Annotated in this window: 222 protein-coding genes, 4 tRNA genes and 3 pseudogenes (1 of these 229 cut by a window edge); 97 read left to right on the top strand and 132 right to left on the bottom strand. The window is 59.6% G+C overall.

Features of this window, described 5'->3' with window-relative positions:
- The 8 genes from AC1RZR_RS22205 to AC1RZR_RS22170 all read left to right on the top strand — a co-directional run.
- Positions 1-571 carry the 3' portion of an ABC transporter permease gene (locus AC1RZR_RS22205; RefSeq protein WP_481826000.1) on the top strand. It extends 311 nt beyond the left edge of the window, so 571 of the gene's 882 nt are visible here — the last part of the coding sequence; the start codon falls outside the window, past its left edge; it ends in the stop codon at positions 569-571.
- Positions 547-1,293: an ABC transporter ATP-binding protein gene (locus AC1RZR_RS22200; RefSeq protein WP_481825999.1), complete on the top strand. Its 747-nt coding sequence runs from the start codon at positions 547-549 to the stop codon at positions 1,291-1,293. The genes AC1RZR_RS22205 and AC1RZR_RS22200 overlap by 25 nt, the downstream gene beginning before the upstream one ends.
- Positions 1,294-1,342: 49 nt before the next feature.
- Positions 1,343-2,689 carry an LLM class flavin-dependent oxidoreductase gene (locus AC1RZR_RS22195; RefSeq protein WP_481825998.1) on the top strand — a complete coding sequence of 449 codons (1,347 nt, stop codon included), beginning with the start codon at positions 1,343-1,345 and terminating at the stop codon, positions 2,687-2,689.
- A gap of 542 nt (positions 2,690-3,231) precedes the next feature.
- A complete protein-coding gene (locus tag AC1RZR_RS22190; RefSeq protein ID WP_481829096.1) occupies positions 3,232-5,049 on the top strand; it encodes a sensor domain-containing phosphodiesterase in 1,818 nt (605 codons plus the stop codon).
- Positions 5,050-5,135: 86 nt separating this feature from the next.
- Positions 5,136-6,170 carry a sensor domain-containing diguanylate cyclase gene (locus tag AC1RZR_RS22185; protein ID WP_481825997.1) on the top strand — a complete coding sequence of 345 codons (1,035 nt, stop codon included), beginning with the start codon at positions 5,136-5,138 and terminating at the stop codon, positions 6,168-6,170.
- A gap of 377 nt (positions 6,171-6,547) precedes the next feature.
- Positions 6,548-6,844, top strand: a complete 297-nt coding sequence (gene groES, locus AC1RZR_RS22180; RefSeq protein ID WP_172235081.1) for a co-chaperone GroES — start codon at positions 6,548-6,550, stop codon at positions 6,842-6,844.
- A 59-nt stretch (positions 6,845-6,903) separates the two neighbouring features.
- Positions 6,904-8,559 (top strand): chaperonin GroEL, encoded by a 1,656-nt coding sequence (gene groL / locus AC1RZR_RS22175; protein ID WP_481825996.1) that lies wholly within the window; start codon positions 6,904-6,906, stop codon positions 8,557-8,559.
- Between the two features lie 314 nt (positions 8,560-8,873).
- The gene (locus AC1RZR_RS22170; RefSeq protein WP_481825995.1) at positions 8,874-9,335 is read left to right on the top strand and encodes a phasin; all 462 of its coding nucleotides are present in this window, start codon (positions 8,874-8,876) and stop codon (positions 9,333-9,335) included.
- Between the two features lie 192 nt (positions 9,336-9,527).
- Here AC1RZR_RS22170 and AC1RZR_RS22165 read toward each other — a convergent pair whose 3' ends face one another.
- The 23 genes from AC1RZR_RS22165 to nusG all read right to left on the bottom strand — a co-directional run bounded on the left by AC1RZR_RS22165 (position 9,528) and on the right by nusG (position 36,055).
- A complete protein-coding gene (locus AC1RZR_RS22165) occupies positions 9,528-10,847 on the bottom strand; it encodes an O-antigen ligase family protein (protein ID WP_481825994.1) in 1,320 nt (439 codons plus the stop codon).
- Entirely contained in the window at positions 10,844-11,968 is a 1,125-nt protein-coding gene (locus AC1RZR_RS22160) for a tetratricopeptide repeat protein (RefSeq protein WP_481825993.1), read from the bottom strand. Before AC1RZR_RS22160 ends, AC1RZR_RS22165 begins: the two co-directional genes overlap by 4 nt.
- A gap of 22 nt (positions 11,969-11,990) precedes the next feature.
- The gene (locus AC1RZR_RS22155; protein WP_481825992.1) at positions 11,991-14,369 is read right to left on the bottom strand and encodes a GumC family protein; all 2,379 of its coding nucleotides are present in this window, start codon (positions 14,367-14,369) and stop codon (positions 11,991-11,993) included.
- A 44-nt stretch (positions 14,370-14,413) separates the two neighbouring features.
- Complete coding sequence (locus AC1RZR_RS22150) at positions 14,414-15,190, bottom strand: polysaccharide biosynthesis/export family protein (protein ID WP_481825991.1); 777 nt, start codon at positions 15,188-15,190, stop codon at positions 14,414-14,416.
- Positions 15,187-15,996 (bottom strand): tyrosine-protein phosphatase, encoded by an 810-nt coding sequence (locus AC1RZR_RS22145; protein ID WP_481825990.1) that lies wholly within the window; start codon positions 15,994-15,996, stop codon positions 15,187-15,189. Before AC1RZR_RS22145 ends, AC1RZR_RS22150 begins: the two co-directional genes overlap by 4 nt.
- A 259-nt stretch (positions 15,997-16,255) precedes the next feature.
- Positions 16,256-16,765, bottom strand: a complete 510-nt coding sequence (locus AC1RZR_RS22140) for a hypothetical protein (RefSeq protein ID WP_481825989.1) — start codon at positions 16,763-16,765, stop codon at positions 16,256-16,258.
- A 563-nt stretch (positions 16,766-17,328) separates the two neighbouring features.
- Entirely contained in the window at positions 17,329-17,529 is a 201-nt protein-coding gene (locus AC1RZR_RS22135) for a hypothetical protein (RefSeq protein ID WP_481825988.1), read from the bottom strand.
- Between the two features lie 988 nt (positions 17,530-18,517).
- Entirely contained in the window at positions 18,518-18,922 is a 405-nt protein-coding gene (locus AC1RZR_RS22130; RefSeq protein ID WP_481825987.1) for a hypothetical protein, read from the bottom strand.
- Between the two features lie 218 nt (positions 18,923-19,140).
- Positions 19,141-20,334, bottom strand: a complete 1,194-nt coding sequence (locus tag AC1RZR_RS22125) for a glycosyltransferase family 4 protein (protein WP_481825986.1) — start codon at positions 20,332-20,334, stop codon at positions 19,141-19,143.
- An 8-nt stretch (positions 20,335-20,342) separates the two neighbouring features.
- Complete coding sequence (gene wecB, locus AC1RZR_RS22120) at positions 20,343-21,473, bottom strand: non-hydrolyzing UDP-N-acetylglucosamine 2-epimerase (RefSeq protein ID WP_481825985.1); 1,131 nt, start codon at positions 21,471-21,473, stop codon at positions 20,343-20,345.
- A 113-nt stretch (positions 21,474-21,586) separates the two neighbouring features.
- Entirely contained in the window at positions 21,587-22,516 is a 930-nt protein-coding gene (locus tag AC1RZR_RS22115) for a dTDP-4-dehydrorhamnose reductase family protein (protein WP_481825984.1), read from the bottom strand.
- Between the two features lie 140 nt (positions 22,517-22,656).
- Complete coding sequence (locus tag AC1RZR_RS22110) at positions 22,657-23,685, bottom strand: polysaccharide biosynthesis protein (RefSeq protein ID WP_475433842.1); 1,029 nt, start codon at positions 23,683-23,685, stop codon at positions 22,657-22,659.
- Between the two features lie 178 nt (positions 23,686-23,863).
- A complete protein-coding gene (locus AC1RZR_RS22105; RefSeq protein WP_481825983.1) occupies positions 23,864-25,144 on the bottom strand; it encodes a glycosyltransferase in 1,281 nt (426 codons plus the stop codon).
- A gap of 22 nt (positions 25,145-25,166) precedes the next feature.
- Positions 25,167-26,246 (bottom strand): hypothetical protein, encoded by a 1,080-nt coding sequence (locus tag AC1RZR_RS22100; RefSeq protein WP_481825982.1) that lies wholly within the window; start codon positions 26,244-26,246, stop codon positions 25,167-25,169.
- A 63-nt stretch (positions 26,247-26,309) separates the two neighbouring features.
- Positions 26,310-27,770 carry a capsular polysaccharide export protein, LipB/KpsS family gene (locus AC1RZR_RS22095; RefSeq protein WP_481825981.1) on the bottom strand — a complete coding sequence of 487 codons (1,461 nt, stop codon included), beginning with the start codon at positions 27,768-27,770 and terminating at the stop codon, positions 26,310-26,312.
- The gene (gene pseI / locus AC1RZR_RS22090; RefSeq protein WP_481825980.1) at positions 27,767-28,828 is read right to left on the bottom strand and encodes a pseudaminic acid synthase; all 1,062 of its coding nucleotides are present in this window, start codon (positions 28,826-28,828) and stop codon (positions 27,767-27,769) included. The genes AC1RZR_RS22095 and pseI overlap by 4 nt, the downstream gene beginning before the upstream one ends.
- On the bottom strand, positions 28,825-29,355 hold the full coding sequence (gene pseH / locus AC1RZR_RS22085; protein WP_481825979.1) for a UDP-4-amino-4,6-dideoxy-N-acetyl-beta-L-altrosamine N-acetyltransferase: 531 nt from the start codon (positions 29,353-29,355) through the stop codon (positions 28,825-28,827). The genes pseI and pseH overlap by 4 nt, the downstream gene beginning before the upstream one ends.
- Positions 29,348-30,436 carry a UDP-2,4-diacetamido-2,4,6-trideoxy-beta-L-altropyranose hydrolase gene (gene pseG, locus AC1RZR_RS22080; protein ID WP_481825978.1) on the bottom strand — a complete coding sequence of 363 codons (1,089 nt, stop codon included), beginning with the start codon at positions 30,434-30,436 and terminating at the stop codon, positions 29,348-29,350. The genes pseH and pseG overlap by 8 nt, the downstream gene beginning before the upstream one ends.
- A gap of 31 nt (positions 30,437-30,467) precedes the next feature.
- Positions 30,468-31,169 carry a pseudaminic acid cytidylyltransferase gene (gene pseF, locus AC1RZR_RS22075; protein WP_481825977.1) on the bottom strand — a complete coding sequence of 234 codons (702 nt, stop codon included), beginning with the start codon at positions 31,167-31,169 and terminating at the stop codon, positions 30,468-30,470.
- A complete protein-coding gene (pseC, locus tag AC1RZR_RS22070) occupies positions 31,166-32,326 on the bottom strand; it encodes a UDP-4-amino-4,6-dideoxy-N-acetyl-beta-L-altrosamine transaminase (RefSeq protein WP_481825976.1) in 1,161 nt (386 codons plus the stop codon). The genes pseF and pseC overlap by 4 nt, the downstream gene beginning before the upstream one ends.
- 32 nt (positions 32,327-32,358) lie before the next feature.
- Positions 32,359-33,657 carry a lipopolysaccharide biosynthesis protein gene (locus AC1RZR_RS22065; protein ID WP_481825975.1) on the bottom strand — a complete coding sequence of 433 codons (1,299 nt, stop codon included), beginning with the start codon at positions 33,655-33,657 and terminating at the stop codon, positions 32,359-32,361.
- A gap of 36 nt (positions 33,658-33,693) precedes the next feature.
- The gene (locus AC1RZR_RS22060) at positions 33,694-34,977 is read right to left on the bottom strand and encodes a sugar transferase (RefSeq protein ID WP_481825974.1); all 1,284 of its coding nucleotides are present in this window, start codon (positions 34,975-34,977) and stop codon (positions 33,694-33,696) included.
- A gap of 523 nt (positions 34,978-35,500) precedes the next feature.
- Complete coding sequence (gene nusG / locus AC1RZR_RS22055) at positions 35,501-36,055, bottom strand: transcription termination/antitermination protein NusG (protein WP_481829095.1); 555 nt, start codon at positions 36,053-36,055, stop codon at positions 35,501-35,503.
- An 844-nt stretch (positions 36,056-36,899) separates the two neighbouring features.
- On the opposite strand from nusG, the gene glmS reads away from it, so the two are divergent.
- On the top strand, positions 36,900-38,723 hold the full coding sequence (gene glmS, locus AC1RZR_RS22050) for a glutamine--fructose-6-phosphate transaminase (isomerizing) (protein WP_481825973.1): 1,824 nt from the start codon (positions 36,900-36,902) through the stop codon (positions 38,721-38,723).
- A gap of 149 nt (positions 38,724-38,872) precedes the next feature.
- Positions 38,873-39,337 carry a VanZ family protein gene (locus AC1RZR_RS22045; protein ID WP_481825972.1) on the top strand — a complete coding sequence of 155 codons (465 nt, stop codon included), beginning with the start codon at positions 38,873-38,875 and terminating at the stop codon, positions 39,335-39,337.
- On the opposite strand, the gene AC1RZR_RS37915 is transcribed toward AC1RZR_RS22045, so the two are convergent.
- Complete coding sequence (locus AC1RZR_RS37915) at positions 39,241-39,498, bottom strand: exopolysaccharide production repressor protein (RefSeq protein WP_488657410.1); 258 nt, start codon at positions 39,496-39,498, stop codon at positions 39,241-39,243. The genes AC1RZR_RS22045 and AC1RZR_RS37915 overlap by 97 nt on opposite strands.
- A gap of 1,446 nt (positions 39,499-40,944) precedes the next feature.
- On the opposite strand from AC1RZR_RS37915, the gene AC1RZR_RS22040 reads away from it, so the two are divergent.
- A complete protein-coding gene (locus AC1RZR_RS22040; protein WP_481825971.1) occupies positions 40,945-41,247 on the top strand; it encodes a hypothetical protein in 303 nt (100 codons plus the stop codon).
- On the opposite strand, the gene AC1RZR_RS22035 is transcribed toward AC1RZR_RS22040, so the two are convergent.
- From AC1RZR_RS22035 to AC1RZR_RS22020, 4 genes are all read right to left on the bottom strand, one after another.
- Complete coding sequence (locus AC1RZR_RS22035; RefSeq protein ID WP_481825970.1) at positions 41,190-41,717, bottom strand: HEPN domain-containing protein; 528 nt, start codon at positions 41,715-41,717, stop codon at positions 41,190-41,192. The genes AC1RZR_RS22040 and AC1RZR_RS22035 overlap by 58 nt on opposite strands.
- A 32-nt stretch (positions 41,718-41,749) precedes the next feature.
- Positions 41,750-42,145 (bottom strand): hypothetical protein, encoded by a 396-nt coding sequence (locus tag AC1RZR_RS22030; protein ID WP_481825969.1) that lies wholly within the window; start codon positions 42,143-42,145, stop codon positions 41,750-41,752.
- Between the two features lie 412 nt (positions 42,146-42,557).
- Complete coding sequence (locus tag AC1RZR_RS22025) at positions 42,558-42,722, bottom strand: hypothetical protein (RefSeq protein ID WP_481825968.1); 165 nt, start codon at positions 42,720-42,722, stop codon at positions 42,558-42,560.
- 748 nt (positions 42,723-43,470) lie between these two features.
- A complete protein-coding gene (locus AC1RZR_RS22020) occupies positions 43,471-44,850 on the bottom strand; it encodes a tyrosine-type recombinase/integrase (protein WP_481825967.1) in 1,380 nt (459 codons plus the stop codon).
- 597 nt (positions 44,851-45,447) lie between these two features.
- Between AC1RZR_RS22020 and AC1RZR_RS22015 the strand changes: the two genes are divergently transcribed.
- From AC1RZR_RS22015 to AC1RZR_RS22005, 3 genes are all read left to right on the top strand, one after another.
- Entirely contained in the window at positions 45,448-46,134 is a 687-nt protein-coding gene (locus tag AC1RZR_RS22015; protein WP_096460425.1) for a hypothetical protein, read from the top strand.
- 417 nt (positions 46,135-46,551) lie between these two features.
- Positions 46,552-49,353, top strand: coding sequence for a beta strand repeat-containing protein (locus AC1RZR_RS22010; RefSeq protein ID WP_481825966.1), 2,802 nt, complete (start codon positions 46,552-46,554; stop codon positions 49,351-49,353).
- 122 nt (positions 49,354-49,475) lie between these two features.
- Positions 49,476-49,763: a PilZ domain-containing protein gene (locus AC1RZR_RS22005; RefSeq protein WP_481825965.1), complete on the top strand. Its 288-nt coding sequence runs from the start codon at positions 49,476-49,478 to the stop codon at positions 49,761-49,763.
- Between the two features lie 828 nt (positions 49,764-50,591).
- Here AC1RZR_RS22005 and AC1RZR_RS22000 read toward each other — a convergent pair.
- Complete coding sequence (locus tag AC1RZR_RS22000; RefSeq protein ID WP_481825964.1) at positions 50,592-52,550, bottom strand: ParB/RepB/Spo0J family partition protein; 1,959 nt, start codon at positions 52,548-52,550, stop codon at positions 50,592-50,594.
- A 497-nt stretch (positions 52,551-53,047) separates the two neighbouring features.
- Complete coding sequence (locus AC1RZR_RS21995; protein ID WP_481825963.1) at positions 53,048-54,040, bottom strand: NAD-dependent epimerase/dehydratase family protein; 993 nt, start codon at positions 54,038-54,040, stop codon at positions 53,048-53,050.
- A gap of 433 nt (positions 54,041-54,473) precedes the next feature.
- On the opposite strand from AC1RZR_RS21995, the gene AC1RZR_RS21990 reads away from it, so the two are divergent.
- Both AC1RZR_RS21990 and AC1RZR_RS21985 read left to right on the top strand, forming a co-directional pair.
- Complete coding sequence (locus AC1RZR_RS21990) at positions 54,474-55,145, top strand: antitoxin Xre/MbcA/ParS-like domain-containing protein (protein ID WP_481825962.1); 672 nt, start codon at positions 54,474-54,476, stop codon at positions 55,143-55,145.
- Positions 55,146-55,513: 368 nt separating this feature from the next.
- Entirely contained in the window at positions 55,514-56,659 is a 1,146-nt protein-coding gene (locus AC1RZR_RS21985) for a porin (protein WP_481825961.1), read from the top strand.
- Between the two features lie 111 nt (positions 56,660-56,770).
- Here the strand turns inward: AC1RZR_RS21985 and AC1RZR_RS21980 are convergent, their stop codons facing one another.
- Complete coding sequence (locus tag AC1RZR_RS21980; RefSeq protein ID WP_481829094.1) at positions 56,771-57,166, bottom strand: hypothetical protein; 396 nt, start codon at positions 57,164-57,166, stop codon at positions 56,771-56,773.
- 327 nt (positions 57,167-57,493) lie between these two features.
- Here AC1RZR_RS21980 and AC1RZR_RS21975 point away from each other — a divergent pair, with 327 nt between their 5' ends.
- Positions 57,494-57,679 carry a hypothetical protein gene (locus tag AC1RZR_RS21975; RefSeq protein WP_477249744.1) on the top strand — a complete coding sequence of 62 codons (186 nt, stop codon included), beginning with the start codon at positions 57,494-57,496 and terminating at the stop codon, positions 57,677-57,679.
- Between the two features lie 94 nt (positions 57,680-57,773).
- Here AC1RZR_RS21975 and AC1RZR_RS21970 read toward each other — a convergent pair whose 3' ends face one another.
- A complete protein-coding gene (locus AC1RZR_RS21970) occupies positions 57,774-58,034 on the bottom strand; it encodes a hypothetical protein (RefSeq protein ID WP_481825960.1) in 261 nt (86 codons plus the stop codon).
- A 288-nt stretch (positions 58,035-58,322) separates the two neighbouring features.
- Here AC1RZR_RS21970 and AC1RZR_RS21965 point away from each other — a divergent pair, with 288 nt between their 5' ends.
- Positions 58,323-58,763, top strand: a complete 441-nt coding sequence (locus AC1RZR_RS21965; RefSeq protein ID WP_481825959.1) for a Ros/MucR family transcriptional regulator — start codon at positions 58,323-58,325, stop codon at positions 58,761-58,763.
- Between the two features lie 70 nt (positions 58,764-58,833).
- Here AC1RZR_RS21965 and AC1RZR_RS21960 read toward each other — a convergent pair whose 3' ends face one another.
- Positions 58,834-59,190, bottom strand: a complete 357-nt coding sequence (locus tag AC1RZR_RS21960) for a DUF2958 domain-containing protein (RefSeq protein ID WP_481825958.1) — start codon at positions 59,188-59,190, stop codon at positions 58,834-58,836.
- Positions 59,191-59,199: 9 nt separating this feature from the next.
- Positions 59,200-59,409 carry a hypothetical protein gene (locus AC1RZR_RS21955; RefSeq protein WP_063173695.1) on the bottom strand — a complete coding sequence of 70 codons (210 nt, stop codon included), beginning with the start codon at positions 59,407-59,409 and terminating at the stop codon, positions 59,200-59,202.
- A gap of 382 nt (positions 59,410-59,791) precedes the next feature.
- On the opposite strand from AC1RZR_RS21955, the gene AC1RZR_RS21950 reads away from it, so the two are divergent.
- Positions 59,792-59,989, top strand: coding sequence for a hypothetical protein (locus AC1RZR_RS21950; RefSeq protein WP_481825957.1), 198 nt, complete (start codon positions 59,792-59,794; stop codon positions 59,987-59,989).
- Between the two features lie 65 nt (positions 59,990-60,054).
- On the opposite strand, the gene AC1RZR_RS21945 is transcribed toward AC1RZR_RS21950, so the two are convergent.
- Positions 60,055-60,603, bottom strand: coding sequence for a hypothetical protein (locus AC1RZR_RS21945; RefSeq protein WP_481825956.1), 549 nt, complete (start codon positions 60,601-60,603; stop codon positions 60,055-60,057).
- Between the two features lie 273 nt (positions 60,604-60,876).
- On the opposite strand from AC1RZR_RS21945, the gene AC1RZR_RS21940 reads away from it, so the two are divergent.
- Together AC1RZR_RS21940 and AC1RZR_RS21935 are read left to right on the top strand one after the other, a co-directional pair.
- Complete coding sequence (locus AC1RZR_RS21940; protein WP_481825955.1) at positions 60,877-62,874, top strand: phospholipase D-like domain-containing protein; 1,998 nt, start codon at positions 60,877-60,879, stop codon at positions 62,872-62,874.
- Between the two features lie 634 nt (positions 62,875-63,508).
- A complete protein-coding gene (locus AC1RZR_RS21935; protein ID WP_475433949.1) occupies positions 63,509-63,724 on the top strand; it encodes a hypothetical protein in 216 nt (71 codons plus the stop codon).
- 191 nt (positions 63,725-63,915) lie between these two features.
- On the opposite strand, the gene AC1RZR_RS21930 is transcribed toward AC1RZR_RS21935, so the two are convergent.
- On the bottom strand, positions 63,916-64,164 hold the full coding sequence (locus AC1RZR_RS21930) for a DNA methyltransferase (protein ID WP_481825954.1): 249 nt from the start codon (positions 64,162-64,164) through the stop codon (positions 63,916-63,918).
- 77 nt (positions 64,165-64,241) lie between these two features.
- Here AC1RZR_RS21930 and AC1RZR_RS21925 point away from each other — a divergent pair, with 77 nt between their 5' ends.
- The 5 genes from AC1RZR_RS21925 to AC1RZR_RS21905 all read left to right on the top strand — a co-directional run bounded on the left by AC1RZR_RS21925 (position 64,242) and on the right by AC1RZR_RS21905 (position 67,172).
- The gene (locus tag AC1RZR_RS21925; protein ID WP_475433953.1) at positions 64,242-65,087 is read left to right on the top strand and encodes a hypothetical protein; all 846 of its coding nucleotides are present in this window, start codon (positions 64,242-64,244) and stop codon (positions 65,085-65,087) included.
- Positions 65,080-65,415: a hypothetical protein gene (locus AC1RZR_RS21920; protein ID WP_475433955.1), complete on the top strand. Its 336-nt coding sequence runs from the start codon at positions 65,080-65,082 to the stop codon at positions 65,413-65,415. Before AC1RZR_RS21925 ends, AC1RZR_RS21920 begins: the two co-directional genes overlap by 8 nt.
- Positions 65,416-66,110: 695 nt before the next feature.
- Positions 66,111-66,392: a hypothetical protein gene (locus AC1RZR_RS21915; RefSeq protein ID WP_481825953.1), complete on the top strand. Its 282-nt coding sequence runs from the start codon at positions 66,111-66,113 to the stop codon at positions 66,390-66,392.
- The gene (locus AC1RZR_RS21910) at positions 66,392-66,928 is read left to right on the top strand and encodes a hypothetical protein (RefSeq protein WP_481825952.1); all 537 of its coding nucleotides are present in this window, start codon (positions 66,392-66,394) and stop codon (positions 66,926-66,928) included. The genes AC1RZR_RS21915 and AC1RZR_RS21910 overlap by 1 nt, the downstream gene beginning before the upstream one ends.
- A 16-nt stretch (positions 66,929-66,944) precedes the next feature.
- Positions 66,945-67,172, top strand: a complete 228-nt coding sequence (locus AC1RZR_RS21905; protein ID WP_475433960.1) for a hypothetical protein — start codon at positions 66,945-66,947, stop codon at positions 67,170-67,172.
- Positions 67,173-67,244: 72 nt separating this feature from the next.
- Here the strand turns inward: AC1RZR_RS21905 and AC1RZR_RS21900 are convergent, their stop codons facing one another.
- Positions 67,245-67,934 (bottom strand): DNA methyltransferase, encoded by a 690-nt coding sequence (locus AC1RZR_RS21900; protein ID WP_481825951.1) that lies wholly within the window; start codon positions 67,932-67,934, stop codon positions 67,245-67,247.
- Positions 67,935-68,019: 85 nt separating this feature from the next.
- Positions 68,020-68,223, bottom strand: a complete 204-nt coding sequence (locus tag AC1RZR_RS21895) for a hypothetical protein (RefSeq protein ID WP_063172270.1) — start codon at positions 68,221-68,223, stop codon at positions 68,020-68,022.
- 908 nt (positions 68,224-69,131) lie between these two features.
- Here AC1RZR_RS21895 and AC1RZR_RS21890 point away from each other — a divergent pair.
- The 4 genes from AC1RZR_RS21890 to AC1RZR_RS21875 all read left to right on the top strand — a co-directional run bounded on the left by AC1RZR_RS21890 (position 69,132) and on the right by AC1RZR_RS21875 (position 73,306).
- A complete protein-coding gene (locus AC1RZR_RS21890) occupies positions 69,132-70,004 on the top strand; it encodes a phage integrase N-terminal domain-containing protein (protein ID WP_481825950.1) in 873 nt (290 codons plus the stop codon).
- Positions 70,004-70,306: a hypothetical protein gene (locus AC1RZR_RS21885; protein WP_477249723.1), complete on the top strand. Its 303-nt coding sequence runs from the start codon at positions 70,004-70,006 to the stop codon at positions 70,304-70,306. Before AC1RZR_RS21890 ends, AC1RZR_RS21885 begins: the two co-directional genes overlap by 1 nt.
- 337 nt (positions 70,307-70,643) lie before the next feature.
- Positions 70,644-70,844, top strand: a complete 201-nt coding sequence (locus AC1RZR_RS21880) for a hypothetical protein (RefSeq protein ID WP_481825949.1) — start codon at positions 70,644-70,646, stop codon at positions 70,842-70,844.
- A complete protein-coding gene (locus tag AC1RZR_RS21875; protein ID WP_481825948.1) occupies positions 70,841-73,306 on the top strand; it encodes a M48 family metalloprotease in 2,466 nt (821 codons plus the stop codon). Before AC1RZR_RS21880 ends, AC1RZR_RS21875 begins: the two co-directional genes overlap by 4 nt.
- 345 nt (positions 73,307-73,651) lie before the next feature.
- On the opposite strand, the gene AC1RZR_RS21870 is transcribed toward AC1RZR_RS21875, so the two are convergent.
- Positions 73,652-73,855 (bottom strand): hypothetical protein, encoded by a 204-nt coding sequence (locus AC1RZR_RS21870; protein ID WP_481825947.1) that lies wholly within the window; start codon positions 73,853-73,855, stop codon positions 73,652-73,654.
- A 145-nt stretch (positions 73,856-74,000) separates the two neighbouring features.
- Positions 74,001-74,315, bottom strand: a complete 315-nt coding sequence (locus AC1RZR_RS21865; RefSeq protein ID WP_481825946.1) for a hypothetical protein — start codon at positions 74,313-74,315, stop codon at positions 74,001-74,003.
- 35 nt (positions 74,316-74,350) lie between these two features.
- Between AC1RZR_RS21865 and AC1RZR_RS21860 the strand changes: the two genes are divergently transcribed.
- Positions 74,351-74,986: a hypothetical protein gene (locus AC1RZR_RS21860; protein ID WP_481825945.1), complete on the top strand. Its 636-nt coding sequence runs from the start codon at positions 74,351-74,353 to the stop codon at positions 74,984-74,986.
- A gap of 264 nt (positions 74,987-75,250) precedes the next feature.
- Positions 75,251-76,894 (top strand): type IV secretory system conjugative DNA transfer family protein, encoded by a 1,644-nt coding sequence (locus AC1RZR_RS21855; RefSeq protein WP_481825944.1) that lies wholly within the window; start codon positions 75,251-75,253, stop codon positions 76,892-76,894.
- Between the two features lie 111 nt (positions 76,895-77,005).
- On the opposite strand, the gene AC1RZR_RS21850 is transcribed toward AC1RZR_RS21855, so the two are convergent.
- The 7 genes from AC1RZR_RS21850 to AC1RZR_RS21820 form a co-directional block, all read right to left on the bottom strand.
- Entirely contained in the window at positions 77,006-77,461 is a 456-nt protein-coding gene (locus AC1RZR_RS21850) for a hypothetical protein (RefSeq protein ID WP_481825943.1), read from the bottom strand.
- A 353-nt stretch (positions 77,462-77,814) separates the two neighbouring features.
- Positions 77,815-78,909: a MobA/MobL family protein gene (locus AC1RZR_RS21845; RefSeq protein WP_481825942.1), complete on the bottom strand. Its 1,095-nt coding sequence runs from the start codon at positions 78,907-78,909 to the stop codon at positions 77,815-77,817.
- Between the two features lie 268 nt (positions 78,910-79,177).
- On the bottom strand, positions 79,178-80,392 hold the full coding sequence (locus AC1RZR_RS21840) for a site-specific integrase (protein ID WP_481825941.1): 1,215 nt from the start codon (positions 80,390-80,392) through the stop codon (positions 79,178-79,180).
- Positions 80,393-80,503: 111 nt separating this feature from the next.
- Positions 80,504-80,579, bottom strand: a tRNA-Trp gene (locus AC1RZR_RS21835).
- Between the two features lie 80 nt (positions 80,580-80,659).
- The gene (locus tag AC1RZR_RS21830) at positions 80,660-81,211 is read right to left on the bottom strand and encodes a putative glycolipid-binding domain-containing protein (RefSeq protein WP_481825940.1); all 552 of its coding nucleotides are present in this window, start codon (positions 81,209-81,211) and stop codon (positions 80,660-80,662) included.
- Positions 81,212-81,241: 30 nt separating this feature from the next.
- Positions 81,242-81,724: a group II truncated hemoglobin gene (locus AC1RZR_RS21825; protein ID WP_477275041.1), complete on the bottom strand. Its 483-nt coding sequence runs from the start codon at positions 81,722-81,724 to the stop codon at positions 81,242-81,244.
- Between the two features lie 223 nt (positions 81,725-81,947).
- A complete protein-coding gene (locus AC1RZR_RS21820; RefSeq protein ID WP_477275043.1) occupies positions 81,948-83,156 on the bottom strand; it encodes a COG3904 family protein in 1,209 nt (402 codons plus the stop codon).
- 30 nt (positions 83,157-83,186) lie between these two features.
- Between AC1RZR_RS21820 and AC1RZR_RS21815 the strand changes: the two genes are divergently transcribed.
- Positions 83,187-83,648 (top strand): hypothetical protein, encoded by a 462-nt coding sequence (locus AC1RZR_RS21815; RefSeq protein ID WP_481825939.1) that lies wholly within the window; start codon positions 83,187-83,189, stop codon positions 83,646-83,648.
- 117 nt (positions 83,649-83,765) lie between these two features.
- On the opposite strand, the gene tuf is transcribed toward AC1RZR_RS21815, so the two are convergent.
- The gene (gene tuf / locus AC1RZR_RS21810) at positions 83,766-84,941 is read right to left on the bottom strand and encodes an elongation factor Tu (RefSeq protein ID WP_013531404.1); all 1,176 of its coding nucleotides are present in this window, start codon (positions 84,939-84,941) and stop codon (positions 83,766-83,768) included.
- 294 nt (positions 84,942-85,235) lie between these two features.
- Between tuf and AC1RZR_RS21805 the strand changes: the two genes are divergently transcribed.
- On the top strand, positions 85,236-86,123 hold the full coding sequence (locus AC1RZR_RS21805; protein ID WP_477275048.1) for a DMT family transporter: 888 nt from the start codon (positions 85,236-85,238) through the stop codon (positions 86,121-86,123).
- A 139-nt stretch (positions 86,124-86,262) separates the two neighbouring features.
- Positions 86,263-86,400: a hypothetical protein gene (locus AC1RZR_RS21800; protein ID WP_164548697.1), complete on the top strand. Its 138-nt coding sequence runs from the start codon at positions 86,263-86,265 to the stop codon at positions 86,398-86,400.
- Between the two features lie 75 nt (positions 86,401-86,475).
- Here AC1RZR_RS21800 and AC1RZR_RS21795 read toward each other — a convergent pair whose 3' ends face one another.
- Positions 86,476-86,733: a GlsB/YeaQ/YmgE family stress response membrane protein gene (locus AC1RZR_RS21795; RefSeq protein WP_111548622.1), complete on the bottom strand. Its 258-nt coding sequence runs from the start codon at positions 86,731-86,733 to the stop codon at positions 86,476-86,478.
- 129 nt (positions 86,734-86,862) lie between these two features.
- Between AC1RZR_RS21795 and AC1RZR_RS21790 the strand changes: the two genes are divergently transcribed.
- The gene (locus AC1RZR_RS21790) at positions 86,863-87,327 is read left to right on the top strand and encodes a YidB family protein (RefSeq protein ID WP_477275050.1); all 465 of its coding nucleotides are present in this window, start codon (positions 86,863-86,865) and stop codon (positions 87,325-87,327) included.
- Between the two features lie 213 nt (positions 87,328-87,540).
- On the opposite strand, the gene AC1RZR_RS21785 is transcribed toward AC1RZR_RS21790, so the two are convergent.
- From AC1RZR_RS21785 to AC1RZR_RS21745, 9 genes are all read right to left on the bottom strand, one after another.
- The gene (locus tag AC1RZR_RS21785; protein ID WP_477275052.1) at positions 87,541-87,654 is read right to left on the bottom strand and encodes a hypothetical protein; all 114 of its coding nucleotides are present in this window, start codon (positions 87,652-87,654) and stop codon (positions 87,541-87,543) included.
- A 115-nt stretch (positions 87,655-87,769) separates the two neighbouring features.
- Entirely contained in the window at positions 87,770-88,564 is a 795-nt protein-coding gene (locus tag AC1RZR_RS21780) for a response regulator transcription factor (RefSeq protein WP_477275054.1), read from the bottom strand.
- A 372-nt stretch (positions 88,565-88,936) separates the two neighbouring features.
- On the bottom strand, positions 88,937-89,824 hold the full coding sequence (locus AC1RZR_RS21775; RefSeq protein ID WP_481825938.1) for a hypothetical protein: 888 nt from the start codon (positions 89,822-89,824) through the stop codon (positions 88,937-88,939).
- Between the two features lie 231 nt (positions 89,825-90,055).
- Positions 90,056-91,411, bottom strand: a complete 1,356-nt coding sequence (locus AC1RZR_RS21770; protein WP_477275058.1) for an HlyD family type I secretion periplasmic adaptor subunit — start codon at positions 91,409-91,411, stop codon at positions 90,056-90,058.
- Entirely contained in the window at positions 91,408-93,678 is a 2,271-nt protein-coding gene (locus AC1RZR_RS21765; protein ID WP_481825937.1) for a type I secretion system permease/ATPase, read from the bottom strand. Before AC1RZR_RS21765 ends, AC1RZR_RS21770 begins: the two co-directional genes overlap by 4 nt.
- Before the next feature lie 146 nt (positions 93,679-93,824).
- Positions 93,825-94,247 carry a hypothetical protein gene (locus AC1RZR_RS21760; RefSeq protein WP_481825936.1) on the bottom strand — a complete coding sequence of 141 codons (423 nt, stop codon included), beginning with the start codon at positions 94,245-94,247 and terminating at the stop codon, positions 93,825-93,827.
- 353 nt (positions 94,248-94,600) lie between these two features.
- Positions 94,601-95,362: a hypothetical protein gene (locus AC1RZR_RS21755; RefSeq protein WP_481825935.1), complete on the bottom strand. Its 762-nt coding sequence runs from the start codon at positions 95,360-95,362 to the stop codon at positions 94,601-94,603.
- Positions 95,363-95,965: 603 nt separating this feature from the next.
- Positions 95,966-96,039, bottom strand: a tRNA-Gly gene (locus AC1RZR_RS21750).
- 88 nt (positions 96,040-96,127) lie between these two features.
- Positions 96,128-96,212, bottom strand: a tRNA-Tyr gene (locus AC1RZR_RS21745).
- A gap of 202 nt (positions 96,213-96,414) precedes the next feature.
- Between AC1RZR_RS21745 and AC1RZR_RS21740 the strand changes: the two genes are divergently transcribed.
- On the top strand, positions 96,415-97,269 hold the full coding sequence (locus tag AC1RZR_RS21740; protein WP_481825934.1) for a TrmH family RNA methyltransferase: 855 nt from the start codon (positions 96,415-96,417) through the stop codon (positions 97,267-97,269).
- A gap of 129 nt (positions 97,270-97,398) precedes the next feature.
- Here the strand turns inward: AC1RZR_RS21740 and AC1RZR_RS21735 are convergent, their stop codons facing one another.
- The 3 genes from AC1RZR_RS21735 to gcl form a co-directional block, all read right to left on the bottom strand.
- The gene (locus tag AC1RZR_RS21735) at positions 97,399-98,316 is read right to left on the bottom strand and encodes a 2-hydroxy-3-oxopropionate reductase (RefSeq protein WP_481825933.1); all 918 of its coding nucleotides are present in this window, start codon (positions 98,314-98,316) and stop codon (positions 97,399-97,401) included.
- Between the two features lie 107 nt (positions 98,317-98,423).
- On the bottom strand, positions 98,424-99,221 hold the full coding sequence (otnI, locus tag AC1RZR_RS21730; RefSeq protein ID WP_481825932.1) for a 2-oxo-tetronate isomerase: 798 nt from the start codon (positions 99,219-99,221) through the stop codon (positions 98,424-98,426).
- Between the two features lie 162 nt (positions 99,222-99,383).
- On the bottom strand, positions 99,384-101,165 hold the full coding sequence (gene gcl / locus AC1RZR_RS21725) for a glyoxylate carboligase (protein ID WP_481825931.1): 1,782 nt from the start codon (positions 101,163-101,165) through the stop codon (positions 99,384-99,386).
- 216 nt (positions 101,166-101,381) lie between these two features.
- On the opposite strand from gcl, the gene bhcR reads away from it, so the two are divergent.
- Complete coding sequence (gene bhcR / locus AC1RZR_RS21720; protein WP_481825930.1) at positions 101,382-102,203, top strand: HTH-type transcriptional regulator BhcR; 822 nt, start codon at positions 101,382-101,384, stop codon at positions 102,201-102,203.
- Here bhcR and AC1RZR_RS21715 read toward each other — a convergent pair whose 3' ends face one another.
- A complete protein-coding gene (locus tag AC1RZR_RS21715) occupies positions 102,204-102,563 on the bottom strand; it encodes a hypothetical protein (protein WP_477275076.1) in 360 nt (119 codons plus the stop codon).
- A 203-nt stretch (positions 102,564-102,766) separates the two neighbouring features.
- A complete protein-coding gene (locus AC1RZR_RS21710) occupies positions 102,767-103,069 on the bottom strand; it encodes a BA14K family protein (protein ID WP_477275078.1) in 303 nt (100 codons plus the stop codon).
- 18 nt (positions 103,070-103,087) lie between these two features.
- Between AC1RZR_RS21710 and AC1RZR_RS21705 the strand changes: the two genes are divergently transcribed.
- Positions 103,088-103,246 carry a hypothetical protein gene (locus tag AC1RZR_RS21705; protein ID WP_481825929.1) on the top strand — a complete coding sequence of 53 codons (159 nt, stop codon included), beginning with the start codon at positions 103,088-103,090 and terminating at the stop codon, positions 103,244-103,246.
- Positions 103,247-103,353: 107 nt separating this feature from the next.
- On the opposite strand, the gene AC1RZR_RS21700 is transcribed toward AC1RZR_RS21705, so the two are convergent.
- Complete coding sequence (locus tag AC1RZR_RS21700) at positions 103,354-103,548, bottom strand: hypothetical protein (protein WP_477275082.1); 195 nt, start codon at positions 103,546-103,548, stop codon at positions 103,354-103,356.
- Between the two features lie 242 nt (positions 103,549-103,790).
- Entirely contained in the window at positions 103,791-103,958 is a 168-nt protein-coding gene (locus tag AC1RZR_RS21695; protein WP_379097425.1) for a hypothetical protein, read from the bottom strand.
- 281 nt (positions 103,959-104,239) lie between these two features.
- Between AC1RZR_RS21695 and AC1RZR_RS21690 the strand changes: the two genes are divergently transcribed.
- Both AC1RZR_RS21690 and AC1RZR_RS21685 read left to right on the top strand, forming a co-directional pair.
- Positions 104,240-104,315: transfer RNA gene (locus AC1RZR_RS21690), tRNA-Thr, on the top strand.
- A gap of 626 nt (positions 104,316-104,941) precedes the next feature.
- The gene (locus AC1RZR_RS21685; RefSeq protein WP_481825928.1) at positions 104,942-105,178 is read left to right on the top strand and encodes a hypothetical protein; all 237 of its coding nucleotides are present in this window, start codon (positions 104,942-104,944) and stop codon (positions 105,176-105,178) included.
- A 215-nt stretch (positions 105,179-105,393) separates the two neighbouring features.
- Here the strand turns inward: AC1RZR_RS21685 and AC1RZR_RS21680 are convergent, their stop codons facing one another.
- A complete protein-coding gene (locus AC1RZR_RS21680; protein ID WP_481825927.1) occupies positions 105,394-105,663 on the bottom strand; it encodes a hypothetical protein in 270 nt (89 codons plus the stop codon).
- Between AC1RZR_RS21680 and AC1RZR_RS21675 the strand changes: the two genes are divergently transcribed.
- Positions 105,650-105,874, top strand: a complete 225-nt coding sequence (locus tag AC1RZR_RS21675) for a hypothetical protein (protein ID WP_481825926.1) — start codon at positions 105,650-105,652, stop codon at positions 105,872-105,874. The genes AC1RZR_RS21680 and AC1RZR_RS21675 overlap by 14 nt on opposite strands.
- 19 nt (positions 105,875-105,893) lie before the next feature.
- Here the strand turns inward: AC1RZR_RS21675 and AC1RZR_RS21670 are convergent, their stop codons facing one another.
- The 10 genes from AC1RZR_RS21670 to AC1RZR_RS21625 all read right to left on the bottom strand — a co-directional run bounded on the left by AC1RZR_RS21670 (position 105,894) and on the right by AC1RZR_RS21625 (position 116,343).
- Entirely contained in the window at positions 105,894-106,835 is a 942-nt protein-coding gene (locus AC1RZR_RS21670) for a tyrosine-type recombinase/integrase (protein ID WP_481825925.1), read from the bottom strand.
- Between the two features lie 360 nt (positions 106,836-107,195).
- Positions 107,196-107,672, bottom strand: a complete 477-nt coding sequence (locus AC1RZR_RS21665) for a hypothetical protein (protein ID WP_481825924.1) — start codon at positions 107,670-107,672, stop codon at positions 107,196-107,198.
- A complete protein-coding gene (locus AC1RZR_RS21660; RefSeq protein ID WP_481825923.1) occupies positions 107,672-108,865 on the bottom strand; it encodes a pyocin knob domain-containing protein in 1,194 nt (397 codons plus the stop codon). Before AC1RZR_RS21660 ends, AC1RZR_RS21665 begins: the two co-directional genes overlap by 1 nt.
- 28 nt (positions 108,866-108,893) lie before the next feature.
- Positions 108,894-109,385, bottom strand: coding sequence for a hypothetical protein (locus AC1RZR_RS21655; protein ID WP_481825922.1), 492 nt, complete (start codon positions 109,383-109,385; stop codon positions 108,894-108,896).
- Between the two features lie 9 nt (positions 109,386-109,394).
- Positions 109,395-109,634: a hypothetical protein gene (locus AC1RZR_RS21650; RefSeq protein ID WP_481825921.1), complete on the bottom strand. Its 240-nt coding sequence runs from the start codon at positions 109,632-109,634 to the stop codon at positions 109,395-109,397.
- 245 nt (positions 109,635-109,879) lie between these two features.
- Positions 109,880-110,311 carry a hypothetical protein gene (locus tag AC1RZR_RS21645; protein WP_481825920.1) on the bottom strand — a complete coding sequence of 144 codons (432 nt, stop codon included), beginning with the start codon at positions 110,309-110,311 and terminating at the stop codon, positions 109,880-109,882.
- Between the two features lie 257 nt (positions 110,312-110,568).
- A complete protein-coding gene (locus AC1RZR_RS21640; protein WP_481825919.1) occupies positions 110,569-111,393 on the bottom strand; it encodes a hypothetical protein in 825 nt (274 codons plus the stop codon).
- A 673-nt stretch (positions 111,394-112,066) separates the two neighbouring features.
- Positions 112,067-114,463, bottom strand: a complete 2,397-nt coding sequence (locus AC1RZR_RS21635) for a DUF5906 domain-containing protein (RefSeq protein ID WP_481825918.1) — start codon at positions 114,461-114,463, stop codon at positions 112,067-112,069.
- Positions 114,464-114,647: 184 nt separating this feature from the next.
- Positions 114,648-114,875 carry a helix-turn-helix transcriptional regulator gene (locus tag AC1RZR_RS21630; protein WP_127856206.1) on the bottom strand — a complete coding sequence of 76 codons (228 nt, stop codon included), beginning with the start codon at positions 114,873-114,875 and terminating at the stop codon, positions 114,648-114,650.
- Between the two features lie 175 nt (positions 114,876-115,050).
- Positions 115,051-116,343: a tyrosine-type recombinase/integrase gene (locus AC1RZR_RS21625; RefSeq protein WP_481825917.1), complete on the bottom strand. Its 1,293-nt coding sequence runs from the start codon at positions 116,341-116,343 to the stop codon at positions 115,051-115,053.
- A gap of 324 nt (positions 116,344-116,667) precedes the next feature.
- Between AC1RZR_RS21625 and AC1RZR_RS21620 the strand changes: the two genes are divergently transcribed.
- Positions 116,668-117,258, top strand: coding sequence for a cupin domain-containing protein (locus AC1RZR_RS21620; protein WP_481825916.1), 591 nt, complete (start codon positions 116,668-116,670; stop codon positions 117,256-117,258).
- Between the two features lie 27 nt (positions 117,259-117,285).
- Here the strand turns inward: AC1RZR_RS21620 and AC1RZR_RS21615 are convergent, their stop codons facing one another.
- Both AC1RZR_RS21615 and AC1RZR_RS21610 read right to left on the bottom strand, forming a co-directional pair.
- On the bottom strand, positions 117,286-117,852 hold the full coding sequence (locus tag AC1RZR_RS21615; protein ID WP_481825915.1) for a DUF2569 family protein: 567 nt from the start codon (positions 117,850-117,852) through the stop codon (positions 117,286-117,288).
- 112 nt (positions 117,853-117,964) lie between these two features.
- Complete coding sequence (locus AC1RZR_RS21610) at positions 117,965-118,579, bottom strand: TetR/AcrR family transcriptional regulator (RefSeq protein WP_481825914.1); 615 nt, start codon at positions 118,577-118,579, stop codon at positions 117,965-117,967.
- Between the two features lie 91 nt (positions 118,580-118,670).
- Between AC1RZR_RS21610 and AC1RZR_RS21605 the strand changes: the two genes are divergently transcribed.
- The 5 genes and pseudogenes from AC1RZR_RS21605 to AC1RZR_RS21585 all read left to right on the top strand — a co-directional run bounded on the left by AC1RZR_RS21605 (position 118,671) and on the right by AC1RZR_RS21585 (position 123,245).
- Positions 118,671-119,762, top strand: a complete 1,092-nt coding sequence (locus AC1RZR_RS21605; protein WP_481825913.1) for a polyamine ABC transporter substrate-binding protein — start codon at positions 118,671-118,673, stop codon at positions 119,760-119,762.
- 13 nt (positions 119,763-119,775) lie between these two features.
- A complete protein-coding gene (locus AC1RZR_RS21600) occupies positions 119,776-120,642 on the top strand; it encodes an ABC transporter permease (RefSeq protein ID WP_477275092.1) in 867 nt (288 codons plus the stop codon).
- Position 120,643: 1 nt separating this feature from the next.
- Positions 120,644-121,424: pseudogene (locus tag AC1RZR_RS21595) on the top strand (ABC transporter permease).
- On the top strand, positions 121,421-122,485 hold the full coding sequence (locus AC1RZR_RS21590; RefSeq protein WP_481825912.1) for an ABC transporter ATP-binding protein: 1,065 nt from the start codon (positions 121,421-121,423) through the stop codon (positions 122,483-122,485). Before AC1RZR_RS21595 ends, AC1RZR_RS21590 begins: the two are co-directional and overlap by 4 nt.
- 1 nt (position 122,486) lies before the next feature.
- Positions 122,487-123,245 (top strand): MBL fold metallo-hydrolase, encoded by a 759-nt coding sequence (locus tag AC1RZR_RS21585; RefSeq protein ID WP_481825911.1) that lies wholly within the window; start codon positions 122,487-122,489, stop codon positions 123,243-123,245.
- A gap of 11 nt (positions 123,246-123,256) precedes the next feature.
- Here AC1RZR_RS21585 and AC1RZR_RS21580 read toward each other — a convergent pair whose 3' ends face one another.
- The 6 genes from AC1RZR_RS21580 to AC1RZR_RS21555 all read right to left on the bottom strand — a co-directional run bounded on the left by AC1RZR_RS21580 (position 123,257) and on the right by AC1RZR_RS21555 (position 129,479).
- Positions 123,257-123,913, bottom strand: a complete 657-nt coding sequence (locus tag AC1RZR_RS21580; RefSeq protein WP_477275100.1) for a TetR/AcrR family transcriptional regulator — start codon at positions 123,911-123,913, stop codon at positions 123,257-123,259.
- A 154-nt stretch (positions 123,914-124,067) separates the two neighbouring features.
- Positions 124,068-125,495, bottom strand: coding sequence for an amidase (locus AC1RZR_RS21575; RefSeq protein WP_481825910.1), 1,428 nt, complete (start codon positions 125,493-125,495; stop codon positions 124,068-124,070).
- 98 nt (positions 125,496-125,593) lie between these two features.
- Positions 125,594-126,628: an extracellular solute-binding protein gene (locus tag AC1RZR_RS21570; protein ID WP_481825909.1), complete on the bottom strand. Its 1,035-nt coding sequence runs from the start codon at positions 126,626-126,628 to the stop codon at positions 125,594-125,596.
- A gap of 40 nt (positions 126,629-126,668) precedes the next feature.
- The gene (locus tag AC1RZR_RS21565) at positions 126,669-127,469 is read right to left on the bottom strand and encodes an ABC transporter permease (RefSeq protein WP_477275106.1); all 801 of its coding nucleotides are present in this window, start codon (positions 127,467-127,469) and stop codon (positions 126,669-126,671) included.
- Positions 127,462-128,382 (bottom strand): ABC transporter permease, encoded by a 921-nt coding sequence (locus AC1RZR_RS21560; RefSeq protein ID WP_477275108.1) that lies wholly within the window; start codon positions 128,380-128,382, stop codon positions 127,462-127,464. Before AC1RZR_RS21560 ends, AC1RZR_RS21565 begins: the two co-directional genes overlap by 8 nt.
- 5 nt (positions 128,383-128,387) lie before the next feature.
- Entirely contained in the window at positions 128,388-129,479 is a 1,092-nt protein-coding gene (locus AC1RZR_RS21555; protein WP_477275110.1) for an ABC transporter ATP-binding protein, read from the bottom strand.
- Positions 129,480-129,705: 226 nt separating this feature from the next.
- On the opposite strand from AC1RZR_RS21555, the gene AC1RZR_RS21550 reads away from it, so the two are divergent.
- Complete coding sequence (locus AC1RZR_RS21550) at positions 129,706-129,828, top strand: hypothetical protein (protein WP_477275112.1); 123 nt, start codon at positions 129,706-129,708, stop codon at positions 129,826-129,828.
- Positions 129,829-129,913: 85 nt separating this feature from the next.
- Here AC1RZR_RS21550 and AC1RZR_RS21545 read toward each other — a convergent pair whose 3' ends face one another.
- On the bottom strand, positions 129,914-130,879 hold the full coding sequence (locus AC1RZR_RS21545) for an NAD-dependent epimerase/dehydratase family protein (protein ID WP_477275114.1): 966 nt from the start codon (positions 130,877-130,879) through the stop codon (positions 129,914-129,916).
- A gap of 672 nt (positions 130,880-131,551) precedes the next feature.
- Here AC1RZR_RS21545 and AC1RZR_RS21540 point away from each other — a divergent pair.
- Together AC1RZR_RS21540 and AC1RZR_RS21535 are read left to right on the top strand one after the other, a co-directional pair.
- Complete coding sequence (locus AC1RZR_RS21540; protein WP_095090691.1) at positions 131,552-132,325, top strand: NAD kinase; 774 nt, start codon at positions 131,552-131,554, stop codon at positions 132,323-132,325.
- A gap of 192 nt (positions 132,326-132,517) precedes the next feature.
- Entirely contained in the window at positions 132,518-134,101 is a 1,584-nt protein-coding gene (locus AC1RZR_RS21535; protein WP_477275116.1) for a DEAD/DEAH box helicase, read from the top strand.
- A 188-nt stretch (positions 134,102-134,289) separates the two neighbouring features.
- Here AC1RZR_RS21535 and AC1RZR_RS21530 read toward each other — a convergent pair whose 3' ends face one another.
- The 8 genes from AC1RZR_RS21530 to AC1RZR_RS21495 form a co-directional block, all read right to left on the bottom strand.
- Entirely contained in the window at positions 134,290-134,898 is a 609-nt protein-coding gene (locus tag AC1RZR_RS21530) for a hypothetical protein (protein ID WP_477275118.1), read from the bottom strand.
- Positions 134,899-135,139: 241 nt separating this feature from the next.
- Entirely contained in the window at positions 135,140-135,790 is a 651-nt protein-coding gene (locus AC1RZR_RS21525) for a YiaD family glycine zipper/OmpA-like lipoprotein (protein ID WP_013531371.1), read from the bottom strand.
- 151 nt (positions 135,791-135,941) lie between these two features.
- Positions 135,942-136,310 (bottom strand): GFA family protein, encoded by a 369-nt coding sequence (locus tag AC1RZR_RS21520; RefSeq protein WP_481825908.1) that lies wholly within the window; start codon positions 136,308-136,310, stop codon positions 135,942-135,944.
- 281 nt (positions 136,311-136,591) lie between these two features.
- Entirely contained in the window at positions 136,592-136,969 is a 378-nt protein-coding gene (locus AC1RZR_RS21515; RefSeq protein ID WP_477275124.1) for a hypothetical protein, read from the bottom strand.
- Between the two features lie 182 nt (positions 136,970-137,151).
- Positions 137,152-137,568 carry a GFA family protein gene (locus AC1RZR_RS21510; RefSeq protein WP_481825907.1) on the bottom strand — a complete coding sequence of 139 codons (417 nt, stop codon included), beginning with the start codon at positions 137,566-137,568 and terminating at the stop codon, positions 137,152-137,154.
- Positions 137,569-137,632: 64 nt separating this feature from the next.
- Positions 137,633-138,764, bottom strand: a protein-coding gene (gene prfB, locus AC1RZR_RS21505; protein WP_379097356.1) for a peptide chain release factor 2 whose coding sequence is annotated in 2 segments (ribosomal slippage) — positions 137,633-138,697 and positions 138,699-138,764 — 1,131 coding nt in all. Because the reading frame shifts where the segments join, the coding sequence is not laid out codon by codon here.
- A 117-nt stretch (positions 138,765-138,881) separates the two neighbouring features.
- Positions 138,882-141,338: a penicillin-binding protein 1A gene (locus AC1RZR_RS21500; RefSeq protein WP_477275129.1), complete on the bottom strand. Its 2,457-nt coding sequence runs from the start codon at positions 141,336-141,338 to the stop codon at positions 138,882-138,884.
- Between the two features lie 207 nt (positions 141,339-141,545).
- On the bottom strand, positions 141,546-142,796 hold the full coding sequence (locus AC1RZR_RS21495; protein WP_481825906.1) for an N-acetylmuramoyl-L-alanine amidase: 1,251 nt from the start codon (positions 142,794-142,796) through the stop codon (positions 141,546-141,548).
- Between the two features lie 650 nt (positions 142,797-143,446).
- Between AC1RZR_RS21495 and AC1RZR_RS21490 the strand changes: the two genes are divergently transcribed.
- A complete protein-coding gene (locus tag AC1RZR_RS21490; protein ID WP_481825905.1) occupies positions 143,447-146,410 on the top strand; it encodes an Rne/Rng family ribonuclease in 2,964 nt (987 codons plus the stop codon).
- A gap of 109 nt (positions 146,411-146,519) precedes the next feature.
- On the opposite strand, the gene AC1RZR_RS21485 is transcribed toward AC1RZR_RS21490, so the two are convergent.
- Positions 146,520-147,449, bottom strand: coding sequence for a glutaminase (locus AC1RZR_RS21485; protein WP_378925910.1), 930 nt, complete (start codon positions 147,447-147,449; stop codon positions 146,520-146,522).
- Positions 147,450-147,455: 6 nt separating this feature from the next.
- Complete coding sequence (locus AC1RZR_RS21480) at positions 147,456-148,604, bottom strand: pyridoxal phosphate-dependent aminotransferase (RefSeq protein ID WP_481825904.1); 1,149 nt, start codon at positions 148,602-148,604, stop codon at positions 147,456-147,458.
- 145 nt (positions 148,605-148,749) lie between these two features.
- Between AC1RZR_RS21480 and AC1RZR_RS21475 the strand changes: the two genes are divergently transcribed.
- The 6 genes from AC1RZR_RS21475 (at position 148,750) to aat (ending at position 154,069) form a co-directional block, all read left to right on the top strand.
- Complete coding sequence (locus AC1RZR_RS21475; protein ID WP_481825903.1) at positions 148,750-150,144, top strand: M48 family metalloprotease; 1,395 nt, start codon at positions 148,750-148,752, stop codon at positions 150,142-150,144.
- Positions 150,145-150,214: 70 nt separating this feature from the next.
- Positions 150,215-151,018 carry a DsbA family protein gene (locus AC1RZR_RS21470; RefSeq protein ID WP_481825902.1) on the top strand — a complete coding sequence of 268 codons (804 nt, stop codon included), beginning with the start codon at positions 150,215-150,217 and terminating at the stop codon, positions 151,016-151,018.
- A 147-nt stretch (positions 151,019-151,165) separates the two neighbouring features.
- On the top strand, positions 151,166-151,600 hold the full coding sequence (gene aroQ / locus AC1RZR_RS21465) for a type II 3-dehydroquinate dehydratase (protein WP_379097334.1): 435 nt from the start codon (positions 151,166-151,168) through the stop codon (positions 151,598-151,600).
- 26 nt (positions 151,601-151,626) lie between these two features.
- On the top strand, positions 151,627-152,085 hold the full coding sequence (gene accB / locus AC1RZR_RS21460) for an acetyl-CoA carboxylase biotin carboxyl carrier protein (protein ID WP_477275142.1): 459 nt from the start codon (positions 151,627-151,629) through the stop codon (positions 152,083-152,085).
- A gap of 10 nt (positions 152,086-152,095) precedes the next feature.
- Positions 152,096-153,439, top strand: coding sequence for an acetyl-CoA carboxylase biotin carboxylase subunit (accC, locus tag AC1RZR_RS21455; protein ID WP_379097327.1), 1,344 nt, complete (start codon positions 152,096-152,098; stop codon positions 153,437-153,439).
- A 12-nt stretch (positions 153,440-153,451) separates the two neighbouring features.
- On the top strand, positions 153,452-154,069 hold the full coding sequence (gene aat / locus AC1RZR_RS21450; protein WP_477275144.1) for a leucyl/phenylalanyl-tRNA--protein transferase: 618 nt from the start codon (positions 153,452-153,454) through the stop codon (positions 154,067-154,069).
- A gap of 13 nt (positions 154,070-154,082) precedes the next feature.
- Here aat and AC1RZR_RS21445 read toward each other — a convergent pair whose 3' ends face one another.
- The 3 genes from AC1RZR_RS21445 to AC1RZR_RS21435 form a co-directional block, all read right to left on the bottom strand.
- Complete coding sequence (locus tag AC1RZR_RS21445) at positions 154,083-154,469, bottom strand: hypothetical protein (RefSeq protein ID WP_477275146.1); 387 nt, start codon at positions 154,467-154,469, stop codon at positions 154,083-154,085.
- A gap of 74 nt (positions 154,470-154,543) precedes the next feature.
- Positions 154,544-155,149 (bottom strand): DUF2155 domain-containing protein, encoded by a 606-nt coding sequence (locus AC1RZR_RS21440; RefSeq protein WP_481825901.1) that lies wholly within the window; start codon positions 155,147-155,149, stop codon positions 154,544-154,546.
- A 141-nt stretch (positions 155,150-155,290) separates the two neighbouring features.
- Positions 155,291-155,689, bottom strand: coding sequence for an NADH:ubiquinone oxidoreductase subunit NDUFA12 (locus AC1RZR_RS21435; RefSeq protein ID WP_477275150.1), 399 nt, complete (start codon positions 155,687-155,689; stop codon positions 155,291-155,293).
- A 242-nt stretch (positions 155,690-155,931) separates the two neighbouring features.
- Between AC1RZR_RS21435 and panB the strand changes: the two genes are divergently transcribed.
- Together panB and panC are read left to right on the top strand one after the other, a co-directional pair.
- Positions 155,932-156,762, top strand: a complete 831-nt coding sequence (gene panB / locus AC1RZR_RS21430; protein WP_481829093.1) for a 3-methyl-2-oxobutanoate hydroxymethyltransferase — start codon at positions 155,932-155,934, stop codon at positions 156,760-156,762.
- Positions 156,759-157,610: a pantoate--beta-alanine ligase gene (panC, locus tag AC1RZR_RS21425; protein ID WP_481825900.1), complete on the top strand. Its 852-nt coding sequence runs from the start codon at positions 156,759-156,761 to the stop codon at positions 157,608-157,610. Before panB ends, panC begins: the two co-directional genes overlap by 4 nt.
- Before the next feature lie 6 nt (positions 157,611-157,616).
- Here the strand turns inward: panC and AC1RZR_RS21420 are convergent, their stop codons facing one another.
- The 5 genes from AC1RZR_RS21420 to AC1RZR_RS21400 all read right to left on the bottom strand — a co-directional run bounded on the left by AC1RZR_RS21420 (position 157,617) and on the right by AC1RZR_RS21400 (position 161,324).
- Entirely contained in the window at positions 157,617-158,069 is a 453-nt protein-coding gene (locus AC1RZR_RS21420) for a VanZ family protein (RefSeq protein WP_481825899.1), read from the bottom strand.
- Positions 158,070-158,132: 63 nt separating this feature from the next.
- Positions 158,133-158,852 carry an AIM24 family protein gene (locus AC1RZR_RS21415; RefSeq protein WP_481825898.1) on the bottom strand — a complete coding sequence of 240 codons (720 nt, stop codon included), beginning with the start codon at positions 158,850-158,852 and terminating at the stop codon, positions 158,133-158,135.
- Positions 158,746-159,024, bottom strand: a complete 279-nt coding sequence (locus AC1RZR_RS21410; protein WP_481825897.1) for a DUF4031 domain-containing protein — start codon at positions 159,022-159,024, stop codon at positions 158,746-158,748. The genes AC1RZR_RS21415 and AC1RZR_RS21410 overlap by 107 nt, the downstream gene beginning before the upstream one ends.
- Before the next feature lie 58 nt (positions 159,025-159,082).
- Complete coding sequence (locus AC1RZR_RS21405; protein WP_481825896.1) at positions 159,083-160,381, bottom strand: lysophospholipid acyltransferase family protein; 1,299 nt, start codon at positions 160,379-160,381, stop codon at positions 159,083-159,085.
- 115 nt (positions 160,382-160,496) lie between these two features.
- Entirely contained in the window at positions 160,497-161,324 is an 828-nt protein-coding gene (locus AC1RZR_RS21400) for a cell envelope integrity EipB family protein (RefSeq protein WP_477277077.1), read from the bottom strand.
- A 139-nt stretch (positions 161,325-161,463) separates the two neighbouring features.
- Between AC1RZR_RS21400 and AC1RZR_RS21395 the strand changes: the two genes are divergently transcribed.
- From AC1RZR_RS21395 to AC1RZR_RS21380, 4 genes are all read left to right on the top strand, one after another.
- Positions 161,464-161,928, top strand: a complete 465-nt coding sequence (locus tag AC1RZR_RS21395; protein ID WP_477277079.1) for a RidA family protein — start codon at positions 161,464-161,466, stop codon at positions 161,926-161,928.
- 14 nt (positions 161,929-161,942) lie between these two features.
- Positions 161,943-162,671 carry a glycerophosphodiester phosphodiesterase gene (locus tag AC1RZR_RS21390; RefSeq protein WP_481825895.1) on the top strand — a complete coding sequence of 243 codons (729 nt, stop codon included), beginning with the start codon at positions 161,943-161,945 and terminating at the stop codon, positions 162,669-162,671.
- 56 nt (positions 162,672-162,727) lie between these two features.
- On the top strand, positions 162,728-163,942 hold the full coding sequence (locus AC1RZR_RS21385; protein ID WP_481825894.1) for a GNAT family N-acetyltransferase: 1,215 nt from the start codon (positions 162,728-162,730) through the stop codon (positions 163,940-163,942).
- Positions 163,943-164,040: 98 nt separating this feature from the next.
- Positions 164,041-164,472 carry an HIT family protein gene (locus tag AC1RZR_RS21380; RefSeq protein WP_481825893.1) on the top strand — a complete coding sequence of 144 codons (432 nt, stop codon included), beginning with the start codon at positions 164,041-164,043 and terminating at the stop codon, positions 164,470-164,472.
- 31 nt (positions 164,473-164,503) lie between these two features.
- Here the strand turns inward: AC1RZR_RS21380 and AC1RZR_RS21375 are convergent, their stop codons facing one another.
- From AC1RZR_RS21375 to AC1RZR_RS21360, 4 genes are all read right to left on the bottom strand, one after another.
- Positions 164,504-165,130, bottom strand: a complete 627-nt coding sequence (locus AC1RZR_RS21375; protein WP_481825892.1) for a chloramphenicol phosphotransferase CPT family protein — start codon at positions 165,128-165,130, stop codon at positions 164,504-164,506.
- A gap of 64 nt (positions 165,131-165,194) precedes the next feature.
- The gene (gene clpA, locus AC1RZR_RS21370; protein ID WP_477277090.1) at positions 165,195-167,663 is read right to left on the bottom strand and encodes an ATP-dependent Clp protease ATP-binding subunit ClpA; all 2,469 of its coding nucleotides are present in this window, start codon (positions 167,661-167,663) and stop codon (positions 165,195-165,197) included.
- 6 nt (positions 167,664-167,669) lie between these two features.
- Positions 167,670-167,999: an ATP-dependent Clp protease adapter ClpS gene (clpS, locus tag AC1RZR_RS21365; RefSeq protein WP_010909565.1), complete on the bottom strand. Its 330-nt coding sequence runs from the start codon at positions 167,997-167,999 to the stop codon at positions 167,670-167,672.
- 297 nt (positions 168,000-168,296) lie between these two features.
- Positions 168,297-168,626: a phasin family protein gene (locus AC1RZR_RS21360; protein ID WP_379104393.1), complete on the bottom strand. Its 330-nt coding sequence runs from the start codon at positions 168,624-168,626 to the stop codon at positions 168,297-168,299.
- 284 nt (positions 168,627-168,910) lie between these two features.
- Between AC1RZR_RS21360 and AC1RZR_RS21355 the strand changes: the two genes are divergently transcribed.
- Entirely contained in the window at positions 168,911-170,338 is a 1,428-nt protein-coding gene (locus tag AC1RZR_RS21355) for an SPOR domain-containing protein (RefSeq protein ID WP_481825891.1), read from the top strand.
- 47 nt (positions 170,339-170,385) lie between these two features.
- On the opposite strand, the gene AC1RZR_RS21350 is transcribed toward AC1RZR_RS21355, so the two are convergent.
- From AC1RZR_RS21350 to AC1RZR_RS21335, 4 genes are all read right to left on the bottom strand, one after another.
- The gene (locus AC1RZR_RS21350) at positions 170,386-171,084 is read right to left on the bottom strand and encodes a DnaJ domain-containing protein (RefSeq protein WP_477277094.1); all 699 of its coding nucleotides are present in this window, start codon (positions 171,082-171,084) and stop codon (positions 170,386-170,388) included.
- Positions 171,084-171,815, bottom strand: coding sequence for a vWA domain-containing protein (locus AC1RZR_RS21345; RefSeq protein WP_379104567.1), 732 nt, complete (start codon positions 171,813-171,815; stop codon positions 171,084-171,086). The genes AC1RZR_RS21350 and AC1RZR_RS21345 overlap by 1 nt, the downstream gene beginning before the upstream one ends.
- Positions 171,816-171,890: 75 nt before the next feature.
- Positions 171,891-172,328: a DUF1489 family protein gene (locus AC1RZR_RS21340; RefSeq protein ID WP_477277097.1), complete on the bottom strand. Its 438-nt coding sequence runs from the start codon at positions 172,326-172,328 to the stop codon at positions 171,891-171,893.
- Positions 172,329-172,434: 106 nt separating this feature from the next.
- Positions 172,435-173,838, bottom strand: a complete 1,404-nt coding sequence (locus tag AC1RZR_RS21335; RefSeq protein WP_477277099.1) for an L-serine ammonia-lyase — start codon at positions 173,836-173,838, stop codon at positions 172,435-172,437.
- A 182-nt stretch (positions 173,839-174,020) separates the two neighbouring features.
- On the opposite strand from AC1RZR_RS21335, the gene AC1RZR_RS21330 reads away from it, so the two are divergent.
- Positions 174,021-174,740: a DUF599 domain-containing protein gene (locus tag AC1RZR_RS21330; protein WP_477277101.1), complete on the top strand. Its 720-nt coding sequence runs from the start codon at positions 174,021-174,023 to the stop codon at positions 174,738-174,740.
- Here the strand turns inward: AC1RZR_RS21330 and AC1RZR_RS21325 are convergent.
- The 6 genes from AC1RZR_RS21325 to AC1RZR_RS21300 form a co-directional block, all read right to left on the bottom strand.
- Positions 174,713-175,510, bottom strand: coding sequence for a YdcF family protein (locus tag AC1RZR_RS21325; RefSeq protein ID WP_477277103.1), 798 nt, complete (start codon positions 175,508-175,510; stop codon positions 174,713-174,715). The genes AC1RZR_RS21330 and AC1RZR_RS21325 overlap by 28 nt on opposite strands.
- Before the next feature lie 29 nt (positions 175,511-175,539).
- Positions 175,540-177,105: an amidase gene (locus AC1RZR_RS21320; RefSeq protein WP_481825890.1), complete on the bottom strand. Its 1,566-nt coding sequence runs from the start codon at positions 177,103-177,105 to the stop codon at positions 175,540-175,542.
- The gene (locus AC1RZR_RS21315; RefSeq protein WP_477277107.1) at positions 177,105-177,560 is read right to left on the bottom strand and encodes a GNAT family N-acetyltransferase; all 456 of its coding nucleotides are present in this window, start codon (positions 177,558-177,560) and stop codon (positions 177,105-177,107) included. Before AC1RZR_RS21315 ends, AC1RZR_RS21320 begins: the two co-directional genes overlap by 1 nt.
- A 7-nt stretch (positions 177,561-177,567) precedes the next feature.
- Entirely contained in the window at positions 177,568-177,855 is a 288-nt protein-coding gene (gene gatC / locus AC1RZR_RS21310) for an Asp-tRNA(Asn)/Glu-tRNA(Gln) amidotransferase subunit GatC (protein WP_477277109.1), read from the bottom strand.
- A gap of 129 nt (positions 177,856-177,984) precedes the next feature.
- Positions 177,985-178,401, bottom strand: coding sequence for a hypothetical protein (locus AC1RZR_RS21305; protein WP_477277111.1), 417 nt, complete (start codon positions 178,399-178,401; stop codon positions 177,985-177,987).
- Between the two features lie 24 nt (positions 178,402-178,425).
- A complete protein-coding gene (locus AC1RZR_RS21300) occupies positions 178,426-179,133 on the bottom strand; it encodes a metal-dependent hydrolase (protein ID WP_379104372.1) in 708 nt (235 codons plus the stop codon).
- A gap of 123 nt (positions 179,134-179,256) precedes the next feature.
- Between AC1RZR_RS21300 and ruvX the strand changes: the two genes are divergently transcribed.
- Complete coding sequence (ruvX, locus tag AC1RZR_RS21295; protein ID WP_481825889.1) at positions 179,257-179,763, top strand: Holliday junction resolvase RuvX; 507 nt, start codon at positions 179,257-179,259, stop codon at positions 179,761-179,763.
- Here ruvX and AC1RZR_RS21290 read toward each other — a convergent pair.
- From AC1RZR_RS21290 to AC1RZR_RS21280, 3 genes are all read right to left on the bottom strand, one after another.
- Positions 179,681-180,022 carry a DUF6105 family protein gene (locus AC1RZR_RS21290; protein ID WP_481825888.1) on the bottom strand — a complete coding sequence of 114 codons (342 nt, stop codon included), beginning with the start codon at positions 180,020-180,022 and terminating at the stop codon, positions 179,681-179,683. The genes ruvX and AC1RZR_RS21290 overlap by 83 nt on opposite strands.
- Entirely contained in the window at positions 180,022-180,579 is a 558-nt protein-coding gene (locus AC1RZR_RS21285; protein ID WP_481825887.1) for a hypothetical protein, read from the bottom strand. Before AC1RZR_RS21285 ends, AC1RZR_RS21290 begins: the two co-directional genes overlap by 1 nt.
- 196 nt (positions 180,580-180,775) lie before the next feature.
- Positions 180,776-182,404 (bottom strand): DNA alkylation response protein, encoded by a 1,629-nt coding sequence (locus AC1RZR_RS21280; RefSeq protein ID WP_481825886.1) that lies wholly within the window; start codon positions 182,402-182,404, stop codon positions 180,776-180,778.
- 177 nt (positions 182,405-182,581) lie between these two features.
- Between AC1RZR_RS21280 and AC1RZR_RS21275 the strand changes: the two genes are divergently transcribed.
- Genes AC1RZR_RS21275 through dprA form a run of 4 tightly spaced genes read left to right on the top strand, consistent with a single transcriptional unit; the run spans position 182,582 to position 186,626 of the window.
- Entirely contained in the window at positions 182,582-183,547 is a 966-nt protein-coding gene (locus AC1RZR_RS21275; protein ID WP_477277123.1) for an aspartate carbamoyltransferase catalytic subunit, read from the top strand.
- On the top strand, positions 183,544-184,830 hold the full coding sequence (locus AC1RZR_RS21270) for a dihydroorotase (RefSeq protein ID WP_481825885.1): 1,287 nt from the start codon (positions 183,544-183,546) through the stop codon (positions 184,828-184,830). The genes AC1RZR_RS21275 and AC1RZR_RS21270 overlap by 4 nt, the downstream gene beginning before the upstream one ends.
- Before the next feature lie 57 nt (positions 184,831-184,887).
- On the top strand, positions 184,888-185,475 hold the full coding sequence (gene plsY, locus AC1RZR_RS21265) for a glycerol-3-phosphate 1-O-acyltransferase PlsY (RefSeq protein WP_481825884.1): 588 nt from the start codon (positions 184,888-184,890) through the stop codon (positions 185,473-185,475).
- Between the two features lie 17 nt (positions 185,476-185,492).
- Positions 185,493-186,626: a DNA-processing protein DprA gene (gene dprA, locus AC1RZR_RS21260; RefSeq protein ID WP_481829092.1), complete on the top strand. Its 1,134-nt coding sequence runs from the start codon at positions 185,493-185,495 to the stop codon at positions 186,624-186,626.
- A gap of 55 nt (positions 186,627-186,681) precedes the next feature.
- On the opposite strand, the gene AC1RZR_RS21255 is transcribed toward dprA, so the two are convergent.
- Positions 186,682-187,380: a Stf0 family sulfotransferase gene (locus AC1RZR_RS21255; protein ID WP_481825883.1), complete on the bottom strand. Its 699-nt coding sequence runs from the start codon at positions 187,378-187,380 to the stop codon at positions 186,682-186,684.
- A gap of 2 nt (positions 187,381-187,382) precedes the next feature.
- Positions 187,383-188,813 carry a glycosyltransferase gene (locus tag AC1RZR_RS21250; protein WP_481825882.1) on the bottom strand — a complete coding sequence of 477 codons (1,431 nt, stop codon included), beginning with the start codon at positions 188,811-188,813 and terminating at the stop codon, positions 187,383-187,385.
- Positions 188,814-189,024: 211 nt separating this feature from the next.
- Here AC1RZR_RS21250 and AC1RZR_RS21245 point away from each other — a divergent pair, with 211 nt between their 5' ends.
- The 8 genes from AC1RZR_RS21245 to AC1RZR_RS21210 all read left to right on the top strand — a co-directional run bounded on the left by AC1RZR_RS21245 (position 189,025) and on the right by AC1RZR_RS21210 (position 196,152).
- Positions 189,025-189,804, top strand: coding sequence for a hypothetical protein (locus AC1RZR_RS21245; RefSeq protein ID WP_481825881.1), 780 nt, complete (start codon positions 189,025-189,027; stop codon positions 189,802-189,804).
- Positions 189,805-190,128: 324 nt separating this feature from the next.
- Positions 190,129-191,010: a dihydrodipicolinate synthase family protein gene (locus AC1RZR_RS21240; protein WP_481825880.1), complete on the top strand. Its 882-nt coding sequence runs from the start codon at positions 190,129-190,131 to the stop codon at positions 191,008-191,010.
- Positions 191,011-191,032: 22 nt separating this feature from the next.
- Entirely contained in the window at positions 191,033-191,692 is a 660-nt protein-coding gene (locus tag AC1RZR_RS21235) for a GntR family transcriptional regulator (protein WP_379104346.1), read from the top strand.
- A 62-nt stretch (positions 191,693-191,754) separates the two neighbouring features.
- Positions 191,755-193,092, top strand: coding sequence for an ABC transporter substrate-binding protein (locus AC1RZR_RS21230; protein ID WP_481825879.1), 1,338 nt, complete (start codon positions 191,755-191,757; stop codon positions 193,090-193,092).
- Complete coding sequence (locus tag AC1RZR_RS21225) at positions 193,092-194,030, top strand: carbohydrate ABC transporter permease (protein ID WP_481825878.1); 939 nt, start codon at positions 193,092-193,094, stop codon at positions 194,028-194,030. Before AC1RZR_RS21230 ends, AC1RZR_RS21225 begins: the two co-directional genes overlap by 1 nt.
- Positions 194,031-194,852 carry a carbohydrate ABC transporter permease gene (locus AC1RZR_RS21220; protein ID WP_056587473.1) on the top strand — a complete coding sequence of 274 codons (822 nt, stop codon included), beginning with the start codon at positions 194,031-194,033 and terminating at the stop codon, positions 194,850-194,852.
- Positions 194,853-194,890: 38 nt separating this feature from the next.
- A complete protein-coding gene (locus AC1RZR_RS21215; RefSeq protein WP_481825877.1) occupies positions 194,891-195,949 on the top strand; it encodes an ABC transporter ATP-binding protein in 1,059 nt (352 codons plus the stop codon).
- Positions 195,950-195,969: 20 nt separating this feature from the next.
- A complete protein-coding gene (locus AC1RZR_RS21210) occupies positions 195,970-196,152 on the top strand; it encodes a hypothetical protein (protein WP_481825876.1) in 183 nt (60 codons plus the stop codon).
- Positions 196,153-196,239: 87 nt separating this feature from the next.
- Here the strand turns inward: AC1RZR_RS21210 and AC1RZR_RS21205 are convergent, their stop codons facing one another.
- A complete protein-coding gene (locus AC1RZR_RS21205; RefSeq protein ID WP_481825875.1) occupies positions 196,240-196,584 on the bottom strand; it encodes a c-type cytochrome in 345 nt (114 codons plus the stop codon).
- 765 nt (positions 196,585-197,349) lie between these two features.
- Between AC1RZR_RS21205 and AC1RZR_RS21200 the strand changes: the two genes are divergently transcribed.
- The 6 genes from AC1RZR_RS21200 to AC1RZR_RS21175 all read left to right on the top strand — a co-directional run bounded on the left by AC1RZR_RS21200 (position 197,350) and on the right by AC1RZR_RS21175 (position 202,081).
- On the top strand, positions 197,350-198,183 hold the full coding sequence (locus AC1RZR_RS21200; protein ID WP_481825874.1) for an FkbM family methyltransferase: 834 nt from the start codon (positions 197,350-197,352) through the stop codon (positions 198,181-198,183).
- 243 nt (positions 198,184-198,426) lie between these two features.
- Positions 198,427-198,900: a YidB family protein gene (locus tag AC1RZR_RS21195; protein ID WP_481825873.1), complete on the top strand. Its 474-nt coding sequence runs from the start codon at positions 198,427-198,429 to the stop codon at positions 198,898-198,900.
- 438 nt (positions 198,901-199,338) lie between these two features.
- Positions 199,339-200,601 carry a site-specific integrase gene (locus AC1RZR_RS21190; RefSeq protein ID WP_481825872.1) on the top strand — a complete coding sequence of 421 codons (1,263 nt, stop codon included), beginning with the start codon at positions 199,339-199,341 and terminating at the stop codon, positions 200,599-200,601.
- 140 nt (positions 200,602-200,741) lie between these two features.
- Positions 200,742-200,945, top strand: a complete 204-nt coding sequence (locus AC1RZR_RS21185) for a helix-turn-helix domain-containing protein (protein WP_481825871.1) — start codon at positions 200,742-200,744, stop codon at positions 200,943-200,945.
- A gap of 205 nt (positions 200,946-201,150) precedes the next feature.
- On the top strand, positions 201,151-201,456 hold the full coding sequence (locus AC1RZR_RS21180) for a hypothetical protein (RefSeq protein WP_481825870.1): 306 nt from the start codon (positions 201,151-201,153) through the stop codon (positions 201,454-201,456).
- Positions 201,449-202,081, top strand: a complete 633-nt coding sequence (locus tag AC1RZR_RS21175; protein ID WP_481825869.1) for a hypothetical protein — start codon at positions 201,449-201,451, stop codon at positions 202,079-202,081. Before AC1RZR_RS21180 ends, AC1RZR_RS21175 begins: the two co-directional genes overlap by 8 nt.
- Here the strand turns inward: AC1RZR_RS21175 and AC1RZR_RS21170 are convergent.
- Complete coding sequence (locus AC1RZR_RS21170) at positions 202,056-202,919, bottom strand: aldo/keto reductase (RefSeq protein WP_481825868.1); 864 nt, start codon at positions 202,917-202,919, stop codon at positions 202,056-202,058. The genes AC1RZR_RS21175 and AC1RZR_RS21170 overlap by 26 nt on opposite strands.
- A 534-nt stretch (positions 202,920-203,453) precedes the next feature.
- On the opposite strand from AC1RZR_RS21170, the gene AC1RZR_RS21165 reads away from it, so the two are divergent.
- The 4 genes from AC1RZR_RS21165 (at position 203,454) to AC1RZR_RS21150 (ending at position 208,761) form a co-directional block, all read left to right on the top strand.
- Entirely contained in the window at positions 203,454-204,890 is a 1,437-nt protein-coding gene (locus AC1RZR_RS21165; RefSeq protein ID WP_481825867.1) for an FAD-dependent oxidoreductase, read from the top strand.
- Positions 204,891-204,979: 89 nt separating this feature from the next.
- Complete coding sequence (locus AC1RZR_RS21160; RefSeq protein WP_481825866.1) at positions 204,980-205,840, top strand: PDR/VanB family oxidoreductase; 861 nt, start codon at positions 204,980-204,982, stop codon at positions 205,838-205,840.
- A 415-nt stretch (positions 205,841-206,255) separates the two neighbouring features.
- Positions 206,256-207,356: an alpha/beta hydrolase gene (locus tag AC1RZR_RS21155; RefSeq protein ID WP_481825865.1), complete on the top strand. Its 1,101-nt coding sequence runs from the start codon at positions 206,256-206,258 to the stop codon at positions 207,354-207,356.
- 406 nt (positions 207,357-207,762) lie between these two features.
- Positions 207,763-208,761 (top strand): LysR family transcriptional regulator, encoded by a 999-nt coding sequence (locus AC1RZR_RS21150; RefSeq protein ID WP_481825864.1) that lies wholly within the window; start codon positions 207,763-207,765, stop codon positions 208,759-208,761.
- Between the two features lie 305 nt (positions 208,762-209,066).
- Here AC1RZR_RS21150 and AC1RZR_RS21145 read toward each other — a convergent pair whose 3' ends face one another.
- Entirely contained in the window at positions 209,067-210,203 is a 1,137-nt protein-coding gene (locus AC1RZR_RS21145) for a PQQ-dependent sugar dehydrogenase (RefSeq protein WP_481825863.1), read from the bottom strand.
- Positions 210,204-210,390: 187 nt separating this feature from the next.
- On the opposite strand from AC1RZR_RS21145, the pseudogene AC1RZR_RS21140 reads away from it, so the two are divergent.
- A pseudogene (locus AC1RZR_RS21140) lies at positions 210,391-210,505 on the top strand (helix-turn-helix domain-containing protein); the annotation flags it as partial.
- Between the two features lie 55 nt (positions 210,506-210,560).
- On the opposite strand, the pseudogene AC1RZR_RS21135 reads toward AC1RZR_RS21140, so the two are convergent.
- From AC1RZR_RS21135 to AC1RZR_RS21125, 3 genes and pseudogenes are all read right to left on the bottom strand, one after another.
- Positions 210,561-211,787: pseudogene (locus AC1RZR_RS21135) on the bottom strand (MFS transporter); the annotation flags it as partial.
- Between the two features lie 809 nt (positions 211,788-212,596).
- Positions 212,597-213,985, bottom strand: a complete 1,389-nt coding sequence (locus AC1RZR_RS21130) for an MmgE/PrpD family protein (protein WP_481825862.1) — start codon at positions 213,983-213,985, stop codon at positions 212,597-212,599.
- A 66-nt stretch (positions 213,986-214,051) separates the two neighbouring features.
- Entirely contained in the window at positions 214,052-215,299 is a 1,248-nt protein-coding gene (locus AC1RZR_RS21125; RefSeq protein ID WP_481825861.1) for a Zn-dependent alcohol dehydrogenase, read from the bottom strand.
- Between the two features lie 289 nt (positions 215,300-215,588).
- On the opposite strand from AC1RZR_RS21125, the gene AC1RZR_RS21120 reads away from it, so the two are divergent.
- The 4 genes from AC1RZR_RS21120 to AC1RZR_RS21105 all read left to right on the top strand — a co-directional run bounded on the left by AC1RZR_RS21120 (position 215,589) and on the right by AC1RZR_RS21105 (position 220,361).
- Positions 215,589-216,569: a Bug family tripartite tricarboxylate transporter substrate binding protein gene (locus AC1RZR_RS21120; RefSeq protein ID WP_481825860.1), complete on the top strand. Its 981-nt coding sequence runs from the start codon at positions 215,589-215,591 to the stop codon at positions 216,567-216,569.
- A 96-nt stretch (positions 216,570-216,665) separates the two neighbouring features.
- Entirely contained in the window at positions 216,666-217,115 is a 450-nt protein-coding gene (locus AC1RZR_RS21115) for a tripartite tricarboxylate transporter TctB family protein (protein WP_481825859.1), read from the top strand.
- Between the two features lie 8 nt (positions 217,116-217,123).
- Positions 217,124-218,650, top strand: coding sequence for a tripartite tricarboxylate transporter permease (locus AC1RZR_RS21110; protein ID WP_481825858.1), 1,527 nt, complete (start codon positions 217,124-217,126; stop codon positions 218,648-218,650).
- Between the two features lie 97 nt (positions 218,651-218,747).
- On the top strand, positions 218,748-220,361 hold the full coding sequence (locus tag AC1RZR_RS21105; protein ID WP_481825857.1) for a GMC family oxidoreductase: 1,614 nt from the start codon (positions 218,748-218,750) through the stop codon (positions 220,359-220,361).
- A gap of 261 nt (positions 220,362-220,622) precedes the next feature.
- On the opposite strand, the gene AC1RZR_RS21100 is transcribed toward AC1RZR_RS21105, so the two are convergent.
- On the bottom strand, positions 220,623-222,815 hold the full coding sequence (locus AC1RZR_RS21100; protein WP_481829091.1) for a xanthine dehydrogenase family protein molybdopterin-binding subunit: 2,193 nt from the start codon (positions 222,813-222,815) through the stop codon (positions 220,623-220,625).
- A 2-nt stretch (positions 222,816-222,817) separates the two neighbouring features.
- Positions 222,818-223,276, bottom strand: a complete 459-nt coding sequence (locus AC1RZR_RS21095) for a (2Fe-2S)-binding protein (protein ID WP_481825856.1) — start codon at positions 223,274-223,276, stop codon at positions 222,818-222,820.
- 396 nt (positions 223,277-223,672) lie between these two features.
- Here AC1RZR_RS21095 and AC1RZR_RS21090 point away from each other — a divergent pair, with 396 nt between their 5' ends.
- The 3 genes from AC1RZR_RS21090 to AC1RZR_RS21080 all read left to right on the top strand — a co-directional run bounded on the left by AC1RZR_RS21090 (position 223,673) and on the right by AC1RZR_RS21080 (position 226,015).
- Entirely contained in the window at positions 223,673-224,239 is a 567-nt protein-coding gene (locus AC1RZR_RS21090) for a hypothetical protein (RefSeq protein WP_481825855.1), read from the top strand.
- 155 nt (positions 224,240-224,394) lie between these two features.
- Entirely contained in the window at positions 224,395-225,168 is a 774-nt protein-coding gene (locus AC1RZR_RS21085; RefSeq protein ID WP_481825854.1) for an IclR family transcriptional regulator, read from the top strand.
- 61 nt (positions 225,169-225,229) lie between these two features.
- Positions 225,230-226,015 (top strand): SDR family NAD(P)-dependent oxidoreductase, encoded by a 786-nt coding sequence (locus tag AC1RZR_RS21080; RefSeq protein ID WP_481825853.1) that lies wholly within the window; start codon positions 225,230-225,232, stop codon positions 226,013-226,015.
- A gap of 362 nt (positions 226,016-226,377) precedes the next feature.
- Here the strand turns inward: AC1RZR_RS21080 and AC1RZR_RS21075 are convergent, their stop codons facing one another.
- Complete coding sequence (locus AC1RZR_RS21075) at positions 226,378-227,451, bottom strand: tartrate dehydrogenase (protein WP_481825852.1); 1,074 nt, start codon at positions 227,449-227,451, stop codon at positions 226,378-226,380.
- 147 nt (positions 227,452-227,598) lie between these two features.
- On the bottom strand, positions 227,599-228,567 hold the full coding sequence (locus AC1RZR_RS21070; protein WP_481825851.1) for a sugar ABC transporter substrate-binding protein: 969 nt from the start codon (positions 228,565-228,567) through the stop codon (positions 227,599-227,601).
- Positions 228,568-228,933: the final 366 nt, after the last annotated feature.

Below are 228,933 nucleotides of genomic sequence, written 5' to 3'. Positions count from 1 at the left end.
AGCACAGGGTCTGGTGTTCGGAGTCCTGATCGGGACTGTGCTTGCACTCATCTCCGGGTTGTCCCGACTTGGTGAGGCGATCATCGACGGCCCTGTTCAGATCAAGCGGGCGATACCGACGCTCGCCCTGATCCCGCTGCTGATGCTGTGGTTCGGCATCGGCGAAGGCATGAAAGTGACGGCCATCGCGCTGGCTGTGCTGATCCCGATCTATATCCAGACCCACAGCAGCTTGCGGGGCATAGACAACCGCTATGTCGAACTGGCCCAGACCTTGCGAATGGGCTACGGCGAATTCATCCGCCAGGTCATCCTGCCGGGCGCCCTTCCCGGCTTCTTTCTTGGCCTGCGTTTGGCGGTGACCTATGCCTGGCTGTCCCTGGTGGTGGTCGAACAGGTCAATGCCACCAGCGGCATCGGCTACATGATCGATCTCGCACGCAACTACGGCCAGACCGACATCGTCATCGTCGGTCTCGCTGTCTACGCGTTGCTCGGTCTCGCCTGCGATGGCATCGTCCGCTTCTTCCAGGAAAGGTCGCTGTCATGGCGTCGCACCTTGGCGGATTGAGCGGCGCGCCCGTGGTGCGGGTCGAGAGCCTTGTGAGACGTTTCGGGCCGCGAACCGTCCTCGACGGCCTAAGTCTCGACATCGAGAAGGGGGAGTTCGTCGCCCTTCTCGGCCGCAGCGGATCGGGCAAGAGTACATTGTTGCGCGCGCTCGCCGATCTCGATGACAAAGTCTCCGGCTCCGGCCAACTCGATACGCCCGAAAAGAAATCGGTGGTGTTCCAGGATGCCCGACTGTTGCCATGGAAACGCGTGCTGGAGAATGTGGTTCTTGGTCTCGACCTGCCGGACGCCGCCGAACGCGGACGGGTAGCGCTCGAAGAGGTTGGCCTGAGCGGCCGCGAAACCGCATGGCCGGTTGAACTGTCTGGTGGCGAGCAGCAGCGCGTGGCATTGGCGCGCTCGCTGGTTCGTGACCCTGAACTGCTGCTGGCGGACGAGCCGTTCGGCGCACTCGACGCGCTGACGCGCCTGCGCATGCACGATCTGTTGCGCCAACTCTGCGCCCGGCACCAGCCGGCCGTGCTGCTGGTCACCCATGATGTGGACGAAGCCGTGATGCTGGCGGACCGGGTCTTGGTGCTCGACAATGGCGCGATCGCCGCCGACATCGTCATCGATGTCCCCAGGCCACGCGGTCATGGCGACCGCCGGTTCGGCGAGATCCGCTGCGAACTTCTGCGTCATCTCGGCGTCGAGACAAAGCCTGTGCTGCCCGTCTGAGGGCCCCACGACTTGTCGCTTAGCGTCACCCCCTTAGGAGAACCAACATATGCCCGCCGTAAAACGACAGTTGAACCTCAATCTTTTCATCTATCCTGGCGGCCATCATGAAGCCGGCTGGCGCTACAAGGATTCTGCCCCTGAGAGGGTGCTGGACATCGCCTATTATCAGGAACTGGCGAAAAAGGCCGAGGCGAGCAAGTTCGACGCGCTGTTCTTTGCCGATGGGCCCGCGCTCGCCGACAACATCCGCTACGCGAGCCGCTTCAGGCTGGAGCCGCTGACATGGATTTCGGCGCTCGCCGCCGTAACGGAGAAAATAGGCTTCATCGCGACCGCCTCGACCACCTACAACGAACCCTACAACCTGGCCAGGCTGTTTGCTTCCGTCGATCATCTGAGCGGCGGGCGCGCCGGTTGGAACATCGTCACGACGGGTGACGAGTCCGCAGCGTTGAATTTCGGCTTTGACCGACATCCAACCCACGCCGACCGTTACGAGCGCGCCGGCGAATTCGTCGACGTGGTGACGAAGCTCTGGGACAGTTGGGAGGACGACGCGCTCATCGCGGACCGGGAGTCCGGAATTTTTGCCGACACCGACAAGATCCATCCAATCAACCACATCGGCAAATACCATCGGGTGAAGGGGCCGCTGACGCTTCCACGCTCCCCGCAGGGACGTCCGGTCTACGTCCAGGCGGGTTCATCGCCAGACGGACGGTCCTTCGCAAGCCGCTATGCCGAGGCGATCTTCACGGCACATCAGACACTCGGCAACGCACAGGAATTTTATGCTGACATCAAGGCGCGCGTGAAGTCGGTTGGCCGCAACCCTGACCACGTGAAGGTCCTGCCCGGCATCAGCCCCTTCATCGGTTCCACCGAGGCTGAAGCCCGGGCACTGCATGATGAGTTCAATGAGCTGATGCAGCCGGAATATTCCCTTCACCAGCTACGCCGCATCGTCGACGCCGACCTGTCCAGCTACGATCTGGACGGGCCATTTCCGCGCGAGCTCATCAGTGTCGAGGGCGAGCGTGGTGCAAGCAGCCGCTTCCACGTCGTACTCGACATCATCGAGCGCGAGAATCCAACCATCCGCCAGTTGCTCCACCGCCTCGCCGGGGCGCGCGGGCATTGGGTCCAGGCCGGGACGCCCGAACAGATCGCCGACAAGATCCAGGAATGGTTCGACAACGGTGCCGCGGATGGCTTCAATGTTATGCCGCCCTATCTGCAGGGCGGCTTCGACGTATTCGCCGAGGAGGTGGTGCCGATCTTGCGCAGGCGCGGACTTTTCCGGCACGACTATGACGGGGCAACGCTAAGGGACCATTTCGGTCTGCCGCGCCCGGAAAATATATTCAGCCAACCGCAAAAGGCGACTGCCTGAGCTACTTCGCATCGGCCACACGCAAGCTGGCGTCCCGCGACTGACAATTCGGGGCAGCCAGGGAGGGTCCAAATGCAAGACAGAGAACCTGGCGGGTCGCATGCTTTGCCACTGCGATTCCAACATCCCTTTCTGCCATTCAGCGACCTGCTGCGGCTTGACCTCGACGAGGCGGATATAGTCGCTCCGGACAAGACCGGCCGCATTTCACGGCAAGGAAGTGACGTCCCTAGACAAGAAACGGGGCTGTCTAACCATAAGCTTGAGTTCGCTTGAAAACGCGCTTTGGTGCGTGATTGCCGGAAGCCGCCCAGCGACGCGAGTAACCCATGAAACGTGTGGAAAAGGCGCGGCCTTTCGTGACTACCGAAATCCTGGCCCCGGTTTTTCAGAGGCGAAAGATAACACTTATAAAGAATTACCTGACACTGTCATCTTGTGCGCTGCGCCTTATCAGGGTGATTTCACCAGGAATGCTACAGGGTATTTAGGCACACGTATTGGCGGTTAACGTGCTGCATCTCCAGAACAATATTCTCGAAATGATCGCCAGGGGCGAGACGCTCGAAGCGACCACGGACCGTCTTTGCCACCAGATCGAGAAACTGTTGCCGGACGTCAGATGTTCCGTTCTGCGCGTTGACGGTAACGGCTTGCTGCATCCCCTCCCAGGTTCCAGCTTGCCGAATGAATTTATGGCTCGTCTCGAAGGCCTGATGATCGGCCCGCTGGTGGCCTCCTGCGGCAGTGCGGCCTATCTCGGAAAAGCCGTGGCTGTGAAGGACATCGCGACCGACCCGCGCTGGATCAATTTCAAGGAGCCCGTCCTGGCGCTGGGCCTGAAGGCCTGCTGGTCGAGCCCGATCTGCGACGCAGAGGGCGCTGTGCTCGGCACCTTTGCCCTGTACTTTCTGGAGAAACGCGGCCCCACCCCGCGCGAGGAGAAGGTTGTCGCGTCGTGTACCTCCCTGTGCGCCATCGCGCTTGAGCGTCACCGGCGGGTCGTCGAGCGAGAGCACGGCGCCTATGTCGATGCCCTCACCAACCTGCCGAACCGGGCGAGTTTGGACGTCGCCCTGGAGCGGCTGTCCTTTGGCCAACCGAGCGCCTGGGCGGTCCTGATCATCGACCTCGACAACCTGAAGACCATCAACGACACCTTCGGCCATGCCGCCGGCGACGCTTTGCTACAGGCGGTGGCGTCACGTCTCGCCGAAAGCCTAGCGCCTGACCGTGTGTTCCGCATGGGCGGCGACGAGTTTGTCGTAATCCTTCAGCGAGCCGGAGCGCCCGCTGGCATCGAGAGCACGGCGCGTCATATTCTCGACACTCTGGCTGTGCCCGCCGATTGCGACGGGCACATGATCCTGGCACAGGCTACCATCGGCGGCGCAGTGCTGTCGGCGGGGGACATCGATGCGAAAAGCGTGCGCCAAAACGCCGATTTCGCGCTCTACCACGCGAAGGAAACTTCCCGAGGCGGCTTCGTGCTGTACTCGCCGGGGATCGGCAGCGCAATCAAGACCCGGATTGAGGTGATCCGCGATGTTGACGTGGCTTTGCGCGAAGGGCGGATCGACGCTTTCTACCAGCCGATCCTGCGGCTCGACACCCGCGCGATCGTCGGCATGGAGGCCCTCTGCCGCCTTCGCAAGCCGGATGGCGAGGTCGTTTCCGCCGCTGCGTTTCACCAGGCAACCTCCGATGTCAGCGTCGCCTCGCATCTGACGGAACGCATGATGGCGATCGTCGCAGCGGACGTGCGCTCGTGGCTGGTTCAAGGTATTCCGTTGCAGCATGTCGGCATCAACATTACCTCAGCCGATTTTCATAGCGGCACTCTTTACGCGCGTCTCGAAGCCGCCTTCGGCCGCGAGAACGTTCCGTTGAAGCACATCATTTTGGAGGTGACGGAGTCGGTCTATCTCGGCCAGCGCGATCCGGTCGTCGCTCGGGAGATCAAGGCGTTGCGGGCCCATGGCCTGCGCGTCGCGCTCGATGATTTCGGAACCGGCTTCGCTTCGCTCACCCATCTACTGACGGTGCCGGTCGATATCGTCAAGATCGACAAATCCTTCATTGATCGCCTTGTTCAGGGAGATCCGAGCCTGGCGATCGTCGAGGGCTTGGTCGGCATCGCTCGCAAGCTCGACATCCAGGTCATCGCCGAAGGCATCGAGAACGAAGCCCAGGCCGTCTTACTTGCGGAGATCGGGTGCCAGTTGGGTCAGGGGTATCTGTTTTCGCAAGCGGTACCACGTCAAATAGCGAAAGGCCTTCTGAAGCGGTTCGGGCGACCACCTGCTGAGGAGACTAGGGTAGCGAGCGACATAGCGAACCCAATCGATCTGATCGCCTGACAGAAATCCCTCCCTGGGGGCGGCTTGAACAGGCGAATACAGAATGCTGCGGTGCCCGCAGAGAAGTGTCCGAAGAGGAGACAAATATGCGCCTGCCATCCGCGTCACAGTTTATTCGCAAGGCCTTTGGTCGCGTCGGGTCCGGGCAATCACCGGCAGGCTTGGCAATCCGTTCGGACATTCTTACGGAAGAAACGGATTTCCGGATGCTTGCCGAAAACAGCGGTGACGTCATCATGCAACTCGGGCCGGACACGAAGGCACGCTACGTTTCACCATCATGCACCCGACTTCTGGGATGGCTGCCGGAGGAAATGGTGGGGCATGGTCCGGAGGCGTTCGTCCCGCCGGAGCATCTTCAAAACATCGCTGCGGCCGCCGCGCTCTTGCTTGCCGGAGCAGATGAAGGCGAGCCGCTTGCGATCGAGATCCGGAGGAAGGATGGGGAAACTGTCTGGGTGGAGAGCAAGGCGCGCATCGTCCGTGATCCGGTAACTGGCGTTCCAGGCGACTTCGTCCTGATCATGAGAGATATAACAGAACGCAAACGGCTCGAAGAACAACTCCGCTCGCTTGCGATGACGGACGGGCTGACCGGTCTGGGCAACCGCCGAGCCTTCGACGAGACCTTGGACAGGGAATGGCGGCGCACCGTTGGCAGCGCTGGACAGATGTCCTTGCTGTTGCTCGATATCGATCGTTTCAAAGGCTTTAACGACAAATACGGTCATCAGGTTGGCGATGATTGTCTTCGTGCCGCCGCTGCCGCCATAAGAGACGTGCTTGATCGTCCTGGGGATCTGGCGTCGCGATACGGCGGGGAAGAACTCGCCGTCATCTTGCCTGATACCGATAGCGATGGAGCGCTTAAAATAGCGGAACAGCTAAGGCTGGCAATCGAAAACCTCGGCCTGCCACATGGCGACAATCCGGAAGGCGGCGGACGCGTCACCGTCAGCATTGGTTCAGCGACCGCACTGTCACGATCGGGCGGGACGATCAGGATGCCGGAAGGCCTGCTTCTTGCCGCTGACACCGCCCTTTACAAGGCCAAGCACAAAGGCCGAAACCGCGTCGAAGTCGCACTGCTGCTCGCATCGGAAGGTCCCGACGCGGCCTGATCAAAGACGCCACAGCCTCGCGTAACGACTCAGCCAGAAGGTCCCGATTTCGTTGACCTGGCCAAGCTGAAAATGCCGTTGGGCCCTTCCCCGCGGGCCACACCAGGCAGGCGCCGCTGGCGGAGATGTTTTGAGCCGGAGGGGACAAGCCACTGGCAGCAAAGATATAGAAAGAGCTTTCTCCTCACGTAAAGGGTCCCGGGTGCTTCCGCGCGCCGATTCCAAATCTTATGCGCTTGGCACGTCCCCTCTTCCGTCTTGACTAGCACCAGCCTGTGGCCTATCTCACCGCCACGTTAGCACTCGCCTCTGCCGAGTGCTAACCGCTCTCCGGCAACGGAGAACCGCTCAACCTCCGTACCAGGGATATCCAAAAAATGGCAAAGTCGAAGTTCCGGCCACTGCATGACCGCGTGGTCGTTCGCCGGGTCGAATCCGAATCCAAGACCGCCGGCGGGATCATCATCCCGGATACGGCGAAGGAAAAGCCGCAGGAAGGCGAGATCATCGCCGTCGGTTCCGGCGCTCGTGACGAAGCCGGCAAGCTGGTCCCGCTGGACGTCAAGAAAGGCGACCGCATCCTGTTCGGCAAGTGGTCCGGCACCGAAGTGAAGCTCAATGGCGAAGACCTTCTGATCATGAAGGAATCCGACATCATGGGCATCATCGGCTGATCGCCGCCAGAACCCGCCCCATCCAATTTTAATCAAGGGCCTAGGCCCAGGAGCTCAAAATGGCTGCTAAAGAAGTAAAATTTTCCCGTGACGCCCGCGAGCGCATGCTGCGCGGCGTCAACATTCTCGCCGACGCGGTGAAGGTCACGCTCGGCCCCAAGGGTCGCAACGTCGTCATCGACAAGTCGTTCGGCGCCCCGCGCATCACCAAGGACGGCGTCACCGTCGCCAAGGAAATCGAGCTTGAAGACAAGTTCGAAAACATGGGCGCGCAGATGGTCCGCGAAGTTGCTTCGAAGACCAACGACATCGCCGGCGACGGCACCACGACCGCGACCGTTCTGGCGCAGTCGATCGTCCAGGAAGGCCACAAGGCGGTTGCCGCCGGCATGAACCCGATGGACCTGAAGCGCGGCATCGACCTCGCCGTTGCCGACGTCGTCGCGACGCTGATCAAGAACGCCAAGAAGATCAAGACCTCGGAAGAAGTAGCCCAGGTCGGCACCATCGCCGGCAATGGCGACTCCTCGGTCGGCTCGATGATCGCGGAAGCGATGCAGAAGGTCGGCAATGAGGGCGTCATCACGGTCGAGGAAGCCAAGACCGCCGAGACCGAACTCGAAGTCGTCGAAGGCATGCAGTTCGACCGCGGCTACCTCTCCCCCTACTTCGTCACCAACGCCGACAAGATGGTTGCGGATCTGGAAGACGCTTACATTCTCCTCCACGAGAAGAAGCTCTCCAACCTGCAGGCCATGCTGCCGATCCTCGAGGCTGTCGTGCAGACCTCGAAGCCGCTGGTCATCATCTCGGAAGACGTCGAAGGCGAGGCTCTGGCCACGCTGGTCGTCAACAAGCTGCGTGGCGGCCTGAAGATCGCCGCCGTCAAGGCGCCGGGCTTCGGTGATCGCCGCAAGGCCATGCTGGAAGACATCGCCATCCTCACCGGTGGCCAGGTCATCTCGGAAGACCTCGGCATCAAGCTCGAGAATGTCGGCCTCAACATGCTCGGCCGCGCCAAGAAGGTGTCGATCTCCAAGGAGAACACCACCATCGTCGACGGCGCCGGCAAGAAGGCCGAGATCCAGGGCCGCGTTGCCCAGATCAAGCAGCAGATCGAAGAGACCACCTCGGACTACGACAAGGAGAAGCTGCAGGAACGTCTGGCCAAGCTGGCCGGCGGCGTTGCCGTGATCCGCGTCGGCGGTGCGACCGAGATCGAAGTCAAGGAAAAGAAGGACCGCGTCGATGACGCCCTCAACGCGACCCGTGCGGCCGTCGAAGAAGGCATCGTTCCCGGCGGCGGCGTCGCTCTGCTGCGCGCCTCGCTGGCCATCAAGGCAACCGGCGCCAACTCCGACCAGACCGCGGGCATCGCCATCGTGCGTCGCGCGCTGCAGGCTCCGGCCCGCCAGATCGCTGCCAACGCCGGTGCGGAAGCATCGATCGTTGCCGGCAAGATCCTTGACAACAAGGACGCGACCTTCGGCTACAACGCCCAGACCGGCGAATATGGCGACATGATCGCCATGGGTATCGTCGATCCGGTCAAGGTCGTTCGCACGGCTCTCCAGGACGCGGCCTCGGTCGCCGGCCTGCTCGTCACCACCGAAGCCATGATCGCCGAAGCTCCGAAGAAGGAAGCGGCTGGCGGCGGCATGCCTGGCGGCATGGGCGGCGGCGGCATGGGTGGCATGGGCGGCATGGGTTTTTAAGGTCCACGCATCTCAACAATCTCGAAAGGGCGGCAGCAATGCCGCCCTTTTCTTTGGCGCAAATCCGGTCTGGAAAAGTTCGGCGCTCGCGAAATTTTGGATCAACGGCCGCTATCGGCATTAGCCGATGTCAAAGGAGTTTCGGAGGAGAAATCCGAAGAGACCATGACGGCAATCGCTGACCCCAATTCGCGCAGGACCGGGCGCAGCCTGCTCGCGCAAATTCACGTCAGGTTCACAAATCCGTTGTGACGATTTCGTACATGAAGGAGGCGGCTTTGCTTTGCGGCCGCCCCCCGAAAAAGGATGGAAAAATGTCCAAGATCACCGGTAAGTCCGAAACGATCGAAAACGTCGAATTCCCTACCGTCGACCCGTCCAAGGTTGCCGAGCAAGTCCGTGCTGTCACCGATCAGAGCGTTGAGCAGTCGAAGGAAATATTTTCCAAATTGAGCTCGGACGCCGAAACGGCTCAAACAGCTTTCGAGTCGACCTTTGAAATGGCCAGGACCACCCGCAACGAGCTCGTCGTGAAGACGATTGCCGCTCTGCAAGCCAATGCCGAAGCCGGATTCACGCACCTCGAAGCGCTGGTTGCCGTGAAGTCGCCATCCGAGTTCTTCGAACTGCAGGCCGCATTCCTGCACAAACAGATCGAAAATTCCGCCGAGCAGGCCAAGGCCCTCCAGGCATTAATGTTGAGAGCTAGCGAGGACGTATCGAAGCCGATCAAGGATGCCTTTGAGAAGGCTTTGAAGGTACGCAAGGCCGCCTGATTTGCCCTTGGGAGTACGGGATGAAAGGTCAGCACCTCGTTGACCGGCCACGCTGGCAAGAACGGCTCGTGGCACAGGGTCTTCCCCGGTCGGTCGGACAGCTTTGTCTGCCCGACCGCGCCGGTTTGACGCCGTAACCTCTGACCGCGACCTCGGAAGCGCGCCGCAGCGTCCGCCCACAACTGCTCACGTTTACCGAGACGCTCCAACGGGAACAAACAGCTTGTCGCCATTGTGGTCGACTTCTACCAGCTCCGGCTTTTGGCTCATGCCCTCCGTAATCCCGCGATGAAAGATGATGGCGTTCATATACGCGAAGGTCATTGCGAGCGCGGCGGTGCGCAACGGGTAGTCGACCAGAGAATGCACAAGTAAGAATGCTACAGAAAGAAACGCTGCCTTCTGAAAAGAGTCCCGGCGAATTCTGGAAAACGCGAACAGAAGAAGGATTAGGTACAAGGCCATCAAAACGGCAGCGAGCACTCCGCCTTCCAAGGCAATTTCAAGATACTCGTTATGGGCATGGTTCACATACGCCCTGAATATCATCCCTTCTTTTTCGTATATTTGGTAGACCTTCTGAAAATTTCCAAATCCGACTCCGGTAACCCAATTCTCTTTTATTCCATCCATGGTCGTACGGGCAAACTCCGCGCGTCCGAACGCAGGATCTATCTCCCTTGCATCGATCGTCGTCCATGCCCCCATCGCGTAGACGGAAAGCCCAACGAAGAGAACAAATACGCTAAAACCACTTATTCTCGAGCGAGCCGAGAGAAATATGATGGACACTACGGTAACGGCCAGTCCGATAAGAACGCCGGCACGCGACCCTGCCGCCAAAAGGAACAGCAGAAGCGCGATCAGACCGATCGCTCCGGACAGGAGATGTCCGCGGAACAGGCCGTAATAGACAACGAAGGGAATGGAGACGAAAAGCAAAGCCGAAAAATGGTTTCGGTTGGCAAAAAGTCCAGCATTGATCGTGAAGGGCAACAATCCCTCGATCGCGATGTTATCTGAGAGCGAATATTGGATCGCTCCGGCTAATCCGTTGCAGATTACACCCATGAAAAAGAAGGGGAGCAGGCCGTAGACCTGATCGGAGCGTAAACGCATGACACCTAGGAAAAAAGCTACCGACGCCGCCACATACAGCAGACACTCGATCGTTCGCCCTACTCCGACGCTGATGAACCGAGTTTGATCAACCAGCCAGGGAGCGCCGAGCAGCACTTCCGGCCGCAGACCGGCAAAAAGGCTAGCAGGCAGCGGAACGATTTGCAGCACAACCAGCGCCACCGCCATGAAAAGCAGCCAGAGCACTGATCCGGGGATTGTTGTTATTGGGGTTGACGTTCGAGAGAAGGCAATGGCCGCCGAGACAATGGCTACTATCTCGATCAGGGTATCGGTATACAGCCCGCTCGCCGTACCACCGCCTATCAGCAGGGAGGTGAACAGGACCGAGCCGAGGAGATATTTGTCCCATTCCGACGGCCGTGCACTCAAGGTGAAATTCTCTCAATGCTCAATTTGTGCATGACCAATGTACCCATATAGCGAAACCGCCAACTCTCAGCTATTGCGGCGGTTTCCAACCGCAACAGCTGCATTGGGCATGCGTCCTGTCCAATGGAAAATTCCTGGCTCAGCCTCTGACGATTGAAGGTGCCCTCGGGAACGTTAAACCGCGCTATTTCGCGCGCCGGATCCACACATCTGATGGTCCAGAAGAGTTCTTTGGGCAACTTCAGGTTACTCCCGGATGCGACCAATGAAATCCTGTACGAACCAGGCGGCAGCTCGATATATTGTTGGAGAGCAGTGTTCTTCACGGGCGTGTTCAAAAAGCGAACCGTCGCCCCTCCCTCGCCTTCAACAGCATCCTGCGAGGTCGCAAACGTAACGTCGAGGCCTGACTGATCGCGAACCTGCCAATCGAAAGGCTTTCCACCGTACCCGGGCTGAAAGGTGCCGTTAAAAACATATCCGCCCAGCTTTCCTTCGTCATCGGACAGACTGAAGAGAAACAGCCGATAGGCCTGTTCGTATTCCTTCTGCGCGATATACCCAGTGATCACGGAGGACAGCTCGCCCGATTTCGGTGGCGCACCGGATCCGGCCAGGTCAAGGAGCAACTGGTTTGCAAAATTGAGCCCTGGGCGTGTTTTTCCAAGAACAGAAAACAAGGTCGCCCGCCAAGGTGCTCCCGCCGCAATTGCTGCCAGCACGGCATGATATCCGTCAGGATTCGAAAGGATTGCTGGAAGGCCCCCGGCGACGGCCGGAAACTGATCCGGCCAACGGCGCAGCAGTATATCGAGCGCGCCTACAGCCTTGGACAGATCCCCGATCTCGACTGAATGGCTGATCGTTCTCTGGAGCGCATGGATCTCTGTTTTCGACAGCCTCCGTGCCTGATCAAAGAGCGCATACGCGTCATCTTCCTTGCCTTGTCGGTACTCTATCTCCCCGATTAAGCTATAGAGGCGTGCATCTCCGACATTGAAGCGAAGGGAGTCTTTCGCCCTGGCAGCCAGTGCGTCAAGATCAGGGGGATTGGCTGTATCATTCAGGTCGCGGGAAATTTCGCTTATCAAGGCGTCGACATTCAACGGATCCAACGCCATCGAAATGTCTGGCGTGCCTGTCTCAAGGAGTTGACTTAGCCCGTTCAACGAAGCCGCTAACACTAGAGCGGATGCGACGAACCAAATGCCTGAACGTCGAAGATTTTGCGCGAGCGGGCTGGTCTGCGCCGTCATCAACTTTACCTTCAAGTTTCGGGGTACTCGTGCCATAGTTGTAATATTGGTAATTCATGTACTTGTAGGCATAATTGTAGTCGAACTTGTTCACCGCAAACTTCGACATTGCGGCTCCAACCACGTTGGAGCCGGCAGCGCGCAGACGCTTCAGGGCTGTCTTCGCCGACTTGCGGGTGACCTGCTTTGTCGAAATGACCATCAACGTACCCTCGGCCAGCCGACTGAGGATAGGCGCATCGGATAGCCCAACGATCGGTGGGGCGTCGATTATCACCAGGTCGTACCGTTTACTAAGATTGGTCACGATCAAGGCCATCTTAGGTGAAGAAAGAAGATCGGCAGGGTTAGGTGGGATGGTTCCAGAGGTCAGAACCGTCACATTGGGATACTTCGTCGGCCTGAAGATGGTCGCAAGGTCCTCTTTACGGACGGTGTTTGTCAGCAGGTTGCTCAACCCGATCGTATTGGCGAGACCGAACAGCCGGTGAAGGTTCGGCTTTCGAAGGTCGCCGTCGACAATCAGCACCCTTGCCCCAAGCGCTGCGAAATCCTGGCCAAGCTTGAACGCGGTCGTCGACTTGCCCTCCGCTGGCTCTGAACTGGTGACCAGAAGCGAGCGCGGCGCGCCTTCCGCCCCGGAGAACTGCAAAGATGTTCGAAGGGATCGATAGGCTTCGGAAAGGCCTGACTTCTGGTCTGCAATGCTGGCAATGAGCTCGCGATCGTCGACATGGGGCAATATCCCGAGCATCGCCAGTCCGAGCTCCTTTTCGACCTGCTCGGGATTGGTAAACGTGTTGTTCAGCAGCTCGATAACATAAATAATCGAGCCACTGATGGCCATGAAGAGAGCCAATGCAATTGCGAGATTGATGCTCAGGCGTGGAGAATAAGGCGCCGTCGGCTGCGTCGCGACGTCCACGATCGCGGCACTTTGGGTCTTGAGCTCGGAACTCACGCCAACTTCGTTGAGCTTGGCAATTAGACTGTCATACTGAGACCGGTTTGAGTCGACTTCACGCTTCAGGATCGTATATTTGATATTCTTGTCGTTGAAGGCGACCTGCTGCCTTTCCATATCGGCAAGCTTCTCTTTAAGATCGGCCTCCTTGTCTTGAGCTTGCTGGTACTTGAGCCGCAGTGAATCAGTGATCGCCAGCACACCATTGTTATATACACGCTGCAGTTCCTTGATCTGGGACTGCAATTGCTGCATTTCCGGAAAACCAGGCTTCAATATGCCGAGCTTCTGCTGATACTGGCTGTTGAGATCGGCCAGCTTATCACTAAGCAGCTGCAGGCCCTTGCTTTCTAGCACCGGGCCAAGGCTACCACCACGACCCTTGTCGATCTGATCCACAACCGATCCGGCATCGGACCGCTCCTGGGTTGCTGCTTGAAGCGCCGTATTGAGGGCCTCAATGTTCGACCCGATAAGCGACTTGGTGTCACCGGTGATCGTAATGCCCGCATCCCTTGCGTAAGCGACGAGCTCTTCCTCGGATTTCTGGAGCTTCTGCTTGACCTGCGAAACCTGCTCCTGGATGAATTGCCGCGCCAGGTCAGACGTTTCGCTGGTCTGATCCACCCGCTGATCGATAAAACTCTGCGCAACCTGGTTGGCCACATCGCTGGCGTATTTCGGCTTCTGGTCCAAAAAGGTAATCGACAGCAGACTTGTGTTGGTTACGAGATTAACCGTGAGGTTGTCTAAAACGCGTTTGATCGCAATGGCTTCACGTTGTTCCGGAGTTTTCTCTTCGATTGAGGGAGCCTTAGTGATTCTGAAGGCCCGATAGAAAATATTGCTGATCGAAAAGTCCGGCGTCGGAAACAGGAAGTCCGGCTTTTCGCTGAGGCCCAGTTGGAAGACAACGCGTTGCGCCAATGCCCGGCTCTTCAACTTTTCACGGGCGGTCTGAAAGGCTCGGATATCGCTGTTTTCGGAAACCACCTCGATGTCCTGGAAGACCTTCGCCGAAGGGACTAAGACTTCTAACTGCGTCGTTGCCTGATATTTGGGCGTCTGCATCATCGTCACGACGACACCGGCAACAAGCCCGGCCGCCATCATCATGGCAATCAGCCATCGATACTGGACAACATAGAAGAGCAATTTGAGCGGATTAAAGCCCTGATCCTGTTCGGCAGAATCGCGGCCATACGGGCTATGATGTTGGCCACCATCATAGTAAAGATCCGAAGACAAGGCTTGGCCATGTCCGGGAGCTGCTAATTGGTGTTGCCTGCTACGATCGAGCATAGTCCGGGCGATCCTGGTTCATAGGCGTTGACATGCGACGCGCACTACGGCGCGAGAACGCCAATTCTCATTGCGGTTGACGCAACTCCGAGGGCGTCCTTCAGATTGTTCAAAGCAATTTTTGATTTTGAAGGAAAGACGACCACTTTGTCGCCACCGTAGATGCGTGGATTGCGGCTTTTGCCAGCGCGAATGTTCTGGACGTTATAGTTCGCGACTAGCGTATTTTGACCTATATTGCGATAAACAAAGACTTTTCCCGCATCGCCAATAGGATTGAACCCACCGGCAAGTGCGACCGCGTCGATCAATGAAGCGTTGCTCGATACGGGATAGATGCCGGCCTTATTGACTTCCCCATCAACGGTAATGCGTTGTCCAATGGATTCCTTGACGAAAATTGTCACGTCCGGAGATTGGAGATAGTTCGCGCTGTAAGCGGCTTCAATTTCCTTCTCCAACTGACGGACGGTTTTTCCTGCTGCCGTGAGGGTTCCGATGAGTGGAAGCGAAATTTGCCCGCTAGCGTCGACCTGAACCGTCCTGTTCAGATTGTCGACCTGGTATACATTGACCTCGAGCACGTCATTCGGCGACAACGGCTGCTCACTGCCGTTCTGACTATTTTGAGGAGCAGGAAGATCCTTCACAATCTGCAGAGCGCCACCGCCCGATAAGGGAACCGACGATGATGATGTGAGCTGCAGCGCATCGATCGACGCCGGCCCCGTGGGCGAGGTGCTGGTGCAGGCCGAGATGCCGAGGGAACCGAGCATCACAACCATCGTGATCGCGGCGCATTTCATCAAATCGCGCATCATGAGGACACGGCCTTTAGCAAACGACCGAGCCCGCCGAAGCGGCCAACTTTGTCGGGGCTTGGCTTGTTTGCAAACCTTTTTCCAACAGGCTCAAGCGGCCGGTTCGCCAATATGTCGCTCGGCCGCCTCACCACCATATTATAAGCCTCCTCTTCCCCGCACCGCTTCGCGGCGGCGTCAACCGCTTGTGAAAGGCCAGGCCGGCGGCGATTAGCTCCATGAGTATCGGATGCGATGATATCGACGCGGCCTTCGTCTATCAGCTTTTCCGAGTAGTAGAAGGCGGTACGCCCGAAAGCGCCAATAATCGAGTCTGCAGTAAGTTGTATGAGGCAGCCGAGCCTGTTCAGCCTTTCAACCACGTCATAGTTCGCCTTGATCCAGGTTAAACGCTCCGGATGGGTGAGAATCGGGACGAACCCGGCCTCTATGAGGCGCAAGGCAAATTCTTCCAGCCGCGGCGGCAACACATGGTGAGGCGGCTCGAACAGAAAATAGCGCGACCTGTTCAAAGTCGGCACCTTGCCGTGCACCAGCTGATTTGGAAGATCGGGGGCAATGTGGATGTCGGCACCGACATAGAGAGCAAGCGGGATCTCGGCGCGCAGTAACGCTTGCTCCAACGAACGGACCGCTTCGACGATATTCTCCGTCCCGTTTTCATACATACCGGGTACGACATGGGGCGTGCATGCCATATGGGTCGTCCCGTCGGCTACCGCCAACCTCGCCATTTCCAGCGATTCAGCAATACTAGGCGAGCCGTCGTCAAGGCCGGGCAAGATATGAGAATGCAGGTCGATCATAAGCGTTTCTGGCCACGTCAGGGCAAAACAGCGATTTCGCTGAGAAAGAACACAAACGTGTCACCCGGTTCATTGCGATTGACAACCGCAGAGCGCCGACCGCCAGATTCGAGCTACTTGCTGACAGAATTGTCACCTTCGTGAAGGCTGAGGATGAGCGCTGCCATCGACCCAAAAACCGGGACAGCAACAAACCGATAGCGAACGCTCATCTTGGCTCTTTAATCGCCTACCCACCTGGGAACCCGGACGAACACGCCTAGTGGCTCACGCCGTTATTATCATCCTGGGTCGCCGCAAGAACTCCGGCAGTGAGAAGCGCGCCTGCAAAAAATTGCGCAGGCAAGCCAAAGGCAAACTTGCGCGACGGGTCAATGGCGCCAGTGTGCTCGGGACTTACCGCAGCAGCAGTGTGTTCGGGATTCACGACCTTGAGACAGATATTGTTTTCGACACGTGAAATGTCGAGAGTTGCATTCGCAGGCACGCTCAGCCTGCAATCACCAACCTGAACGGACGCAGAGCCCTTGGCGCCGACCACCAAGCGACTGCCGAAATCCAAAGCGCTTCCCGCTTTGGCAGGCCCATAACCGGCCGTCTGCGAAACCATCACATTGCCACTTACACTTCGGATCGATCCGATTGGACTTGTCGGCCCCTGATAAGCCGTCGCACAACTGCACGGTGCATCCTGCGCGAAAACTGGAACTGAGCCAAAACCGACCAAAGTGACCAACCCGGCCAACGCACTTTTCAAAACAATGTTCATTTGCTTCGATCCTTTGTTTGCGTCGTTCAGACGCGCCCAAGTTAATGTCTGCGGTAAGCGCCTAACAGCTTTTGGTTACGATTCCAACCTATTTCGCACGTGCGAGATAAGCTTTTAATTTTAGACGTGCCTGTTTGAACACAGTATATTAGCTACATCAAATGAACAGAGATGCAGTAAAAAATACAGTAAGGAGGGACGACAGCTGCGGACTAAGGCGGTCTATTGCTTTATTGCTAATCGTAATTTTAAGGTTTCGTAGATAGAACAGAGAATGCTAGTATCAGAAGGAATTAAAGCGCCGGCTTGTGTGGAAACTTAGGTATTTTACAATAATATTTTTCTTTTAGCGATAATGATTTGGAGATTCGTACGGCGTCGCGGAGATTTCTGTTGCAATTATTCGCATAATAGATGGTGGATTGAAAGAACCCGGTTGGTATCCGATGTGGTGGCGTCCATTTTCAATCCTGATACCCGTCGACTACAACTTTATCGATTGTATGTAGTCCATCTATTGTTTCCGTTGGATAATATTGTGTGAATGGAATAGTTTCGCCTACTCAAATGCACTCGTTTGGCGATACGCCAATCAACTCTGAGATGGCGATCACGTCAATGGTCTCGACTGAAGGGGTTATACCCGCGCTCCTTAGTCGGACGAGGATGCGCTTGGCGCTGGAATGAATTAGTATGGTGTCGCCGTCAGCAACGCCGCTTGCTCGCCAACCATTGGCCAGATCGTAGACTGCTGGGTCATTCATCGGGCTCGTCCTCCATTCTCCATTCGCCGACCATCTCGAATCATCATCACTAAGGACTAAGGAAAACCCATGGAACGCACCATCGCGAGCCAGATCACAAGACAATCCCCCAACGCTTCGGTGGCGATTGGTCGCCGGCCAACAGCGGCATCTGACCGAGACAGCCGGCATCAACACCTGTGTTGCTTGCCCGCTTCTTTGCATGCGGCAGCGCCGAGACATACTGCCCGCACACCCTCATCGAGAATCTGAACTATTCGGCGCAGGGCGCCCATGAGGGGTAGAAATCTGGACGGATCGTTCCACAGCTTCCGCATGCAATCCATATCCAGGATGGCAAGGTCGCGTCTGGCGGTATGGAGCCATAAATGGACGGTGAGTCCCCTATTGCACTCCCTCAATTGATATCAGCAAGCTCGATAAGTCGCCCCAACCTGACCAGGCTGGCCACAGAGTAAGCCCCTTTGAGTGAGAACAGCAGCCAGGTCACCACCGTCCGGCATAAAACACTGGACGACCACTGCATCCCCCAGCCTCTCTCCGGTCTTCCCATCGCAGGGAGTGCCTGAGCCGACCGGTCTGCAGTTCAAAACCATTCCCTGAAAATCACGCCGCGCCGCTTCTGTTACCATGTCACGCAAAGCCGGAGGTTTTGTCGACGCCGCGCCGCATAGGACAATTTTGCGCCCTCCCACCCGCAGATCGTCTATCGAGGGAATGTTGAGGTGGCCGCTAAATGGTGAAAGCGTGGCACGTGGTTGTGGACGTGGTTTGTCCCTCTGCGACACGATGACAGCCATGAAGCCCACGGCAAACACCAGGCCGACAACAGGAATTGCGATCCATTTATTCATCGATGTTCGTAGACTCTCTAATTCTGACAGTGCCGACGGGCACTCTCGGTATCCTGGTGGCGCCGGCCAGAGAGCCACCGCATGGCGTGATCACGGATTTGTCGATCCACGACGGCAGTTATGCTTGGAGGCCACTATTTGCCGTAGCGGCGCTCCAGCGCTTCGGCAATGCGCTCGCAAAGCAATTCTGAGGTCACGGCGGTGAGGTGGAGACGGAGGCGAAGGCCGTGCGTATCAACCAGCGTGGTGACAATACCCCGATCAGAGTACTCGGCGAGTTCGAGAACATCGTCGATGATGAAGTCTGGTATTTCACGAAGCTTTTTAGCGCGCTCATTCACCCTGTTGTCTCCACAAATTGGCGGCTTTCCGGGCAGGCCGAGTCTCATTCGCTGGAGCTCGGCGTAGCTCTCGGCAAGGTCTTGAGCGTTGAATGAACACCTAGTGACCTTGCCATTTTCGACGACCTGAACAATCCATTGGCCGTTGACATTCTTCAAACGCACGTCGTCTGGTTCTCCGGCAACCATACCCGTCATCCCAGGTTTTCTCACAATATGTCGTCGGCTAGCCCAGGGCTGCTGATCACGCGCCGCCGGAAACCCACCGCAAAAAACTATCACCCGAAATCATAGTCATCGCGGCCCTGGCCGATGGTTAGCGTCGCCGTCAGGCATTGCGGGAGACGGGCAGCACTCTGACCATGATGGGAGGCCAGTGCCTGCCCTCCCCTTGAGAAAAGATCCAGGCGTTATGATTATGGCCTGGAAAGCGCTTCTGCGATTTGGGACACCGCCTGCTTGGCGGAAAACTGGCGATCGAACAATCGCCTGCAACGTCCGGGCAGGTCGGCATCCGTTTCTACCTCTACTAGCAATCTTTCCGCCTTCGCGACCAGTTCATCCAGCTGATCGCTCTGGCACTCTTGGCCAACCCGCTCGTTTCGAATCAGCTCGGCCAAGTCGTTGCCTGGGTTCAAGCGCACGAGTGCAGGGATGCCGCTTTGCATATAAGTCAGGAACTTGCCTGGTATGTTGTGAGACCTATGGCGGAGATCCAACGAGACGATCCCAATCCGGCACTGTGCATAAAGGTCCGGGATTTCGTCGGGGTGGATCTCGTCGAAAAAGACTACGTTGGTGAGGCTGAGAGCCTGCGCTTTTTCTCTAAGTCTTCGGGCCTCACTGCCTCGACCGACCAGCAGGAATCCCACGTCGACCCGGGAGGCCATCCTCTGCGCCAAGTCCAATACAATGCCGACGCTTTGAGCCACACCCATATTGCCTGCGTACACGAACAGCTTGCGCCCGGCCAATGGTGTCTCGCTGACACGAATCGAACAACGCACGTTTGAAGGCTTGTCCAGCCAGTTCTGCAACACCTCAAGGACACGCCCCGACCTGCGCCGCCACCGATCGAAGTAAGCCAGGTTGCCCGGCGTCTGGACCCCAATCACATCAGCAATCGAGTATTGGTAGCGCGCGATGGAATCGAAGAAACGGTAGGGCAGACCGCGGCCCATCAGACCCATATCAACGGCCCATTCGGGAAAGATATCGCGAATGATGAGATACCCCTTGCAGCCGCTTTCGCGCTTTAGCGCGCTCGCCATAGGCCCGTGGAAGATCGAGGGAGCATACCAAACAATCCCGTCCCATCGCTGCCCTGCCAGCGGGCTTTTACGCAGGTTGCGCAACATGGCAAAGGGCATGACGAACTCATTCCAGGTACGCCTCACATAGCCAATTTCCTTGGTAGGCGGCGCTCGCAGGCGCAGCACTGTTACACCGTCAAGCTCTTCAATTGCCCAAGGGCGGTGCAGATCGGCCGATGGGAGCATGACAGTCACCCGATGCCCTTGTCGCGCAAATTCCCGGGCAAGATCCCTCAGTTGCACGGCGCCCGACGTGCGCAGCGGTGGAAAAGTATCCGCAATCAAAGCGATCCGCATGGAGTCGCTCAGTACTTCTTCCACACAACACGGTTCACATAGTCCGTATAGCTGTGGATTATGCGAACCACCTTTTCGCTGACATTGGGTATGTCATAATCGGCAACCAGGCGGAGCCCGCGCTCCGCCCCACGCGACTGGCTTTCCAAGATCGCAAGGCCCTGACACACCCGGTCGAGGCCCAAGCCCACCATCATTACCGCACCTTCCTCCATGCCCTCTGGCCGCTCATGGGCCTCGCGCAGGTTGAGCGCAGGAAAATTCAAGATGGAGGACTCTTCCGTGATCGTGCCGCTGTCCGACAGAACTGCTTTTGCATTCATCTGCAGATGCACATAGTCCAAGAAGCCGAAGGGCTTCATAAACTGGACTCTCGAGTTCATTTCGAGTTTCAACGAGTTCAGCCGCGAACGCGTGCGCGGGTGCGTCGAAACAATCACCGGAATGTCGTGTTCCTGCGCTATGTGATTGGCGATCTCAGCAATCCGGGTCATTTTGTCCGGTGGGTCGACGTTTTCTTCGCGATGAGCACTCATCACGAAGTATTTTCCTCGCTCTAGAGAGAGCTGGCTCAAGACATCCGACTTATTGATCTCATCCATATAGTAACTTAGGACTTCAAGCATCGGGCTGCCCGTCTTGATAATTAGATCGGGCGCAATCCCCTCCCGCAGCAGATAGCTTCGCGCGATGTCACTGTAGGTTAGGTGAATGTCGGCAACATGATCAACTATTCGGCGGTTTATCTCTTCCGGAACCCGTGAATCGAAACAACGATTGCCGGCCTCCATATGAAAAACAGGAATCCTCAATCGTTTGGCGGCAATTGCCGCGAGACAGCTATTTGTGTCCCCAAGCAGCAAAACCGCTTCTGGCCGACGCTCGCGAAGCACTTGATCGGTCGCCGCGATTACACGACCAATCGTTTTGGCAGCCGTGTCTCCTGCTGCTTCAAGAAACACATCGGGGCGGCGAATCTTAAGCTGCTCGAAAAAGATCTCATTCAACTCATAGTCATGATTTTGGCCCGTATGCACGAGGCATTGGTCGCACGATTGATCCAATCGGTCGATGACACGCGACAATCGGATGATTTCGGGGCGCGTCCCGACGATCGTCATGACCTTCAGCCTGTTCACCAATCCACTCCCACACTTGAACTCTCAGGGCTGAGCGATACTTTCGATCAACAACCGAGGATGCGTTAAGCTAGTTGCCTAGTAAATTCCAACAAAGCACGATTAACAGCGGCTCACGAGCCATCCTGATCTGTCGACGCGCTCAGATCCTTACTTCGAGCGACATCTTGGTTGTACTTGAGATAGCTCTTGTGCATTGTTGCCACGAGTTCCGGCCAGGGCTCAGGTGTAAATCCCGTCGTTCTCCTAAATAGGTCGGAATTCAGGGAGCGATCGATAGTGACGAACGTATCGGCAACAATATCTATTTCCTTGCCGTAGACCTTGGATACCAGTGAAAGAAGATCAAATTTGTTGATCGGAGCAGCCGACACGTGAAAAAGGCCCCTCAGGTCGTTATTGGGGATCACAAATTCCTTGATCACACGCGTAAGTTCGACCGCTGGCAAGCCGGAGAAGACGGCATTCTTGTAGCCCCTGACTTCGCCTTGCTGGCTCAAAAACCAGTCAACCAGACTTTTTGAGCTCTCTAGCTCGTGACCGATGATTGAGGTGCGGAGCGTCACTGCATTCGGGTAATCGACCTCACCTAGAAACTTCGTTCTCCCGTACAGATCGTTCGCGTCGGCAAAATCGGATTCTGCGTAATCTCCCTTGCTCCCTGAGAAAACGCAATCCGTACTCACATGTATCAAACGAGCCCCAGCTACGCGCGAAAGTTGCGCCAGGCGATGAGGGAGAGACGCGTTGATTGTCAGCGACGTGAGATGGTTTCGCGAAGCGTCAAGCTGCTTGATGACGCCCACACAGTTTACGACGACATCCGGCCGGGTCTCGGCGAACACGGCCGTCAAATCCCCATCGTTTCGAACATCTAGGTTGGATATGAGGCTACCATGATCACGAGGCAGAAAATGGCGTTTTTTGGCCGATGATCGAAGGGTTCCAACGGTTTCATATCGATGATCGGCGGAGAAGAATCGGAAGACCGCGTTTCCGAGCATCCCACCAGCCCCCAGGACAAGGATTCTGTTCGTCTTCACGTTACGCAGCACCTTTCTGGTGGGAACCTAAACCATACCGCTAAGAAATCAGTGTATTGGCCGCGGGCGGCCTGAGTCCGCGAGCAACCAGCCAACCCTCAGAGCCCATTGCAAACGGAACCAAGGTCATTCTATATGGCTCACTCTTCGGGCTCGACATTCTCGCCACGGACAATGGCTTGCACAAACCTAAGCTTCATCAATAATGCCTGCATCTCCTTGACATCCAATCTTGTGGTGTTGTGCGAATTGTAGTCTGTCGCTTGCGAAATCTCGATCTCGCCCTGCTCGAAGAATTTTCCATAATTCAGATCGCGCAAATCTGGTGGAACTCGATAGTAGTTGCCTAGGTCCTGCGCAGCCACTCTTTCCTCTCGGCTGAGCAAGGCCTCAAATAATTTCTCACCGTGTCGCGTACCGATTATCCTGATCGGATGGTCAGGGGCGCCCAGCAGGCCGGTCAGGGCCCTGGCCAAAGTCTCAATCGTTGCGGCCGGGGCCTTCTGCACGAAGATCTCACCGGGATTGCCATGCTCGAAGGCGTAGAGCACCAGGTCGACCGCGTCGTCCAATGTCATCATGAAACGGGTCATGGCCGCGTCCGTGATTGTGATGGGCTGGCCGGCGCGAATTTGGTTGGTGAACAACGGAATTACTGAGCCCCGCGAAGCCATCACATTGCCGTAGCGGGTAGCGCATATGGCGGTGCTGTTGCTCGACCGAGACTTTGCGACGATAACCTTCTCCATCATCGCCTTGCTGATGCCCATGGCGTTGATCGGATACACCGCCTTGTCCGTGCTCAGGCAGATCACACGCTCCACACCGCAGTTTATCGCGGCTTCCAAGGTGTTCTCCGTACCCAGCACATTGGTCTTGACGGCCTCAAGCGGGTAGAATTCGCAGGACGGCACCTGCTTGAGTGCCGCGGCGTGATAAATAAAATTTACCCCTCGCACGGCGTTGAGGACGGACTGATAGTCGCGCACGTCTCCAATATAGAACTTGACCTTGGAGTTGTTGTATTTCTTGCGCATGTCGTCCTGCTTCTTCTCGTCCCGGCTGAAGATGCGGATTTCAGCTAAATCGGAATCGAGAAACCGCCGCAAAACGGCATTTCCGAATGAACCTGTGCCTCCGGTTATGAGGAGGGTCTTGCCGGTAAACATCGAGCGTCCTTTTCTATTTCAACTGGCTGCGTGTCCGCTCGCCCCGTCGGATGCGGCGTAGTGTTTGGAGAACTCAATCGCGTCCATTTGGAGCGATCGTTGTGCTTGGGATCTCTATCAGCCGTGACCGCTAGTTGCTGTCGCCGCATGCCAGAAACGGTGCAGACGCTCGATCGGATCAAGCATTCCACGATATTCGACGCCGATATGGGGAGGGACGTATTCGATCATGGCCTGACAGTTTCGCCTTTTGGGCAACGTCCGCCTCAATCACCACTCTCCCCGATTTTCTGGTGCGCCCGTGAAGCATCCACCATCCATCTGGCCTTGACGTCCTGGTCTCTTGCGTCAGCAGGGCTAGGTACCTTTCAGCGCGCTCCCGAGGGGAAGAAAAGTTAATCGCGTGATCGCGCGCAGCACGCAGCGCGTCCCTATCCGGTCCGCCGTTGGCAAATATTCGGGCGATTGAGTTTGCCGCTGATACCGGCGACAGCGGGTCGAAGTAATTCGCGTGATCGCCGCATATATCTCGATTGAACGGTCGGTCGGACGCGAACAGCGGCAGCGCCATCGCCATCGCCTCCAGCGGAGTTGCAGAGAAGCACTCCAGCAAGGAAGGGAAAACCACTGCGTCAAGCCCCCTGTAGAAACTAGGGCACTGCGCTACGGAGAGCGGACCAACATTGACAGACACACGACGAAATTCCGGCGAGCAGGCCTGCCATTCCTTCTCGGTGAAAGTGACATAGAACCTCGCCTTGAGGCCATGTAACGTTTCCAGTTCCGAGGCGATTTGCGGAAAAATCTCCGTATTCTTGTGGAGGTAATTACGGCCGACAAAGCCAAGCAGCAGGTCGCAATCAACCTGCGGCAACGTAACAGGCTGCCAGATGGACTCGTCCAGATAGACCGACGAAAGGCAGTTGTGCACCACTTGGATACGCCCAGGGGCCACGCCCAGTTCACGAACTAGCCCTGCCTTGACATGTTCCAGTTCGACAATCAGCACATCGGCGCGCTTGAAAAACATCGCCTGGAGCCGGAATTTCGCCCGAGTCTTCAGGCGCTGAAAGAACGAAAGCTTTGCGTAGCACTCATTTCTTGGGTAAATGATCCACGCCTGCGCGAAGCCAACGATGCTCTTGAAGCGGGGGTTCCAGCGGTAGAGCGGTCCGAAAATCGTAAGGACCTGCCCATATGCGTCCATCTTCGCGCGCGCCGCGCGGTTCAGAAGGTCCAGTCCGTGAACATCCATCGTTTCATAATGGACTGTCGGAGATGGGCGAAATTTCAAGCTGCTAAGATTCTGCCCGACTTCCGTCGAGATGAAGACGGAGAGCGGTATATCCAATGCATGATTTCCGGACAGCTCCGCGATGACGGAAGCTCCCACCTGCACGCCACCTCCGTTGTGAAGGTTCGCTGTATTGAGAACTGCCTTTCTCGCCGGCGAGGTCATGCGCGCCTTCCTCCGATAGCACTCATTGCGTTTGACGCCTCCTAACCCATGGCCTCTGCCTACGAACGAAAGAGGGGCTGTGCGTGCTCCTCCAGGAGGATATGAAAACAATCATTAATAGAGAAGCAAAGAATGACTTTGAGTAGAAAGCATATCCATTGTGTGCAATCAGAAAAAAGTACAGCAACATGAAATGTGCATAGTCGTTAATCATCGTGCTGCTTGTTCTTTCCGACACACCCAATGCAAATGACAAACAATAGAAAGTTACGGCAACCAAAATTAACCCACCGTCTATGTAAATAGGACTCAGAGCGGTAAAAACATTCCAAGATGAAATTACAAGCAAATCATTTTCCACTTCGAATTTGCATCCAACTATCGGTATGGAATGAAGGCAATCGCTTACTGAATTTATTGCCTCTCTATCAAAGTTAACGAACCCCCAAATTAGATAATAGATTGGCTGAGCAGAAACTTCACTAATCGTATTACCTCCTCTGACAGCGTTTACGACAATAAAGACTACTGAAAATGCTAATAGAAATATTAGGTACCTAGATATATTTACTTTAAATCCCCTGAACCTCGGAGCCGCCCATATAATCACCACGAGGAGAAAGGTCCCCTTCCACGCAGTGAGAATTGCGGTGGTAGCATATAGGGCTACAAAAATTCTTCCACTAGCCGTTGAAGTCGAAAGATGTGAAAGCCTGGAGTAGATAAAGACACCAACTCCGCAATATATATATATATTCCAAAAAATTGAGCTTTGAAGATCGACCCTTAACTTTCCAGACATCAACAATGGTACAGTTCTGTATTGTAAAAAATCAGCAAATATTGCAATAAGTCCAAAAGACATTAATATATAGGATATCTTTAACTCAACAATCTCCCCACCAATTTCTCCTAAACCATAATCACCTGCGGGGAGAAATCTTGAGCTAAAGTACCCTAATACCGAAAAAACGATCGAGAAAATGATTACTGTCCGACCGGCGTTAGAAAATTCGTATCCAAAATACGAGCTAACACTTATAGCTAAAGCGGCAGGAAAAATATAAGACGAAACCGCAACCTGAGCGATAGATAATTTCATGCTACTGGTAACATCTTATATATCTATTACTGAAGATATGGATCTCTTATAGTCCATACGTACTCATATAGGATTTTTAACATCTATATTGTCTGCAAGTACTGCTTTTCTTAATTGTGTGTATATATTACTTGCCTGTGTCTCTGCTTCCACGCAGCCAAGAAGGAGGTTGAGCGTCCCCGGCAACGTAGTGTGATGGTAGGCACAAACAAAATCCAGATTGTATTGGTCATCCCAATCTAGCGGCATGCCGAACGTATCGAGAAAAAGCCGTCGCAGGGCCGCCGGGTCCTTAATCTTGGTCACTCCGCAGTGGAAGTCATAGAACACGCGACCATACAGGAACACGCGTTTTTTTAAGAGGAGGGCCTCGTAGCCAACGGTGCTCGTTAACGTGATTACAGCCGCGGATTGCTTGATTAGTTGCTTGGTCGGCTCGTCTGGTCCCAGAAGCCTGACGTTGGGCAAGGACCGTATACGTCGGTAAAAATCAAGAGAAGGATATGCCCATGCGCTAATATGGTCCTTCACGTATAAGCGCATTCCCTCCGGGAGACTGAATGCGATGTTGCGGATAACTTCATACTCGTCGAGATAAGCGCCCGCCAAAATGGACGTGGAAGATTCAGGATGGAAGTGCAACGGATAGAGCAGGAACCGCTCTCCCAGCATAGGCCTTTGATACAGTCGACGGACCTTTCCCGTCTTGAGGCGACGCCTGACGTTGCGCAGAAAAAGATTGATATGCGTCAGCAGCGGATTCCCGATCTGGAATGCGCCTGTGCGACTGTCAGCGGCGTGGCGCAGCAACGACCTCATTTTATCAAGGCGGTCGTGTCTGAAGTAGCGCCTTAGCAGACCAACGCGGTCCAGACCATTGATCTTCATATAATCGGGGACAATCGTTTCGATCATGGAAATGTATTCCGTCGCCCAACGGCGCACCTCCATGTCGACGGCGAGCTGACCATCGCGAATCGCCTGGAATGCTTTGCCGGCGGCATCATCGGCCAGAGGATCCGAAGACACAGAAAAACGGCCGGGAAGGCGAGAACCCCCGAGGCCACAATAGACCGCGCCTTTCCGACGGGCCACGAACAAGGCAAAGTGCGCGAAGGTGTTGGATACGTTTTCGTACAGCACCAAGTCGGTCTTGTGGTGCTCTAGAATCCTTTCGAAATAGGTCAGCAGAGCGCTCTTTAGTCGATCGAAGAAATCGAGGTCGGCGCGGTCTCCCCAAACCGTGTAAACCTGAGCGCGTTCGTAGTCGGAAAGCAGGGCCGCGTTCAGATCAAAGTCCGCGTAGCGCGCGAGGATAGCAGTATCCACCTGATGATCCGCGAAGAACGCAGAAAAATCGTAAATAGCCAAGAAGCCGAGTTCGTCCAGACCATTCTCCCGGCGCGAGAATGCGCCGTCGACCGCGACGACCACCGTCGCTCCATCTTGCGCGAACCGCTTGGCCAGAGCGTTGAAAAAATGAAAATAGTTCGGCGCACTATTGGAAAGGAGCAGAATGTTCATCTTGGCGGCCAGCTATCGATCAGTTCAGGGATGACGGCCGTCGACGAACGAATGTCCCGGGTCACTGTACGGCCCAACACTGCTTCGAGATTTTTAGGCGCTAGCCCAAATCCTGGTCGTACGCTGCGTATGCAGTCTCGAGTGATGACATCACCTGCCTTCAGGTCCCGTACAAAATACAGCGACCGGCGGAACTTGACGTTCCCCTGCTCACTCGATTTACGCCCATAGTCTACCTTGCCGAGCGCCTGCCAGGCCGTTTTCGCGCCGGTGCACAATGCTGCCATTTCGGCAGGCTCCAGCGAGAAGCTATCGTCTGGGCCGCCGCCGCCGCGGTCGAGGGTGAAGTGCTTTTCGATAATCGAGGCACCCAAGGCCACACTGGTAATGGCGGTGGTATTGTCCAGCGTATGATCAGACAGGCCCGTCACCAGCCCGAACCGGTCAATCATGTCGCCTATGGTGTGCAGATTGTAGTCATCGGCCGGAGCCGGATAGCCGCTGACGCAGTGCAGAATGGCCAATTCCCTGCAGCCGCCCTCACGTGCAGCGTCGATGGCTTCCTGGATTTCCCCTGCATCCGCCATGCCAGTCGAGATGATCATCGGTTTGCCGGTGCTGGCGGCGTATTTGATCAGCGGCAGATCGACAGCTTCGAACGAGGCGATCTTGTAGGCTGGCGCATTCAGGTCTTCCAGGAGATCAATCGCCGTACTGTCGAAAGGCGAGCTGAAGATGGTAATGCCCACCTTGCGGGCATGTTCGAAGAGGAGCTTGTGCCAATCCCACGGCATATGCGCTTCTTGATAGAGATCGTAGAGTCTCCGCCCATCCCACAAACCGCCCTTGATGCGGAATTCCTCGCCATCGCTATCGAGCGTGATCGTATCGGGTTTGTAGGTCTGCAGCTTGACGGCATCTGCTCCGGCCTTCTTGGCCTCGTCGACGATGTGCAGCGCCGTTTCGATTCTGCCGTTGTGGTTGGCGGACAGTTCGGCAATGACATAGGGGGGCTGATCCGGGCCGATCAAGCGCCCGGCGATCTGGATACAGTTCAATTGGGTTCTCCAAGAGGTATCATTCGAATAATCCAGTCGCTTTTCAGCAACCCAAAACAAACGATGGAACGATACAACCCCTGGATCCGTTGTTGCTCCCGCAATACGCCCTCCTGAGCAAAACCTAAACGTTCGTGCAGCGCTATAGAGGCCGTGTTGAAATCAACCGCTTGGCCGCAGACCTTATGCAGGTTCAATTCGCCGAAGGCATAAGCCAGCGCCGCGAAACCGAGCTTCTTCCCGGTTCCTTTTGTTGCCATGGGATCGGCATAGAATCCCCAGTTCGACACCCCGCCGTCAGTGACATTGTCGAACTGGACGCAGCCGATAGGGACATCGCCAACCGCAGCTATCAACAACCGGCGAGTTTCCTCATTGCACAGCCGGGAGAACCAATTGCGGTGCTCGTCCAGGCCAATTTCGTGCTGAGTAAACATGAAACGCCGCACGTCCCAATGATTTCGCCATGCCAAAACCATAGGCAGATCGTCAACAGTCATCGCCCGAACGTGGTACAGCTCAGACATATTCACAGACCATCCGGTCGGCGATCCGGGAAACGCCTTCTCCGTCAGTGACCCTTGCGGCTGCGTTGCTAAGGTCAAGGAGAAACTGACCAACCGTCCCTGACACCAGGCGCTCCTCCAAGTGCGTTACAACTTGCGAAGGTTTTTGCAGGGCGACGACGGCCCCTGAAACTTGTAGCGCCTCGGCCACCGTATGTTGGTTGTCCGCCAGCACCAACACAAAGCTGGGCAGGCCCATGCAGCAGCGCTCCCAGGAAGTGCTTCCGGCCGCGCCGATAGCAAGGTCGCTTTCGGCCATTAAGCGGGCCATGTTACTCACCCCGACCAGAACCCGGGTCGGGTAGCGCATTGCGGCCGTACGGATACGCACCTGATCTATCCAGGGCGCATGCGGGCCCATGACAACCGTGATCCGCAAATTTGGGGGCAAGTTCCCCTCATCGAGCGCGTCCAACACAGAGCCTGTGACGTTCTCCTTGTCCACACCGCCCATGGTTACGAGCAGGTGCTCGAGTTTCGGTTGAACCCGGCGAGCAAGACTCTCAGCGCGCAGCTTCGCGAACTCGGGCCGAAGAAGCGCATAGTCCGGTCCCAACAACCTGATGGCTTGGTCGCCCAGGAGGCCATCATAGTCCCCTTCCGTGCGACCGAGGCTCTGGTCGAGCAACAGATCGCAATCGTGCGGGCGGTCAGCCAAGTCGTCGATGACCATCAGGTACCGACAGGCAGAATGAAGCTCTTCCTCCCAGCGGCGGTCTAGCCCGTAATGATCGACGACCAGACAATCTACGGCCCCGATGGCCTCGCGCGTTTCCTGGGCATCTCGAGCCCAGTCCGTCCCCAGCCAGTAGGCATGGGGTGGAACCGCACACGCCTTAATGCCCTCTGTAGGCGGCTTGGGCAGCGCCACGGCCGCATGGCCGCGCTCTGCTATGAGGTTCATAAGGTGGCCATTGTGCAGGCGGCAAATGAACAGGCTTTCCGCCCCGCGCTCGCGAAGCGCGTCAGCCAGCGTGAGACAGCGCATGACATGACCGGTGCCAATCTCGATCGAGGCATCAGTTCGAAAGGCGATCTGCATGCTTTTCATTCACCGCCGGGACATTTTTGGATCATTCCGATCCTGTGTCCGCGTTCAGGACGCGGAACATACACTCCGCGCGCTCCCAATCCTCGGGTGTGTCGATGTCTTGCACACGATGGCGCGGCAAGAACACCGGGACGCTGCCTTGCCCGAACACGGGCTTGTTCTCGAGCCATGCCTCAGAGCGACCCCAATAGAATTGACCTGCGTCGTGCCAGGCTTCCTCAAGGTCTTGAGAGCGGCTCCCAAGATGCTCCGGCTGGAACATCGCCACGCGTTGACCTGCCGTGATCCGCAATGCCCGGTGAATGGGAAAGGCATAACTCGTCACCGAGAAGGCGAAGTCGGCCTCGGTCGCCCGAAGCATCTCCAGGCCCTGTCGCACGTCGCTCGCCCGCACAAATGGCGCAGTGGCGTAAATACAGCAGACCTCACGGGCAGGAGCACCCTCCCCCACATGCCATCGGATGGCATGTGCCACAACCGGAACGGTTCCAGTGTGGTCGTCAGACAATTCGGTCGGGCGCAAGAAAGGTACTTCTGCTCCATATTCCTTTGCCACCTCGGCGATCTCAGCATCATCCGTGCTGACGATGATGCGGTCGAAACAGGCGCTCCGCATGGCTGCGCGGATCGACCACGCAATTATCGGCAGCCCGCCAAAGGTGCGGATGTTCTTGCGGGGGATGCGCTTCGAACCGCCCCGCGCCGGTATCACGGCCAGTCTCATAGCCCCATGGCCTCGCGCAGCACCTTTACCACGAACTCCTGGTCCGCGTCGGTCAACGTCGGGTGCATAGGGATACTGATGGCCTCCCGGTAATAGCGCTCAGCCTCCGGGTAGTCGCCGTTCCGGAAACCCATCTTCTGGTAGTACGGTTGGGTATGCACCGGGATGTAATGCAGGTTGACCATGATGTCCCTGGCACGTAGCGCCTCGAAGACCTCCAGATGCGTCACCCCTATGTTCTCCAGCTGCAGCCGGATCACATACAAATGATAGGCGGAGTAGCTGTCTGGATGTTGCCACGGCAGCGTAACCGGCAGGTTGGACAGGAGCGTGCTGTAACGATCGGCGATCTCATGTCGCCGCTTCACGTAATGGGCCAGGCGAGCAACTTGGCTGACGCCTAGCGCAGCCTGCATGTCCGTCATCCGGTAGTTGTAGCCGAGGGCCACCTGTTGATAGTACCAAGGGCCATCCATGAGCTGCGTCATGAGTTCTGGCTCTCGCGTGATGCCGTGGCTTCGCAGGAGGCCCAAGCGAGTTGCCAGCTCCTCATTGTTGGTTAAGGCCATCCCACCTTCAGCGGTCGTGATGATCTTTACCGGATGAAAACTAAACACGGTGATGTCGCTGTATCGACCGTTTCCGACGGGCTCACCCTTGTAGCGAGCGCCGATAGCGTGCGAGGCATCTTCGATGATCTTGAAGCCGTACTTTTCACCAAGGGCGTGAATGGCCTCCATATCGCATGGCTGGCCGGTGTGGTGGACAGGTGCCACAATTTTCGGGAGGCGGCCTACCTTTTCAGCTTCGTTGAGCTTTTCCTCCAGAGCCCTCGGACAGAGGTTATAAGTCCGCGGGTCGACATCCACGAAGCTCACTTGAGCGCCGCAATAGAGCGCGCAATTCGCCGTGGCCACAAATGTGTTCGGGGAGGTCCAGAGAACGTCGCCAGGCCCGAGGTCCAGCGCCAGGCAGGCGATGTGAAGTGCCGAGGTGGCACTGTTGACGGCCACCGCATGCCTCGCACCTGTGCGCGCTAACACACTCCTCTCAAATTTCGGAATGTTGGGGCCTTGAGTAAGGTTGGCCGACTTCAGAACGTCCACAACGGCCTCGATGTCAGCCTGCGTAATGTCTTGTTGTCCGTAGCGGATCATTGGTTCGGCCCGTTCTTGAGCAAAAGTTCGAACTACGCCGTTGACTTTGGCGTTATGTGATTTCTGTGGAGCCAACAGTAGGCGAGCGCTTTCCAGACCATGATCAGAGTGAACGAGACTGTCATGCCAATGGGAACGGCCAGTTCGGCGTGGCTTTTGCTGAAGCACCAGGTGGATATCAAAAATACCGGCAATGCAGCGATGTGACTGTAGATGATGGGCTTGTCGCGCCCACGGGCATAGAGAGCATAGTGAGGCACCATACCGAGGGCGTTGGCGATCGATGCCAGAAGAACCCATGGGTATAGGTCAAAGGCATCTTGATAGACTGCCTTGCCTACCCAATGCAGCAGGTAAGGCAGCAACGTCCAGCTTACGAAGCCAAACGCGATCGAAATCACCAAGGTCTGAAAAAACATATGTTTAACCGTCTTGCGGGCAAGGTCATATTCCCGCTTGTGGCTATGACTGATCAGTGCCGGGTAACTGAAGGAGAACACCCCCGCATCCAGGAAGACCATGAGCGTTGATGCAACTCCGAGGAACAACACATAGGCGCCGACCGCTTCAATGCCGCCCAGGCCTTCCATCCAATATCGATCGGCTGTCTGGATACCACGCAAGGCAAGGGTCGAAACGAGGAACGCCGCGCTAACCGAGATCCCTTTTCGGACCCAACGCCAATCAATCGGCCTTGACCACCCTCCAATCGGAAGTTGCCTTACCCTCCAAATACCCAGTGCTCCCGCAGCGAGGCCCGCACATGCCCAGAGCGCCATAATGACGTTGAGATTTCGACCTTCTGGATATCCGATCATCAGGGCCACGGCCGCGATCGCCCAGCTGCCCTGGCGGACGAACAACGTTATACTCGCGGTGACCTGGTCGGATAACACGATGAGCAGCCGGGACACTTCCTGGTTGAAATGCTCCAGTGCCAGAATTGGAACGAACCAGCACAGCAAGGATACTGACCAGCCCATGCGCATTAGAACCAGGACAAGAGCTGGCAACACAATCAAGTATAGAAGACCACATAACGCCAGCTGGCCCTTTAACATGGCCCCCCTCTGGTCTTCAGATACCGTCAGTACCTCCCGCGAAACGAAGACATAAAAGTCCAAGCCGACCAGATATAGGCCGTAGATGAGCGTTGCTGTGAAAAGCCCGTAGTGCCCAACCGACGTCGGATCGACGTACTTGGCTAGGAAAAATACAAACAGAAACCGGGTCAAAAGAGTGCCGAAACGCAGAACAATGTTCAGCAGACGGGCCGCCCCGGCAACCAAATGCTCATTTCCCTGCAGCAGGGGCGCCGATTCGATTTTCAACGCCCGGCCTCGGCTTGAACTCGCACTCTCGGCCATTCAACGTGCGCCAAAGCCGGTGAGGACTGTTCTTATTGTTCGAAAAATGATCAGCAGATCCAGCCACGGGGAGAAATTCTTGATGTAGTAGAAATCATAATGGAGTTTCTCCAACACCTCTCCTACGGCCGCCACATGACCCTGATTCACTTGCGCCCACCCAGTAATGCCCGGTCGAACGATATGCCGGTACCTATAAAACGGCAGCTCAGCCTCATACCATTTGGAAAGAACAAGCGCCTCGGGTCGAGGCCCTATCCAGCTCATTTCTCCGCGCAAGATGTTGATAACTTGCGGCAGTTCGTCGATCCTGGATTTTCTCAGGAATCGCCCAAATCGGGTGATGCGCGCGTCACCGTCTTTCGTAATTGCGTGTTCTTTATCGTCTGCAACACGGGCACCTGCCCTCATCGTTCTAAATTTGTAGACTTTATAAATGGTCCCTCTGTAGCCCATCCGTTCCTGCTTGAACAACGCCGCTCCGCTTGAATCGAGTCTGATCAACGCCGCGACCAATAAAAGAGCGGGCGAAAGAAGAACCAGAATTGCCAACGCCGCAATCCAGTCGATCACCTGCTTTATCTTCAGATAGGCTTGGTTCGGATTTAGAGAGCCGAGAGTGTTTTCTGAAAGATGTTCGATCTCGACACGCCCTGTCAGCGACTCGCTGATCTGCTTGATATGATAGACCGGTGTGCCGGACAGCGCGCGATCGGCAATATATCGTTCCCACTCGTCTGAAAGATCGGCCCGAAGGTCGGCGACGACCCCGCTCGCTTGTTTTACAACTTCGTCAGACGAATGAATCCAATGCCACGCCACGCCGGGTATGTTTCCGAGCCGATGGACGTTCCCCCCAGGAATTACAGCCAGTCGGTAAGGCTCGAGCCGTCGCGTCACGACGCTTAGCGCGAAGTACCAAGATGTCGACTGGAAGAAACTGGCGGCCGCCTGGAACCGGCTGTAGTCAATTCGCAAAAAGAAAATGGTCAAAAACACGAGGCCGTAGGCCAAAGCAAAGGTCGGCAGAATGTATCCAGCTGCTGCTACGCCCGGGAAATTCGCGATCCTGCGGTATAACATGTAGCCTGTGATATGCGCGATGATCGCGGCGACAATCGTGATCTGCATGTTGGAAGAGTAGATCACACCGAAGCCAACTGACGTGCGGATGAGAGCAGGAAGCAGGACCGCAAACGTCAAGCCGCCCGCTAGCTGAAAGCGCATCCGCAAGAGCAGATGTCTTTGATTTGGCAGATTGATGGCGCGTACATTCATATTCATGTGCTGACATCCGGCGACTTACTCTTCGCCAACTTAGTATCGTTGTGGCTTGTCACGATCACACACGTCCCCGCAATTGCCGGTGACTCGGGCCGATACTGGGGGTTTCTTTGGTTGCCACTACCGTGCTGAGAGCAACATAGGTGTTTTGTACAAGCGGTTAGTGGCCTTCACGGCCTTTTCTGATCGTCAAAGGACGTGACCACTATTGACGTTGTTCATTATATAGTCCGCAGGGGTCAGCGGGCTTGACTGCTGCCGTTGGAGCCATTGCCCTTCGAGGACTTGCACAGTTTGTCGCAGCCCAAAAGACCTTCTCCACGAAGGTTGTTCCGCCACCAGGGGAAATGAAATCTAACCTCAGCGCAGTCCACCCGGCTCGGCCCGAACGTTGTTGTCCACGTCGTTCGCGCGCCAATATCCCTTGGTGGCGTGCAAGACCAAGGCTACCGCACTCCCGGGTGAAGCCGGAAGTTTTCACATGCAACAGGGGGAACGAGCACCGAGCAATAACGCGCTTTCATCACGCAAATGCGACAAGACCGCTGGATTCAAGATCAATAGGAATTTCACCATTCATGATGGCGACCAGAACCCGGGCCCGCCCCGTGGAATCTAGCCGATCAAGACGACCGATCAACTCGGCGAAAGGCCCCGATAGAATTCGAACCGAAGATCCCGGCTTGAGTCCGCTACTGAAATCAAGCAGGCCATCTTTGCCAGTCAATGCAATTAACCGCTCGACCAAGCCAAAAGGGACCGGCGAGGGCCTATCCCCCTGCATGATCAAAGAGCGAACGCCGATAGTTCCGTTGACTGAGCGCCAGCGTTGCTGAGTAACGTCAAAGGCCACAAACATATACCCAGGGAAATACGCCGCCTTCCGTGTAGAGAGTTGCCTGGCGTGACGAACAGTTCTCTCGCTACGCGGTACGAACGAAACAAATCCTTGCCTGCGAAGGTGCTGTTCGGCAATTGTTTCCTTGCCCAAAAATACGCTAGCCGCATACCAGCGAACGCCTATATCGGCGACTGGCAAGTTGTGCGAAGCACTTATTGCAGCGTTATCTTGTCCCACGCCTACCAAGATATTACTTCCAGTTGTCGTCCAAGCTTTGTTAGCAGGCTTTACGCCACGTCATTCCGTCTCACAAGACACTATTTTGCTAAGATTCTGACCTATCTGGAAAATGACAAACTACTTCCCATGCTCTAGCGATAAATCAGTGTCTGCTAATATGCTGCTCCGCTGTAAGTCCGCTTTTGCCAAATGTTTATGTGACGCACGGCTTATAGCTCATTTTTCTGAGTTTTTCTCTCGGCTAGCTGGACCATGGAAGGTTGCACAACGAAACGGACCGTTGTGTCCCGATTTTCGGAGCCATATGATTCTTGTGCGGTAAAAGCAAGCCTTGGTTATGCCCTCTGGGTATTACAATCGATTAGATGATGTGCGCCAGTCGGGAGGCATTCTGCTCGTTGATCGGTGTTTATTTGCGTTTGCCGATGCGTTTAGCCATACGCCGCTTGATCTGGGCCATATTTTTCCTTTTTTTATTTCGGCATCCTTATCTGGCGCGATCAAATGACGCACTATGGTTGATGGTCTTCATTGGGCATCATAGTGGCAGAGGCGCGTCATTGTCAGATACAGCATAGGCTTGGGTATGAATTTAGCTTCGTCATGTTGCTGTCAAGAGTCTTCACTAAGCGTCGCTGTTGCGAGGATTTTATTACACGGCGTTTGACGGGTGATGTAGTCCTGTTTGTAATATTACTATTGCGTTTCACACCTTGTTTGGCGGCGGTACTAAGGCGTGAAGTTCCGTTCGGCGTGACATCTCCGGCCACTTAGAAGCGTGCTTTACATGGAGCTGTGCCCTGGCTCCGCTTTGTGTAGAGAAATCGAGGAAACTGTCTTTATGTGCGGTATCATTGGAATTGTCGGCCAACTACAAGTAGCGCCCCTCATCGTCGATGCGCTGAAGCGGCTGGAATACCGGGGCTACGATTCTGCGGGCGTCGCCACCATCGAGAACGGGCAACTCGGTCGACGGCGCGCCGAAGGCAAGCTGGTCAATCTCGAACGCCAGTTGAAGGACGAGCCGCTCGATGGCAGGATCGGCATCGGCCACACGCGCTGGGCAACGCATGGCGTTGCCAACGAGACCAACGCGCATCCGCACTTCTCCGACGGCGTCGCCATCGTCCACAACGGCATCATCGAGAACTTCGTCGAACTGCGCGACGAGCTGATCCGCGGCGGGTACACATTCTCGTCGCAGACCGACACCGAGGTGGTGGCCCATCTGGTGGCGCGCGAGCTCGCCAAAGGGCTGAAGCCGGTCGAGGCCGCGCACCAGGCGCTGAAGCGGCTGGAAGGCGCCTTTGCGCTGGCGATCATGTTCAAGGGCGATGAGGATCTGATCGTCGGCGCCCGCAACGGCCCGCCTCTGGCCGTCGGCCATGGCGACGGCGAGATGTTCCTGGGCTCGGACGCGATTGCGCTCGCGCCCTTCACCAATTCGATCACCTATCTCGAAGATGGCGACTGGGCGGTAGTGCGCCGCAATGAAGTCGCCATCTTCGACATGGACGGCAACAAGGTCGACCGCAATCGCCAGCAGTCACTGTCGACCAGCTTCATGGTCGACAAGGGCAACCGCCGGCACTTCATGGAAAAGGAAATCCATGAGCAGCCGGAAGTGATCTCGCACACACTAGCGCATTATGTGGATTTCGTCTCCGGCGTGTCGAAGCCGCTCGACCTGCCATTCGACTTCGCCAAGATCGACCGGCTGGCGATTTCGGCCTGCGGCACCGCGTACCTCGCCGGCCTGATTGGCAAGTACTGGTTCGAGCGCTACGCGCGGCTGCCAGTCGACATCGATGTCGCCTCGGAGTTCCGCTACCGCGAAATGCCGCTGTCAGCGAATGACGCTGCTTTCTTCATCTCGCAATCGGGCGAGACCGCCGACACGCTGGCCTCGCTGCGCTATTGCCGCAAGGCGGGGATGAAGATCGGCGCCGTCGTCAATGTGCAGGAATCGACCATGGCGCGCGAATCCGACGTGGTGCTGCCGACGCTCGCCGGTCCGGAGATCGGCGTTGCCTCGACCAAGGCTTTTACCTGCCAGCTCTCGGTGCTGGCATCGCTTGCCGTGCGAGCCGGCGTGGCCCGCGGCACGATTTCGCGCGAGCAGGAGAAGACGCTAGTGCGCGAATTGTCGGAAGCGCCTCACTTCGCCGCCCAGGTGCTGCAACTCGAAGAGCAGATCGAACGCATCTCGCGCGAGCTTTCCCGTTACAAGGACGTGCTCTATCTCGGCCGCGACACCAATTTCCCGCTGGCCATGGAAGGCGCGCTGAAACTCAAGGAGCTCTCCTACATCCACGCCGAGGGCTATGCCGCGGGCGAGCTGAAGCACGGGCCGATTGCGCTGATCGACGAGAACATGCCGGTCATAGTCATCGCGCCGCATGACCGCATCTTCGAAAAGACCGTGTCGAACATGCAGGAAGTGGCGGCCCGCGGCGGCAAGATCATCCTGATCACCGACAGCAAGGGCGCGGCGCAGGCGAGCGTCAAGACGATGGAGACGATCATCCTGCCCGAGGTGCCCGAAATCATCTCGCCGATCATCTACGCGCTGCCGATCCAGATGCTCTCCTATTTCACCGCAGACTTCATGGGCATGGATGTTGATCAGCCGCGTAACCTGGCGAAATCAGTGACAGTCGAATAGATCCTTTTAACCCAGCGTTCGATGCAGTGATGCAGTCGTCGTTCTAGCTGATGCAATCGTGCGCGAACAATGTGGCCCCTGCCCCGCACCGGGTCCGGCCCAAATTTGGAACAGTCGGGCGGTCAGGTGAAGACCTTGGCGGGAGCAGAATGAAATCTCATAGAGTCGCCAAACAGGTTGCTTTTGTGGTCGCGCTGGTTGTCGTCCTTGTGCTCGCGCTGTTGCCGCTGCCTCGTCTAAAGGATTTTGGGATGGATATCGGCTTTCACTACGACAAGTTAAACCACGTCACGGCATTCGCCGTCCTGATGTTCCTTGGAAGCCTGGGCTGGCCCGAGCGAAAGATAGGGCTGATCATCTTCCTCACATTGGTTGGTGCCGGCATCGAGGTTCTCCAAGGGCTGGCCTGGATAGCGCGTGATGTTGATGCGCTCGACTGGGTTGCTGATTGCGTCGGCGTCGCATGCGGCCTCGCCGCCGCGACGACGGTTTCGAAGGTCATACGCCTTCATAGTTATCAGAGAGATATGCCGTCCCGCCTGATCGGAAGCGAACCACTCTCGTCGCCAGTGCTAGATTCAATTGTCTCCACGCGCTTGGACACGCCGAGATAGATCATCAACCCTACCGCGGCGAAATACCCTACCTGAAGAATGGTTGCGACGAACACCGCCCAACCTATCGTACGCCAGATCGAATCTGTTGCATAATAAACCCAGCCCACGACCACCAGCAGGGTGAGCGTTGCCCCGACAAGAAACCTTGGAAAATACATATCGACACCCCCAATGCCGCGATCTAGAGAGGCTTGCCTCTAAAAGAGTACACCCGCACTCAGATACCCATGTTTCGCGTGAACTTGCAAGCAAACCGTCTATAGTTTAGTTGCTTTTTTCTCAAGCATTGACCGCGCTATCTGACCTTGGCTTGCACCTCTTTTGTTCACGTTAAGAGATCATGAGATTTGTATGAATTGAGCGTCAAATCGATACACAGTTGAACGCGACCGTTACAGACAGTAAACAGTTACCGTGGCCTTCGCAGTCTTGCCTAAGGATGTGCTGTGGTCCGTAATTTTTCAAACAAGGGATATCGCGGTGGGTATTGATCGGCGCCTATAGCACCTCAAGTCCAGCCGCTAAGCGATTACGCAAAACTCGCCGGTCGGAATCTTCGCTTGCATATACTGCTACGTTTACGAGCTTTTAAGAAGGTGCGTGCGAAATGATTTACGCTGGACGCCCCGTCCGGCCTGCACATCTTAAGCTCGGCGGGATTGTCCTCGACCGAGCTTCTTTTTTATACAAGCTCTGTTTAATATTACTGCGACCTGCGCCAAAGGGACGTTATGTGTGCGATGCCGGTAAAGATGGCGGCGTTCACCGATCACCACGCTGGGCCTTAGCTTCTTGGAAGCGCAGATGCTCCCGCCAGCCAAGCGGTCAATCGTCGTTCGCCTTTTGTCTATTGGGCCACCAAATAATGTAGATCGGACCGAGCTTGACTACCGGCATCCGCCTCTGGCGTTCGCGAGCGCGCAGTTCACGATAATTCTTGACCTTCAAGGTGCCACCGGGAAACCTTATTCGAACAGCCACCGAAGAACTCCTAGCCTTGGAGCAAGCGGAGGCTAAACAGCGTGTCCAATTGTTAAAGTCAAGGCGCAACTTGCAACGCAAGTTATACATCCGAACAAGATTTTGTGAACTGTCACGAGCCGCCAGGCTGTACGTCAGGAATGCTTAGCAGGCCTTTAGCCGGCGACTTTGTTGTTCGGGCTTGTTTTTTTGTTTGAGCGCCTGGGGTTAGGCATAGATTTCTAGAATTCGTAAGCGTTGCGCAAAGCAATAAAGCGATGCGGGCATCACTCGCTACCGAATGTGGCACTAGGCATCCGCAAGCCAGTCTGTCGGCGAACATTCGCTTCGTCGCCCGTAAACGGCAACTCTGGCAGGTAATCAGCCGGTCTCCCTCTGGGACGGGACAGCGGGACTCCTCAGGCAGGCAGGGGTGCCGTAAACCACGCGGGCGAGCTTGCATTTCGGTGCTGTCCCTTCTGCTTCGGATTGCATCTGCGAAATTCCCGCGTATCCTGTTTATGCGCATGTGAGCATAAGGTGGCGCCTGGCGCGTTGAATGGCCACCACACTAAGAACCACCGTCGGATGGCGACCGACAGGCTGATGTCACAGATCGCCACTCTTAGAAGGATGATCCTCTCATGGATTCCAATGCCATTATTGCGTCCCTGCCGGTTACAGGGGCCGACCGGGTTGTGTTGATCGACGCCGCCAATACCGCATTCGAGCGCGTTATCGAGCGGATTGAGCCAAACAATGAGGACCTGACCCGAAGCCTCTGGGATGCCGGTGACTACATCGACAGTTGGCTGGCTACAGAGCTCATCGATAAGCTGCCGATGCCGCGCGACGAAGTTGCGTACTACGTCGATGTATTCCTGGTTCATCATGTCATCGGATTGGCAACCGAAGCGGACCGAGAGGCCGCTGAATCCCTGCCTTGAGCCTCGCCGCCTGCAACTGGGCCTGCCGGCGTTCTTGGCGGCAGCCCGATCAATACCGTGACCTTTACCGCCACCTCCTCAAGGGTGGCGGTAAGCCGGTTGATCTGCGATGCAGTTGCCGCCAGCTCCGGGCCGTAGCGGGTGATGAGATATTCCCGGTTCTGGCTGAGGGACTGAAGATGATTGGCGGTTTTCGCGCGAAGGCGCAGCCCCGCTTCGACTGTGTGCGCCGACCGCGCCGCCAAGTCGTGCTGCATCTTGCGGATCTGATTGGGATTGTGCCCACGGTGGAGCAAAAGCGCCGTCAGGTAAAGTTCGATCGCGTGAATGGCGCACAGTCTGAACGGCGCTCGAGTAAGCGGCTTACCGGATCGGCCGAGCTTAAGGAGCTCGGTTGCCGCCTTCCGGTACTCTTCAGCCAGTTCATGAATCTGCTTCGGGGAGGCGAGCTCCCCCGGATATTTGCCCACTGTCATCGCCCCCAACGCTATATTATGGAATGTTACCCTTTGCGGTAGTATGCATCCCACGCCAATCGAATATCCGCAAATGTCCATTCCCTGCGTCGACCGTAGCCAGGGCTCGGGCGGGTAAAACACTCGTTCAGTCCCGTCTCCCTCTGGAATCTCATGAACCATGCCGTGGATTTTGGCTTGCCCTGTGCTGTCGTCTGGATCCGACGGATAATCTCGCTATGCGCCCAATGGTCATTCGGGTTGGAAAGGGAAGCGGGATCGGACAGATAGCCGCGGAGCTTTTGTAAAGTCACATCTTCCGGTGCCTGGTGGAGGTCTGCGCGGAGCTCTGCGACGGCAATTGCGGCTCCCTGCCTCGCTGCTTCCGTCAGCATGTCGCGCAATTGGGTACTCGTCAGCACCAACGCTTGCAAGGCATCCATGAACCATACTTTCCTTGATGGGATTTTTGCGGCGAAAATCGCCGCTGGTGCATTGCCTCACAGCTGGAAAATGACGTCAAGCGCAAGTTTGGAACCATGATGGCCATGATTGGCGTTTTGCGGACATTTCGACCAGGCGTTAACCGTTTCCGGTCCCCGATCCGACCCGGAGCGCCTCACACCTTTACTTCTCATCGAATCTGACGCAGTTTCCGCTGTGGCATTGTTTCCGAGAGGAACACAGAGGGGCCTGTGATCGAATATTTGACGGCATCTCCGGCGCGTTTGGCCGGTGTCCGACCCATAACCGCCGACCGGTTCAGTCGCATTTTCGGCTGGACAAGTGATCGTATTGCCGCCATGATTCTGTCGCACCCAACAAAAAGAACGGAGCTTTTGGCCCCGTCCGAAGTTATAGACGCATCAATCCTTTTATTTCGCCGCGCGCGCGAGGATTTCTGCGATGGTGCATCATTTCCACGAAGCGGAGGATCTCTTCCAGCATGTGGATCGACCATTCAGGAAGTTCATACAATTCAGCGATGAAGATCGCTGCCTTGATCGCGAATACGATCAAAAAAAAGTCCACGTGGCCGTGTCAACCATGTCCATGACAATGGTTCCTTTCTTGAGACAACGACTGAGCCGGGTTGTCTAGGCCGTTAGGCTCAGCCGTCACGAGGAAGGTTAAAGGGGGAGCTCGCTGTTCACAGCGAGCTTTCTCTTTTTGGGCTAGGGTCCATTCATGCTGATCTCCCCATGTCCGGCTCCGGATCGTGCTCCGGCAAAAAGAAAGGCCACGCCCGAAACCGGAACGTGGCCCAATAGAACGGCGACCGGCGCAAAGGTGCCAGCGGTCAGCCGATGGTTGGTTGCTTCAGTCGCCAAGTGATCCACACATGTTCAGGATGCGCATCTTTGGCGAGCGCCTATGGCCGGTCTTGGAAATGGCGTACTGGAGAGGTGTCATCTGAATGGCCTTTAGCCGATCTTGCTGCAACTGAGAGTACAGACTATCGATGCACAATCAATATCCCGCGAGGGCCTGTCGCGCTCCTTTCGCGAAATATTTTTTTCGTATTAAAACGTGACTTGCATCGTCGAGGGCGCACGTTTCTGAGGAATATGCCCGCAAATCCAGAGCCTTAACGCGGTTTTGTCCACAGGTTTCCTCCACTGGGGTCTAGCAAGCCGTAAGGCCTCAGGCCCCATCGCCGAAGTTCGAAGCCATTAGATGGCTTTCGGTTCCGCCTCACGACTGGAGTCAAAAGTGCCAATTGATTCAATCCTTGATCACAATAATCGCCGCCAGCACAATATTGTCGTCAGATGCCGAGAAGCGCGCCGAGCTTTTCAGTGACCGGACGCAACGGATCAACCAGGCCAAGGTCATAGATCATTGTCGTTTCTAGATTCCCCTTGTGGTCGACGTAGTGCGAGATCGCTTCATGCGACACGCCCTGGCCCGCCAGCATCAGCGAGATCGCAATCCGCTTGAGGTCGTAGAGCTGGAAATACTCCGGGACGCCATGCAGGGCTTTGAACCGGTCCAGTCCCTTGCGGAAGTTGTCGCGGGGCTGGGTCATGTCCGTATGTGACGGGAACAGCAACTTGCTGTCAGGCCAGCGGAGGCGTTGGGCCTGCACCATCCCGGCAACCCGGAGATGGATCGGCACCGAACGGTAGGCGTATTCGTAGAGCGAACGCGACAGTTTGATGCCTTTGGTGTTGTGCTTGTGCCAGATAAGCTTCTCCAGATCGAAATGGTCGAATTCTGCATTGGCCAGGTCGCTGGGCCGGGCCATGGTCAGGAACAGGATGCCCATGAAATTGCAAAGTTCCTGCATCTGGTCGTTGGCGGTTGCCACCTGTCCCTTGACCAGAGCCATATTCCGCTTGGCAAACCCTTCCAGATGATCAATTTCAGGCACAGCCTCAAACACCGGAAAGAAGATATGCGCTGCAATCTGCCGTATCTGTTCGGTGGAATAATCCCGGCGGCGGCGGATCTGCTTCCGCGCGCGGATGGGGGTACAGGGATTGCGCATGTCCACCAACTGCATGCGAATAGCCCAATTGTAGAGCGCCAAGACGTGCCGCAGTGCGCTGTTGAACACGTATGGCGAGGTAAACTGCTTCTGGAATTCCTCGATATGGAGCGGCTTTATGGAGGAGAGCGGTCGATCGGCAAACATTGTTCCGAAGTCCTTGTAGCGCCGTCGGCTGTTGTGGCCCCGATTGCTTGCCACCTTCGGCGTGGGCCGCAGCCAATGCGCCACAAAGATCGCGAAGTTGTAGCGGTAGCCGGCGGAGAGGCCGCTCACATGGCTTTCCCAATAGCGGTCGATCGCCTCACGGACCGTTAGAAGATGAGCACGGCGAGGGTCGGTTCGGTCAAAATCTGGATTATCCCCGGCCTCCAGGCGGCGTTCCCGTTGGCCGACCGCCAGCCGGGCAGAGGATACGTTGAGGACGACGGTAGACCCGAGCACTGTTCGATAACGCCTGCCGTTGAACCTGTAAGCATGGACAAAGGCCTTGTGCCCCAACTCGGTAACACGGAGCCCCAGGCCCGAAACGGAGTCACTTCGTATACGACCGTCTACTCCAACGGGATAATCCCAGTATATTTCCTGGCCTTTCCCAAATGGGCAACTTGCAGCAAAAACAAGATCGTCAGTCAAAAACAATTTAGGCATTTTCATGTAACTTCCATGTAACCGATTTATAGCAAATGTTACATGAAAAGTGAAGTAATGATGTTGACTAGGTCAATAAAAATGACAAGAAAACAAATGATTACGAATTTCGATAATCTCGGATTATCGTACTTGGGGCGCTCCGAAGGAAGGGGTCATGCGTTCGAATCGCGTCGGGTGCGCCAAAGTTTTCAAATGGTTACATGAAAACCGATCCAGTCAATTCTTCCCATGTATCTTTCATGTAACCGATCTTTGGATCGGGACGATCATCCGGCATTAATAGTCATTGGAATGGGGCGGAGGGGCGGATTGGGTTCTCCGTCCGCGATCGTGCCACCCACTGCCCCCTCGCCCGATCTGTTTTGCGCGGCGCTTCCTCTCGACCAATCATCGCCCTTTGGAGGAGAAGTGAAAAATGAAGGAGGCACAGCCTTGAGCTCCGCCTCCCTCGTTTTTCCTACCTGACAATGTAACCCACGGGGCCAGTGCACAAATCACACACCGGCCTGTCAGAAATTTCCCAACTGCCTGTCAGAACATCTGGAGCGAGGTAGCATAGGTTTCAAGAACCCAAACAATCACCAAAGGAAACTCATGACTATGCAACTCACCTTCAACAGCCTGTTCAGCCGCCTTACCTCCAACAAAGGCTATACGATTGACCAGACCATCCTGATCGTCGCCATTATCGCCATTCTGATCACCCTCGTGATTATCACAGTGGGTTGGCAGCTTATCAACCGCTCCAGCGGTACCAAGGCCGGTGCCCAATTGAAGCAGGTTGAAGACGCCAACGGCCAGTTCTATTCCGGCCAGCACGTCTGGCCGCAAAACGCCCTGTCCAGCGCCGGCACCCCCGGCACCAACATGGCCGTGCTGGTCAATAACTCGATCCCTGCCGCCAGCTGGGCTAGCAACATCGACCAAACCAACCTGCGCAACATCCTGCCCGGCTTCCGGGTGACCGGCACCGGTACCTCTGCCGTGGTTTACCATGGTTTCGGCGGTGGCAGCTCTACGACCGGTACCATCACCGAACAGGCCAACACCATGGCCACCGTCGGTAGCGACCAGCGCATGGTTGTCCAGTTTGCCGCCATGCCCCTGGCCGACGCCCAGGAAGCCGACAAGGCCATTGATGGCTCGGTCGATGCCACCAAGGGCCGCGTGGTTTACGGCACCGCTGCCTGCCTGAACGGCACGCTCGGCGGCGCGGCCACCATCCCGACCGCCCAGCCAACTGCCAGCCTCGTAACCCTCTGCTACGCGGCCAACACCCTCAACTAAGCCTGACGCAACTGAAGAAGCCGCCCACCGGGCGGCTTTTGCACAGAACCAGTTCGACCGTAGCTCACATACAATCGCCCCGTTTCCGAAAGGTGGTACCGACAACCCGTCTGGAAGTTGAACAGGCCTAGTTGAGTTGGGCTGGCAGGTGGCTGATTTCGTGGCGAATTGGTGGACTGGTTTGCTGACAGGTCGAGAACGGTGGGAGCTTGCTGCGGGCCGTGCTGTCGCCGGCCCTGGTCGCGCTGAAACCCTTGCGGCGAGAGTGACGAAGAGAACCTGGAACCTTACCAGCCGAAATTCGCCAGCTTCGCCGCCTTGAGACAATGCCCCTTTAGTGGCGAAGCCGCAACGGCGGTTGCCCCATTTGACGTCACTGGCGACGCCAAGCGGTTCAGGTTGCGGTAGATTGGCGGCATGAAACGCCTTTCCTGCTTCCTGATGTTAGCCGCTATGGTCGTGGCCGCGCCGACGTGGGCGCAGGATTGGGGCCAGTTCCCCAACGTTTCCGCGACCATGGGCGTCTACGGTAACCGGCTTTGCTATGGCGAGGCGAGTCGGGGCGACATCGGGTGCCCGGCCGATGCGCCGGTTATTAGCGGCTCGACGATTTCAGGCACGTTTGTGGGGGACGGATCCGGCCTCACCGGCGTCACGGTTGCCACCGATCGCATCGTGAGCGGCACCAGCGCCGCGATTATAGGCCCCGAGGGAACCGTAACCATGCTCGGGAGACTGGAAATTGTGACCGGCACCAATGTGGTCGCCCTCGGCAAGAGTGCCGGGTCTAGCAATACCGGGAGCAATGTCACGGTTGTCGGCAAGTCGGCCGGAAATCTCAACTCTGCCAGCAATGTCGCAGCGCTGGGCGACTTTGCCGGTCAGACCAATACCGGGAGTGCTCTCACGGCGGTCGGCCATGCCGCCGCGCAGACCAATACCGGAAACAACGTCACCGCGCTGGGGGCTTGGGCCGGCAACTCCAACACCTTCAGCAATGTCACCCTGCTGGGCTACAACGTCTATACTGCCGACAAATCCAACCAGGTGGTGCTGGGCAACGGCAACGTGGTGGAAGTAAGCACCAGCGGCGTTTATGTCGGCAAGGGCGTCAGCATCACCGGCACTATCTCCGCCACCAACTTCGTAGGCGACGGTTCCGGCCTTACCAATCTCGCCGCCGCTGATCGCATCACCTCCGGCACCACCAGCGTCACCACCAACCAGAACGCCAGTGTGACTGTCACCATCTCTGGTACCCAGCGCATGGTAATTGGTGCCACTGGCAGGGTCGGTATCGGTGTCTCATATCCCTCGCAAACCTTGCACGTCGGAGGCAATATTCAACTGGATGGTGGTGCACTTTTTACCGGCACCGCCGGGCTAATCTTCCAAACCAGCACAGGCGCCCGTACTTACCTTGATTCTCGCGGTATCAATCTTGGTCTGTCAGGCCAGTCTCCCAGCTATGGTATGATCGAATCCGCCGCCAACTACGGGATACGCTTGAATATCAGTGGCACAACCGCCTTATTAGTATCCGGCTCTGGAAACGTAGGTATTGGGATCACTCCCACCACCAACTTCGAAGTCTCCGGAACCGTCTCCGCCACCAGCTTCGTCGGTAACGGCTCCGGTCTCACCGGCATCAGCACAGTCACCGACCGCATCACCTCCGGTACATCCAGCGCCATCATTAGCCCCAGCGGCAACCTTAACGTCCGAGGCCTGCTGGATATCGTCACCAGCACCAACGTCGTCGGCATCGGTTCTGGCGCAGCCAAAAACAATACCGGCGTCCAGGTCACCGCCTTGGGCTATGCCGCAGGCCAGAACAACATCGGCAACTATCTCACCGCCGTTGGTTATGCGGCGGCCTTGTCCAACAGCATGCCGAATGTCACCGCCGTGGGCACCAACGCCGGATATAGCAACTCCGGCACCAACGTCACTGCGGTCGGTATGAGCTCTGCCCAAAACAACACCGGCATCGCCCTCACCGCCTTGGGCTATGCTGCAGGCCAGAATAACAGCGGGGACTATAGCACCTTGGTCGGTGGCCTTGCGGGGCAAAACAATACCCAGACCCACCTAACCGGCATTGGCTACTTCGCGGCAAAGGACAACACCAGCGCCTTCGTAACAGCTGTGGGTGAAGAAGCCGGGCAGTTAAACTCCGGCTACGCCCTTACGGCGGTGGGCCTTACAGCTGGTAAGTACAATACCGGCTCCAACTCCACCGTCATAGGGTCCTATTCGGGCCAGTACAATACGGGCCTCAACGCCGCCACCCTGGGTTACCTTGCAGGACGGTACAACATCGGCAGCAACGTCACCGCCCTTGGTGCCTATGCCGTCTACACCGGCGTATCCAACACCTATAGCAACGTCACCGGCGTTGGCTTTAACGCCCAGCCCAACAAGTCCAACCAGGTGGTCTTAGGCGACGGAAACGTCGTCGAAGTCTCCACCGCCGGTGTCCTCCTGGCCGCAGGTGTCAGCACCACTGGTGCGATCTCCGCCACCAACGGTTACATCAGCAACAGCCTCGGCATCGGCACGACAACCCCAAGCACTTCGCTTAACATTATGAGCGCATCGCCCATAATTCGCCTCAGCGACATAGCCGGCCTCTATTCGAGCATCAACGGCTCCAGTGGCAACCTCTACTTCACTAGCTACAACAGCACCCGCAACCACTATTTCATGGCAGGCGGTACCGAACTGATGCGTATTCTCGGAACGGGCCTAGTTGGTATCAGCACCACGGCGCCGTCCACCACCCTCCACGTCAACGGCTCCGTCCGTATCGCGCAGGAAACCTCCACCACGCTCAATACCTGCGACACCAACCGCTCCGGCGCCATCCGCTACAACGGCTCCACCTTTCAGGTCTGCTACGGCACCGGGGGTTGGGCTAACCTTGCCGACACCTCCTCCACCGTCGCCACCGGCGACCGCATCACCTCCGGCACCGCCCAGGTCATCGCCAATGGCAACAGCAACTCCATTTCCATCACTGAAGCGGGCGTCACCACCGGGTATTACTACGGTGGCAAGCTCGTTGCGGGCGGTGTCTCCACCACCGGCACCGTCTCGGCCACCAACGTTTACGCCACCATCCTGCAACTGGCGGACAGCCCTGCCAACACCTGCGGTCCCGGCACCTACGGCTCCATGAAGATGGTCAACGGCCGCCAATACACCTGCCGGCCATAGAAAAGTTGGAAGGAGGCTTGCTGCTTATTCTGTGAACAAGCGGCTTCTGGCTTGCCGACCACGTCGCGGAAAAGTAAAGAAGCGCCAGAGACAATCCAACGTTACTCGTTCATGGGTGTTTTATGCACGGCGGTGAAGAATTGAGAAAAAAGCGGCGTCGGCGCGTTCTCAAAGGAGCGACGATTCTGACAGGTATCTCAAATTCGGAAGTCAAGTGCACTGTCCGAAACATGCATTCCGAAGGCGCGGAGCTGCAGGTGTCAATCGAAGCGCGCGTTCCGGATGAATTCCTTCTCTACATCCCGATTGACGGCATAGGCTATAAGTCAGTTGTTCAGTGGCGACGAGCAGACAAGCTCGGGGTAATGTTCTTGGGCACAGAACCCAAGCCACATTGGCACTACGGTTAAGTATAAGTTTTCAAATCTACCTTAGCTCCATTTTCGCGCGAGCAGTACTGCAGGATCCTTTTGCCCGCTCGTAGCCTTGCAATCGCTCACGAAGGTGCGGTCCAGGGCAGTTCCATTCGTTTCGGATTTTGCTAATGGTCGGCGCGAGAAAGCAGGTCGATGGAACGTTTCAAAGTCGAAGAGATGACCGGCTCAAAGATCGTCCGTAGCGTGTCAGTCGCGGCACAAAGCCATGTCCACGCTGTGGTGAAAGCGATACCGCGACCGCTCAAGCCTGGTCGCGTACCCGGGAAGCCGTGGATACGCGTTACCGACTCCAATCTTGTGTCCAGAGAGTTTTCTAGCGGAGACTGAACCGACCCATGTCACTCTCCTCGCTCGCGAGCAGCTTGATAGTGTTCCTGTTGTGGTATGGAATGCTTACACTTGGAGACATGGGAGGTGCCGACTTGTTCGAAGATGGGGAATCTGGCCGAAACGGAGACCAGATTTGTATATTCTGGATCGTGGTGACCGTTTTCGCGATAGCATTCGCCACTTGGTGGCCGGTGTAAAGGCAGGCCAGAAAGCCATGTAGGTGGCGACTGAGCGGACTTTCCCTACCGACCAACTTGCAACCGACCGGGCACACGTCATCAGAGAGCCAGTACAGTCGGCAACTGCCTTGAAAGCCAGCTGGAGTACAGGGAACTTGAGGGGTGGGCGGGGAGCGCGAGGGGCGGGCCAGGGGCGCCCTCGCCTGGCCTCAACCGGTTCGATACCGGCTTGAGGGCATTCGCGGACGCAAAAAACCCGGGGCATCGCTGCCCCGGGCTGAGTATAACGCCTTTATTCGGCGGCGATCGCCATCTCATCAGGACTTTCGGCATCGGGCCTGACCGGCATCCGCAGCGGTGCGGGGAGCCAGCCTTTGCCGTCCAGTTCCTTCTCGGCCTGCAAGACGCCTTCGGGTTTGGGGCCGCGTTCGACCGCTTTCGCGGCATCTTCCGGGCACCCGGCCTCGCGCATCACATTAGCGATGTCGGCTTTTGACAGCCGCGAGAGGAACGCCGCTTCCGGTGTCCACCACAGGCCCATGTCCAACCCGACCGCCTCTGCCATCAGGTCGGCTTGGGCTATGCGTTCCTTGCCGCTTTCGTGGCGGGCCACCACGGCGTTGAGATTGGCGGCAGTGACCACTGCCAACAGATCAAGCAACGTGTCTTGCGGTTGCGCCACCAGCCAAGCCCACAGGTCGACAGGGTTTCCGGGCAAGCGGTGGCTCCACCCTTCAATCACCTCATTCCAGCCCGACAAAGCACGGCAGGCATCCGGCTCCTTGATGGAGGGCGCAAGGTTTCGGCGCTGACCGGTGACCTCCACGGCTGGCTCAATACGGCCATGGTAGTCATAGAACACTCGGCTCACCAGCGCATGCACGATGCCAACCAGCGCAACATCGGGACGGTTTGAGAGCTCGACGCGTAGCGCTGCCGTGCGAATGGCCATCAACTCCTCGGTCAGGGCTGCCGACATGCCCACGGCTTCCTCGTCGGGGCTTTCCTTCTCCCCGGCTTCGCTGGCCTCGTCGCCTTCGTTCTGGCCCTCATCTTCGCCGCCGCTCTGCAACGCAGCGAGTGCCTTGCGGTCTTCGGCCTTCACCAGTCCCGTCGTGACCTGCAACGTGCCGCCGTGAGAGATACCCACGACACAGCCCGCCAGCGCCATTTCCCTTGGCTCAAACGCTTCCGCCGCGTTCTGGATGGCCTCGAGGCGGCTTTCCAGCGCCTGCAACTTGGCCTCGTCGGCTTCGATTTGCGGGTCGCCTTCGGCATACGCATCAACGGCCTCAACCAGTTTGTCGTACTCCAAGCCCAGCGCCGCCAGTTCAGCCTGTTCGGCTTCGGTCGGGTCGCGCCGCACCGCATGGATGCGTCCGAACCCGTTGCTGTGGATGAACGTGTTGTCGAGGCTGATTTCCACCCATTTCCAGCCCTGCGGGCGTATCTCATCGGCCACCGTCTCCAGCCGGTCACTGGCAAGCTTCACCAGCAAGGGTCGGTCGGTCAGGAACGTCTGTCCGTCCTCGTCAAACAGGTCGCGCAGCACCCCGCCCCCTGCCCCTTCATAGGCCTCGATGCCGACATAGCGGGCCAGCCGGTCGTTGCCCCGCACATGGGCGCTGGTCAGGAACGAGCGGATGTTGGCCGGGTTGCGGCTCCATCCGTCATGCTCAAACCAAGCCGCTTCCTGAGCGGTGTGGTCATCGCTGACGGCAAGGGCCTTGGCCTGCTCTAGCGTCACTTCGTCAGCGCGCATGACGTCAAGGATGCGTGGCGACAGGCTGGCCAGTTTCAGCCGCTGGCGCACTGTGACCACGGATTTGCCGAAGCGGGCGGCTATGTCCTCGGCGGCCATCCCCTGTTCGACAAGGTCGCGGTAGGCGACGACCTCGTCCACGGTGTGCATAGCCTGCCTTTGGTCGTTTTCAGCAAGCGAAATCTCTGTGTCGCTGCCCTCCTCGCGCAGGATGGCCCTCACCGGAAAATCCTTGGTCACGGCTACGCCCTGCACGGTGCGGCCTTCCTCCAGCAGCAAACGCAACGCCCCCAGACGCCGCCCTCCGGCGACAACCTCGAACTTGTTGGCTCCCTTCGGTGCCTTGCGGGTCACAAGGTTATGGATGAGGCCATGAGCCTCGATACTGGCGGCCAATTCGGCCCTGCCCGCCTCGGAATTAACGCGGCGGACGTTGGCTTTGCTCGGCACCAGCTTGCCGAGCGGAATGGTGATTTCAGCGGTATTCATGGTCTTGCTCCTTTGATTGTCGTTTCAGGACAGCCCTTTCCCCAGCGGGTTCAGGCCATCCTGAACCCCTGCCTCGCGGCGAGCAGCGGGGAGAGAGGGGGCAAGCCCCGGGGGCGGAGGGGTGTCCCCGGTCTGCACGGAGCGTAGCGCAGGAAGATGGGGGATACCGCCCGCGGCGGCTTGCTGGGAGAGAGGGCCGCGCGCCTCTTTCCCCAGTACAGAGGAAACGTGCCACCAGGCACATCCATATCGGCGTAGCCGTGCCGCTAAGGCGGCCCCAACATAGAAGGGCGCACAAGGCGGAAGCACCGAAATGTCCGCCAGCGGGACCAAGTCAGTTCGGTGCTGGAGAAAGTTCGTTGCCCTGAGACCGGTTCAACAGGGCGGCCGTAGGAGCATCAGCATAGCGCCGCCGCCAGGCGGGATGCGGGACCGACAGCCCCCGGCGAAGGGCGCCGTATCGGGATCAGTACGTCGTTTCTGGATTGACGGACGACTTAGTTCGCTCCGCGAGGGCCCGATCGAACAAGGTCGAAACCTCTGACGCGGATCCGGGCAAGAATCGCCTTCTCGACCTCGGTATCGAGAGCCTTACTCTTCAGATGTTGGACATCTTGTGTTTCAAATGTCTGACGAAATCCCTCGAGTAGGGAAAATCGCGGGCGCCATTCAAAGCTGTTTGCCAAGAGCTCGACATCGACGCAACAGGGATAATCGCGGAATGGGAAATACTGACGCGGCACGAAATCATCAGCTTGATCTATGGCGAGAATACCGGGATCAGCGAAACCGGCAGCGCTGGCAACTAGGCTGACCCACTCCCTCAAACCCACGCGCTCCTCGCTTGCGACATTGAATATCTGCGCGCCAATCGCTTCGGAAGCCGCAGCGTGGACCATGATATCGGCTAGATCCCCGGCATGGAGAAACTGGATTGGCGTATCGCCATTTCCAGGGATTATGACCGGCTGGCGCTGCAGGCAGCGTGCCCACACGAAAGATTCCCGGTCGTTGTCATTGCCTGGCCCATACAGATAAGGGGGCCGAAATATTGTTACCGGAAGATGTTCGGCCTTCTCGATGAGAAATGCGTCAGCGGCGGCCTTTTCAACCCCATAGTCCGCCCATATTGCGGCTCCGCCGATAGGATCGCTCTCCGCAGGGAATCTACCCGGTGTCTCTTTGTAGACGGCCGCGCTGCTCAGATGAATCCAGCGCTGCGTCACACCGGAAAAGGCAGCCCATGCGGTTCTTGTGCTCTCGGCGTTATAAGAAGACGTATCGATAACGACGTCAAAACCGAGCACCTGTTGTGCCAGCCTCAAAAGTTGTTCGGCGTTGGTACGATCCGCGGTCAATTGCTCCGCGCCTACCGTGACTTTGTTCCCACGATTGAGCACGCTCACGTGATATTTGTCGTGGAGCAGTGCCGGAATCAAATGTCCCCCGACGAAACCCGAGCCGCCAATCACCAAAGCTCGCTTTCTCATTGTCAAAACATCCTGATGTCATTGATCGCGTTCGGCTCCAGATGGTCCGAAACACCGTTGAGGACCGGTTTAACAGATCGGACCGCGGTCGCGCCCGACCCTGCGCCGCGCACTAAGACAGCAAGATCGCAATAGTAAAGGTACGTTACCCTATAAAGGTATCAAATAACGCCGCTTGTCGTGAATCTGTCATAGAGCGCCCCTACAGGCAAACTCAGGCGTCCCGCGACTGATATTTCGGGGCAGCCAGTTGGGGTGTAAAAATGCTAGACAGCTGCCTGCTGGGTCGCTGCACCTTATGCCGTTGCGCGTTCCAATTCCCGCCGTACAACCGGCCGCGGCGAGGGACGAGCGCGCGTGGCCTGCAGACAGATGCATGACCAGATTTCAGAACCCGCCTGACGGGATTTCACAAGAGGCCCTGGCAAGCCTGGTGTCCGAGGCGGTGCTACAGGCATTGTCGCAGCATGGTGTCCTGCTGGACGCCGAGGCGCTCATTTCCGCCAGCGCGATTGCCGGGAGTCTGGTCGCCGCCCTGCCCTTCTTGCCGCAGGCACAGCGGCTCGCGATCGGCTCTTTCAACGGCGACTTCACGGCGCTCGCCACCGAATTCTTCCGCACGATGGCGGGCAACATCGCGCGCGACGGCTCGACCGGGACGGACCGCACCTCCGAGAGCCCAGCGCCGCCAGCCGGTCTCGGCCAGCCTGCGTTTGTCGGGGGAGCCCCAGAGCTCCAATCGATGGTGATCGAGGACTGGGCGGGCGAAGTTGCCGGATCGACCTATCTGGAAGAGAAGCTCCGCATACCGCGCTCGACGCTTCATCGCTGGCAAAGGCGCAACGAAGTCATTGCCTTGCGCAAGGGCGGCCGCAAGCATGTCTTTCCGCTGGCCCAGTTCGTCGACGGAAGGCCGGCACTAGGGATCAGTGAGGTGTTGTCGCTGATTCCCAATCCAAGGCTGGCGTGGTTTTGGTTGGCCCGCCCTTCGCCCAGTCTCGATGGTCGCACTCCCATTGAATTGCTCAAGCACGACATGGTGCACGAAGTTATGCTGGCTGCACGCGACTTTTCACCGATCCGCAGTATCGACCATTCAGTTTGACTTTCCGATTTTCAAATCGATTAGTTAGCAATTGTAATACCTTCCAAGTTGTTGAGTAACGCTGCTTAGCTATACAGTCATAATTCGAATCACCTTTTGCCATTCTCACGTTTCGTTTGTGCCGCTTGTGCACTTCGTGCCGAATTTGAGCGCATATTCGTGATATTTCGGCAACAATACTTCTTAAACAACCAAATGACCGCTTTCCGGTCTCAATCTCCATTTGTGCACCGCAGCGAATTCGGCCATGTCGAGCGCGAAGAAGCGGCGCCGGTGCGCATCTTTTTCGATCGTGGGGACCAGGGAGGGGATCCTGTCTTTAGAAAAGACACCCCAGCCCTTTTTTAACCTTTGAGTGGAGATCAAAAATGAACATTAAGAGCCTTCTTCTCGGCTCAGCTGCGGCCCTGATCGCAGTTTCCGGTGCGCGCGCCGCCGACGCCGTCGTCGTCGCCGAGCCGGAACCCGCTGAATACGTCAAGATCTGCGACGTCTACGGCGCTGGCTACTTCTACATCCCCGGCACCGAGACTTGCCTGCGCATCGGTGGCTATGTCCGCTACGATATCGCCGGTGGCGACGTCGGCTCGTTCGATGGTGCGCGCACCCACGACGTGCAGGACGGGAGCGACCAGGGCACCTGGAAGAAGAATGCACGCTTCGACCTGAAGACCTGGACCGGCCAGGAAACCGAGCTCGGCACTTTGAAGACCTACACCGAGACCCGCTTCAACTTCGGCAACCGCAATGCCTATGCGGGTCCGGACAGCCCTCAGAACTATGCCTTCAACAAGGGCGTTACGCTGAACTTCGCCTGGATCCAGCTCGGCGGTCTGCGCGTCGGTAAAGACGAATCGGCCTTCGATACGTTCATCGGCTATGCCGGCAACGTCATCAACGATACGCTCGTTCCCTACGGCGATTTCGACACCAACGTCGTCCAGTATTACTTGGACGCCGGCAACGGCTTCTCGGCCGTGGTCTCTCTCGAAGAAGGCTCGGGCGTCGTCGGAACCATCGACAGCTATGTTCCCCATGTCGTCGGCGGCGTGAAGTACACGCAGGGCTGGGGTGCGATCAGCGGCGTCGTTGCCTACGACAGCAACTACGAGGAAGTGGCCGGCAAGGTTCGCCTGGACGTGAAGCCGATGGACAACCTGTCACTGTTCATCATGGGCGGCTACGGCACCGACGACAACCTCTTGGACGACGCGGGCAACGCTATCGACGCCCACGGCCGCGGCTTCTACAAGCAGTGGAGCGGTAACTGGGCAGTCTGGGGCGGTGGCACCTATACCATCAATGAGAAGACCTCGTTCAACACTCAGCTCTCCTATGACGAAGGCAAGAACTTCGGCGCCGCAGCCAACATTGCCTACGAAATCGTCAAGGGCTTCAAGGTCACGGCCGAAGTCGACTACCTGCACGTTGGCGATGACAGCGTCACCAACTGGACCAAAGCCGACAAGAAAAATAACGTTGGCGGCATCCTCCGCTTCCAGCGCTCGTTCTGATCGAATCCCTGCCGATCAGAACGGAAGGCCCGCGACGTCGTCGCGGGCCTTTTTTCTTGCCTAGGGCTGCCGTGCTGCCGGTGAATATGCCTCCCGCGCAAAAGGCAGCGCTCAGCCGCCTGGGGACGGTACAAAGTGGCCCGAGCTACGAAGCTCTGCTAGCAGCATCATGGCCGTCCCGTGGTGGTCACCCTTTGCTTGCTCACTCAGCGGAGACGCATACCAAGCAGCCAATTCCGCCACCAAAAGGGCTGTGTCCCCGTTGATCGAAGCGCATCTGAGCTGTCCGCTCTTCTCCATCACGATTATCGCTGTGCCGGTTTCGCCATATCCAATCGCAGCCATTCGCTGAACGCAGATATCGCCGTCGACACGTACGTCGAACAGAACCGATCCTGCGGTTTTCTGCGCGGCGTCAGCCACGCGATCACCGAATGGTTGACGTATGCCCTCGCGATCGCCGAGTGACTGCTCAAACAACGCCAATTCAACATGAGCCGCCACCATAGCTGCGAAGGTGCGCGCCGGCTGGCGCAATCGGCAATAGGCCAGGGCTCATTATCCACACCCCAGCCGCCGTCCCGGAGCCCGATCCGCCATCGCAGTTGCGCTCTTGGCCGGCGCTACCTTTGCTGGTCCGCTTCATACCCAAGCCCTTTGCTGCCCTCCTCGCCGGAGGTTTTTCCCAAGAGCAACCTTGTCCTCGCTAAAGTAGCTGAAGTTAAATTTCGAACGTTTCGGCTTGCCGGAAATTAGGGTCTCCCCGGGTAAACCCGCATGGCTTTTTGGGTGCTGCAAGGAAGACTAATGCGAGGACGTGGATTGATTAGAGCGTTGCGCCAGGACGACGCTCGACAGGTGCGCGCGCGCATTGCCGAACTGGAGCGCGACCTCACGACGACCGCACCTTTGGGACGCCATCGACGTTTCGAAGCCGGCCATGAACTTCGCGTAGCGAAGTTCCGCCTGGAGAAGCTCGAGGAATGCATCGGCGAACTACCGGAGAGCTCTGGGCGTTAGCGCAAGCTTCACCGCTTTCCATCCGAGCGCGCCGGCAGCGCATTGGCCCATCAACCGACAAAGAATTCGGGCCGATTCTATGGGCACTTTGCGGCTAGGATTTGAAAAGCTCCTTGGATCCCGTCGTCAGCAGCCACACCACTCGATCGAGATGGCTGCGAACCGCGTCGCGGGCGCGAACCGGCTCCTCCCACGGATCGATACCCAATATTTCCTGCGCCATCTCTTCTACGCTGGCTTCATCGTCCCACGCGTCCAGGAGTCTCAAATAGGTGGTGAGATGCTCTCTGTCATAAGCGGTTAGACGGTCAGACCAAGGGACATGGGTCGACACAGCAGAAGCTTTATTAGGCATTTAAGATCTATACTCCGTGATACCTCGCATTGCATAATCCAGACCCCGCCTTTGACGCCCCTACACTATCGTCAATTGAAGAAATTTCAACATCCTTTGGCCCCGCACCAACCGGGAGGCTGGCAAGACGTGGATACGCTTTGTTACCAAACGAAAGTTCGCTTTGCCCCTGCGTCATACAGAAATGCCAAATATCCGGCTTGATTGGAGAAAATCCGAGTGGCATAGGTTGGCGGCATATCGTCTCTTTGACGGATATGAGGATGTGATGATTGAAGGAGCACGTTGATGCCCGGGGAACCAACCAATAATATGATTGAACTTACTGCAGATATCGTTGCCGCCTATGTCCAGAAAAACGCGGTGCCAGTGTCCGGATTGCCGGATTTGATCGCGAGCGTGAATTCGGCGTTGTCGAATATTAGCCCGCCATCTCCAATAGCAGACCCCCCGCCCAAGCCGGCAGTTAACCCCAAAAAGTCTGTGTTTCCAGACTACATCATTAGCCTTGAGGACGGGAAGCAATACAAGTCGCTTAAGCGCCATCTTGCGACCAGTCATGGGCTGACGCCTGATGAATACCGGGCGAAATGGGGTCTGGCGAAGGACTATCCCATGGTTGCGCCGAGTTACTCGGCGACCCGTTCGGCTTTGGCTAAGTCGCTAGGCTTGGGACGGAAGCCTGCTCTAGCCAAGAAACCTGCGACGAAACGTAAGGCCAGGGCCTGAGGTCTGGCCGCTACCGCCTTCGGGCACTCAACGCCACCCGGGAGGATGGCGTTGAGCACCGCGACGGATGTTACGCCCGGATGCGGCCGAGGCGCTGAGCCTCGCTGGCATAGGCCGACAGGGATTTGTCCGGCCTGAAGTGCAGGTCACGCTCGACCGGCAAGCCCAGGCGGCCACGAACGGCAGTGAGCTCCGAGAGGCTCAGACTACCTATCTCCGGGCAGCCAAGCCCAAGGTCACAAAGGCCGAATGCGAGGTCCGGGTCATCCGGATCGATTTCGGTCAGGAGCCAGGTCGCGCCGGCATCCGGTGTGAACAGTTTGACCACGGGGACGAAGTCGATTTCGCGTTCGGTGCCTCGGAGAGGTTGCTGCTGGCGACCATTCGCCAGCAGCTTCTCCCGCAGCTCTTGTGTCAAGATCTGCATGGCGGCCTCCTATTCGTCAGCCTTAGGGGTGCGGAGGACGACCCGCCCATCGATGGGCAGTGCGTCGAGGAGGAGCGTTCCGCCCTCGCCGTCGTCGTGAGCGAAGAAGGAGCCGATGCGGATCCAGAAGCCCTTCTGGCCTTCCTTGCCGTCACGCACGGTGTAGGCTTGGTAGAGCGGCGATTTCGCCTCGGACTTGGTGTTGCGGTTGTTGGTCATGGTCTTTTCCTTTGGTTGATGGTTTCTGTCCCGGAGGACGGTTCCAAAGGAGACGGCGCTCAAAGCGGGCTTGTCCCCAACACGGGAGCGCAGCGAATGGAGCGGGCAGGATCGGGACAAGACGGCTGCGCCGGCTAGAAGGGAACGTCATTAGCTCCGGGCGGACCAGCAGCGGAAAAGGCCACCGCCAACCGCATGGCACCGAGTGTGATGGCCGGGTTTGCCCTCACAATCATTCCCGTGATGACGGGCGATGGTCGGGGTGACGGACCCACATTCGTTCGACTCGCGAAATGCGCAGTAAGGCGTATGATCCCCAAGTCGCCCGTACCGAACGAGGCATTGCGGAGGTTAGCTTCCGCCTATGTCCGGGAGCCTGACAATGTCACGCGCCAAGGTGTCTGCATTCGATTGCGAAATCCTGCGAAGCGCCATCCGCCGTGCGATCACCGAAGGGGAAATCCCGGAAAACCAGTCCCGGGAATACGCCGCCCAAATGATCCGAGATTTCACCGGCGAGGACCAGGTTGACCCAGATCTGCTGGATTGGATCGTGCGGGAGCTGCCAGGCGCGTCCTAAAGGCGGCACTGCAACCGCGATTTGACGGCATCGGAACTGGGTCGCGGCCCTTCAAGCCATCTGTGTCAGAACGATACCCCATCACCGTCGAGAAGCCCTTGGCTCTGACGCGAGAATGACCAAACATCTGCGCCATCGCTCTGGAGCACCCAGATGCTGTCGAAATCCTCGTCCGGCCAAGATTCCGGGGCGATACCCGCGCCACCGACGAGGGCAGCTGCCAGGCTCGGAATCAATTCGTGCTGCCAGCTCACCAACACAGGTGTTGGGGCTGTGCGGATGGCTTCTGCCGCCAGCGCCTCTTGGCCCTTTGAATATGTGACATCAGGTTGAAGACCGAGGCGTCTTGCAAGTGGTGAGATTGTTTGGCTGGGCCGTTTGCTCCGGGTTCCCGAACCATCTTTTTTGATCGTGCCCGACGCAACAATCGATGCCGGTTTTTCCATAGGCGCAGGCGGCCCAGAAAAGAGTGAGCAAAGCCCACCCGCGCGTTGCCAACCACGCACGGTCAATGATGCGGGATCAACCTCGCCCTGTTCTGTCACTCCATAATCGGTGCCCTCCGGAACCGGCTTCTCGGCGTGCCGAATGATCATGACAAGCCTATTTGGCATCGTCCGCTCCCATATGTCCGTACGACGCTCCTGGCGCCAGTCGGCGCCCATATTACGGCCGCAAGCATCCGCACGGCAAGGTCGCGCGCTCGATCCCTAACAATATCAGCGTAAAATAATTGTCGCAGCTAGACTTTACTTTGGCGGTTTATTCTGAAGAATAACACTCTTGGTGCGCTGAAGGCCGGAACTTTAAAGGTTTTCGGCCTTCTTTATAGATTAGCCGTCTCATAAAATCGGGCCGGCTGGTCTTTGTTCTTCTAGGGGGATGAGATGGTGCAGATCGTCAAGGCAACTGCAATCGTCAACAATGAAGTTGCGTTTCTTGCGTGGCAAACCAACCCCGACCCGATTCCTGATTGTCTTGGCTTCCACATTGTTCGGGAATATCTCGATGGCACTGGTCTGGTAACCGCCGAACGCCCGCTTGCCGCTTATGTCGCCTTTGAAGGGCAGTCGAACACGGACTGGCAGGCGCAGAACACGACTGTTTGGCCCGTACAGAAGTTCAACTGGCGCGACCTCACGCTGCGGCGACACCGTGACAAGTTGGGTCTCCGGCCCGAAAATGAGCGGCTACGATACCGTATCCGCCCGGTAGGTCGCTTGCGCGATGGCCTCGAGGAAGTAGTGCCCGTCCCCGAAAGCCATTGGGATGCAAAAACCAAACAGCGCGTCGAGCATCATTATCAGGGCGCACCTGTCCGGCTCGGCTATCTGGCTCCTGCGGCATTCACCAACATTGTTGAGGCTAGCCGCCGCTTGGGACCGTTCGTCTCCACCTTCACCAACGGCATTCTATCGAGCCAGTTCCTGATCCGCATGCTCGAAGAGAATGATGGCAAAGTTGGGCGCAACGAACTTGAAGTTCGTCTGCGCGATCCAAATGACGCCCTGCGACGCTACCTGGCCGGCGACGTCCCGACGACGATAACCGAGTTCCTGAGCCGAGCAGGCGGGCAATTTCATGCCGCCCTCTACGAGCTTGAGGATCGGCAGTTACTCGACCTCCTTGTCGCGGCGGCACCCCGGATGCAGCTCATCCTGTCCGATGCAGGGTCCAGCGACACCAAGGACAAGATTACCAAGAAGGTCATTCACACCGACTACGATACAAGAAACAAAGCAGCTCGCGCGACGTTGCGCGCGATAGCGGATGCGCCTGGAGCGACTTTCCGTATGCAGGACCGGCTGTTCAACGGCAGCGGCCACATCGGCCACAACAAATTCGTCGTCTGGTCGGATGACCAGGGAACACCCCAAGCCGTGCTCACCGGCTCGACCAACTGGACGTGGAGTGGCATCTCCGGCCAGAGCAACAATTGCATCGTCATCGAAGACACGAACGTGGCGCGCGCCTACCTCGACTACTGGCAACGGCTGTTCGATCACCCCTTGCCGCAGCCCGCGCAAACGGGGGATGCCAACACCGGCGCGGACCAGGGCGATATCGTAAAGGACGCCGACCGCACTCCGGTGACCGGAAATCTCGCCAACGGCGCTGCATTTGAATGTTGGTTCTCGCCGAACGTTCCGGGCGCCGAACAGCCGCCTTCGGCGCGCGCCAAGCGTCAACTGCCGCCTCCACCGGACATGGACCGTCTCTTCTCGCTGATGCGCCGTGCGCACCGCATGATTTTGTTTGCGGTGTTCTTGCCGTCCAAGGGCGGAGTACACTCGATCATCTCGCAGGCGATCGACCTCGGCCTGGCGGATACCAGCCTGGAGGTGGTCGGTGCGGTGTCCGATCCGCTGGCCTGGGGCTATCAGCCCTCAGGCACCGGCCCAGATGGCGAGCCCTTGGTGCCGAGTTCGCCGTTCATCATCCAGCAGGGCGGCGTCAATGTCGTGCGCGCGACCGCGCTCACTGACAAGGATATCGGCCGCGAACTCGGCAATTTCGTCAACAAGGAGATTTTGAGCGCGGGCAAAGCGATTATCCACGACAAGATCCTGGTGATAGACCCGCTTGACCCGGTGAATTGCGTGGTCGCATTTGGCAGCCACAATCTGGGTTATAAGGCCTCCTACTCCAACGACGAAAACCTGGTAATCGTGCAGCGCGATCCCGCACTTGCCCAAGCGTATGCAACGCATGTCCTCGACGTATTCGATCATTACCGCTTCCGTGCAGCTGAGGCAGAGAAGTCGGCCGAACTGCAGCGGGCGGGCGTCGCCGCATCCCCAAGCCCGACCGATGGCTTCCTGAGCATTGACGACAATTGGCAGACCAAGGCGGATCGGCGGATTTCTGCTTATTTTGCAAAATAGGTGCCTAGCAGCGTGCAGGGCCGACACAAACGGCGCTTGGGGCAGCAATATGTTGCGAATCGTGGCCGGCTTGCTGGTCGCCGGCGTTCTGATGCCGGCGCAACTCGGGTCGATCATCAACCGACCGGATGCGCCGATATGTCGCCGAGCGACAGGAAAATGCCCCTCCCCCAACCACCACGTCGACCTTGTAGTCGAGCCGGTCCAGACAGCGAACCAGCCTGTCTATTGGCCGATCTGGCAAGCCGCTTACTCGAGCGCCGTTCAGACTGTCTGCCATCCACGCGATCGAACTCTACCTGACCGCGCTTTTGCTCCACCGCGGGCACAATCCCAATCAGATCCGCAAAATGCACCACGGCGCTAGTCGGCGCCCATATTACGGCCGCAAGCATCCGCACGGCAAGGTCGCGCGCTTGATCCGTAACAATATCGGCGTAAAATAATTGTCGCAGCTAGACTTTACTTTGGCATTTTCTTCTGAAGAATGGCAGTCTTGGTGCGCTGAGGGCCGGAACTGAAAGGTTTTCGGCCTTCTTTATAGATTAGCCGTCTCATAAAATCGAGCGCGCTCGGACTGGCTGGATCTAAGAACAAGAAGCAGACCCAAGCCCTAGCCTCTTGGAGTGTGGCAATGACCCGGGATGAAGCCAGAGCCGCGATACTCCGGCAGGTAAAAAGCCTGCCGGCACCGCCGTCTGCCACGACGTTGGATGTCGTGATGACGGCACTCGATGAGGTGAAAAGCGACGAGGAATACGTGCGGAGCGCCAAGACCTTTCTGGCGGCGCTCCAATTCGTCGAATATGTGCAAACCGGGATTAGGCCGAATACTGACACCGTGCATTAGCTGAAAGCCTTCCGAAGCTCATCTGGCCGGGCGGGGAGCGCGAGGGGCGGGCCAGGGGCGCCCTCGCCTGGCCTCGGCCGGTTCGATACCGGGACGGTAGGCAATGACCTCGTCCACCGGATGCATCGGCTCGCGCTGGTCGTTCTCGGCCAGCGAAATCTCGGTGTCGCTGCCTTCCTCGCGCTAGCGCTCTAGCCGCCGAGATGCCGTTTCGGCATGGCGGGATCCAACTCGATGCCCAGCCAGTTGCGGCCGCAGTCCTGCGCAGCAACAAGCGTGGAACCCGACACGCAAAACGGGTCGAGTACCAAGCCACCCTCAGGGCAGAACGCCTTGCCGCCGCAGCGGCTCAACGGGCTTTTCCGTAGGATGGAGGCGATTGCCGGTGTATTGCTACGGCAACCCGATGGAAACGATCGGGGTGCATTCAAAATCTCCATTGTGACCTTGATAGAAATCTCTATGCTGAACCGAATGCACACTTAATCTGTCAATCATTTCTGACTCGGGGGTGGCAATGGCTGAAACGGACATCCAAAATCCGGCCTCTCCAAAGATTCAGGATCCTGGCGAGGGGAGTTCGACAGCAGACGCTACGGAAAATATTGATACTGTACAGGCCGATCTTCGCAGGACCGGCGCTGGTGACAATTCTGGCGTCGACGGTATCGGCGCGACATCAGCAACCACATCTATAGGCACGGGAGTCCCGGTACAAAGCCAAGCAATTTTGGCATTGCGAACAAGAGAAGACTTCCGGTTTAAGGTCAACACCGTCAAATGGTTCGGTGGCCTTTGCGCCATAGCTCTAATCGGAATGATCGGACTTGGCTTCTGGTACCTCGACAGAATGGTCGAAGCGTCGCAAGCCTATAAATCAGAGATGGATTTCAGTAAGATTTTGTCGACGTCACCCGTTAACAATGACACAGTGTTGCTTGGGCTTGAACATGACGGACTAGGTATGCGCAACAAGCGCGCGATTTCTGCCCTCTACATGAGGGCCTACACTCAATTCCTCGCTCTTATCGCCGGTACAGTTTTATCTCTTTTGGGAGCGGTCTTCGTCCTTGCTCGTGTTGACAGCGTAGCAACGACAAGTGACGCAACGATTGGCGGCATGAAGTGGGCGCTGTCGTCCAGTTCACCGGGAATTATCGTCGCGATCGTGGGTGCGGTACTTATCGGTGGCGTCGTTTACCTCGCGAGCGACGCCATCCAAGTTTTCGATGCTCCAGTCTTTCTCGGCCGCGGCGCTCAAGCCGCATCTCTTCCAGATGGCACATTCGAGTCACCTGATTTCCAGGAGTCCATGAAACAGAGTTTAAAGAGACTTCACGAAGGGGATCAACACCATGATTAGGAACGTCATATCAGTAGCGGTCTTCCTTTCGATCAGCAGCTCTTGCCAGACCATGGCAGACCCGCTCGAAGACGCATACAAACTTGGCTACAAAAAGGGATATGCTGACGCAGCATCTATATTTATTGGCGGCCCGTCTGGCAATACTATCATGAAAACATTGCCCGGACCTGAATTTAAGACCATCATTGTACCTCCAAGCGGAACGAAATTCGACATTGGCAGCGACAGCGCAGTCGCTATCGTTCCTCACAATTCCTTAAATGCGTTTAAACAGAAACTTGGAAATGACTTCATTATAGACAATAAGATACTACTAAATAATTGATGGCGCCGGGTTCTGATTCCGGCGCAACTCGGGTCGATCATCAAACGACTGGCGGCGCCGATACCGTGGCGGCGATTCCTCCCCAACAGGAAAAACCACCGGCATACCCGGTCGACCGTGATCACCAGACGACGCCCTGGATAAGGAACGCCGGGATCGATACCCAACATGTGCTGCACCATCTCTTCTTCGCTGGCACTATCGGCGCATGCGTCGATGACCTCCAAATAGATCGTGAGATCCCTAGCGTCATGGCGGTAAGATGATCCGCCCAAGGGACTTCAGTTGCAAATGGTTGGATCAGGCGATTGGCGCGATGTCTTGTTCATCCATGTGCGCTTTCAATCACGAGCTTAGCTCGGCCCTCGCGTCAGAGTAACGTTAAACGGCGCACGTTCAATACCGCCTGTCTGTAGGCTAAACAATCTTGCGACGGCATTTTTGCACTGCCAATAACACTGTGGCGTTCAGCAGAATCAGACTAAGCAAAAACGCGCAGCGATCGTTCGAGCCTGAACCATTCACTGGCTCGCCGTATTGGAGATCCAGTAGCTAGACTTGCTTGCGACTTGAGAATTTTAACTGATCAACTTGAACCTTTTGCTGATCGGCGGGAGAGTGCCTAGCAACATCATCCTAAGTTGACTAGGCTGGCGGAATAACGCACAAGACTGTTGGGTTCGGGGAATCGCTAAATGACGTTTTCTGATGGTGAGTTTGTTCTGGTAATCCCAGCTATCGAGGTCGGCACAGTCCTGACCACTGTGGCGGTGGATATCTACCTCGTCAGGGTACACGGCGGGCTAGAAAAGAATTACCATGCGGATGAACTCCGCGCCCTTCCCGTAAGACGACTACGATGCCCCGCGGCGAACCGAGGTTTTTACTACCTGATAAGCGCAGAAGTCCGGGACGAATACGCTGTAATAACCGAGCGGAAAGCGTACACCAAGAATGGGCAGAGGATCACGCGTTGATGCCCGAGAACCCGCTTAGTCCGTATTTCAGACCAAGTGAGCAGGCGATACGATTTGCTCAAAATGGTACATTTGTCGGACTAATTTCGATTGGCATAAGCCGATACAATATTCGAATTGATAAGTGGCCCGGGACGGATATAGCAGTCCCACAAAACCTTTTCGCTCCGTTCTCCACCATCTTGGCAGCGTTTGCCCTTTATTTTCTTATTGTATTTGCTGTTTACTATTTCGAGGAGCTTTTTCAATTCAACCAGATCGATTTTGAAGATACCTACAAGGAAGCCGTTAAAGTGTTCAGGGCTGAGGAGGGGCACGTCGAAGATGCCGAACTCCGCGTAATAGTGCAAAGCCTACAGCAAAAGGCCGATGAGGCAAGGCAGGCTCGCCGCTTTTTCGGAATCATTCGCCATACGTTGCTTTTGGCCGTCCCAGGATGCTTGATGTTGCTACTTATTTACTTAGAAAGTGGAAATATAGTTCATATTTTCTTTCCCGGCGTCAGTAACGGTGCTATGATTATTTCTAGATCTTAACCCGTGAGGCGAAGACATGGAAAAATCTGTACCCTTGACTTTTGTTCTTGAGAACGGCGTCGAGATCGGGGCCCATAGACATGCCAACCCGGACGGAAGTCCGGGTGGATGGGTCGCTGACAACGCCGACGTTTCGTCGCAGGCGATCGTTGAGTTTGAAGCGGTAGTTGCGCCCTTCGCCGTTGTAAAGGCTGGTCGGATTATTCGCGACCGACACTTCGTTCGCCAAAACCAAGTTATCTGAGAGAAATAAGGGCCCATGTGGGCCCTTATTTCGTTTTGTGCCCGTCGCACCGTCCAGGCTCACAGCTAGCAGCTAGCGCTCTAGCCGCCGAGATGCCGTTTCGCCATGGCGGGCATCCAACTCGATGCCCAGCCAGTTGCGGCCGCAGTCCTGCGCAGCAACAAGCGTGGAACCCGACCCGCAAAACGGGTCGAGTACCAAGCCACCCGCAGGGCAGAACGCCTTCACCAGCCGCCGCAGCGGCGCTACGGGCTTTTCCGTGGGATGGAGGCGATTGCCGGTGTATTGCCACGGCAATACGTCGGGAACCGCCTCCGTCGGCAGGGGAGGCTGTCCCTTGGCAAGGATGTAGGCGGACTCGTGATGCGCGGCCACGAACCGCGTCGAGGAGGCATAGCTTTTGCTGAAGACGAGATGGCCGACAATGCGGAATCCCGCCGCGCGCCACGCTTCGATAAACTGGTCGGCAGCGTTCCAGCCGTAGAAGCTGACGCACAAGCTGTCTGGCCGCAGCACGCGATAGGCTTCGGCAAAGGCCGGCTTCAGCCAATGCGAGTTATTGTCGTTGGCCACCGTGCGGCCGGTACGGTCACGGTAGCGGCACAGGTACGGCGGATCCGTGAGGATGAAGTCGACACATTCGGCAGGAAGGCCGGCCATGACGTCGATGCAGTCGCCGTGGAGTACGCTGTTGCGGGGACTCGTGGCGGCAGCCGCTGCCGGGACGGGTCCCAGGCGCTGGATAGAAATGAACCGGCTCATCGCACCAATTCCTCTCTATCGGCTTCACTTCTGCCGGCAAACGCATCGCCGGCAAGGCCGTCCGCACCGCGGAAGCGGTGGGGGCTCATGCCCCCACGCTTTCCTTGGCCTTGCGTTCGCGGATGACCAGGCGTCCGCTGAGCGGCAGCGCCTTCAGGTTAAGGTTGAAGCCCTTGCGGTCATCGTGGCTCCACAGTGCGCCGATTTCGGTCCAGGTGGTCTTATCGCCCTCGCCCTCGACAACGAAAACGGTGTGGGTCGGCCGTTTGGTGGTGGTGGTTTTCGTCATAGTCTTTCTCCTTTGTTACCCCGGCCACGTCATTGCGGCCGGTCGGGTGACCAAGGCGCCGGGCGATTCAGCCGGCCTGCAACGGAGGGTCCAACCGAGGGTCCCACTGGGAGACGGTTGGATGCCTTGCAGGACGGCACGCCGGGTGCACACACGACCCATTTCCGGCCGCTTTGAGCTGTGACCGGCACAAAGGGGAGAAAGACGACGAAACCGCCGCCGGCGGCCGACCACCCATGCCATGTCGAGGCGCGGGCGATCCACCTGCGACAAGGGTGCTGCCACTGCCGCCAAGACGACCGCAAGGGCTTGGCCCTGAACAGGGCCTCCGCTTGCCGTGCCGACGCCAATCCGGGTGCCGGGCCAATGCCATTGGCCAGGAACGCGGAGGGGGCGTACCGAGCCATGTCGGACATGGGAATGTCCGACATGGCGGGCGGCCGGCGGTCTGTCACTCGCCAATGTATTGGGGAGTGACAGACCGCCGCCAAAGCCTCGGTGGATGCCGGGTTTGCGCAAACGTTCCCGCATGACGCCCAAATGACGCTGCGCTTCGTCGATCATTTCTGATGCAACGCGCTGGCCATCAGCAGGCAACACCATCACTGTCTCGCCGGGCAACTAAAGCCTTATCCATCTCACCCGACCTTTTCCCCAACCAAAGGAGAGCAGAATGCCTGCTTATCTCATTCGTGCGCCGCCGCGGCGGCCACACCTCCGGTTTCGACCTCTCGGTAACCGGATGCCCAACAGGGCAAACCATATCGGCCAGCCACCCGGCTGGCCCGGGAGGCTCGTACCGTAAGGAAGACTACGCATTCCGGCCATGCCGCGAATGACCTTCGCGGGGTGCCACGATCTACGGACGTGCATCGGCCATCAACACTCACCTTAAGGAAGCGAGCAAGATGGACGATCTGACCATGGACCTGGTGCGGCTGTGCCAACGCAACAGGGACGGCTCTTACGGCACGCAAAACAACCGCCGGCGCGGCCTGTCCGCAATGGCAAATGACCTCGCGGACCTCGGCTACAAGCTGCCGTCCGCCGGTTCCCTCAAACCCAAGCACGTCGAGGCCCTCGTCGAAAGATGGCTCGATTCCGACACCTCGGACGCCAGTGTCCGCAACCGCCTCACCTGGCTGCGCTGGTGGGCGGAGAAGATCAACAAATGTAATGTCGTCAACCGCGACAACGCCGCGTACGGCGTCGCCGAACGTAGCGAAGTCGCGCGCAACCGCGCGCAGACCCTCGACCACGCCAAGCATGGCAAGATCGAGTGCCCGCATATCAAGGCCTCCGTTCTGCTTCAGGCGGCGTTTGGCCTGCGGCGCGAAGAAGCGATGAAGTTCCAGCCGCAAGCGGCCGTCAGGGCGGATCATATCGCCCTCCAGGCGAGTTGGACGAAAGGTGGCCGGGCACGGACCGTGCCCGTTAACACGCTCGAGCAGCGACAGGTCCTCGAACACGTCATGCGCCTTGTCCCCGGCCGAGGCTCTCTAATCCCCGCGCACATGAGCTATGTCGAACAGCTGAAGCGGTTCGAGTACCAGACGCTCAAGGCGGGCCTCCGCAACACCCACGGATTGCGCCATGCCTATGCCCAGCAACGCTACGCGACGTTGACCGGCCAATCCTGCCCGCTGGCAGGCGGTAAGCGCTGGGGTGACATGAGCGGAAATGAACGCGCCGCCGACCGCGCGGCGCGCCACAGGATTTCCGCGGAGCTCGGCCATGGCCGCCTGAAAATCACCGACACCTACCTCGGGAGGGCCTTCTAATGAAACGCGCAGAAGGCAATTTCCTGATGGCCACCGGCATGAGGACGAAGTACGCCGATACACTGTTCAAGCCAGCGACGATCGCCGCCGCCATCGACGAGGCGGCCAAGCAGGGACATCGCCACTACCGTGTCGTCCAGGAGTACGCGTTCGACCTTTCAGACACAGAGGCCGCCAAGGCGCTCGAGGAATGGCTCGATTCCGAGGAGTTCCACTACGTCTGGCGCCACACCTATATCGAGAGGAGTACGTTCCGCCCGCCCATTGTCACGGAATACCCGGAGCTGGAGATTTCCTGGTGACGCGCCGAACGAAAAAACAGCCATAAGATATTGAAAATCATGGCGTCCGTCCGAACAAGAGCGAAGGGGATGTTCATCCCCCCTTTTGCTTTTTGCCTCCGCTTCCGGAGTCCGTGAGGCCAGCAGTTCTGCTGTCCCGTTCAAAAAGCCAGAATGTGTTCAACATTCCCTCCCCGCACAACCATTGACGATCTATAACCACAGGATAGTTTTAGCTTGAGCTAACAACCTTAGGACCCGAGTCTTTGGTCCCAAGTTAGCCCAACCAATTTCTCAAAATCCCATTGTATTCGGCTTCGCTGTTGCTACTGTCGCGTCGGTCGGGCTGGGGTGGAATATGGCCGATAAATTTGATCTGTTTGGCGACCTAGATCGCAGCGTCGCGCTTGCGCTGTCAGGCTGGCAACGCAACGGCTGGCGCTGGAGCATCAGCTATGCCCGCGGCGCCCGGCCTTTCAAAACCAGGCTCGTCTCCTACGCCGAGAGCGAGACCTGCAAGACCCGCGTTGGCACGATGGACGGAGGGCCAGGCACATGACGCTCGCTACGGCGATATTCGGGTCAGAGACGCGGTTGCGTCCGCTCATCAAAACAGTGCTCGTTGTGACGGCGCTGCGGTTCGGCTGGCTCGCCATCAACATCTATCAACCGACCGCGCTCTCCTTGGCCTGGGCCTTAGTCCCCTGGCCGTATCCCATGTACTCTTGGACCGTGTGGGTGGCGGACGGGGTGCTGGTCTTTTACCAGTTCCGCACCGCCATCCGGATTGGCCGGCTGCTCGCGTTGCGCCACGCCCCTCAGTTCAGTGCGTTTCTTGGATTTTCGGCCCGCGCCACCGGAGCCGAACAGCATCTGACGCCACGCAACCGTTCTTGGATGCCGACAGCACTCCAACTGTCCGGGGTGCTTATCCTCACGTGCTGCGCGGTAACCTGGGTTGCGCTGATGCTCGGCTACAGGGAATGGGCACCGTTCGACTACTTCATGCGAACCTATTATGCCGATCGGTCAGTTCTGGTTGGCTTGGTCTTGTCCGTTCTTGGTCTGATGTTTGGCGGCCGTTACATCGCGCGGGCCTCTGGCGACGTCAGCACCTGTTTCGGGGTGATGCCGGTCGAAGACACCCACTGGCTGGCGGAACGTGTGCATGGCCTCGCCGAACAGCTCAACCTGCCCAAGCCGGCCGTGGGTATCACCAACGTCATGAACGCCTTCGCCATGGGCGCGAACCAGAAATCGTCCATGGTCGTGATCGGCAAACCGCTCTTCGTGTTCGAGAGAGACGAGCTTGACGCTGTTATCGGGCACGAACTCGGCCACATCCTGCATAACGACGTGGCGCGGATGCAGTTCGCGGAAGGCTTTCAGCGCATGCTGGTCACCGTGGTGAACATCATGACGCGGGTCGGCGTCAAAGTGGCATTGCGCGGCAAGAAGAGTCGCGCAAAAGCTCGCCGGGACGCGTATCTGGCCTGGGTTAGCGGGTTGGTTGTCCGGAAAACGGTCTTCGTCGCCTCCGAACTCGTCGCCAAAGGCATTTCGCGTAACCGCGAGTTTCACGCCGACGCGGTCGGAGCGCACGTAACGTCTCCCGATGCCATGGCCCGCGCCCTCAAGCGCGTTCATGGCGTTGCGGACAAGCCGACCGCCGAAGAGCGGCAGTACGGCTACCTGATGTTTCGGGGAGCAGGTTTCGGCAAATTCTTCGCGACGCACCCGCCCCTAGAAGCGCGCCTGAAAGCCCTGGACGCTCATGGGATTTCGCACGAAGCCGCCAAGGCGGCCGTTATCCCGGCCTCGGTTGTGGCCGTCGACGGGACGAAAGGCCTTGGCCTTGCCGGGCCGGGATCCGGCGACGTTACGCCGGCCGCTCTGCGTGCGCAGCTTGCCTCCTTGGCTTACGGCCTTGGACGCAGGACGCGGCGCGGCCTCACGGCCTTCCGCACAAAGGCTAATGTCCGGCGGCTGGCGACCATGGGCGCAATTTGCCTGGTCTTGGTGGTGGTGGCGCCTGCCATTGTGAACTTCTACAGCCTCGATCGCCGGTTCAATGACGCCAAGGCGTCAGCAGGCCAGGCGCTGTCAAGCTCCTGGAACTGGGTGGCCGACACCCAGGAAGCGTGGTTCGGTGACCCAGAATCCACCACGCGCATTGGACAGCTTGAGGCTCGCGAGCAGGCGGTAAAGGCGGCGGAAGCGCGCCTTGCCGACGACCGCAAGGCCCTCGCCCAGCAGACCTCCAGCGGCACCGTGAGCCTTTCTAACGCGCTCACCGAGCGCGACCAGGCCCGCAGGCAGGTGCAGGACCTGCTCCTGAAGCTCGATGCGGCCAACGCCGACCGCACGGCGCTGACGGCGCGTCTTGCCCAGCGGAAAACCCCTGAGGCTGGAACACACCCCGCGGCTCCGGAAGCCGACACGCAGCATCAAATCGCCTCCCTTACCGAACAGCTGGCCACGATGACCGCCGATCGGGACGAGATGGTCCGGCGGAATGACGAGCTTCGGCAGATGAACCTCGATCTGAAGGGACAGATCGCCGACCGGGACACGGCCCGGGTCGACCTCGACAGGCAAATCCAGACCTTCAAGGATCAGATCGCCAATCTCACCAACGGCGAACCCGCAAGCCAGGAGCAATCCGCCGTGCCGGCCGTCCGCGAAGCGCCGGCCACGGCGCAAGGCGGTTACGGCGCATTTGCTGCCGCTGGAAACGGCATCGTCATTCTGACGAACCGGAGCTTCGCGACCCTGGAGGCTGCGACTGACGCGGCTCTGGCCGAATGCCGCCAATTCAGTGGCGGAAGCCAATGCGAGGTGAAACAGGTGTTCCGTAACACCTGTGCGGCCGTGGCGCGGGTCATTCCGGCGACGAAGCGGTCGCGCTATGAACTGCAGTTGGAAGCGACGATCGAGGACGCCGAAAAAATGGCACTTTCCGAGTGCTATCAGCGCAACCGGCGGCCTTGCGAAGTGACGCGCCAGGTTTGTGTCCGGTAGGAGAGCATGCCTGCTCGGTCCCTCTCACGGAACTGTCATGAATGACAGGTAAACGTGCTTTTCCTGGGGGAGCGATTGATCGTTGGTGGACGTACAGCACGCGCAAAGTGACGCCTACCGCCTCGTGCGCATTGACGGTGGTCGCGCCATAACTGTTGTCACTTTCTATTCGGCGGCCGAGGCATTAGCCGTCTTGGGTTGCTTGGTCGATGGCTACCGCTTGATGCTTGGCGACAGGCAAGTATGGCCTACATCCGGCGGTCATGACGGCATCGCAAGTTAGGCACGCCGACCGCTGGTCGGTGTTCCCAAACGTCTCAGCGCGGCTTCCGGCCGGGCATATTTTTAGCTTTCAATATGTTCCAGTTTTGCCCGGATCTTGCCGATCGCCTTCATGATGGTGTCGGCGGCTTGCCGGTCCAGCGCGATATCGAGGAGGCCTTCAGTTGTCCGGATCGAGAGAATGCCAAGGGTGCCTTTCTCGTCCGTGACCGTGCCGACATGAACTTCGGTCGGCACGAAAGGCTGTGCCTTTTCCACACGCTTCATGGGTTTCTCGCGTCGCTGGGTGGTTTCCGACAATCACGCACCAAAGCGCTGTGTTCAAGCGAACTCAAAGCTTATGCTAAGACAGGCCCCGTTTCTTGTCTGGGAACGTCACCACATCGCCGAAAATTGCCGTCCTTTTTTCCGCTTAGTGTTCGTAGTGGTAGGCGGGCAGGTGCTCCGGCTGGTCCTGCAGTTCCGCAATCAGATAGGCTCGGACCTTTTCCGTGGAATTCACTTGCTCCTGGGCTCGGGCATGAAAGTAGAACGTACTTTGGCGCAGATCTTCCGGTATTCCGGGGATGGTTTCCGCCTGCGTTTTGCGGAGGGTCCAGTAGTCAAGGCGCTTCCGGCACCGGATAAGTTCCTTTTCGAGCAATTCCAGATCCTTGCGGGCTTTCGCGCGCTGCTCTTCCGTGAGTTCACGGATACCGAAAACAGAGCCTCTATATACCTTGGTCATACATTCATCATGGGGCGGCTCCCCGAATCCCGCAAGTGCTACCTCTGATTGCGGGCGGGCTCGTCCCGCCCGCGGTCATCCACGCCCTCGGCCGGCTCGTGGCGCACCGGATCAAGCCAATCCAGGTGGTTTTCGGCGCGCTCCGGTATTGCGTCGGATCGATGAACCAGCGTTCCGACTTTGGAAAGCCAATCCAGCTGGTTCTCGGCGGGACTACGACGCTCCCCGTTCGACGAAGGGGATTGCATCCGTTCACTCTCCTTACGGCCTTGGACGCGGCGCTCCAAATCCTCGATCTGCCCTTCCACCTTGCCGAGTTGATACATGTGATGCCGTTGAATGCCGTAACGGTCCTAAAGGAACGAAATGATGCCATTGGGGCGGGAGTCCGCCTCCATCCGGGCAAGCCAGTTTTTAATCTCGTACTCGATATCGCCGATGGCTTTTTTCAAAGACCGGGATTGGTCGTGAAGAAGTTCGAGTGCGCGCTGGCTGTCCATGTCTTGTCCTTCGTCCTCTTGCGAAATCATGCGGCTCGCGACCCGTGTTACAGCGAGGATTGGGCCGGAAATGACGGCTTCCCTATCGCTCATCCCGCACCGGTTTGTTCGGCTGGTGCGGCCGGAGACAAGGACAGCTACAAAAAACGGGAAAAGGCGTTCGCCTACTGAAGAGGCAAGGGGATGTTCATCCCCCTCTTTAGCTTCTTGCCTCCGCTTCCGGAGGCCTCTGCAACAGCAGTTCTGCTGTCTTGATTAGAAAGGATGCTTCCGCATGCTGGCCCGTGAGCTTTCGCTCCAGCGCATTTCAGCCATTCTCTTCGCAGGAAATCCGTTTGCAAACACTCAAGAAAAATTCATCTCGCCCCTTCTAAAGGGGTTTCTGCCAGATGTTTCCTGGTGTTACATCATCCAGTCTCGCGGGGGGGCTGGGGTATGCCAGATTGGTTCAAGGATTTCGATCCCCTGAAGGGAGTCGAGCCGTTCGGATCGTCTCGCAAAGGGGGTGCGGGAGAAGGTTTTTCAACTGGACTCAAAATAGCCACCGCCATCGGCAACATGTTCGCCCAACATCGGGCGCGCAAACAAATGGAAAACGAGCAGCGCGAGGAGAAACGGCGCGTCGATGAGGCGGTTGCCAACCCACCTCCCCTGCACGGTTCGGCGCGCTGGGCTGATGCCTCGGAGCTCTCAAACGCGGGCTTGCTGCATCCGACTGCAAAATTCGACAGTCCCTCTTCTATTTTGCTAGGAGTCTTCGAGGACCCCGCCCTCGGCGGCGTGGTCGCCGGCCAACTTCACTGGGATGGCGAAGGCCATCTCCTGACCGTGGCGCCCACACGCTCAGGCAAATCGACGACGACGATCATCCCCAACCTGGTCCGCTACAAGGGCTCGTGCGTTGTGCTCGACCCCAAGGGCGAGCTCTACGCCCAAACGGCGGCTTGGCGCCGGAAGAACGTCGGGCCGGTCTATCGTCTTTCACCTTTTCAGTCCGAAACTGACGCCTACAACCCTCTCGACGGCATCGCATCATTTTCGGATGCCCAGGCGCTTGCCGACCTGATCATGCCGCCGGATCCGCACGCGCCGGACTTCTTCCGCAAGGATGCCATCTCAGTCCTGACTGCCATTATCATGTTCGTCACCGAGGCAGCGCCGCCGGGCCATCGCAACATGGCCGAGGTGCGGCGTATCACGGCCGCTCCTCTCGATCTTTTCACCGAGGCCATCAAAACCATGGGGGACTCGCGCAATCCTGCGATTGCAAACGCCGCCAACATTGTCCTTGGGAAGGACCGCAGCAAGGCCATTCCGAACCTGCGGGATACCATCAATACCGAGTTTGCCCTTTGGGACGACCCGGGACTCCATCGCGCCACCTCGGTGGCTTCATTCGATTTCCGTTCGCTGAAGGACGAGCCGGCGACCGTCTACATCACCGTCCCGTTCCACAAGATGTCGGCGTATGCCGCGTTCCTGAAAATAACGCTGACCACGGCCCTTGAGGCGATGCTCCAGAATGAAACCATCCCTGAGATACCCGTCCTGTTCATCCTGGACGAGTTCCTGAGCCTCGGCCCCTTCCCGCGCTTCCGCGACGCAATCCGAACACATGCCGGCGCCGGCGTCCGCCTCTGGTTCTTCCTTCAGGACGTCCCCACGTTGGAAGAACATTACCCCGGCGGGTGGAAGACGTTCTTCAACACATCGGTGAAAACGTTCTTCGGAACGGACGAGCACTTTACCGCATCGATGATCTCGGACTTCCTCGGCGACCAGACGCGGGGTTACCGGACAGCAGGGACCAGCAATAGCGCCTCGACCGGCCCGATTTTCAGTGGCAACGGTGCAGGAACGGGCTCGGTCAATCAAGGCATCGCCTATTCGGGCCGTGCCCTTCTGACGCCGGACGAACTGACGGAGCTGCTCAGTGGCACCGCCACGGATCAGACCCGTACCGGCCTTGTCTTTGCGCGCGGCGTCCGCCCGATCCAGGCCAAGCTCGTGCCCTGGTATCTCGGGCAAACCTGCCGAGACCGTGTCACCAGCCAGCCGCAACGCATGAGAACGGTCTGACTCCGGTTCCTTTTTCGTCGAAGAGGCCCTTGGCCGTCAGGTATTTGGCGGCCACGGCGGTAGCCACCTGAAAACGCTTTCTCGCAAAAAAGCCGATTGATCTTTGCGGGCCTAGCGATCCCACAGCCATTGTCGGCTTAAGTTTTTCTCTTGCTCTCGGTCATCGGGCTCAGGCGATTCAGGTTTTCGCTTGACCCACCACGGATCCGGGTCGGCTCGCATCTCGCGCTGCTTGCCATCGAAATGCACGGGGTTAACGGTGCGCATCTCATCCAATTGGTCGCGAACACCACGATATTCCTGAAATATGGCCGGGAGCCGTAAGCTGGCGTCTATGGCGTTCTCCTTTCTTGTCTCATCCCGCGGCATCTCGCCAAGCGAGAAGAGGTGGTTCTTCAGGAGCTCATACGAATGCGCATCGTTTAGGGCGGACTTCACCCACTTCTCATAGGCGAGGTCAGGCCGCTCAAAGCACCGCTCAAAAAGCTCGTCGAACTGGCGGTTGAGCTGAACCATCCGCGTGGTCAGCTTCTGCATGTCTGCTTCCGGATCGAGATCCTTCGCCATCGCAATTTCCTTTGACAGGGAATAGGAATAATGTCCTACTCCTACGATGCGGCCGTTTTGGATGAGAAGGTTAGACTACGAACTTGCGCTAGCAAAGCGCCGCCCGTGGAGAGATTGGCCAGGATGGTTCTGGTTTCACATGGTCAAACGACCCTACTATGCATACATGCTGCACCGTCGTCGGAAACTGGGAACCTATAGAGAAGGGTTGCCACCCAGCGATACCGCGACCCGCGTGCGAGGCGACATGCTGGCTGGCGCGCTGCCCGCCAAGCGCATTCCAAAAGACACGGTAAACTAAGTTCACGGGGAACTCCGTTCCTAGGTTGCGTGGCACGCCTTCCCGTCGCCGATCACCGGCTCCGCCACCAGGCATCGCGATCCAGTTCAGGCGCATCATGTTCGCTTTCCGGCTGCCGATGATGCTGCGTGCTCACCCACCACGCCCTGTCGGTCTCGGCAGCAAGCTCCCGATCGTTTGGTAGCGGATAGCGCTCGGCCGGCTGCTCGACCTCGGTAATCATCCTGTCCTGCGCCGCCTCCAGTTCATGCGACGGGATCAAGTCACCTTCGGGATTCAGGACGGGCAGATCGCGCTCGGCAACAGGGTCGCCCTGCTCGTGATCGCGCGACTGCCAATAGAGCCAGAATTCGTTCCGTTCGTGCTCACTCATATCCGGCGCCGGTTCGCGGCTTTCCGGCGGCCAGTCGCGTCTCAGGGATAGGTGGGGATATAGTTCTGCAAGCGGGTTGGGCATTCTCAGCTCCTGTCGGACCGTGGCTATGCGTTCTACGTCGATGTGCGCCCGGCGTGACCGCCGCGCCCGGCGATCGGCACCCATGTGCCGGCCTGCGCGCTGAGCCGAACCGATGGAGGCTTGGCTGCGGGCATCAATGCGGGCATCGAGGCCGGCGCTGGCGAAGCTGGCGTTGGCAATTTTGGCCCACCTGGCACGCGCCTCGGTCACGAAGCGAAGCCCGTCGGCCTCCCGGATCTTTTCAGCGAAACCGCTCGCCGTAATCCGACGCGTTGTCAGCAACATGTGGGCATGAGGATTGTTGTTGCTGCCGTCCTCGTGAATCGCCAAATCCACGACATAACCTTGACGCGTGTACGCATCGGCCATGGTGCCAGTCAGCTCCAGCCAAATCGCCGGAGCGACTTCACGCGGCAGTGCAAATTCGATTTCCTTGGCAAGCCGCGCGTCCTTGCGCTTCTCGGCCGCTTCGACGGCATTCCAAAGCTTGGCACGGTCACCCATCCAAACAGGAGCTCCAGCCGGTATCCGGATCTCGGCATGGACAACGTCGCGCCGGCCGCCAAACGCGCTCTCACGTTCTTCGGCGTCGTTCGGCAGCGTTTCGCCTGCCCGATAAGCGGCGGCAGCGACAACCGAACGGCCGTCCCCGCGACTGATGTTTTTGACGTGCAGATGGAAGATCGCCACCGGTCACCCTGCCTATCCGCACTTTGTCGGGCTGCGGTGCACAGTCAAGATGAAAAGCTGCTCCAGGTGCGCAGCGGGGTTCCAAGGGGCTTGCCCCTGGCGCACTTGCCGGTTTTCTCCGATTGGCGTTTCGCCAGCGGTTAGAAAACCGAGCAACGCATCGCAAATTTTCGTCCAATGCGTACACATTGGGCGATGCGTAAGTGCGCTGTTTACATGGCTCCAATCTTTCACGTTCGTCCTCTCAAGCGGCTACCTGGCGAGTGCCCTAATCCTCAATTCGTTCGGGCCTCTCTGCCTTCGCCTTCTGAGCCGGCCTAGGCTTGCGCACGTTGATAGCTGCCGCATCCAGGCGGTTTTTGAGGTGCACGGCATAGTGCTTCTCGATCATCTCGACGCTTGTCCGGCAGTTTTTGGCGACCTGATAGATGTCGGCGCCTTCAAGCAATCGAAAGCTGATGTAGCTGTGCCGGAGGGAATACAGTGTTCGCCGGTTGCCCTCGCGGTCGAGTTTGAGGCCGATCTTATCGAGGAGGCCGTTGAACTGCTTTTTATGGTCGACTGGAAACAACCGATCTGTGGGCTTCGGCTTGTTCCGGGCCACCATCCGCTGGAAAGGGAAGACGGCGCCGGAGGTGCTTTTGCAGTACCCTACCCCGCGCTTACCGCGCACCTGGATCTCCAGGATCTTTTGGCCCGTCGCCTCGTCCTTGACGACCTCCACATCCCGGTACTCGAGCCAGTTGGCCTCGTCCGGCCTAAGGCCGGTGTTCGTCAAAAACAGGATTTTGTCGTGCAGCTGTTCGGCCAGCCACACCCGGTGGGCTTTCTCGCCCTTCTTGGCTTTGTGGCTGACGTCCCGCGCCTCCTGGGCGTGCGCCCGCGTCGCTTGGTACAGCTGTTTGTATTCCTCTGGCGTAAACCAAGCCCGGTGAACGACCTTCGCGGACTTCTTATAGGGCTGGGAGATATCTGGCAGGTGCGTCAGCCAGCGATGGCGAACGGCCGCTTTCAGGACCAGGCGCAAGGTTACGGTCTCATGATGCAGCGTGCTGCGCGAGGGAAGTTTCTTGCCCTCCGCAGGCGCCAGCCGGGAGATGCGGTATTCCTGCACCGTGCCGGCATTGATCGTTGAGAGGCCCATGTTGCCGAAGTATGGCACCAGATAGGAGCGAACCCGTCGATAGTGGTCCTGGACCCAACGGGCGTTTCGCTCCCCGTCGGTCAGCACCTCATATTCGGTGATGAACTGGTCGGCGGCGTCCTTGAACGTCTTCTCAGCCAGCAGTTCGCCGCGCCGGCCTTTGTCCTTCAGGCCGAAGTACCAGTCCTCGGCCCAGTCCTTGGCCCTCGCCAAGCTGTCTTCCTTGGTGCTGACCCGCCAGTCCTTGCCTTTCAGATACGTCGAACACTGCCAAATCGGGCTGCCGTTGCGCCGATAGACGTGAACTTTCCCTTCCAGAATCGTGTGCTTTTCCGCCATCGCCAGACACTCCCTGCGTGCGTGCAAGTTTGTGTAAGAGATGTGTAAGGCTAGTTTCGGCGTCCTCGCCTCGCAAGGCAATTTTTAAGTGCTTGATTTCCTTGAGGGAAATGGCACGGGCAGCAGGGCTCGAACCTACGACCTGCGGTTTTGGAGACCGCCGCTCTACCAACTGAGCTATGCCCGTACGTGCGCATGTCGGCGCAGCAGGCGCTTCCTAAAAGCTTCCGCACGCTCTGTAAAGAGCGGTTTGCAAGCAAACGCGCCTTAACCCCTGCGCCAGAAATCGGGATAGCTGACAACCAGACCGTCGCGATCGATCTCAAGCTCCTGCTTGAAGTCGCTGGCGCGCGATTCATAGAGATATCGCCTGCCCTGTTCGAGGCAGGTGTAGCGCTGCGGGTTGGCCACGACAGTGAGGGCCGGGAACTCAATGAAGGCGGTAGTGATCTCGGCACTTTGTCCGGTGGAAAGCCGCAATCGCCGGATTGGCAGGGTGTTGGTGAACGGCGTGACCGTGAGATCCGGATCGAGGACGCCGTCGAGCTCGGGCATCGGCAGGCCGTCCCTGGTCCAGCGACCTTCGCCATCGGCGACAAGAGCAAGTGTCTGGCCACTGCCGATCATGTCGACCATGACACTCCTTGCGCGCCAGTTCGCGCCGCAGGCGATGCGATAGCGGACGGCAAAAGGCGTTTCACCGGAGCAGATGACGACGGAGTTGGCCAAAACTTCCCCTGCCCGCTGCCGCAGCGCCAGATGTTCCAGGCCGGGTCCATCCCACTCGTGCCAGCGCACGATCTTCGTATCTTCCGGCATCAGCCCGACACCTCCCGTGGCGACTGAAGGCTACTTGGTTTCCGGTGGCCGATACGGCCCGCCCGGCACGCCCCAGCCCCAGGCCGGCATCGGCTCCGTCTCCGGGTCGCAGGTCTCACCGAGATTGGAATTCATCTTGGCCAGCCGCGATCCCCATTCAACATAGCCCATAAAGGCCGAGCGGAATTCAGGATCGTCGGGCAGTCCGACCGCGTCGGCGGCATCGGCCAGGAGATTGATCCAGCGGCGGCGCTGCTCCTCGTTCAGATGCTTGCCCAGGTGATGCATGACCATCTCACGGTGGCCGCCGAATTTTTCGCTATAGGTTTTCGGCCCTCCGAAAACCTCGCCGATGAACGCAGCAACATGGGCGGGATGGTCCGGCGACATGGTCCTGAACACCGGCCCGACGACCGGGTCCTGAAGCACCTTGTCGTAGAAGGTTTCCGTCAGGCGGTTCAGCGCCTCGGCGCCGCCAGTCCATTCGTACAAAGTCGGGACGTCCTGGCTCATTTTCGTTTCCTCCACCGGCGCCCCAAGACGATGCCGCAGATGACGATAGCGGAACTGTCGGGGATGGCTCAACCTGCCTCGATGGCCAGTTCCGCGCCTCCAAGCTTTTGGCGCAATTCCGAACGGAAAAACCGCTACGGCCTTTTCCTGGAATTGCTCGATTTGCCTGTCGCAATTCCGAACGGAAAACCGCTACGCACTTTTCCTGGAATTGCTAGGGGCGCTACGACTTGGTGGGCGCGTTGGCCTGGAGCCTGGGCGCCGACACAAGGCGGCAATTGCCCGGCTTCGGTGCCGATTTGCAGATCGAGGCGCCCGTCAGTTCATCCGCCGATTGAGGCCCTGTCGTCAGCCCGACTTTGAGCATCATCCTGGGGTCGAGCCGCCGTTGGCTTGAATGGGGCTTGATCGCCGCAAACAGACCCGGCCCGACCGCCATCTCCTCGAGGTAGGACTTGACCTTCCGGTCGAGTTCCAGCGACCGCAGGCTCAACCTTGCATGGGGACCGACAAGACGTCTGACACCGCCCGCAAGCATGATCGGACAGGCTTCGTTGCATTCGCCCAACGCATCATTCGTGAGCCCGACATAGACGCCGTCCTCAGCCGTGCAGCCCGGCTTGTCGGGCTCGCATTCCATGAACTCGGTGCGTGCGACCGCCACGTCGAGCTTGCGTTCGCGGATCAGCCTCCCTGTGGCGAGAGCGCCTGGTAAGTCACCTCCCGGCGAGCTGATCACGACCGGCAGCCGCCGATCCCCCAGGGTGCCCAGCAGTTGGCGCAGCTTCTCAGGCGTCTCGGCCGTAACTTTGCCTTCCGCCGAAATCCATTCGGGACAATCCGGGTCGCAGAGGAAACTTTTGCCACGCACCAGAACGAAGCGCATGTCGGCAATATTGTCCTGCTGTACGGTTTGCGATTTGGTCGGGGCAGCGGGGGAAGGCTCAGCGCTCGCCACAGCAGCCGGCGGTGTGGCCTTGCTCGTCGGAGCCGGCACTTCCCGGCAATTCGCGGGCGGCGGATTGGCGCGGCAGATGGCTCCCGCGGTCAGCAGGTCGACGGAATCCAGGCTGGTGACCATCTTCATCCGAAGCATGTTTTGCAGCTCCAGCTGGTGGATGCCGCTGGCCGGTGTGTTCTTCATCGTTTCGAGCACGCCCTGCTCGATGCCCATCCCGTTCAGATAGGCCGCCAGCCTTTTCTCCACCGACTTGCTCATCTCGTAGGTCTTGTAGCTGCCGGCACTCTTTCGGCTGACGATTCTTGTGCTGAGCACCTTCTTCTTGCCGCCCACGATGCGATAGGTGGTCCGATATTGCAGTTTGGTGCGGATATAGGTGGTTGTGATCTGGTGGACGCCGAGATAGGCAGACTCGCCGACCAACCGCCGGACACCACCGGCAAACATCAACGGACAGGCGGAATTGCACATCGCGCCGCTGGCGTAAGGCTCGCCGAAGTAATGGGCGCCCTTGCCGTCATGTCCCGCGCAGCCCGTTCCATCGGGCAGACAGCCGTCGAACCGGGTCCTGCCGATGGCGATATCGAGCTTGTTCTTGCGGATCAGCTGGCCAAGCGTCAGCGCCGCCTCGACATTGCCGCCGGGAGAATCGACGACGATCGGCAGCTTTCGACCACTGAGCGTTTTGAGCAAGCGTTTGAACAGAACCGGCGTCCCGGCTTCTATCGAGCCCTCGGCCGAAATCCATTCCGGGCAGATCGGCTCGCAGCCCGGCGCATTGCTGCGGACAATGCCAAACCGCATCGTCGGACCGAGATCCGCCGCTGTATCCGCCGCAAAAGCGGCATGCCCAACGACAAACAACGCCAGCAGACTGATCAGCCGCAGCGACCACAAAGCCTGACAATCTGGAAGGCGCCCTACAACCATTTGGGAAAAAGCCCCGCGATGCAACTATACTAGACAAGGTCCAAAGGCTTGCAACAGGACAATATGGCACCCGGTCGCCGGTAAAAGAAAAGGGCGGCCCCAAGGACCGCCCTTTCTGTTTGAGCCTGACCGGCAGAATGCCGGCGTCGATTACTCTTTGATGGTGACGACGATGCCGGCACCGACGGTGCGGCCGCCTTCACGGATGGCGAAGCGCAGCTTCTCTTCCATGGCGATCGGCACGATCAGCTCGACATCGACCGTGATGTTGTCGCCCGGCATCACCATCTCGGTGCCTTCCGGCAGCGACACGATGCCGGTCACGTCCGTCGTGCGGAAATAGAACTGCGGACGGTAGTTGGTGAAGAACGGCGTGTGACGGCCACCTTCGTCCTTGGTCAGGATGTAGGCTTCAGCCACGAACTTCTTGTGCGGCTTCACCGTGCCCGGCTTGGCCAGAACCTGGCCGCGCTCGACACCTTCACGATCAACGCCGCGCAGCAGCGCGCCGATGTTGTCGCCAGCCTGGCCCTGATCGAGCAGCTTGCGGAACATCTCGACGCCGGTGCAGGTCGTCTTGGTCGTCGGACGGATGCCGATGATCTCGAGTTCCTCGCCGACCTTGACCACGCCACGCTCGACGCGGCCGGTCACAACCGTGCCACGGCCCGAGATCGAGAACACGTCTTCGATCGGCATCAGGAACGGCTTGTCGAGCGGACGAACCGGCGTCGGGATGTAGGCGTCAACCGCAGCCATCAGCTCGCGGATCGCGTCCTCGCCGATCTTCTTGTCCGAATCTTCCAGAGCCGCCAGCGCCGAACCCTTGACGATCGGAATGTCGTCGCCGGGGAACTCGTTCTTGGTCAAAAGCTCGCGAACCTCGAGCTCGACCAGTTCGAGCAGCTCGGCGTCGTCGACCTGGTCGACCTTGTTCAGGAACACAACGATCGACGGCACGCCGACCTGACGGGCCAGCAGGATGTGCTCACGGGTCTGCGGCATGGGGCCGTCGGCAGCCGACACAACCAGGATCGCGCCGTCCATCTGCGCGGCACCGGTGATCATGTTCTTCACATAGTCGGCGTGGCCGGGGCAGTCGACGTGAGCGTAGTGGCGGTTGGCCGTCTCGTATTCGACATGCGCCGTCGAGATCGTGATGCCGCGCGCCTTCTCCTCAGGTGCCGCGTCGATCTGGTCATAGCGCTTGTATTCGCCAAAATACTTCGTGATCGCTGCCGTCAGCGACGTCTTGCCATGGTCAACGTGACCAATCGTGCCGATGTTCACATGAGGCTTGTTACGCTCGAATTTACCTTTTGCCATAGTCTCTTTCCTTGGACGGCCTGGACCTTCAGTTCAGTCGAATGCGGGGCGATTAGCGACAAAGGCCAGAAAACACAAGCGTCTTTTGGCCGGGTGCCCTCTCACTCAGTCCGAACCATTGATCCGATTGCGGGGATGTGGCGCTGATATAGGAAGGCTCGAACCGAAATGAAATGGGCGACAGGCCGCTCGATCGAAGCCGCGGCAGCGCCATCTCGCCTGCCCGGCCCTGTCTGAGTCATGGCCAGGTCATGGCCCATTGCGGTCGTCATCGCGGTCTGATTTCTTCGCCGGATGCATTTCCTTCCGACCGCCATCCGCGGCCCGCTGTTCATGATCATCTCGACCGGGTCGTATCTCGTCAACGATACGATGATGAAACTCGCGACGTCGGGCCTGCCGTCCTACGAAGTGCTGTTTCTGCGCGGTGCGGCGGCGACGCTGTGGGGCTTTCCGCTGCTGTTCGCACTCGGCTACGGCAAGCAGATCCCGCTGATCTTCGACAAGCGCGTGCTGAGCAGGAACCTGCTCGAGCTGGCGGCGATCCTCTGCTACGTCATCGCGCTCGCCAACATGCAGATCGCGGATTCGACGGCGCTTGGACAGATCACGCCGCTGTTGATGCTGGTCGGCTCCTCGATCCTGTTTGGCGAGCGGATCGGCGGGCAGCGCATGGCGCTGATCGGGCTCGGCTTCATCGGCGCGCTGATGGTGGCGCAGCCGACCATGCAAGGCATTTCGATCTACGCCTTGCTGGCGCTCGGCAACGCGACGTTCGCGGCGGCGCGCGATCTTGCTGGCAGGCGTGTTTCGGCCGAGGTGCCGGGGATGATCGTGGCGATTTCGGCCGTCGTGATTGTGCTGATCGGCGCCGGTGCCGCGCATCTGGTTTCCGAGCGCTGGGTCATGCCCGAGGCGCGCCATCTGCTGCTGATGGCCGGCGCCGGATTTTTCCTGATTTTCGGCCACTTCTTCATCTTCATGGCCTACCGCGTCGGGCCAACCAGCGCGGTGGCGCCGTTCTACTATTGCTTCACCGTCTGGGCGGTCATTTCGGGCCTGCTGGTGTTCGGGCAATTCCCCAATGCACTGGCCGTCTGCGGCATCCTGCTGGTGGTCGGCAGCGGACTGACCATCGTCTCCCTGGATCAGCGCCAGCGCCGGCTGACCGTCGTCGCCTGACCTCACCTGCTCACGCGGGCCAAGCGGGGCGCTCACACAGGTCTTCCAACGAGTTGTTGCCGAGCCGAAAAAGATCGTCTAATCGGCGAAGGACCGTTCAGTAGACGACGGCATGATCGATCAGCCAAGGGCGTTTCCCATGACGGATTTTGACCAGAACAAGAACTCCGACGCCGAGCACAAGGCCGCCATCCGCAAATCGCTTGTCGGCTGGGCGGTGTTCATCGCGGGAACGCTGATCTTCTTCGCCGCGGCCGACGCAGTGTTGATGCCATAGGCAAGCTGCCGGGTCCCGGCGCGAAGCTGGTCTTGCCTGGACAGAAACTCGAAGCTTCAGAAGATCCAGCCGCGCTTAGAGCGCCCGGCGGCCGCTGAACTGGTGGTAGGCCCACAGGACGACCACCGCGCCAATCACGGCAACGATCAGGCTGTAGATGTTGAGGCCGGTGACACCCGATGCGCCAAAGGCGCTGAAGATCAGGCCTCCAACAATGGCGCCGACGATGCCAAGAACGATATCGAGCAGAATGCCCTGGCCGCTCTTGTTGACGATCTTGCTGCCCAGGAAGCCGGCGATGACGCCGAGTATGATCCAGCTGATGATTGACATTTTTTCCTCTCCATCCCCCGCCAGCCGGACATTTTCACAGGACTGTCAAAACCTCAAGCCAACTTGAAATCCCGCTCGGATGCCCCATTGTTGAAATGGGCTGGGCTTGGTTGAGATGGAGGATCCACTATGGGACTTTTTGACAACGCCGTTCCCGGCGGCAACATCACCAAACCGCTGATGATCGCGCTCGGCGCGTTGCTGGTCGGAAAAATGCTGAGCGGCAGAAGCGCCGAACAGCCGGACCAGACCGAGACCCCGGCCCCGACCGGCCCTGCTTCCACCGGAACGACCTCCGCCGACGGCGGCCTGCTCGGCGGACTGGGCGGCCTGCTCGACAAGCTCAGGGATGCCGGCCACGGCAACGCCGCCGATTCCTGGGTCGGCACCGGGCAGAACCAGTCGATCAATGCCAATGATCTCGGCGCCGCACTCGGGCCGCAGGTCATCCGCGAGATCGCGCAACGGACGGGGATGGATGAGCAGGAACTGCTCAAGCAGTTGTCTACGGCCTTGCCCGGCGTCGTCGACAAGCTGACGCCAAATGGCCAGGTACCGCAGCAGCACCAGGTCGCATCGGCGTTCAACAGCTAGCGCGGCTCAGACATCCGCACCGTTGGAGCACCTGTGCTGCTTGTCGCGCGGTGTTTCGGCCTGCAGATCGCAGGGATGAGAGTCTGGAGCGGGTAGCGGGAATCCGTGCATGGGGATCGCGTTCGTTTTCATCGGCATAACTCTGATTTCGGTTACCAGAAACGCTCCCCGCCTAGCTCACCATCTCGATCGCAGGAGGGCATGCACCACTCGTCACATGGGTGCGGCACCGATTTGTTGCAGAAGCCCCAACCCACGTTCACCTACGATCTGTCCATTGGACCATTGATAAAAATTCATCGCCTGGACGGCGATTTTCTTTCCCATGGGTGGGACGCCGAAGAAGCTCCCTTTGATGTGCCTCTCATGGTGAAGCGCGGCAGCGTTGCCCCCTCGGTGATCGTCTCCTCAAGAGTCCACTGGATGTCAGGTGGTGCAGGTTCTATGCGTCGGAAATGTCGCTCTGCGCGCCTCCATTGGCGACATGCGCAGAGTGCTGGGACAGAACAACCGCCTCAGTCCTGTTCTTCGCATGCAGCTTGTGCATGATACGCGAGATATGCGACTTGACCGTATTCTGCGACAAGTTCAGTTCATTGGCGATGACCTTGTTGGACAGGCCGCGCAACAAGGTTGCCAGCACCTGTCGCTCGCGTCCCGTGAATACGATGTTGGCTGGGCTCGCAATCACGGGCAGCGCGGTCGCCATGCCGTTCAGGGCAATAGGCGTTTGCAAGGCGGCGATATTCTCCGGCGAGACGGAAACCCAGCTCGCGCAGTCCATGTCCAGCGATCGCGGAAAGTAAACGCCACCGGCGATTACCAATCGAAGCGCAGCCAAGGCAATCTCGACAGAAACGGAGTGTGCAACGTAGCCTCTCACGCCAAAGCGGGTCACTTCGGAAATCATTGCATCTGAAATAGTTGATGCTTCGAGCCGCGTGAGGAGCATGAGAGGGGCGTCGGGCAGCAATCGGTGAAGCAAAGAAAGGCTCTTCAGTACGCGCTCGTCCGTTATGGCAGCGCCTCCGATGTTGAGCGTAGCAAGACTGATAGCTTTCCCGACCACGGAGCCCAATTGATGCGGGGTCTCGATCTCCAGGATAGCGAAATCCTGGAACTCATCACGAAGAATCCGCGCGAGACAACTTCGCCATAGCGGATGGTGGTCGACTATAACGATGGAAGGACGCTCGCAAGGCGAGCCGTTCTGTTCGACCGAAAGCGAGAGAGTCAATACACCCTCCTTATTGGCTCCCCAAAATAATATAAGCGAGTTAGCTGCTGCTAATCTACCTCTAGTTGTCCGTATGGTTAAGATCGGTCGCATTTGACACAAATTTGCGGCAATTCTGTCTGACGGACTTCCACCGCGATCCTGCAGGCCGTGGCGCCGAGCAGATGATCCGAATTCCGCGTCGAACCGTAAATTCCAGCGGCCGATCGACAGGCAAACCTACGCGATGCACAACTGCATCGGGCGCCCTCTCCGACAGGATCAAGCACTCACGCCCCATTTGTGGCGCGCTGAGACGAACTCGTGCCCGGTTTGCCGGCTGCGTGTAGATCGCAACTGTCACACGATATGGATCAGGTTTGCCCAGATGATCTAGACCAGCGCAAAATCGACTTGCACGACGGTTTGCTGTTCGATGATCGCGGTCTGTGTTGCGTCCACATCCACGTCGATCTTGCTATTCAAGTCCTCGATGTCCACGACGGCGTACTGATCGGCGTCGGCCTGCTGGAGCACGTCAACATATGCTTTGACGGCGTAAAGTTCTTCCAGCTCGCTGTCGATGTCGATGTCGATGTCGATGTCCTGATCGAGCTCGATATCCTGGTTCACGTCGACCGTGCCACCAGGTGGTCCGTCGCTGATCCGCAGATCGATCGTCGTATCCTGTTCGACCTCGACGGAGTCCCACAGGAAAACATCCAGATGGAGCACACCGTCGGCTTCGAAGATTTCGAGATCGAGATCGATCTCCTGATCGATGCGCATTTCCTGATCGAGCAGAACCGCGAAATTTCCGTCGCCGTCGACGATGACGGAAATGTCTTCGTCCTGGTCCATCACAAGATCCTGAAATATGTGCAGCCGCGCCGCCACCTCGCCCACGTAGCCGCTGACCGCGAAGCTCGCATCCTGGTCGACCAACACGGATTGCATCACATTGATGCTATGTACGTCGTCGGTCCCGGTCGGCCCGCCATCGTTCGAACCGGCGCCGACACCAGTGGGCGTGTCGTCGATTTCGTCCAACTCGCTATCGCTCGGACCGAGGCTGACACCACCGCCGGCGTCGTCGCCGCTTGGCTCATCTTGGTGATCGTGCCCGCTGCCGGCGCCTTCTCGGTGGGTGATCGCGGGAGATCTCGGCCCAGAGGAATTCTGAGCCACGGAGATGGAAATGACGTTTGGTCCGTCCGTCGCTCCAAGGGCGCCCGAGAGGTCGTGCGCGTCGCTGGACGGAGCCGGGTTCTTGATCGGCATTGTCGCGGGATTCCCATCGAAGCCGTGCGCCGTCGGCCCGCCTTCCTGCTCGCCCGGCGCCAGATCGGCAACCGAATGCATGGCCGGCGGAGCGGCAGGGAACGGGATCTCGCTCGGCACGGCCAAGCTGCCAACGACGGTCAATTCCGGCCCGGCGATTTCCTGCGGATCGGCTCCGATGGGTGGCAGGGCGCCGCGGGTTCTCCTATCGGTGGGAAGCATCCCAGCCTCTCAATCTTCTCGGAAGGCCCGGTTGAAGCTCTCGAGGAGGGGACGCAGCATATAGTGGGCGACAGTGAACTGTCCGGTCCTAATCAGTACTTCGGCCGGCATTCCGGGCATGATCTCCACCTCCGGCAATTCACGCAAGGACGTCTCGCTGATCCGGACGCGGGCGATGTAATAGGCCCGCGCCGTTTCCTTGTCGATTTGGCGGTCGGCGGAGACATAAGTAAGGACGCCATCGACGGGAGGCACCCGTCGGTGCTTGTATGCCAGGAGGCGGACCCGCGCTGGGAGACCGGCACGGACCAGGTCGATGTCCTCCGGTTTGACCTGAGCCAGCACTATCAGGCGGTCCCGACGCGGGACAAGATCCATGAGCGGCTCGCCGGCGACCACGACCCCTCCGAGAGTGTGGATACGCAGATCCGTGATCGTGCCGGCTTCGGGCGCGCGAACGATTGTTCGGCCCAGCACTTCCCTTGCGGACTGAATACGCTCGATAAGCTGGTAAATCTGCGCTTGAACGTCGCGCAGCATCTCGGCGCTCTTGTTGTCTTGGTCGCTCCTCATCTGGAGGATCATCGCATCCGATTCTCCTATGGCTTGCCTGGCCCGCGAAACCTGCGCCAGTGTATCGCCGGACCGTCCGTCAATCTCGGCCTGTTCGCGCTCGAGCTGTAAGAGACGTCCGCGCGTCTGCAGTCCTTTGGCGACCATGCTGGCAACAATCGCCATCTCCTTCTTGATGATTGCCGCGCGCTTCGCGGCCGCTTGCGCCTGAAAGCGCAGCGCAGCGATTTCCTCCTTCGTCTGAGCCTTGCGCTGCTGAATGACCCCGATCCGCGATGACTGGAGCTTGTGGTGCGTATCGAAGATCCTGATTTGCCCGGCCATCACCTCCCCCAGCGCGGGGTTGCGCTGAGCTGCCGAGATAAGGCCAAGCGGGAACTGAATGGCGTCGCGGCCATCGCGCTCCGCCACCAGGCGCGCCTCCAGGGCCCGTGCTTCCCAGAGCTGCGCCTGGAGCACGTGAGCGGTGGCGCGAGCCCTTGTATTGTCCAGCCCGATGAGCGGCTGCCCAGCGGTCACCTCGTCGCCGTCCTTCACCAGGATCCGGCCGATTATTCCACCCTCCAGATGCTGAATGGTTTTGCGGCTGGACTCTGCCTCGATCGTCCCTCCAGCGATGGCAGCGCTTTCGAGCGGTGCATAGGTTGCCCAGAAGCCGAAGCCGATGACGAACACGCCGACCACCGCAAACGCGCTCGCAGCGAGGAACCGCAAGCGCCGGAACGGCGTCCCCGGCGGTGGCGGTAGGACGTCTGCGAGATCGTGCGCCACAGTGTGGTTCGAGCTTCTCATGACACGACCCCCTCGGCTTCCGCCCCGTTAGCGAGGCGTCTCGCCGCCGGCGGCGGCCCCGAGGAGTCAACCTGGCCAAGTTGCCCTGCGCGATTCAGGGCGTTTACGATCTGTGGGCGCCTGACCGCAATGCTGGTGCGCCCGCTCTTGATCTTCCTGGCGACGTCCCGACGGTTCCCGAAGGCATCCATTCTGCCGTTGTCAAGCACCAGAATCTTGTCAGACATGTTCAGGATGCCAAGGCGCTGGGCGATGACGATGATCGTCGATCCTCGCCCCCTCATCTCCTCAATAGCCCGCCGCAAGGCATCTTCGCCTTCGGCGTCAAGGCTGGCGTTCGGCTCATCCAGAACGATGAGACGCGGATGGCCGAAAAGGGCTCGTGCCAGGCCGAGCCGCTGCCGCTGCCCGCCGGACAGCCGCGTGCCACCTTCGCCGATATCAGTCTCGTAGCCCATAGGCAGCCGCATGATCGCTTCATGCAAGCCCACCATGGCAGCGGCAGCGATCACGTCATCCGCGTGGGCCTCCTGCATGCGGGCGATGTTCTGCCGAACCGTCCCGCCTAAGAGCTCGATGTCCTGGGGAAGATAGCCGAGATAGCGATGACCACCGGAGGCCAGCCAGAGCCCGATGTCGGCGCTATCGAGGCGCACATGCCCGACCGTGGGAGCGAGAGTGCCCGCAATGATTCGCCCAAGGGTCGACTTCCCGGCCCCTGAGGGACCGACTATTCCAAGGATTTGCCCGGGATTGACGACGAAGGTCAGCCGGCGCAGCGCCGGCGTGTCCGCGCCCGGCGGCATGAAGGTAACCTGCTCGACAGAGAGTTGTCCATTTGGGCGCGGCAGTTCCATTGCCCTTCGAGGCTGCGGCGCGGCCGCCATGATCTTGTGAAGGCGGCTGTAGCCCAGACGTACGCCGCTGACTGCCTTCCAGGTACCGATCGCGCCCTCGACTGGGCCGAGACACCGGCCCAGCAGGATAGACGTTGCGAAGATCACCGCTGGGCTAACATCGTGCAGGATCACCAGCCAGGCTGCGCATGCCATGACGACGACTTGAGCGAGAAGTCGGACGAAGCGTGCGAGAGCCTGGATTGCTGAGCCACGCATCGCGGCGGCGAGTTGAGCCTCCTTCGCGTCGGACTGGTCATCGTGTAGGAGGCGGGCCACCCCAGGCAGCATTCCCATGGCGCTGATTGCTTCAACATTGCGCAGCAGGGACTCGAACCGGTGTTGGCTCTCTGCCCAGACGGCGCTCGACCGGGCAAAGGGTTTGCGGGTCACCATTTCATTGAGCATCGCAAGCCCGAACAGGACAACCGCCGCCAAAAGGCCGATCGCGCCGAGAAGCGGATGCACCAGGATCATCGCGAGAATGAAGATCGGCGTCCACGGAAGATCGAACAAAGCGGTGCAGGCGGTGCCGCCGAAGAAGGAGCGGAGGCCGCCAATGTCCCGCCAGGCCTGCGCCGCCGCGGCCGGATCGCCGCGCATGGCCGACTGCACCGCTGCAATAAGAACAGGAGCTTGCAGGCGCTCATCGAGCCACACCCCAATGCGGATGAGCATCGCGCGGCGTAGGGTCTCCAGGATGGCATGCACGGCCAAAGCAACGATGACGATCAAGGTCAACATCACGAGCGTCTCGATACTGCGGCTCGCAAGGACGTGGTCATAGATATGCAGGAGGTAAAGGGGAACCGTCAGCGCCAACAGGTTCACGAAGAAGCTGAGTACCAGGATCATGAGCAGTGAAGCTTTGCAAAGATTGAAAGCACGCTCGACGTCGGTTCTTCCACGGCCCTTCAAGCGCGAGTGGGTCACGGGCGAGTCACGGAGGTTGCGCACGAGGACCGCATGCAGCCAGACCTTGGAAAGACGACATGCGCGCTCGATCTCGGCTTTGGCGCTTCCCTTCACCCACGCGAGGACCGTCAGCGATTTCTCTCTGAGGGGACCCAGCGCAAGAACCGCCGACAGCAGCGCCCTGGACGCGCGCTCGATCTCGTTTCTCGCGCTGGCCCTCATCCAGACGACGCCCACCAGCGATTTGTCTCTGAGGAAACCGAGCGTGAGAACCGCCAGCAGCACGGCCCTGGACGCGCGCTCGACCCCGTTTCTTGCGCTGGCCTTCATCCAGGCGAGCATCATGAGTGACTTGTCCCCGAGGAGGCCGGGCACCCAAAGCAGCCAAGCTTTGCAAGAAAGAAGTTTGCGCTCTATTTCGGCTTCCCCGCCGCCTTTCATCCAGGAGAGAGCCATTGTCGGTTTATCTCCACGAGGGTGTCTTGGCGGTGCATTGAAGTGCGTCGACGAGCGAAGCCCGGCCGTCGCAGCTTGCGCCTGCGACGGGTGGCATCGCTCGGCGCCCGGATGAGTCCCGGGCGCCTGGTTTTCAGCAAAGACGGTCAAGCGAAGTCGAAATCGAAGTCGATATCGATGTCCGCGTCTTGATTGGCGGATTGATCCTGATCGACATCTACGTTGACGTCCTGATCCTGATCGACATCTACGTCATTGTCGTTCGCTTGATCAGTGACGATTTCGGTGTCGTTGTCGTTGTCGGCATCGCCGTCCGCATCGGCATCGGCATCGGCATCAGCATCGCTGTCATCATCTGCGTCCGCATCTGCGTCCGCATCTGCATCGTTGTCGGTGTCCGCGTCCTGGTCGTTGTCGTTGTCGACGTCGGAATCGTTGTTGTTGTCTAGGTCTACGTCGGAGTCCTGGTCGGTATCGACGTCTACATCCTGATCCTGATCCTGATCGAGGTCCTGATCGATATCGGCATCAATGTCGAAATCGAAATCAATGTCTTCAATGTCCGGCATGGGACTAACCCTCCCTGTGATTGACGAACCGCTCTGGCGGGCATCCGCTCGCAGACCGGACCGACGGGCTATCCGGACGATCCCTGTGGATCCTTCGACAACGCGTCGATGGAGGAATCATCGCCGTTCTCAGCACGGGAAAATAGCTACCAATGAGCATGCGGCCCAAACGGGAAACTCTCATGCCAATTGGTTTATTCGCTTGGGTAAGAGTCAACCCGAACGGGCGAACCCGCCGGCTCATCGAAGGATGAAGCGTTTCTTTTGGGTGGGCACAGGACAGCAGTGCAACAGGCGCCGGAAGAAAGCCGGGGCAAAGCCCGGCTTGTCCCGCGTCGCGGCGGCGATGAAGCTCAGGCGTCGCTGAGGTCCACGATTATGTCGACGTCCCCGTCGGCGGCGGCTTCTTCGTCGAGATCGACATTGATCTCCGTCGCGTCGTCATCCTTTGCCGCATCGATGGCGGCACGTACTGCGGATTCGACGAGAGAGGCGATGTCTACGTCCACGTCAGCGTCGACGTCGTCGCGGATTTCCACATCAACGTCGGTGTTCTCATCATTTTCCGAATTCTGTTCGACATCGGCATCGAGACTGTTTTCATCATCATCGTCTACGTCGACACTCAGATCGCTCTCGATTTCGACATCGTCTTCAATCTCGGCGTCGACCTCGACGACGATGACCCCGTCATCTTCGCTGACCTCGACATCGACGTCGATCCGCTGATCGACCTCGGGCCGTTGGTCAGTCGCGATCTCGATGTTACGTCCGCCGGAATCGCCGACGTCGCTGTCGACATCCGCGTCCTGATCCATTTCGTCGTTCTGGTCGACTTCCGTGTCGAGCTCGACAATAGCCGGCCGCGAACCGATGACCGTCACCCCCAGATCGACATCGTCGCCAAGCTCGGAGTTTTGATCCAGATCGATGTCGAGATCGTCTGCATCCTCGGTGTTGCTTTTGGAGACGTCGTCTTCGTCTTCGTTGTCATCAATATCGACTTCTTCTTTTTCCATCGCGCGTCTCCGTGGTGCAGCCGCGCCCGGTCGGCGCCTGCCATCAGCATCCCACCTTTCGAAAAACGGGCATAGACGCCAAGTCGGGCGAAACACCACGGTGCTGCAGGGACAATCGCACTCCTTGGTGGTAGCCGAAACGGCCCCCTTGGACGGTGGTGTCACCTGATAGGGCCAATACCTATGGGTGCCTGGTTTCCACCGCTCATGCGTTACGACCCAGCTTGGAGTGGGTGGATGCGGCTTACCAACGGGGCACTTTTCCACAGGGGCCGAGACGAAGAGCCTTGGCCACGACGACAATCGAAGAGAGCGACATCGCGACCAAGCGGCGAAGGCTCCTGGGCGCCCGCCGAATGGGCCTGTGTTCAACGATATCGAGGCCGTGGCACTGGCTGCTATCGCCGGCCTCGGCCTTGCCCAATTGCCCCACTATCTGGCGGCGCGTGCCCGTCGCGGATGGACGTCTTCGTACCGTGCTCGCCGATCATTCGGTCAATCGGGGCGGCATTTTGCTCATACGACCTCCTGCGAGTTCAGAAAGTCCGCGTGTTCGCGACATTTTTGACCAAATTGATTGAATCGATCTGAAGCCGCTGGGCCGAGATAGCGGTTCGACGCATTCCATCCGCAAGATTCCGGCGAAACCTCGGCTGAAGGAATAAGTGGCTGTCCGGATTGCTAAAAAATTCCGAGGCTTGGAGCGGGTAGCGGGAATCGAACCCGCATATTCAGCTTGGAAGGCTGCTGCTCTACCACTGAGCTATACCCGCGCCTTTCAGTGAAGTATCGGATTCCCCCGAAAACCGCTACACACTTTTCGGTCCGATGCTTTGCGTTTCAGGGCTTCCGGGCCGGCAGTGGTGGAGAGGGTTGGATTTGAACCAACGTAGGCATAGCCAACGGATTTACAGTCCGTCCCCTTTAACCACTCGGGCACCTCTCCAGTCTGCCGCCGGAGCCATGCAACAAGGCATCGACGCGTCGCGACCGCCTCAGCAGCCTTCCGCGAAGCGCCTTATGGCGGCACCGCCCAAAACTGTCAACCGCAAGATCCCGGCAAAACGCGCTGAATTTCGTCTGCCATCCGGCAAGCCGTTCGAACCAGCGGTATCCATTGCCGCGCGACACGGTTATAGAAGCCGGCCATGAGCAACGACAACAATTCCAAGACGCCGAAAGACACCCATTACGCCAAGCTGCGCCGCGCCTATCGCGACGAGAAAAGCGGTGGCGCGCCGGCATTCCGGCCCCGGCAGCCGGTTCCACCGGGCGAAAACGCCGCCGATGGCCTGGTGCGGCTCTATGGCCTGCACACGGTACGGGCGGCACTCGACAATCCGCGCCGCAGGATCAGAAGGATGCTGGTGACGCGCAACGCGGCTGAGCGCCTGGAAATAGCCGACCTCGCCGCCCTGCGCTTCAAGGCGGAACTGGTCGAGCCCAGGGATATCGACGAGATCACCGGGTCGGACGCGGTGCATCAGGGCGTGCTGATCGAGGCCGAGCCGCTGAAGCCGAAGCGGCTCGATGCCCTTGGCGATGCAAGGCTGGTGCTGGTGCTCGACCAGGTCACCGATCCGCACAATGTCGGCGCCATCCTGCGCTCGGCGGTCGCCTTCGGCGCTGGGGCGCTGATCACCACGGCCCGCCACAGCCCGCAGGAATCCGGCGTGCTGGCGAAAGCTGCATCGGGAGCGCTGGAGCATATCGACCAGATCGAGGTGAAGAACCTTGCCGACGCGCTCGACCAATTGCACGTGGCCGGCTTCCAGACCATAGGCCTCGATTCGGACGGGCCGGCGGAACTCGAAACGAGTTTTTCAGGCGAAAAGATCGCGCTGATTCTCGGCGCCGAGGGCAAGGGCCTGCGCCAGAAGACCCGCGAGACCGTGACGACGCTGGCGCGGCTCGACATGCCCGGCGCCATCCGCTCTCTCAACGTATCGAACGCCGCAGCGATCAGCCTCTATGCAGCGCGGGCATTTTTGAAGCGCGGCTGAGCCTCTCGAAACAGTAGGCGTTCGGCGAAACATCTCGAAATGCGAAACGGGCTCCGGCGATAAACGCAGGAGCCCGCTCTTCGACAGGCAAGAGTTGGCGGCTTGGGAACGGTGCGCCGCCCTCTCCTGCTATGCTGCCTTGCCTTTGACGTCGGCTGCGTTGCCGCCGACCTCGAAATTGGCCATCCGCTCCAGCGCCCTGACCAGCGCCGAGTGATCTTCCTTCGCGCCGCCATTGGCCGCGCAGGAATTGAACAGTTGCTGCGTGGTCGAGGTGTTGGGAAGCGACACGCCGAGAGCCTTGGCGCCCTCCAGCGCGAGATTAAGATCCTTCTGGTGCAGTTCGATGCGGAAGCCCGGCGCGAAGGTGCGCTTGACCATGCGCTCGCCATGCACTTCGAGAATGCGCGAGGCCGCCAGCCCGCCCATCAGCGCCTGCCTGACCTTGGCCGGGTCGGCGCCGGCTTTTGAAGCAAAAATAAGCGCTTCGGCGACGGCTTCAATGGTCAGCGCGACGACGATCTGGTTGGCCACCTTGGTGGTCTGGCCAACGCCGTTCGGCCCGACGAGGGTGATGTTCTTGCCCATCTTCTCGAATACGGGCCTGGCGCGCTCGAACGCCTTGTCCTCGCCGCCGACCATGATGGTCAGCGATGCCGCCTTGGCGCCGACTTCGCCCCCCGAGACCGGCGCGTCGAGGTAATCGCAACCGAGATCGTTGATCTTTTTGGCAAACACCCTGGTCTCGATCGGCGAGATGGAGCTCATGTCGATCACCAGCTTGCCCTTGCTCAGACCGGACGCGACGCCGTTCTCGCCGAACAGCACATCGGCCACTTGCGGCGTATCGGGCACCATGGTGATGATGATCTCCGCCGCCTCGGCCACGGCGGCATGGCCAGAGACTGACTTCAGACCCTTGGCGATGAGGTCAGCCTGTGGCTTCGAGCGATGGTCGCTGGCGATGACCTTATGACCCGCATCCAGCAGATGCCCCGCCATCGGCGCGCCCATGATGCCGAGGCCGATGAAGCCGATGGTTTCCATTGTTTTTCTCCGTCCTATGTCTTTGTCGAGGCTGCGTTCCTCGCGCCCCCTCTGGCCTGACGGCCATCTCCCCACGAGGGGAGATCGGTAGCTTCGGCTCCCCGCAGCTAAGCCGCCGCACTTCCCTGCCCGACCAATTCCCTGAACCAGCCCAGCCCGGCCTCCGTCCCGGCTTTCGGCTTGTATTCCGCGCCGACCCAGCCGGAATAGCCGATGCGGTCGATGTGTTCGTAGAGGAAGGGATAGTTGATCTCGCCCGTCCCCGGCTCGTGACGGCCGGGATTGTCCGCAAGCTGGATATGCGCGATGCGGCCGAGGTTTGCCTCGATGGTACGGGCGAGATCCCCCTCCATGATCTGCATGTGATAGATATCGTATTGCAGGAACAGGTTCTTCGAACCGATACGGTCGATCAGCGCCAGCGCCTGGTCGGAATAGTTGAGGAAAAAGCCCGGAATATCTCGCGTGTTGATCGGCTCGATCAAGAGCCGGATCCCGGCCTGCTCCAGCTTCTCCGCCGCGAAGGCGAGATTTTCGGCAAAGACATCCTCCAGTACCTTGTGGTCGGCGCCGGCCGGCGCGATACCGGCCAGGCAATTGACCTGCTGGCAGCCGAGCGCCTGCGCATAGGTGATCGCCTTGGCGATGCCCTGGCGAAATTCCGGCACGCGATCCGGCAGCACCGCAATGCCGCGCTCGCCCTTGCCCCAGTCGCCTACCGGCAGATTGAACAACACCTGGGTCAGACCGTTTTTCTTCAGCCGCGCGGCGACCACCTCGGGCGCGTGATCATAGGGGCCGATATATTCGACGCCCTTGAAGCCCGCGCGGGCAGCTGCATCAAAACGGTCAAGGAAATCGTGCTCGCCAAAAAGCATGGAAAGATTGGCTGAAAAACGCGGCATTCTTTTTCTCCTTCTTCCTGCGGTGCGTTGAGATTCAGGTCAGGCCGTGTCGAAAACGGTGGGTTCCTAGAACCGGAGCGGAGCGTACTTTTGGGTACGTGAGCACCGGAAGCGCAGGAAGCTGCCATTTGCAGGCCGGCATCAGCTGAATATCAACGCAGCTTAGTCCAACATCACGATCGCCGTTGGCGCATCTTCATGGCTTTCGGCAAGGTCCTCGAATTCGGTGATCTTGTCGATCTCGGTGCCCATCGAGATGTTGGTGACACGCTCGAGGATGAATTCGAGCACGACCGGAACCTGATGCTCCTTCATCAGCCGCTGTGCCTCCTTGAAGGCGGCAGCGAATTCCTCCGGCTTGCGCACCCTGACCGCCTTGCAGCCCATCGCCTCGGCCACTGCGACGTGGTCGACGCCATAGCCGGCCTCGGGGTCGCCTGAGCGGTTGATGTTCTCGAAGGCGAGATTGACCTCGAAATCCATCGAGAAGCCGCGCTGCGCCTGGCGGATCAACCCGAGATAGGCGTTGTTCACGACGACATGGAGGTAGGGCAGCTTGTGCTGTGCGCCAACCGCCAGTTCCTCGATCATGAACTGGAAATCATAGTCGCCCGACAGCGCCACGATGGTGCGGTCTGGATCGGCGGCGCGAACGCCAAGGGCAGCCGGCAAAGTCCAGCCGAGCGGGCCGGCCTGACCGCAATTGATCCAGTTGCGCGGCTTGTAGACATGCAGGAACTGCGCGCCCGCGATCTGCGACAGACCAATCGTGGTGACATAGGTGACATCGCGGCCGAACGCCTTGTTCATCTCCTCGTAGACACGTTGCGGCTTCAGCGGCACGTGGTCGAAATGCGTCTTGCGCTTCATGGTCTTCTTGCGGCCCTGGCATTCCTTTGCCCAGCCGGACCAGTCGCGCAGCTTGCCGGCCGTCTTCCACTCGGTGGCGACGTCGAGCAGCATCTTCAGCGCCGCGCCCGCATCCGAAACAACGCCAAGGTCCGGCGCGAAGACACGGCCGATCTGCGTCGGCTCGATATCGACATGAACGAATTTTTTCCCCTTGGTGTAGACGTCGACCGAACCGGTGTGGCGGTTGGCCCAGCGGTTGCCGATGCCGAAGACGAAATCGGCCTCGAGCATCGTGGCATTGCCGTAGCGGTGCGAGGTCTGCAGCCCGCACATGCCGGCCATCAGCCGGTGGTCGTCGGGAATGGCGCCCCAGCCCATCAGTGTCGGGATGACCGGAACGCCCGAAATTTCGGCGAATTCGATGAGTAGATCCGACGCGTCGGCGTTGATGATGCCGCCGCCGGCGACGATCAGCGGCTTTTCGGCCGCGTTGAGCATCGCCAGCGCCTTCTCGGCCTGGGTGCGCGTCATCGCCGGCTTGAACGGCGTCAACGGCTCATAGGCATCGATGTCGAACTCGATCTCGGCCAGTTGGACGTCGACCGGCAGATCGACCAGCACCGGCCCCGGCCGCGACGAGCGCATCAGGTGGAAGGCCTTCTGCAGCGCCATCGGCACCAGATAAGGCTCCATGACGGTGACCGCCCATTTGGCGACCGGAGCGGCGATGGCGGCGATGTCGACGGCCTGGAAATCCTCCTTGTTCAGCCGGGCACGCGGCGCCTGGCCAGTAATGCACAGGATCGGGATGGAATCCGCGGCGGCCGAATAAAGCCCGGTGATCATGTCGGTGCCGGCCGGACCCGAGGTGCCGATGCACAGGCCGATATTGCCTGCCTTGGCGCGGGTAAAGCCTTCCGCCATGTGCGAGGCTCCCTCGACGTGGCGGGCAAGGACATGGCGGATGGTGCCCCTCGCCTTAAGGGCCGAATAGAGCGGGTTGATCGCCGCGCCTGGCACGCCGAAAGCGCAGGAAATACCTTCCTTTTCGAGAACGAGAACCGCGGCATCGACAGCGCGCATCCTGGCCATTTTCCGGCCCTCCTCAGGGGTTTGTCATTGTTGGATGAGCTGAGAATGTCACCAAGCCGGCTATTTTTCAATTTTTTCAGAATATTTTTTCATTTATAAGAAACGACGATTAGCCAATGAATTTGCATGGCTTTTCGTTTTCCACCGATTGCATGACCTTACACAATGAAAAACTTTTTCATTGCCTATTGCAGCTGAATTGCCGACAATGCGGCCATGGAAACCACCGAGAAACGCCAGCGTGGTCGGCCGCGCGCCTTCAACGGCCCATCCGAGGCCAGTTCGGTGCAGTCGCTCGACCGGGCATTGCGCATCCTGGCCATTGTCGCGGAAGGCAGCGGCCTGTCGCTGAGCGAGATATCATCGCAAAGCGGCCTTGCGGCCTCCACCGCCTACCGCATGCTGACGACGCTCGAAAACCACGGCATGGTCGAATTCGACACCGGCGACCAGCTGTGGTCGATCGGCGTCGAGACCTACCGCATGGGCGCGGCGTTCCTGCGCCGCCGCAAGCTGGTCGACCGCGCCCGCATCGTCATGCAGGAGCTGATGGAAAGCACCGGCGAGACCGCCAATCTGGGCGTCGCCGAGGATGATTGCGTGGTCTTCGTCAGCCAGGTCGAGACGCACCAGGCGATCCGCGCCTTCTTCCGGCCGGGCACCCGCAGCCCGTTCCATGCATCCGGCATCGGCAAGGCGGTGCTGGCGCATCTGGAACCGGAGCGCGTCGGCACCATCCTGCGCAAGGCAGGCCTGCAGCGCTTCACCGACAAGACGCTTTCCGACATTTCCGCCCTTGCCCATGACCTGGCCACGACAAAGCGGCGCGGCTGGTCGGTCGACGACGAAGAGCGGCACCCCGGCATGCGCTGCGTGGCCGCCGCCATCTTCAACGAATTCGGCGAGCCGATCGGCGGTGTCTCGGTGTCGGGGCCGACCGTTCGGGTGACGCCGGAGCGGCTGGCTGAGATCGGCCCGCTGGTGCGCGATGCAGCAGCCGAGGTGACCAGGATGATCGGCGGCGTGCAAGCTGGCTGATCAGCCTGCCCCGGGCAGCGCGCTCTTGGTCGCAATATCGAAGAAATCGAGCAGAATCGCCATGCCGACACCGCAGGCGGTGAAGATGAGGCCGGCGATGAAGACGCGATTGGCGTGTTCATAGATGCGCCGCTGCAGGGACTTTGTGTCGAGCAGCAGCGACAGCGCCCGCATCTGCAAGGCGATGCCGAGCAGGATCGGCAGGACGGCGACAAGATGGTAGGTCTGCCACGGGATCGGGTTGGCGGCCCAATGGGTGATGAAGCCCAACGAAAAAGCCAGCAGGATGCCGACGGCGGTGACGGTGCCGTTGCGGAAAACCGTTTCGACCAGGTCTTCCTTCGGGTCCTGCTCGTCCAAGGGTCTCTCCCCCACGTTTCGCGGTCAGAATAGACGCTCGGAAAATCGCTGTACACCACCCAGATCGGCCGCCGAAGGCAAGCGCTTCAGTCTGTGCTTGCCGACGTTGAAAGTCGACCGCGGAGCAAGCATAGCTGCCATCGAAACACAGAAAAGGGGCTCGCGTGAGCCCCTGTTCTGTTGCTGAAACGGTCCACCTCCTCTCAGAGCCGGCAGTAGTGGCGATAGCCGTCGTAGCCGACATAGGTGTCGGAGTCCGGATCGTAGCTCGCGTAGCGATCGAAGCAGCGGCGGACGTGCCAGGAACCGCCGTCTTCGTCGACATAGACAGTACGGGGCTGCTGGGCGAGCAGGCTGCCCAGGACGAAACCGCCAACGCCGGCGGCGATGCCGATGCCGAGGTCATGGTGATGCGAATGCGCAGCCGAAGGCTGGACGGTTCCGACCAGCGCGGTGGCGGCGACGGCGGTGGCGATGACGCCGGAAACGAGTGTGCGCGTGAACATGATGATCTCCTTGCTTCGTTGACCGAGGCGATCCATCCGCCTCTTGATCATCTGTCGCGGTGGCAAGGAAAAAGGTTCGAAACATTTTTCCTGGAATGGCCAAATCGCATGGATCGAGGTCGTGCCGACGGCGAGTTCGACGTGCAAGAGCTTGGCGAAGAACTTGATAACGGCTGATCTCCCCGCAAGGGGAGATCGGCAGCTTTGCCGGGCTGCTTCGCAAGATGGTCGCATAACGCAAAAAGGGCGGCCGAAGCCGCCCTTTGGGGAATTGGGTCCCTCCATCAAAGGAAAATGATCACCCTGCCATGATTGTGGTGATGATGGTTGTGGTGCCACCACCAATGCTTCTTGAAGTGCTTGTGATGATGATGATGGTGATGCATGCCGTGGGCCGACGACGTGCCGACGGTGCCGGCGAGCGCGCCGGTGGCGACGAAAATGGCAACGAGGCCTGAGGTCAGAGTGCGCTTGAACATGATGATCTCCTGGATCCTTGATCGAGGCGACCCTTCGCCTCTGACCATCAGTCGGCCAGGCGCCGGAAAAGGTTCGATGATCGAGGAGATTTTTTGTGGAGGCGGCGCTCAAAGCGAGTAGCGAGTAGCGAGTAGCGAGTAGCGAGTAGCGAGTAGCGAGTAGCGAAGGCAGGCACACCAAGGTGCCACGCGCTACAATACTATTCCCTATTCCCTATTCCCTATTCCCTATTCGCTACCCTTCAGCCCATGCCCGTCACATGGCGAAGCCAGAAGGCGAGCGCGATGAAGCCGATGATGGTGGTGACGCCGGTCCAGTCGACATTGGCCTTCTTCACATCGCTGATGATCTTCACCAGCAGCATCCAGGCTATGAAGACGATAGGGAGAATGATGACAAATCTAATCATGCGACACCCCTGCGCGAAGCGATTGCACCGTTTCATATGTAGGAAGCGATTTGGCGGTTTTCAGGATGCCCCTCCCCCACAGCCCATATGAGACACCGGGTAACCGAAAAAGGAGTTTTGTCTTTACTGGCGCAACAAATATGCTAACCGGAGCGCCGTGCCCTTGTAGCTCAGCTGGTAGAGCAGCGGTTTTGTAATTCGCTGGATCAATCGGCTAAAGCGTTGAAAATCCGCAATGTTTTTCAACGCAACGTTTCAGGGGTATACGCACGGGTAAATGTGCCGCCTTAGCTCAGATGGTAGAGCAGTAGTTTTGTAAACTATTGGTCGGGGGTTCGAGTCCCTCAGGCGGCACCATCCCCGGTCGGCTCTCGCCTAACTACTGTCGCTCTCTGATCCATTTGGCGTGAAGTCCTGACCGGCTGCGAAGCCTCCCTCCCAACAGCCGTCGAATAGGTCGATGAGGATGGCCCGAAGGACCTCTGCGGGGCTGTCACAGCGTCCGTTGGGCTGCCTTCCGATACGCCACTGCGCAATCTGATCAACGGACGCCTCAACCGCCGCCATGGCGGCAGTAGCTCGAAGCGAAACCTGCTTCTCCCGTTCCATTCGATAAACTTGGTCCTCTCCCATGATCTCCCTTCACCCTCTCAATTTTTTCTGGCCAAACTTGCGGTTTTCGCGACTCAAAAGTACAGCGCGCGCGCCCTTGCGAATGCAGTTCCAATCGTGACAAGTTGCCTTTCGGGGAAATCGGCGGGAGGCGACGGGTGCGAACCATACTATTAGCGATAGCAGTGACGATAGCTACATCAGCCGTAGCGGGACAGGCAGACCCTCGCGCCCTAGAAGCGTGTCAGAAAACGTCTAAGGTATTCACCAAGATCGCCCAATGTCTTCCCGATGCAGATGTAGCCATCAAGACACTGGATGCATTTTCAGCCATCTACCCAGTCGAAGCGTCTCCTCTCAAGGATAAATGCTTGGAACTGAACGGCGACAACCTTGCCGGCGCAGGAGCATGTGTGACCACCGCAATCAAAGATGGTCTTAGCCTACGAAAGTCACTGCCTGCCGGAAGTGAGTTGGGCGATCCGATTTTCGCCGCCGTGGCTGACGATAGCCGTTGGTCAAAGCTTGAATCTGCAATCAAAAGTGCGCAAGCGGCCTACCCGGATCAGATGATTTGGGGAGGCACGATGTACCAACCTTATCGCTGACGTTGCAAAATGCGGTCATTTGCTGATCGCGATAGCCGGGCCGGATTCGACAACAGAATTCAAATGGTGCATGGTTTGAATTGGTGTCGGGGGATACTTTCATGCACTGGCGTTTGTTGTCGACCGCTACAATTGTGGTGCTAATTTCGGGCTGCGCTGCCGACTATTTGAATAATTATGACACGGTGACGCTCGCTGCCGGCGATTCCAACCGATCAAATATGCTTTTGCAGACTGTCGATCCGTTCAATCCGAACAGCCAGAACACGCACATTGAAAGCGACGGCGCGCGGGTTGTAGCTGTCGTCAATAGGTACCGAGGTACGGCCCAAAGCGGTGGTGGTGACTTGGACTGCGCAGGCGGCAAAGGGAACAGGCCGGTCGTAGCTGGCCCGGTTACGATCAACGGCGCTGATCCCAATAAGTTGGACGGTGATCACGACGGCGTTGGGTGCGAGTGAGGCGGAAAGCATGGGCGCCAACATGCGAATTTCGGACGGTGACTATTACACCTTGGACCATTTTATCTCCGCAGTCCTAACAAGGGTGCGAGACGGCCACTGTTCTGCCGGCGAAGGTCGCTCTGCAATTATGCACACGTTGACGGCGTGGGATCGCGAGAACTGGCAAGAATTCGGGCCGTGGATGACGATGATGATGGAACAATGGAAATCCGAGGATGCCAACCGGGCCTAAAAGGTCAGAGGCCGCGTTGTCATTGCAAAATGCGGTCATTTGCGATGCGTTCGCTTGCTGCTTTCGATAGTTTGCGGCGGTCGGCTTCCTTGGTGTAAATCTCGGCGGTCGCAAGTTTGGTCCAACCATACATTGCACAAAGTTCATGCGCGCTCGCGCCATTGTTTGCTGCGATGGTTGCGCCGGCTTTCCTCAATCCATGCGCTCGGCAAACCTTTGGTAAATCCGCGTCATCACATTGCTTCGCGAACCATGTGCCGAATGTTTCGGGTGTACTAAACGGCTTGCCGTATGACGTGACCATGAACGCAAGATCGCCCGTCTTGGTGGCGTCGATGGATCGCTGCAATTCCGGCCATATGGTCAGATAGACGGTCGTATTCGTTTTGCTGGTGCGGAGCGTGATTAGATCGTCGCGGACGTGCTGCGGCCCTACGCGTACAAGGTCGCCACGCCGCAGCCCGCAGAACAGCATGATATCGAGCGCGAGCCGGGCGCGGGTTCCTACCGGGTGTTTCAGCCGGAATTGCTCAACCTCATCAACCGTCCAGCTATGGAAACCGTCTGTCTTGGCGCGGATCGGCTTCACGCCGTCGCAAGGGTTGATTTGGATATGATCGACGGAAACCGCCCATTCGAACATTTTGCGCAATGCCTTCAACGCATTGTTGGCGGCGAAAGGTGTATCGGCCTTTGCGTCCATTGCGGATTGAAGGTGATGGCGCTTGATGGCCCTGAACGGTTGCGTTCCCGACTTCTCCACCAATCGCGCAAAGATGCTTTCGCGAACGCGCCGGGTTGATGGTCGCAGTCCCTTGTAATGCGCGCTCTGCCGGTACTGATCGACAAGCCAAGCAAGTGTGTGCGCAGCAGGACGGCCAACGGCTTGCACAACCATCTTGCCGGCGAATGCGGCGTTGTATGCCGATATATATTCGCGCGAGTTGTGATCGTTGGGCAATCGGACGCGGGTCTGCCCCGGTCGTCGGAAATACCAAACGTAAGTTCCGTGCCGGTTTTTCTCCCGGATTTCGTAACGTCTTCTGGCGGCAATCAAAACCGCACCATTATCGTTTCGTCGCCTCGTTCGTTTAACCTGGGTTCAAGGTCGGGAGCGCTCCGCTCTGGCACAAGGCGCACGTTCAAGCCGCCCGGTGTTTCGACAATCGGCACATATCCAGCCTTGGACGCCCCCTTACAAATTGCGGTTATTTGCTTTTGTGTGAGCAAGAGTTTTCGCGACATTATCTACCCCTCGAATTACCCCTGCTATCGGACGCCATGGGCGCAGGCAGGGGTAATCGTTGAATTAGTTGCACATTTATCGCCAGTCTGTTTCGGCTCGCATCTGTTTGGATATTTGCTGCTCAACACCCCCCGTTGGGATTGGCTGCGGTTCGGACGCAACGAAGACCGTTTGAACGTCGTCCGGTTGATGCCAGCGATGAACAGTCGTTATCACGTTCTTGCCGCCCGGCACTTCTGTTTCCGTCGTTTCCGCCCATGTGTTAAACGGAACATCAACGGGACCATCGGGAACGTTTTCGAGCGGTTCCGGAAAGGCCAACCACGGTTCCGGATGATGTGCATGAGGTAGAATAATCGTAACGTGCAAATCGCCGTCAACACGTTCCACCGTGTCAACGTACCATTCGCAATCGATTGCGTCGGCGGGCAATGTCGCACCATCGGGAATGACGGAAAAATCCGTCGCATCGCCGTTGATGATCAGAACATCACCGAATTTTTCCAACGTGAGCGTGTCATCACGTCGTTGTGGCGAAAATGAAATGCGCATTAGAACCACCTTCCTGTTGCTTTGAGATCGACAACACAAGTATCGCCAACCGTGTAAATACCTTCGCCAGCAAAACCTAAACCAGCAACCGAGCCGGCAGCTTTAGTACCGGTAAAGGGAAGTCCGCGCCGCTTGGTGCCAGTCAATGAACCAAGATTAGTGATGATCATGTCTAGCGACCAGTTAGCGTTCACAAAAGGAGCTGGAAAAGTCCAAGAACTAGTAACCGATGAAGCAGCCGCAGAAGTCAGCGTTACACCTGTCAGAATGCAAATCAGCGTTCCATCTGGAAATTGCATGTAAGTTCCATTCGCATTCGAACCGATGATGACTTTGTAAGCGCCCCATGCGCCAATACTTCCGGCAATGGATTTGCGAATGAATGAGTTGCTTCCTCCGGATACACCGGCACCGAAAACGATATCAGTGAAATTGTTAGTTGTTGCATCAAATTGCAGACGCAAAAGAACGCCCGCGTTGGCGTCTGGTGCATTTGTCGCGCCGGCATTGAATGAATAAAAGCCGGGTCTTGTGATGCTGTTGAGATTGGTGACTAGCGTTGATACCCCTGTCCCGGCTGGCAACTGAGCATCGGGAATAACGCCAAGTGAAGGATAGCCGCCGAGTGTGGTCATAACGGCAGGGCCGTCTGCATCGTCAAGCAACGTTTTGCCGAATGTCGAAAACCCTAGCGTCGTTAGGGCCGCGCTTGCGCTCGCATCGTCAAGCAACGTCTTGATGAACGTCGAAACGCCCAAGGTGTTAAGGACGGTTGACGCGTCCGGATCGTCAAGCAATGTACGCGCAAACGTCGTGAAATCCGCGAGCGTTGCCGAACCCGCACCGTTGAAATAGGGAAGCTTGTCGGCGGCACTCGTCAACGCTGCGATTGCGGCAAGATTGCCACCCGCGAGCAATTCAATCAAAGCGGTTGCCGCAGCCGTGTATCGCGATCCGTCCGGTTGGAAGCGGATACGATAGGCGGAAGCGGCCAAAGTCGTTCCCGGCCAATTCTCGGCCAACGTCAAATGCGTGTTGTCCGTGACAGATAGGACGGGAACGGAGAAGCCGGCGCGCATGAACAAATCGCCCGCTCTAACGGTCGTTGCCCATGCTGTTCCAACGCCAGTAACCGCCGCCGCGCCGTTGGCAACCGAAACCGTTCCGCTAGTATAGTCTTGGACGATTGTCATTCTTATTCCTCTTTATCTCTTGCTATGATCATTGAACCACTTTCGGCGTGGTCGATGCTGCTGCATACGCCTCTGCCAACTCCGCAAAGCCTTCGGCGTCCGATGCCTTAGCCTTTTCGATAAAGTAGAGTTCTTCGCCTTGCGGAGCTTGTTTCAAAGCCGGGGCACATACGATCTGGATTGCCGCAATCAAAACGTCGCGGAATTGCATTGATCCTGGGAACATTTTCACGACGGCATCACCAAACGCCTTGATTGATGCGCGCGGCGATTGGGTGTGCAACCATCCGGCAAATGTGGTCACGTCTGCGGCGTCTAAATAGAGCTTGGACTTGTCCATATAAACGTTGCGGTCAGCAACATGGACGTGGGTCCGTTCGGTCGTAGTGTCAAAGAACTCAACTCGGATCGCATGGGGATTGATATGCGCTTCCGTGCCTTTCTGAATTTGAACAATCTTGTTGCCGGCCAGAAGAACGTAAAGATTACCGGTGTCGACATGGATCAACTGCGGGTTCATTGCCGTCGCCTACTTTTTACAATCGATGGAATTGCGGGAAATATCTCCGGGGCTGTCCGTGTCGATTGTTGTTATCAACGGACTGCTTCCATCGTAATCGCCTATTACGAGTGCAAGCCGTGCATGGGCCAAAAGCCCGTTGCCAACCAGATTGCCTGACGCAATCGAATTGACGTTGACGAAATTGATGATTTCTCCATCTAGCGTCTCGGCTTCAATCTTTGTGTTATTAAAGTAGATGATGTTCATCGTCATGTTCCGTGTGGGGTTAAATTGAATACCGTGTGACGCCATAGCGCCTGTTCTTGGACCATCTTGCAATGTCGTCGGTCCGAATGACCAATATCTTTCCGTATCGCGTCGGGATCGGAAATGAATTCCACGATTGCATGTAGTGAAGCCTGCTCATGTCCCAACCGAAAATGGATGCGGCAAAGGTTTCATCAACGAATTCGCAATTGGAAGGGATTGCAACAGTCTCGTTTTGCGATGCTCTAGCCATTGATCATCCGCGCATAAACAGCCGCCGCTTCTTCATCCGATATATTTGCAGGTAGCGTTGTGGTTTGTTGCTTATCGTCAATGGCGTCCTTGTGAACGGCGTCCAAATTCCGGGCTTTCTCGATTGATGTCATGAGTTGGCGCAACTCGGCGCTGTTGATCTCGCCTTCGGAATAGGCTTCGATTGGATCACGGTTCGGGATTTCGGCAGGTAAGCCACCTGTAGGAATGAGCATCTTCACCAACAGCGAAAGTAGCTGCGTATCGCCACCAAGCGCGGCGGAAATTGCCGTTGTGATGATCGCATCACCATGCGTGCTAAGATGCTCCAAAGCTCTGCGGCGCTTGCTGATTGCCCCAACGGTTCGCCCGCCAAGCTTGTTGCCGGGCAAGAACCTGCCAGTAATTTTGTCTTTACCGCTCATCAAAAATCCGATTGATATTCAGCAATTTACCGGTTTTCACACAAAGACAGCTTTGCCGCCGTTGGCGACAATCCATCGCGATACGGCGCGGGTGTCGTAGCGGGCCGCGCTGTTGCGTCCGGACGGACGGGGAAAATCATGGGATTGGCGGTGGTAATAGAGACCTTGCCGAGTCAATCCCAACGCGGCGCAAAGCTCTGCGGAGCGAAGCGTTGGGCCGGCAGGAAGAACAATGGTAGCGGGCAACTTCATCGCAACTACTCGCGGCCCATGAGCAGCTTCCAGGCGGCTTCGGTTGGCAATTCCGTTGCGACGGCAATCACGGTGATCACGGTTTGCAAGCTGGTTTTGACCAACGCCAAATCTTCGATAAGCTGCTTCCGTTGATCGATAAACTGCTGCGCAAACGCTTCTAACTGTGCGCTGTCTGGACCAGACGCGAGCGGTTCAGCTGGTGTCGGTTCTTTGCGGAAAGAGCCTTGGGCCGAATATACCTTTGCAATTTTGAGCCTTGCGAACCGCTGCTCGATTGCGTCCCATATCGGCGTCCCGGTCATGTCGGTGAAGAACCCTCGACCTTCAAGGATCGCACCCAGTTCATCGATATCGGCATTCTCGACACGAGCCGCGCGTTCCGCCAGAGAGAGCGATTGCCAAAGCTGCCGGTATTCCTGCGGTACGGTCCCGGTGCCGGGCTCTGGCGTGGTAAAGCGCGCCCATGAAGCGTCACCGTCCCGCCGTTCGTTCACACCGGCCTTTGTGGTCCCCTGATAGGCGGGTGACACGTATTTAGTGACCAGTTCCCGCGCGCGGTCACCAAACCGCGCCGGATGCACTTCGTTGCGTGCTTGGTTCGCAGCTGCGGCAAACACGCTGACGCCGGCAGACAGCGCCGTCATTGAGTGGCGTAGCGGCTCGCTGGCATTGTCGGACAGCCGGGCGATCAGCGCCGTTTGCGAGACATCGCCGTTGCGGACAGTGAAAGCCTCGCCGCGCCCTGTGTCGCTTTTAACGAACAGATCGGCTTCGGGATTGGCGAAGGCCCGGGGAAACGACATGTGGCGGCTGCGGACGGTTAGCATTGGTGTGCCTCCTTAGAATGTTGCTTTACAATAGGGTGAGGCGGTTCGGCCTCAATGTAAAGTATAAAAGTGCGTTGATGATCATATATTATTTGAAGTGACGAACAGAACTGCGAATTAACAAATATACATTCGATCAACTCGACGACGATTACATTGATTAATTCGACCGTATTCACGACGACGACCATCGCAAACAACCGCAGCGCCGGAGCAGCAAATCAATGATTCAATGCTCACCGCGACCAATTCGCAATGAATTCAACGTGCTACTTGGCACGTTGAGGCGCGAAATCAGTTCTGGGTGTTCCTACGGGTAACTGTCAGCAATTTAGCGGGCCGAATAGGCAATTAGCGCCCGGCGCTTTGACGCTCTAATCACACTCTAATCCAAACTGATATTAGAGCGACCGTTTTCCTAGTTTTTTCAATAGGTTGAAGGCTATCCGCTTTGATCGCTTTAATGTTCTCTATATTGAGAGAGAGAGAGATATATAAAATAGCGGTAATTGCTATAATTACTGCGCCCCCGTCCCCCCGCCGGAGCCGGAGAGTAGAGCGAATAAAAGCGATCAAAGCGGATAGCCATAACTATTTGTATTGTAACAGTTTTTTGGCCGCTTTGATCGGCGCTTGGATCGCCGCTTGGATCGCCGCTCATAAATAGCGGAAATTACTCATATCCTTGATCACGTCCATAATTTGCAACGACGGCCAGCGGATTAGTATTCCACAACCAACCTCGCCGGTTCGGGAAAGCCGCGTCTTCCTGAAAGTAGCCGCGCCCGGCTTGCCCAATGCGATGATACCCGAGCGCCTTTATCGCATCGCCAATTGTGCGCGGCTTCGCGTCCTTCCGCTGGTCCCGCATCAAAGTCGCGAGCGCCGCCGTGCTAATCCAACCGGCCCGGAAGCCGTTGCGTTGATCGTCCGCAGCTTCCGCAATCATGGTTTCAAGCCAACCGCGACTTTCGATCAAAGCTTCTGCGGTGCTGCTTGTGGCTGGCGCTCGCGTCGGTAGCGCGCCGCGTTCAATTGGATAGGTCAACAGATAGTTGGCCACGATCCGCAGGCCCATGCGATGCCCGCCGTTCTGATGGTCGCCAAGCCAAGCATACAGGCTGTTGAAATAGGCGTCGTTCATGCCGCGTGACCGCAGATCGTCAAGCGTCTGGATTGGGCTGTAAAAGATTGCAAAGCGCCGGCCATTGGTCGTGATCGGAATTGCGTCTTTGTGGTTGGAAAAGAACATCCAATTTGATGGCGTGTCGGCCATCCGTTGGTTGACGCCCTTTCCTTCTATTTCAAGTTCCGTTTCGGTAATGAACGGTTTGAGAGTTTCGACCATATCGCGCCTGTCGTCGGTCTTGATCTCATCAACCAAGAAAAACAACTTGCTATCCATCCAGCCGTTAAATTTGCTTCCGCTATCGTTTAACTGCTTGGCCTTCGGCTGATAAAAATATTGCTTGTCGATGGCATGGCGGATCACTTGTTTGAAAACGTTTTTGCCAACGCCTTCAACGGATTGGATGAGCGGAGCCCAAGGGATTTTATGACCGGGATAGCGAGCGTTGTGCGCGAGGAATTCGAGCAATATGCGCTGGTCGTCCAGGTTCGGCAGCACCAACGCCAAATGACGCAAGAATGGCGTAGGATCGCCGGCAAAAATATCGATGCGGGCGGGTACGTAGGTGTTGACGTAGGAACGCCCTAGCCCGTCGCGAACGATTTCGCCCGTTGGTCGTTCTGGTCGAAAACATGTCCCGTCAACTTTCGGCACGGTCCAAAGCGTTGACCGCGTGGCGGCTTTCCATGCCTCATCGGTAGGCTTGCCGGTTCCATCAATGATGAATTTTTTGCCGCCATACGATGCGTTGAAGCTTCCGACATCGTAACGAATGCCGCGCGGTCCAATGATGCGACTTTCCGGCCCGATCAACACGCAATCCTTGAACCATGTCTGCTGTTCCAAGTGCGTCAACATTTCGCCGCTGCAATCGAGTTCGGGCGGCGCTGGCATTGGTGGCACGGTCGCGGCTGGTGTGGTCGTTCCCGGCATTGGAGGCGCTGCAATCGGTTGCGATGGCGGCACCATTAAATGCTGATACGCGAGCAAAGACGGGACGCGACGTTCAATCGACGGCCAACCGACTTCGGTGTTGCGAAAAGAAAGCCACTGTTTGAGGTTCTCGCCTTGGTCATTCCCGACGAAACGGGCGCACCATTCCGACCAAATGCGGAATAGCGTGTCGGGATCGGTTAGCGTCCAGCCGGCCTGTTTCACCGCAGCGGAAAACGATATCCATTCACCACGATCTAAATCATTCGGGTCTAAGAGCTTCAAGGCGAACCGCAGCCAATCGAGCGACGGCGCGGCAAGCGACGGCTCGCCTAGCTCATGCCGCCCGCCGCTGCCGTCTATGACGTTGACCGATGCCAGGGCGGCTTCCAGCGCCTCCGCTGGCGTCACATAGCCATAGCCGGGCAAACTAAAGCAGGAAACAAGGTGCGGCTTTGTCGGGTCTTTCAAATGCAACGTCCCGGCAAGCCTTAGAACCCTTGTAGGATCGATCACGGATTTATCGCCGTCGAACAGTTGCCGCAGCTTCCGTTGAATGAGCGTGTAACGGTCGTTGTCGCGATATGGCGTAACCGGCCAATAGCAATGGTATTTCAAAGGTGACGTTTGGACCGCAAAAGCCGGCGCTGGAAGCCATTGCGAAGCGCGTTCAAAGTTCTGTTGCGCGGACAGGTTGTCTAAGTCGATGACGTGCGTTCGAATGCTCGCGACGTTGGCGAGTTCCCGTCCATTCCCATCAAGATGACTGATGTTTAGAAAAACGCCGTAACCCTTCGCTTGGTAATCCAAGAACGTTTGCCATAGTTGTGGCAACGTCCCATCATAGGAATGCGCTGGAATGTCTTTTTGAGTGTCATGAATGCATCGGTAATTTACAAGCGTTGTGTTCGGGTCTTGCCCTGTCAACGCGGCAATATGCGCGAAGGCTTGATTATAGTCTTGCGTGGCCGGGTTGACCGGCGCTCCCGATGATAATATATCGGCCATTGTAACTTCAACTTTCCGTATCGTTTTGAACACTGATTGATTGTGCCCGGCCTCACACGCCGGGCATATTTTTTGAGCATCGGTCTTAGCAACCGCTACGCCTGCTTATAATAATTGCGCGATATCAAATACTTGTGCTCGCGCAGCGGCCCGTTTTCTCGATTGGGGTATTTCGGCGGGTAAATCAGGCGGCGCGACCGGCAATAAAGCGCTCGATATCGGCCCGCGACCAATAACGACGGCGGTTGATCACGCGAGGCTTTGGGAAGTCGGCAACGGGCGGCGTACGTTTGCCGGTGCGCTTGTCGTAATCGCCTTTCAGCCAACGGTGCAACGCCATGTCGCTGACGCCGCCTAGTATAGCGCGCACGGCAGGGGCGGGAATGAGGGTGTCAATGGGGTTCGGGTTCATAAGGGTACCTCAAATCTCTGAAGTTTCAGGATTTGCAGGCATCCACCCGCGTTCACCGCGTCTTCCTCGCGACATTGGGCCAGTCCAGCCCCTTACACCGCCCAAATCAGGCGACATAGCAACCGTGAGCTAACGTTGGCTCACGGTCAAGAGTATACCTTAACGATTTTTGAGGTTATGCACGCTTCGGAAGGATCGTTACATTGTTTGCGGTAATCGTTGCGATCCGCGTTGCCCATTGCTTCAAAGCTTCTGCTTTCTCGTCCTGATAATCGTAGCGGTTATAAATCCCGGCAACGCCGCTAACTTTGCCGGTCTTGTGGTTCAAGATCGCTTCTGTCACTTCCTGCTTGATTCCAAGCTTCGCGAGTTCGGTTGCACATGTGCGGCGCAAATCATGCAGATGCCAATTTGCCAAAGCCGGTTCGCCGCAATTCTTATCAAGAGCAAGTTTGCCGTTGGAAAAGCCGCTGTAAGGCGTCTTGCCTGTGGTCGTGAAAACATATGCCGATAGCTCGCCGTCCGCGTCGGTGATCACCGGCAGTCCTTCAATGATCGTCTTTGCCAATGGTGCGAGCGGCACGATATGAGCGCGTCCGTTCTTGGTGCGTGATCCTTCAAGCGTGATCGCGTCCGTTGCGTCGTTTATTTCGGACCATTTGAGGTTGGCTATCTCGTCGCGGCGTTGCCCGGTCAAAAGCAATAGCTGGACCATGGGACCGAACGGATAGCCGCATTTGTCGGCTGCATTCCAAACGGCCTTGATTTCATCGTGAGATAAGACGCGCTCCCGGCTTTGCGGCTTCGTCGGCGCTTCCGCTAGTTCGATGATGTTGCGCCCGATCACGCGGGCAACAGCTTTCCAGCGGAAGAATGCGGACAGGACCGCGAAGGCGTTGCGCTGCGCTCCGGTTTGCAGCTTGGCAATCAGCTTTTCAATGTCGCGGTAATCAATGGCGCGAATGTCGGTGACATGCTTCAAATTGGGTTTGATGTTGGTCGCAATGATCCGCTCATATTCGTCTGCGGTGGACGCTTTGACAGGCCGCCCTTTGAAACCAGCGGTGCGGGCCGTTTTCACGAATTCATCAAGCCAGTGATCAACGCTAAATTTGTTGCCGGTCTTTTCCTGTCGCGGATCGTGACCGCGCTTTGCGTCTGCAATTACACGTTCGGCCAACGCTCGCGCTTGCGTGGTGTTCAAAACTTGCGTGGCAGATATCACCACGTTGCCGCTGCGATCTTCGGCGGTCCCTTCCTCATCGTATCGGCCTAGCGTGATCTTCGCGGGCTTGCCGTCCACCTTCGTTCGCACCGCCCAAGATAGCGCACCGCTCGGTTGCGGCTGCATCACCAGATAAAGCCCGGCTTGCGCGCTGTCCGGTATCTCTTGCCGCGCTGCTCCCGGCTTCAATGCGTTGATGAAAGCGGCGGCTCGCTTGTGCTGCGACGGGATCGAAACGGCCATGTGAAAAGCTCCGGGTAACGTCAGGGGTAAACCGGGGTACGTTATTTCACGTTATGGCCCGTTATGCAAACCGATGCTCTAAGCTCGAAATATGTATAAAAACCAGCAATTTACCTGAGTTCGTGTTGGGAACCGTGAGGCTCCGGGGTGCTCTGGCACAAAATTTGTAAACCGAAGGTCGGCGGTTCGATTCCGTCCGGGGGCACCAGTTCGCAGTGAACCGTCGATCCTTTGACTTTGATGTGCCGGTGTTCCTGAAATAGGAGCTGATCCATGTCACGCTGTGGGGACGTCTACGAGAACAAGGTGACCGGTGAATTTGCGGTGATCCTGCGCGGCAACGAAGATCGCGGCCAAGGACCCGGCATTGTTCATTTAACCGCTCGGCCGGGAGCTGCGGTCGTTGGCGAGCACTTCCATCCGAACATGACCGAACGGTTTACCGTCTTCAGCGGCCGGCTCGATGCCTCCATCGCCGGGAAGACATTTTCTCTGGGGCCCGGCCAATCGGCAATGGTCGAGGCGGGCGTGGTGCACGATTGGTGGAACAGCAGCAAGACCGAGGAAGCACACGTCTTGATCGAAATAGAACGGGCGCCGGGGGCGGACCAGATTGACCCGAACCGCTTCGAGCTCATGATCGGCATGCTCTTCGGCCTCGCCAATGCCGGTCGGGTCGATAAGAGAGGTAGACCCTTCCCGCTTCAGGCGGCCGTCATCGTCAGGGAATTTGCCGACGTGGTCGTCTTCACCCAGCCTCCGCCCGCTATCCAGCGGGTGGCGCTCGGCATCCTGGTGCCGCTCGCCAACCTGCTTGGCTATCGAGCGATCGACCCTGCTTTCTGCAGGCCGCATGCGCATGTCACTCCTGCCCCCGAAATCCTCGCTTTGGCAGGCCTTCCGCCGAGCCCCTAACGCTTCAAATATTCCAAATTGTGCTGTCTAGGAGGCGCGCACGATCCGGGCGGATGCTCTGACCCCGGTGAACGTGTTTCGTACCCTGACGGATTTGTGGATGTAAGCGACCCAGAGTCCGACCAGGACAAACGAGACTATAGGCGCGGCAAGTGCGTGTCCGGTGACCACTTGCCCGACCGGAACCCCGAAAGCCGTGGAAACCCAGACCGCGTCCAGGATGAAGACCACCGGGATTGCAAGCCACTGGATGAGAAACAAGTGCTTGAACCAAGGGCTCCGCCTCAGCATGGCAACAAACACCACCAGTTGAAGCACCAGAAATGCCAGCAGCAGAGCAACCTCGCCATAGACCACCATGGGTCCGTTCGGCATTAGCATGAGCTGGTTGTAGCCATCGCTCGAGGACCCCATTGCGGCAAGCGTGCGCAACGGGGACAAGGCCTGCCCGATCGCAAGAAGCATCAGCCATCCTCCGAAGCCAACAAGGTCAGCCGGATTCTGTGAGGGCTTGATGGCAGATCGGAGCGCAAAGAAGACAGGAATGCCGATCAACAGCAGAACTATCGCCCAGTGCCAGACTGAAAACTGCATTCACCCCTCCCCCAAAAATGCACGCATGGGTTGTATCATATTTCAGATTCGACTCAAGAGGGTTGAGTCGCGGCTTGGCCCAAAAATCAATTCTGCTGCCTTTTCCTGACAATCAAACCGCAATCGCCGCCACCAGTATCCGGTTCTGCCGGCGTATCGCCGCGCGCAGCCCCGGGATCTTCGCCGCGTCGCGCTTCACGAACTCGATGAACATCATGTTCATGTTGTTGAAGATCAGTTCGCCGAGTGCGGCCCCGTCGATGTCCTGCCGCACCAGGTCCAGCACCTGGAGGCGGGCGATCAGTGCGCGGATCTGCTCGGTCAGCGCCCGGTCGAGCGCGGTGTAGGCCTGGCCGAACGGGCTTTCGGGCAGTTGCGTCGAGATCGCCATCGCCTGCCGCCACATCTCCTTGCTGAGATAGTGCAGCGAGTGCTCGATATAGATGCCGATCAGCGTGTCCAGCGCGTCGCCGACATTGGCGGGCGGCCTGGCGACGACGCCTTGCCCGGCATTCAGCACCTCGTTGACTTCCAGCGAGACGATGGCGCCGAGGATGTCGCCCTTGTTCTGGTAGTAGTTGTAGATGGTGCCAACAGAGACCTCGGCCTGTGCCGCGATCGCTTCGATCTTGGCGCCTTCATAGCCGGCCTCGCGGAAAAGTTCGGCTGCCGCCTCGATGATGCGCCTGTGCCGATCCGCCTTTTGCCTTGCCCGCAATCCGCTCATCTCAGCCTCTTGCCACAAAAACAGAATTGACTCAATTTTAGAATTGGTTCAACTTTTTGCAAGAAGCCACAAAGGCAAGGGAGAACACTCGATGTCCGCAAAATCTGCATCCAGGAATCCGCATTCCATCCTGACGCGCCATCTGCACGCGGCGTGCGCCGCCACGGCACTGCTGCTCGGCGCCGGCAGTCTCGCCCAGGCCGCCGATCTCAACGCATTGATCTGGTGCGATCATTCCGATCCCGCACTGCTGCAGCCCTTCGAGGAGGCCAACAATGTCAAGGTCAACGTCAAGGAGTTCGAGGGAACCGGCGCTGGGCTCGCCATCGTCGAACAGTCGCAGCCCGGCGACTGGGACGTGATGGTGATCGACTCGATCGACATACCGCGCGGCGTCGAAAAGGGCCTGTTCGAACCGCTGCCGGACGACAAACTGCCCCTGGCCGACATGTTTCCCCAGGTGAAGATGGACGGCTCCACGGTGGTCGGCGGCAAGCGCTACGGCATCACCGAAAAGTTCGGCTACAACACAATCGGCTACAACAAGACCAAGGTCGATCCGGCCGACATGCAGTCGATGGCGGCGCTGACCGGCGACAAGTACAAGGGCAAGGTCGCCATCTACGACTATTATCTGCCGGTCATCGGCATGGCCGCACTCGCCATCGGCAAGAAGACGGCGGATCTCACCGAAGCCGACCTGCCCGCCCTCAAGGAGGAGCTTCTCAAGATGAAGGCCAATGCCAAGCTGGTCGGAGAAGTGACCGCCAGCCAGACGGCGCTGGCGACCGGCGAGGTCGATATCCTGGTCGGCGGCGGCGAATGGGTGACGGCGGGGTTGGCCAAGGAGAACCCGGCGCTGGACTTCTCCATTCCCAAGGAAGGCGCGGTGCTGTGGTCGCAGTCGCTGGCCATGTTCAAGGATTCCAAGAGCAAGGACATGGCGCTGAAATTCATCCAATACATCATGAGCCCGGAGGGCCAGGCGCGACTTGCCACTTCGTCCTGCTACTGGGGGATGCCGGCGAACACCAAGGCGGCGCTGACCGACGAGCAGAAGAAGATCCTGCGTTTCGACGAGCAGCCGGGCTTCCTCGCCCGCGCCCAGGCCTATCCGGCGCCGAATGCCGACCTCGACAAGAAGATGCAGGACATGTGGACCGAAATGCTGCAGGCGAAGTGAGCGGCTGCGGCTGATGAACTCAGTTGGTAACAACGGGCGTGCCCTGCCCCGGGCGGGCCGCGCCCTGCCCTGGGCGCTGGTCACGCCTGCGCTCGGCTGGACGCTGCTGTTCTTCGTGCTGCCCTTCATCGCCATGGGGTTTTCCAGCCTGACGGCGCATGAGGGCGGCGGCTTCACGGCGTCCAACTACAGCCAGTTCTTCACCAACCCCTCCTACTGGCAAGCGATGGTGAACTCGCTGCAAGTGACGGCGATCGTCACCGTCGTCTCGGTGCTGCTCGCCTATCCCTTCGCCTGGATCCTGGCCGAACAGGTGCCGGAACGATGGCAAAGGCTGGCACTGATGCTGGCCGTGCTGCCGTTCTGGACGTCCTATGTCGTGCGCTCCTATTCCTGGCTGCTGGTGCTGGCGCAGAACGGCGTCATAAACCGGGCGCTGACGGGCATCGGCGCGGTTGCCGAGCCCCTGCAACTCGCCAACACGCGTTTCGCCACCGTCACCGGCTTCGTGCATTTCTTCGTCATGCTTTTGACGCTGACGATCTTTGCCAATCTGAAGCAGCTCAGCCCGAGCTACCGCAAGGCGGCCGCCGATCTCGGCGCCGGGCCGGTGCGCACCTTCCTGCATGTCGTCCTGCCGTTGACCTTGCCCGGCATCATGGTCGGAGCCTTCCTCACCTTCGTGCTGTGCATCGGCGACTACATCACTCCGCAGATCCTCGGCGGCAACAACGAGCTTCTTATGCCGCAGCTGGTGATGATGCAGATCGGCCGGCGCGGCGACTTTCCGCTGGCATCGGCACTGTCGATCATCCTGATGGCCGTTGTCACCATCGCCTACCTCGCCTGCGCCCGCTGGCTAAAGATCGAGCGGGCCTGAGATGCACCGGATTGTCCGTATCGTATCCTGGCTCTACGCGCTTGCTATCTACGGCTTCATCTTCCTGCCGGTTGTCGTGCTGGTGCTGTTCTCGCTCCAGGCGACGTCGTTCCCGATCCCACCCTTCACCGGCCCGTCATTGCGCTGGTACGACGCGGTTCTCTCGGACACGCGGCTGACCTCGGCGCTGGTCAATTCGCTGCTGGTGGCTTCGATCGTCGCTTGCTGCAGTCACGCTCGGCTTCCTCTCCGCCTGGGGTTTTGCCCGCTTCGTCCTGCCGGGCTCCGGCCTGCTGCGCGGGCTGATCACCCTGCCCTTGACGGTCAGCTATCTCATCATCGGCATGGGACTGCTGGTGCTGTTCAACTGGGCCGGCGTGCCGAAGTCGCTGCTGGCCGCCGGCATCGGCCATGTCGTGATCAACCTGCCGCTGTGCTTTGCCATCATCTACAGCCAGATGGGCGACCACCAGATCAACATCGAGCGCGCCGCTCGTGACCTCGGCGCACCGGAATGGAAGGTGCTGCTCCTGATCACCGTGCCGGTGATGGCACCGGCCATCTTCGCCGGTTTCTTCCTGTCGATGACCTTCTCCTGGGACGAGTTCGTCATCTCCTTCCTTTTGACGCGCTTCGACACGACATTGCCGGTGGAAATCTGGAACCTGCTGCGCTCCGGCCTCAATCCGAAAACCAATGCCGTCGGCTCGCTGGTCTTCGCCGTCTCGATCGTGCTGGTCGTGCTGTTCGAACTGACGTTGCTGCGCAGGAGAAGAGCATGACCGCGCCCTTGGTCGACATCCGCGCCGTCTCGCATCGCTTCGGCCAGCAGACCGTGCTGAAGAACGTCTCGCTGCAGATCGAACCGGGCAGCTACACGATCCTGCTCGGCCCTTCCGGATCAGGCAAGACGACGCTGCTGTCCATCCTCGGCGGCTTCGTTACTCCAAGTGAAGGCAAGGTGTTCATCCGCGGTGTGGACTGCACCTCGGTGCCGCCGGCCAAGCGCCCGACGACGACCGTGTTCCAGGATTACGCGCTGTTCCCGCATATGAGCGTCGGCAGCAACGTTGGCTTCGGCCTGCGCATGCAGGGCGTCGACGGTGCGACACGAGCCACCCGGGCACGCGAGGCGCTGGTGCTGGTTGGGCTGGCCTCCGCCTTCGACAAGAAGCCGCACCAGCTTTCCGGTGGCCAGCGGCAGCGTGTGGCGCTGGCGCGTGCGCTGGTGATCGAGCCGGCGGTGCTTTTGCTCGACGAGCCGCTCGGCGCGCTCGACCTCAAATTGCGCCGGCAGATGCAGGACGAGTTGAAGGCGATCCAGCAGCGCGTCGGCACCGCCTTCATCCATGTCACCCACGACCAGGAAGAGGCAATGGCGCTGGCCGACCACTGCGTGGTGATGAATGACGGGCGCATCGAGGACGAAGGGCCGCCCGAGCGCGTCTATGCCAAACCGGCGACGCGCTTTTCCGCGACCTTCATGGGCGAAAGCACGATCCTTGCCGGCACGGTCACGAAAGCCAGGGACAGGACCAGCATTGTCGCGACGCCGGTCGGGCCGGTTTCGCTGCCCAGCGCGTTGCCGGTGGGCTCGGCGGTCGGGCTCGCCATACGTCCGGAGCACATTGTCCTCGGCGCGGCCAGCGGCGATATCAGACTGGGCACGGCTGAAGTGAGCGACGTCGTCTTCCAGGGCAGCTTCAAGCGCGTGCTCGCAGTTTCCGTCGAAGACCCTTCGCTGCGGTTCATCGCCAGGCTGCCAGCGGCAACCACCGTCCAGCCGGGCGACACGGTCGCGGTTTCGTGCAATACCGACCAGATCATCCTGCTGACGGATTGAAATGGGCACGCTTCCGGTCATCGACGCCCCAGACTGGTACGAGACCATCCGCATGAGCGATGGCGTGACACTGATCCATGAGCCTTGGATCAAGCCGTTCTTCCGCTGCAACATGTGGCACGTGCGGGGTCGCGACCGTGATCTCCTGTTCGATACCGGTCTCGGCCATTTCAGCCTCAGGCGTCACCTGCCGCTGGTGACGGAGCGAAAGCTGACCTGTGTCGCCAGCCACACGCATTTCGATCACATTGGCTGCCATCACGAATTTCCCGACCGTTGCGTGCACGCGGCCGAGGCCGAAATCCTCGCCGATCCGCGCAACGAATGGACGGCCGCCGACACCTATGCGACCGACGAGATGTTTGACGGCATGCCGCAAGGCTGGGACACGGCGCGCTACAGCATCCGGCCAGCACCGGCAGGCCGCCTGCTCGAACATGGCGACGTCGTCGATCTCGGCGACCGTGCCTTCGAGGTGATCCACACGCCCGGCCACTCACCCGGCGGCATCGCGCTCCACGAGAAGAAGACCGGCATCCTGCTTTCCGGCGACATCATCTATGACGGCCCGCTGATCGACGACGTCTATCACTCGGATATTTCGGACTATATGGCGACGCTGGTTGGCATGCGCGACCTCGATGTCTCGGTCGTGCACGGCGGCCATTTTCCGAGCTTCGGCAAGGTGCGCTACCGGCAGCTCGTCGACGAGTATCTGGCGCAGAAGCGGCAGGCGGGCTGCCATCTGCGGCAGCCCTAGTAGTAAGCGAGTTAGCGCATCAATTCGAAATGCCGCGGAAATGCCTGGTGCAGCAGCATCAGCATCGTCTTTCTCAGCACATCGGAATTGCCCGACGGTGGGTTGAGGTGATCCCAGATCCATGCCCCATGGACGAGATAGTTGAGGCTTTCAGCCAGCGTGTCCGGGTCGACATCGGTGTAGCCGCCGCCGCGCTTGATTTCGATGAGCAAGTCGCGCGCCTCGGCATTGTAGCTGAGATCGCTGGGCAGGCCGATCTCGTTGTAGATCTGCATGCTCTTGCGGTCGCTGGAGAACACAACAAAGACCGAAACCCATTTCGGATGCTGCCGCGCGAATCTTTGCGCGCATTCGACCGCGCCCATCAGCCGCTCGACCGGCGACATGCCTGGCGCCCGCACCAGCGTCGCCCACAATTCATCGTACTGATCGCTGAGATACTGCAGCACGGCCCGGAACAGGTTCTCCTTGCTGCGAAAGTGGAAAACCACCAGCGCGTTGGAAGAGCCGACATGCTCGGCGATCCGCTGCATGGTGACGCTCGCCAGGCCTTCGTCGGCGATGAGATCGATGGTGGCGTCGATGATCCGCTGAATGCTGGCCTCGCCGCGCTCGCGCCGGCGATCCCTGGGCGCCGGCTCGATCTTATTGTCCCCATCTTCGGCCACAATTGCATTCCCCTGTGCCGCGGCAGCCTTGCGTTGCGCCATTCCTGTCCAGCCCTTTTTCAAACCTTGCGGCGGTAATTTCCAGCCCCGCGCGCCGGCGCACCATAGCCGAAGCGAGAGAGCGAGCACCAGCCAGCACAGGCTACGTGACCGTTCAAAGCGACGGGCGTGTTTCGGTGTTTCCGTACCATTGGCCCTGAGCCGTTTCAAAGGCCAGCGCTGCCCGGAAGACATCGGCGTCGCAATAGGTGCGGCCGACAATCTGGATGCCGGTCGGCACGCCGCTCGCCGCCCGCCCCGAGGGTATGGTGAGAACGGGACAGCGGCTCAGCATGTTGAACGGCGTCGTCATCACCCAGCCAAGCGACGGGTTCACCGGCTTTCCGTTGATCTCGACAGTGTCCCTGGTGTGGTCGAACTCCGCCGGCACCGCGGGAAGCGCGTTGGTCGGGCAGATCAGCACATCATATGTCTCCAGCAGCGGGCCTAGCGTCTGGTACATCCTGGCCGCCACCTCCAGAGTTGCGACAAAGTCCGTGGCCTTGGACTTTTGCCCATCCTCGGCGAATTGCCGTGCATAGCTGGTCATGTCCTTGCCGTGCTGCTTGAGCAGTTGCGACAGCGAGGCGCCGAAGAGATGCTCCAGATAGGCCATGCCGGCCTTGAGCACTTCGTCGCCCCAGCCCAGGTCGACCTCCTCGACGGTGGCGCCAAGTGAACGAAACGCATCACAGGCGGCAAGCGTGTTCCTGCGCACCTCGGCATCCACTTCGAAGGAACCGAGGTCCATCGAAAGAGCAATCTTCCAGCCCTTGATCGGCTTGTAGTCGAGCGGCAGGCGCAGTTTCGGGCGCAACGTGGCGATATCGAGCGGGCTTGGACCCGCCATGACGTTCTGCAGCAGGATCGCATCCCGGACGTTTCGTGCCAGCGGTCCGGTGTGGCAGTAGAAGTCGAGATTGAATGGCGGCTCGTCCGGGTTGCGGCCGTATGGCGGCTTGAAGCCGACAAGACCGCACGCCGAGGCGGGAATGCGGATCGACCCGGCAATGTCCGAACCACTGGCAATCGACGATGTACCCGCGGCCAGCGTCGCCGCCGCACCGCCAGACGAGCCGCCTGGCGTGAAGTCCGGATTCCACGGATTGCGCGTCACGCCCCAGCGCCTCGACCAGGTGACGCCGGCGCAGCTGAATTCGGGTGTCGCGGTACGGGCGTGGACGATGCCGCCAGCCTTGATGATGCGCTCGTTCATCGTCGAGGTGTGGCCGCCAATGGCGTCCTTCGACAGCAGCGAGCCGTGTGATGTCGGCTTGCCCTTGATGTAGCTCTCGTCCTTGATGCCGATCGGCAAGCCCTCGAGCGCGCCGGTCCTGGCGCCCCTGGCGTATTTCGCCTCGGCCTTTCTGGCCAGCTCCATCGCCTCGTCGAAATGCGTGAAGGTGAAGCAGTTGATCGTCGACCTGGTGGCTTCGGCACGGCGGATGGTCGCCTGCATCAATTCGACGGGCGAAAGTTTCTTCGCCTTGAACAGCCGCAGCGCCTCGCTGGCTGGCAGATAGCAAAGGTCGAGATCGGTCATGGGAAGTCTCCTGCGATCGCCAGATCGCCTTTTGCATAAGGGCGCCAAGCCGCGCGTGATGTCGCGGCCTGGCGGTTCTCGGTTGGATTTCCGGTCGGCTACTTCTGCAGGTCGGTCCAGATTTTCGTGTAGAGCGCCTGCACGTCCGGCGGACAGGCCTGCATGAACTGTCCCTTGGCAGCGAATTCGGCCGGAACATTCACTTCCGGCGCGTTCTTCATGTCGTCGGGCATGAAGGCCTCCGAGCCGTTGATGCCGTTCGAATAGCGCGCGAAGGCCGAGATCAGTGCGGCGTTCTGCGGGTCCATGATGAAGTTCTGGAAGAGCTTGGCGTTGTCGACGTTCCTGGCATCCTTGAGGACGGCGACGTTGTCCATCCAGATCGGGTAGCCTTCCTTGGGATAGCCATAGGCGATCTTGTCGTTTTGCAACCGCTGCCGCAGCGAAATGCCGTTCCAGTTGACGCCGGCTGCGATGTCGCCCTTGCCCAGGCCGTCGACGGCGCCGTAGTCGAAGGACAGCCATTTCGCCTTGGCCTCGACCAGCTTGTCGCGCACCTTCTTCAGCACCACCTTGTCGGCGGTGCAGTATTGGCCGCCTTCGTAGGCGATGGCGAGGAACATGATGTCACCCATTTCGGGCACGACATTGATCTTGCCGACGAGCTCGGGTGGCGGGTCGAGGAAGATTGCGGACGTGTTGATGTCGCCGGAATAGACCGACTTGTTGACCGACACGCCTGTCGTACCCCACTGCCACGGAACAGTGTATTTGCGGCCCGGATCAAAGGGGACATCGACCCACTTGGGATCGACGTTTTTGAAATTCTCCATCTGGTCCGGGCGCGATTCAAGCAGCAGCCCCTCGCTGATCCAGATCGGGACGACGCTTGCCGAAGGCACGACGATGTCGAAACCGGCACCGCCCTGGCGGATCTTGGCCAGCGCTGTGTCGTTGGAATCGAAGTCGGTGACGGTGACCTTGACCTTGTAGGTCTCCTCGAATTTCTTGATCAGATCGGGGTTGGTGTAATTACCCCAATTGTAGATGTTGAGTTCGCCCTCGGCGCGGGCCACACCCGTCACGGCCAGCAGCGACAGCCCGATCGCCGTCGCGGTCAGTTTCCAGTTCATGCTCCATGCTCCCATTGTTGGGACTGTCGGCGTTGCCGCCTCAGGTCCGTTTCCTGCTGATGAAAAAGAAGGCCGTGACGATACCGATCGACAGCACGAGGAAGGCCGTCGAGATCGCATTGACTTCCGGCGTCACAGTGCGCCGGAGCTGGCCGAGCATGTAGGTCGGCAGCGTGTCCTGGCCGCCCGATTTGACGAATTCGGTGATGACGACGTCATCCAGCGAGACGACGAAGGCGAGCATCAGCCCGGCAAGAATGCCCGGCCAGAGCAACGGCAAGGTCACATGCCGGAAGGTCTTCCACTTGGTCGCATAGAGATCGGCCGCCGCGGTTTCGAGCGACAGGTCCATGCTTTCGAGCCGCGCCCGGATCGGCAGATAGGCGAACGGGATGCAGAAGGCGGTGTGCGCGGCGACGAGGTAGCCGAGCCCGGAATAACCGGTCCAGATCTTGATGCGCGAGAACACGATCAGCAGCGCCACCGCCGTGACGATCTCCGGCACCATCAGCGGTTGGTTGATGAAGGCGTATTTGAGCGTCAGTCCCGGATACGGTTTGGTCCTGGTCGTCGCCAGCGCTGCCATCGTCGCCGTGATCGTCGCCAGCACGGCGGCGACGGCGGCGATCTGGAACGAGCGGATCGACGCCTCGATGACCAGCGCATTGTTCCAGGCGATGTGGAACCAGCGCAGCGAAAAGCCTTTCCAGATCACCACGGAATCATTGTCGTTGAAGGCGTAGACCACCAGCGTGGCAATCGGCAGGTAAAGCAGGAAGAAGCAGAGCATCGCCACGCTGACGAAGCCGTTCTGCCGCCGGACGTCGAAGCGATTAGCCATGGGCGCCATCCGACCTGGTCGTGTTGCGGACGTAGAACAGCAGCGCCACCATGACGATCGCCATCAAGGTGATCGAGAGCGCGGCACCGAGTGGCCAGTTTCTGCCCTGGCCGAACTGCAGCTCGATCAGGTTGCCGATCATCAGATTGGTGCCGCCGCCCAGCACGCGCGGTGTCACATAGGCGCCAAGCGAAGGGATGAAGACGAGGATCGAGCCGGCGACGATGCCCGGCGTGACCAGCGGGATGATGATGCGCCTCAACACCTGGAACCGCGTCGCGTAGAGGTCGTAGCCCGCCTCGACAAGGCGGAAGTCGATCTTCTCCATGCTGGCGTAGAGCGGCAGCACCATCAGAGGCAGGAACACGTAGACCATGCCGGCCAGGACGGCGAAGTTGGTGTACATGAGCTGGACAGGATGGTCGGTGATCCCAAGCAGCTGCAGCACCGAATTGATGATGCCGTCATTGCGCAGCACCTGCTGCATTGCGAAGGTGCGGATCAGAAGGTTGGTCCAGAACGGGATGGTGATCAGGAACAGCCAGATGTCGCGCCGGTGATCCGGCCGCGTGGCAATGAAATAGGCGGTGGGAAAGCCGAGGATCAGGGTCAGCACGGTGGTTGCCAGCGACAGCGACACCGAGCGCCAGAAGATCGACAGATATGCGGTGGCCAATGACAGCGTGTCGTCGAAGACATCACGCTCGAACAACACGCTCACCCACGCGTCGGTCGAGAACTGCCATTTCACATCGCCGTAATTGCCCGGCGTCAGGAAGGAATAGACGACCACGATCAGCAGCGGCCCAAGGGCCGCGAGGAAGACGATCAGCAGCGCCGGGGTGGAAAGCAGCCAGCGTGACCTGATGTCGTCACGTTCGGCCATTTCGGCTACCTCTATCGCGGTCGCCATGGGCCCTAGTCCTTCAGCACTTGGGCAGCATCGTCGCCGATCGATATGCCGACCTTGTCGCCGTTTTCGAAGCCGCAGCTGGCGCTGCGCGAGTTCTGCTGGCGCACCATGAAGACGTCGCCTTCGTCCAGCCGGACATGGATGTGCGTATCAGTGCCGAAATAGACGATATTCTCGATCGTACCGGCCAGGTCGCCGCGGCCTTTGACCAGCTTCGCATGCTCAGGCCGGACCATCAGCGTTGCGTTGCCGCCTGCGCGGAAGCCCGCGGCGGCGGTCGCGCAGATCTTGGCACCCGAGCGCAAGGCGATCCGCGCCTGGCCATTGCCCGCACTTTCGACCATGCCGGTCAGGAAATTCGTCTCACCGATGAAGTCGGCGACGAACCGCTCCGCCGGGTGGTCATAGACGTCCCAGGGCGAACCGACCTGGAGGATGTTTCCCGACGACATCACCGCGATGCGGTCCGACATGGTCAGCGCTTCCTCCTGATCGTGGGTGACGAAGATGAAGGTGATGCCGGTCTCGTGCTGCAGCCGCTTCAGTTCGATCTGCATTTCCTTGCGCAGCTTGTAGTCGAGCGCCGACAAGGGCTCATCGAGCAACAGCACCTTCGGCTGCGGAGCGAGTGCCCTGGCCAGCGCCACACGCTGCTGCTGACCGCCGGAGATCTGGCTGGTGCGCCGATTTTTGAGCTCCTCCATGTGGACGAGCTTCAGCATCGCATCGACACGCGCCTCGATCTCGGCTTTTGGCTTGCCCAGCATCCTCAGGCCAAAGCCGATATTCTCGGCGACCGTCATGTGCGGGAACAGCGCATAGGACTGGAAGACGGTGTTGACCGGCCGCTTGAACGGCGGCAGCGGCGCAATGTCCTGGCCATAGAGCAGGATTTCGCCGTCAGTCGGATAGTCGAAGCCGGCGATCAGCCGCAGCAATGTCGTCTTGCCGCAGCCGGACGGACCAAGCAGCGTGAAGAACTCGTTTTCGCGGATCGCGACGGAGACGTTGTCGAGCGCTCTGACCGAATCCTGACCGGTTCCCCGAAAGATCCTGGTAACGCCCTTCGCCTCAACGGCGGGCCGTATGGCTGTCAAGATATTCCCCTCTCCTTCGTGGCCATTCACCGGCAGAAGCCGGCTGGCCAACTCGATCCTCGCCATCAGGAATAACTATGACTAAACATACAGTCAATATCTTTTTGCGACCACCAGCACCACATCGACCAGTGATGATGCGGTCGATGCGCCGGCTTCGTGCAGGACTGGGGACCGGCGGTGCTGGCCGGCGGCGCGTCGGGGTTCATCGGCGGCATGTGGCCGTTTGACCGACCGCGCGGCCGCCGCCTTCTCGAGGGATTTCTATGGCGGCATCAGCGCGCGGCTCAAGGACGGACCGGTTTATCTCGCCGAGATTGCTGCAAGTGATGCGCAAGCGCTTCTATGAACCGGCGATCCGACCTATCTTGCCTATACGTTCTACGGCAACGCCAATTTGCCGGTGGTGGCGCGGTGCGCGGCCGATTTTTGCGTCACGTCATCGACCGCATGGTCACGGCGATCTGTTGGCGAAACCACTCGTAGGTGCGCTCAATACCTTCCTGATAGCCGGTCTTTGCTTCCCAACCAGGAAGGACATGCCTCGCCAAAGTCAGATCCGGGCATCGGTTGGTTGGATCCTGGGGAGCCGGAGGCTGGTGCTCGATGCGGCTGCCGGGGACAAGCGCCCTGACGAATTCAGCGACGTGCAGAACCGAAACCTCGTGATTGTTGCCGATGTTCAGCGGACCACGGTGCGAGATGTTATCGCGCCAGAAGAAGCGTTCCAATCCATCGACGATGTCGTCGACATAACCCCAGCTGCGCGATTGGGAGCCGTCGCCATAGACCGTCAGGATCCCTGTTGTCAGGGCCTGGATGACAAAGTTCGAAATGGCGCGGCCGTCGTCCATGCGGGTTCGCGGCCCATATGTGTTGAAGATCCTGACGACACGAGCGTCGAGCCCGCCGACGCGCTGCTGTTCGAACAGCAATGCCTCGGTGCAGCGCTTGCTTTCATCATAGGACGCCCTGGGACCCGTGCAGTCCACCGATCCCCTGTAACTCTCGGGTTGCGGGGAAACCAGCGGATCGCCGTAGACTTCCGAGGTCGAGGCAAAGCAGAAACGACCGCCGGGCTTGAGCAGGGTCAGAAGATTGAGCGCGCCGCCGATGTTGGCCTTGATCGTGCGTGCCGGCTCGCGCATGTACCATATCGGCGAGGCGGGCGACGCGAGATGGATGATCTCATCGAAGCGCTGGCTGGATGCAAAGCTTTCGGCGTCGGCAACCTGCAGGCTGAACCGCGGGTCGGTGACATGCGCAATGTTGTCTCGCGTCCCGGTCCATAGATTGTCGACGACGACCAACTTTTGCAGATCACTTCGCTGCAGCAGGCGGTCAATCAGATGCGAGCCGAGGAAACCGCAGCCACCGGAAACCAATACGCTGCGCGACATGGAAAATTCCCCCTCCAGACACCCGGCCAGTCAACGAGCCGCAGGGCTTGTTTCCCAAGAACAGCGGATACGTGGCCACCACCAATCCAAATCCGCCAATCCGTGCTCTCATCTACGCCGCGAAGGGCGGCAAACGCAACGAGCAAGCTGGCGCGCGCCACCGACACGCCGCGGCCGACCGGCCTCTGTTTTGAGGAGAAAACTGCCGAGCGATCTCGCGCACCGAAGCAGGGCAGACGCTGTCGGTCTTCGGGAGTTACAGCGCCCTTTGCGGGCAAGGTGTTCCAGCTGCATCGCCGCAGCGCGACGCCGTGGGCTGAGGCCGGAAGCTCATCTCTTCGGACTGGCGGACCAGTTCGGCGAAGACAAGAGCGAAACTTCCCAGCATCAGAACGACGATGATCAGGCGTGCTACCGGCAATATGACGGCCTCGACTGGCTAGGCCCCACGCCACCCATCCACTGCCGGCTAACATGACCGATCCGGCTTTACGAGAGTTTAAGCCCGGTCTTAACCATCACATTCGTGTCGGCTTTGACATGATGCGCGAACGGCAACCCCGCATCTCGCCGGAACAACGGCTCTCTTTGCAGACGTGCCCCGCCCATGCTACCCCGGCGCTGGCGCGGCCCGGTAACCGGCCGCCGCCAATCGATCGTCATCGGGGAGCCATGAGCCAAACCGCCAGCCGCATCGCCTTCGTTTCGTCCGACACCGCTGACGCCAAGACGGCGCTGGAAAGCCTGTCGGCGCGCTATGGCCAGTCCTCCATAGAGGATGCCGGAATCGTCGTCGCCCTTGGCGGTGACGGCTTCCTGCTGCAGACCCTGCGCGACACGATGGGGACGGGCAAGAAGGTCTACGGCATGAACCGTGGCACCATCGGTTTCCTGATGAACGAGTATCGTTCGGGTGGCCTTACCGAGCGCCTGGCCGCCGCCGTCGCCGAAACGATTCGCCCGCTGGAGATGCTGGCCGTGACCTCGGAAGGCGAAACGGTTTCGGCACTGGCGATCAACGAGGTGGCGCTCTGGCGCCAATCCTATCAGACGGCCAAGATCCGCATCACCGTCGACGAGCAGGTACGGCTCGAGGAACTGAGCTGCGACGGTGTGATGATCGCCACGCCGGCCGGATCCACCGCCTACAACCTGTCCGCGCACGGGCCAATCCTGCCGCTCGACGCGCCACTGCTGGCGCTGACCCCAGTCAGCCCGTTTCGCCCGCGCCGCTGGCGCGGCGCGCTGCTCTCCAACAAGGCGACGGTGCGCTTCGACATTCTCGAGCCGGAAAAGCGCCCGGTGAACGCTGCAGCCGACCACACCGAAGTCAAGGCAGTGACCTCGGTCACGGTCAGGGAATCGCCGACGGCGACGGCGACGTTGCTGTTCGATCCCAATCATTCCTGGAACGAACGCATTCTCGCAGAGCAGTTCCGCTACTGAGCCGGCGCAGCGATCGACACCTCGATTAAGCATCCCGATTAAGGTTACAACTTCACAATCGTGCCTTTCCCGCCCGTTTCTGTTGACAAATCGCGGGCTTGCGCCTAATCGCAATACCAATCTTGCAGGCGCGTGGCGCTTGCCGCGACAGACGCCGTTGCGCTTCCCCGAACCAGCCAAAGACAACAACACTTGTCCTCAGACACCACGATCGCTCCAGAAGCGTTGACCTTTTCAGACCTCGGCCTGTCGCCGAAGGTGCTTTCCGCAGTAACCGATGCCGGCTACACCCAGCCGACGCCGATCCAGGCCGGTGCCATCCCGCACGCCTTGCTCGGCAAAGATATTTTGGGCATCGCCCAGACCGGCACCGGCAAGACGGCTTCCTTCGTGCTGCCAATGCTGACCCGCCTCGAAAAAGGCCGGGCTCGCGCTCGCATGCCGCGCACGCTGATCCTGGAGCCGACCCGCGAGCTCGCCGCTCAGGTCGAAGAAAATTTCATCAGATACGGCAAGAACCACAAGCTCAATATCGCGCTTTTGATCGGCGGTGTCTCGTTCGACGAACAGGACAAGAAGCTGGAGCGCGGCGCCGACGTGCTGATCGCGACGCCCGGCCGCCTGCTCGACCACCGCGAACGCGGCAAGCTGTTGCTCAACGGTGTCGAGATCCTGGTCATCGACGAAGCGGACCGCATGCTCGACATGGGCTTCATCCCCGACATCGAGCGCATCTGCGAGATGATCCCGTTCACCAGGCAGACGCTGTTCTTCTCGGCGACGATGCCGCCGGAAATCACCAAGCTCACCGAAAAATTCCTGCACGCGCCGGTGCGCGTCGAGGTCTCGAAGGCCGCGTCCGCAGCGACCAACATCATCCAGCGCCTGGTCAAATCCGGTTCCAAGCCCTGGGACAAGCGCGAGACGCTGCGCAACCTGATGAAGGCCGAGGACGCGGAACTGAAGAACGCCATCATCTTCTGCAACCGCAAGGTCGAGGTGTCGGAGCTTTTCCGCTCGCTGCTGAAGTATGATTTCGACGCCGGCGCGCTGCATGGCGACATGGACCAGCGGGCGCGCATGCAGATGCTGGCCAATTTCCGCGACGGCAAGCTGCGCTACCTGGTCGCTTCCGACGTCGCCGCACGTGGCCTCGATATCCCCGACGTCAGCCACGTCTTCAATTACGACGTGCCGATCCATGCCGAAGACTATGTCCACCGCATCGGCCGCACCGGCCGCGCCGGGCGCTCGGGCAAGTCCTTCACCATCGCGACCAAGTCGGACACCAAGTATATCGATGCCATCGAGCGACTGATCGGCAACAAGATCGAGTGGCATGATGGGGACCTGTCGACAGTGGTCGCCAGCGAAGGCGGCGAGGACGATGCTCCACGCCGTGGCAAGGGCGCGCCGCGGCGTGCCGGCCGCAAGGACGACGATCGCAAGGACAGGGGCGAGCGCAAACCACGCGAACGCCACGCAAGGCACAGCGAAGAGGCGGCACCGGCGACGGTGCGCGAGGAACAGCCCGTGGTGGCTGAGGTCGAAGTCGCCGATATCGGTGAACGGCGCGCGCGCAAGGATGCAATCCGCTCGGAGAACACCGAGCGCAAATCTTCCGATCGCAACGAACAGCGCGCTCCGGAACGTGGTGACACAAGACCGCAGCGCGACAGCAACCGCCCTGCCCGCCACCGCCAGGAAGACAACGACGCCACTGTCGGCTTCGGTGACGACATGCCGGCCTTCATGCGGATCGTCGCCAAGGTCTGATCTCCGACCGCTTTTCGAAGGCAAGCCGTCCGGCTTGCCCTCAAGCTCGTAGAGCAGCTCGCCGTCTCACGGAGGGCCGAACCGCTCTCCTTGTTTTGACGCAATTCCCCAGGGAAAGCGCTACGCGCTTTTCCCGGGAAGACCGTTTCACACTTCTCCCTGGAATTGCTCCTGGCCTGGCTCGCCCGTTACATCGGCCCAGGCATCATCTTGGTCGGTTTCTCCAGCATAGGAAACTCGGCCTTGCTGCATTTCACCTTCGGATTCGTCGGACTGAACATACCGTTCGGATTGTCCCTGAACAGCCAGGCGTGAAGATCGTAGTGGACGAACTCCCTCGGGATGAGCGGATAGTGCCCCTCCATCGGACCCATGAAGGTTTGGCCAAACAGCTTGGGCGGCTCCTTGGTGTCCGGCGTCAGCGGCACAAGCCATTCCACCCCGACCAGGCGCAGGCCTTTTTTCGTCGGTTCGTAGATGAGCACATTGGGGCGCATCGGATCGAGTTTTTGGCCGACACTTGGGACGTTGACGAAATGGATACCCATGGCGCCTTTCGGGTAATCCATCGTGCCCGGTATCTTTTCTCCGCTGTAGTAGACGCAGCCGACTGTCGACAGATAGAGGTCGCGGACGGCGACGGTGTAGTCCTCATATTTGGCGAGCGACTTTTTCAAGGCATCGATGTCGGCCTTGTTGGCGTCCTCGGCCCGAGCCGTCGCGACGCCCAACCATGCGCCTGCAAGACTTGTTAAAACGAGGACGCCGCAGCGCCCAAGGCTGGCTGTTCTTGTCATGCATTCCTCCCAGATTTTCTGATCTGGCCGTGCAAGACCGAGGCGGGGAAAATGCTGATTGCGCGGCCAGTTGTACCGCCTCATCCCCTCTGGAACAGGGACGATGCTATTCCTTTCCATGATTGCGGGAAACTAGCCAATTAGAACTAGCTAATTCTCTGGTGCGCCAATCTGCGCCGACGTCCGCTCAAACAAAAACGGCCCCAGGTGGGGCCGTTTTGCGATTCGCGTGCCGAACAAATCAGGTGAGCGGCGACAGCTGGATCTCGACGCGGCGGTTCTGGGCGCGGCCTTCGGCCGTCGCATTGGACGCGACCGGGCGCGTCTTGCCAAAGCCGGTGACGGCAAAGCGGCGCTGATCGACGCCCTGGCCCGACAGATAGTTGGCGACCGCCAGCGCACGACGCTGCGACAGATCGAAATTGTGCTGGTCGCCGCCAGTCGAATCGGTGTGGCCGAAAACGTCGACCGTGGTCTGCTTGAACTTCTTCAGCACCAGCGCGACCGAATTCAGCACCTGGTAGAAGCCGGGCTTCACCGCATCCTGATCCGAGTTGAAGGTGATGTCGGACGGCATGTTGAGGATGATCTGGTCGCCGCTGCGGGTGACGCTGACACCGGTGCCCTCGAGCTGCCGGCGCAGTTCGGCCTCGTTCTGGTCCATGGTGGCGCCGATGGCGCCGCCGGCGAGCGCGCCGATGCCCGCGCCGATCAGCGCGTTGCGGCGATCATTGCCGCCGGCAAGCAGGCCAAGGCTGGCACCGGCCAGCGCGCCAAGGCCGGCGCCCGCGGCCGTGTTGGAAATCTTCTGGTCACCGGTATACGGATCGGTGGTGGTGCAGGCACTCACGAGCACAGCCGTCGCCACGACGACGAGCACAGTCTTTTTCATAGGATCGTCCCTCTCCAAGTCACGCCATTGCGATGGCGCCAAATCAGCCCTTCCCGCGACTTGTACCATGAATTGCGGCGAAATGCGGAACGGCAAGAGCTCTCGCAACGGCTTTTCCCGGCGCCAATTGGCCGGTCGCCCTCCTGGCCAGCTACCAGAGATTCTTGCCGTCGATGACCACCACTTCGACCTTGTCGAGATCGAAATCATCGAACAGCCGCGAATTGACGCTGATCTTGGGATTGTCAAAATTCGGCTCGCCGGTCGACCAGTCCGGCGTTTCCGTGAAGGTGCCGCAGCCGCACGTGGCGCAAAAACCGTGCTTTACGGTTTTCGACCCCCACTCGTAGACAGAAACGTTCTCCGGCGGGCTGGTGAGCTTGAATTGCGACGGGATGTAGTAGGCCCAGAGCGAGCCGCGTTTCGAGCAGAACGAACAGGTGCATTGCGTCACCGTCTGCGGTGCATGCGAAACCTCGAATGTCGTCGCTTTGCAATGACAGCTTGCCTTGATGGTCATCAACGAACTTCCTCCTGTCCAGCCGCCTCGTAGGGCAAGGGCAGCATAAAGAGGCGCTCCTGACAACTGTCTGTCAGCAGACCCGCCAGACACGCTGGCGCGGCCCGAAAACGACGCGTCGGCTTGGACCCTTCGGCCTAAGATCAAGCCTGAAGGGCCTAGAGCCCGTTCCATCCCGATGGAATCGGGATGAGGTTCTATCTGTTTGTGTGAGCATGATCCCTGGACAAACGGTTTCCGTTTTTCCGAGAAAACCGGTTCCCACTTTTCCGGATCATGCTCTAGTAGGACGATGGTGGCACGAACAGGCAGATGGTCTTGCCGGCATCGAGCCCGGCTTCATGTGCGCACCAATGGAATTCGCCGTCGGGCGAATCCTTGATTCGTCTGTCGCTGTAGGCCAACACCTCCCCGGTGTCCTTGATGACATAACCTTCCGGGCGCTCGCTGATCGAGGTCTGCGACACCTCGTGGCAATCGTAATTGGCGCAGCAGGCGAATGGATAGCTCCAGCCTTGCGGCTTCGCCGCGGTCGGCTTGGCGTCATGCGCCAGCGCCGGCGGCGACAGCATTGCCATCATTGGAATTGCGAGCAGGGTAAACAGGAGTCGGCCGGCCGGTTGAACGGCTTTGGCCGATCTGGGTGTGGCAGCAGACATGGAAACGTTCCTTTCAAACGAGCATCAAGCGTTTCGCTTGCCCGTTCCCGGAACGTGTCTTCCCAGCGGCCGGATCGTCAGCTTGCAGATATGCCGCGCCCAGCCATAAATGCTTTTGCCTCCCGTAATGGTGAGCGCAAATGTGAGTCGGCGCAAGAAGTTGCTACGTGGCTGGCCGACGCCTATTCGTCGACAGCTCCGACGACATGCTCTTGATATTGCGGCAGGTCGTCGGTGATGGTGAACCAGCCTGCCTTCGAACCGACGAAGATGTGGGCGGTTGGACGGATGGCCGGATCGTCGACAAGAGTGCCCATGGCGACATGGACAAAAGCCGCCTCGCGGACGAGCGAATAGAGCAATGAGCCGCACAGCCCGCAATGCGCGTCGTGGCCGCTTTGATCACCGAAGATCAGAAGCTGGTCCTCGCCTTCGGTGAGGACAAGTTTTTCACGCTCGATACCGGCGAACGGCTTGAAGGCCGAACCCGTGGTCCGTCGGCAATTGGAACAGTGGCAGTTGGCCGCGTAGGCAAATTCGTCCTGAACGGCGTATTGCACAGCGCCGCACAGGCATTTTCCAACAAGCTTGCGAGCCATCGCCCAATCCAGGTCTATGTTAGGCCGCTGTTCTCGGGCCACTGCGCACTTTATCCGAGGTGCATCAATCCAGGTCCGCCACCGCTTCGCCCGCACCGCCTTCGATGCGCTGCGACAACGAGGCTTCCATGAAATCGTCGAGGTCGCCATCGAGCACGCTCGATGGGCTGGTGCTCTCGACGCCGGTGCGAAGGTCCTTCACCAGCTGATAGGGCTGCAGCACATAGGAACGGATCTGGTGACCCCAGCCGATATCGCTCTTCGACGCTTCGGTGGCGTTCGCAACCGCTTCGCGCTTCTTCAGCTCTTCCTCGTAGAGGCGTGAGCGCAGCATCTCCCAGGCCTTGGCCTTGTTCTTGTGCTGCGACCGTTCGGCCTGGCAGGCGACCGCGATGCCGGTGGCAAGGTGGGTGATGCGCACCGCCGAATCGGTGGTGTTGACGTGCTGGCCGCCCGAGCCGGACGAACGGTAGGTGTCGATGCGGACATCGGATTCGGACACGTCGATCTCGATCGTGTCGTCGATGACCGGATAGACCCAGATGCTGGCGAAGGACGTATGCCGGCGCGCATTGCTGTCATAGGGCGAAATGCGCACCAGGCGATGCACGCCCGATTCCGTCTTCAGCCAGCCATAGGCGTTGTGGCCCTTGATCAGCAGCGTGGCGGACTTGATGCCGGCTTCTTCGCCGTCGTGAACTTCCAGCACTTCGACCTTGAAGCGGCGCCGTTCGGCCCAGCGCGTGTACATGCGCAAAAGCATCGAAGCCCAATCCTGGCTTTCGGTACCGCCGGCGCCGGCATGGACTTCGAGATAGGTGTCGTTGGAGTCGGCCTCGCCCGACAGCAGCGTCTCGACCTGGCGGGCCTTCGCTTCGCCCTGCATCGAACGGATCGACGCTTCGGCCTCGGCGATGACGCCTTCGTCGCCCTCTTCCTCACCGAGTTCGATCAGGCCGATATTGTCTTCCAGCGCCTGTGTCAGACCTTTCACCGAGGCAATGCCTTCCTCGAGGCCCTGGCGTTCGCGCATCAGCTTCTGCGCTTCCAGCGGTTCGTTCCAGAGGCTGGCGTCCTCGGCGCGTACGTTGAGGTATTCAAGCCGCTTTATGGCCTGATCCCAGTCAAAGATGCCTCCTCAGCAGGGTAATCGCCTGCCTGATCTCGTCGACAATATTCTGCGTTTCCGCGCGCATGGCTGGCTGTTCTGTCCTGTTTGCTGAAATCGGTCGGCGCGATACATAGGGAGGCTGCCGCCGGCTGTAAAGCAAAATGGGCTGGCGCAAGGCCAGCCCATCCGCTCATGAAAATCGTCAGTAGAGGCCGCCGCCGCCAGATTGGATGGCCTGGTTGGCCTGCGGCGACAGCGCACCCCCGGTGGCATTGGAGCCGTCGGCACCCATGCCGATCACCCAATAGCTGTCGGCAGGACCGGTGCCCGGCTTGAAGGCTTCGATGATGGTGCCGGGATCACCCGAGGCGGCACGCATGCCGGTCTTGCGATTGATGGCGACCAGATTCATGCCTTCCGGCACCTTGAAGTCGACATTGGGCGTGCCGTCCAGCGCCACGCGCATAAAGTCCTTGAAGATAGGGGCCGCGAGACCACCACCGGTGGCGCCATGGCCAAGGCCGCGCGGCGTGTCGTAGCCCATATAGAGGCCGACGACGAGGTTCGGCGTGTAACCGATGAACCAGGCGTCCTTTTCGTCGTTCGTCGTTCCGGTCTTGCCGGCGATGTGGCGGCCGAGTTCGCCGATGGTAGCGCCGGTGCCGCGTTGCACGACACCTTCCATCATCGAGGTGATCTGGTAGGCGGTCATTGGATCGAGCACCTGCTCGGAATTGTCGACCAGTTCCGGCTCGGGCTGGTTCTGCCATTCTGGCGCATTGCAGCCCTGGCAGCCGCGTTCGTCCTGCTTGAACACCGTCTTGCCGTAGCGGTCCTGGATGCGGTCGATGAGCGACGGCTTGATCGACTTGCCGCCATTGGCCATGATCGAATAGGCCGACACCATGCGCATCACGGTCGTTTCGCCGGAGCCCAGCGCCATCGGCAGATATGGCGCCAGATGGTCGTAGACACCAAAGCGCTCGGCATATTCGACGACCAGCTTCATGCCCATGTCATTGGCAAGCCGCACCGTCATCAGGTTGCGCGACTTCTCGATGCCGGAGCGCAGCGTTGCCGGGCCAGCGACGGTGCCGTCATAATTTTTCGGCGTCCAGGTCGTGTTGCCGCTCTGGATGGTGATCGGACCGTCCATGATCACCGAGGCCGGCGTATAGCCATTGTCGAGTGCGGCCGAATAGACGATCGGCTTGAACGAGGAGCCTGGCTGGCGCATGGCCTGGGTGGCGCGGTTGAATTCGGACTGCGCGTAGGAGAAGCCGCCGACCATGGCCAGCACGCGGCCGGTATGCGGATCCATGGCGATCAGGCCGCCCTCCACCTCGGGAACCTGGCGCAGGCTGTAGGCGCCGTCGGCGCCATCGTTCTTCTGCACAAAGATGACGTCGCCCGGCTTCAAAACGTCCGCCGGCGACTTGGCCTTGACGGTCTTGCCGCCAACCACATGGCGCATGGCGAAGCCCATGTCGTCCTTGCTGACGGTGCCTTCGACGCGTTCCTTGACGATGTCGCCCGACGCCTGGCGCGCGGGCTGCAGGCCGATCGACAGGCCGGTCTCCGAGCTGTCGAGCACGACGGCGAGCGACCATTCAGGGACATCCTCCAGTCCCTTGACGTTGCCCAGCGGCACGCCCCAGTCGCCGGACACGTCGATGTTCGTCACCGGCCCGCGATAACCGCGCAGCGTATCGTATTTTATCAATCCGTTCTGCATCGCCTTGCGGGCGATGAGCTGAACCTTTGGATCAAGCGTCGTGCGGACGGAAAGGCCGCCTTCGTAGAGCGCATTCTCGCCGTAACGGGCGATGATCTGGCGGCGCACCTCCTCGGTGAAGTACTCGCCAGCGAAAAGATAGGTGCCGTTGCGGCGCGGCGTCACGCCCAGCGGCTCGGCCTTTGCCTTGGCGCCTTCCTCGCGCGTCACGTAGCCATTCTCGACCATCTGGTCGATGACCCAGTTGCGGCGCTCGATCGCGCGATCGGCATGTTTGAAGGGATGGTAGTTGTTCGGTCCCTTCGGCAGCGAAGCCAGATAGGCAGCCTCAGCCACGGTCAGTTCGTTGACCGACTTGTCGAAATAGGTCAGCGCCGCGCCGGCGACGCCATAGGCGCCGAAGCCGAAGAAGATTTCGTTGAGGTAGAGCTCGAGAATGCGATCCTTGGGGTAGGCCTGCTCGATGCGGAAGGCGAGGATCATCTCCTTGATCTTGCGCTCATAGGTCTGGTCCGAGGACAACAGGAAGTTCTTCGCCACCTGCTGGGTGATCGTCGACGCGCCGACCTGGCGCTTGCCAGAGCCAAAATTCTGCAGGTTGACGATGATGGCGCGGCCAAGCCCGGTTACGTCGATGCCGGGGTGGTTGTAGAAGTTCTTGTCCTCCGCCGACAGGAAGGCCGCCTTGACGCGATCCGGTATGGCCTGGATCGGCAGGTAGAGGCGCCGTTCACGGGCATATTCGGCCATCAGCGCGCCGTCCGACGCGTGGATGCGGGTGGTCACCGGCGGCTCGTATTTGGCCAGCACCTCGTAGTCGGGCAGATCCTTCGACAAATGGCCGATGTAGATGGCAACGCCCGCCGCGACCAGAAGGGCCAGCGTCGTGCCGATGCCGAAAAAATAGCCAATGAGACGAATCATACCCGCTCCAGTCCTTGGTTCGGGAATTTCCTAAACGAAGCCGCCTTCCACGCAAGCTTTCGAGCCGGTCCCAATCCGCAATGGAAAACCCATGTCGCCACCATGTGGACAAAATACGGCAATGCCTCAATTCGTGACCGCAAGCCGGAAATAAAAGCACCGGCTGTTGTCGTCGCGCAACGCTGCCTCCGGTTGTGGCCGAGCATATCAGCCTCCGGTTCCGGCCCCGCCCTTGGCTGAAGCGAAAAGCGCAACGGCATTGGTTATGCTTTGAGCAGCCTTGCCCCGCCAGTCGGCGTTGAGCAGCTGCGCTTCGTCCTTGGCATTCGAGAGATAGCCGAGTTCGACCAGCACGGATGGCACGTCGGGTGCTTTCAGCACCTTGAACCCCGCCGAACGCTGCGGGTTGTTGATAAGGCCGACGCTGGTCGACAACTGGCCGACCAGCGTGTGGGCGAAACTCATCGAGAAATTGTGCGTTTCGCGCCGGATCAGGTCGATCAGGATGTCGGTGACTTCCTTGTTGTCGTTCTTGATCTCCATGCCGGCGAACTGGTCGGAGAGGTTTTCGCGGTCGGCAAGCGCTTGCGCTTCGGGATCCGAAGCCTTGTCGGAAACGGTGTAGACGGTGGCGCCGCGAATGCCCTTGACGCTGATTGTGTCGGCATGGATGGAAATCAGCAGGTCGGCCTCGTGCTGTCGGGCAATGCGCACGCGATCATCCAACCGCAGGAATTCGTCGGTGTCGCGCGTCATGAACACATCGTAATTGCCGACGGCCGCGAGCTTGTCGCGCAACTCGGTGGCGAAGGCGAGCGTGACGTTCTTTTCAATGGTGCCGTTCAGGCCCTCGGCGCCGCCGTCGACGCCGCCATGGCCGGGATCGAGGACGACGGTGAAGCGGTGGCCCGGATTGGAGACCGGTCCGGTGCCGACCCGCGCTCCCTTGTCGGTCGAAACCGTCGATCCGGTGGTCAGCGCCTGATTGGCGAGTGCCGCGTCGAACTCGCGTTCGGAGGCTGCCGACATGTCGATGGCAATGCGGTAGCCGGTTCCGTCCTCGTTCTTGAGCACATCGAGCTTGTCGACGGCGAACGGCCCCTTGCCGGTGAGGATCAGCCGTGAAACGCCCTCGCCGAGTTCGCCCAGGCGAACGCCCCTGACTAGGCCACGCGCCTTCAAATCCTTGGCGTTAATAGCGAATCTCGTATTCGCGAGATCGATGACAAGACGATTGGGGCCGCGCAGCAGGAACCATTTGACATCAGGTTCACGGTCGAAATCCATGACGATGCGCATCTTGGTGGCATCGCCAGCCATCTTGTAGCCTTTTGCCACGAGTGGTGCGTCGGCGGCATTGGCAACGGAAGTGATTGCCAGCAACAGCAAGAGGCAGATGGCACTGACGATCTGGCCGCCAACACGACATCCCTTGTCTGTGAAGTCTGCCAGTCCCATCTCTCGTCCAGTCGCTCCCGATTTGGCGCCAGGCGCCGGTGGTTTCGTCGAAATGCCGGCAAGGCCGCGATTCAATTAACGATTGGTATCCAGAGAAGGTTAACCAAGCCTTTTCATGCAAGGTCGGAGCCTGTTCTTACGTTACGGAACCGCTTTTTGCCGGCATCGGAAATCGGGGTTGCCTTCCACCCCGCCAAATCATAAAAGCGATGGTGGATCACTGCAATCCTGGAACCGCCCTCCTCCGCAGCTTCCTGCTACAGGGTCAGATGAAAGGCGGCTCCTTTCGCTTCACGCGAAAAGGACACAGGTGATCGCGACGAATTTCGCAGGTGTGCGCCCGTGGCGGGGGAATCGCCTGCGTGAGGAAAACGGCCGGGTTTGTTCCCGCGCCGGCTCTGTATGAGCAAACAAGCTGGTCCGGTTCGTCCGGGCTTTGGTTCAAAAGGTTCTGCTGGTGACGATGGCTTCAAGCGCAATCATGGAAAGGTCCGCATCAAACCGCGCCATTGTGGCTGCGGGCGGCACCGCCATGGCGCTCAAGCGGCGGCCGGCGGACATTCAAGTATCCGGCACCCACACTCCAGACACGCAGCAGCAGGCATTGCCTCGCAAGCTGCGGCTGACGGCTGCCGGGGGGAAACGAAATAATGCCCAACAAAATGCTGATAGACGCCTCCCACCCGGAGGAAACACGCGTTGTCGTCGTTCGCGGTAACCGTATTGAAGAATTCGACTTTGAATCCCAGGACAAGAAGCAGCTCAAAGGAAACATCTACCTCGCCCGCGTAACGCGCGTCGAACCCTCCCTTCAGGCAGCCTTTGTCGAATATGGCGGCAACCGTCACGGTTTTCTCGCCTTCAGTGAAATTCACCCCGACTATTACCAGATCCCGGTCGCCGATCGTCAGGCACTGCTGCGCGCCGAAGCGCAGGAGGCTGAAGACGAGGAGGACGAGGACGGCGACGGTGAAGATCGTCAGAGCCGTGATCGCGGACGGCGCGGACGCCGGCGCGGCGGCAAGAGCCGCGACCGCGGTGAGCACAAGCGCGACGCAGCCGAATCCGGCGAGGCGAGCGAAAGCTCCGGCGAGCCAGGCGAAGGCAGCGAGAATGGCGACATCGTTCTCGAGGAGATCTCCCACACATCCGAGATCATCGAACACGCAGCCGATACGTCCGAACATTCCGAGACGTCGGGGCATGCCGATACGTCAGGCCACGATGAAGGTTCAGCCGAGCAGGACGAAACCAAAACCCGCGAGGGCGGCCCGACATCGATCGCCGCCGCGGTCGAAGGCGATGTGATTTCCGAATCCGTCCCGCAGACGGAACAAGGCAGCGAAGCGACATCCGGCGACAATGATCGCGGCATGCTCGAGGAAGTGCAGTCCTCGCATCCGGATGACCATGAGATCGAATCGGTCGGCGCCGAGGATGCGCTGGAAGAAGTGCGCAACCGCCGCAAGCCGGTGCGCCGCCAGTACAAGATCCAGGAAGTCATCAAGCGCCGGCAGATCCTGCTGGTGCAGGTCGTCAAGGAAGAGCGCGGCAACAAGGGCGCCGCCCTCACCACTTACCTGTCGCTTGCCGGCCGCTATTCGGTGCTGATGCCGAACACGGCGCGCGGCGGCGGCATTTCGCGCAAGATCACCAGCGCGGTGGACCGCAAGCGCCTCAAGGAGGTCGTTGCCGATCTCGAAGTGCCGCAGGGCATGGGCGTCATTCTGCGCACGGCCGGCGAGAGCCGCACCAAGGCCGAGATCAAGCGCGACTATGAATATCTGATGCGGCTTTGGGAAAATGTCCGCAATCTCACCTTGCAGTCCACGGCCCCCGCCCTGGTTTATGAGGAAGGTAGCCTGATCAAGCGCTCGGTGCGCGACCTCTACAACAAGGATATCGACGAGATTCTCGTCTCCGGTGAGGAAGGCTATCGCGAGGCCAAGGACTTCATGCGCATGCTGATGCCGAGCCACGCCAAGGTGGTTCAGCCGTTCCGCGACACGACGCCGATCTTCGTGCGCAATGGCATCGAGGCGCAGCTCGATCGTATGCTGCAGCCGCAAGTGACGCTTAAGAGCGGTGGCTACATCATCATCAACCAGACCGAGGCGCTGGTTGCCATCGACGTCAATTCGGGCCGCTCGACCAAGGAGCACTCGATCGAGGACACCGCGCTTCACACCAACCTGGAAGCGGCCGAGGAAGTCGCCCGCCAACTCAGGCTGCGCGATCTTGCCGGCCTGATCGTCATCGACTTCATCGACATGGAGGAGAACCGCAACAACCGCTCCGTCGAGAAGCGGTTGAAGGATCACCTCAAGAACGACCGTGCGCGCATCCAGGTCGGCCGCATCTCGCATTTCGGCCTGATGGAGATGTCACGCCAGCGCATCCGCGCCAGCGTGCTGGAATCGACCATGAAGCCCTGTGCGCATTGCGGCGGCACCGGCCATGTGCGCTCCGATTCGTCGGTCGCGCTGATGGTGGTGCGGGCGATCGAGGAATTCCTGCTCAAGGATTCGCGCAGCCACATCACGGTGCGGACGCCGGCGGCGACCGCACTCTATGTGCTCAACCACAAGCGCGGCACGCTGGTTGAACTGGAAAGCCGCTTCGGCCTGACCATCACCATCGAGGCCGACGATTCTGTTGGCGCGCAGCACTATGCGATCTTCCGCGGCGCGCTGGCTGAAAAGCCGGAAGGCTTTGTCGAGGCACGCAGCTTCCCGGCCTATGTCGAGCCGGAAGAGCCCGAGGACGAGATTGCCGTCGTCGAGGAAGACGACGAGGCACCGGTGCAGGCGGAGCAGCCACGCCAGCAGCCGCAGCAACAACAGCCGCGGCCTGCTGCCGGTGGCGAAGAAGGCGAAGGCCGCGACCGCAAGCGCCGCAAGCGCCGGCGGCGTCGCGGCGGCAAGGATCGCGACCGCGAACATGGCGCGCCGACGGAAGGGGCTTCCGTCTCCGCACCGGCGGCCGAGTTCTCCGGCTCAGCGGCCACTGCGAGCGATAGCGACACGGAAGCGGACGACGACGCCTCTGTTGGTGTTGCCGAGACCGCTGAAACGGTTGAGGCTTCGGACGAAGGCCAGGGCAAGAAGCGCCGGCGCGGCAAGCGTGGCGGCAAACGCAATCGCCGCGAAGACGGTGAAGGCGAGGCCGAAGCAAGTGCTGGCGAAACCGCCGAGGCATCCGACAGTGATGTCGCGGAAAGCGTGGCGGTCACCAGCGAGCCAGTAGGTGTCGCACCGGCCGAAGAGCCAGTGGCGCTTGCTCCGGCCAATGACGACGCGCCAAGCACCGAAAAGCCGAAGAAGCCACGTCGTGCCGCCAAGCCGAAGAAGGCAGCAGCCGAGGTCGTCACCGAGGAGCCGGCCGCGGAAGTGGTCGCGGAAGCACCGGTCGAGACCCCGGTCACTGCGTCCATCGAGACAGCGGCAGCGACCGCCGAGGACGCACCGAGGGCCCGCCCGTCACGGCGCAAGCCGGCGGCAGTGGATGCGCCGGTCGTGCCGGTGGTGTCTTCGACCGTTGCGGACGAACCAGCGGCCAAGACCGAAGACAAGCCGAAGCGCGCCGGATGGTGGCAGCGGAAGGGCTTTTTCTAGTCTTTTCAATTACTTGTGCTGATTGTCTGACAAAAGTCCCGCGCTATCGAAAAGATGGCGCGGGATTTTTCACATCTGGCGTTCTGCGGCCGCAAGAATGCTAAAAATGCTAAGGCGCGAAGATCGACCAGTTCATCATCCTGGCCAGCTTTTCCAGCGCGATCGACCCCAGCTTGGAATTGCCGTTGGCGTTGAGGCCGGGCGACCAGACGGCGAGCGAGGCGACGCCCGGCACGATACCCAATATGCCGCCGCCGACGCCGCTCTTGCCGGGGATGCCGACGCGGAAGGCAAAATCGCCGGAGCCGTCATAATGGCCGCAGGTCAGCATCATGGCGCCGATGCGCCGCGCCCGTTCGGCCGATACCACGGAATGCCCGGTCGCCGGATTCTTGCCACCATTGGCCAGGAAGCGGCCGGCGAGCGCCAGTTGCCGGCAGCTCATGGCGATGGCGCAATGATGGAAATAGACGCCCAGCGCAAGCTCCGGCGCATGGTTGAGATTGCCGAAGGATTTCATGTAGTTGGCAAGCGCGAAATTGCGATAGCCGGTGGCCCGTTCGGAGGCCGCGACCTCGCGGTCGATGATGATCGTCTCGTCGTCAGCGAGGAACTGGATGAAGCGCAGGATCTCGCCGATCGCCTCGCGCGGCTGGTGGCCGGCAAGCAGGATATCAGAAACGACTATGGCGCCGGCGTTGATGAACGGATTGCGCGGAATGCCGTTCTCGTGCTCGAGCTGCACGATCGAGTTGAACGGATTGCCCGAGGGCTCGCGTCCGACCCGCTGCCACAACGCGTCGCCGACATTGCCGAGCGCCAGCGTCAGCGTGAACACCTTGGAGATACTCTGGATCGAAAATGCCTGGTCGGCGTCACCGGCCATCAGCACGCGGCCGTCATTGGTGACGGCGGCGATGCCGAACTTCCTTGGGTCGACCTTGCCCAGTTGCGGAATGTAGGTGGCGACGTCACCGCGATCGGTGCGTTGCGCCATTTCGGCGGCGACTTCAGCCAGTGCCTGCTCGAGTTCCGGCATGGCTCTCTACCTCAACCAGCGTTCAATGCGCGCCATGGCCTCGACCATGTCGTCGTGGCTGCCGGCATAAGAGAAACGCATGGTGCGGTGCCCCGCCTGCGTATCGAAGTCGCGGCCGGGCGTCGCCGCGACATGCGCCTCTGCCAGCATCTTTCGTGCGAAGGCCATGCTGTCATTGGTGTGCCTGGTGACATCGCAAAAGGCGTAGAAGGCGCCATCCATCGGTGCCGCCAGCGGAAAGCCGAGCTCCGGCAGACGCTTCATCAGGAGCTCGCGATTCCAGGCGTAGCGGCCCTTGACGGCCTCCAGCTCCTCGGTTGCGGCGAAGGCCTCGATCGCGGCGATCTGGGACAGTTCCGGCGGCGAGATGTAGAGACTCTGGGCGACGCGCTCGACCGGCCGCACCAGGCCTTCGGGCAACACCATCCAGCCGATGCGCCAGCCGGTCATGCAGTAGTATTTCGAGAACGAGTTGATCACCGTCACGCTGTCCCCAAAGGCGAGCGCCGTGGTGTCGGGCGCGGCATAGGCCAGCCGGTGGTAGATCTCGTCGGAGATCACGGCGATGCCGAGTGCTTCCGCCGTCCTCACCAGGGCCGCCAGTTCATCGGCCGGTATGACCGCGCCGGTCGGATTGGCCGGACTGGCAAACAGGACGCCCTTCAGCGGTTTTTCGCGATGCGCGGTTTCCAGGTGACCGGCATGCAGGTAGGCGGCGTCGCCGAGCTCGATCTCGACCACGTCGATGCCGAGCGCGGCCATGATGTTGCGATAGGCGGGATAACCAGGTGCCGCGATGGCGACGCGGTCACCCGGATCGAACATCGCCAGGAAGGCGAGATTGAAGGCGGCCGAAGATCCGGTGGTCACCGCGATCCGTCCCGGCGGAACTTCAAGCCCATAATGATCGGCATAGTGCTCGGCGATCGCCTTGCGCAAGGCAGCGAGCCCGAGCGTGTCGGTGTAGCCGATGCGCCCGTCCTGCAGGGCCCTGGTCGCCGCGGCGCGAACGCCGATTGGCGCCGGATCGGAGGGCTGGCCGACGGCCATGGAAACAACCGGCACGCCCTGCGCCTTCAGCCGGTTTGCCTCGGCCAGAATGTCCATGGCATGGAAGGGCTCGACATTGCCACGGCGTGAGAGCGAAACGACCATTTAACCAGTCTTCCCGATGGTTGAGGGCGCCAGGCTCTGGCGCATGCGCCGCACAAATGCCCGATTGATGTGAGGTTCACAAGTTGAGGAAGTTTCCGGCGCCGACTTTTCATCTTTCGCCCGCTCGTCTACCAGTGGACATGTCATGTTGAGCCGACCCAGATCGACGATTGCCCAGACAGCGCGTGTCTTCGCGACGCTTTCGCTTGGCGTCGCCGTTGCGGTGGCGAGTTCGGTCAGCGCCTTCGCCCAGAACGTGCCGGTGATACGCGATGCCGAGATCGAAGCGCTGGTGCGCGATTACGCGCGGCCGATCTTCAGGGCGGCGGGGCTGGCGAACGACGGCATCGATATCGTTCTGGTCAACGACCAGAGTTTCAACGCCTTCGTCACCGGGCGGCGGCTGTTCATCAACACCGGCGCGCTGATGACGGCCGAAACGCCCAACGAGATCATCGGCGTCATTGCGCACGAAGCTGGTCATATCGCAGGCGGCCATCAGCAGAAGCTTCGCGACCAGCTCGAACGCGCCAAGACGATGGCCGTCCTCGCGACGTTGCTGGGCGCCGGCGCCATCGTCGCCGGTGCCACCACAAACAGCCGCGGCCTTGCCGGCGCCGGTATGGGTGTGGCGGCGGGCGGCGGCGAGATGGCGCAGCGCAGCATCCTTGCCTATCAGCGCACCGAGGAGATGACCGCCGACCGCTCAGCGATCACCTACCTCAACGCCACAGGCCAGTCCGGCATGGGCATGCTGAAGACGTTCCATCGCTTCCAGACGGCGCTGTCGCTGTCGGGCGCGCAGGTCGATCCCTACCGGATCAGCCATCCGATGCCGCAGGACCGAATCGCCAACCTCGAAGTGCTGGTGAAACAGAGCCCCAATGTCGACAAGGTCGACCCGGCGGCGCTGCAGCAGCGGCACGACATGGTGCGTGTGAAGATTGCCGTCTACATGGAAGGCCAGGCGGCCGCGTCGCGGCTGATGCGCAAAATGCAAGGCAGCCTCGCCGCGCGATATGGCGATGCCCAGTCGACGTATCTGTTCGGCAACATCGCCGCCGCGCTGGCCAAGACCAATGCACTGATCAAGGCGCAGCCGAAAAATGCCTATTTCCAGGAATTGCGCGGCGACATCCTGATGAAGGCGAACAAGCCCAAGGAGGCCGCGGATGCCTATGCGAAGGCGGTCAGCCTCGACCCGGCACGGTCCGGATTGCTGCCTGTCTCCCTTGGCCAGGCGCTGATGGCCGTCGGTACGCCTGAATCCCTCAAGAAAGCCGTCGTGCAGATCAACAATGGTCTGGGGCGCGACAAGGAAAATTCAGCCGGATACCGTTATCTGGCACAGGCTTATGGCGAGTTGGGCGACATTCCTGGCGCCGAACTTGCCACCGCCGAAGGTCACTTCTATTCCGGCAACTACAAGGATGCTAAGATTTTCGCCATGCGGGCGCAGCAGGAGATGAAGCGCGGCGAGCCGCGCTGGCTGCGCGCTCAAGACATCATAAACTACGCACCATCAACCAAGATCAAGTGAACCTTCCAGCCGCGCGCCGCGACACAGCCGGACGGAACGGCCCGGAAAACAGGTAAAAGGAACAGGAACGATGAAAAAGGCACTGCTGCTGGGCACCACGGGGGTTGCGGTCGCCCTTGCCATGCTGGCTTTCGGATTCGTGGCCGGAAGCCCACAGATCGCCAAGGCCGGTACGGCGCAGCCCGTCCAGACGGTGGCGGCCGACACCAAGATCGACCGCACCGAGGTCGAAGGCATCATCCGCGACTATCTGCTGAAGAACCCGGAAGTGCTTCTGGAGGTTCAGGACGCGCTCGAGGCCAAGCAGAAGGAAGAGCAGCGTATCGCCCATCTCGGCGTGATCAAGAATGCCAAGGAACAGATTTTCAACTCCGCCTTCGACGGCGTTGTCGGCAACCCGAACGGCAAGGTCACCATCGTCGAGTTCTACGACTACAATTGCGGCTTCTGCAAACGCGCCATCGACGACATGCAGGCGCTGACCAAGTCCGATCCGGACCTGCGTTTCGTGCTCAAGGAATTCCCCATCCTCGGACCGGATTCGCAGAAGGCGAGCGTCGTCTCGATGGCCTTCCACCTGATGATGCCGGAAAAATATGGCGAGTTCCACAATGCGCTGCTCGGCGGCCAGGGGCGCGCCACCGAGGCGTCGGCGATCAAGATCGCGCTTTCGCTCGGTGCCGACGAAGCGACGCTGCGCGAGAAGATGAAGGACCCGTCGATTACCGAGGCGTTTTCCAAGACCTTCGATCTTGCCAACAAGCTCGCGATCACCGGCACGCCGTCCTATGTGGTTGGCAACGAGGTCGTGTTTGGGGCGCTTGGACAGGAAGTGCTGGCTGAAAAGATCGAGGCGGCGAAAGCCGCGCTCTGATTTTGCTCACGAGCATATTCGTCACGGGCACATTTCCGCCTGTTGTGGACATTGAAAGAACGCACTTGCGCTCTTTTCGCAGGCGTCTATGCCCATTATAGAGGGCCCAGCGCGCCGGTTCATGTCGGCGCCGGGAAAGGTCGGCTTTTGAAAACGGTTTTCGTCCTGAACGGTCCCAATCTCAACGCGCTCGGCAAGCGCGAGCCGGGCATCTATGGCGGCAAGACGCTTGCCGCGATCGCCGACGACTGCAAGCAGGCCGGTACGGCGCTTGGGCTCGAGATCGATTTCCGTCAGTCGAATCATGAGGGCGACCTTGTCGACTGGATCCAGGAAGCTGGCGACAAGGCCGCCGGCATCGTCATCAATCCAGGCGCCTACAGCCACACCTCGATCGCTATTCACGACGCCATCCGCGCCATCGCGCCGCTGCCCGTCGCCGAAGTCCATCTTTCCAACATCCATGCGCGGGAACCATTCCGCCACGTGTCCATGGTCGCGCCGGTTGCGGTCGGCATGATCTGTGGCTTTGGGCCGCTCGGCTACACGCTGGCGCTGCAGGCGCTGGCGGCACGCCTATGACCGGCCAACAAACAGAAGGCTCGAAAATGTCGATAAAGAAGACCGGTGTTGACCAGCAGCTGATCCGCGATCTGGCGGGCATACTGAACGACACCAACCTCACCGAGATCGAGGTTGAACTGGGCGACCTGAAGGTGCGTGTCTCGCGGCAGGCACCGGCCGTTCACGCGATCGCGGCACCGCAGCAGACTTATGCGCCGTCAGCCGCCCAGCCCGCTGCCGCGGCAGCCCCGGCGGTGGCCGATGTATCGAAAAATGCAATAACCTCGCCGATGGTCGGCACCGCCTACTTGGCGCCGTCGCCGGACGCCAAGGCGTTCATCGAAGTCGGCCAGAAGGTCAAGGAAGGCCAGACGCTGCTGATCATCGAGGCGATGAAGACGATGAACCAGATCCCGTCGCCGCGCGCCGGCACGGTGACGGCTATCCTGTTCGAGGATGCGACGCCGGTCGAATACGGCATGCCCCTTGTCGTGATCGAATAGAGCGGGCCGGATGTTCCAGAAGATCCTCATCGCCAATCGCGGCGAAATCGCGCTCCGGGTGCTGCGCGCCTGCAAGGAACTTGGCATCCAGACGGTGGTGGTGCATTCGACCGCCGACGCCGACGCCATGCATGTGCGGCTCGCCGACGAGAGCGTCTGCATCGGGCCGCCGCCATCGCGCGACAGCTATCTCAACATTCACCAGATCGTCGCGGCCTGCGAGATCACCGGCGCCGATGCCGTGCATCCGGGCTACGGCTTCCTGTCGGAGAACGCCAAGTTCGCCGACATCCTGGCCGCCCACAACATCACCTTCATCGGTCCGTCCGGCGACCATATTCGCATCATGGGCGACAAGATCGAGGCCAAGCGCACTGCAAAACGCCTCGGCATTCCGGTGGTGCCCGGTTCGGACGGCGCGGTTACCGATGAAAAGGAAGCCAGGCGCATTGCCGGCGAGATCGGCTATCCCGTGATCATCAAGGCGTCGGCCGGCGGCGGCGGACGCGGCATGAAGGTGGCGCATACCGAGGCCGACCTTGAGGTCGCGCTGCAGACGGCGCGCTCGGAAGCCGGTGCTGCCTTTGGCGACGATGCCGTCTACATCGAGAAATACCTGGAAAAGCCGCGCCATATCGAGGTGCAGGTGTTCGGCGACGGTTTTGGCCGCGGCGTGCATTTCGGCGAGCGCGATTGTTCGCTGCAGCGCCGTCACCAGAAAGTCTGGGAAGAGGCGCCCTCGCCGGCCCTCAATGCCGAGGAGCGTGCGCGCATCGGCGGCGTCTGTGCCAAGGCCATCGCCGACCTCGGCTATTCCGGCGCCGGGACGATCGAGTTCCTCTACGAGAACGGCGAGTTCTATTTCATCGAGATGAACACGCGCCTGCAGGTCGAGCATCCGGTGACCGAAGCGATCACCGGCATCGATCTCGTGCACGAGCAGATTCGCGTGGCGTCGGGCGGCGGACTTTCGGTCAAGCAGGAAGACATCAAGTTCAACGGCCACGCGATCGAATGCCGCATCAACGCCGAGGATCCGCGCACCTTCACCCCCTCGCCCGGCACGATCTCCCACTTCCATACGCCGGGCGGCTTGGGCATCCGTGTCGATTCCGGCGTCTATTCCGGCTACAAGATCCCGCCCTATTACGACAGCCTGATCGGTAAGCTGATCGTGCACGGGCGCAACCGTGTCGAGTGCATGATGCGGCTGCGGCGTGCGCTGGACGAATTCGTCGTCGACGGCATCAAGACGACGTTGCCGCTGTTTCGCGATCTCGTCGGCAATGCCGATATCGCCAATGGCGACTACGACATCCACTGGCTGGAAAAATACCTGGCCAAGGAAGAGTAGTCCGGGGACGCGATGACCCGCCCCTACGCGCCCGGCTATCGCATTCCCACCGACCTGTTGCTCAAGGCCTATGCCTCGGGCGTTTTTCCGATGGCCGAAAGTGCCAGCGATCCGGAGGTGTTCTGGGTGCGGCCGGAAACGCGCGGCATCATCCCGCTCGATGGTTTTCACACGCCGAAAAGCCTCAGGAAAACGATCAAGAAGCATCCTTTCGACATCCGTTTCGACTTCGATTTCGAAGCCACGATCGATGGCTGTGCCGAAAAGCGCGAGGAGCGGCGGTCGACCTGGATCAACGCGCCGATCCGCGAAGCCTATGTGCAGTTGCACCGGATCGGGCATTGTCATTCGGTCGAGGCATGGCGCGAGGATCGGCTGGTCGGCGGCCTCTATGGCGTATCGCTTGGCCGGGTGTTTTTTGGCGAAAGCATGTTCGCCAGGGAAACGGACGCCTCCAAGACCTGCCTTTTTTATCTCGTCGAGCGGTTGAAGGCGCGAGGCTTTGCTCTGCTTGATACGCAATTCACCACCGAGCACCTCAAGCGCTTCGGCGCGGTCGACGTGCCGCGCGGCAAATATGAGAAGATGCTGGCCGACGCGCTGAAGGGTGAGGCCGTATTCTATCCCTGACGATCGAGTCCGTTTACTTCCTGGCCGCGGCTTCCAGCGGCGTCTGGGAATGGAACATCATCTTCCAACCATTGACGCGATGGACGTAGCCAGTGCTGACCAGTGCGGCGTAGGACTCGCCGTTCTCCCGCGTCGCCCGCGCCTCGTAGGTCAACATGATGATGTCGCTGCCGGGCTCGATTATTCCCTTGAGCTCGATGTCGAGATCGCGCCAGCGGTTGGGCTTGGTTGCGGTCTTGGCCAAATCCGCATTGTCCATCGCCTTGGCCATCTGCGGAAATGCCACCAGGCATTCGGTGTCGGCGTTGGCCGCATAGTAGGCCGCATCGCCCGTCCAGAACCCTTTTTCGAGTTCCAACAGCTCTTTCTTGCTGGCCGTGATCCGCTTGCTGTCTGACATCGGAAATCCTCCCTGCGCATAAAGGCGCGGTCGTCCGTGGCTCAACGCATGGTGGCCATGACGGTTCCGGGGGATCAGTTACTGTCGGTGGTGTCCGATTCCGGTTCCGTGGAATCGGGCTGTTCCACATCCGGGCTGGCTGCAGCGTCCGGCTCGGCCGCGGCGGGTTTGGCCGCAGCGGGCTTCGAGGCGTCGGCCTTGGCAGCGTCGGCCTTGGCGGCGTCGGGCGCCGGCACGTCCGACTTCTGCTTGCATTCCTTCAGCCAGACGTCATAGACGGCATGTTCGACGGCGTTGAGGCCAGGGCTTTCGGCGAACATCCAGCCGGTGAAGATGCGGCGGATCTTGCGGTCGAGCGTGATCTCGTCGACCTCGACGAAGGAATCCGTCTTTGGCTCCTCGGTCTGCGGCCGTGAATAGCAGACGCGCGGCGTCACCTGCAAAGCGCCGAACTGCACCGTCTCATCGATATAGACATCGAAGGTGATGATGCGGCCGGTGATCTTGTCGATGCCAGCGAATTCCGCGATGGGATTGGTGACCCGGTCCGATCCCGCGGGCGCCGCCGGCGCGGGTGCCGGAGCAACGGGTGCAGGCGAAGCGGCAAAGGCCGCGGTGCTGACGGCAAGGCTGGCAGCTAGCGTCAGCCCGCCCATCGATATTCGGTTGAAAAAACTCATCTAGGGATACCGGTGGTTCGCGCCCGGGTGATTCTCGTGATCGCCAAGGCTAGTCGCCGTTTTCTGATCAGCAAGCAGCTAAAGACCAATTGTGGCGATAAAGGACCGACCTGCACTTTGCGTCGTTACAACCCGGGGCCGTTACGACCCGGGTGTCCAGGCGTCATAATCGCCCGTCACCTGCGGGCGATGCTGATTGGTCAGCACCGAGCCTTTGGGGCGATAGGCCGCCGGGCTGCCGGTCAGATTGGGCTGATGCGGCTTCTGCCAGTCGCGCGCCTTGTAGTCCTCGCTGGACGGCGCGACATCGACACGGTGATGCATCCAGCCATGCCAACCGGGCGGTATGGCCGAAGCTTCCGAATAGTTGCGGTAGATGACCCAGCGGCGCGTGCGGCCTTCCGAATCGATGCCGCCTTCGTAATAGACATTGCCTGTCTCGTCCTGGCCGACCTTCTTGCCATGCCGCCATGTGTGCAGGCGCGTTCCCAACGTCTGGCTGTTCCACCAGGTGAAAAACTGCGTAAGGAAAATCTTCATTTCAGAACCCTCGCGCCGGCGGCGCCCGTTTCCTGCTTATGGCGTCAGGCATTCGGGAAGGCAAGGGTTTTGCCACAGGCACCGTTGAAATGGCTTGCCTGAAACCCGACACAAGCCCGTGAACTTCTCGAACGCAGGGATGGCGCTTGCCAAGCCTTTGCGGTCTTTCTAAAGCTCTGCGCGCGCCCATGCGGGTATCCAGCCCGGCTGCAGGCCGAAGGAGGTGACGATTGGCCCCGGAAATGCCGACCACCGACATTCGCATCAGCGCCGACGCGATTCGCCGCCGCAAGGGCGGCACACCGATTGTCTGCCTCACCGCTTACACCTATCCAATCGCCCGATTGCTCGACGACCATGTCGACCTGCTCCTGGTCGGCGATAGCGTCGCCATGGTCCTGCACGGCCACAAGACGACGCTGGGTGCCTCGCTGGATATGATGATCGCGCATGGGCAAGCAGTGATGCGCGGCTCGGCCAGAGCCTGCGTCGTCGTCGACATGCCGGCTGGCACCTATGAAGATTCGGCAGGACAAGCCGTTGCCTCGGCGCGGCGTGTGGTCGACGAAACCGGTTGCCAGGCGGTGAAACTCGAAGGCGGCGTCGACATGGCCCGGCAAATCGCCGCGATCGTTGCTGCCGGCATTCCGGTCATGGGACATATCGGCCTTCAGCCGCAATCGGTCGAAAAGGATGGCGGCTACAAGATCAAGGGCCGCACCGAGGAGACTGTTGCGGCGCTGGTTCGCGATGCGCTCGCGGTCGAGAACGCGGGGGCTTTCGCGGTCGTCATCGAAGGCACGGTCGAGACCGTCGCCGCCGACATCACCCGCCGCATCGCCATTCCAACCATCGGCATCGGAGCCAGCGGCGACTGCGATGGCCAGGTTCTGGTGATCGACGACATGGTCGGGCTCACCGTCGACCGGGTGCCGAAATTCGTCAAGGAATATGCCAACCTGCGCAGCGTGATCTCGCATGCTGCCGAAAGCTACGCAGCGGAGGTGCGAAGCCGGACATTCCCCGGCCCCAGCCATGTCTTTTCGGCCGCGACGGGCAAGGACAAGATATGAGCCGGCCCGTCGTCGTCGACAGCGTTGCCGCGCTCCGCGCGCAGATCCGCGACTGGCGGCGCGACGGCCTCCGTGTCGCCATGGTGCCGACCATGGGCGCGCTGCATGACGGGCACATCTCGCTGGTCAGGATCGCCCTCGAAAAAGCCGAGCGCTGCGTGGTGTCGATCTTCGTCAACCCGACGCAGTTCGCGCCGACGGAGGACCTCGACAAGTACCCGCGCCAGCTCGCCCGCGACCTCGGCCGGCTGGGAATGGCAAAGGCCGACCTTGCCTTCACCCCGACGGTTGGCGAGATGTATCCCACCGGCTTTGTCACAAAAATCTCGGTCGGCGGCCCCTCCGCCGGACTCGAATCGGACTTTCGGCCGACCTTTTTCGACGGTGTCGCCACCGTGGTGGCAAAGCTTTTCCTGCAGGCAATGCCCGACTGTGCGATCTTTGGCGAGAAGGACTACCAGCAGCTTTGCGTCGTCAGGCAGCTCTGCCGCGACCTCGACCTACCCGTCGAGATCATCGGCGCACCGACGATACGCGATGGGCATGGTCTCGCCATGTCGTCACGCAATGCCTATCTCGGCGAAGCCGAACTCGACATCGCCCGCCAGTTCAACGTGATCTTGCGCGACACGGCGGCGGCTTTGGCGGCCGGCGCCGACCAGGCCGACGCAACCGCCGAGGCCAGCCGTGCCCTGATCGCGGCCGGCTTCTGCGCGGTCGACTATGTCGAGGCCCGCGAAGCCCTGACGCTCGCGCCATGGCGTCGCGACCGTGAAGGGCGCCTGCTCGCGGCGGCGTGGCTCGGCATGACCAGGCTGATCGACAATGTGGACGTTCCCTCCGCCTAGGTCGAGCTACCTCAATGCTCTTCGTCCGCCGCGCCTGACGAGCATTTGCCCGACGACGATCCCAACCACTCCGGCAAAGGCTTTCACAATTGCGTCGAGGAGGCGTGCGTGACGGCTGGGGTCGATGATCTGAAGCAATTCCAGAACGCCGGCGGTCGCAACCACGAAGATCACGGCTTGATACAGGCGATTCGGGAAGCCGAGTGCCACAGTGAAGCCCAGCAACACGTAAGCCAGGGCGCGCTCGACGTTCGCTTCGGCTATGTGTGGCCGCATCTGGATCGGCGACAAGGTTGCAAAAATGATGATGGCGAGCACCACCAGTGCTGCGATGCGGGACAGTTTGATCATGTTTCCTGCATATCCGTCGTAAGCGGGCACAGCAAACGCCGGGATGACGCATGCCAGGATGGGATCGATGGGAACCTCGCAGCCGATGCAGAGAGTGCGATTGGCCATGCCGCGCCGGCTGGAACGACAGCGGCAACTGGCCGGCGCTGATACATATCCCTTTGCTCAGGCCTATTCCTCGGTCGGCATGTGCAGATACATCGACTGGATGCCGACCCGACCGGGTCCGGTGAAGCGGTTGACGATGAAATTCATGCTGGCGCCGAAGAAGCCGCTCGACAGGCGGTCGATCTTGGTTTCCATCCTGACCGAGACATCCTTGAACAGCCAGCCACCCGGCTCTATGTCGATGGTCTCGCCAGCGGCGAGCGTTTTCACGAAGACATTGCCGTAGCCGTGCAGCCAGACGATCCCGTCGCCGGCATCGCCACGAAACCGGTCGATGAAGAAGCCGCTCTGGCCGAACAGCATCGTCGCGAGACCACGCACGCGCTCGAAGGTGTAGTCGACATTGCCGGTGGCGGCGAGAAACTGGTGTTCGCGTACCTGGATCTCCTCGCCACGCCTGAGATGGATCGGCACGATGTGGCCTGGTCCGTCGCGGCTGAAGGCGATGATGCCCGCCCCCGACGCTTCGGTGACGAAGATCTGCATGCCGGCCATCATGCGCTTCAGCGCGCCCTTCAGCGACTTCAGACCGATGGTGATGGTGGAATTCTTCCACAGCAGGATGTGGTGCTCGAAAGCGTGATCGCGGCGCAGTAAGCCAGAAATGCCGTTGGTGTCATGGTCGAACCTTTCCGTTGGGCACCCGCACCCGCCGGAAGATCGCGACGATCTCCTCGCGGCTGCATTCTGTAGCGCCGAGCCGCACCGCGCGGTCGCGCTCAAAGCCGGTTATGTCATAGTGCGGCGCTGATGTCCTGGGCGGCCCTTGATAGGATGAGCGCTTGACGCCAAGCTGTGCGGCAAAGCGATGCAACTCATCGGTGTCATCGGCCATCAGATGGCACCAGCGATGGCCGGCCCAGTTCCAGATCGCCGCGTCGACATAGATCGCCATGAGGCTTGCTGCCTGCCTTCCATTCTTTCCAACCGAATGACGATCGGCCGTTCGCATGTCAGTGACGATAGAATGGATTCGGATAGAAAATGAAGCCGCCATTGGCCGCAAGCTCAGCCACGGTGCCCGTGACTGTGTCCTGCATGCGACGGTGCAACTCGGCAACAGCAACGTCGACCGAGCCGGCATGCTCATGCAGGCCGAGTGGATCGGGTACCCGGATATGGGCGCAACGCGGCCCGGCCGGCTGCGGAATGAATCGGTTCATCGTGTCGTGCAGTCCGCTCCGGCAATAGTCGTTGCGGATACGCTTCAGATGCTCGGCGATCTCCTCCTGGGTGATGCGCGGATTGGCCGAGGCCCAGGGCCCGACGCGTTGCAGCCTCTGAATCATATCGGTGAGCGCCCGGACCTTTTTTTGCCGTTCAGCGTCGCCGGTGTTTTCGCGCTGCCAGCGACGCGCCCGCCGCAGAAGCTCGGTGATGTCGGTGACAACGGCGTCAGCTGAAATGTCTTCGCCGAGCCGGCGGCCCAGTTCGGCGACCAATATCTGCTGGCGCTCGGCATAGGTCGTGCGTTCGTCGGATGGCATGCCCCACGCGGCTTCGTCGCGCGCCAGCAGCGTCGAATAGATATGGTGGATCCTCTGCGGCAGCGTGTCGGCCGCGCGGCGTTCTATTTTCAGGCTTTTCTCGACATAGGTGCATTCCTTCGCCAGCGCCGCTTCGACATTCCTGGTGAAGGCCAGTTTCCAGACGACCGGCGCGATCCAGACCTGGAAATTGGAATCTGCCGTGCGGCCACGCTTCAGCGCTTCCAATCCCATCTCGACGGCACCTGGCAGCAGCGGCGCAACGATGTTGCCATGCCAGCCGACGCCGCCTTCGGGATGCAGCAGCACGCCATGGCCTTTCAACGCCCAGGCGACGGAGTGTTCTTTGGCTGCCTCACTCTTGCCGGGGATCTGGGCGATCAGATTGTTGGCCAGCCAGAATTTCTGCATCAGCCGGCCAAGGCCGTTGACGACACCGTTCGTTGCCCAGGAGGCCGCAAGCGGGCTGACCTGCGACACGATCTCCTTGTCGATCATCCAGTCGGTGAAGAACTCGGGATGATTGGGCGTGATGAAGGTCGCCTTCCCTGTCCCGCAACTGGCCCTCAGCCGCTCGAGGTCGGCGTCGGGAAAGTCGATGTGACGGACATTGGCGACGCCACGCAGTCCGGCCACGCGGTTGAACGGCAAGATATCGCGAAGGCCGGGAATGCCATGCAGCATGACAATCCGGTTGACGAACGTCATGATCTTGATCAGCGCCGGATTGGGCCGCGGCGCCACGAAGACATCGATCCTGCTCAAGTTGCCCCCCTCGCGCCTCGACGCTGGAAAGGAAGTTGAGAGCCGATTGCGGCAGGTTCAAGTCGTTCGCCACGACAACGCCGTGTCGTGGTCGATCAACCGGCGAGCTGAACCACTATTTGGTCGGGCAGGTTTTCGATTGGTCGAACAACGAAAGATTGACCAGCTTGCCGGTCATAGAGAAGTCACCATAGTCCATGACGAGGTCGCGGGTGATGCCGTTCTCATGCAGCTTGAAGCTGATCCGGTACTCCGGCACCTCTTCGCCTGTCTTGTCGCTGTCGTCGAAATAGGCGATGTCGACCGGCCAATATTTGTCGGTGGCGAGCTTCGCCAATGCCGGAGCCTCCGGGTCGGCCTTGTCGGCATCGGTTTTCTTGCCGACGACGACGGTGGTGGTCATCACCTTGTTGGCGTCTTCGGAACCGTCGAACAGGTTGGTTTCGTAAAAATTCTCGCCCTTTTCGGCCTTGCCGATCAGTTCGACCAGATGTTGGGTCGGGAATTGAGTCGTGGCCAGTTCGAGGCTGTTCTTTTCAGGCTTGTCGATATCAACCTTCAAACCCTTGGTCTCTTTCGTGGCGATGCCCTTGACCTCCTTGTCGAGGTTCTGGTCGACGAAGGACTTCGTCACGAACGAGAAAGTCTTGCCTTCAGCGTCTTCGAAAGTGGTCGTCTGCTGGTCGGTCAGCCTCGTGTTGTCGTTGGTGACGATCTGGGTGACGAAACGGAATTTCACCGTATAGCCCTCACAGGCCGAGCCGTTGAACTCGTAGACCATGCGGCCGGATATGCCTGTGATGCCGGATTGATCGGACGCCTTTTTGAGGGTGAGGTCGTAAACGGCGCGGTGGGCTTGCAGCGCCGGCACGGCGAAAGCAGGGCCGATCGAGAAGACTGCCGACAAAAGCACGGCATGGAATGCAAGGCGCGTTGCGCGCATGAGGTACTCCGATCGTCGCGGCTGATGGCAGGCCGCAGGGAAAGATGGTCCAGCTTAAAAAAAGTCGTGGCGGAAGCGAGGCAAAAATAGCAATTTCGGCCCGGCCAGCGCGGCGTCACCCAAGCAATAGGGAAATACCATGAGCGAAACAATCGAAAAGCGGCTAAGCGATCTGGGCGTGACGCTTCCTGTCGCCGCCGCGCCCGCCGCCAACTACGTGCCCTATTGCAGGACCGGCGATCTGCTGTTCACCGCCGGCCAGTTGCCGCTCAAGGACGGCAAGCTGCAGGCCAGCGGACTGCTTGGCCGTGACGTCGACACGGCGGCTGGCATGGACGCGGCAAAGTACTGCGCGATCAACATTCTGGCGCAGGCCAAGGCCGCACTTGGCGACCTCGAGAAAATCCGCCGCCTGGTGAAGATCACCGTTTTCGTCGCCTCCGCACCCGAGTTTGTCGAGCAGCACCTGGTTGCCAACGGCGCCTCCGATTTCCTGGTTGCAGCACTTGGCGAGCGCGGCAAGCATGCCCGCTCTGCAGTCGGCACCGCCTCGCTGCCGCTTAATGCCGCAGTGGAAATCGAAGCCATCTTCGAAATCGAGTGAGCCAGGGAACAACCATGACCGACCTATCCTGGCTGACCGCCCGGCCCGTTGCCCATCGCGGCTTCCACGACATGAACAAGACGCGTTGGGAAAACACGCTTTCCGCTTTCGCCGCCGCTGCCGAGCGCGGCTATGCCATCGAATGCGACGTGCACCTGTCATCGGATGGCATTCCCGTCGTCATCCATGATGGTGACCTGCAAAGGCTGACCGGACAGGACGGCTTCGTCTGGCAGCGCACCGCGGCCGAGCTGACGGCGCTCAAGGTGGGCGGCACGTCAGACCACTTGCCGACACTTCAGGACGCGCTGGATCTCGTCGATGGCCGGGTGCCGGTCGTCGTGGAGTTGAAAGGGGTCCCCGGCCGTGACGAGGGTCTCGTGGCGGGCGTCGGCAAGATGCTCAAACGTTACAAGGGCAAGGCAGCGATCATGTCGTTCGACCACTGGCTGATCCGCGATTTCTCCAAACATGCGCCGGGCATTCCGGGCGGACTGACTGCCTACGGCAAGGAAAACCAGCTGATCGAGGCGCATTTCGCCATGCTGGCGCACGAGATCGCCTTCACCTCCTATGCCGCCGGCGACCTGCCGAACCGGTTCGTCGGCTTCGTGCGTGAAAAACTGAAAATGCCAGTCATAACCTGGACGGTGCATGACCAGCCCGCGGTGGACCTGACCTATAGATATGCCGACCAGATGACATTCGAAGGATTCGAACCCGATCTGGTCAAAGTAGCCTGAAGTCGAGTGTCTGAAACGTGACTTGTACCAGGCCAGACGGAGCTTAAATAAGCCTCATGGATCAAGGCGACGACGGCGATGGCCAGACAGCAAATGCGGACTATTCGATCCGCGTCGCCGCTGGCATCGGCGCTTTCACCCCGGACGAGTGGAACAGCCTTAGTGGAACCACGCGCAGGGACGCCGAGAACGGCTATAACCCGCTCGTTTCATACGCTTTTCTGAGTGCGCTCGAAGAGTCCGGCTGCGCCGTTCGGCGCACCGGCTGGCAAGGTCATCATTTGCGGCTGGAAACCGCGCGAGGCAAGCTGCTCGGCGCGGTGCCGTGCTATCTCAAGTCGCACAGCCAGGGCGAGTATGTGTTCGATCATGGCTGGTCGGATGCCTTCGAACGCGCCGGCGGCCGCTACTATCCCAAACTGCAATGCGCGGTGCCGTTCACGCCGGTCACAGGCCCTCGCCTGCTGGTCACCAGGGGCGAGGATATCAGCACCGTCAAGGCCGGGCTGGCCGCGGGTCTGCAGGCGGTCACACAGAAACTCGGTGTCTCTTCCGCGCATGTCACCTTCGCGCAAGAGAGCGACGTGGAGGTGCTGGAAGCGGCGGGTTTTCTGCACCGCACCGACCAGCAGTTCCACTTCTTCAACGAAGGCTTTTCAACCTATGACGACTTCCTCGCCACCCTTGCCTCGCGCAAGCGCAAGGCGATGAAGAAGGAAAGGCGCGAGGCGCTGGCCAACGGCATCTCGATCGACTGGCTGACCGGCAAGGACCTCACCGAAAAGGTCTGGGACGACTTCTTCGCCTTCTACATGGATACCGGCAGCCGCAAATGGGGCCGGCCCTATCTCAGCCGCCAGTTCTTCTCGCTGATCGGCGAACGCATGGCCGACGACATCCTGCTGGTGATGGCCAAACGCAATGGGCGCTACATTGCCGGCGCCATCAATTTCATCGGCTCCGACGCACTCTATGGCCGCAATTGGGGCTGCATCGAGGACCATCCCTTCCTGCATTTCGAGGTCTGCTACCATCAGGCGATCGACTTTGCCATCGAGCGCAAGCTGGAGGTGGTCGAGGCAGGTGCGCAGGGCGAGCACAAGCTGGCGCGCGGCTACCGACCGGTGATCATGCATTCCGCGCACTACATCGCCCATCCCGGCCTACGCAACGCCGTTGCCGACTATCTCAGGCGCGAACGGCACGAGGTGGAGCGGATGAGCGAATATCTTGAAGAGCACACCCCATTCCGCAAGGATGTGGAGGAGTAGCACCCTGGCTGCCCCGATCGGCAGGGTCGACTTTGCCCAATCGCCTTGCCGACTTCTGGCGGCTTCGCTACACGAAGGCACAATCCGGAGCGTTTGCGATGGCCCAAACCGCCTATGACACCGACAACATCTTCGCAAAGATCCTGCGCGGCGAGATCCCCTCGCATCGCGTCTACGAGGACGAGGCGGTCGTCGCTTTCATGGATGTGATGCCGCAGGGGCCCGGCCATACGCTGGTGGTGCCGAAGTCACCATCGCGCAACCTGCTCGACGCCGATCCGTCAACGTTCGGCCCGCTTTTCACGGTCGTCCAGAAAGTGGCTCGGGCCGTCAAACAAGGTTTTGGCGCCGACGGCGTAACCATCATGCAGTTCAATGAGCCAGCCTCGGGGCAGACCGTCTATCATCTGCATGTACATGTCATCCCGCGCTTCGATGGCATCCCGCTGAAGCCGCACACGGGCGGGATGGAGAAGCCCGAAGTGCTGGCGCACAACGCCGAAAAGATTCGGGCGGCGCTGCAAAGCTGAAGCGCACGTCGCTTTACGACTGGAAACAGTGCTACCCGGCGGCGGTTTGAGCCAGGTGCTCGATCGCGCTCGGCCGAACGATGCCTTGCTGCAGCCGCCCGCGGATCGTATCCGCGCATTGCGCAGGGCTCAGCAGCGAGGTGTCGACTTCCAGATCGTATACGCCTGGCCGGTGCACCTCTTCCTGCCACAGGCGCACGGGCAGCGGTACGGGATCATCGGGCGAGCCGGTCACATACCTCCTGCCCGTCGCGCTGGCGGCGCGCCGTTCTATGATGATTTCAATTGGACAGCGAACGCCGACAAGCAGCACCGGCAGGCCGGCGAGACGGCGCGCGCAATCAGCAAGGCAATCGAGGGGCTTCGAATAGGCATCGTGATGGCCGACATCCACCACGACATTCACGCCCAGCCGGCTGTGGGCGGCAATCGATTCGTAGAGTGCGGCGTAGAAGCCGGGCACGAGGCCTTCAAGGTCCGGACGCTCGCCGCCCGGCCGCAATCCTATTCCAGGCCGATATCGCGGCGGCGTGGCGTGCTCGTAGACATCGACGCCGAGATTGATCCACACCCCATCGAAATTCTCCTGGATGGCCTGGACGATGCTTGTTTTTCCCGATCGCGGCGCTCCGTTCAGGATGATGATCTGTCCGGCCATGCGTCCTCTCGTCGTTCCAAAGAAAAAAGCCCCGTTTCCGGGGCTTTTTCGATTTTCGTCAGGGTCAGTTCTTTCTGGGCAGTTGCGGCACGAGGCTGCGCTTGCCGCCGTCCTTGCCCTTGGCTTCGGGTTTCTGCGCCACCAGCTTCTTCGTCGCGGGCTTTTTCGCCACGGCCTTTGCGGGCTTCGGTGCTTCTTCCGGCTCTTCCTTCTTCGGCTTCACCGGCGCCTCGTCGGCGAGCGACTCGAGCTTCAGGCCGGTCTCGCCGGTTTCCTTCTTCTCGACGGTGACGCGCACCGTGCCGCCCTTCTTGAGCTTGCCGAACAGCACCTCGTCAGCCAATGGCTTCTTGATGTGCTCCTGGATGACCCGGCCGAGTGGCCGCGCGCCCATGCGCTCGTCATAGCCCTTGTCGGCCAGCCACGCGATCGCATCGGGCGAGAGGTCGAAGGTGACGCCCCGCTCGGAAAGCTGGGCCTCGAGTTGCATGACGAACTTCTGCACCACCTGATGGATCACCGGCACCGGCAGCGAGCCGAACGGGATGATCGCATCGAGACGGTTGCGGAATTCCGGCGTGAACAGCCGGTTGATCGCCTCGACGTCGTCGCCTTCGCGCTTGGTCGAGCCGAAGCCAATCGCCGCGCGCTGCGCATCCGACGCGCCCGCATTGGTGGTCATGATCAGGATCACATTGCGGAAGTCGATCTGCTTGCCGTTGTGGTCCGTGAGCTTGCCATGGTCCATGACCTGCAACAGGATGTTGAACAGATCCGGATGCGCCTTCTCGACTTCGTCCAGCAACAGCACACAGTGCGGATGCTGGTCGACGCCGTCGGTCAAAAGACCACCCTGGTCGAAGCCGACATAGCCGGGAGGCGCGCCGATCAGCCGCGACACGGTGTGGCGCTCCATATATTCCGACATGTCGAAGCGGATCAGCTCGACGCCAAGCGAGGCGGCCAATTGCTTAGCCACTTCGGTCTTGCCGACGCCGGTCGGACCCGAGAACAGGTAGGAGCCGATCGGCTTCTCCGGTTCGCGCAGGCCGGCACGCGCCAGCTTGATCGCCGAGGTCAGCGCGCTGATCGCGGTATCCTGGCCGTAGACGACGCGCTTCAGTTCGATATCGAGGCCTTGCAGCACCTTCTCGTCGTCGGCCGAAACCGTCTTCGGCGGGATGCGCGCCATGGTGGCGATCGTCGCTTCGATCTCCTTGATGCCGATGGTCTTCTTGCGCTTGGCTTCCGGCACCAGCATCTGCGAGGCGCCGGTCTCGTCGATCACGTCGATCGCCTTGTCCGGCAGCTTGCGGTCGTTGATGTAGCGCGCCGACAACTCCACCGAGGCCTTGATTGCCTCGTTGGTGAACTTCACCTTGTGGAATTCCTCATAATAGGGCTTGAGGCCCTTCATGATCTCGATCGCATCCTCGATGGTCGGCTCGTTGACGTCGATCTTCTGGAAGCGCCGCACCAAGGCGCGGTCCTTCTCGAAGAACTGGCGGAATTCCTTGTAGGTGGTCGAGCCGATGCAGCGGATTGCACCCGAGGACAGGGCCGGCTTCAACAGGTTCGAGGCGTCCATGGCGCCGCCCGAAGTCGCCCCTGCCCCGATCACCGTGTGGATCTCGTCGATGAACAGCACCGCGCCGGGATAGTCCTCGAGTTCCTTGACGACCTGCTTCAGCCGCTCCTCGAAGTCACCGCGATAGCGCGTGCCGGCGAGCAGCGTGCCCATGTCGAGCGCGAAGATGGTGGCGTTGTGCAGCACCTCGGGGACGTCGCCCTCGACGATGCGCTTGGCGAGGCCCTCGGCGATCGCCGTCTTGCCGACACCAGGATCACCGACATAGAGCGGGTTGTTCTTGGAGCGGCGGCACAGCACCTGGATGGTACGGTTGATCTCGGATTCGCGGCCGATCAGCGGGTCGATCTTGCCGGCCTTGGCCTTGTTGTTCAGGTTGACGCAATAAGCGGTCAGCGCATCCTGCTGCTGCTTTTTCTTGCCGCCTTCCTCCTGCGGCTCGGCGCCGTTCTGGCCGCCCTGCTCGTCATCGGCGCCGCGCGGCGAACGCGTCTCCGATGCTCCCGGACGCTTGGCAATGCCGTGCGAGATGTAGTTGACCGCGTCGTAGCGGGTCATCTGCTGTTCCTGCAGGAAATAGGCGGCATGGCTCTCGCGCTCGGCGAAGATGGCGACGAGCACGTTGGCGCCCGACACTTCCTCGCGGCCCGACGACTGCACATGGATCACCGCGCGCTGGATGACGCGCTGGAAGCCGGCTGTCGGCTTGGAATCCTCGTCGTAGCCGGTGACCAGATTGTCGAGCTCGGTGTCGATATAGGTGAGAACCGTATGCTTCAGCTCATCGAGATCGACATTGCAGGCGCGCATGACGGCGGCCGCCTCGGTGTCGTCGATGAGCGCGAGCAGCAAATGTTCAAGGGTTGCATATTCATGGTGCCGCTCATTGGCGAGCGTCAGCGCCTGGTGAAGCGCCTTTTCCAGGCCTTGGGAGAAAGCCGGCATGTTACCTCACTTCTTCTCCATCACGCATTGCAGCGGATGCTGATTCTGTCGGGCGAAATCCATGACCTGGGACACTTTGGTCTCGGCCACCTCGAATGTATAGACCCCGCACTCGCCCACTCCATGATTGTGAACATGAAGCATGATGCGTGTGGCGGCTTCGCGGTCCTTCTGGAAAAAACGCTCCAGCACGTGAACCACGAACTCCATGGGCGTGTAGTCGTCGTTGAGGATGAGGACCCGGTAAAGGCTGGGCTTCTTGGTCTTGGTTTTGGTGCGCGTGATGACGGCCGTCCCGCGGCCGGCCTCATTGCCGTCGCCGCCGCCGTTTTGCATCCGCGCCACGTGTCTCGTGGCAGTCAAACCGATCGTCACGTATTCCTGCCTCTTTCGAATCCCCATGCGAGTTCGACATGTAGGTGTTCGATGAACGATTTTAAGCCCTTCTGTTTAGCTGACAATATGGCTAGGTGACCAAACTTGTCCGATTTTCGCAATCGTGAAGGGGCGCGAGGCCCTGGAGCGGAAATTGACATGAAAAAACCCGGCCACGCTTCCGCGGCCGGGCTTTGTCCCGGGCCCAAAGGGCCGGATCTGGATCACGTCAGGCGAATTTAGGTCACCCGGGCGAAATTACTTCGCCTTGGCAACGATCGATTCGAACGGCTTGTAGGCTTCCTTGGCCAGTTCGGCATAGAGGTCGCCAATCTTGGTGGCCTCGGCGACGAACGCCTCATAGGATTGCTTGGCATAATCGGACTGGATCTCGATCGCCTTTTCCAGCGACTTGGCAGTAAAGATTTTTTCGACGGCGGCGCTGCCGGCTTCGAAGCTTTTCTTGGTGTATTCGCCAGCCTCGGTGGCGATCGCCTGTGCGCCCTTGGAGAGCGAAGCGAAGCTCTTCAATCCGGTATCGGCAAACTCTTTGCCGTATTTGCTGAAGTCCTCATAGGTCTGGGTCATGTCACGCATTCCCTTGGGTTGAAGCGTCCTTCTTCGGGGCGCCCTTGTGCAATGCACTCCAATATATTGTGCGCCGCACAAAAGTCAATATTTCGACGGCGTGCGGAGCCCGCCTGCCCAGCCAATGGATAAAAATCGAATAAAGAGAGCTTCAAGCCCGAAGAAAATGGTGAACGCGGCGGTTACCATAAACGGATTGGTAACGCTGCCCCGGTAGCCTGGCTGGAAGTGAGGCAGGACCCTTCGCCGCCTCCAACGCAACGAAGAATCCAAGGGAAGTACCAGTGCGTAAGGCGTTGTTGGGCATCGTATCCAAATCCACATCCCCTCTCAAAAAGATGATGATCTTCGCCTTGGCGTTGACATTCGTCTGCGGTGACGTCGCTTCATCCCTGGCGGCGAGGCAGGCGGCCATAGTTGTGGACGCCAAGACTGGCAAGGTGCTGTACTCCGCGGATGCCAACGGCAGGCGCTATCCGGCTTCCCTGACCAAAATGATGACGCTTTACCTGACCTTCGAGGCGTTGGCGAAGGGCAAGATCAGCCGGAACTCGCAAGTTGTGTTTTCGGCCCATGCCGCAGCCGAGCCGCCGACGAAACTCGGCGTGAAGGCAGGCGGTTCGGTCACGGTCGATACCGCCATCCTGTCGATGGTCACCAAGTCGGCGAACGACTCGGCTACCGCGCTCGGTGAATTCCTCGGCGGCAATGAAACCAATTTCGCCCGCATGATGACGGCCAAGGCGCGGGCCCTGGGCATGAACGGCACCGTGTTCCGAAACGCCAATGGCCTGCCCGACCCCGGCCAGTTCACCACCGCTCGCGACATGGCGACGCTCGGCATCGCGCTGCGGGAGCATTTTCCCCAGTACTATGGCTATTTCTCGCAGCGGTCCTTTCTCTACGGCCGTCAGCGCATCAACGGCCACAACCGTCTGCTGGGACGCATCAAGGGCGTCGACGGCATCAAGACCGGCTACACCCGTGCCTCCGGCTTCAATCTCGTCTCGTCGGTTTCCGACGGCAATCGCCGCATCGTCGGCGTGGTCATGGGCGGCAGCTCCGGTGGCAGCCGCGACAACCAGATGGCTGCGTTGATCAACACTTATATGCCGCGCGCATCGACCCGGGGCGGTGGTGATCTGGTCGCCAAGGCCGGCGGCAACAACCCGATCACCGCCCTTGCCAAGGTGCTCCTGCCCAAGCACGACGCACCGACGCCGGACGACAAGCCGATAGTGGCACAGGATGATGCGACCCAGGACGTTGCCACCGTTGCCGAAGACGCCACAGTCGCGGAAGACAGCACCGCGCAGAGCGAGGAGGCTACCCCCGTCGTCAAGACCAGGAAGGTCAAGACCGTCATCGTATCGGCGCCTCAGGTGGCCACGGCCCAGGTCGTGGCGGCCTATGCCGAGCCGGCACCGACGCCAACCGTCGACCCTGTCAACACCGCGTCGGTGCCGTCGGGCTGGGCTATCCAGGTCGCCTCGTCGCCAAAGCAGTCCGAAGCACAGGCCTTCCTCAACAAGACCACCAAACAGGCACCCAAGGTGCTGGCCGACGCATCCGGCTTCACCGTCGCCTTCGACAAGGACGGCGTCACCTACTACCGCGCCCGCTTCGGTGGCTTTGGTTCGAAGACTGCCGCCTGGAAGGCCTGTACCGCTTTGAAGAAGAAAAATATCGAGTGCTACGCCGTCCAGCAGTAGGACGGCGTGGAAGTGATCTCCCGGAAAAATTCTGCGTCGAAGGAGAACTAATTGTGATTGGAGAGCAAGACGTCCTTGGCTTCATTGATCCGCGCCGCCAGGAAAGACGTGCCGCCGATATCGGGGTGCAGGCGCTGCATCAGGCGGCGGTGCGCCTTGCGGACATCCGCCGCGGCGGCCCCCGCTTCAAGACCAAGGACCTTGTAGGCCTCCTCCTTAGTCATGGCGCCCGAACCTGGCGCAACACCCAGCCCTTCGCCACCGTTCGTCTCAGTGTTTTTGCGCCAGACGGGAAATCTGCCGTCAAGATACGTCTCTAGCAGTTGCCGGCTCTCCGGATCGCCGGAGAGTTCGCGATAAAGCTGCTGCAGCTCGGCCATACCCATCGCGCCGAGCATCTTGCCTTCATGGCGACCGGCCAGCACAAGCCCTTCCAGGCCGCCGGTATCGTGATCAAGCTCCATTTCCAATGCCGCGGTCCGTACCGTCGACCGCTTGCCCGGCGCGAGTCCCGCCGTCGGCCGCTTCGTCCGCACTGAACCATACCAGGTAAGTGCCGCGGCCAGGATGATGCCGGCGATGCCTTCCCGCCCGACGACAAGCACGGCGAGGCCGACCAGCGCCAGAAGAACCGGTCCGAGCGTCCGCATCCCGTTTGCCAGTTTTCCCGGATCGGCGCGCAGAAAGATGGTCACCGCACCGAGAAGCACCAGAAGCAATGCAACGAATAGGATAATTGCGCCCATCAGTTCCCGCCGCCCCGCAGATGCTCGATCATCAGCCGGTCTTCCGGCCTGCCCCTGGCCTCGAGCGCCTTAAGCCCGCCGGTTGCAAACACCGCAACCGCCGAAAGCAGTCCTGCCAGGGTCGCGGCAGCCTGCCGATCAAATCGGAACCAAGCCCCTTTGGACAACCGCGCGATTTCCTTAAACGCCTTTTCTGCGCCGGAATCATGACCTTCCTGGAAGACGAAGACGGGAACGCCATGCAGGCCGAGGCTGCCGGCCTTTTCGGCCAGATCGTCGATGTTCTCTTCCATCGCATCGCCGATATAGACCAGCGCATTGACCTTGGCCGTGGCCGTCTGTTTCAGCGCATGCGCCAGCACCTTGCCGATCTGGGTGTGGCCGCTACGGCATTCGATTCGCGTCATCAGCTGTTTCAAGGCATTGGTATCGGTCACGAAAGCGGACGAACGGCACTCGCCCAGGCCGCGAAAATAGACCAATTGGACGCTGAGGGTTCCGGCCTTGCCGACGGCATCGAACATCTGGCCCTGCAGCTCGCAAGCCAGATCCCAGGTCGGCTGGCGGCTCATCGTCGCGTCGAGCGAAAGGATCAGCCTGCCCGAACCCGTCGCCGACGCAGCCAGCGTCCTTGCTTGTCGAAGAAACGCTTCGATCTCGCCGGCATTGGATTGAGGTTTGACCGGCGCAGGGTTAACCCTTGCGGGCACGGGCTGCTTCTTGTCGCTCATGAAAACAAGATGTGGCGTTGTTCCATCGCTTGCAAGCCCTGCCTGAGGCAACATTGAGGGCCAGAGGACACGGGATCAGAGCAGGCCGAGATCGGCAAGCTCGCGCCGCAGCTTCGGCGGCATCTCGATCAACCCTGCCTTGCCCTTGCCGAGGTCAACCGGCGCGTCTGACGGTTTCAGATAGCGCCAGCCCTGAAAGGCGCGGCGCGGCTGCCAATCGGTGCGCACGACTTCCGGATCGAGGATCAAGTGGCAGCGGCCGATGCCTTCGTCGTCGGTGAAGGGGCGAATTTCTGTGATCAACTGGCGGCACTGCACGTTGCCCTTGACCACCCAGTAGAGCGAACCGCCATCAGTGATTTCAGAGGCGCGCGTCGGCACCATGCGGGTGGTGTGATATTGCTCGACCGGCTCACCGGCACGCCGCCGCTCGTCGAGGCGGAAAGCGATCCACTCCTCTAGGTCCTCGACGCTGTCGCAGCCGACGCAGAGTTTTATGAGATTGAGAGACATCGCCTAAGGTTTAGCCCCGCGCGCGGATGCGTCAACGGCCTGATCGACTTCTCCACAGTGCCAAAACGCCATCAGATGGCCCGCCGGAGCGGTTCCAAACGGGCTCTCAGCACTCCACGACATTGACGGCAAGCCCGCCAAGGCTGGTTTCCTTGTACTTCTCGTTCATGTCGAGGCCGGTCTGGCGCATGGTCTCGATCGCCGCGTCGAGCGGCACGAAATGGATGCCGTCGCCCTTGATGGCCAGTGACGCAGCCGTCACCGCCTTGACGGCGCCCAGCGCATTGCGCTCGATGCAAGGCACCTGGACCAGCCCGCCGACCGGATCGCAGGTCATGCCGAGATGGTGTTCAAGCGCGATCTCGGCGGCGTTTTCGACCTGTTCGGGTGTGCCGCCCATGACGGCGCACAGGCCGGCCGCGGCCATCGCCGATGCGGAGCCGACCTCACCCTGGCAGCCGACCTCGGCGCCGGAGATCGAGGCGTTGGTCTTGATGATGCCGCCGACTGCCGCGGCGGTCAGCAGGAAGTCGCGGATGCTCGGCTGATCGGCCTCGGGATGGAAATGCAGCCAGTAGCGCAGCACCGACGGCAATGTGCCGGCAGCGCCATTGGTCGGCGCGGTGACGACGCGGCCGCCTGCGGCGTTCTCCTCGTTGACGGCCATGGCGTAGATCGACAGCCAGTCATTGGCGAGCAAGGGATTGGGCTTGTTCTGCTGCCACTGCTCCTGCAGCTTGTCATGCAGCATGCGTGCCCGCCGGCGCACCTTCAGTCCGCCCGGCATGATGCCATCCTGCGACAGGCCGCGGTCGATGCAGCCCTTCATGGCGCTCCAGATGCCGTCGAGTCCGGCGTCGAGCTCCTCGCGCGACATCTGCGTTTCCTCGTTGACGCGCTTCATGTCGGCGATGGAAAGGCCGCTTTTGCCGGCCATCGCCAGCATCTCGACCGCGTTCTTGAAGGGATAGGGCACCTTCTTGCCTTCGGTCGTCACCGACCCCTTGGCCTTCATCCGCTGCAGCTCTTCTTCCGAAACGACGAAGCCGCCGCCGATGGAATAATAGATGCGCTTGAGCAACAGGCGGTCGCCGGCATCATAGGCGTAGAACGCCATGCCGTTGGCGTGGCCGGTGAGCGGCGTCTTGCGGTCTAGCACCAGATCGGTGGCCGGGTCGAAACGATAGGACGGATGGCCGGGCGGTGAAATGCGCTTCTCCGCGGTGATGCGGCTGGCAATGCCATCAGCCTGATCCGGATCGACAGTCTGCGGCGTCAGGCCGGCAAGGCCGAGTATGACAGCACGATCCGAGCCATGACCGATGCCGGTATAGGCGAGCGAGCCATGCAGGCTGGCGGCGAGGCGGTCGACCTTGACGCCCGCCGGACGCGGCCAGTCATTTCCCGCGACCTCGTCGAGAAACCGCGCTGCGGCGGTCATCGGCCCCATCGTGTGCGAACTCGAGGGTCCTATGCCGATCTTGAACAGGTCGAAAACGGAAAGGAACACGCGGCGTTGTCTCCTGGAGTTCACTTCGAACGACTACATATAGGAATTCCCAGATGTTTCCGCTCTTTTGTCAATCGCGGCGCAGCGCCAGCCGACCTTGTTTGCTCCGGCAGCGACATTGGTTGTCGATCGCTCTTTGCCGGGCATCGAAGCGATCACACTGAATGTGATAAATTCAGGCTATGGGCGATTCCCTCGATCTTTCGACAGCCGATCTCGCGGCGCTGGCTTTCTTCCTCGTCGTGTGGCTGCTGCACACGCTTGCCTCCGACGGCAAGCTCATTAGCCGCATATCGCTGACGACGGCGATGAATGCCCAGCGGCAAGCCTGGATGCGCACCATGGCCGAGCGCGAGATCCGCATCGTCGACACCGCCATCATGAGCGGGTTGCAGCAGGGAACCGCCTTTTTCGCCTCCAGTTCGCTGATCGCGATCGGCGGCTGCTTTGCCTTGCTCGGCGCGTCCGACCGGGTTCTTGAAGTGCTCAGCGACCTGTCTCTGGGCGGCGCCCCGTCGCGCGCTGCCTTTCAGATAAAGGTGTTCGGACTGGTGCTGATCCTGGCGTTTTCGTTCTTCAAATTCGGCTGGGCGTACCGGCTGTTCAACTATTGCACGATCCTGATCGGCGCCGTGCCGATCCCGCACGGCGAAGCCTCGCGCAACCCGGTCACCGAAACGGCCGTCTGGCGTGCGGCGCAGATGAACATGCTTGCGGGAAAGCATTTCAATTCCGGCCTGCGCGGCGTGTTCTTCTCGATCGGCTATCTCGGCTGGTTCGTCGATCCAATGGTGTTTGTGCTGTCGACGCTGTTGCTGCTCGCCGTGCTGGTGCGGCGCCAGTTCTTCTCGGCCGCCAGACAGGCGGTAATCGGTCAGCCGCCGGGCGCCGGAAAAGGCTGATCGATCCGGCCCGATAGCCAGTAGGCCAAGAGCCCGATCCATTCACGGATGGCCATGGTGGTGGCCTGCAGCGAATCGGCTGGATTGTCGCGGAACAGGCCGATGCCTTCCCGCCCCGTGGTGCGATAGTCGACCGGCCAGGGGATTGTCGCAAATCCGGCCTTGTCGAACAGCGCCTTGGCGCGCGGCATATGGAAGGCCGAGGTCACCAGCAGCCAGGTCTCGCCAGGCATCGGTGTTACCAGCTCCTTGGTGAAGACGGCATTCTCATAAGTGTTGCGTGACTTGTTTTCGAGGATCAGGCGATCGGCCGTCACACCAAGCGCTGTGAGCAATCGCGGTGCCGTGGCGGCGTCGCCCTCGCCATCCAAGAACAATTCGCCGGTGCCGCCGGAGACGACCACCTTGGCGGTTGGAAAGCGTCGGGCGAGTATCGCGGTCTCGACCATCCGATCGCCGCCGCTGTTCAGCTCATAGCCGCCGCGCACCAGATTGATGGCACCTTCGAATCCGCCGCCGAGCACAACGATGCCGTCGACCCTTTCCGGCAGCGGCGGACGCGCAAAGCGCTCCTCCAGTGGATTGAGCATCATGGCACCGAGCGACGTCCAGGCCGACAGCGCAAGAATCAAAAACGCAAGCACGCTGCCCGTGGCGGCAAGCCGCCGTCGGCCGATCATTGCGGCAAGCAGTCCGGCCAGCAGCAGGAAGATCGTCAGGTTGAGCGGCTGGATGAAGAACCAGAAGATCTTGGAAAGGTAGAAGAACATCGCTCACCCCCGTCGGACGAGCGACTTCGTTACCACCACTTTTCCGGCTGAAATGTGCCAGCCGCCTGCTCGATGACGGCAGCGGTCTGGAACAGCGTTTCCTCGTCGAACGGCCGGCCAATCAGCTGCAGGCCAAGCGGCAGGCCCTTGGCGTCGAGCCCCGCCGGCACGGCGATGCCCGGCAGGCCGGCCATGTTCACCGTGACGGTGAAGATGTCGTTCAGATACATCTTGACCGGATCGGCAGCCATGTCCTCGTCGGCGATGCCAAAGGCGGCGGACGGTGTCGCCGGGGTCAGGATGACGTCGACACCGGCGGCGAAGACATTCTCGAAGTCACGCTTGATCAGATTGCGCACCTTCTGCGCCTGCAGATAGTAGGCGTCGTAATAGCCGGCCGACAGCACATAGGTGCCGATCATGATGCGGCGCTTGACCTCGCGGCCGAAACCGGCGGCGCGTGTCTTCTCATACATGTCGACGATGTCCTTGCCCGGCACGCGCAGCCCGTAGCGGACGCCATCGTAGCGGGCGAGATTGGATGAAGCCTCGGCGGGCGCCACGATATAATAGGCCGGCAGCGCGTATTTGGTGTGCGGCAGAGAAATGTCGACGATCTCAGCGCCGGCGTCCCTCAGCCAGGCAATGCCCTTCTGCCACAGCGCCTCGATCTCTTCGGGCATGCCATCGACGCGGTACTCCTTGGGAATACCCACCTTCATGCCCTTGATCGGCTTGCCGATCGCCGCCTCGTAGTCCGGCACCGGCCGGTCGACCGAGGTCGTGTCCTTCGGATCGACCGAAGCCATCGACTTCAACAGGATCGCGGCATCGCGCACGTCGCGGGCGATCGGCCCGGCCTGGTCGAGCGACGAAGCGAAGGCGACGATGCCCCAGCGCGAGCAGCGGCCGTAGGTCGGCTTGATGCCGACGGTGCCGGTGAAGGCGGCCGGCTGGCGGATCGAGCCGCCAGTGTCGGTAGCCGTGGCACCCGCGCACAGGAAGGCCGAGACGGCGGTTGCCGAACCGCCGGAAGAACCGCCCGGCACCAGCTGCGCATTGTCGAGGCTGCGCGCGATCCTGGTGCCGCCGGCCGAGACGAAACCGCCGTCACCCTGATGTGTTGTCGGCATCACCACCGTGTCGAGACGCGAGCGCCGCCATGGGTTGATGACCGGACCGTAGTAAGACGTCTCGTTGGACGAGCCCATGGCGAATTCGTCCATGTTGAGCTTGCCCAGCATGACCGCGCCGTCGGCCCACAGATTGGTGGTAACGGTCGATTCGTAGCGCGGCTTGAACCCGTCGAGCACATGGCTGCAGGCCTGGGTATGGACACCTTCGGTCCCGAACAGGTCCTTGATGCCGAGCGGAATGCCTTCCAGCGCACCGCCCTCGCCCTTGACGAGCCTGGCGTCACAGGCCTTGGCCATGTCGCGCGCCTTGTCGCCGGTCACTGCGACATAGGCATTGAGCGCCGGATTGGCGCGATCGATGGCCGCGAGATAGGCCTCGGCGATCTCGGTCGCGGTGATTTCCTTGCCGCGCAGCTTGGCGCGGGCCTGCGAAATCGTCAGCTGGGTCAGGTCGCTCATCAAAGGCTCTTTTCGTAAAACACCGACCACTCGGAATCGGGATAATCCAGCACCGGGCCGCAGCGCGAAAACCCGGCGCGTTCGTAGACGGTCCACGCGGCGGGATGACGATCGCCCGTCTCCAGTACGAGACGCTTCAGCCCCTCGTTGCGCGCCAGCGCCTCGACCCGCTCGACAATCCCAGCGCCGATCTTGCGGCCGCGATGCGAAGGCCGCGTGTACATGCGCTTGACCTCGCCGATGGCGCCGTCATGGCGCTTCAGCGCGCCGCAGCCGATGGCCAGGCCGTTGTCGCGGGCGATGAAAACGGTCGTATCCTCACCGGCCATCTGCTCAACCGTCAGGTGGTAGCAGTGCTCCGGCGGCGTCAGTTCCAGCAACGTCTCGTTGAGTTCGTTGACCAGTCCGCGCACGTCGTCCTGCAGCGGCGTTTCAATGGCGATCTCGATTGCCATCGGCGCGCTACTCCACGACCTTCGGCACGAGGAAGAAATTCTCTTCGGTCGCCGGCGCGTTGGCGACGATGTCGGCGGCCTTGTTGCCGTCGCTGACGACATCCCTGCGCTTCTTCATCTCCATCGGCGTCACCGAGGTCATCGGCTCGACGCCGGAAACATCGACCTCGTTCAACTGTTCGACGAAGCCGAGGATGGCGTTAAGTTCGCCGGTCATGCGTTCGGCATCTTCTTCGCTCACCGCGATGCGGGCGAGACGCGCGACGCGCTTCACTGTCTGCAGGTCAACGGACATGTTTTTGCCTCGGGGAAAACCAGTTCGGGCTATAGCGGCGCCGCGCGCGGTGCGCAACATGCATCGTGCGAGAGACCAGGCCGTGGTGCCGGCCCGGTCTCCGCGATCAGTCCACGGACAAGATGCTGTCTATGGCAGGGCAACGCCCTCGCAGAGATAGTAACTGCCACTGTTGCCGCTCGCCTCGCTTTCGTCACCGGCCGGCCGGACCGAAACGAGATCAAGCTGCGTCGCGCTCACCTGCGTCACCGAAAGGACGTCGGGAAAGACGTAACCCGGCTCCTGGCAGATGGCCGTCACCGCCCAGCTTGGTGACGCGGTCGCCTTGCTGATCTGCAGAAACTCGCAATTGTATTCGACCCCCTCCAGGCCGTGCGCCGAAAGCACGATGCTTCCGGCGTCGATCAGTGTCTGCAGCGTAGCCTTCCTGGCCTGTGTGCAAAGCTCTTCGGACTGAAGGTAGACGCCTTCGATGAAATCATCCGCGGCGAGTGCCGGCGACGCCGCGACCAACATGGATACGCAAAGAGATTGCCTCAAGGCCATGGTTTCATTCCGTTTTAGCCGCCTCTAAATGGTAATCGTCTCGCCGATCTTCGGCAATGCCACCTTCACATCCGATCCTTCCAGCCCGGCCTCGAATTTTTCAGCAGTCGGATCGATCATCGGAAATGTGCCGAAGTGACAGGGAACCACGGTGTCGAACTTGAAGAAACGGCGGCAGGCGAGCGCGGCCACCGCTCCGCCCATGGTGAAGCGGTCGCCGATCGGCACGATGCCGATCTTCGGTTCATGCAACTCGTTGATCAGCGCCATGTCGGAAAAGATGTCGGTATCGCCCATGTGGTAGAGCGTCCGGTCTTCCGGGAAATGCAGGACGAGGCCGCCCGGATTGCCGAGATAGGTGTTCTGGCCGCCATCGCCCGGAAACGACGATGAGTGGAGCGCCTGGACGAAAGTGGTGGTGAAGCCGCCGCAATCGACGGTGCCGCCGATGTTGCCCGGATTGATCTTCTTGTCGCTGACGCCCTTGCCGACCAGGTACATGCAGATCTCGAAATTGGCGACCAGCTGGGCGCCGCTTTTGCCGAGCACTTCCACCGCGCCGCTGATGTGGTCGCTGTGACCATGCGTCAGCAGCACATGCGTGATTCCTTCGGCCGGCCCTTCCCAGCCACCCGTCCAGGACGGATTGCCGATCAGATAGGGATCGATGAGGATCTTGGCATCGGCGGTTTCGATGCGAAAGGCCGAGTGGCCGTACCAGGTCAATTTCATGAATGCTTTCCTCGATTTTTGCCTTGCCAAAGGATAGAACGCCGATGGCCCTGAGATCAAAGGGTTACAGTGTCCGTTGCGCGTTTGGCAAAACACGAGGCGTTGAAGGGTAAAGGGCAGCCATTGGGCATTATCGCGATCGAGGAATTGCCGGCGCGGCTCGCCGGCGGCAAGACGCTGGCAGGGCTTGACCTCGGCGACAAGACGATCGGCGTCGCGGTCTCGGACCAGAGGTTTTCCTTCGCCCATCCGCGCCCGGTCATCATGCGAAAGAAATTCTCGCTCGATGCCGCCATCCTGCTGGCCTTGCTGCAGAAGGAGAACGCCGGCGCGGTGGTGATCGGACTGCCGATCAACATGGATGGTTCGGAAGGGCCCCGCGCGCAGAAATCGCGCGCCTTTGTCCGCAACATGGCGCAGATCAGCGACCTGCCCTTCGTGCTCTGGGATGAAAGACTATCGACGGTCGCGGCCGAAAGGACGCTGATCGAGATGGATTTCTCGCGCCGCAAACGCGCCGGCAAGATCAATTCGGCGGCAGCCGCGTTTATTCTGCAGGGAGTTTTGGACCGGCTTCACTCACTCCACGCATCCGCTCGAACGGAACCGGACCCGCCGAGCGCTGCTTGACCCAGCCGGCGATTTCGCGGCGCCGGCGAAACGCCCACAGCGCCATCAGCAGAAAGCCGTCGAAGACGCAGGCCTTTGCCACCATGCCGGGGATGGTCACCGGATCGATACCGAGCATCTGGCCATACAGCTGAAAGACGAAATCGTGCAACTGCCGGCTCAGCATGACGTAACCGAAGTTCATGTCGTTGAGCGACAGGTAGAACCAACCCCAGAACAGCGCCATAGGGGCGGCCCACAATGCGAAGATATAGCGCATCAGCGGCCTCCCTTGGGATTCGAGCCTGTCCGGCCCGATATGAGTGAAAGCAGCGAATTGTGGGCCGCGGCCTTTGCCATGCCGTGCGCGACGGCGTGGATCTCGCCCTCACCCGGAGCAGCCGCCGCAACCGCGGACCGCCGCTCGGCAAGCATGGCGACATAGGACGTCAGAAGTGCCGCCAGTTGCACGGCGACAACCATGAACAGCCCGTTGATGCCTTGCGCGGCGCCACCGATGACGATCAGCGACAGCACGCCAGACGCGGAGATGAAAGCGATGCGGGCAACGCTGTCGGCGCCCTCGCTGTTTGCGTCATTGATCAGGGTTTCGACAAAGGCCCAGAAGAAAAGCACCGCGACGACCAGCAATGCGGTGGCGAGCGGCGCCACGACGATGACGTTGTCGAGGTCGATGAAGCGAGTGCCCTCGATGGTGGCGCCCAACACGCCCAGCGCCGCCGCAACACCGCGGTTTCCGTCGATGCAGATGAGCGCAAGCAGGGCGAAAACAATCGCCCAGTGCAAGGCCAGAAAAGAGGTCAGTACGTGTCGCATCGGCATTCCTGCTTCGCAAGATAGAAATGGCCAATTTGAACCATTCCCTGCTCTCGTCAGAACAGTGGGCTTTGCCGCCCGTCACCGCAACGGAAACCATTTGTTAAGGTTAACGGCGATCAGTGATGCGCATGAGGAGGCTCGCCGGCGCCCCAAAATGATCAATGGCGCCGGTTTTTTGCGCAACGCTCGCGGCTTAGTTCACGGGCGGATAGAGCGTGTCGATGATCATGCGCGCGTCGTGGCGCGAATCGAGCATGCCATAGGTGTTGCGCCACTGGCCGGCCAATCGCGTCTCGACGAAGGCGTCGGCGATCCGCCCTGCCCCCAGTCGGCGCAGTTCCGCCGCAGCCGCCGACAGTGCCAGCTGTTCGGTAAGCAGCCGGGCCGAGCCTTCATCGGTTGCAGCAACCTGCATCGCCGCCTTCAGCACGCCGATCGTGCCGCGTCCGCCAGCGCCGAGGTCGCGGTCGATGCCGGCCAGCACGTCCTCGAACAAACCAGGCGCGCGGCCAAGCACGCGCAGCACGTCGAGGGCCATGACATTGCCCGACCCTTCCCAGATCGCGTTGACCGGGGCCTCTCGATAGTAGCGGGCGAGCGGCGCCTCTTCGACATAGCCGTTGCCGCCGAGGCACTCCATCGCCTCGTAAAGCAACGGCGGCGCGATCTTGCAGACCCAGTACTTGACGACCGGGGTCATGGCGCGGGCGAATGCCGCCTCGCCGCGATCGCTCGCCGCCTCGTCGAACGACCGCGCCAGTCGGAACGACAGCGCGGTGGCGGCGGCGACATCGAGCGCCATGTCGGCCAGCACACGCTGCATCAGCGGCTGCTCGATCAGATTGGTGCCGAACACCTGTCGATGGCGGGCGTGATGAACGGCCTCGGCGAGACCGGCGCGCATGATCGCCGACGACGCCACCGCACAGTCGAGCCGGGTCAAGGTGACCATGTCCATGATCGTCTTCACGCCGGCACCCGGTTCGCCGACCATCTCGCCGATGGCGTTGACGAATTCCACCTCGGAGGACGCGTTGGAACGGTTGCCGAGCTTGTCTTTCAGCCGCTGAAAGCGGAAGCCGTTGCCCGAGCCGTCGCCGAGAACACGCGGCACGAGGAAGCAGGACAGCCCCTCCGGCGCCTGTGCGAGCACCAGGAACGCATCCGACATCGGTGCCGACATGAACCATTTGTGCCCGGTCAGGCGATAGAACCCGCTGCCGGCGCGTTCCGCCCTTGTCACATTGGCGCGCACATCCGTGCCGCCCTGCTTCTCGGTCATGCCCATGCCGAGCGTAAGCCCGGCCTTCTCGACCGGTGGCTTCTGGCTCTGGTCGTATTTGCGCGTCGTCACGCGCGGCGCCCATTCGCGAAACAGCTTTGGGCTGGCCATCAAGGCGGCGAGCGAAGCGTTGGTCATGGTGATCGGGCACAGATGCCCGGTCTCGAGCTCAGCCGTCAGATAGAACCTGGCAGAGCGGACCTGATGGCGGCGGCCGATCTCGGCGTCGCCGTTTTCCCACACCGAGGAATGCAGCCCGTTGGCCACCGAGCGGCGCATCAAGGCGTGATAGGCGGGATGGAACTCGACCACATCGATGCGCCGTCCCTGCCGATCATGCGTCCTGAGCTTCGGCGTCTCGACATTGGCGAGACGGGCCAGTTCCTGCGCCTCCTGCGTCAGCACGAAACGGCCGAGCCCGTCGAGATCCTTGCGCACCGGATCGGAAAAACGCTCGGCAAGCTGGATCATCAACGGATCGCCCCGCCAGGCGTTGCCGCCTGCGAGCGGCGGCGGCTGGTTCGTCACGTCGTCGGTCACGCCCAATCCTTTATCGGTAGAAAGGCCCTTGTCGTCAGAAAGCCACGAATCCGAGGCCATCGGCGGTTTATAGCCCAAGCCATGCAACGCGCGCGATGAAAATACCGGGGAGAACGGCTCCAATGCAAAGCTGGCGCTTGCAGCCGTAAAATCTCCACCCTATAGCAGCGCCTTGAGATGACCGACGCTTCGTCCCTGCCACTCTATCCTCACCGCCATCTTCTGGGCATCCGCGACCTTTCCCCCGCCGACATCGAGCTGTTGCTCGACCGGGCGGATCAGGCGGTCGCGATCTCGCGGCAGTCCGAGAAGAAAACCTCGACGCTGCGGGGCCGCACCCAGATCAACCTCTTCTATGAAGCCTCGACGCGGACGCAGTCGTCGTTCGAGCTGGCCGGAAAGCGGCTCGGCGCCGATGTCATGAACATGTCGGTGGCAAGCTCCTCGGTGAAGAAGGGCGAAACGCTCATCGACACGGCGATGACGCTGAACGCCATGCGGCCCGATATCCTGATCATCCGCCACCAGTCGGCGGGTGCGGCGGCACTTCTTGCCCAGAAAGTCGGCTGCTCGGTGGTCAATGCCGGCGACGGCGCGCATGAACACCCGACACAGGCGCTGCTCGACGCTCTGACCATCCGCCGCGCCAAGGGCCCGCTGTCGAAGCTGATCGTGGCGATCTGCGGCGACATCCTGCACTCGCGCGTGGCGCGCTCCAACATCATGCTGCTCAACGCGCTCGGCGCGCAGGTGCGGGTCGTCGCCCCGTCGACATTGCTGCCGTCGGGGATCGAGAAGATGGGTGTCATTGTCACCCGCTCGATGGCTGAAGGCCTCAAGGGCGCCGATGTGGTGATGATGCTGCGCCTGCAGCGTGAGCGCATGGAAGGCGCGTTCGTGCCTTCGGTGCGCGAATATTTCCGCTATTTCGGCCTCGATGCCGAAAAACTGAAGGCGGCCAAGGACGACGCGCTGGTGATGCATCCCGGCCCGATGAACCGCGGCGTCGAGATCGCCTCGGAAATCGCCGATGGTCCGCAAAGCGTCATCCAGGAACAGGTCGAGATGGGCGTCGCCGTGCGCATGGCGGTGATGGAAGCGCTGCTCGACCCGCGCCGCAACCATGAGGGCCGCGGCGCATGAGCACGACCGTCTTCGAGCGTGCTCGCATCGTCGACCCCTCGCGCGGCATCGACGAAGTCGGCTCCGTCATCGTCGACGGCCGCAAGATCGTTGCCGCCGGCAAGGCGGCGCTGAACCAGGGCGCGCCCGAGGGCGCGACCGTCATCGACTGCGTCGGCAGGGCGATCATTCCAGGCCTGATCGATGGCCGCGTCTTCATCGGCGAGCCGGGCGGCGAGCATCGCGAAACCATCGCTTCGGCCAGTGTCGCGGCGGCGGCCGGCGGCGTCACCTCCATCGTCATGATGCCCGACACCGACCCGGTGATCGACAATGTGGCGCTGGTCGAGTTCGTGCTGCGTACCGCCAAGGACACGGCAAGCGTCAACGTTTTTCCGGCGGCGGCGATCACCAAGGGCCTCGAGGGGCGCGAGATGACCGAGTTCGGCCTGCTGCGCGAGGCTGGCGCCGTTGCCTTCACCGATGGCCGTCACACCATATCAAGCGCGCTGGTGATGCGCCGCGCGCTGACCTATGCGCGCGACTTCGATTCCACCATCGTGCATGAAACGCAGGACGCCGACCTCGGTTCGTCCGGCGTCATGAACGAAGGCCTATACGCCAGCTGGCTCGGCCTCTCCGGCATTCCGCGGGAAGCCGAATCCATCCCGCTGGAGCGCGACCTTGCGCTGGCGCGGCTGACACGCGGTTCCTATCATGCGGCCAAGATCTCGACGGCGATGGCGGCAAACGCCGTGACCCGCGCCAAAGCCGACGGCGCGACGGTGACATCAGGCGTGGCGATCCACAATCTGTCGCTCAATGAAAACGATGTCGGCGAATACCGCACCTTCTTCCGTTTGACGCCGCCGTTGCGCGCCGAGGAAGACCGGCTGGCGATGATCGAGGCGGTCAGGGACGGTACGATCGATATCATCGTCTCCTCGCATGATCCGCAGGATGTCGACACCAAGCGCCTGCCCTTTGCCGACGCGGCGGCCGGCGCCATCGGGCTCGAAACCCTGCTGGGTGCAGCGTTGCGGCTCTACCACAATGGCGACGTGCCGTTGCTCAGGCTGATCGAAACCTTGTCTACTGCGCCGGCAAGACTGTTCGGCCTGCCCGGCGGCACGCTGAAGCCAGGCGCGATGGCCGATCTTGCGCTGGTCGATCTGGACGAACCCTGGATCGTCGCCGAAAGCGGCATTCGTTCGCGCTCGAAAAACACCTGTTTCGAAGGCGCGCGACTGCAGGGCAAGGTCTTGCAAACGCTGGTGGCGGGCCGCACAGTGTTCTCAATCTAAGACGGTGATCGCGCACCGCGCCTGATCTGGCCTGTCTGGGGAAACGCGGGGGAAACAATGACTTACAGCCTCATCCCAGCGCTGGTGTTCGGCTATTTCCTGGGCTCGATTCCGTTCGGGCTGCTGCTGACGCGCGCCGCCGGCCTCGGCGATGTGCGCAAGATCGGATCGGGCAATATCGGCGCTACCAATGTTCTGCGCACTGGCAACAAGGGCCTTGCCGCCGCGACGCTGCTGCTCGATGCGCTCAAGGGTACGGCCGCCGTGTTGATTGCCGGGCATTTCGCATCCGAAATGGCGATCTGGGCCGGTCTTGGCGCCTTTCTCGGCCATCTCTTTCCGGCATGGCTGGGGTTCAAGGGCGGCAAGGGTGTCGCCACCTATCTCGGCGTGCTGATCGGCCTGGCTTGGCAGGTGGCGCTGATCTTCGCCGTCGTCTGGCTGGTGATGGCATTCCTCTTCCGCTATTCCTCGCTGGCAGCACTGACAGCGGCTGTCATCGTGCCGGTCGCCCTCTACGTCCTGACCACTCCGCACATTGCCGCCCTGTTCGTGGTGATGAGCATCATTGTCTTCATCAAGCATCGGGAAAACATTTCGCGCCTGCTTGCCGGCATCGAGGGCAAGATCGGAGCCAAGGGGTGAGCGATCGCGCCACCAGGGTGAGCGAACCGGCCGCCGGGCCGCGCCTCAGCGACCGGCAGCGGCTGAGCTGGCTGCGGCTGATCCGCACCCAAAATGTCGGCCCCGCCTCCTTCCGCGACCTGATCAATCGCTTCGGTTCGGCCGAGGTGGCGCTGGAGATACTTCCGGAATTGATGATTTCGGGCGGCGCCAATCGCATTGCCCGCATCCCTTCCGTTGCCGAAATCGAGGCCGAACTGGATACGGCCCGAAAGGCTGGCGCGCGCTTTGTCGGCATCGGCGAGCCCGACTATCCGCCGCTGTTGCGCAGCATGGATAATCCGCCGCCACTGTTGGCGGTGAAGGGCAATGCCGCAGTGTTCCGGCTGCCGGGGGTAGCCATTGTCGGCGCGCGCAACGCATCGCTGGCCGGTATCAAGATGGCGCGCATGCTGGCGGCGGACCTTGGCCGCGTCGGCTATGGCATCGTCTCGGGGCTGGCGCGCGGCATCGACACGGCGGCGCATCAGGGCAGTCTCTTGACCGGCACGATCGGTGTGCTGGCCGGCGGCCTCGACCTGCCCTACCCGCCCGAAAATGCCGGCCTGTGCGAGGAGATTGCCGAGCGCGGCGCCGTCATTTCGGAAATGCCGTTCGGCTGGCAGCCGCGCGCCCAGGACTTTCCGCGCCGCAACCGCCTTGTCGCGGGCGCCGCCCTTGGGCTGGTGGTGGTCGAAGCAGCGCAACGTTCGGGTTCGCTGATCAGCGCCAGGCTTGCCGGGGAGATGGGCCGGCTGGTCTTCGCCGTGCCCGGCTCCCCGCTCGATCCGCGCGCCGCCGGCACCAACGGCCTGCTCAAGGACGGCGCCACGCTGGTGACGGAAGCGGCCGACATTTCCAACGCCATTGCGCCACTGACCGGTTTGCGAGCGCCCGATGTGCCGCCGTTTCAAGACCCGCCCGATTTCTCGGCCACACCGCCACCAGGCGAAAACGACCGCGCCCGCGTCATCGAGGCGCTTGGCCCGACGCCAGTGTCGGTCGACGAGATCATCCGCCACACCGGCCTGCATCCGGCCCAGGTCTTCATGGTGCTGCTGGAACTCGACCTCGCCGGCCGGCTCGAGCGCCATGCCGGCGGTCATGTTTCGCTGGTGTTCGAAGGTTCCTGAGAGACCGCGTCGATCCCTGATCCATTCGACACGTCACCGCCGCATGCAGGCGGCTCTACACCAGGTCCAGCATATTTGGATTGCCGCGCTCACGCCTGAAACGATCGGCCCATTCGAGACTGATTGAGTCGCGCTGTTGCTGGATCGCGATGCTGATGGAGTCTGGGCTGCGCGGGAGCGTCACACCCATCATGTCGGCGACTTGGCGGACGGCATCCCGTGGATTCGCCGCCACCGTCTCGTAGTCGAGCCTGAGAGGGCTAATCCCGGTCCGGGCAAAGAACATCTCCCAACGCGCCGTTTCCCGGGCCAGCGCATCAAGTTGCCGCTGAATCAACTCGGCATCGAAAACCGCCTCTTGGCTCACCGGTTGCGTCGACCGGTACTGACCGGTCTGGAGGGCTCTCGCCCAGGATATTGCCTGACCGAGAAGGTCCCGCCTGGAAAGAAAAATGAACCGAAGATTCGGAAGAGCATCGAACCAGCCTATTTCGCTTGAAATCCAATCATGCTGGTGAGCGAATATTTTCAGGCCGTATATATGGTTGGGCGTGGCGCCGACTGTCAGAATTTTCTCGACCTGCCCGGCCACATCTTCAGGAAAGTTGGGATCGTCGAAAAATCGGCGCGCCCGCCAATTGAAATACTCAAGCGGGTGTCCGAGCACACCGGTGCCACTGAGATGCAGGCCCAGGAAGTTGCTGCCAGATCTCGGCGAGGTGCAAATTGAGTAGCCGCGTACGTCGTCGGACACCTTCAGCCTCGCCTGCGAGCCCGAAGAAACATTTTTCTCATGAACAGCGGGATCATGCCGTTGTAGAGTCGTTTGCTCTCATTGACGAAATTCGAAAGGCTCGAAAGCTCCTCGTCAATTCGATGCAATGCAGCCTGGCTATCGTGGGCCACGCGGTTGAGCGAAGCGGAGCTATCGACGACAGAGTTTGAAAGGCCGGATAGCTGCTCTTCAAGCCGATGCAATCTGGCCTGACTGTCATGGGCTACCCTGTCGAGCGAAAGGATCGGACCAGTTTTTGCAATTTCGGGTCCAATGGCTTTGACCTGCTCGCCAAGCTCCATCAACGATGCGGCATTGCTCTCCAGCGTTTTTGTGTTTGATCGAAGCAATTCCACAAGCGCAGCCTGGTCTGGCGAAGTCTGCCATCCGTGCATCTCCTTCACGATGGCGGCCCATCTGCGCGACGGAAGCGACACGCCGATTTCCTCGATCCAGCACGCTGTGGCCAGTGACCGTTCGTCTGCGGTCGTGTCCGTATCGGCCGCAATGGCCTCGTTGTAGACCCTGAGATGCTCTTGAACGAAGTGCGGGATATCAGCCACTTCACGAAAATAGGCCGAAACCTTCGCGGCGTCGTCGGCGTCGAACCGCGAGATCGCTTCCATCAGATTCTCGACGGTGACGGGTTTGGTCAGAAGACCAACCCCAAGGTTCATTTGCCGCCATGCCTCCATGTTTGCCGTATCCAGCAAGCCGGCGAAGCCACGCGCGTCGCAGACGACGACCGAGCACCCGACGGCGGCGGCTTCAATGGCCATACGGGCTGTTGCAAACACGATGTCGTATTCGAGCAAATCCTTGTCGAGTTGATGGGAAAAGCGTCCTGTAGCCGGCCCCAACTCATCCAGGTGAACGTTGCTTTTCGAGCAGGCTTCACGCACGGCCTGCTGGTGGTCGAAATTCTTGGTCAGCAGCAGCCCTCTGGCCGGTCGGGAAGGCAGCGGCAGGCGGGGCTTGAAACGGTCAAGGTCGACCGCGTTGTAGATGAGGTCCAACTTGTCCGCCGGTACACCGCGTGACAGGCATTTGGCCTTGCACGCTTCGTCGACCGCGATCCAGCGGCGTATCTGCGGATGAAGCATGGGAGCTTCGACCTCGAAGAATGCGCTGTGGCAGGAAAACACGGCTGGCACATCGGGAAACCGCGCCAGCGCAGTCAGGCAAGGCGTCAAATGCTGACCGTGGATGATGTCGGGCTTTTCGACGATCTCCGCAATCCGGTCGACCACATGGTGTCCGCGGCGGCGCATTCTGTCGGCCATATCGCCAAGCGTTGGAGCCAGCACCATGGTTTGATGACCAGCGCCGCGAAGCCCGTCGGCCAGCAATTCGACAACGGCTTCGGTGCCGCTGTTCTGCGACACGAACAGATTGGTAATGAGAACCCGCAAATGCCGCCTCCTGCCTGTTTCACAATCTCCGCATTGGCGGCGAGGATAACAGGTGCTAGGCAGCGTTCTTAGTTTGAAGACATCGACCAGACAAGTTTGTGCAAAAATTACCGGCGCCTATCCCAATGTTAGGGAAGCCTTTGACGCTTGGTCGCATTAGATACAATCTAAAACGCGAATGTATGCCGAAAACCTGGATTGGAGCCGTTGCTTGTCCGAAAAGTTGCGGCATGTGCTGATCCTTGCACATCCAGGGCATGAGCTCAGGATTAATCACTGGCTTGAGCTCAAGAAACCCCGAATCTACCTTTTGACGGATGGCTCAGGCGGTCGCCACTCTGCCCGAACCCAATATTCTCGCGACGTGGTGGAAGCTGCTGGCGCAACCGCGGGGGCGGTGTTCGGCGATATTCCGGACGCTGCCTGGTATAAAGCGCTGTTGACTGGGGATAGTGGCATCTTTGCCGACGTGCTGACGAGAATCAGGGACGACGTATCTGATATGCAGGACGTGCAAGTCGTCTCGGACGCGGTCGATGGCTACAATCCGATGCACGATCTGGCATACGCATTCGGCAATGCTCTCAACAGGCTGCTGCAAGGCACAAAGCCCGGGCGCAAGCAGCTTTGCTCCGCCGCGGTTCCCGATGTGTCGGGGGTTGTCGAGGTAGAAATTCAACTGGATCCGGCTGCTCGCGCCAGAAAGATGGCTGCCGTCAAAGCCTACACGCCATTGGCGGATGAAGCCCGTCAGATTTTGGATCGGGATCCGCAGTGTTTCGACAGGGAACGTCTCATCTCGCAGCACTTTGACTGGGATGCGCCCTGGACGCCGGAGTGGGAGCGAATCGGCAAAGAGCGCGTCGCGAACAAACTTTACGACAGATGCATCACCTACAGGGAAAATGTGCAGCCGGTGGCCCGGCAGCTCATGTCGGAAAGCGCCCGAGAGCACGCGTCACGCAAAATCGGGCTGCTTTCCAGGGCCTAGCCACGAGATCTCGACCAATACCTGCGCTGATTGTGAAACGATGGTGATCGCGACGGGATTCGCACTCATCACCTACTCACCACTATCGCGATGGACGGGATTCTGAGGTTCTTGCGGCCGCCCGCCTCAACAATCGCATCGCCAATCAACATTGCGCGCTCGTCTCTTGGGCCGGGCTGCACGCTCCTGCGGGCTCGAAAAGGCAGTTCCGGCTAGGGGGCCGTGTGCGAGCGCCTCATCGCAAAAAAATTTGGCCAACCTGATTTACAACTGACATGTTAGTGAGATATCACTGCCTGCGAACTTCTTGTCGGAGACTTGCCGGTGACATCACGCTTTGGCCTTTCAGCCGCCCTCACCACGCCTTTTGATGCCTCCGGGCTGATCGCCATCTCCCCCATGGTCGCCCAGGCCAGGAGCTGTCTGGCCGAGGGATGCGGTAGCGTGACGCTTTTCGGCACCACCGGCGAAGGCGCTTCGGTGGGTGCCGTGGAGCGGCGGGCGGTGACCGAAGCCATGCTGGCCGCCGGGATTCTGCCGCATCAGCTTGTTGCCGGTGTGCTGGTCGATGCAGCCGAAGACGCCGCCGAACAGGCCCGGCATGCCTTGCAACACGGCGCCCGCAACATTCTCCTCGCGCCACCGAGCTACTTCAAGAATGTCGGTGAAGATGGTCTTTTCGGTTGGTTTTCCGCTGTCTTTGCCGCGCTTGGTCCCCTCGCCCGTGGCGTGCTCCTCTACAACATTCCCTCGGTCACGATGGTGCAGCTCTCGCTTGGCCTGATCGGCCGGTTGCGCACGGCCTTTCCGGACGTGGTCGCCGGTGTCAAGGATTCCGGTGGAGACTGGGACTACAGCGCGGCACTGCTCGGGGCTCATCGGGATCTGGTGATCCTTATCGGTGACGAGCGGCATCTGGCACGAGCGGTGCGAATTGGTGCTCAAGGCGCAATCTCCGGCATGGCCAATTTCGCAACGGGCGAGGTTCGCGCCATGGCCGATGGACGCGACGATGCCCGCGTCGAAACCTTCGTGCTCGAATTGCTCAAATATCCGGTCACGCCGGCGGTGAAGGTCATGGTGGCGCGCAAGACCGGCGACGAGCGCTGGCTGGCGGTCCGTCCGCCGCTGGAGCCGATCGCTTCGCAGGGGCAACAGCAGCTTGCGGCCGCCTATGACAGGCTGTTTGCGACGGAAGCGGCCTGACCGGCAAAGGAAGCGCGCTGAAATGGAAGACGGCAGCGAACCGACCACCCTTAGGGAAAAAGCCTATGCCAGCTTCACGCGGCATTTGCTGGCCCGCGACCTGCTGCCGGGCCAGTTCGTGTCGCAACGCGAACTGGTTGCCTTCACCGGATTGCCGCTCGGTGCCATTCGCGAAATCGTGCCGCGTCTCGAGGCCGAAGGACTGCTGACGACGATCCCGCAGCGCGGCATGCAGATCGCCCATATCGACATCAGCCTGATCCGCGAGGCTTTTCAGTTCCGCCTGTTCATGGAGCGCGAAGCGGTGGCGCTGTTCACCGCCAGCGCTTCCGATGACGAACTTGCTCGCCTGCGGCGCGAGCATGAGGAGATGTTGGCGCAAGCTCTGTCGCAGGCGCCGACGCCCGAAATGGAAGCCAGGGCCCAGAACATCGACTGGGCGATGCACGACACCTTCATCGATGCGCTGGGCAACGAGATCATCGCCAAGGCCTATCTGGTCAACTCGGTGAAGATCCGGCTGATCCATCAGGAGCGCTTCCGCATCGACGGGCGCGTCGTGCCGGTCATGCGCGAGCACCTCGCGGTCATCGAAGCCATGGAGAGCCGCGAGCCGCAGAAAGCGGTCGAGGCGATCAGCCTGCATATCGACAAGGCGCGCCGGCTGGCGCTGCAAATCTGAGGAAGCATGAGCCGCGCCGCGGTCGCGGCGCAATCCACAACGACAGCAACCGGGAGGAAGAAATGTCGTCCAATCTGTTCAACCCAACCAGGAGGCAACTCCTCCAGGGAACTGCGGCACTTGCCGCCGCCGGACTTGCAGGCGTTCGACCGGGCCTTGCCGCCGGTGTCGACTGGAAACGCTTCGCCGGTACGACACTCGACGTCAATCTGGTCAAAAGCCCGCGCAGTGACACCCTCATAAAATATCTCGCCGAGTTCGAGGAACTGACTGGGATCAAGGTCAATGCCGAGGCAACGCCCGAACAGCAGCAGCGCCAGAAGACGGTGATCGAGCTGAGCTCCGGCAAGCCGAGCTTCGACGTCGTGCATCTGAGCTACCACGTCCAGAAGCGTCAGTTCGAAAAAGGCGGCTGGCTGGCCGATATCGCCGGCTATCTCGCCGACCCCACGCTGACCGATCCCGGACTGGTCGAAAGCGATTTCGCCGATGCCGGCATGCTGTTCGCCAAGGACGGCAAGGGCGTGCTGCGCTCGCTGCCTTTCTCGGTCGATTACTGGATCCTCTACTGGAACAAGGAGCTGTTCGAGGCCAAGGGTCTGAAATATCCCGAAACGTTCGAGCAGTTGGTGGCCGCCGCCGAAGCGCTGACGGACCCCTCGACCAACACCTACGGTTTCGTCGCCCGCGGCATCAAGAACGCCAACACGCCGGTGTGGACGTCACTCATGCTCGGCTACGACATGACGCCACTCGACGGCCAGGGGAAGCTGCGCACCGAATCGCCCGAGGCGATCGAGGCCGCCGGCCTCTACCAGCGGCTGATGACCAAGTCCGCGCCTCCAGGCGTCACCGGCTTCAACTGGGCCGAAGCGCAGTCCGCCTTCCTGCAAGGCAAGATCGGCATGTGGTTCGACGGCGTGGGTTTTGCCCCGCCGATGGAAAATCCGGAAAAGTCGCGGGTGGTCGGCAAGGTCGGCTACGGCGTCATGCCCAAGGGCCCCAAGGCGCATGCCGCAGGCACCTTTGGCGACGGCATCGGCGTGACGGCCGCCAGCGAGAAGAAGGAGGCCGCCTATCTGTTCTGTCAGTGGGCCGTGTCGCCGGCCATGGGCGCACGCTTGCTGCAGGCAGGCGCCGGCGTACCGTTCCGCAAATCGGTGCTTGAAGATCCAAAGGTGCGCGAAGGCGTCACCATGCCGGCGAGCTGGCTCGATGCGGTGGTCGGCTCCGGCAATGTCAGCCGACTGTCGCTGCCGGTCATCATCCCGGTCACCGAGTTCCGCGACATCTATGGTGTCGCGCTGACCAACCTGATCGCCGGTGCTGATCCGGCACAAGAGCTGAAGAAAGCCACCGAACAATTCCAGCCGGTCCTCGACAGGAGCGAGCAAGGCTGATGTCCGCCACCACCCCAGAACGCACCGGGGTGACGATGCAAGCCATCGAAGGGAGCCAGGCGATCCGGCTGGCTCCCAACTATTGGCCCTTCGTCATTCCGGCGCTCATCGTCGTCGGCGCCGTGATCGTCTTTCCCTGGGCCTTCACGCTGTGGATGAGCGTCAACCGCTGGACGCTCGGCCAGTCGCGAAGCTTTGCCGGGATGGAGAACTATCTGCGGCTGGCTGTCGATCAACGCTTCTGGGAATCGCTTTTCCATACCTTGACCTACACCTTCCTCTCGGTTGCCGCGCCGATGATCCTCGGCACTGTGGCCGCCCTGATCTTCGACGCCAGATTCCCGCTGCGCGGCCTGTTGCGAGGCGTCTTCGTGATGCCAATGATGGCAACGCCCGTCGCCGTGGCGCTGGTCTGGACGATGATGTTCCATCCCCAGCTCGGCGTCCTCAACTACCTTCTGTCGCTGGTCGGCATCCCGCCGCAGGAATGGATCTTCAACGCCAACACGGTCATCCCTTCGCTGGTTGCGGTCGAGACATGGCAGTGGACGCCGCTGGTGATGCTGATCGTGCTGGGCGGCCTGGCATCCGTGCCGCGCGAGCCGTTCGAGAGCGCCGAAATCGACGGCGCCAATGCCTGGCAGCAATTCCGCTACCTCACTCTGCCGATGATCGCGCCGTTCCTGATGATCGCGGTCATTATCCGCACCATCGATGCGCTGAAGAGCTTCGACATTATCTACGCCATGACCCAGGGCGGCCCAGGCACGGCCTCGGAGACGATCAACATCTACCTCTACAACACCGCCTTCTCCTACTACGACATCGGCTATGGCTCGGCCATGGCCGTGGTTTTCTTCATCGTCATTGTGGCCCTGTCCTTCATCCTGCTGATGTTGCGCCAGCGCTCCCAGTGGATCGGCGTGGAGGGCAAATAGATGAGTTCACGGCTGCTCAACCAGATCGGGCTGTTTTTCGCGGCTCTGGTCTTTGTCTCGCCGGCGATCCTGTTCTTCCTCTGGATGATCTCGCTGTCGCTGAAATTCGAGATCGACAACGGCGCCTATCCGCCGATCCTGATCCCCGAACACCTCGCCTGGTCGAACTATGCAAAGGTGTTCGAGGAGAACAATTTCCTGCTCTATCTCTGGAATTCGGTTCTGGTGACGGGCACGGCGACGCTGCTGGCGCTGCTGATCGGTGTGCCGGCCGGCTATGGCATCGCACGGCTCAAGGCCGAACGGTCGGCGGTCGTCATCATGATCGCCCGCATGACACCCGGGCTTTCCTATCTCATCCCGCTGTTCCTGCTGTTCCAATGGGTCGGGATTCTCGGCACCCTATGGCCGCAGATCATCATCCATCTGGTGGTGACCGTGCCAATCGTGGTCTGGGTGATGATCGGCTATTTCGAGACCACGCCGATGGAACTGGAAGAGGCGGCCAACATCGATGGCGCCAGCTCCTGGCAGGTGTTCCGGCTGGTCGCGTTGCCCATCGCCAAACCGGGCATCGTCGTCGCCTTCATCCTGTCTGTCATCTTCTCATGGAACAATTTCGTCTTCGGCGTAGTGCTCGCCAGCCGTGAGACGCGCACGCTGCCGGTCGCGGTCTACAACATGCTCTCCTACGAGCAGGTGAGCTGGGGGCCGCTCGCCGCCGCAGCACTTGTGGTGACGTTACCGGTGCTGGTCCTGACCATGTTCGCACAAAGGCAGATCGTCGCGGGACTGACCGCCGGCGCTGTCAAGGGCGGTTGAGGCACGGTCCGACATCACACTTTTTACGAGGAAACCCAATGGCATCGGTCACAATCAACAACGTGCAGAAGGCCTTCGGAGCCGCCAAGATCATTCACGACGTCAGCGTCGATATCGCCGATGGCGAGTTCGTCATCCTGGTCGGCCCGTCGGGCTGCGGTAAGTCGACACTGCTGCGCATGATCGCCGGACTTGAAACGATCTCGGGCGGCAAAATCGCCATTGGCGACCGCATCGTCAACAATCTGCGGGCACGGGACCGGAACATTGCCATGGTGTTCCAGAACTACGCGCTCTATCCGCATATGACGGTGGCCGACAACATGGGCTTTGCCCTGAAGATCAAGAAAGCCGATCCAGCCGACACCGCCAGCCGCGTCGGCAGGGCCGCCGGCATTCTCGGCTTGGACAAGCTGCTTGACCGCTACCCGCGCCAGCTTTCCGGCGGCCAGCGCCAGCGGGTCGCCATGGGCCGTGCGATCGTGCGCGACCCGCAGGTTTTTCTGTTCGATGAACCGCTGTCCAATCTCGACGCCAAATTGCGCGTCCAGATGCGCGGTGAGATCAAGGCGCTGCATCAGCGGCTGGGCACCACAACCATCTATGTCACGCATGACCAGATCGAGGCCATGACCATGGCCGACAAGATCGTCGTGCTGCACGATGGTCTTGTCGAGCAGATCGGCGCGCCGCTCGACCTTTACGACCACCCGGCCAATCTCTTCGTTGCCGGCTTCATCGGCTCGCCCGCCATGAACTTCATTGCCGGCCGTATCGAGGAAGGCGTGTTCCGCAGCACCAGCGGACTGACGCTGCCTCTGCCGGAAGGCATCCACCCGGCGCACGCTTCAGAGGGCGACCTGGTCTACGGCATCCGCCCGGAACATATCCGTGCGACGGCCCGGGGCATCCCAGGCAAGATCACGCTTCTGGAAGCGACGGGGTCGGAAATCTTTGCCAAGGTGGATTGTGGTGGCGAAGAGATCTCCTGCCTTTTCCGCGAGCGGCTCGTGCTGAAGCAGGGCGAGCAGGTGCGCATCGAGATCGACCGCGCCTGCGCTCATCTATTCGACGCCAATACCGGTCGGCGACTGTAGGATTGCAGCCACGGAGTTGAATGGACCCTGAAACAATGGTGAGCCCGATGGGTTCGAACCATGATCTACTCAATTTAAGCCGCGATGCTGGTCAGCGCCTGCACCACTGTCGCCATTGCGGCTATCAGCTAAACACCCTGAAGCCATCACCGAATGGCGAGGCCGTAGGCGAAGTTCTGCTGCTGCTGTCGAAGTTGGAATGATCGCCGCCTGGCTCGCCCTCACCCTGTCCGCTGGCGTCGTGCTGGCGCCGGCTTGGCCGTTTTAGATGCCTGTCTGCGCCGCGGCGCCTACTCCTTCGGAACTTCGACGGTGATCTTGATCGCGGCATAGTAAGCCGCAGCATTGGCGATGTCTTCCTGGCTCAGGTTCTTGGTGACCGTCGACATCATTTTACTCTTGCGCTCTCCGGCCTTGTAAGCCATCAGCGCGTGGAGGAGATATTCGTACTTCTGCCCGGCGATATTGGGCGTGTAAGACTGTCTGCTGAGGCCATCCTTGCCGTGGCACGCTTGGCATTGCACCATGACTTTCCGGCCAGCGGTGATGTCGCCTGCTGCCTGCGCAAATGACGAGGTGACCACGAGGGCAGCCAGGCCAAGGATCAAACCACGCGAGTAAGTATCTTTAATCATCGAAGTCCTCCCATCGGTTGACGAACATGTTCAATCTGAAATGGTCCTTAGCCATTTCAGTCTCCGCTCGGGCATCGTCGCTCCCAGTTCGCGTGGCGCTGCTAGCTCAAAGCAGTAGGTGAATTGCCAGAAGCTCGATGATCAGCGAAACGGCGCAGACCGCGCCCCCAAGGGCATAGCCTCGCCAATACTGGCGGACATCCTGATGGGTTTGGAACGTTTCTACCCAGAGCCCGTCAGGGGCAATGCCAAGGCAAAGGGGCATCTGCATCGCGTCGGGCACGATTGTAGTAGGCGCTAAAGAGGTTCGATCCGACATGCAGGCGGCCCTCTCGACCGCGAACAAGTCAGCATATTAGTCCTCGCTAACTAATGGTGCAACGGCCCGGCTTGGTGGCCCCAACCGTTCGCGACTTCACGCGTCCATCTCAAGCGGCTTGTGCGTCAGATCTGCATGATATGCGACCTGCCGAAAATCTCGCATGTCCATTAACTGGCCGCAGACCGAGCAAACTATGAAATTGTCACGTTCATTCGCGGGCTCGCCGTCATGTGGCCTGCCGATCTTGGGCGGCCCGAGATCTGATAGCTTGGTCATAATCACCGAACAGCGGCTCAAGGAAAAAGTTCCGGCAACTATTTCAGCTCATGCTAATTGAATTGCGGCCGACGGCGACCGCTTCGTCCATTTGGATGTGTTTCAATTATATTAGCAATAACGCATAAATAGCCGCTACCGGGCGTTGCTGCGTCGAGGTTTGGGAATTGAGCTACTACTCGAAGCTCTATCATATCGATGGCCTCGTGCGCGCCATCGGCTGGAAGAAATCGGTTTCGGTACTGCTTCGCCGCGCATTGGGAATCGGATCGGCGATGAGAGTTCGCTGTGGCAATCATGAATTGCTGATCAGGCCTACCGACAGCGACTTGTTTGTCATCTCCCAGGTTTTTGGGCATTGCGAATATGAAATCGGAAAAGCAGGCCAAAGCGCGCTTAACCGGCTCGCGATAGCATGGAGGCAAAGGGGCTTCATACCCGTTGTCGTGGATGCGGGCGCGAATGTTGGCTACTCGTCGATTTTCCTTAGAGACCAGTATCCTGATGCCATAGTGATGGCTATTGAACCGGACCGCCAAGCTTATGAAGTGTTGATATCGAACTGCGCCGGTCTGGAGCAGATCATGCCTGTCTACGGCGCGCTCTGGAGCCACGAAGGAGAGGTTGCACTTGTCAACAGCGAGCGACCTTCGTGGGCACGGGCCGTATCAGACGGGCGAGGTGTTCCGTCGGTCACCCTACAAAGCCTTCTTGCCAAATTGCCCAGGACGAGATTGCTGATGCTTAAGATGGATATTGAAGGCGCGGAACTGGACGCAACGCGTGACTGCGGCAAGGTGCTGAAGGATGTGCCGTGCATAATTGTCGAACCCCATGATTTCATGCTTCCCGGCCGAGGCTGCCTTTCCTTTGTATACGCTTCCTTGAACGGAAGGAGTATCGACAGCCTCGTGAACGGCGAAAACTTAATCTTCATAGCGTCAGCCTTGCTATCGCCTGGCACCAGCACGAAGCGTCCAGCAGCACGCAGGCCGGTGTAGGAGTTTTCCACAGGTAATCCCCAGCCGTCGACGACAGGCAATCGCCTAACGACAAGCGAGTGAAGCCGGGGCTGATCGGCCCGTGTGAAGCACCTACGGGGCGAAGAGGGCTTGCGGCAGGCCTCGCTGCAGGATTTCGGGACGAGACGGGCTAGCGCGGGCGCATTAAGTCTACCGGAATCGAACGGGGCGGAACCTTTGCGAGCACGGGACCTTCTCTCTGTGACCCAAGGGAGGAAACCAATGGCAAATCTGGGAAAACTTGCTGTCGCAATGCTCGGCGTTCTGGCCTACCAAAATCGCGACAAGATCGGCGACTTGATCCGCGGCGCGGGAAATCGCGATCCGAACAACCCGCAAGGCGGGCTCATGGATCAGCTGTCCAAGGGTGTATCTGGGACGGCGCTTGGGGACATCCTCGACCGCTTCAGAAATGCAGGAGTGGGATCGAAGGTAAATTCGTGGGTGGGGACCGGAGCCAACGAGCAGATTGAACCGAAAGAAGTGGAGGCGGCAATAGACGAGCACACCCTCACGTCTCTTTCGATGCAGACCGGTCTGTCGCGCGATGAGTTGATTGCCAGGATCACGAAAGATTTGCCCGAAGCAGTCGACAAGCTAACACCAGACGGTGAGCTGCCGGCAGCCAATGCGACCCAACAGACTGATGAGACTACACTGCTCGATCCGGCGCCAACACACACACCCGAGCGGTAGGCTGACATTATCGAACTCTTGAGATTTCAACGAATGAGAACATCCTCGCCGACGCGGCTGCCTGCCACGTTATGGACGAGAGAAAAGCCTGAATCTCCTACGTCGGAAACTTAGCCCGTCGCCTCACGGGTGGCGAGCTTGCGTTTGAACCCTATAGAACCCGGAAGCCCCAGCGCCAAAGCACCACGTAGGTTCTTCTGTTTAGTATGTTGATTTTTCTTCATTATTTGGTGAGCGCGTCGGGGTTCGAACCCGAGACCTACTGATTAAAAGTTTGCGTTTTTCATCTATGTATATCGATGGCGATAATTGGCGCCTATTGGGAAGCGCCTGATAAATATTGACTTTTCGGCCATATCGCCATTACCTTCCGATGTGAAGTATTGACGTCAATGGGCGGACGTGTTTCCCCCGTGTTCCCCGGAAGGTTCCTAACTGATGGAAAATCGGTCGCGCATTACCAACACGACGGTTACCGATGCACAGCCTCAGGCGAAAGAATATGTGATCTGGGATTCCGCTATTTCTGGCTTTGGGCTTCGTGTCAGGCCAACCGGCGGCAAGAGCTTCATATTCACCTATCGCACCGCTGGGGGCCGCGCCGGGCGTGTCCAACGTGTCACCATAGGAAACGCCCTTAAACTGAAAGCCGATCCCGCCAGGGAACAGGCAAAGTCACTTGCTGGACAGCACCACGGCGGCGGCAATCCGGCTGCAGAGATCGGCGCCGAAAAGCTCGAGGTGGCGTCACAGAGGAACGCACCGACGGTCGCTCAGGCTCTCGATCGGTTCATTGAAGAGCACGCCAAAGTCACGTTGAAAGAGAAAACGTGGAAAGAGTACGAGAGACTCTGCGACAAGATTCTGAAGCCACATTTGGGCAAGCTGAAGGTGGCTGCAATGACGTCCAAAGACGTCTCGGAGTGCTATCACGCGATCCGCGGAAAGCCGACGCAGGCGTCCTTGGCCATCAGGGTCCTGTCGTCATCCATGGGCATGGCCGAAGAGTGGGGTCTGCGCGATGCAGGCTCCAATCCATGCCGGATCCGCCTTAATGGCGCTCGTCGACGGGAGCGGCTGTTTAGCGATACGGAAGTTGCGCGGTTGCTTGCGACAATAGACTCGCACGAGAAAGCGGAGAAGATGACGAAGCCGGTGGCGCTCGCCCTGCGGCTTCTATTCGCCACGGGATGCCGTGCCGGAGAGATTTGCGACCTTCAGTGGTCGAACGTGGATCTCGAAGAAAGGTGGTTGGAATGGCGCTCGCACAAGACTGACGGCGGCGGCTCACTTCGGAAGGTTATCACCGGGGAGGCAGCACGGTTGCTAAAGCGCGCGGAGCGGATAGAGGACGTGGATTGGGTATGCCCCTCCCCCGGTTTAAGGCGGCTGCGTGTGGAGACAGTAGAGGCCGCATTTGAGCGCGTGATGAAGGCTGCCAAGGTCCCAGCGAACGAGAATGCTACCCTTCACCTGATACGGCACTGGTTCGCCACGGCAACCTATTCGGACGCGACGATACCCCTGCCGCTGCAAATGGCGATAGTCGGTCATCGATCGGTGGCCACGGCCATGCGCTACACCCACATTGGACGGGAAGCTCATCAGAAAGCCGCACTGTCTGCCGAAAAGAAGCGTTCCGCTGCGATCAAGGCCGGGGCAAAAAAGGGCAAGCTTCTCCAGTTTCCGAAAAAAGTTTGAAACCAGAGAAAGTCCTACTCTCCGTTGAGGTTTTGGCCTCTACCGGAAAATCTGTTAACAGGAAACGTCGGGAAAAACCGTTGTTTTCCAACTAAAAGAGACCAAATCCATCGTGCACAATGCCAACGATGGAGTTTCAGTTGAACAAACTACTGTTGCCGGTGGATGCCGGTAAATATCTCGGGCCTGAGGGCCATCCGGTCCCACCTACCACATTACAGTTTTGGCGAACGAAGGGTCGCGGACCGCGCTATATCAACCGCGGCGGCCGGATCTTCTACCGGCAGACTGATCTTGACGAGTTCATAGAAGGCAGTGTGACCGACCCGAAAGCCGTCGCATGACAATCGGCGGCCCTGACGAACTCACGCGACTCCGCCAGCAAGCAGCGGACGCCCAAGCATGCTTGGGCGGTCTGGTGGAGTGGAGAGAAGCCTCGCTAGACGGGTGCGGATGGTCACCCTCGCCGGCTGATATCGACCGCGCCAGGGACCGCCTAAAGGCGGCTCAACGGCTCCTCGAGGCACACTTGCGCATCGCGGTGCGTGGGTGATCGATCCCGAGACCGAAGCCGAGCTTGGCAAGATCATGCGAGAACACGGCAGATATCTCGCAGAGAACTTCTTTCTAGTGGATCCGCGCGATCACGTCGACGCAGAAACCCATCAAACTTTCCTCAGCACGTTCGAGGACGACGCCAAGCAACTCATCAGATCGTTCATTGAACGTTTTCAGGCGGGAGGCCGCTGGCGGCAAGAGGCTATCGACACCTTGCCGAGACATACGCCTTCGAAGCATTTCGACTGCGGTACGATGAGGTTCTGCGTGGGTCGGGGCATGGCTCGGCATGAGTAAGCACTTTCAACCACGTCACGTCCGCCTCTACCATTGGCTCATGGACTGCCCCGCATATCAGTCGCTGGACGTCTATGGTCGAACTCTCCTGGTGGAGTTCAAAAAGCGATACAACAGCACGAACAACGGCAACATCTCGTTTAGCGGCAGCGAGATGGAGAAGGCGCTCGGCTGCAGCAACAAGCCGGCCGATCGCGCACTTTCAGACTTGATCGACCGGGGCTTCGTCAAGGTGGCGAAGAAGGGGCATTTCGACTGGAAGACTCAGGCTCAAGGCGGCAGCCGCGCCAACACCTACATTCTGACGGAATACCCGATTGACTACCCGACGCGTGTCTTGGCTCCGCCAACGAAAGATTTCATGAAATGGCGCCCGGCGAAGGCACTTCAGAAAAAAACGCGGGGTGACGAGAGCACCGCAATCGGGGGACGACAGCACCGCATAGAAGAGAACATGCGGGTACCAGAGCACCCGAATGGGGTGACGACGGCACCCGATACGGCACAAAAACACGACATCAGTGGGGGTAAGAGAGCACCACCATATAGTATACCACTACCCCACGACGCAAATGCATCGTTAACTACCTTATCCTCAGTCAGTGTAAGGAGCTCAGCGCCGTGAAATCCTCGTCGCTGAGGGTGATCGAGGCAGCCGCGGTGTTTTCCTCGAGATGGGCGACCTTGCTTGTTCCCGGGATCGGAAGCATCACCGGCGAACGCTTGAGCAACCAAGCCAGGACGAGTTGGTTGCGCGTTGCGCCGTACTTCGCCGCCAACTGGTCTAGGACCGAGTTGGATGCCTTGCTGACATCGAGCGGTCCCCAGGGAACAAAGCCGATGCCTTCGGCCTCGCAGTACTGCAGGACGTCTTCACTCGAATCGTTGAACAGCGAGTACTGGTTCTGCACGGTCGTGACGGGGAAGTATTTCTGGGCCGTCTTGATGTCGTCGACCGAGACGTTGCTGAGCCCCGCATGGCGGATGACCCCCCGCTCGCGGATCGCGGCGATGGCCTCAAAGGACTCTTCGCGCGGCGTCTTGGGGTCGATCCGATGGTACAGCCACAAATCGATCCGCTCGACTTTGAGATGCCGCAAGCTGAGCATCGCCGCCTGGTGCAGATACTGGGCGTTGCCAACCCTGCCCCAACCTGAGGGTCCCGGCCCGGAGCGAACCAGTCCACCTTTGGTCGCGACCTTGACTTTGCCGTAGGGATGCAGCGTTTCGGCGATCAACTCCTCCGAGACGAATGGCCCATAGGAATCGGCGGTGTCGATAAAGTCGATGCCAAGCTCGGGGATCCGGCGCAGGGTTCGGCGCGCCTCCTCGAGATCCTCAGGCGGACCCCAGATACCGCTGCCGCCGCCCGTGATGCGCATGGCACCGAAGCCGAGCCGGTGGACAACCATGTCGCCGCCAATCGCGAAGGTTCCTGAAAGCGTAGCGTCGGGTTTCAGCATGATGAGACTCCTTCAAATAGGGGCTGATTTGATCAGGGGATATTTTTTCGGCGATTGACGATGGAGCCAGACCGCTTGGTCAGATGGGCTCGGCGGATAAGTGCTCAACCTCGGCGATGGAGAGCCGGCCAAGCGTTCGCCGCTCCATCCGGACACGTCGTGCAAAAGGCATCGTTATTTCTCTCCGCGTTACTTCTTATATGCACGAGGTCGTCCAAGTTCCGGTAGCCAAATCGGGGCGGGAACAACTGGGGGTATTACTTCCGTTAATGGAAGGCGATGCTCGTCACCTCTATAAGCATTGAACACGCAAACGGGTCCGCCGTAGGTTCATCCGGATCGAAGGAAGTCCATGAACTTGGAGAGACCGGAAGCACGCATCAGATGCTGATCATCGCGTTTGGGTAGAAGCGGTTCTGGCAAGCGTTTCGACGTCCTCAATCCAGCGACAGGGCAACCCATCACCCCACCCAAGGAAGCGATGCTGACTGGCCTTGGCAGACCGCTCTGAACTCTGCGTCAAAGAGGACGTGTATGCTTGGAAAGCTAAGCACAGCCGTCATTATTGGCGGCGGGATGGCCGGTTTGCTCACGGCTCGCGTCCTGTCTGAGCATTGTGACCATGTCACAATCCTCGAGAGGGATCATTTCGTGGACGCTGCCGTGCCGAGGGCCGGGGTGCCTCAGGCCTCCCATTCGCACGCACTGCTGACGCGTGGCCAGCAATTGTTCGAAGAGTTCTTTCCGGGCATTCTGGACGAGGTCGTCGCAACTGGGGCGCGCGTGATCGATCACGTCAATGACCGCAGGAGACTGGTCTCCTATGGGTGGCAGCCGCGCTTTCCCTCGGAGTTGCGGATGCTGCTCGTGTCGCGGGCCACGCTCGAGCTTTACGTGCGCCGGCGCGTCCTAGCCATTTCCAATGTGTCACTCGAGCAAGGCGTGCAGGTGGACGAACTGCTCGCCGACGATCGCAAAATTATCGGCGCCCGCCTGGCCGACAGTGAGAGCGATCGGGTCAGGGAGATATTCGCGGATCTTATTGTTGACGCATCCGGCCGAAGTTCAAACACGCCCGAGTGGCTTGAGAACTTAGGGTTCGGGAAGGTCGAGGAGCAACTCGTCGATGCGAAATGGGCTTATGCCAGCCGCTTTTTCAAGCATCCCGACAAGTGGCCGCACGACTGGCTGAACACAATCATGTGGCCGCAACTACGCCGCACCGACGCGCAAAGGACCCGCGGTGGCATCCTATCTCCCCTTGAAACGAACAGATGCATGGTCACGCTCGTCGGTAACTCAGGGGATTTTCCGCCCCGTGACGAAGCGGGTTTCCTGGCCTTTGCAGAATCCCTCATCTCGCCTGTTATCGCCGACTTCATCAAGTCATCGCTCCCGGTCAGCCCAATCACCTTCTTGCGGTCGACAGGCAACAGAAGGCGGCGCTATGACAGATTGGTGGGAATGCCTGACAACTTCGTCGTCATCGGCGACGCCGTCGCGGCTTTCAATCCAGTCTATGCTCAAGGCATGTCTTGCGCGGCACTCGAGGCTAAGGAGCTCGGCACCGAGTTGGGGGCTTGGCTAACGCTAGGACAAGATCTCGCCGGGTTTTCAAAGCTGGTTCAAGAGAAGATCGTCGCTTCGGGAAATTTCGCCTGGGCGATGTCGACACAGAGCGACTCGGCCATCGAAGGGGTCATTGGTATCCAGCCGCCGTCCCAGGCTGCTCTCGCTTACCACGAACGAGCAATGGCGCTCGGATCGATCGATCCGAACTTTGTCGTCAATTGCGAAAAGATGGCCAATCTGGTCGGCGACAACAAATGGATGGTCGACCCCGAAGTCGAGCAATTGGTGATCGACAATTGGGACACGCTCGGCGCCGCCGCGGGGGCTCCGCAATGGCCTGCCCCCAAGATCGGGCAACAGGCATCGGCTCGGCAACCCGACGGTCATCAGGTCGGGTGACTTCATGAGTCTGGCTGTCCTGCTGCTAACCATCGAGCGTGTGCAAGAGGAAGCGCTCGGCGTCCGATCGTACACATTAGGGGACGCCAGTGGCGGCGAACTCCCCTTCTTCACCGCTGGAGCCCACATCGATTGTCATTTGGGACAATGGCCTGGTTCGCAGCTATTCGCTCTGCAACAATCCGGACGACCGCCTGCAGTATGCGATAGCTGTTGCGCGAGATGACAAGGGGCGCGGCGGGTCTACCTTTATCCACGACAACTGGCGGATTGGCAGCCAGGTGGCGGTAAGCCTGCCCCGAAACAACTTTCCGCTGGGGGCCGATGCGGCGGCAACGGTCCTGGTCGCGGGCGGAATTGGTATCACACCGATCTTGTCCATGATCCGCACGCTTGAGGGGAAGAACGCTCCCTGGACGCTTGCTTATGCGAGTCGAAGCCGCACCCATGCCGCCTTCAGAGACGAATTGTCGACCTATGGCGACCGCGTGCGATTTCACTACGACGACGAAATGAGCGGAGTGCTCGATATGGCAGAGGTCGTCGCGCGAGCCGACCAGGATGCGCATCTCTATTGCTGCGGACCTGCCCCGATGCTGGCTGCGTTCGAGTTGCAATGTCGAGAGCGAGACCCGGGCAACGTGCATGTGGAATATTTCGCCAACGAGCAGTCGAGCGCCGGCAGGCAGTTCCAAGTTTATTTGCACAGGTCGAATCTTGTTCTCGACGTCGGGGCGGAACAAACCATTCTGCAGGCGGTCCTTGCCGCAGGCGTCGATGCGCCGTTCTCGTGCATGGAGGGTACGTGTGGCGAATGCGTCGCCAGGATCGTCGATGGGGTTGCGGACCATCGCGATCGAGTGCTGACGAGGCGCAAGCGCGCCGAGAACAAAGTGATGATGATCTGCTGTTCGCGCTCCATGACCGATGTCCTGACCCTCGATCTGTAGCGCTCATAAAGAAAGATGACCCTTTAGGTACGATCGTGCCGGAAACAATCAGGACGGCCGAAAAGCCGCTAATGACCGAGTGCCTGTCAATCCCGCAGGTGGCGCCGCCGACTAACTAGCTCGCAAGTACGGCAAAAACGCCAGAAACCGACTCGCCTGTCCCTGTCACCCTTTGGAAATGACTAGGTCCGCTGCGATCGGCGAAAGAAGACTCACCGGCATGCATCGCTACTCGCCGACCACCAGCTGTTGAGAGGTCTTCCCCAGTTCTTGGCCGTTGGATTTATATCATAATTGGATAAGTCCATTCTAATTTCAGCGCATAATCAAACGCTCAGAGAGGCCTACCTATGTCGTGAAGCAAAGCAGAGGCATAACGCCACCTCTGCGTCATCGACCAGCAAAGGAGCCTATTATGCAAACACAACTCGGAAATGGCCAAACCCTGGGCGATCAGAGCGTCTTCGATGGAAATCGGCGCAATCTTCTGAAGATGACCGGCGTCGGCATTGCCGCAATGGGCCTCGGCTCCTTGGCCGATACGCCGGCTTTCGCACAGTCGAGTGGTGTCTGGGACAAAGTTTTCCCGAAAAGCGAGACCGTCGATCATCAGAAGGTCTCCTTCACGAACCGGTACGGCATTACGCTAGCGGGCGACCTTTACTCGCCGAAGGGCCGTTCGGGTGAGCGCTTGGCCGCCATTGCCGTTGGCGGACCGTTCGGGGCGGTTAAAGAACAGTCGTCGGGACTTTACGCTCAGACCATGGCCGAACGCGGCTTTGTTACGCTCGCCTTCGATCCGTCCTATACCGGGGAAAGTGGCGGCGAGCCCCGCAACATTGCCTCTCCGGATATCAACACCGAGGACTTCAGTGCAGCGGTGGACTTCCTCGGGCTGAATCCGTCAGTGGACCGCGAACGGATTGGGATTATTGGCGTCTGCGGTTGGGGCGGCATGGCATTGAACGCCGTCGCAGTCGACAAGCGCGTCAAGGCCGTCGTGGCCAGCACCATGTACGACATGACCCGGCTCATGTCCCGGGGCTACAACGACAGCGTGACACTCGAACAACGCACGCAAATGCTTGAGCAACTTAGCCAGCAGCGTTGGCAGGATGCGGAAAAAGGAACCACGGCGTACGGTCCGCCCGCCAACGAGCTGAAAGGCGGCGAGGCGCAGTTCCTAGTGGACTATCACGACTATTACATGACGCCGCGTGGATATCATAAGCGCGCAGTCAACTCAGGCAACTCGTGGGTTCAGACCATGCCGCTGTCGTTCATGAACATGCCTATCCTGACCTACATCGCGGAAATCGCGCCGCGCCCGGTTCTCTTGATCCATGGCGAGAGGGCCCACTCGCGCTACTTCAGCGAGACTGCGTATGCAGCTGCGGCGGAGCCGAAGGAACTCGTGATCATACCGGGCGCCAGCCACACTGATCTGTACGACAAGGTGGACGTGATCCCGTTCGACAAACTGCAGTCCTTCTTCGGGAAACACCTCAGCGCATAAACCATGAAAGTGGCGCCGGTGTTACGCACCGGTGCCACTTCAAAATCGAGGACGTTGCCGACCAAGAATACAGGCGCTGATCACGGCGCCTTGGGCACTGGCCAGCAACCAGTTTATCCTAAGGAGCTTTCTTACTGCCGATAAGCCGCGAGTCAGGCTTCGGAGCGAGGAACACACTTTGCAATCTGACGCTGACCGGAGTGCTGCTCGAAGCACGTCTAAAGTCGTTACCAAGCGCGACGCTGCCCCAGGCGGAACGGCGCTTCGGGGTGTTGGTTGCCCCTGTTGATTGACCATTGGCCTTGCCCATGTAGACTGCCGGATTGATCGAGGCTGGTAAGTAAATGCGTCTCAAAAAGCGTTGGAGCCTTAGCCCTTTCGAACGAGATCGCCTGCGGCGCGCGCCATGACAGAACCTCACAGGATGTCGCACGGCCGTCGGTACGCAACAGACGCTGCGGAGCTGAGCGAAGACGTGCGGCTGCGCACGCGCGACATCGATCCCAAGAAGCTGATTTATTACGCGACGGTGATCGACCAAGGAAGCTTCACCAAGGCAGCGAAGATTCTTGGTGTCAAACAGCCCGCCCTTTCCATCTCCATGAACCGGCTGGAAGCCATCTTGGGGGTAAAGATTATGGAGCGGGGCTGGCAGAGTGTAACCACCACGCCGCAGGGCGATTTGCTGTATGCGCATGCCCGCAGAATCCGCGACGAAATATTTCTGGCGGACCACAACCTGCACGAGGTCGATCACGAAAAATCCCCGATCCGGCTGGGATGCCTCATGAGCCTGACGAGCAATGTCGTGCCCTCCGCGATTGCCCGGTGGCGTTCTGGGTTTCCCGACACAGAACTTCACGTCGCCGACGCGACGCAGTTGGACCTGATGAATGGGCTGCTTTGCCGCGAACACGACTTCGTCCTCGGGTTCACGGAACACCACCAGTTCTCTGGGGGGCTGCGCCAGCGGGTTCTCTTCCGCGACCGGCTATGCGTTGCCGCGCGCCCCGGCCACCCGCTGTTCTCCGAGCGCGAACTTACTCCGTCGTCGCTGGTGAATTACCCATGGGCATCTCTGCCTTCAGGGCCGTTCGACGTGAGGTTCGAGAATATTTTTGAATCCGCTGGCATCAGCCCGGTCAGCGGCGTCACAATATGCGTTTCCATTGCCTTGATGAAGACGCTCATGAGTTGCAGCGATCACTTGGGTTTGCTTCCAAGGCACGCAGTGCAGAATGAAATCGCCGACGGACGCCTGACCATCCTACCCATCACCATGCCCGAGTTCTCGCGCAGCATTGCGATCTTCTTTCGGGAAGGCTCGACAATCAAAGGCCCCAGCCGGGCCCTCGTGGACGAAATACAGGCATTCGGATCCCAGTGTTACAGGGCCGACGGCTGACGAGAACGCCGGAAAAAACATTCTTCAATCGAGCAGTGCGGCGAGAATTATGTGACTAATGACTGTTGCTGCGCCGCCGGCAACGATCGCAGCCGCGAAGTGACAAGTGTGGCGGTGAATCCGGGCACCCTCACCCCGTCAGATGCTGATTGGAAACTGGTCGGCTTGTCGAACAGGATCAGGTCGACTGCCAAACACCTGCGACGAAGGCAACCCTTGCTGGTCCAGTCGAGCTAGGTGTGGAGCCGCGCTGGCGGTGAGCCGTCGTCGGGAAGATGTCTGGTTGCCGTGAGCCAGTCTGGAAGTCACCTCACGGGAGTCAGCCGAACCAAGCCGCCGTTTGAGCTGTCCTCGATCACCCAGACCGCTCCGTCAGGCGCTACCGCGACGTCACGGATACGCGCGCCCATATCCCAGCGTTCGACCTCATCGGGCTGTCCACCAGCGTGAAACCCAACGCGCACCAGGGATTGGACGCGCAGGCCGCCTATCAGCGCCGATCCGCGCCACTGCGGGAACAGGGCGCCTTCGTAAAAGGCGAGTCCGGCCGGCGCGATCACCGGCGTCCAATAGACGGCCGGCGCCGCAAATTCCGGCCGTGTGGCGTGACGCGGAATCGACGTGCCACTGTAATTGTCGCCGTTGGAAACGACGGGCCAGCCATAGTTGAGATCCGGCTCGATCAGGTTGAATTCGTCGCCACCGCGCGGGCCCATCTCGTCGAGCCAGAGCCGGCCGTCCGGCGCGAAGGCGAGGCCATAAGGGTTGCGGTGGCCGATCGTCCAGGTTTGCGCCCGAACGCCGCCCTCAGTCGCATGCGGGTTATCTGTCGGGGTGGAGCCGTCGAGGTTCAGCCGCAACAGCTTGCCGCGCGCCTGGTCAGGGTCCTGCGCGCTGGTAGGCTGCATCCTGTCCCCAACCGTCAGGAACAAATGGTTTCCCGCCGGATCGAAGGCAATGATGCCACCGGGTTGGCCACCACCACCGGCTGGCGTCTGCCGCCAGATCGCGGTGCGATCCATCAGGGTCGCGCCGCTTGCTGATGCGGACAGCGTCGCCCTCGACAGCACAAGGCGGCCGCCGTCACCTGGTTCGACATAAGTGAAGTAGATGTGCGAACTCGTCTCGAAATCTGGTGCGACGGCAATGTCGAGAAGGCCGTTCTGACCAGAGGCAAGCACGTCGGGCACATTGGCCACCGGCGTCTTCTGGCCGCTCTGGGTCACGAGGAAGATGTGACCTGGCTTCTCGGTAATGAGCATCCTGCCATCTGGGAGAAAGGCGATCGCCCACGGCGTATCAAACTCGGCGACGCTCTGCGTGCGGAAGGGCTGCGAGGATGTCGCAACACGGCCGCCGGCATTGATACTCTCTGCATGGGCCGCAGCATTGGCGAAAAAGGCGACTGCCACTGCCGCCGATGCAAGGAGTGTCTTAGCCAAGGACGTCTTAGGTCGTACCATTTGAGTCTCCGATCGATGGGCCTTCCTCAGGCCGGCACAGATGTTCAGCACGACTTTCCTGATCGGTCGGCCTGCTTGGTTTCTCCGTCTTGCTGAGGATCTTCGGAAATCCGGCGCGGCTCCTTAATCACCATGGGTAGAACATAGGAACAGTGCGGGCTATTGAATTGTGGCGGTCGCGCGGGAGCGCGGTTTCACGCGAGCCGCCTCCAAAGTCGGTGTACCGCAATCGGCCTTGAGTCATATTATCCGCGAGCTTGAGGGCGAAGCTCGGCGTCCGGGATGAGCCATCCCTCGGGAGGCAGCCTCTAGCGTCGCCTCGGGCTCCAAAGCCTCGAGAGATCGTTGGTTGGTCTCGATCCCCGCGACAGCAAAAATAAGACCCACCAATAGATATAGCCCCGACAGGGCACCCACCACACCGCCAATCCCGAACTTATCAAACAAGGTGAGAATAATGAACGGGGAGACAATCAACCCAGCACGACCCACCATCTGAGCCAAACCGGCGCCACGGAAACGATACTCAGTTGGGAAGAGCTCAGGTGTTCCTCCCAAGGCCAGGGTCAGGAAGGCCGCCACGCCAGCGGTAAGGAGAAAGCCACAGATGACAATTGCCGACGACGATGACAAGAACGGATAAATGGCCCCCAAGGCGGCGCAGATTACGCCAAAGACGACGATACCCCAGCGACGGCCCAGGCGATCGGAGATAAAAACGCAAACCAGCGTTCCGATGGGAAACCCAGCCATCATTGCGGCGTTAAAGCCGAGCGAGTGAGTGACGCTCATTCCTTGCTTGACGAAGAAGGTCGGCATCCAACCCGTCATACTATAGGATCCGAATAGGGCAATCACGTTCACGACTATCGCCAAGAAAGTCCGCCGGATCACGGAACTTGAGAAAAGCACGAGAAACGAGGATGCTTTGCGCGGCCCTTCTGGCAATTCTGCTGTGACAGGCGGCAACGGACCTGCCTTGGACGCCTCCTTTTCAATCTCCCGCAGAACTGTTTCGGCCTCCCGCGTGCGACCCACTCTTTCCAGCCACCGTGGCGACTCCGGCAGCTTGCGTCGCTCCCACCAAATCCACAAAGTGCCGATCCCGCCAATCACAAACATCGCCCGCCAGCCTAGCGAAGGGATAACCGCGATGCTGACCAACGACGTAACAAAAACACCTAGGTTTGCAATTAACGCAAGCAGCCCGACATAGCGCCCACGATGCTCCGGTGGCGCGAACTCTGTGACCAAGCCATAGCCCATCACATATTCGGCGCCCATTCCAAATCCCATTACGGCACGAATTGGGATCAACCATGACATCGATGGCGCAAATGCACTGGCCAAGGCCATAGTGCCAAAGATCAACAGGTTAAATTGATAAGCAAAACGCCTTCCGAATTTGTCACTCAACAAGCCGGCAGCGGCAGCCCCAACCGTGAGTCCGCCAAATGTTGCCGACATGAATAAAGAATTGAGCTCCAAGGTCGACCAATGGTTCGCAAGCATCTGCGCCAATACGGAAGATGACAGTGTGTTGTCGAAGGAGTCGAAGAACATGCCCATTGCGACTAGCCACAACATACGCCGATGAAACGACCCGATTGGAAGACGGTCCAATCGCGCGCCGGCGTTTACAGCATTAGTCAACATTTCGGTACCTCCCTAGACAAGTTCGAAATTAAGCCCCGAGACAAAATGGGGCTTCGTGCGGCAGAGGTCCCCAATCACAGGTTGCGCGAATTAGCTACAAATCGACGGCCTCGATAATGCAGGCCGTATCCGCGCGATCGCGTCAGGCCTGCCCTCGCTCGTGGACACTTGGCGAGGGATCTTGAGTGGCGCAGACGTCCCGCAGAACCGACCTAGGTCGAGGGGCGGAGCTTCCGCCACCACTTACGACAATCGAAATTATATCCAGATTACCGTCAGACATGCGGACGGAATTGGCGTCATCGACGGAGGGTATAAGTCGGAGCTACAGCTGTACTGCCGTGATCACGGAGTTTTGAACTGCCAGCGAGATATTGCACCCGCGGGTGATTTTGGTGCAGGAGCAGCGGCGACAGATGGCCGGCCAATCATCGACCAAGTTGCAAGCCCTCGGTTTGAACGGCTCGCGCCCGTGTCCTTCTGGGTCTGGCCGGCAAGTCGGTCCCGGCCGCGGCAAGCGCTGCGAATTTAGGCGAGCGGCGTGTCGACATATTCGAGCACGTTGCCGCCCGCCCAGGCGCTCGGTCTTCGGCTTCATCATGTCGGCCCTGGCGATGGTTTGGTAGGACGCCGGCAACCCTTGGCATCGGCATAGGCTCAGTCCGCCACGGCGACTGGGCGGCAGATCCCGGATCCCCCAAAAAACTCCGCTACCCCTATTGATTGGCGGGGATCAGCAAATTGAGCAGATCGTCCAATCCGGCGGCCTGCTCGAGAGTCCAAATGCGGTCGATGATTTCCTGGCCACGTTGGGCCGACAGGATTTCTTGTGTCTGCCCCAAGAACTTATCTTCCAGGTCCTTGTCGCTCATCGGATTTTGCGGGTGTCCTCTCGGGTTTTCATGTTCGAAGATACGCGTTGCGCCGGATTTGAGCGTCACCTCGAAACGGCAGATCATCCGCCAGGGAAACTCGGCTTGCAGCGAATGATCCGGCACGGCTTCAATCCGGTCGACGAGCGCCAGGATCGTCGGATCCCGGAACCGGCGCTCGGTGAAAGTCTCGTGCGAAATCTCCCCATCGATGAGCGCAGCGCCAATCAGATAAGGCCCACTGTGATCGGCGGTTTCACGCGTCATGGGATTCCAAAGATTTGGGTCGTTCTGACGCGTGGACAACGATCGCTCATCCATGAAGACCTTCAAGGCTGAGATCTCGTCGGCACTGATCTCCTTGCGAAGACGCAAAGCAAGTTCCACTGGGGTCTGCAGCTCGTAGCGCAAAGGCAGCGATTTGAAATAGGTCTTCTCGATTCGGAAAGGCACGTCACCGCCACCGAAATCGCCGAGGGTGAATTTGCTGTTGAGCTGACGCATGAATCCGAGCTTGCCCTCAAACGCCAGTTCAGGGCCGGTTATCCCCTCGCCGGCCAGTTGCGCGGCAAACAGACCATTTCGGCTGCCGTTCGGCCCCGCCAGCGACTTCCAATGCGAAAGCTCGCCAAATCGCGTCTCGCCAAGTGAGACGTTGGGTGTCGCCGCGAGGCTGGTGGCTTCGGCGAGTTGTTTCTCGCTCAGCCCGAGGAGGCGGCCGGCGGCGAGAGCCGTCGCGATAGCATGCAGGATCGGATAGTCCCATCCGTTCGATCTCAGGACCACTTGCTCGGCGAACTGCCCGTCGACTTCATAGGCGATCACCGTTCCAAGCAGGAGCCCTCTGCCATCCGTCCTGACGGTTTCAGCAGCCGCAACGATGCCGCCGAGCGTGTCGCTGGGATGCGGGCCGACATCGCCTCGGGCAGGGCTGTGCTGTGTCCCGAAATAGTCGTCGCTGAAATCGGAGTAGCGGATCATGGAGCCGTTCACGAAGGCGGCAAGATCCGGACTGGTTGTCGTCCGTGTCCCGAACAGCGTCGCCGGCGTATCGGACCTTACCCGCCCCGCGATACGCCGCAACGCGGCGATCGGCTCTTCGTTGAAGGAACTGACGGCACAGCCGAGCGAATCCAGGATCGAGCGTTTCGCTGAATGTATGGCGGCTGGCCGAATCTCCTTATAGCGCAGGGAGGACGCGAAATGCGCCAGACTCTTGATCGTATCGTCCATGTAAACCCCAGGTGAAATTACGGTTGCTTTTGAAATTGACGCCAGATCCGTGACCTGCAGGCGGCTTTACATCGTCAAGACGCTGCGGATGGTCGAACCGCTACCAGCCGCCGCGAGTGCCTCGTTGACTTCTGCGAGCGGTCGTCTTGCCGTGACCAGCTCGTCAAGGAGCAGGCGCCCTTCGAGATAGGCTTGCGCCAAGGCGGGAAGATCGTCTTCCCCGCGGCCGCCACCCAACGCCGACCGTCTGATGCGCCGTTCGTCGGACAATGAGCCGAACCGCAGCTTCACTGTGTTACTCGCGGCCATCTTGCTAAGAATGATGACTGAACCGCCCGGCCGCGCAGCCTCGAATGCAGATTGTAGAGTTACCTCACGTCCCGCAGTTTCAAAGCTGTGGTCGGCGCCGCGACCATCACTCAACCGTCGCACATATGAGACGAAATCTTCGACCGTGGGATCGACAACATGCGTAGCGCCGAACTCGAAAGCGAGCTTTCGACGGTTGGGATCGGGGTCAGACGCTATGATCACGACCGCCCCGGCCAACCTCGCTCCCTGGACGACGTTCAGTCCAATCGGTCCACAGCCGATCACACAGACGATCTCGTTTGCTGCAACCTGCGCGATCCGAAAAACGGCGCCGGTTCCTGTGACGACGGCACAACCAAGCAGACATGCGAGGTCGAGCGGCATTTCGTCGGGAATTCTCACAGCGCCCCGGGACGGCACGACCGCGTATTCCGCGAATGACGAAATGCTGAGGAAATGTCCGACCGGCTGGTTGCCCAGCCTCAAGCGCGAAGATCCGCCCGGCAGCCGTCCCGAGCGGTGGCCTTGCGTGACCGGCTCACACAACATCGGCAGGTCGCGCTCACAATAGAAACAGTGCGTGCAATTGGGGTAGGCCGAGAAGACGACGTGATCGCCGACGCGACGCGTCGGGACGTTCTTTCCAACATCCACGACAATGCCGGCTCCTTCATGCCCTAGGACCAGCGGACGGGGGGCCGGATGACTGCCTTGCTGCACCTCCCAATCAGTGTGGCAGACCCCGGCAGCGTGAACTTTGACCAGGACCTCTTCAGGACCGATCTCCGTCAGTGCGACCCTCTCGATCTTCAATGGCTCCCCGGCCTGATGGAGTATTGCGGCACTGAATTCCAACATCCACCAATCTCCCCAACTCAGCCAAAACTTCGCCTGCGCTGAGCCGTCTGGCCAAGGTGTGGCCGGCTCAAAATCTTCATATATATGACTCGATTTTTTTTTGTTGAATTTTTTGCGCAGAGAGTGCAAGGCTCGATCTGTCATTAAAGTTCTTGCTGCAGGGGTGTGAACAGGCGCTTTCCATAGATCCGGCGCCGGACCACGGACTTGATGGGTAAGGCGCCGGTTGGATCTTTTGGGGAGTATCTGAATTCGTATCGATTGCGCTGGTAAGCGACCTCTCCCGCTCTGTGATGCGTCACCTTAATGGAGCGGACAGGACAGATGGCTTCGCCAGAAAGGCATCAACAGCAGAGGCAGGTAAGACGAGCGTAGGGCTTGTCCGATCGCTTGAAATTTTTTGTGGTCGATCAGACCGAACTGGGAGGAACGCATGAAATACAAATCTATCATTGCCGCAGCGGCGGCATCTCTGACGATTGCTTTCGCCTCCGCGGCCAAGGCCGAGGACGCCTCAGCCTTTCCATCTCACCCCGTTCGGCTGATCCTGCCATTCCCGGCAGGCGGCGGCGTCGACGGCATCGGCCGTCTGCTGGCCAAGGTCTTGTCCGAGAAATGGGGGCAGCCCGTCGTTGTCGAAAACATGGCCGGCGCGACGACGACACTCGCCACCAAGGCCGTGATAGACGCGCCTCCGGATGGCTACACCTTCGGGATTGGCGTTTCCCAACTCGCGATCAATCCGACGCTGTTCAAGAACATGCCCTACCAGAACTCCGAGTTCCAGCTGGTCACAGAGATCGTCGAAGCGCCGCTCTACATCGGCGCCAATCCGCAGATCCCGGCCAAGACGTTCGGCGAGCTGATCGAGTACGCCAAGGCACATCCTGGCGAGATCAACTATGCCTCGGCCGGCCCGACGATTACCAATCTGGCCGTCGAAATCGTCCAGCAGGATGCCGGCGTGAAATTCAAGCAAATCCCTTACATCGGGTCGGCCCAGGGCATGACCGCGACGCTTTCGGGAGAGGTGAATTTCACCTACGCCATCTATCCGGTGTTGAAGGCCATGGTTGCTGACGGTCGCCTCAAGATCCTGGCCAATTCGAACGACAAGCGGAGCGATGTCCTGCCGGACGTGCCCTCGATCAAGGAATTCGTTCCGAGCTATACCGGCGTGAATGAATGGTACGGCGTCTTCGTCCCCAAGGACACTCCGAAGCCAATCGTGGACAAGCTCTACAAGGACATCAAGGAAGCGCTCGGTACAGAGGAACTGAAGAACAAATTCGTTGGCGATGGCAGCAACATCATAGCCAGCTCGCCCGAAGAGTTCGCGGTGTTCCTCGAGAAGGAAACCGCGCGCTGGAAAGCCATCGTTGAGAAGGTCGGTCTCTCGCTTGACCTGAAGTAGCATCACCGCACCGGCGCGCGACCTTGTGTTGCGCGCCTGGGCTTTTTATTGTGTCGAGCAAGGCCCTGCGCCTGCCGGAACGGAGAGTTGGCTTTGATGTCCGCTCGCAATCTTCGTGACATCGTCACCGGCGCCACCCTGTCCGTCTTCGGATTTTGGTTCGCTTGGTACTCGATCGCCCACTACGGGCGCGGTACCCTTGAGAATATCGGCAACGGCCTCTTCCCGGCCGCTGCCGCCGTTCTCTTGACCTTTTTTGGTATGTTGATCTTTTGGAGCGGCTTCGTGACGGCCGCCGCGAAATCCGACTTTCCGATCCGGGTCCCGTTTTTCGTCCTCGCGAGCGTTGCAGCCTTCGCTCTCATCATCCGGCCGTTCGGGCTGGTGCCGGCTATTGTCGTGGCCACACTGCTTTCTTCTCTTGCTGATCTGAAGACAGGGCTGCGCGGCCTGGCCGTCCTCAGCGTTTTTCTGTGCGCGCTTATCTACCTCATTTTTCGACTGGGGCTCGGCCTGCTTATCCCGATGATCAACTGGCCATTCTGAAGGGCATCATGGACACGCTTTCCAATGTAGCCCTGGGTCTTGAGACAGCGTTGCTGCCCTCGAACCTGATCTACTGTTTCGCTGGCGTATGCGTGGGCATGCTGACCGGGATCATCCCCGGCATCGGACCGCTAACGGCCATCGCCGTGCTCTTTCCGCTGACGTTTTATCTGCCCCCGACCACAGCGCTCATTATGCTGGGTGGCATTTGGTACGGCGCCGGTTACGGTGGACGCATCACGGCAATACTGCTGAACATCCCTGGTGAGCCGATCCACGCAGTCATGTGCCAGGATGGTTATCCCCTGGCCCGCCAGGGCCGTGCCGGTGTCGCCCTCCTGCTCTCCGCCTTCAGCGCCTTTATCGGCGGTTCGGTCGGCATTCTCCTCCTGATGCTGTTTGGCCCGGTTGTGGCCGACTTCGCTTTGACTTTTGGCGCTTCCGAATATTTCGCGCTCATGCTGTTCGGCATGGTCGTCGCGTCCACGATTTCCCAGGGGTCGATCATCAAGGCTCTGGCTATGGTCACGCTCGGTCTGATGTTCGGGAGCGTTGGCATCGATATATACACCGGCGTACCCCGTTTCACCTTTGGTGTGGCGGAGCTGACAAAATCAATCAGCCTCGTGGCGCTCGCCATGGGCATTTATGGCGTGGCCGAAGTCGTCGCATCCATCCGCCAGGAAGAGGATGTGGGCAAGATCGACATGAAGGGCGTCAGTGGCGCCGCCGCGAGGCCGAGCGGGGAGGACTGGAAGCGTTTCTGGCCGTCCACGCTACGCGGGTCGGCAGTGGGATCGTTCCTCGGCGTCATGCCCGGGGCGGGTACGCTCGTGGCAACGTTTATGTCCTATGCGCTGGAGAAGCGCGTATCGAAAACGCCGCAGCGGTTCGGCAAAGGCGCTGTGGAAGGGGTCATGGCGCCCGAGGCTGCTGCCGGCTCGGCCGAAATGACCGGCTTCATACCGACCCTGACACTTGGAATCCCTAGTTCACCCAGCATGGTTCTTATGGCAGGCGCGCTCATCGTTCAGGGTATTACGCCTGGGCCGGCCTTGATGACCCAGCATCCAGACTTGTTCTGGGGCGTCGTGATGAGCTTCTGGATCGGCAATATCATGCTCATCATTCTCAACATCCCGTTCATCAAATTGTGGGTCCGCATGCTGCAGATCCCTTATCATTTCCTTTTTCCGTCGATCCTGGTCTTCATTTGTGTCGGCGCTTATGTCGACAGCTTCAGCACGTTCGATGTCTGGATGATCGCCTTCTTCGGCATCCTGGGCTGCCTCATGCGCTGGGCCGAGCTCCCTGCCGCTCCTTTGTTGCTCGGCTTCGTCCTCGGCCCCCAGATGGAGGACAATTTCAGACGGGCAATGCTGCTTGGAAGCGGCGACCTGACGGTGTTCTTCCACAGACCGATTTCGTGCACCTTCATGATCCTCACGATCGCATTGGTGCCCTTCATCATATGGTCCGCAGTCCGCGAGATCCGCAGGACCCGCGACCCTGAAGATGCGGCCGTGAACAGTTGACCTTCGCGGCAATTCCGATCGCGCTTTTTCATGACCGCGCGCAATCTGCCGTCACACATTCTCAGCGCAGTCATGGCGCTTTATGGAGAAACAAAAATTGGACAGTTTTGACTTCGTTATAGTCGGTGCAGGAACAGCCGGTTGTTGCCTCGCCTACCGTCTGGCCGAAGGGGGCCACAGCGTTTGCGTGCTGGAAGCCGGACCGGCGGACTCCAACCCCTACATCCGTATCCCAAGCGGGATCATGAAGATCTCGGCGGATCCGCGCATTACGTGGCAGTTCCAGATGGAGGGCGATCCAAGGACCAAAGGGCGAAAATTCCCCGTCTTCCTGGGGAAGACGCTTGGCGGCTCGAGCGCGATCAATGGCATGGCCTACAATCGCGGCCAGCGATCGGACTTCGACGGCTGGGCGAGATCCGGCAACGACGGCTGGGATTATGAGTCGGTGCTGCCCTACTTCCGCAAGTCCGAGAACTACGTCAGCGGCGGCGACGATCATTACCGCGGACGCGGTGGCCCGATCCCGATCGAAATCCTGCAAAGTAAGGATCAGATCAGCGATCGCTTCATCAAGGCTGCCGTCGAAACCGGCATTCCGTTGACCAACGACTACAATGGCGTCGAACAGGAAGGCGTCTCCTACCTGCAAGGTGCCATCTACAAGGGCAGGCGCTGGAGCTCGGCACATGGATACCTTCATCCAGCCAAGAAACGATTTGGTGTGGATGTCCGAACCGGCTGCCTCGCTGAACGGGTCGTAATCGCCGAGGGGCGCGCCACGGGCGTGGAGTATTCAAGGTCCGGCGACTCCGCGATGCGCACCGTCCACGCCAGACGCAGCGTGATCGTGAGCGCCGGCGCGACATTGAGCCCGACGCTTCTGCAACGATCGGGGATCGGCTCGTCCGGGCTTTTGAATGAGATGGGCATTCCAGTCGTCCTGGACCTTCCTGGTGTGGGAGAGAACTTCAGCGACCACTATTCCGTTCGCATGGTCGCCCGCATCCGCGGGGGACTTGGAACGATCAACGAACGCGCACGTGGCCTGCCGCTCGTGCGCGAGGTCATCAAGTGGGCGCTGGGTCAGCCCTCGGTCCTGACGCAGCAGTCGATGTCCGTCTTCACCTTCTGCAAGCTCGACCCGAAGTCGGAGGACACCGACTATTCGCTCATGTTCCTCCCGGCCGCGCTCAAGGCCGGCATGACCAGGCGCCTGGACGAGTTCCCGGGTGTTACCGGCGGTGCCTGGCAGATGCGGCCGGAAAGCCGTGGCAACATCCGCATCCGGTCAAAGAATCCGCAGGACGCCCCGGTCATATTTCCGAACTATCTGGATGCCGAGATCGACCGGCGGGTTCTGGTCGCGGCGATCAAACATCTGGCCGCCGTTTTTCGCAGCGCGCCGATGCGCGAGATCATTCAGCAGATCACCCTTCCCGCGACGGAGTGCAGGAACGATGACGAATGGCTCGACTACGTTCAGAGCTACGGCATGACCTCCTATCACCCCGCCGGTACTTGCAAGATGGGACCACGCTCGGACCCGATGGCGGTGCTCGACGCGCGTCTTCGCCTCCACGGGATTGATGGCCTGCGCGTGGTCGACGCCTCGATGATGCCGACGCAGCCATCTGGAAATCTGAATGCCGGCGTGATGATGATTGCCGAAAAGGCGGCCGACATGATCTTGGAGGATGTCAAGGCTTAGATGTCGCTGGGGCAGTGATTGCAGTAATGCATCGAGCCTGGTTCAGGCTCGCCGTCAACCCAGCGAATCTTGGCGGCAGATCCTCAAATCAACTGCGTTAGGGCAGACGCTCGCGACTTTGAGCTTGGACTTTTCACGTTCTCGGCGAAGACGCCGAAACTGTCTCACTACCTTGGTATATTTCCGGCCCACCGACCGATGGATAGTTGGCCGGCGGGGTATCCCCGCCGGCCATATCGAGCAGGAAAATCGCCCAAAAATTCAGGCGGAGAGACCCTTCGTGATCGGCAATAACTGCACGGGTTTGCCGGTCGCGGCTCTCAGCGCGTTCGCCACGGCCGGGCCGATCGGAGGAACGCCTGGTTCGCCGACGCCAGTGGGCGGTTCGGTGGAAGCGATGATGTGGACCTCGACCTTCGGCATCTGGTTGATCCGCAGCGGGGTGTAGGTGTCGAAATTCTCCTGATCGACGAGACCGTCGCTGAGGGTCAGCTCTTCCTGCAGGATGGCGCCGAGGCCGAAGCCGATGCCGCCTTCAATTTGAGCACGGACTTGGTCAGGATTGACCGCGATCCCGCAATCGACCGCACAGACAATCCGGTCGACGGTGAAGTTGCTGCTGTCCTTGAACGTGATCTCCGCCACCTCGGCGACATAGGTCGAAAAGCTCTTATGCATGGCAATACCGCGAAACCGTCCCGGCGGAAGTTTCGTGTTCCAGTTGGCCTTCTCGGCTGCGAGCTGGAGCACGGCGGCATGCCTTGGATGCTTGTCGAGCATGGAGAGCCGGAACTCGACCGGGTCGCGCCCGGCAGCGTTTGCAAGCTCGTCAATGAACGTTTCGACTACATAGGCAGTATGCGTCGCCCCGACCGACCTCCACCACATGACCGGTACCTTGACGTCGGTGGACGTGAGGTCAACCTTCATGTTGGGTATGTCGTAAAGCGTGTCGGCCATCCCTTCCACTGACGATGGGTCGACCCCATCCTTGATCGCACCCTCATAGGGTGATCCGGCCAGGATGGACTGGCCTACTGCATGGTCATGCAGGGCAACCAGCTTCCCATCCTTGTCCAACCCCCCCTTGATCGAATGCACGAAGGCGGGACGGTACCGTCCGCCGCGCATGTCGTTCTCGCGGGTCCATTGCACCTTGACGGGGGCCTTCCAGCCGAGCGCCTGAGCCACCAGAACCGCCTCCACGACCACGTCCGCGTCGCCGACCGACCGGCGGCCGAAGCTGCCGCCCGATGCCATCACGTGCAGCCGGACTTTGTCAGGCTTCACATTGGCGGCCTTCGCCACTGCGCCCTGGAAGACGTCGGGCGCCTGATGGCCGCCCCATATCTCGATGACACCGTTTTCGCCCATCTTGGCGATGGCATTGAGGGGCTCCATCGAGGCATGGACCAGGAAGGGAAACTCGTAATGCCCTTCGACGACCTTCGCGGCGGAAGCCAAGGCCGCAACCGCGTCGCCTGTATTGAGCGCGTTGGCTGCGGGAGGCTCTTTCGCAAGTTTCAGATACTCTTCTCGAATCTGTGCGGATCCGCGCTTTTCGACCTCGGATTCGTCCCATTCAACGGTGACCAGATCCCTGCCCTTCAACGCGGTCCACATGTCGCGGCCCACCACGGCAATGCCGCGCGGTATCTGCACAACATCCACGACGCCCGCGAGCGCCTTCGCTTTTGATGCGTCGAACGCCTTGACCTTGCCGCCGAACTTTGGCGGATGGATCATCACAGCCGTCAACAGACCGTCGAACTTGAGATCGATCGTATAGGTCTGCTTGCCGGTGGTCTTCGCTCGAGAATCGTAGCGCTTCACCTTATCCGAGCCAATCTGCGTCCATTGCGCCGATGCCTTGAGCGGCACGTCGGTTGGCACCGGCAATGCCGCGGCGGCCTCGGCCATTTCACCGAACGTGGCGCGCTTGCCCGACGGATGGGTAAGCATGCTTGAAGCAACAGTGATCTCATTCTCGGGCACGTTCCAGGTCTTCGCGACCGCGCTTACCAACATCATGCGCGCCGCCGCGCCGGCCTTGCGGTAGCGCTCCCAGGACGAGGCAGTCGATGACGAACCGCCTGTTCCCTGCATAGCGCCGCCCCATGTCACGTTGCCGAAGAGAGCGGTATTGCCGGCGCCCCCCACGACATCGACCTGAGCCCAATCGCCCGCCAGCTCTTCCATGACGAGGGTCGCGGTTCCGAAATAGGCGCCTTGCCCCATCTCGAATTGGGAAGACGTGATCACAATGCGGTTGTCGGGCGTGATCTGGACATAGGACTGAAACGGGTTTGGCTGCGGAGCGGTCGTCTCCGCGCTGGCCTGCTCGGGAGCAAGCAGTTGGTACCCGACTGCCAGCCCGGCGGCTACGCCCGATGCTACCAGGAAATCGCGACGGGAGAGCCGAGCGGTGGTCAATTCGATTCTATGGGGCAACATTGTCATGCCTCCAGCCTGTGAGCGGCTTCGTGGATTGCCGCGCGGATACGATGATAGGTTGCGCAGCGGCACAGATTGCCGCTCATCGCGGAATTGATGTCGTCTTCGCTGGGCTTCGGCGTTTCCGTGAGCAGGGCCACGGCTGACATGATCTGGCCGGACTGGCAGTATCCGCATTGCGGAACGTCAAGATCTGCCCAGACGGCCTGGACCGTTTCCCCTATCTTACCGGCCAAGCCCTCGATCGTCGTTATCTTGGCGCCTTCTATGTCTGCTACTGGCGTCTGACACGAGCGCACCGGCGTGCCGTCGACATGCACCGTGCAGGCTCCGCACTGTGCCATGCCGCAGCCGAACTTCGTTCCGGTCAGACCTATGACATCTCGTATGGCCCAGAGCAGCGGCATCGATGGATCGACATCGAGCGCCCTCGCTTCGCCATTCAGGGTAAAAGCGACCATCCAAATTCCTCCCTCGCGCGCAGTTTTGACGCGACGCAAAGATTGGCATAGCCGAAGAAGAAATTCAATCTATAAGAATGAATTCATATATATGAATATCAGCCGTCGCGGAGTGTTTTTTAGGCGCTCTGCCTTGGGTGCTTGCACACTAGCAAAACGGCGGTTTGCGATCGGTCGCGGCCATTGCAGGATTGAAGCAGCCTGAGGTTGGAGGTATCGCCATCGACGACAAGAACGTGGTATCAGGCACGCGGCATCGAGTTGCTCGGGATCAATGGGCTAGCAAGGGCTGGTTGCGCTCATCTGGCCGAGTTCTACCTGCCCCAACCGGCATTCTGCTAGAACTCTGGCGTGACAAATCGATTTTCAACAACGATGTGTTTCAGGATTTGACAATTGGCGCTGCTCGGTAAATCTGTTCTTATCAACTGGAGCAATGTACTCGAAGAGAACAGGTCGCTATATTATGATTGGCATGATCGCGAACATATGGCGGGAAGACTTAGATTGCCTGGGTTTTTGAGGGGTCGTCGGCTGTGGGCGAGTGAGGCGGATCGGGATGTTCTCAATATCTATGAGGTTGATGACCTCGATGTGCTCACAGGACCAACCTATTTGGAGAAGGCAAGTGACCCGAGCCCAGCCTACCGGAGTGCCGGTAAGATAATTACCGACGCGATAAGGGGATTGTCGTATGTTCGGTATTCAAGCGGAACGGCCGTCGGAGGGTGGATGCTCACCATACGCTTCGGCGCGGCCGATGACGCTCATGCCCTGGCCGACAGGATGCTTCCCAGGATTTTGGAACTGCAGGGGGTGGTCGGCGTGCATCTTTGCGTGGCCGATAAGCCAGCAAGTGCCGTAATCACCGCAGATCGATCCGGGCGCCCTACGGCGGTGCCCGATTGGTCGATATTTGTGGAAGCGACCAATCGGCAGAACTCTCGAAATGTCCCGGGTTGAGCATCTGACAGACCTCGCCCTGCTTGATGCAGGCTGTACCGGGCCATTCGACAGCGGAACGTATTGCCTTCAGATGGTAATGACCAAGCAAGACCTGGGCATTGCCTGACACAGGGATTATGGCGGCAACTGGGATTGGAAATGGGTGACGACAGATGGTTAAGCAAAAGTCCGAAACCGAAGGTGCGCGGACTGTCGGAAGGGTGCTGAAATTGCTTGAACTCGTTGCGGATAAACGAAAGCCGATCAGGCTTGTCGACATATCCGCGGCTTTAGCCATGCCTCCTAGCTCCGCACACGTTTTGGCAAGACAGTTGGTCAAGTACAACTACATCCAAGTTGATGAAAGTCGGCGCTACAGCCAATCGACGGCGTTGGTCGTGCTGGCCAGCAAGGTGATGGGCGGCACGCAACTCATATCGATCGCCAGACCTCACATCAAAAGTCTGAGCGAGAGGACTGGCGAAAGCGTCTATCTGGGAATGCGAACCGATGAGGGCATTGTGTACGTCGATGCGGTCGAAGGTACATCCGGCCTTGTTTCAAGAACGCCTCTCGGATCGCTGAGGCCGTTGCACGCATCTTCAGCAGGTAGAGTGTTTCTCGCCTACGCGGTTGCCGCATCCGAACTGTCGAAGTTCCTCGGGAAAGGCGCGCTGCGTGCCTACACACCCAAAACACCAACCGACCGCTCGGAACTGACTCGCTTGGTGGAACAGATTCGCGTTGACGGCTTCTCTGTCAATGAGCAGTTTTTGACCGAGACGGTATGCGGTGTCTCGGCGCCCATATTCGATGCGGCATCGAAGCTTGTTGGCACCATAACGCTGAGCGCACCCGCGGCCCGCTTCGAGATCAAGAAGGATCAGTTCGTCTCAGAAGTAGTGTCGTGTGCCAATAGCATTTCTTTGATCTGCGGGCTGCAATAGTCAACGGTCAAGGATTCGATCTCGCCAACCGTAGAATTGAAGAGCGACTGAGGAAACTTCGGTGCAGTTGGACGGAAAAGTGGCGATAGTCACGGGTGCGTGTTCGGGCCTGGGAAGAGCGATAGCTTCTCGCTTTGCCGCACAGGGAGCTTGCGTTGTCGTCGCCGACGTCAACGAAGCAGCGCTCCCTGCTACTGTCAACGAGCTCAAAGGGCTGGCGGGAGATGCGATCGGGTTTGCAATCGATGTCACCGAGCGTGACAAGGTCCAGAAGATGATGGAGAGCATTGTCGCTCAGCGCGGACGTATCGACATCCTCGTGAACAATGCGGGGATCACGCGTTACCGTCCATTCGCCACCATGGCGGATGTGGACTGGGATCCCGTGCTCGCTCTCGACCTCAAGGCAGTGTTCTATTGCGCCCAGACCGCTGCGCCGCATATGGTGCGACAGCGCTACGGCAAGATCGTGAATATTTCTTCCAGTCTGGGCACGGGCAGTTCGCCTCATCATACTGCCGGTTCCCCTGGAGGAAGCTCAGCCTACGCTTCAGCGAAGGCGGCCGTCATCCAGTTGACCAAGACCCTGGCCCGCGAGCTTGGTCCCAGCGGAATCAACGTGAATTGCGTCGCTCCGGGGTTTTTCCTCACGCCCTTGCACGCATCAACGCGTACGCCCGAACAAATCAAGGAGCATATCGAAGTAAGAAAACAGGCCGCCGTTTTGAACAGAGCGGGCAAGCCTGAGGAATTGGCAGATGCCGTGCTCTTCCTTGCCTCCGATCAGTCGAGCTTCATTACGGGTCAGACGCTTTGCGTTGATGGGGGGCGAACAGACAGGATGTAGGTTCTTCAGTGCGATGCGCTTTCTACGCAATCGGAAGGACCTCACGCGCTTTCAGGCACAGCCATCGGGGACTGTCTTTTTTTAACAAAATCAATTTGTTAGAGGATGACGCGGCTGTATTCTGTCAGGCAGGAGCCGACTAGGCCTGGATCGTCGTCGCAGGGCCTCAGTGGGCAACCTGGTCATAGGTCGAAAAGATCGTCCGGGTCGAGCAGATCAGGCTTGTTCCAGAACGAAACGGAAAGCGCCTCTGGCAGAGGACGCGAACTTCATGGCCGGAACGAAACAGCGACCCCGCGATGCTGTATCAATTGAGCCCAGTCTAATTGCCGATCTTCATGGCTGTGTTCCGCTTCTATTGGTCAAGTATTGCTGCCCTGGATCGCGGCGATCACCGCGTCGGTGACCTCCCGGGTTGTTGCTGTCCCGCCCACATCCGGCGTAAAAACGCCTGCTGCACAAACACTCTCGATTGCTTTCATCAGGCGTGAGGCAGCACCCGTCTCGCCGAGATGCTCGAGCATTTGGCAGGCCGTCCAGAAAGCAGCGACCGGATTGGCAATGCCTTTTCCGGCGATATCGAAGGCCGAGCCGTGGATGGGTTCGAACATGGAAGGAAACCGTCTTTCTGGATCGATGTTCGCCGTCGGCGCGACTCCAAGGCTGCCTGCGAGAGCCCCGGCGAGGTCGGAAAGAATGTCGGCGTGAAGGTTCGTCGCTACGATGGTATCCAGGCTTTCGGGATGTAGCGTCATGCGAACGGTCATTGCATCAACGAGCATCTTGTCCCAGGTCACGTCCTTGAATTCGAGGGCGACCTCCGCCGCGATCTCGTCCCACATCACCATACCGTGGCGCTGGGCATTCGATTTGGTCACGACCGTGAGCAGTTTTCGGCGTCGAGATTGTGCCAGTCGAAATGCATAGCGCATGATGCGCGTGACAGCATGGCGGGTGAAGATGGCAACCTCGGTTGCTACCTCTTCCGGCATACCGCGATGGACACGCCCGCCGTGTCCTGCGTATTCACCTTCCGAGTTCTCGCGGACAATCACCCAATCGAGATCCCCGGGCCCCTTCCCTCGCAACGGTGCCACGATCCCCGGCAAAATTCGCGTCGGGCGGACATTGGCATATTGGTCAAAACCTTGGCAGATCGCCAAGCGAAGACCCCAGAGAGTGATATGATCAGGTATGCCCGGTGCGCCGACGGCACCGAAGTAAATCGCGTCATGGGCTTTGAGCTGGTGCAGCCCGTCATCGGGCATCATCTTGCCGTGGGCCTCATAGTGGTCCGAGCCCCAATCATAGCGCGTGATCTCGAGGCAAAACTCACCTGTCCGCTGGCTCAACGCAATAAGAACCTCGAGTCCTGCATCGATGACTTCCGGCCCGATGCCATCGGCTGGAATCGCTGCAATCGCGTAACTTCGCATCAGTGGCCTCATTTCCGCGATCGTTCGTCCATGAACCCTGGGGAAGCAAATTAGCGGCAAGCATGCAAAAAGGGGATGATACCCACTTTTTGCATGCTTCCGCCTAGTGCCAGTGAACCCAGCTTTCAAGCAAGGTTCTTAATCGCCTTACCAACGCGGGCAGTCCCCGACGTTTTCCTTCGTAAGCGGAAACAGCTTGTAGTCGATGTACTGACCCTTCTTGGCCTCCGCCGGATTGCTCAACGCTTTGAAGAGCGCGTCGAATGATAGTTCCCCGATCAGTTTCGGTTGCGTGCAGACTGAGGCGTCCATCTCGCCAGAGGTGAGTGAGTTGTCTCCGAGGTCTGATCCGCCGCCGGTCGCGATGAGGAGAGCCTTAGCACTTGCGGCTTCGATAGCTTTGGCGCAACCGATGGCCATATCGTCAGCATGGCTGAAGATCATGTCCAGGTCCGGATTTGCGATCAGTGCATTCTGGCAGATCCGCTCGCCGGATGCCGGCGTCCAGTCAGATGGCTGTGACGAGACGATCTTGAATTTGATCTTCGCCTCGTTCAGCGCCGCCTCGAATCCCTGTTGCCGCTGTTTCACGACGGAGAACCCCGGCGCACCTTCGACAACCGCGATCTTTGCTTCACGATCTTTCGGGAGCACGCCCGCCGCATAGATGCCTGCGACATGCCCCGCCTCGATGTCATTTGTCGTTACGAGAGCGGTGAGACTTGGATAAACGTAGTCGACGGGGTGCGTGTTCGGATCCCCTACGGGCACGGCTGAGGCGACGATGGGAATTCCTGCCTCGGCGACCTTGTCGACAAGGCTCTGGACCGTAACGGAGTCGTTTGGCATGAACGCGATACCGTCGACCTTCTGGAGAATGAGATCGTCGATCTGATTCGCCTGCGTTTCCATGCTCATTTTGGGGTCGAGCAAAATAACCTTGACGCCGTTCGCCTCGGCTTTCTCTTTGAAACCGTTCACGAGGACGACATCATATGGATAGGCCATGGTATTCGGGATAAGACCGAAAACCAAATCCTTCGCCGATGCAACGTTTGCCATCAACGATGCGGCGGCAAGTCCGCCCAACAGTATTCGACTGATCTTCTTGTTCATTTCTGTATGTCCTCCCGGTTGCGGTCGCCAAGCTGGCGAGGTTTGATGTGCCAGGTGCGCGCACAAAACTGACCTCAAAAACCTCCAGCCATTGAAATATCCGTGCTCTGGATGAACACGCTGCCGTACTACTTTGCTGCGTCAGATTTCCCTCTATTTTTATCTGGCTTCGCGGAAATTCCACCTGCGCAAGGAACACCGTAGCACCGGACTAGAGGTGGGTAAGTGCCTCCACCCGCCAACGTCTTTCACGCCGGACGCAAAGATGAATCACTGGCCAATCTTGCGTTCGCTGACTAGAGCGGAGTTCATTTCCGCGTCCTAGGAAACGTGCGACAGCATGCCATCTAGGTCTCCCGCGCCGCC

The sequence above is a fragment of the Mesorhizobium bavaricum genome, from assembly GCF_056781655.1.
Note: the sequence above shows the minus strand (reverse complement) of the source record. Positions and strands in the feature narration are given on the sequence as shown.

Coding starts and splice junctions, on each gene's coding strand:
- AC1RZR_RS21820 (WP_477275043.1), bottom strand. CDS start 83,156: ATGTGCAATTCCGCCTGTCCGTTGATGTTTGCCGGTGGTGTCCGGCGG.
- AC1RZR_RS21935 (WP_475433949.1), top strand. CDS start 63,509: ATGACCCGGGATGAAGCCAGAGCCGCGATACTCCGGCAGGTAAAAAGC.
- AC1RZR_RS21375 (WP_481825892.1), bottom strand. CDS start 165,130: ATGGCCGGACAGATCATCATCCTGAACGGAGCGCCGCGATCGGGAAAA.
- AC1RZR_RS21590 (WP_481825912.1), top strand. CDS start 121,421: ATGACCGCGCCCTTGGTCGACATCCGCGCCGTCTCGCATCGCTTCGGC.
- AC1RZR_RS21875 (WP_481825948.1), top strand. CDS start 70,841: ATGACGCTCGCTACGGCGATATTCGGGTCAGAGACGCGGTTGCGTCCG.
- AC1RZR_RS21900 (WP_481825951.1), bottom strand. CDS start 67,934: ATGAGCCGGTTCATTTCTATCCAGCGCCTGGGACCCGTCCCGGCAGCG.
- AC1RZR_RS21610 (WP_481825914.1), bottom strand. CDS start 118,579: ATGAGCGGATTGCGGGCAAGGCAAAAGGCGGATCGGCACAGGCGCATC.
- AC1RZR_RS21540 (WP_095090691.1), top strand. CDS start 131,552: ATGAGCCAAACCGCCAGCCGCATCGCCTTCGTTTCGTCCGACACCGCT.
- AC1RZR_RS22015 (WP_096460425.1), top strand. CDS start 45,448: ATGCAACTCACCTTCAACAGCCTGTTCAGCCGCCTTACCTCCAACAAA.
- AC1RZR_RS21150 (WP_481825864.1), top strand. CDS start 207,763: ATGACAGAACCTCACAGGATGTCGCACGGCCGTCGGTACGCAACAGAC.
- AC1RZR_RS21515 (WP_477275124.1), bottom strand. CDS start 136,969: ATGTCTGCTGCCACACCCAGATCGGCCAAAGCCGTTCAACCGGCCGGC.
- panB (WP_481829093.1), top strand. CDS start 155,932: ATGCCGACCACCGACATTCGCATCAGCGCCGACGCGATTCGCCGCCGC.
- AC1RZR_RS21790 (WP_477275050.1), top strand. CDS start 86,863: ATGGGACTTTTTGACAACGCCGTTCCCGGCGGCAACATCACCAAACCG.
- AC1RZR_RS21855 (WP_481825944.1), top strand. CDS start 75,251: ATGCCAGATTGGTTCAAGGATTTCGATCCCCTGAAGGGAGTCGAGCCG.
- panC (WP_481825900.1), top strand. CDS start 156,759: ATGAGCCGGCCCGTCGTCGTCGACAGCGTTGCCGCGCTCCGCGCGCAG.
- AC1RZR_RS21230 (WP_481825879.1), top strand. CDS start 191,755: ATGTCGTCCAATCTGTTCAACCCAACCAGGAGGCAACTCCTCCAGGGA.
- AC1RZR_RS21475 (WP_481825903.1), top strand. CDS start 148,750: ATGTTGAGCCGACCCAGATCGACGATTGCCCAGACAGCGCGTGTCTTC.
- AC1RZR_RS21905 (WP_475433960.1), top strand. CDS start 66,945: ATGGAAAAATCTGTACCCTTGACTTTTGTTCTTGAGAACGGCGTCGAG.
- AC1RZR_RS21170 (WP_481825868.1), bottom strand. CDS start 202,919: ATGCTGAAACCCGACGCTACGCTTTCAGGAACCTTCGCGATTGGCGGC.
- AC1RZR_RS21125 (WP_481825861.1), bottom strand. CDS start 215,299: ATGACAGATCGAGCCTTGCACTCTCTGCGCAAAAAATTCAACAAAAAA.
- AC1RZR_RS22125 (WP_481825986.1), bottom strand. CDS start 20,334: ATGCGGATCGCTTTGATTGCGGATACTTTTCCACCGCTGCGCACGTCG.
- AC1RZR_RS21110 (WP_481825858.1), top strand. CDS start 217,124: ATGGACACGCTTTCCAATGTAGCCCTGGGTCTTGAGACAGCGTTGCTG.
- AC1RZR_RS21565 (WP_477275106.1), bottom strand. CDS start 127,469: ATGGCTAATCGCTTCGACGTCCGGCGGCAGAACGGCTTCGTCAGCGTG.
- AC1RZR_RS21225 (WP_481825878.1), top strand. CDS start 193,092: ATGTCCGCCACCACCCCAGAACGCACCGGGGTGACGATGCAAGCCATC.
- pseG (WP_481825978.1), bottom strand. CDS start 30,436: ATGCAGATCGCCTTTCGAACTGATGCCTCGATCGAGATTGGCACCGGT.
- AC1RZR_RS21485 (WP_378925910.1), bottom strand. CDS start 147,449: ATGCCGGAACTCGAGCAGGCACTGGCTGAAGTCGCCGCCGAAATGGCG.
- AC1RZR_RS21995 (WP_481825963.1), bottom strand. CDS start 54,040: ATGAGAAAGCGAGCTTTGGTGATTGGCGGCTCGGGTTTCGTCGGGGGA.
- gcl (WP_481825931.1), bottom strand. CDS start 101,165: ATGGCCAGGATGCGCGCTGTCGATGCCGCGGTTCTCGTTCTCGAAAAG.
- AC1RZR_RS22130 (WP_481825987.1), bottom strand. CDS start 18,922: ATGACGGGTATGGTTGCCGGAGAACCAGACGACGTGCGTTTGAAGAAT.
- AC1RZR_RS21585 (WP_481825911.1), top strand. CDS start 122,487: ATGGGCACGCTTCCGGTCATCGACGCCCCAGACTGGTACGAGACCATC.
- AC1RZR_RS21545 (WP_477275114.1), bottom strand. CDS start 130,879: ATGTCGCGCAGCGTATTGGTTTCCGGTGGCTGCGGTTTCCTCGGCTCG.
- AC1RZR_RS22190 (WP_481829096.1), top strand. CDS start 3,232: ATGATCGCCAGGGGCGAGACGCTCGAAGCGACCACGGACCGTCTTTGC.
- AC1RZR_RS21340 (WP_477277097.1), bottom strand. CDS start 172,328: ATGTCTCTCAATCTCATAAAACTCTGCGTCGGCTGCGACAGCGTCGAG.
- AC1RZR_RS21910 (WP_481825952.1), top strand. CDS start 66,392: ATGCCCGAGAACCCGCTTAGTCCGTATTTCAGACCAAGTGAGCAGGCG.
- AC1RZR_RS22200 (WP_481825999.1), top strand. CDS start 547: ATGGCGTCGCACCTTGGCGGATTGAGCGGCGCGCCCGTGGTGCGGGTC.
- AC1RZR_RS22110 (WP_475433842.1), bottom strand. CDS start 23,685: ATGTTTACCGGCAAGACCCTCCTCATAACCGGAGGCACAGGTTCATTC.
- AC1RZR_RS21660 (WP_481825923.1), bottom strand. CDS start 108,865: ATGACAATCGTCCAAGACTATACTAGCGGAACGGTTTCGGTTGCCAAC.
- AC1RZR_RS21480 (WP_481825904.1), bottom strand. CDS start 148,604: ATGGTCGTTTCGCTCTCACGCCGTGGCAATGTCGAGCCCTTCCATGCC.
- AC1RZR_RS21850 (WP_481825943.1), bottom strand. CDS start 77,461: ATGGCGAAGGATCTCGATCCGGAAGCAGACATGCAGAAGCTGACCACG.
- AC1RZR_RS21215 (WP_481825877.1), top strand. CDS start 194,891: ATGGCATCGGTCACAATCAACAACGTGCAGAAGGCCTTCGGAGCCGCC.
- AC1RZR_RS21210 (WP_481825876.1), top strand. CDS start 195,970: ATGGACCCTGAAACAATGGTGAGCCCGATGGGTTCGAACCATGATCTA.
- clpS (WP_010909565.1), bottom strand. CDS start 167,999: ATGCAAAACGGCGGCGGCGACGGCAATGAGGCCGGCCGCGGGACGGCC.
- AC1RZR_RS21680 (WP_481825927.1), bottom strand. CDS start 105,663: ATGTTGGCGCCCATGCTTTCCGCCTCACTCGCACCCAACGCCGTCGTG.
- AC1RZR_RS22105 (WP_481825983.1), bottom strand. CDS start 25,144: ATGACCTCGCCGGCGAGAAAGGCAGTTCTCAATACAGCGAACCTTCAC.
- AC1RZR_RS21360 (WP_379104393.1), bottom strand. CDS start 168,626: ATGACCCAGACCTATGAGGACTTCAGCAAATACGGCAAAGAGTTTGCC.
- AC1RZR_RS22095 (WP_481825981.1), bottom strand. CDS start 27,770: ATGAACATTCTGCTCCTTTCCAATAGTGCGCCGAACTATTTTCATTTT.
- AC1RZR_RS21925 (WP_475433953.1), top strand. CDS start 64,242: ATGGCTGAAACGGACATCCAAAATCCGGCCTCTCCAAAGATTCAGGAT.
- AC1RZR_RS21950 (WP_481825957.1), top strand. CDS start 59,792: ATGTCACGCGCCAAGGTGTCTGCATTCGATTGCGAAATCCTGCGAAGC.
- AC1RZR_RS21165 (WP_481825867.1), top strand. CDS start 203,454: ATGCTTGGAAAGCTAAGCACAGCCGTCATTATTGGCGGCGGGATGGCC.
- AC1RZR_RS21350 (WP_477277094.1), bottom strand. CDS start 171,084: ATGGGCGCAATTATCCTATTCGTTGCATTGCTTCTGGTGCTTCTCGGT.
- AC1RZR_RS21320 (WP_481825890.1), bottom strand. CDS start 177,105: ATGAGCGACCTGACCCAGCTGACGATTTCGCAGGCCCGCGCCAAGCTG.
- AC1RZR_RS21205 (WP_481825875.1), bottom strand. CDS start 196,584: ATGATTAAAGATACTTACTCGCGTGGTTTGATCCTTGGCCTGGCTGCC.
- AC1RZR_RS21600 (WP_477275092.1), top strand. CDS start 119,776: ATGAACTCAGTTGGTAACAACGGGCGTGCCCTGCCCCGGGCGGGCCGC.
- AC1RZR_RS22020 (WP_481825967.1), bottom strand. CDS start 44,850: ATGAAAATGCCTAAATTGTTTTTGACTGACGATCTTGTTTTTGCTGCA.
- AC1RZR_RS21830 (WP_481825940.1), bottom strand. CDS start 81,211: ATGCCGGAAGATACGAAGATCGTGCGCTGGCACGAGTGGGATGGACCC.
- clpA (WP_477277090.1), bottom strand. CDS start 167,663: ATGCCGGCTTTCTCCCAAGGCCTGGAAAAGGCGCTTCACCAGGCGCTG.
- AC1RZR_RS21965 (WP_481825959.1), top strand. CDS start 58,323: ATGCCCGGGGAACCAACCAATAATATGATTGAACTTACTGCAGATATC.
- pseH (WP_481825979.1), bottom strand. CDS start 29,355: ATGTCTGAGCTGTACCACGTTCGGGCGATGACTGTTGACGATCTGCCT.
- AC1RZR_RS21665 (WP_481825924.1), bottom strand. CDS start 107,672: ATGCGCATTTCATTTTCGCCACAACGACGTGATGACACGCTCACGTTG.
- accC (WP_379097327.1), top strand. CDS start 152,096: ATGTTCCAGAAGATCCTCATCGCCAATCGCGGCGAAATCGCGCTCCGG.
- AC1RZR_RS21235 (WP_379104346.1), top strand. CDS start 191,033: ATGGAAGACGGCAGCGAACCGACCACCCTTAGGGAAAAAGCCTATGCC.
- AC1RZR_RS21635 (WP_481825918.1), bottom strand. CDS start 114,463: ATGGCCGATATATTATCATCGGGAGCGCCGGTCAACCCGGCCACGCAA.
- AC1RZR_RS21270 (WP_481825885.1), top strand. CDS start 183,544: ATGAGCACGACCGTCTTCGAGCGTGCTCGCATCGTCGACCCCTCGCGC.
- AC1RZR_RS21825 (WP_477275041.1), bottom strand. CDS start 81,724: ATGAGCCAGGACGTCCCGACTTTGTACGAATGGACTGGCGGCGCCGAG.
- AC1RZR_RS21175 (WP_481825869.1), top strand. CDS start 201,449: ATGAGTAAGCACTTTCAACCACGTCACGTCCGCCTCTACCATTGGCTC.
- AC1RZR_RS21300 (WP_379104372.1), bottom strand. CDS start 179,133: ATGAAATTGACCTGGTACGGCCACTCGGCCTTTCGCATCGAAACCGCC.
- AC1RZR_RS21530 (WP_477275118.1), bottom strand. CDS start 134,898: ATGACAAGAACAGCCAGCCTTGGGCGCTGCGGCGTCCTCGTTTTAACA.
- AC1RZR_RS22160 (WP_481825993.1), bottom strand. CDS start 11,968: ATGGCGTTGGATCCGTTGAATGTCGACGCCTTGATAAGCGAAATTTCC.
- AC1RZR_RS21120 (WP_481825860.1), top strand. CDS start 215,589: ATGAAATACAAATCTATCATTGCCGCAGCGGCGGCATCTCTGACGATT.
- gatC (WP_477277109.1), bottom strand. CDS start 177,855: ATGTCCGTTGACCTGCAGACAGTGAAGCGCGTCGCGCGTCTCGCCCGC.
- AC1RZR_RS21130 (WP_481825862.1), bottom strand. CDS start 213,985: ATGGACGATACGATCAAGAGTCTGGCGCATTTCGCGTCCTCCCTGCGC.
- AC1RZR_RS21970 (WP_481825960.1), bottom strand. CDS start 58,034: ATGCCTAATAAAGCTTCTGCTGTGTCGACCCATGTCCCTTGGTCTGAC.
- pseC (WP_481825976.1), bottom strand. CDS start 32,326: ATGATCCGCTACGGACAACAAGACATTACGCAGGCTGACATCGAGGCC.
- AC1RZR_RS22045 (WP_481825972.1), top strand. CDS start 38,873: ATGAAATCTCATAGAGTCGCCAAACAGGTTGCTTTTGTGGTCGCGCTG.
- AC1RZR_RS21330 (WP_477277101.1), top strand. CDS start 174,021: ATGGGCGATTCCCTCGATCTTTCGACAGCCGATCTCGCGGCGCTGGCT.
- AC1RZR_RS21605 (WP_481825913.1), top strand. CDS start 118,671: ATGTCCGCAAAATCTGCATCCAGGAATCCGCATTCCATCCTGACGCGC.
- AC1RZR_RS21795 (WP_111548622.1), bottom strand. CDS start 86,733: ATGTCAATCATCAGCTGGATCATACTCGGCGTCATCGCCGGCTTCCTG.
- AC1RZR_RS22000 (WP_481825964.1), bottom strand. CDS start 52,550: ATGAATACCGCTGAAATCACCATTCCGCTCGGCAAGCTGGTGCCGAGC.
- AC1RZR_RS21490 (WP_481825905.1), top strand. CDS start 143,447: ATGCCCAACAAAATGCTGATAGACGCCTCCCACCCGGAGGAAACACGC.
- AC1RZR_RS21890 (WP_481825950.1), top strand. CDS start 69,132: ATGGACGATCTGACCATGGACCTGGTGCGGCTGTGCCAACGCAACAGG.
- AC1RZR_RS21575 (WP_481825910.1), bottom strand. CDS start 125,495: ATGACCGATCTCGACCTTTGCTATCTGCCAGCCAGCGAGGCGCTGCGG.
- AC1RZR_RS21625 (WP_481825917.1), bottom strand. CDS start 116,343: ATGGCCGTTTCGATCCCGTCGCAGCACAAGCGAGCCGCCGCTTTCATC.
- AC1RZR_RS21710 (WP_477275078.1), bottom strand. CDS start 103,069: ATGTTCACGCGCACACTCGTTTCCGGCGTCATCGCCACCGCCGTCGCC.
- AC1RZR_RS22135 (WP_481825988.1), bottom strand. CDS start 17,529: ATGAATGACCCAGCAGTCTACGATCTGGCCAATGGTTGGCGAGCAAGC.
- groL (WP_481825996.1), top strand. CDS start 6,904: ATGGCTGCTAAAGAAGTAAAATTTTCCCGTGACGCCCGCGAGCGCATG.
- AC1RZR_RS21325 (WP_477277103.1), bottom strand. CDS start 175,510: ATGTTCTTCTACCTTTCCAAGATCTTCTGGTTCTTCATCCAGCCGCTC.
- AC1RZR_RS21870 (WP_481825947.1), bottom strand. CDS start 73,855: ATGAAGCGTGTGGAAAAGGCACAGCCTTTCGTGCCGACCGAAGTTCAT.
- AC1RZR_RS21800 (WP_164548697.1), top strand. CDS start 86,263: ATGACGGATTTTGACCAGAACAAGAACTCCGACGCCGAGCACAAGGCC.
- AC1RZR_RS22100 (WP_481825982.1), bottom strand. CDS start 26,246: ATGAAATTATCTATCGCTCAGGTTGCGGTTTCGTCTTATATTTTTCCT.
- AC1RZR_RS22040 (WP_481825971.1), top strand. CDS start 40,945: ATGGATTCCAATGCCATTATTGCGTCCCTGCCGGTTACAGGGGCCGAC.
- AC1RZR_RS21495 (WP_481825906.1), bottom strand. CDS start 142,796: ATGGGACTGGCAGACTTCACAGACAAGGGATGTCGTGTTGGCGGCCAG.
- AC1RZR_RS21630 (WP_127856206.1), bottom strand. CDS start 114,875: ATGAACCCGAACCCCATTGACACCCTCATTCCCGCCCCTGCCGTGCGC.
- glmS (WP_481825973.1), top strand. CDS start 36,900: ATGTGCGGTATCATTGGAATTGTCGGCCAACTACAAGTAGCGCCCCTC.
- AC1RZR_RS21070 (WP_481825851.1), bottom strand. CDS start 228,567: ATGAACAAGAAGATCAGTCGAATACTGTTGGGCGGACTTGCCGCCGCA.
- aat (WP_477275144.1), top strand. CDS start 153,452: ATGACCCGCCCCTACGCGCCCGGCTATCGCATTCCCACCGACCTGTTG.
- AC1RZR_RS21290 (WP_481825888.1), bottom strand. CDS start 180,022: ATGCGCTATATCTTCGCATTGTGGGCCGCCCCTATGGCGCTGTTCTGG.
- AC1RZR_RS21195 (WP_481825873.1), top strand. CDS start 198,427: ATGGCAAATCTGGGAAAACTTGCTGTCGCAATGCTCGGCGTTCTGGCC.
- groES (WP_172235081.1), top strand. CDS start 6,548: ATGGCAAAGTCGAAGTTCCGGCCACTGCATGACCGCGTGGTCGTTCGC.
- accB (WP_477275142.1), top strand. CDS start 151,627: ATGTCGATAAAGAAGACCGGTGTTGACCAGCAGCTGATCCGCGATCTG.
- AC1RZR_RS21885 (WP_477249723.1), top strand. CDS start 70,004: ATGAAACGCGCAGAAGGCAATTTCCTGATGGCCACCGGCATGAGGACG.
- AC1RZR_RS21440 (WP_481825901.1), bottom strand. CDS start 155,149: ATGAGTTTTTTCAACCGAATATCGATGGGCGGGCTGACGCTAGCTGCC.
- AC1RZR_RS21760 (WP_481825936.1), bottom strand. CDS start 94,247: ATGCCGGACATTGAAGACATTGATTTCGATTTCGACATTGATGCCGAT.
- AC1RZR_RS37915 (WP_488657410.1), bottom strand. CDS start 39,498: ATGTATTTTCCAAGGTTTCTTGTCGGGGCAACGCTCACCCTGCTGGTG.
- AC1RZR_RS22060 (WP_481825974.1), bottom strand. CDS start 34,977: ATGAATATGAATGTACGCGCCATCAATCTGCCAAATCAAAGACATCTG.
- AC1RZR_RS21955 (WP_063173695.1), bottom strand. CDS start 59,409: ATGACCAACAACCGCAACACCAAGTCCGAGGCGAAATCGCCGCTCTAC.
- AC1RZR_RS21880 (WP_481825949.1), top strand. CDS start 70,644: ATGGCCGATAAATTTGATCTGTTTGGCGACCTAGATCGCAGCGTCGCG.
- AC1RZR_RS21815 (WP_481825939.1), top strand. CDS start 83,187: ATGGGCGCCCTTGCCGTCATGTCCCGCGCAGCCCGTTCCATCGGGCAG.
- AC1RZR_RS21525 (WP_013531371.1), bottom strand. CDS start 135,790: ATGAAAAAGACTGTGCTCGTCGTCGTGGCGACGGCTGTGCTCGTGAGT.
- AC1RZR_RS21675 (WP_481825926.1), top strand. CDS start 105,650: ATGGGCGCCAACATGCGAATTTCGGACGGTGACTATTACACCTTGGAC.
- AC1RZR_RS21700 (WP_477275082.1), bottom strand. CDS start 103,548: ATGTTCAAGCGCACTCTGACCTCAGGCCTCGTTGCCATTTTCGTCGCC.
- AC1RZR_RS21100 (WP_481829091.1), bottom strand. CDS start 222,815: ATGTTGCCCCATAGAATCGAATTGACCACCGCTCGGCTCTCCCGTCGC.
- tuf (WP_013531404.1), bottom strand. CDS start 84,941: ATGGCAAAAGGTAAATTCGAGCGTAACAAGCCTCATGTGAACATCGGC.
- AC1RZR_RS21920 (WP_475433955.1), top strand. CDS start 65,080: ATGATTAGGAACGTCATATCAGTAGCGGTCTTCCTTTCGATCAGCAGC.
- AC1RZR_RS21930 (WP_481825954.1), bottom strand. CDS start 64,164: ATGGAGATTTTGAATGCACCCCGATCGTTTCCATCGGGTTGCCGTAGC.
- AC1RZR_RS21075 (WP_481825852.1), bottom strand. CDS start 227,451: ATGCGAAGTTACGCGATTGCAGCGATTCCAGCCGATGGCATCGGGCCG.
- AC1RZR_RS22010 (WP_481825966.1), top strand. CDS start 46,552: ATGAAACGCCTTTCCTGCTTCCTGATGTTAGCCGCTATGGTCGTGGCC.
- AC1RZR_RS21785 (WP_477275052.1), bottom strand. CDS start 87,654: ATGGGAAAGAAAATCGCCGTCCAGGCGATGAATTTTTATCAATGGTCC.
- AC1RZR_RS21695 (WP_379097425.1), bottom strand. CDS start 103,958: ATGATTAGATTTGTCATCATTCTCCCTATCGTCTTCATAGCCTGGATG.
- AC1RZR_RS21315 (WP_477277107.1), bottom strand. CDS start 177,560: ATGGCAATCGAGATCGCCATTGAAACGCCGCTGCAGGACGACGTGCGC.
- AC1RZR_RS21115 (WP_481825859.1), top strand. CDS start 216,666: ATGTCCGCTCGCAATCTTCGTGACATCGTCACCGGCGCCACCCTGTCC.
- AC1RZR_RS21940 (WP_481825955.1), top strand. CDS start 60,877: ATGGTGCAGATCGTCAAGGCAACTGCAATCGTCAACAATGAAGTTGCG.
- AC1RZR_RS21865 (WP_481825946.1), bottom strand. CDS start 74,315: ATGACCAAGGTATATAGAGGCTCTGTTTTCGGTATCCGTGAACTCACG.
- AC1RZR_RS21770 (WP_477275058.1), bottom strand. CDS start 91,411: ATGAGAAGCTCGAACCACACTGTGGCGCACGATCTCGCAGACGTCCTA.
- AC1RZR_RS21645 (WP_481825920.1), bottom strand. CDS start 110,311: ATGAGCGGTAAAGACAAAATTACTGGCAGGTTCTTGCCCGGCAACAAG.
- AC1RZR_RS21960 (WP_481825958.1), bottom strand. CDS start 59,190: ATGCAGATCTTGACACAAGAGCTGCGGGAGAAGCTGCTGGCGAATGGT.
- AC1RZR_RS21095 (WP_481825856.1), bottom strand. CDS start 223,276: ATGGTCGCTTTTACCCTGAATGGCGAAGCGAGGGCGCTCGATGTCGAT.
- AC1RZR_RS21220 (WP_056587473.1), top strand. CDS start 194,031: ATGAGTTCACGGCTGCTCAACCAGATCGGGCTGTTTTTCGCGGCTCTG.
- AC1RZR_RS22185 (WP_481825997.1), top strand. CDS start 5,136: ATGCGCCTGCCATCCGCGTCACAGTTTATTCGCAAGGCCTTTGGTCGC.
- pseF (WP_481825977.1), bottom strand. CDS start 31,169: ATGAGACTGGCCGTGATACCGGCGCGGGGCGGTTCGAAGCGCATCCCC.
- AC1RZR_RS21305 (WP_477277111.1), bottom strand. CDS start 178,401: ATGGCCTTGAGGCAATCTCTTTGCGTATCCATGTTGGTCGCGGCGTCG.
- AC1RZR_RS21275 (WP_477277123.1), top strand. CDS start 182,582: ATGACCGACGCTTCGTCCCTGCCACTCTATCCTCACCGCCATCTTCTG.
- AC1RZR_RS21500 (WP_477275129.1), bottom strand. CDS start 141,338: ATGATTCGTCTCATTGGCTATTTTTTCGGCATCGGCACGACGCTGGCC.
- AC1RZR_RS21510 (WP_481825907.1), bottom strand. CDS start 137,568: ATGGCTCGCAAGCTTGTTGGAAAATGCCTGTGCGGCGCTGTGCAATAC.
- AC1RZR_RS21765 (WP_481825937.1), bottom strand. CDS start 93,678: ATGGCTCTCTCCTGGATGAAAGGCGGCGGGGAAGCCGAAATAGAGCGC.
- AC1RZR_RS22155 (WP_481825992.1), bottom strand. CDS start 14,369: ATGCTCGATCGTAGCAGGCAACACCAATTAGCAGCTCCCGGACATGGC.
- AC1RZR_RS21380 (WP_481825893.1), top strand. CDS start 164,041: ATGGCCCAAACCGCCTATGACACCGACAACATCTTCGCAAAGATCCTG.
- AC1RZR_RS21085 (WP_481825854.1), top strand. CDS start 224,395: ATGGTTAAGCAAAAGTCCGAAACCGAAGGTGCGCGGACTGTCGGAAGG.
- AC1RZR_RS21735 (WP_481825933.1), bottom strand. CDS start 98,316: ATGGAAACCATCGGCTTCATCGGCCTCGGCATCATGGGCGCGCCGATG.
- AC1RZR_RS21345 (WP_379104567.1), bottom strand. CDS start 171,815: ATGAGCGACAAGAAGCAGCCCGTGCCCGCAAGGGTTAACCCTGCGCCG.
- AC1RZR_RS21470 (WP_481825902.1), top strand. CDS start 150,215: ATGAAAAAGGCACTGCTGCTGGGCACCACGGGGGTTGCGGTCGCCCTT.
- AC1RZR_RS21740 (WP_481825934.1), top strand. CDS start 96,415: ATGAGCAACGACAACAATTCCAAGACGCCGAAAGACACCCATTACGCC.
- AC1RZR_RS21985 (WP_481825961.1), top strand. CDS start 55,514: ATGAACATTAAGAGCCTTCTTCTCGGCTCAGCTGCGGCCCTGATCGCA.
- AC1RZR_RS21640 (WP_481825919.1), bottom strand. CDS start 111,393: ATGCTAACCGTCCGCAGCCGCCACATGTCGTTTCCCCGGGCCTTCGCC.
- AC1RZR_RS21155 (WP_481825865.1), top strand. CDS start 206,256: ATGCAAACACAACTCGGAAATGGCCAAACCCTGGGCGATCAGAGCGTC.
- AC1RZR_RS21655 (WP_481825922.1), bottom strand. CDS start 109,385: ATGAACCCGCAGTTGATCCATGTCGACACCGGTAATCTTTACGTTCTT.
- AC1RZR_RS21285 (WP_481825887.1), bottom strand. CDS start 180,579: ATGCGACACGTACTGACCTCTTTTCTGGCCTTGCACTGGGCGATTGTT.
- AC1RZR_RS21435 (WP_477275150.1), bottom strand. CDS start 155,689: ATGAAGATTTTCCTTACGCAGTTTTTCACCTGGTGGAACAGCCAGACG.
- AC1RZR_RS21570 (WP_481825909.1), bottom strand. CDS start 126,628: ATGAACTGGAAACTGACCGCGACGGCGATCGGGCTGTCGCTGCTGGCC.
- AC1RZR_RS21410 (WP_481825897.1), bottom strand. CDS start 159,024: ATGGCGATCTATGTCGACGCGGCGATCTGGAACTGGGCCGGCCATCGC.
- AC1RZR_RS21395 (WP_477277079.1), top strand. CDS start 161,464: ATGAGCGAAACAATCGAAAAGCGGCTAAGCGATCTGGGCGTGACGCTT.
- AC1RZR_RS21400 (WP_477277077.1), bottom strand. CDS start 161,324: ATGCGCGCAACGCGCCTTGCATTCCATGCCGTGCTTTTGTCGGCAGTC.
- AC1RZR_RS21945 (WP_481825956.1), bottom strand. CDS start 60,603: ATGCCAAATAGGCTTGTCATGATCATTCGGCACGCCGAGAAGCCGGTT.
- AC1RZR_RS22140 (WP_481825989.1), bottom strand. CDS start 16,765: ATGAACATTGTTTTGAAAAGTGCGTTGGCCGGGTTGGTCACTTTGGTC.
- AC1RZR_RS21420 (WP_481825899.1), bottom strand. CDS start 158,069: ATGGCCAATCGCACTCTCTGCATCGGCTGCGAGGTTCCCATCGATCCC.
- AC1RZR_RS22195 (WP_481825998.1), top strand. CDS start 1,343: ATGCCCGCCGTAAAACGACAGTTGAACCTCAATCTTTTCATCTATCCT.
- AC1RZR_RS21520 (WP_481825908.1), bottom strand. CDS start 136,310: ATGACCATCAAGGCAAGCTGTCATTGCAAAGCGACGACATTCGAGGTT.
- AC1RZR_RS21980 (WP_481829094.1), bottom strand. CDS start 57,166: ATGGTGGCGGCTCATGTTGAATTGGCGTTGTTTGAGCAGTCACTCGGC.
- AC1RZR_RS21775 (WP_481825938.1), bottom strand. CDS start 89,824: ATGCCGATCAAGAACCCGGCTCCGTCCAGCGACGCGCACGACCTCTCG.
- AC1RZR_RS22170 (WP_481825995.1), top strand. CDS start 8,874: ATGTCCAAGATCACCGGTAAGTCCGAAACGATCGAAAACGTCGAATTC.
- AC1RZR_RS21650 (WP_481825921.1), bottom strand. CDS start 109,634: ATGAACATCATCTACTTTAATAACACAAAGATTGAAGCCGAGACGCTA.
- AC1RZR_RS21915 (WP_481825953.1), top strand. CDS start 66,111: ATGACGTTTTCTGATGGTGAGTTTGTTCTGGTAATCCCAGCTATCGAG.
- AC1RZR_RS21445 (WP_477275146.1), bottom strand. CDS start 154,469: ATGTCAGACAGCAAGCGGATCACGGCCAGCAAGAAAGAGCTGTTGGAA.
- AC1RZR_RS22005 (WP_481825965.1), top strand. CDS start 49,476: ATGCACGGCGGTGAAGAATTGAGAAAAAAGCGGCGTCGGCGCGTTCTC.
- AC1RZR_RS21190 (WP_481825872.1), top strand. CDS start 199,339: ATGGAAAATCGGTCGCGCATTACCAACACGACGGTTACCGATGCACAG.
- AC1RZR_RS21805 (WP_477275048.1), top strand. CDS start 85,236: ATGCATTTCCTTCCGACCGCCATCCGCGGCCCGCTGTTCATGATCATC.
- AC1RZR_RS21840 (WP_481825941.1), bottom strand. CDS start 80,392: ATGGCGGAAAAGCACACGATTCTGGAAGGGAAAGTTCACGTCTATCGG.
- otnI (WP_481825932.1), bottom strand. CDS start 99,221: ATGCCGCGTTTTTCAGCCAATCTTTCCATGCTTTTTGGCGAGCACGAT.
- AC1RZR_RS22145 (WP_481825990.1), bottom strand. CDS start 15,996: ATGATCGACCTGCATTCTCATATCTTGCCCGGCCTTGACGACGGCTCG.
- AC1RZR_RS22150 (WP_481825991.1), bottom strand. CDS start 15,190: ATGATGCGCGATTTGATGAAATGCGCCGCGATCACGATGGTTGTGATG.
- AC1RZR_RS21560 (WP_477275108.1), bottom strand. CDS start 128,382: ATGGCGACCGCGATAGAGGTAGCCGAAATGGCCGAACGTGACGACATC.
- AC1RZR_RS21895 (WP_063172270.1), bottom strand. CDS start 68,223: ATGACGAAAACCACCACCACCAAACGGCCGACCCACACCGTTTTCGTT.
- AC1RZR_RS21390 (WP_481825895.1), top strand. CDS start 161,943: ATGACCGACCTATCCTGGCTGACCGCCCGGCCCGTTGCCCATCGCGGC.
- AC1RZR_RS21385 (WP_481825894.1), top strand. CDS start 162,728: ATGGATCAAGGCGACGACGGCGATGGCCAGACAGCAAATGCGGACTAT.
- AC1RZR_RS22030 (WP_481825969.1), bottom strand. CDS start 42,145: ATGGATGCCTTGCAAGCGTTGGTGCTGACGAGTACCCAATTGCGCGAC.
- plsY (WP_481825884.1), top strand. CDS start 184,888: ATGACTTACAGCCTCATCCCAGCGCTGGTGTTCGGCTATTTCCTGGGC.
- AC1RZR_RS21615 (WP_481825915.1), bottom strand. CDS start 117,852: ATGCAGTTTTCAGTCTGGCACTGGGCGATAGTTCTGCTGTTGATCGGC.
- bhcR (WP_481825930.1), top strand. CDS start 101,382: ATGGAAACCACCGAGAAACGCCAGCGTGGTCGGCCGCGCGCCTTCAAC.